This is a genomic window from Flagellimonas abyssi (assembly GCF_019457905.1).
Classification (GTDB): domain Bacteria; phylum Bacteroidota; class Bacteroidia; order Flavobacteriales; family Flavobacteriaceae; genus Flagellimonas; species Flagellimonas abyssi.
The window spans coordinates 1-184,325 of sequence record NZ_JAHZSV010000012.1; the positions used below are offsets into that span (position 1 = coordinate 1).

Here is a 184,325-nt window from a genome sequence, read left to right on the forward strand (position 1 = left end):
ACGGTATCGCGTACTACGACCCGGAGGTGCCGGGCAACGAGCGCCCCTTCGAGGTGAACTTCTTCTCCCTGGTGAGGAACCTGACGATGACGGGCTTCTACACGAGCAAGATCGGGATAGAGGAGATCGGTTACAAGGGGAACCAGCCCAATGTGTGGGACGGGGTTCCCCAGGACGTCCTGGACCAACACGGGGTGGCCTACGACGAGGAATGGCTGGCCAAATGTGTGGACCAGAGCCAACGAGGGGTCATCGCAGAATGGGACGATCAGGGTAATTTGTTGACCTAGAAAAAAATAGCTTCATGAAATTTGGAAAGCCCACATCGCATTCAAGATGTGGGCTTTTTAATGGATAGAATCATCAGAACCTCTTTTGAATTGATTTGTGTTTGTCCGATTATTGTTCAACGCAATTATTATCTTAAAATGTTTTAAATATCAATATAAATGAACGTAGTCAGCTATAGTCCCCAAAAACCTTTCGATTCATTTTTTAGGGAATGCTACTACATCCATATAAACAAGGAAAAGGCAAATCGCCGCATTCCAGTTATCGATGATTGCTGTTATGATTTTGTGTTTTTCAAAGAAACCAAAGGTGTTTTTCATTTCGGCCCTGATCATAATTGTACCTCTATTGACAGTAGTATTTTTACCATTCATGATGTTGCGCCGCCATACCGAATTGAGGCAGCTGACTCACTGACTTTTTTCACCATCAAATTACAGCCATGGGCAAACGCTTATTTCTTCTCAACATTGAAAAACTCCGGAGTAGTAGATATAAGTCATCTCGATGCAAATTTGATTTCGCTTCATGAACAAGTTTTCAGAACAAATGAAGTGACCGAAAAATTCTCTTTGGCAGAGGAATTCATGACTCAGAACACGATGGAACCAACTCCCTCCATGGCGTTGGTTCGCGACATTTGTGAATATATCTATGCTAAACAGGGTAAAGTTACCGTGAATGAGTTAAGCCATCAATTTGAGCGTTCCAGGCAATACTTGGGTAAAACCTTTAAAAAAGAAGTGATGTACAGTCTTAAGAGATTCATCGTTACCGTACGAATATTGGACTTGGTCAAATTCAAGGCTAAAAACCCGGATATTTCACTCACGGAGCTCAGCTATGACTATGGTTATTTTGACCAACCTCATTTCATCAATGACTTTAAAAAGATTTGTGGGGTCGCACCTCAACAGTTTTTCAATAATCTGCCAGAGTTTTTAATGCGCCATCAATAGGGTTTCCATTTTTACAATTAAATTACCGTAGGTTGTAGGTTCTTTGCATAAAAGGAAAACATGAGGTATTTTTTGTTCATTTTTGGAATGATGGTGTTCGTGGCCTGTGGTCAAAATTCAATCCAAAAGGAAAAAACGGTTTCAACTAAGTTAGCGTATGTCCGTGATTCACTGGATACCTATTTCACTAAGTTAACGGAATTACGAAAGTTCAACGGAGTAGTGCTGGCATATAAGAATGATACACTTTTGCTGGATAAGGCGTATAATTTGAGCGCGCAACCCAATAACATGGCCTATGTGACCACAAATCATCAGTTTGATATCCATTCCGTTTCCAAATTGATGGCCTATTATTTGGTTGCCCAATTGGAGTTGGAAGGAAAGCTTTCCATTGATCAGACCTTGGATACTTATTTTGATGGTTTTTCCAAAGGGAACGAGATAACCTTGAAAATGCTCTTGGAACATAAGTCTGGTCTGCCCAGGGAATTGATTGGTTTTGAGGGTGAGGAATACCTACTGACATCTGATGAAATACTGGAATTGTCCAAAGAACAAAAACTATTGTTTCAACCTGGGACGGATGTGCAATATTCCAATGTTGGGTATGAAATATTGTACTGTATAGTGTCTAAAATATATGGAAAATCATTCTCTCAATGTGTGGTCGACGAAATTTTTGAACCGTTGGGAATGGATTCTAGCGGAGCTCACTTTTTTGTTGAAAAAAATCGAGTGAAACTGATGGCGCAGAATCATGTGTTTAAAGATGATGCTTTGGAACCGGTTGATAATATACAGAAAGATGAATTCCGAAGCGCACGTCTTTTTTCAACGGCCAAGGACCTCAAAAAATTTATGGATCACATCAAGCAGGAACCATACGCTTCATTTTTGATGGATAAATATGGAGTTATTGCAAAAGATGGTGGTTCCAAAGGTATCCGGGCTCAGGTGTACAGTGATTTAGAAAACCATTTTGATTTTGTATTGCTCGCTAATTATGATGGAATGCCCTTTTTTGATACCATTGATGATATGGTCAAATTGATGAAGTCAGAACCTGTAGATTACCCGAAAGAAATTAACAGAGTCGCCATTCAGGTTGATGAAGAAGTGCTCCAAGAGTACACAGGAGCTTATACTTTTGCCGATTTTGACGGGTTGGTTTTGGAGATTAAAATTGAGGGTGACCATTTGATTGTTTTACAGGAAGATGAAAAAGTAGGAGAGTTGAAGGCAGAAAGCCTTACGGTATTTTTTGAAGATCCCAAGTCGGCCGAGTCCTTTGAGTTCATTCTAAACGAATCTGGTACCTACGATGCCTTAATGGGTTGGAAGGGTATTATTGTTGAAGGTAAAAGGAAGTAAAAAGGGAATTACTTGTTCAATTCACTATAGGGCACAAAAAGAATATTGTATTTTTTGGCGTAGGTGTAGGTAAATTGAGCCCCAAAGAATAAAATCATGCAGGAATAAGAAACCCATAATAGAACCAACACAATGGCACCAGCAGCGCCATAGGTAGAGCCGGGGTTGGCCTCTCCAAAATAAAGGCCCAAGAGAAATTTACCTATCACAAATAAAATGGCAGTAATAAAGGCCCCGAACCAAACTGCTCGCCATTTGATCTTGGCATCGGGCAGGAATTTGAACATAAGAGCGAACATTACGGTGATTATACCTAAAGATGACATGATGTCCACCAAGTATGCAAGGTATACAGCAGCTTCCGAAATGAAACTTTTAAGATAATCGTTAAGGGCCGTAATGGCGGCGGTTAAGATAAAACTGATCAGTAATAAAAATCCGATTACCAGAATAAAGGCAAAACTCTTGGCCCGCTCCGAAACCAATTTCCAAAAGTTGAATCCGGGAGAGCCAGAAATACGCCATATCTCGTTCAGGGATATTTTCAGTTGGTAAAATACTCCAGTGGCACCAAAAAGTAAGGTCGAGATACCAATAATTGTGGAGATTAAATTTTTATCCTTGTTTTGGGTGTCCTCAATAATTTCCTGAATCGTCTCGGCCGCGTTCGGTCCCAAAGCAATGGCAAACTCCTTGGTCAATCTGCCTTCAACGATGTCCACGCCCCAAATGGCACCTACCACATTGATGATGATTACCAACAGGGCGGGTAAGGACAGTACGGCATAGTAAGCGACCACTGCGCTCAGACGCCATGGGTTGGCTTTGCTCCAAGCTTTAAAAGTGTCCGCAAAGAGATGCGGGAAATCCTTCAACTTAAAACGCTTGGCGTATGTATATCCTTCTTTCAAACGATAAAATTAGATGGTACAAAAGCTATTAAGGAATGAATTTAATCGTTCTTGGAACCAAGAATTGCTCGAAAAGCAATAATTGTTGACTGAATAGAAACAAAAAACCCTATAAACATTGTGTTTACAGGGTTTTTCTGTACTCGAGGCGGGACTTGAACCCGCACGGGCAAAATGCCCACAGGATTTTAAGTCCGGCGTGTCTACCAATTCCACCACTCGAGCGGGACTTGTATCTAAAAAAAAACTCCACCCGTGGTGACTGAGCGGAGTCGAAGTTGAGCGAAAAACGGGATTCGAACCCGCGACCTCCACCTTGGCAAGGTGATGCTCTACCAACTGAGCTATTTTCGCATTTTAAAGAACGCTGCACTTTTTCCAAGCGCGGATGCAAATTTATAATATTTCTATTAAAATAAAAGAATTTTTTTAGGAAGATGCCTTTTTCTTTTTTCCCAACAATCGCTTGATCTCGTTTAATTTCATCAAAGCTTCCACAGGTGTCAGTGTATCAATGTCCAAATGCAAAATTTCCTCCTTGATCTCTTCGAGCAAAGGGTCGTCCAAATTGAAAAAACTCAATTGCATTTCGTTCTGGGAAGCCTGAAGTTTGTCGCTCACCTCTTCACTTGAGTGGGATTTTTCAAGCTTTTTCAAGATTTTGTTCGCTTTTTGAATCACCTGTTGCGGCATTCCGGCCATTTTTGCCACATGGATTCCGAAACTATGTTCACTTCCACCGGGAACCAATTTCCGCAAGAAAAGCACATTGTCCTCCAATTCCTTTATCGAAACATTAAAGTTTTTGATGCGCGAAAACGTATTGGTCATGTCGTTGAGCTCGTGGTAGTGCGTAGCGAACAAGGTCTTTGCCTTGGCCGGGTGTTCGTGAAGGTATTCTGAAATGGCCCAGGCAATCGATATCCCATCATACGTACTAGTTCCGCGTCCAATTTCGTCCAAAAGTACGAGACTGCGCTCCGAAAGGTTGTTGAGGATGGAGGCCGTCTCGTTCATTTCCACCATAAAGGTAGATTCGCCCATCGAAATGTTGTCACTGGCCCCGACCCGTGTGAATATTTTGTCCACAACACCCAAATTGGCTTCTGTTGCAGGTACAAAACTGCCCATCTGTGCCAATAGAACAATGAGCGCCGTTTGTCGCAACAAGGCCGACTTACCGCTCATATTGGGTCCGGTAATCATAATGATTTGTTGCTCTTCCCGGTCCAAGAACACATCATTGGTCACATAGGCATCACCAATCGGCAACTGCTTTTCGATAACCGGGTGCCTTCCTTCCTTTATATCGATATTGGTGGAATCGTTGATTACAGGTTCCACATAGTTGTTTTCTTTCGCCAGTTGGGCAAATCCGCAAAGGCAGTCCAATTGCGCAATCAAGTGTGCATTGAGCTGTACGGGGCTGATGTATTCCTGCATCCAGACGAGCAACTGTTCAAAAAGTTGCTGTTCCAATTGAAAAATGCGTTCCTCGGCACCCAAAATCTTGGATTCGTACTCTTTTAGTTCCTCGGTAATGTATCGCTCGGCATTGACCAAGGTCTGCTTGCGTATCCAGCTTTCGGGAACCTTGTCCTTGTGTGTGTTCCGGACCTCAATGTAGTAACCGAACACATTGTTGGAAGCTATTTTTAAGGAGGTTATGCCTGTTTCTTTGGTCTCTCGTTCCAACATTTTGTCCAAATAATCCTTGCCGGAAAATGCCAGCCCTCGAAGTTCATCCAGTTCATCGGAATAGCCCTCTGCAATGGTGTTGCCTTTGGCAATGTTCACCGGAGCTTCCTCATTGAGGACTTCTTTTATTTTGGAACGGAGTGCATCACAATCGTTTAGGCGCCCGCCGATATTTTTTAGGGAGTCATTGGTGCTGTTTTGGGCCAATTGCTTGATGGGTACGACGGCCTCCAACGAATTTTTAAGTTGAACTACTTCTTTGGGGTTGATTTTGCCCGTGGCCAATTTGGAAATCAATCGTTCCAAGTCGCCCATCTGTTTGATGTATCCCTGAATCTTGTTCAGCTGTTCCCCTTCATCTTTTAAATGGGATACCACCTGATGCCTTTGTTGGATTTTTTCCACATTTTTCAGTGGAAGTGCCAGCCATCTTTTCAGCAAACGTCCGCCCATGGGTGAAATGGTCTTGTCGATAATATCCAACAAGGTTACCGCATTTTGGTGAGAGGAATGGTAAAGTTCCAGGTTTCTGATGGTGAAACGGTCCATCCAAACATATTCCTCCTCGGCGATACGCTGTATTTTGTTGATGTGCTGCAATCGGCTATGCTGAGTTTCCGACAGGTAGTGCAGCACGGCGCCCGAAGCAATGATGCCATGGGAGAGGTGTTCTATGCCAAAACCCTTTAGGTTTTTTGTGCCAAAATGATGGTTCATGCTCTCTTGGGCATAGTCTTCCTGAAAAATCCAATCCTCTAAAAAGAAACTGTGGAACTGATTGCCAAAGCGCTCCACAAAATCCTTTCGGTGGCTTTTGGAGACCAGGACTTCGTTCGGTGAAAAATTTTGGAGCAATTTGTCCACTTGTTCTGTTGACCCTTCGGAGGTCAAATATTCCCCTGTGGAAATATCCAAAAAGGACACTCCCAATTTGTTGCGTCCAAAATGTACGGCACACAAAAAGTTGTTGCTCTTGGCGGAAAGTATGTCATCGTTTAGGGCAACGCCTGGGGTTACCAGTTCGGTTACGCCTCGTTTTACAATGCTTTTGGTCTGCTTAGGGTCTTCCAACTGGTCGCAAATGGCCACGCGTTGCCCCGCCTTCACCAATTTGGGCAAATAGGTGTTCAACGAATGGTGCGGAAACCCGGCCAACTCCGTCTTATCGCCCCCATTGTTCCTGTGGGTAAGGATAATACCCAATATTTTGGCGGCCTTCACCGCATCTTCTCCAAAGGTCTCATAAAAGTCCCCTACGCGGAACAGCAACAAAGCATCAGGATGTTTTACCTTGATGGCATTGTACTGTTGCATTAACGGGGTTACTTTCTTGTTCTTTTTATTGGCTGCCAAAGCGATTTAATTCTGTTACTTTTGCCCAAAATTGGGATGGAAACGAATATATTGTTTTCACCGGCCATCAAAAATTTTTGTTGATATTTTTACCCCAATGTTTAAAAAATGAACCGAAAACTTGAAAATAGCGAGCTAGACCGATTGGATGTGGACAGTTTTAAGGGAGCTGAAAAATCGCCTATCATCATCATTTTGGACAATGTCCGCAGTTTGAACAATATTGGATCTGTATTCCGGACTGCTGATGCTTTTCTGATTCAGAAAATCTATTTGTGCGGTATCACGGCCACTCCTCCGCATAAGGATATCCGTAAAACGGCTTTGGGAGCTACCGAAAGTGTGGATTGGGAATACCGAAAAGATACTTTGGAATTGGTTGAGGAATTAAAAGCTGAAGGAGTAGAGGTAGCGTCGGTGGAACAGGCAGAAAATGCCGTTATGTTGAATGACTATCAAGTGGATTCAGAGAAAACCGTGGCATTGATATTTGGAAATGAGGTGAAGGGAGTTTCACAAGATGTGGTTTCTGCGAGCGATACGGTTTTGGAGATTCCACAGTTTGGGACCAAACATTCCTTGAATATATCGGTAAGTGCGGGCGTAGTGGTCTGGGATATTTGGTGCAAACAAAATGCTCAAAAATAAAAATGGCCCTGAAAAACAGGGCCGTATATAAAGTCTGAGTTAGTTAGTTTCTCTTTTAGAGGGTGCTAATAAAATAAAACCATTCGTTATATCCAAACATTTTCCAAAAATTCTCTTAAATGTTTAACAAAAGTATGTTGTCTTCCAGCTTTTGTAGAATGAATTCATAATCCTCTGGATTGTTCACAAAATCCAGCTCGCCCATATCCAAGATAATGCTATTTTGACCGGGATTGCTCTTGATGAAATCCAAATAACCGCGGTTGATTTTTTCCAGATAAACAGGGTCTATATTCTGTTCATAGTCGCGCCCACGTTTTTTAATATTGGCAAGCAACCGTTCGGTATTTTGATACAGATAGAGATAGATTTCGGGTTTTCTTACCTCTCTGTACATAAAATTAAAGACCTTTCGGTATAGATTGTACTCCTCATTCTGCAAGGTAACCTTGGCAAAAATCAAAGATTTAAAGATGTCGTAATCGCTCACCATGAAGTTCTTGAAGAGGTCAAACTGCGAAGTGTCATCCATAAATTGTTGGTATCTGTCCGCTAGAAAAGACATTTCTAAAGGAAATGCATAGCGTGCTTGATCTTCATAAAATTTGGGTAGGAAGGGGTTGTCTGCAAAACGTTCCAATACTAATTTGGCATTAAAATCCTCGGAGATCATTTTGGAGAGCGTAGTTTTCCCTGCTCCTATGTTTCCTTCAATGGCAATAAGCTGCAACTGGGAAAACAATCCCGGCCTGTCTTTAAAGAGTTTATACTTGGTTTTTGTAAGCCTGCTCTTGTCCCTGCACTCCTGTAAAAGATTGCGCGTATCCTTGTAAAGCACGGGATGGTAAAACTGCGGAGCAATATCGCTCAAGGGCTTTAAAACAAAGTTTCGGTGCTGCATCTGAGGATGGGGGACTACTAGGTCGTCGGAGTTTATGGCTTCCGTACCATAATATATAATGTCAATGTCCAACGTTCTGGAGCTATGTCCCAATGCTGACCTAACTCTTCCGAAATCTTTCTCGATTTGCAAAAGAACTTCAAGCAGTTCCTTAGGATTTAACGGGGTTAATAGGGAAAGGGCGATATTTAGGAAATCGTCCCCTTCAAATCCCATGGCCGGATTTTCATAGACCGAGGAAATATCCAAGATTTTTCCCGCTTTCTGCTGAATACGGAAAATAGCTTTTTGGAGGTTCGCATAGCGATTTCCCAAATTACTGCCCAATGATAGATAAACCTTTTGTTTTATGACCATAATCGAAGAAACAAAGTAAACAAAACAATACTACATTGGTTATATTTGATGCGTATTAAATTTGACTGAATGAAGTTTTTAAGAAACCTGTTGGCCTCGATATTAGGGAGCTTGGTGGCATTTATGATCATTGTTGGGATGTTCTTCATATTTATGGCCCTTGTTGGGAGTATGGATGATAGTGTAGTGGTAAAAAAGAACAGTGTGCTGGAGCTCAGTTTTGTAGCTCCTGTTTTGGACTATACGGGTAAGGATGATAACGACCCTTTTGCAGCACTATGGGTGGAAGAACTCGGTTTGGACGAGATTCTACATTCCATAGCGGTAGCCAAGAATGATGATAATATTGAAGGAATAAGCCTGACCACCGGGTTTTTGCAGGCAGGAATATCCCAGACCCGGGAAATACGCAAGGCCCTTATCAATTTTAAATCGAGCGGAAAATTTGTAATGGCACACTCCGATGTGTATGCTCAACGCGATTATTACCTTGCCAGCGCAGCCGATGAGGTTTACATTAACCCCGTTGGTGTTCTTGACTTTAAGGGATTGGCTACCGAAGTGCTTTTTTACAAGGGACTTCAGGAGAAAACCGGCATCAAAATGGAGGTCATCCGTCATGGAAAGTACAAAAGTGCGGTAGAGCCTTTTCTTTCCGATACCATGAGCGATGAAAACCGTACCCAGATAAAGGAATTGATCACATCGATTTGGAGTGTTATTGTGGATGATATTTCGGAATCAAGAAATATTACTCCCCAAAACCTAAATATTATTGCGGACACTCTTGGTGGAAGAACCCCCGAATATGCGGTTGCTTCAGGTTTGTTGGACGGAGCATTGCATTATGATCAATACGAAGACCTTCTCAAAGAAAAAATCGGAGTGGCCGAAGACGAAGAATTGAACTATGTAGGCCTTATGGACTATATGCAAAAGGCTAAGCTTAAAAAAATCAATAAAGGTTCCGATGATATTGCTGTAATCTATGCACAGGGGGAAATCTTGATTGGCGAAGGGGGAAAGAATTACATCGGGGAAAAATTGATAGTGGATGCGCTGCATAAGGCGATAGATAACAAAAATGTAAAAGCTATTGTACTTCGAGTGGACTCTCCGGGCGGAAGTGCACTGGTCTCGGATATTATTTGGAGAGAAATGCAATTGGCAAAAAAAGAAAAGCCATTAGTAGTTTCCTTTGGAAATGTAGCTGCATCAGGGGGTTATTATATCGGAGTGGGCGGTGATATGATTTTTGCAGAACCTACTACCATAACAGGTTCTATCGGAGTTTTTGGTACAATTCCCAACGTGCACGAACTTGCAGAGAGTATGGGGGTGAACGCAGAACAGGTCGGAACCAACAAAAACTCGGTGGACTATTCCTTTTTTGAGCCGATGACCGATACTTTCCGCAATGTAATGCAAGAAAGCATCGAAGAAACTTACGATACATTTCTGGATCGCGTATCCAAAGGCCGTAACATGTCGGTTGAACGGGTCAATGAAATTGCCCAGGGCAGGGTCTGGAGCGGGGTCGATGCACATGCACTTGGTTTGGTGGATGAGCTCGGCAACTTGGAAGATGCTATAATAGCTGCAGCCGATATGGCGGGATTGGAAGAGTATGGTGTTAAAAAATACCCGCGTTACAAATCCGGTTTTGAACAATTTATGGAGGATTATGGCTCAGTAAAGACTAAAATTGGCGAATCCATCATTCAAGAGGAAATAGGCACTGAAGCTTACAAAATTTTAAAAGAGTTCAAGCAGTTCACCAAACAAGAAGGGGTCCAGGCAAAGATGCCTTTCAGTTTGAACATTAAATAATCAGCCGTGTTGATCCATATATGACGCAAAAGGACAAAAAGCAAGCATTTTCCATATATCTGTACCTTGGGGCGTTGTTCATTACCTCATTGGTGGTATCCAACCTTATATTCCAAAAGTTTTTCTCTTGGAGTCCTTTTGGCGATGTTACGGTATTTGGAGCGCCACTTTTTGAACTTTCGGTTGGAATACTCCCTTATCCCATCACTTTTTTGATTACCGATCTGGTCTCTGAGATTTATGGGCAGAGGAAGGCAAACCAAATAGTTACCGCAGGTATTTTTGCTTCGTTTTTTTCGATGGGCATTATTTTGTTGGCCAACTATTCCAATGCCATCCCTAGTTCTCCTGTGGATGACGCAACCTTTACCACCGTATTCGGATTGTCGCCATTGGGCGTATTGGCATCCATGCTGGCCTACTTGGGCGCGCAGTACATCGATATCACCATCTATCATTTTTGGAAAAGAGTGACCAATGGTAGAATGCTCTGGCTCAGGAACAATTTTTCCACATTTTCCTCTCAATTCATAGATACCTTTACCGTGGTCGGGCTCTTGTGCATTTTTGGGGTCTTGCCATGGGATAAATTTTATGGATTGCTGATCAGTGGCGTGATTTTTAAAATAATGATTGCCCTCCTCGACACCCCTTTGCTCTATTTTTTCGTATATCTAATGCGAAAAAGATTTAACTTAAAAATAGGAGAGGAAATTTCTTTGGATTGATGCTTCTCCTTTAATTTGTTGTAAAACACCGAAGTATGAAGAAAAAAGTCCTAAAAATTACTGGAATAACCCTACTTATCCTACTCGCGATTATTATTGCGGTCCCATTATTTCTTCAAGGTAAAATTGAAGAAATCATCAAAACAAAAGTCAACAACAGCATCAATGCTACGTTGGATTTTGAAGATGCCGATTTGAGCCTTCTCAAAAGTTTTCCATATGCAAATGTTGGACTTACCAATCTGTCGTTGGTGAACAAAGCCCCTTTTGAAGGCGACACGCTGTTTGCGTCTTCCGAAATTGAGCTATCCATGTCCATCAAGGAACTGTTCAAGTCTGCCGATGAGCCGATCGTGATCAATACCTTAAATATTGATGGTGCCAAATTGCACATCAAAGCGGACGAGGAAGGCAATGCCAACTATGATATAGCCAAGGAGTCCAACGAACCCGCTTCCACATCATCGGAAGAATCGAGCAGCAACTTTACGTTGAATATGGATTCCTATGCCATTACCAATTCAAATATTACCTACGAGGATTTGGCTAGCGGCATGAAATTGGACATTTCCGAGATGAACCACTCTGGTACCGGCGATCTTTCCCTGGAAAAATCTGAGTTAAAGACTTTGACGGATGCCCTGGTATCCTTTGAAATGGACAGCACGCAATACTTGAACAGGAACAAGATCAATTTGGATGCCTTGATCGGAATCGACCTTACGGAAAACAAATACACCTTTTTGGAGAACAAGGCGCTCGTGAACCAATTGCCCTTGGTGTTCGATGGTTTTGTGAAGGTAAACGAAGACAATCAAGAAGTGGATATTACCTTTAAAACCCCATCTTCGGATTTTAAGAACTTTTTGGCGGTGATTCCCGAGGCCTATGCGGCCAATATCGAAAATGTACAGACCACTGGAAACTTTGAAGTGAACGGGGAGTTTAAGGGAATAGTGGACGAGGAGCACATTCCAACCTTCAAAATTGCCATCAACTCGGAAAACGCTTCCTTCAAATATCCCGATTTGCCCAAATCGGTGCGCAATGTGTATATCGATACCGAAATCAACAACGAAACCGGTATCACGGAAGACACTTATGTGAACATCAACAGGCTATCTTTTCTTATTGACGAGGATAAATTTAACCTGAACGCCAAAATACGGGAGCTTATGGGCAATACCAAAGTAAATGCCCATATGGACGGGAGGATAAATTTGGCCAACATTTCCCAAGCTTATCCCATGCCGGAAAATTACAATCTCAAAGGTATCCTGAATGCTGATGTGACCACGGCCTTTGACATGGCTTCCTTGGAGAAAAAACAATATCAGAATACCAAGACCAATGGAAAGGCATCGGTGTCAGGGTTTGAATATGCCTCGGAAGAGCTCAAAAATCCCGTTGTGATCAATACCGCAGCGGTGACCTTCAACCCAAATACGGTGACCTTGGATGCGTTCCAAGGAAAAACGGGAAGTACCGATTTTGATGCAAAGGGAACCTTGACCAATTTGTTGGGATTCATGTTCAATGATGAGAACATCGAAGGCAATTTTACCCTCAGTTCCGACCAACTTGCCTTGAACGATTTTATGGTCGAGGAAACCGAAGAATCTGAAAATAAGGAATCAAATGAAGAAACTGGCTCTACCACTTCGGGTGAGGAGCGCATCAAAATACCTTCGTTCTTGGATTGTACCATTGATGCTTCGGCCAATACAGTCGTCTATGATAACCTCAATCTTAAAAACGTTAAGGGAACATTGGTGATCAGGGATGAAACCGCTACCGTGAAGAACCTTACATCCAATTTGTTCGGAGGAACATTGGGCTTGAACGGTTCGGTATCCACCAAGCAAGAAGCTTCCACTTTTGATATAAATCTTGGAATGAACAATTTCAATATTGGGGAATCGTTTGCGGGGCTGGAACTTTTCAAGGTATTGACACCACTTGCAACCGCTATTCAAGGAAAGCTCAATTCCGATATTAAAATATCGGGCAACCTAAAAGACGATTTTACGCCGAACTTGGCCACGATTTCGGGTAACCTTTTGGCAGAACTTCTAAATCCAACGGTAAATACAGAAAAGGCTCCCTTGGTTTCTGCATTGGATAGCAAACTCAGTTTTTTAAATACCAAGGAAATCAATTTGGATGGATTAAAAACGGCGTTGACGTTTGAAAATGGTACGGTAAAAGTGAAGCCTTTTACCTTAAATTATAAGGATATTGCCATCAATGTGGATGGAAGCCACTCTTTTGATAAACAACTGAATTATTCGGCAACCCTGAATGTTCCTGCCAAATATTTGGGCACAGAGGTCACTAAGCTGATCTCACAATTGAACGATGATAGTGTAGGGGAGGTTACGATTCCGGTGACAGCGAATATTGGCGGAAACTTTACAAATCCTTCGGTAAGCACAGACCTTACTTTGGGAGTAAAGACATTGACCTCGAAATTGGTGGAGATGCAAAAGCAAAAGCTGGTGAACCAAGGCAAGGACAAGGTCAAGGATTTGTTGTCCGATGCATTTAAAAAAGATGGGGCAGATACTACAACTACCAAATCTGATGGAGTGAAGGAAGCCATTGGTAATATATTGGGCACAAAAAAGGATACAGCTACAACCGATAGTGTGAAACCCAAAAAAGAGGATGAGGTGAAAGAAGCGGCCAAATCCATTTTGGGAGGACTGCTCAAGAAGAAGAAAAAAGATACTGTGAATTAAAAAAAAAGGCGGTTTCACCGCCTTTCTTTATGGTTCAATTTCTGCTTCCAGCAGTTTTAAGATGTTGTCCAAACCTTCCATTAAAACAATATAATGATCCGTTGTGGACTGGCTCGTAATGATAAAGAGCAAAATATTGTTCTCAAAATCCACAGATTTTAAGGCCGATAAATTGCTGATGGGCTCCTTTTGTTTTTGGATGCCCAATTGTGCGGACATTCCTGTATTTTCCAATATGGTCCTAATGCTGTGGCCCTCGGTTCTGAACCATTCCACAATATTGGTCCTTTGTTCGCCAAGAAATTTTTCTTGGTTGGCAATGTCATCAATGGTGGCGACCCAATTGGTAAGCCGTATGCGCAACGTGTCGTTTGTAATGTCCTTAAGGCTGCCCGAGTTGATCATTTCGAACAAGAGCGAATTGTTGGGATTGAAGAAAATATCGGAAGCAAAGGCATCGATGAACAATTTGGACAACTGTTTTTCCGGTGGATTTTCTTCCTGGTCCATTAAGTGTACAATGTCCTTGGCAGCTTCATAGCTTGCCCGGTTCACCCTCATCAGTTCCTGTAATTTTATTTTACTCGTCTGGAATTCATCCTTCAACCCCATCAGATAAATCTGCTCTTTCTCTTTTTTTATGCTGAGTTCGTTGGCATTGTCAATGGCAAGTGCAATCAGAATGCCGATAACGACCAATACAATCTCACCAACGGCATAGAGAAGGTAATTGCTGATTTTTTTCTCCGCTATGAACTGCTTTCGAATATTTCTAAAAAACTTTAGCATGTCAGGAGCTTTTTCTTTTTTTCGTCCATTTGTAGATGGCTTCTATCAAAAAACAAAAGGCAATAATAGATACTGCCGTAATGACGCCGATTTTGTTACTGGAATATTGTTGTTGGAGTAGCACGACCACAGCAATGGCACATAAAATACAACCGATGAGGGGTATTGCCTTTTTGCCTTTGGTATCGGCGGATAACTTAAAGCCCACATAATTTACAATTGTAAAAATGAGCAAGAAACCCACGCTCCCTGCTGTTGATATGCTCTCCAGTTTTAGCGTATTGGTTAGGGTCAATGTTAAAATTGCGGTTATAAGGAGACCGACGGGTTGGTTCCATAATTGATAGGTGAATTGATGCGGGAGCTCATCATCCTCCGCAATTTCATAACTTACCCTACTGCCCCCATAAAGTGAGGCATTGATGGCCGAAAAAGTTGAAATAAGGGCCGCGATGGTGATTATGGTGAAACCGATTTGGCCCAACATAGGCTTGGCGGCCTCGGCCAGAACATAGTCCTCCGCAGTTTTGATTTTATCAAAGGGAAGAGATCCTACGGTGACCACGGCAATGACGATATATAGCAAGACCACAAAAATGATGGATATGTAATAAGCCCTGGCAATGTTTTTCTCTGGATTTTTAATATCGGGAGCTGAGTTGGCTATGAGCTCAAAACCTTCATAGGCTACGAAAATTACCATTCCACCGGTTAAAATCTGCAACGGGGCTTCCCATTTCTCCGGGGACAATTGCTCCAGGTTGGGATTGCCCACCAAACCGTAAGCTCCAATTCCAATAAACCCCAATAGGATCACGAGTTTTATGATCACGGCATAGGATTCAATCTTCCCAACGACCTTTATACTGTAATAGTTGATGATGGAGGCCAATATAATGATGCCGCTCGCATAAATATGGAAATTCATTTCACCGCCCGTAAAAGCAAACAGGTTTGGGGCGTAGGAACCAAAGGCCGAAGCGTACAGAGAGAGCATAATGATGTAACTTACCCAGAGCAGGTTATTGATTCCCCCGCTGAATATGGTTTCACCAAAACACTGGTTGATGAATTTTACGGTACCGCCCCTATCCGCAAATTTATTTGAAAGTTTTACATAGCTGTACGAGGTGATGAGGGCCAACATACCGGCAAAAAGGAAGGCTAAGGGCGTTCCTCCCCTTGAAAGTGAAACGGCCAGTCCCAAAACGGCAAAAATACCTCCTCCTACCATACCGCCAACACCGATGGAGATGGCGTCCCTAAGTCCTATTTTATCGCTCATTTTGAATTTGGTTCAGGAAAAGGACGGTAGTCCTTACTTTTGGTTTTATTTGAAATCAATGCCTACAAAGTAACCTTCACTTCCCCGCACATTGAAAACGGTGTTGTCTTCAAAAATAAGGTATTGTCCTTTTATTCCTTTTAAGACCCCTTTATAGCTTGGTGTTTTGTCCAGATTAAGGCTATTCACCTTGTCCGGATATTGTAGGACGGGGAATTCCAAGTGGGTCTCTTCCCTATCATTCAAAAAATAATCGATGGCTTCATCGGGAATGCTTGCTTTTAGTTTGTTGCGCCATTCCACCAAGTCTACGTCCTCAATATCATTTTGGAGCATTTTCCTCCAACTGGTTTTATCGCTGACAAAATCTTTTAATGCCACTTCCGTAATACCTGCCAAATATCGGTTGGGCACCTCCACAATCTCTATGGCCTCATGTGCCCCTTGATCTATCCAACGGGTAGGAACCTGCGATTTTCTGGTAACACCGACTTTAATACTGCTCGAGTTGGCCAAATACACAATGTGGGGTTGTAACTGCATCTTTTTCTCATAATCAAGGTCTCGGTCCTCCTTGTCCAAATGCGCCGTGCTCAGTTCAGGTTTCATGATCCAATCTCCTGCCAGAGGAGTCTCATAAAAGCAAGACTTACAGAATCCCTGTCGATAGATGGGCCTGTCCTCCCCACAGTTCAAACATTGAAATTTGATGAAATCAATCTGAAGTTCCCTGTTCAGCCCTTGGTTCATGTTGATAAAATCGTTCTCGAAAACCAAAAAATACTGGATTGGGTTCCCTATTTCTGTTCGCATCTTTCTTAGGACTCCTTCGTATAACATATTAAAATGAATGTGTTTGTCTTATTTGAAAATGAGTGTTAGAAAAGCTATTTTAGCAGTTGTACTAACCTTAACTTTATTGGTTAAATATACCTAAAATGCCAATACCTTTATTCAATTCCATTGCTTCTTGGTTGTTGAGAAAGCGCTATCACCAAATAGAGCTTTTTTTAAAGTATCCTTTGGATGTTCAAGATGAGGTACTGCGGCAACTGGTGGATTTTTCCCAAGATACCATGATCGGTAAACAATACGGGTTCCAAGACCTTCCAAAGTATGATGAATTTAGGAACAGGGTGCCCATTGTTACCTATGAGGATGTTGCCCCGTTGATAGAGCGTACGCGTAGGGGGGAACAGAATTTATTTTGGCCAACATCCATAAAATGGTTTGCCAAGAGCAGTGGTACCACCAATGCGAAGAGCAAGTTTATCCCGGTAAGTACGGAGGCTTTGGAAGATTGTCATTATAAATCGAGCAAGGATTTATTGTGCCTATACTTGAACAACAACGAAAACTCACAATTGTTTACGGGAAAAAGTTTGAGGTTGGGCGGAAGCAAGGAACTCTATGAGGACAATGGGACATTTTTCGGGGACCTATCTGCAATATTGATTGATAACATGCCCCTTTGGGCCGAATATAGCAGTACCCCCAGCAACAAGGTGTCGTTAATGACCGAATGGGAATCCAAGTTAGAGGCCATTATTGAAGAAAGCATACGGGAGAACGTGACCAGTTTAGCGGGCGTTCCTTCTTGGATGTTGGTTTTATTGAATCAAGTGTTGGAGAAGACCGGGAAAAACCATTTGTTCGAAATCTGGGAGAATCTGGAAGTTTATTTTCACGGGGGAGTGAGTTTTACACCCTATAAAAATCAATATAAAAAATTATTGCCCCGGAAAAAGTTCAACTTTTATGAAACCTACAATGCTTCGGAAGGTTTCTTTGGTATTCAAGATCAAAATAATTCTGATGAGCTGTTGCTAATGTTGGACTATGGTATTTTCTATGAATTTATCCCCATTAGTGTCGATGGAGAAGGGGAGCAGGCCATTCCGTTGTGGGATGTGCAGTTGGGCGTCAACTATGCCATGGTCATCACGACCAATGCTGGATTGTGGCGCTATAAAATTGGAGATACCATTAGGTTTACCTCCAAAAATCCGTATCGAATTAAAATCACGGGACGTACCAAGCATCACATCAACGTTTTTGGTGAAGAATTGATCATTGAAAACGCGGAAGAGGCCTTAAAACAGGTCTGCCTTAAAACAGAAGCGGAAATTATGGACTATACGGCCGCGCCTATTTTTATGACGGATAAGGAAAAAGGTGCCCACGAATGGATCATTGAGTTTAGAAGGCCACCTGCAGATATTGCCTATTTTACCGAAATGTTGGACAATGCCCTGAAATCCTTGAACTCCGACTACGAAGCCAAACGCTATAACAACATTACACTAAAGATGCCCAAGGTGCACGTAGCCAGGGAAAACCTATTCCATAATTGGCTTAAATCCCAGAACAAATTGGGAGGGCAGCATAAGATTCCGAGACTTTCCAATGACCGTAACTGCATCGAAGAGTTACTGCATATGAATGTCCAATAACTTTTCTTGTATAATAAGATTGAACTTTATAATAGAGTTACGAAAACGTTTTCGTAGATTTGGCCCATTCGTCGTGGAAAGGTTTCTTTTGAACAAATAAAAGAGGATTTGCGACGTTTATTAATGAAATTCCCCTCATCAAATCTTTTATCAAACACAAAACCATTAAATCATGGCAGAAAAACTTGTTGTAATCTCAGATAAATGGGGTGCAAAAAAAGGCCTTTGGATAGCTTCATACTTTGGCTATTTACAACAATACTACGATATTGTTTTCCACGATTGTCAACAATTGGGCAATGTAGATGTCTCCATTTCTTCTGAAGAAAATATTGATAAAGCTTTTTTCGAAGAGAATGGAATTGAAAGGGCTGTTTCCAACTTGATTAGGAAAGAAAATGAACCAGCCCATTATTTGGCCTTTGGCGTAGGGGCAACAGTGGTCTATAGAGCATCATTAAAAGGCTTGCCGGCAAAAACAATTACTGCGATTTCCGCAATTGGTATTGAATCGGAAGAACAAATGCCACTTACTACTAACATACAGCTAATTTTCGGTGAGTGCGATAAAAAGAAACCTAGTCTTAAGTGGGCCAAAGGTGCTGGTGCCAACCTTAGGATTGTGCCCAATTTTGGACACACACTCTATTCTGACGAGAAAATCATCTCCGAAGTAAGTTTGGAACTTTTGGAAAATGTCACAAAAAAAGCAGTCTAAGAGACTGCTTTTAATTTTTTCACGGTTTCGTAAGAGAGTTTTTTCTCTGCATAACCCTTAGTGACCTTGAATTCCGTTTCATCGCTGCTGGGCAATGTGAACATCGCGTCGGTAAAGACAGCTTCGCACAGGGAGCGCAATCCTCTCGCCCCGAGTTTGTACTCTACGGCCTTCTCAACAATATAGTCCAATGCTTGCTCTGTGATGGTGAATTCTATATCATCCATGGCAAAGAGCTTTTCATACTGTTTGATGATGGCGTTCTTGGGTTCCGTTAAAATGGCACGTAAGGTCTTTGCATCCAAAGGATTCATGTGGGTAAGAACGGGCAGTCTTCCAATTATTTCTGGAATTAGCCCGAACTCCTTCAAATCTTTTGGTATGATATACTGTAGAATGTTTTCTTGGTCTAAATTTTCTTCAGCCTTGGAAGCACTATAACCTACCGCTTGCATGTTCAAGCGTTTGGTGATGATGCGTTCAATACCATCAAAAGCACCACCTGCTACAAATAGTATGTTCTCGGTATTTACTTCGATGAATTTTTGGTCCGGGTGTTTGCGTCCGCCTTTAGGTGGAACGTTTACGGTAGTGCCTTCCAAGAGTTTTAACAGCCCTTGCTGAACACCTTCACCGGATACATCTCGGGTAATGGAAGGGTTATCGCTTTTGCGAGCAATCTTGTCAATTTCATCAATAAACACAATGCCTCGCTCCGCCTTTTCCAAATTGTAATCGGCGGCCTGCAGCAAACGTGTCAGAATGCTTTCCACATCCTCGCCCACGTAACCGGCCTCTGTCAACACAGTGGCATCAACAATGGCCAATGGCACGTTCAACATTTTTGCAATGGTCTTGGCGATAAGGGTTTTTCCAGTACCGGTCTGCCCGACCATTACAATGTTGCTTTTTTGGATTTCAATTTCCTCGTCCTTGCCCTTGGCCTGCAACAATCTTTTATAGTGATTGTATACTGCTACGGACATTACTTTTTTGGTTCTTTCCTGTCCAATCACAAAAGTGTCCAAGAAATCATGTATCTCCATTGGTTTTTTCAAAACCAGTTCGGAGGACAAATCTTGGTTTTTGGTTTGTTTGGACTCCTCAGCTACAATGCTATGGGCCTGTTCTATGCATCTATCGCAAATATGCGCATCCAAACCGGCGATCAATAAATTGGTTTCCGGCTTTTTTCTACCACAAAAAGAACATTCCAAATTTTCCTTTGCCATATAAATTCAATCTTCAACCGACAATAACGTAAAAAAAATGGATTTGTTCTGCGTTAAGTGGTTGTTTTTTAGTCAATTGGTTTGAATTATGATTTTTCTCTGACCAATATTTCATCGATCATACCATACTCTTTGGCCTCTGGAGCCTTCATCCAGTAGTCGCGGTCGCTATCTTCGTATACTTTGTCGAAGGTTTGACCGGAATGCTTGGAAATAATCTCATAAAGCTCATTCTTGATCTTGAGCACTTCTTGTGCTGCAATTTCAATATCAGTGGCCTGACCTTGAGCTCCCGAAAGGGGCTGATGGATCATTACCCTTGAATGTGGAAGTCCGCTTCTTTTGCCCTTTTCGCCAGCGCAAAGGAGCACGGCGGCCATTGATGCGGCTATACCTGTACAAATAGTGGCTACGTCTGGTTTTATGAATTGCATGGTGTCGTAAATTCCAAACCCTGCATAAACGCTTCCTCCTGGGGAGTTGATGTAAATTTGGATGTCTTTTGAAGCATCTGCACTCTCCAAGAACAGCAACTGCGCTTGTATAATGTTTGCTACTTGGTCATTTATGCCTGTTCCCATAAAAATAATCCTGTCCATCATCAACCTGGAGAAAACATCCATGGCAACAGCGTTCAATTGCCTTTCCTCAATAATGTTCGGGGTCATGTTCATAGGGTACATGGTACTCATGAGCTTATCATAGTACATACTGTTTATACCATGATGTTGGGTAGCGTATTTTTTAAATTCTTTTCCGTAATCCATAGGATTTTAGTCGATTTATCTTAAAAAAAAGGTGCCGAAAAATTAGCTTTCCGGCACCGTAAAGATACTTAATTTTCTTTTAGCGAAGCCTTAGCTGTATGCTTCCTTGATGAAGTCGTCATAAGAAACTTCCTTCACCTTAAGGTTGGCCTTTTCTTTGTATAGGTCCAAAAGTTTTTGGCTCATCAGTTGTTCGGACAATCTTTTTACTTCGTCCTGATTGCTCATTACCCTTGCAGCAACACTTTCCAATTCTTCTTCTTTTGGATCCAAATGCCCGTATTGTGCCATTTGAGACTTGATGAATCCTTTGGCGAATTCCTTCAATTCATCAAACTGGACCTGAAGTTCATTTTCTTGGATAATCTTGCCCTCGATCAATTGATAACGTAGACCTTGTTCCGATTTTTCAAATTCTTCTTTGGCTTCATCCGCGGTCAAAGGATTTTCTCCACTGATTTGAATCCACTTCTTCAAAAATTCGGCAGGAAGTTCAAATTTGGTCTCCTCGATCAATTTTTCGGTGATGTCGTTCAACAATTTTTGATCGGACTGCTGCTCGAACTGCTTTTCGGAATCTTCCTTGATTTTATCCTTCAGCTCTTTTTCAGAAGTAACCTTGCCTTCACCGAACAATTTGTCAAAAAGCTCTTGATCCAATGCGGCCGGTTCTCTCTCGTTGATTTCCTCAATGGTAAAGGTCACATCGATTTTTAGGTCCTCAGCTTTGTCGCGGGCAATGCCCAAGGCGCTGGACAACAAGTAGTCTTCCTTAAAAAGTCCTTTGGTGTTCAAGGTAACGGAGTCGCCCACTTTTTTACCAACAAGTGCATCAATAGCTTTTTTGCTTTTGATCTTGTCCATTTCAAGAGTGGTCTTGTGGTCGATTTCTTCCTCTTCATTGGCAAAGAAACCAGTGATTTCATCTTTTTTGCCTACCTCGGTCTTGGAAATCAATTTTCCGTATTGCTTTTGAATACGTTCCACTTGCTCCTCTATCATCTTTTTATCGGCAACGATTTTATATTGGGTCACCGCTTTTTTGGTCTTCAAGTTTACATCGAAGCTCGGTGCCAATCCCAATTCAAATTCGAAATCAAGATTGTCTTTGTCCCAATCAAAGTTGTCCTGCTGTTTGGGAAGTGGATTTCCTAAAACATCCAATTTTTCTTCGGTAAGGTATTTGTTTAGATTGTCCTGAAGCAATTTGTTCACTTCGTCCACCAAAACAGCCTTGCCATACTGCTTTTTGATAAGTCCCATAGGAACTTGTCCTTTTCTGAAACCAGGAATGTTGGCCTGCTTTCTATAATCTTTAAGGATTTTTTCTACTTTATCCTGATAGTCTTCTTTGCTTATGGCAACCTTTACTACTGCATTAAGATCGTCAATCTGCTCTTTGGTTATATTCATTTCCTACCTAATTTGCTTTCTAAAAATGGGATGCAAAAGTAACTCTTTTTTGATTTGCTGCCAAGTTTTTAAACTGTTGACTTTCAAACAATAGAATTTCTACTGGTCTTCTTTTAAAACGGAGTGTAAAATTGCCTGTAAAAAGGAGAGTAAAAGACTAAAAATGATGGCCCACCAAAAGCTTTCGACCTGGAATCCATCTATCAGGTTTGCGGTCAATAAAATAATTATCGCATTGATTACCAATAAGAAAAGTCCCAAGGTCAAAATGGTGATTGGCAGGGTAAGAATCACTAGAATCGGTTTTACCAAAAAGTTGAGCAAACTCAATACTACGGCCACGATAATCGCAGTAAACATGGATGAAACACCTACACCCGGCAGAACGTAGCTCAATATTACTACGGCCAAGGCATTGAGTAAAAGTCTTAAAATAAGTTTCATGGGTTTGAATGATTAGTTGTTACAAAATAAAAAGGCACCGAATTTCGGTGCCTTTAAGATAAATAAAATAATGTTTGTCTAGTCAATATATAGTCCAGTATAATCCAGAGGATTTACACCGGGCAAATTCGAATTGTATTTTGCATTGATGGCTTCTATAAAGGCGTTGGCCACAATGGCGTAACCTCTCGGTGCTGGGTGGACACCATCCAATGAAAACCCTCCTCCTGTGGCAAAAGTGGCATCCACAACGCTTCCGTCCGCTTGTTGGAATCCATTGGCGTTAAGTTCGGCCAACAATGCGTTGGCATCTACAAAGGCAAGGTCGTATGCTGTTGCCAATCCGGCTATGGTCTGGTTATAGGATGTTAGTGCATTTTCTACAATGGTTTGTTCTTCTGGTGTAAGTACCCATTTGTCTGTCAATGGAACTGCTACGCCGTTAATGGAAGTTGGGATGTCCGGGTCCGCAAGTGTTCCAATATGATTTCTTGCCGTAAGTACCAATAAATCATCTGCTGTGGCTTGTCGCATGTTGATCAATGCTGGGTTGAACCCTGTCAGGTCTGTTAAATCTTCATCGATGATTACCACTGCGTTTCCTTCTCCAGCGGCAAAAGAGATGGTTCGCTTTTTTAATTCTTCTTCAGTGATGATGCTGAGTTGTTGCAACTGGGCCAAGCCTGCGTTGTATGCTCCGTATGCTTCGGCGCTGTTCAGGTAAGCTGCCGTAGCTGCATCCAATGGAATTGGATTGTGTGGAACCGTAGTGAAATATGGGATGTCCGTTACATTAGGGAGGTTGGCAATGGCGCCATCTGCTCCGTTGGCGGTCATCGCCTGTAGTATCGCATCCAATGACCCTGCAAACACATTGGGGTCGGTAACGTCATTTCTGTTGTAGGTGCTGGGGTCTAAGTTCCCGGCTCGGTCAACACCTGTTCCTCCACCGGTGGCATAGAGCAGAATATCGTTTGCTCCGGCCCAAACGGTGAAAAACGTTGTTCCTTGAGCGGCAGCATCCCCGATTACGGTTGCGGATTCCGAAGAGGAGAATCTCGCAAAATAAGGATTGGCAGTTCCCATGGCCACGCCAGTTACACTACCATATCCAGGTGCTAACAATTCATAGCTTTTAGCACCGGGTACGCCCATGTTGTTGTATGTTCCTGTCAGTTTTTGTGAAACTTCCGTAGAACCCTGCCCTTCAATTATCTCGGGACTTGGACTTGCGCCTAAAAAGGACAGTATGTATCTATTGTCGGCAATTTTGTTTCCACCAAGTGTCATGCCTCCTAGATTGTCGGCCATGAAAGGGATTTCAAAACTCCCTCCTCCCACAAGTGCAAAATTTGATGCCAGCATATTGGGAAAGGATGCTGTTTGGCCATCAATAAATAGGGCATTATCGGAGAAACCGGCAGTCAATGAGTTGCCTACAGCTACGTAGTTGGAAAAATCCGCAGATCCTGATGTATATTCAACTGGGTCTGGGCCAGTTGTTTCGGGTGGGGTTGTATCATCTTCGCATGCTATCAAGAATAAGCCTAGAAATGGGAGAAAGGCATAAAACTTTTTCATATCAAAAAATCTGTTACAGTTAGTTTATGTTAATTGTTGTGGTAAGAACCAGAATTAACCAAATCTATATCAAATTTGTCATACAGACAATTAAATAGGTGAAAAAATTATGCATGCATAATAAAAAGGGCTGAATTTTAAGAATTCAGAAACGCAAGACTTTTGTTGTAGAACTGTTTCGGGTTCTCGGCATGCAGCCAATGCCCAGCTTTATCAATGGTTTCTATTTCGGCTTGGGGAAAATGTCTTTTGATTTCCGTGAAGTCGTTTGGTTGTATGTATTCCGATCGGTCGCCCCGCAAGAATAGGGTAGGCCCGTCGTAAACGGCATTGGAGGATATGTTCTCTCCGATTTCGTCCATTCTTTCTTTGAGAACATCAAAATTAAAACGGAACCCCAATTTGTCTTTTTCTTCCCAATACAGGTTTTTGAGCAAGAATTGGCGGATTCCCTTTTCCTTGATATGTTTTGACAGTTCTTCGTCCGCTTCACGTCTATCCGAAATCTTGTCGAAATCCAAGTGGGAAAGACCGTTGAAGATAAAATGGTGGTGGGCCGGGTAAAACTTGGGTGCAATGTCGGCAACTATCAATTTGGTTACCCTGTCCGGATGTGATGTGGCCAATTGCATCGCGGTTTTTCCGCCCATGGAATGTCCCATCACGTAGGCTGAATCTATACTGAAGTGATCCATGTAGTTGATGACGTCATCGCTCAATATATCATAATTGAACTCTTCGGAATGAAAGCTTTTGCCGTGGTTGCGCTGGTCTATCAGATGTACCTGAAACCCATTTTCGGAATATTGGGTGCCCAGGGTCTTCCAGTTGTCGGACATGCCCAAAAATCCATGTAGAATGATAAAAGGTTGCCCTTCGCCCAATATTTTTGAATGTAGTATTTCCATTATTTCAATCTATGTAAGTACATGTTTACCACATTTTCAAGTCCAAGATAAAGTGATTCGCAAATCAATGCGTGCCCTATGGATACTTCCAATAAATGTGGGATGTGTTCTTTGAAAAATTTGATGTTGTCCAAGCTGAGGTCGTGCCCGGCATTGAGTCCAAGCCCAACTTCGTGTGCCATTTTGGCCGCTTCAACAAAAGGTGCTATTCCATCTTCTTTATTGCCTTTGGCGAATTCATGGGCAAAGCTTTCTGTGTAGAGTTCTATGCGGTCCGTACCTGTTTCTGCAGCTCCTTTTACCATTTCCACATCTGGATCTACAAAGATGGAGGTGCGAATGCCGTTTTCCTTGAAGGTCTTGATCACATCAATCAAAAAATCTTTATGTTTTAGGGTGTCCCAGCCTGCATTTGAGGTTATGGCATCCTCTGCATCGGGTACCAAGGTGACCTGTGTGGGTTTTACCTCGAGCACTAGGTCGATAAATTTTGGGACCGGGTTCCCTTCGATGTTGAACTCCGTGGCCACCACTTTTTTAAGGTCTCGTGCATCTCGGTAGCGGATGTGTCTTTCGTCTGGGCGTGGATGAATGGTGATGCCTTCAGCTCCAAAAGATTCGATGTCCTTGGTGGAAGTTATCAAGTTGGGCACATTGCCGCCTCTGGAATTTCGTAATGTTGCCAGTTTATTTATATTGACACTCAACTTTGTCATGTAGTTCTTTTTAGAATGTCAAAAATAAGAATTCGGCATGCCTTTTGCCATTTTAAATTAGTATTTTGCACCTAATAGATTTGTTATGTACATCCAAGACAAAATAATCAATACGATTCCCATTTTTGAGGTTTCGGAAACTTTAAAGGACGTTATCAAGTTTTTTGAGGAGACTACATATTCCCATGTTGGAGTAACCGAGAACGGTCTGTACTTGGGATTGTTGTCAGAAAATGACCTGGCCTGTTTTGAGCCCGAAAAAAAGGTCGATGATTTTAGGTTTGAGATGGAGGATTTTTTTGTGGTAAAGGAAACGGCTTGGTTGGATGTTTTGGAAATGTTCTCCAGAAACGAGGCCAATGTGCTTCCGGTGCTGGACGAAGACCGTTTGATTATTGGGTATTACGACCTTGAAGATGTGGTTGATGTATTTATTGATACCCCTTTCTTTAGGGAGCCGGGTGCCATTTTGGTCGTGTCCATTGGAATCAAGGATTATTCCTTTAGTGAGATAGCTCAAATTGTTGAAGGTAATAATGCCCGTCTGTTAGGGGCATTTATCACGGATTCGCAGAACGATATCGTTGAAATCACATTAAAGGTGGGAACACAGAGCTTGAACGAGGTGGCTCAAACCTTTAGGCGGTACAACTATACCATCGTGTTCGGAAACAGTGATGACCAATTTATAGAAGATTTGAAACAACGTTCCGACTATCTGGAAAAATATCTTAACGTATAGTAATGAAGGTAGCCATATTCGGTCTGTCTTTTCAAAAGGAGGACCAGCTTTGCGTAGAGGAGCTTTTGGACGAACTTAAGAAGTTGGATGCAGCGGTTTATGTGGAGGAGGACTTTAATAAACTCGTGACCACCATTACCAAAACACAGGTTAAGGGAACGTTCAACCAATCCAAAGGATTGGATTCTTCATTTGATATGTTCGTGAGTTTTGGTGGCGATGGAACCATGTTGCGCGCCGTTACCTATATAAAGGACTACGGTATTCCCATTGTGGGGGTCAATACCGGACGATTGGGTTTTCTGTCCACCTTTAAAAAAGAAAATGTCCGTAAGCTCGTCACCGAGTTCGAAGCTGGACACTATACCGTTGAAGAGCGTAGCTTGGTGGAAGTAGAGCTCAATTCGGAACTAGAGGAGTTCAACGGGCTCAATTTTGCATTGAACGAAATAACCGTTAGTCGAAAGGATACTACTTCCATGATTACCGTGGAAACTTGGTTGGATGACGAATATTTAACCTCGTACTGGTCTGACGGATTGATTGTTTCCACGCCTACGGGGTCAACCGGATACTCCTTGAGCTGTGGTGGTCCAGTAATTGCCCCTTCGGCGAAGTCTTTGGTGCTCACGCCCATTGCGCCGCACAACCTCAATGCGCGTCCGCTCGTGATTTCCGATACCACACAAATCAGATTGAAGGTTTCAGGTAGGGAGCAGACCCATTTGGTTTCTTTGGATTCAAGGATTGCCGATATCTCAAACGGCAAGGAAATCCGTATCAAAAAAGCAGACTTTACCATCAAAATGATAGAGTACAAATCCGAAAGTTTTCTGAAAACTTTACGTAACAAATTGCTTTGGGGGGAAGATAGACGGAATTGATACCATCAAAAACAATAAAAGAAGCGAAAAACTGTTTTACAAGGGAAAGCAATATTAAACATTTGTCTATAGACCTTCCTTTACTCTTAATTCTTGTAACTTTTTGGATAGTATGCGGATAGTTTTGGCTGTTTTTCTATGCTGTGTGATGAATATGAGCGCACAGACGTATGAGATAGGAGTATTTGCCGGTGGTGCCAATATGATAGGCGATGTGGGAAGGACCAATTATATACTGCCTTCCGGACCTGCTTTTGGCGGAATATTTAAATGGAACAAGGGAAAACGCTATGCTTGGAGGGCCAGCGTACTCTATGGAGAATTTACCGCTGATGACAATAAATCCCACATGCAATCCAGACAGCAAAGGGGATATGTGGTGGATAATTCCATTTTGGAGTTCTCCGCAGGGCTCGAAATCAACTTTGTTGAATACAATCTACATAAGCTCGGACCCGCCTTCACGCCTTACCTGTACACGGGTGTAACCTACTTCAGATACGATTTTAATTATATTGATGCCCTTCAAATGCAGGATATTAACCAAAAAGACGGTAGTTTTGCAATTCCAATGACGGTTGGGGCTAAGTATCGTTTAAATCAATTCTTGATTCTTGGAGCCGAAATTGGGGCCAGATATACTTTTACGGACAATTTGGACGCAAGTAACCCAGAAGGTTCCAATTTTGAGCAATTCCGATTCGGGAATATATTGAGCGACGACTGGTACGTTTTTACAGGTTTTACATTAACGTATACCTTTGGACGTAAACCTTGCCAGGATTGTTTTCAATAAAATGCACACACTAGAGGACGTAGACAAAGAAAAACTACCGCAGCACGTGGCCATTATTATGGATGGTAATGGTAGATGGGCAAAACAACGAGGCAAACTCCGTATGTTCGGGCACGAGAACGGGGTGGAATCCGTGAACCAAACTGTGGAGAGCTGTGCAAAGCTCCAGATTCCTTTTTTAACGCTATATGCCTTTTCCACAGAAAACTGGAATCGACCCAAGACCGAGATAGACACCTTGATGAAGCTTTTGGTAAACGCTCTTAAAAGAGAGTTGAAAACCTTGAACAAGCATAATATTAGGTTGAAGGCCATCGGAAAAATCGATACACTGCCCAAAAAAGTCTACAAGGAACTTACCGAAGTGATGTCAAAAACCGAAAATAATTCGGGTATGACACTTACGCTGGCATTGAGCTATGGCTCGCGGGAGGAGATAAAAACAGCGGTCCAAGAGATTGCGGTCAAAGTTAAAAATAACATAATTTCCCCCGAAAATATTGACGAAACAGTTATAAATACACATCTTTACGCGCACTTTTTGCCTGATGTAGACCTACTTATACGCACAAGTGGCGAATGTAGGATAAGTAATTTTTTACTTTGGCAGATAGCATACGCCGAATTATATTTTATTGATGTATTTTGGCCCGACTTTAGAGAGCACCATTTGGTAGAGGCCATATTAAGTTATCAAAACAGAGAACGACGATTTGGAAAAACGAGCGAACAACTTAACTAAGGGTATCAAAAACATCATCCTTTCAACCCTTATTATCCCACTATTTTTATTTTCAGCCCAAGGTATTGCCCAAGAGACCGATTTTGAAGAAGGCAAGCAATACATTTTGGGAGGGTTGACCGTAACTGGCTTACAGAGCTACAACGAGCAGACCGTGAAGAGCTACACCGGTTTGCGGGTAGGGCAGCCCATTAAGGTGCCCGGCGATGAAATAAGTGCAGTGATCAAAAAGTTGTGGAACTTGGATTTGTTCAGCAATGTGGAAATGTTCTACACCAACATTGAAGACGATAAAATATTTTTGGAACTGAGCATTACCGAACGGCCTACTTTGAACAACGTGACCGTATATGGTGTAAAAAAACGTAAGGTTGAGGATATTATCGATGACACAGACCTTAAGAAAGGAAAGAAAATCACCGAGAGTTTGATTGCCAATACCAAGAACTATCTTCAGAACAAGTACAAAAAACAAGGATTCTTGAATGCCAAGGTAAGTATTGCCACAACGGCCGATACCACGGGTACCAATGTGCAGAACATGGTCATCAATGTAAATAAAGGTGATAAGGTAAAAATTAAGGACATCAACTTTGTTGGTAACGAAAAACTGTCGGACAAAAGGCTCCGCAAATCCCTGAAGAAAACCAAAAAGAAAAAGTTTTACCGTTTTTGGAAGAAATCCAAATACATTGAGGCAGAATACCAAGAAGACCTCGATAACTTGATCGATACTTATGCAGAAAGAGGGTATAGGGATGCCCGAGTGCTATCGGATACCTTTGTGAAACTGGACGAGAAGAACATTGAGCTTACCATCAAAGTAGAGGAAGGTGACAAATATTATTTTGGTGAAATCGACTTTGTAGGTAACTCCGTTTATACGGATAGAATGTTGAGTCAAGTGCTCGGAATCAAAAAAGGCGATACCTATAATGGAGTAATGTTGAAAAAGCGTATCGCTGACGATTCCGATCCAGATGCAGCTGATTTAACAAACCTATATCAAAATAACGGATATTTGTTTTCGAGTATCAACCCGGTTGAGGTTTCAGCTGTAAATGATACCATCGATTTTGAAATACGAATCATAGAAGGAAAAGAAACCTTCTTGGATCACGTAACAGTTTCTGGTAACGACAAGACCAATGACCATGTAATTTACAGGGAAATCAGAACAAGGCCAGGTCAAAAATACAGCAAGTCCAATATTGTTAGAACAATCCGGGAATTAGGCCAGCTAGGATTTTTTGATGCAGAACAAATCGTTCCTGATATCCAAAACCCAGACCCCAATGCGGGTACAGTGGATGTGAACTATAGCTTGGTGGAATCTGGTTCCAGCCAGATTGAGCTCCAAGGTGGTTTTGGTGGTGGAGGTTTCATCGGTACGTTGGGACTTTCCTTTAGTAACTTCTCTTTAAAGAACATTTTCAACAAGGAAGCATACAAACCCGTACCCATGGGGGACGGACAAACCTTTGCCCTGCGTTTGCAGGCCAGTAGGACCTTCCGTGTCTATAGCTTGAACTTCTCCGAGCCGTGGTTGGGCGGTAAAAAACCGGTAAGGTTTAACATGTCGCTGTCCAGAACACAACAGTTTGCTACTGGATATGATCAAAATGGTAGATTGGATGTGCAGAAAGATCGTGGGTTCTCCATTACGGGAGTATCTGCCGGTTTGGCGAAAAGGGTACAATGGCCGGATGATTTCTTTACGATTTCCCATTCCGTGGGTTATCAATATTATAAGTTCGATGATTATGATTTGGGACTATTTAACTTTGGTAACGGTAGCTCAAACTCATTGACATACACTTTTGGTATTTCCAGAAGTTCCCAAGGTCCCAGTAGAATTTTCCCCATGACGGGTTCCAACTTTGAGCTTACGGCAAAATTTACACCGCCATATTCGCTCTTTGGCAGCAAAGATTTTAAATCGTTAAAAAACCGTAGAAAGGAATTGACGGATATCTCTCTGGAAAGACCGTTGACCACCTTGGAGGCCAATGAAATAAGGGAGATAGAAAAGGAGCGCTTTAGGTGGTTGGAGTTCTATAAGGTGAAGTTTAAAGGAGATTGGTACACCAATATTGTGGATAAACTGGTATTGCGTACCAATGCAGAATTTGGATTCTTGGGGTCCTATAATAATGATATAGGGGATGTGCCTTTTGAGCGTTTTTATGTCGGGGGCGACGGTCTAGGAAACTTTAGTTTGGACGGTCGGGATGTAGTGCAATTAAGAGGTTACGAGAATAGCTCGTTGGCTTTTTCCGTATATAACCCGGTTAGACAGTCCGCGCAGCAAGAAGGTGGGGTCATCTACAATAAGTACTCCATGGAGCTTCGATATCCTTTGACCTTAAAACCATCGGCATCCATTTACGTACAAACATTTTTGGAAGCAGGTAACGCGTTCAATAATTTTCAGGACCTCAACCCATTTGAACTAAAAAGGTCGGCAGGTGCAGGTTTAAGGATTTTTATGCCGGCGTTCGGTCTTTTGGGGATTGATTTTGGATATGGTTTTGATGCAGATAACGTTAGACCAAATGCTGGACCTAGTGGTTGGCAGACACACTTTATCATTGGACAACAATTTTAATGACTTTAATCCGTTTCAGTTAAAAAGATCTGCCGGAGTGGGGCTACATATTTTTGGGCCGGTATCTATACTCTCTGGAATCAATTCTGATGAAAAGCTAAATGTAATGGCAAAATCAGGATTCAATATGGGGCAAGTAATCGGTAAACGGACTTCATCATCGGGCAGCAGTTTTAATTTATGGAAAACGCCTCTTTATTATTTTTCAAATAGTTCATTTTGAACAAATTAGTAATTTTGGCACGATATTTTCTATGTAAAATGCGGAATCAAAGATGAATACCAAAGTTCTTTTAACATTAGTCGTTTTGCTGACATCCTTTTACGGGTTTTCCCAACGGGGCGTTCGTATAGGTTATGTGGATATGGAGTATATCCTTGAAAATGTGGAAGAGTACCGGGATGCCACCAAGCAATTGAACGATAAAGCCCAAAAGTGGAAGCAGGAAATCGAACTGAAGCAAAGCGTTGTCGAACAAATGAAAAAAGATTTGATGGCGGAAAAAGTACTCTTGACCGACGAACTGATCTTGGAGCGGGAAGAAGAGATACAGCTATTAGAAAAGGAAATGTTGGATTACCAACAAGACCGTTTTGGACCTCAAGGGGATTTGGTGCTACAGAAACAATTGTTGATACAGCCGATACAGGACCAAGTTTTCAATGAAGTACAAAAAATCGGAGCCAATAAAAGATACGATTTTATTTTTGATAAATCCGCAGATGTTGTAATGTTGTACTCCGAAAAAAGACACGACATAAGTGACTTGGTTTTAAGGGAGATAGGACGCACAAGAAAAATAAGTGCCTCCAACAAAAAACAAGAGGAACAAAGCCGTTTGGAACAGTTCCAGGAAGAGGAGGACGAAATAAGCGATGCGCTCAGGGAAAGACAAGAGCAGGCCGAAGAAGCCCTTGAAGAGAGGGAGAAAGCAGCAGAGGAACGCAGAGCCGAAAAATTAAAAGAAAGAGAAGAACGCAAGAAAGCGTACGAAGAACGAAGGAGAAAATTATTGGAAGAGCGCGAAGCCCAGCGAAAAGCCAAATTGGAAGAGCGAAAAAAAGCGCAAGAACAACAAAAGGATTCAATAGGATAGAGTATATTGAAACACTAAATTTAAAGTCAAAAAAGTAACGTTGAGAATCATGAAAAATGTAAAAAGAATCGCTGTAGCCCTAGTATTGTTTGTTGCGGCTACTGGTTTTGTAAATGCTCAGAGCAAGATTGCACACATCAATGTACAGCAATTATTGTCTGATATGCCGGAGATGAAGGCTGCACAAGCTGAATTGAAGAAATTACAAGAAACTTACAGAGCGGATATCCAAAGCTCTATGACCGAGCTTCAAAACAAGTATACACAATACGAAAACGAAGCAACTTCCAAAACAAGGGAAGAAAACGAGCAAAGAGCTGTTGAACTACAAGGTTTCCAGCAAAATATCCAAGAAGCGGAGCAAGCAGCTATGCAAGAAATGCAAAAGAAACAACAAGAATTGTTTGCACCTATTTCTGAAAAGGCAAAAGCAGCAATCGAGAAAGTGGCAGCGGCAAAAGGTTACGATTACGTAATCGATGCCAGCCCAGGATTGAGCTTGATCGTATCCAAAGGTCCAGACCTTTTGGCCGAAGTAAAAAAGGAACTAGGTTTCTAAACCTTACCTTCAAATAAAATAGTAGACCGCTTTTTTTAAAGCGGTTTTTTTATGCCATAAAAATTTAAGCCACTATTTTTAAGCATGCCAAAACCAATAGGAATTTTTGACTCAGGAGTGGGGGGCACCTCCATTTGGAAAGAGGTGGCCAAAATGCTCCCTAATGAAAACACCATTTATTTGGCGGATAGTACCAATGCCCCTTATGGAGAAAAGTCAAAAGAAGAGATTTTAAGGCTCAGTATTAAAAATACGGAGTATTTGCTCAGTTCGGGCTGTAAAATTATTGTAGTGGCCTGTAACACCGCCACAACAAACGCCATAGATCATCTCCGTTCACGTTACAACGTGCCGTTTATAGGAATAGAGCCGGCAATTAAACCGGCGGCCCTCCAGACCAAAACCAAAAAAGTTGGGGTATTGGCCACCAAGGGAACGCTCTCCAGTAGTTTGTTCCACAATACGTCCAAACTCTTTGCCGAGGGGATTACTGTCTTGGAGCAAGAGGGGAAGGGTTTGGTAGAGCTGATAGAAGCAGGGGAGATTGATTCCCCGGAGATGAGAAGCCTATTGGCGACTTTCCTGAATCCCATGCTCAAAGAGAATATAGATTGTTTGGTGCTCGGATGCACCCATTATCCCTATCTTATTCCAGTTTTGAAGGAAATATTGCCGAGCAATGTCAATATTATAGATTCTGGCGAAGCCGTGGCCCGTCAGACCAAGACCGTTTTGGAACAGAATAACTTGCTAACCAAGGTCAATGATAATCCTGAACATCTTTTTTACACCAATGCAGATGTGAAAGTTTTGAAAGATTTGGTCAATGACCCGACTGCTCAGGTATCCTCTAAGGATTTTTAAACCCTATTTTCTTTTGTAAGTGAGGTAGGTAAAAGCATATTCGTGCCTATCATCTTTTGGATGGTGTTCCTCTTTTACTAGCTCCCATTGCTCTTCATCAATCTCTGGAAAAAAGGCATCCGCCTCAAAAGTACCGTGCACCCTTGTCAATTCGATATGGGTGGCACGGTCCATGGACTGTTTGTAAATTTCACCTCCCCCAATGATAAAGGCAGTTTCGTTGTCCTCTACCAGCGCAATCGCATCCGCCAATGAGTGCACAATAGTGCAGGGAAATTTCGGGACGTAATTCTCGTCCCTTGTAATGGCAATGTGGGTGCGGTTGGGCAAGGGTTTTGGAAAACTCTCCAAAGTTTTTCTTCCCATTATGATTTTGTGGCCTGAGGTAAGACTTTTAAACCGTTTAAAATCATCCGGTAAATGCCATACCAAATCGTTGTCCTTGCCAAGGGCATTGTTTTCGGCCGCGGCCGCAATAATGATCAATTTTCTCATTGATCTTTTTTTTTATTGATTTTGGAAAGGGGAAAGTCGGTTTCTATTTCCTTTTGGATCTCGCCAATACGTTTTTTTTGAAGGTTTACCAATCGCTCGCGTTGCTGGCGCTCCCAATCTTGCCCCATAAATTTATGCGTAACAAAAACATTGAAAACATGCAGGACCAAGAAAAGGGCCCAAGCCAGTACGATCCAAATGGACCAATCGTAAGTCTCTCCGTACTTGAGTACTTTGTTGGCAAGAATCAAAAAAATACTTCCGACCAAGAAAATTACGAAGTGGGAGAACAGTCGCTTCTTTTGTTTGATGCGCTTATGGGCATTCTCCAAAAGTTCGTGCTGCTCCAAATCTATTTCTGACTTGTTCTTTTTACCGAATGACAACATGGAATGGCTATCTTTATCAACAAAGATAATTGAATTGTATCCAAAAATCCCGATATGCAAACCCTAAGAAAAAAATTCCCCGTGCTTAACCATTATGTTTATGCCAATACCGCTTCTGCAGGACTGTTAAGCGAAGATTTGATGGAATGGAGACAAGGGCACGACTTAGATTACCTAATTGGTGGTAGCCAAATGAAGAACAAGGGCTTTGCCCATATGCCCGAAATAAAGAAGACGGTTGGGAAGTTTTTTAACTGCAAGCCCGATAATGTGGCCTTGGTACCCAATTTCAGTTTGGGGTTTAACTTGTTGTTGGAAGGATTGCCCAAGGATAAAAAAGTGCTGTTGGTCAACAAGGATTACCCAAGTGTCAACTGGCCGTTCGAGACCAGAGGGTTTGAACTTGACCATGTGGATGCCGATGAGCATATGGAGGAGAACATCCATGCCAAGGTAAAAAAGGGAGATGTTGATATACTAGCACTCAGTTTGGTGCAATGGGTAGATGGGGTCCGCATTGATTTTGATTTTCTGAAAGATTTGAAAAAGGAATTTCCCGACCTGATGATTCTTGCCGATGGCACACAATATTGTGGTACCGAGCCGTTCGATTTTGAAGCATCCGGTATCGATATTTTGGGAGCCAGTGCCTACAAATGGATGTTGGCAGGATACGGAAACGGCTTTTTCTTGGTAAAAGACGCCGTGATGGAGCAGTTTGAGCTTAGGGGTATCGGTAATGGTTCCGTAAACAACGATGCTTCCAAACGGGACAGCATTACTTTTTGCAAGTTCTTGGAGCCTGGCCATTTGGATTCCCTCAATTTTGGGAGCTTGGAGTTTGCCGTGAAATTTTTGGACGAAATAGGTCCAGAGAATGTGCAGGCGCAATTGCAAAAGTTGTCAAAAAAAGCTATGAAAGCATTTTCGGAGCTTGATCTGCTAGAGCCTGCCGTTATCAAAAGAAAGCGGCACAGCACCATATTCAACATTAAGGGCGACGAGAATCTCTTCAATAAACTCACCGAAGAAAACATAGTGGCCTCGCCACGTGGGGGAGGCATCCGTTTGAGCTTTCATTTTTATAATACCGAGGAGGAAATAGATGTTATCTCAACACTTCTAAAACGCTGGGCATCAAAATCATAATTGGTAAAAAACGTCGATTTAATTTGCTAAAAGTAAGATTGCGGTTAGGTGGATTTTATCAAATTGATAAATCGGTTCTAACTAATTGTAAATAAACGGTTTTATGTATTGTTTTGTACTGAAATTAAAATTTTCGGTACCATGGCAATTAAAAAACAATACCTGAAGAGCAAGCCTGTTTGCAAAGTAACTTTTACGGTTCCTGCAGATGAGGCAGAGACCGTTGCAGTAGTTGGCGATTTCAATAAATGGAATCCCAAAAAGAGCGGCTTAAAGAAATTAAAGAACGGAACCTTTAAGGGAACGTTTGAACTACCTGTGGAGAACAGCTACGAGTTTAGATATTTGATAGACGGCAATTATACCAACGATGGTGAGGCCGATCGTTACCAATGGAACGATTACGCAGGCACCGAAAATGCCGTTTTGGAAGTATAAAATGTGGGACACGCCATCAGTTGGCCCCAAAACTGATGGTGGGTTTTCCATAACTTGGCCGTAAAACTTTGTGAATTGGATTCGTCAGTCCGAGTGATTTTGGGTGGTTGAGCGAAGTCGAAACCAAAGAAAATTGTATCGGGAACTGGAGTCGAATCCAACAAAACCGATTCTCGAAAACTTCTATTCCCCGTAGGTGGCGAGTACAGCTTGACCTTCCAAAAAAATCACTTTGTCCAGTAATCCACAACCGTTACATCGGCAATATGCGGGCCTACAATGTCGCCAAAGGCCAGGTGATCGGGATGGGTAAGGTAAGTGTCTCGGTCGGCTTCGCTATCAAAGGTCAAAAAGTAACAGTGCGTAAGTCCTTTGTTCAAGTTCTCCGGGCTGTTGTTGGTGCCCCATTCGTAGCCTTTAATTTCCGAAATTTTGGAGGGCAATGCGTTAAAGGCATCTTCCACTTGTTTAACCTCCTCCTCGGAGGAAGTGTCTTTAAATTTGAACAATACCACGTGGCGTAATTTCGGACCTTTCACTTCTTCTGTTGCTTTTACAGTTTCTTCTTCCTCTTTTTCGGTGGTTTCTTTTTTGGGTTCTTCGCCACAACTGGCAAATAACAGTGCGGCAAATAGGGTGATGATGGGTTTCATGTGGTTATAGGTTTAAATCAGTTTTTAAGGTGTTTGGATGTTGTCTGGTATCAAATACTGTCACAATTTCGATTTCATCGGTTTCTGGCAAGATGCGATAGAAGCATGTTGACTGTTTTGTGACAACGCATTTATAGATTCCCATCATTTCAGTGGATTGTGGGCAGCTATTAGGTTGAGAGGCGATTTGCGACATCTTTTTATCGAACTTTTCGAAGAACTGGTCTCTTGCTTTTACTCCACAGTTTTCTAACAGATAATCGTTTAGTTGTAGTAGTTTTGATTCAGCAAGCTTGGATAAAAATACCTTCATCAAGAAATTTTCTTAACAAACGAATCATAAGAAACTCTTTTCCCTTGATCAAGTTCCGCCAACCCCTTTTTTATCTCTTGTTGCTGTTCAGGGGATAGTTCGTTCCAAAAATCCCCTTGTTCTTTTCGGAGAATGTTTGCCATTTTCTCGATGATGCTGGCATTGTCCACCTTTAAAATGGCCTGTATTAATTCTAATTTGGATGCTTTTAAATCCATGACATTATCGTTTAACTCAAAGATACGATTTTCAATGGATTATGTGGGTGCGGTGTTGCCAGTTCCGTTTGTGACACCTTTGTTGTACTTGGTGCTATACCTTAAGTTCGCTCTGGTGGGTTTGATATTTTAAATCAAAACTTGAACAATTCGACAAAATCAATTTCAAGTGCATTTGCAATAGTGTAAAGCGTATAGGTGTTTGCTGAAACTTTGTGGTTTTCGATGAGTTCGATATGTTGTTTGTCGCGACCGCATAATCTTCCCAACTCAGCTTGAGAAATGTTTTTGTCCTTTCTGAGCTGTTTGATTCGATTCCCGATTTTTATTGATAATTCCTGCTTTGTCAACATTGAATGCGTCCTAACAAAACAAAATTGACCAGATAAAACAGAAGAAACGTCATAATATATTATGACAAGTTAAAATTATCAACTACTTTAGGGTCATATTTTCTTGTGACAATGAAGAATTTTGATAAAAATACTACTGTTATATTTTTTTCTGAATTGTTTGAAGATGCATACGTCTCTCCTGCGGAACTGGCCGAGGTTTTGGACATGGGCATTGAAATGCTTTTTTATGTGGAGGAGGGTGCCTTTTCCAAAGAGGATATGCGAAATGTGGTAACCGCTTTAAGAAAGATAACTTTGGAGCTAAGAAAATGATGGCTGGTGCGAGCGTCACGCTCGTTCCATTATTGTAAAGTTTAGTATTCACGAGCCAAGAGTATCGCGCTAGCTGGGGATAATGAGTTTCGTAAGAATTTATGATTTTACTAATACAATTATCTAAATTTACAAATATGGAGCATATAAAAGCAGAGCATCATACCAAAGAGTCATTAAGCTTTATTTTTAGTGAAGCAGACAAACATCTTACCGATGTAATTGATGCGGTAAGGTCAAATTCAAATCGTTCATTTTTCCTATTTGGTTTTTACATGTCGATAGCTTCCTTTTCATACTTGGAAATTGTGGACTCAAAATATGTTTATTTGATTCTTTTAACCGGATGCGTACTTTCAGCATTATTCTTGCTGAAGAATATATCGCCAACGGTAATTGAAATTAAAGGTTCCAGTCCTTCCGATGTTTTGGTGTCTTATTTTGACTACTTCAAAGATCAAGAATTAGAAAAAGAATTACTTGTGGTCCAAATAGAAAGTTATCAGAAATCAATAGAACTTAATAAGGTTTTAGTCTCAAAAATGTCAACTAGATATATTTGGTCTTTTAGAATATTGTTAACCTTTATTCTTGTTTTTCTTTTTGTCTACTCCTTTTTGTTCTTTAAGTGCTACTAAACTAGAAGTAGTTTTTGGGCGAGCGGTAACTTTGGGTTTTACAGGTTTCTTCTTTGCCATCATTGTTTTGTTGATAAGTAATTCAAAGTCGTTAAAATATAAATTTTACACCGCGACCACGCCCTTAATATGCGGATGTGGGTCATAATTCAAGAGCTCAAAATCATCAAAGCTAAAGTCAAAAATATCCTTTACTTCGGGGTTTAGTTTCATGGTGGGCAAGGGGCGCGGGTCACGGCTCAATTGCAGTTCCACCTGCTCCATGTGGTTGTTATAAATATGGGCATCACCAAAGGTGTGTATAAAATCGCCAGGTTGGTAGCCACAAACTTGTGCCATCATCATAGTAAACAGGGCGTAAGACGCAATGTTAAAAGGTACCCCTAAAAAAATGTCCGCACTACGTTGGTACAATTGGCAAGAGAGTTTACCATCCGCCACATAAAACTGGAAAAAAGCATGGCAGGGTGGGAGGGCGGCCTTACCGTTGGCCACATTTTCCGAAAAAGACACCGAAGTGTCCGGCATTACACTGGGATTCCAAGCGGAAACCAGCATCCTGCGGCTATTGGGATTGTTTTTCAAAGTCTCTACCACTTCCTTGATCTGGTCGATTTCCTCGCTGTTCCAATTGCGCCACTGGTGCCCGTAGACAGGACCTAGGTCGCCGTTTTCATCGGCCCACTCGTTCCAGATACGCACGCCGTTCTCTTGCAGATAGGCTACATTGGTGTCCCCTTTTAAAAACCACAACAACTCGTGGACAATGGATTTGAGGTGCAATTTTTTAGTGGTCACCATGGGAAAGCCCTCGGAGAGGTCGAACCGCATCTGATAGCCAAAAACGCTCAAGGTTCCTGTTCCTGTACGGTCCCCTTTTTGGTTTCCGTGCTCCAATACGTGTTTTAGAAGGTCGTGGTACTGTTTCATACTGCCTGTTCCGTTACTAATGTTATTTCGAACGAATCAAATGAGGAGAAATCCAAGAATATCTCGACTGCGCTCGATATGACGAAAAATCAATCCATCGAAATTACTTCAATAATCAAATTTTTGAAATAGAAAATGGAAAGACTTATAAAAACTTTATTAACGTTGAAGTGTTACCCTAAAATCATCCCAGCAATGGTAGCCGACAGCAGTGATGCCAATGACCCGCCCAAAACGGCCTTCATTCCAAAAGAGGAAAGTACTTTACGTTGACCGGGCGCCAATGACCCTATACCACCAATCTGAATACCGATGGAAGCGAAGTTGGCAAAACCACAGAGCATGTACGTGGCCATAATCACGGATTTATTGTAAGTAAAATGCACACCGCTTGCTACATTCTTAAGGTCAGCCAATTGAATATACCCTACAAATTCGCTTGCGGCCAATTTAATGCCGAGCAGCTGTCCCATGAGCATAATGTCTTCATTGGCAACACCTATCAACCACATAAGCGGGGCGAATATGGTTCCTAGAATGGCTTCCAAGGAAAATTCGGTGTACGGGGAGTTGGCGGCTATCCAATTATTGAAAGTGGTAAGATCTCCGACCCAGCCCAAGATTCCGTTGATCATGGCAATAAAGGCCACAAAAACCAACAACATGGCCCCAACGTTCAAAGCGAGTTTAAGACCTTCGGTGGTTCCATTGGCAATGGCATCCAGAATATTGGCACCGATTTTTTCGGAAGACACCTCTACATCTGTGTTGACCTTCTCGGTCTGTGGATACAATATTTTTGAAATAACAATGGCACCCGGTGCGGCCATTACGGATGCTGCCAAAAGGTGCTTGGCAAATACCAAACGAAGTTCGGGGTCGTCACCGCCCAAAAATCCTATATAGGCCGCAAGAACAGCTCCCGCAACCGTGGCCATGCCGCCGATCATCACCAGAAGGATTTCGGATTTGTTCATTTTTTCCAAATAGGCCTTGATGAGCAAAGGTGCCTCGGTCTGTCCCAAAAATATGTTGCCCGCTACGGAAAGGCTTTCCGCTCCCGAGATGCCCAAACTTTTAGACAGTAACCATGCCATCCATTTTACCACCACCTGAATCACTCCCAAATAATATAAGACCGAAGTCAAAGCCGAGAAAAATATAATGGTGGGCAATACTTGGAAGGCAAATATGTACCCAAAAGTGTCCATGTCCACCACCAACCCTTCGAACAGGAACTGGCTTCCGGCACGGGTAAAGTCCAAGATGCTGACAAAAATGCTTCCGACCTGTTCAAAAATATATTGTACAAAGGGGACTTTGAGTACGCCAATGGCTATCAACACTTGCAGGGAAAGTCCTATTCCGACGGTTTTCCAGTTGATAGCTTTTCTATTGGAACTGAACAAAAATGATATCAATATAAGTACGGCCATTCCCAGTGCTCCACGAAGCAATGTGGTGATGGTAAAACCTTGATTGGGAATAATTTCAGCGGTTTGCTGTACGGCAATGTTCTCCGTAATGGTGGAGCCAATGGCTACATTAAGGGAATCTGCGGGCAATGAATTTTGGCCGAAAGCGACCGAACAAAGGAGTAAAAGTATCAGTAAACTTTGGGTCTTTTTCGCCATGTATGTTGGTCGTTTATTTGCGCTTGGAAATTTCATCCCTCAATTTTGCGGCCTTTTCGTAGTCTTCGCTGGCCACTGCATTGTCCAATTCTTTATGAAGTTCTTGTAGGGACATTTCTCTGTATCCGTGGGTATCGGAACCCGATTCCAGCTCCACGGCCTCTCCTTCTTGAAGGATTTCATCGACCATAATGCTGTCGTCCTCGTCCTCTTCTTTCTCTTTGGAAGAAAATTTTAGGAAAATACCGGCTTTGTCCAAAATGGTCTTGTACGTAAAAATGGGGGCGTTAAACCGCAGTGCAAGTGCAATCGCATCACTGGTGCGGGCATCGATGATTTCCTCATCGTTATCGCGCTCACAGATAATGCTGGAATAGAAAACGCCGTCCACCAGTTTATGGATGATCACCTGCTTGACCACGATTTTGAACCTGTCCGCAAAATTCTTGAACAGGTCGTGGGTCAAAGGTCTGGGCGGTTTTATCTCTTTTTCCAAAGCAATGGCAATGGACTGTGCTTCAAATGCGCCTATAACAATGGGAAGTTTACGGTCTCCCTCCTCTTCATTTAAAATAAGGGCGTACGCGCCATTTTGTGTTTGGCTGTATGATATCCCCTTTATTTTTAATCGTACTAAACTCATATATCTCCTCCTAAAGCAAAGGGGCCGTCCAAATAAGTGGCTTTACCAGTTATCTGAACAGCCCCTTGCAATGGGCAAATTAACAAAATTTAAGTGTTTTGGGCTTTAAATTCTTTTAATTTTTCGATGAGTTCGGGCACTACCTCGAAGGCATCCCCGACTATTCCGTAATCTGCAGCCTTAAAGAAAGGTGCTTCCGGGTCGTTATTGATGACCACTTTTACTTTGGAGGCGTTGATACCTGCCAAATGTTGAATGGCTCCCGAAATTCCGATGGCTATATAAAGATTACTGGCCACGGGCTTACCGGTTTGACCAACGTGCTCGCTATGGGGGCGCCATCCCATATCCGAAACAGGTTTGGAACATGCGGTCGCCGCACCCAAAACGTCGGCCAATTCTTCTACCATGCTCCAATTCTCTGGTCCTTTTAGTCCTCGACCGCCAGATACGACGATATCGGCATCGGCGATAGTGGCTTTTCCGACCACACGATCTACATCCACCGATTTAACGGAAAATGCGTTATCGCTCAATGATGGGCCAAAATCTTCCACCGAAGCAGATACATTGTTTTCAGTAACACCAAATGCGTTGCTGGAAACCCCTATAATCTTTACATCCGACGAAATCTCGGTCATAGCGAACCCTTTGTTACTGAAAGCAGTCCTTTTAACCATAAATGGTGAAGTGCTTTCAGGGGCAGCTACCACATTGGGTGTATATCCAGCAGATAATTTAGCCGATAAAATCGGGGCCAAATATTTACTGTCTGCGCTGGAACTCAATATGATCACTTTGGCATCTTCCGTTTTTGCAGCTTGCTCCAATACATCGGCATAGGCCTTGGCATTAAATGTTTTTAAGGAGTCATCCGATACCTTCAGGACTTTGGAAACCCCGTAGGTCCCCAATGAGGCATCGTCCTCGGCATTAAAAGAGACCGCGGTTACGGTTGTGCCTAAGTCCTGGGCCACTTTATGTGCGTAAGAGGCTGCTTCGAAGGCATTTTTTTTGAATTTTCCCTTTAGGGATTCTGTATATACTAATACTGACATAATCTTTTTCTCTTGTTTAGATAACTTTTGCTTCGTTGTGCAGTAGTTCCACTAATTCTCCCACGTTGCCGGCATCGACCAATTTAACGGGTCCTTTGGCGGCGGGCTTTTCAAATTTTTGGTCCTGTGTGGGTTGTGAAGCATCAACGGGTTCTACCACATTAAATGCTTTTTTACGGGCCATCATAATACCTCTCATGTTCGGGATACGAAGGTCGCTTTCCTCTACCAACCCTTTTTGTCCACCGATCACCAGTGGAAGCGAAGTGCTGATTTTTTCTTTTCCACCATCGATTTCACGAACTGCTGTTGCGGTATCACCATCGATTTCGAGGCTGATACAGGTGTTCACAAAGTTCATATCCAACAAGGTGGCGAGTATTCCGGGAACCATACCACCATTGTAGTCGATGGATTCCCTACCTGCGATGATCAGGTCGTATTCCCCATTTTTGACCACTTCGGCCAACTGTTGGGCTACAAAAAAACCATCTTTTGGCTCTGCATCCACTCGAATGGCCTCATCGGCACCAATGGCCAGGGCTTTTCTAATGGTGGGCTCGGTTTGGGCACCGCCCACGTTCACTACATGGACCGTGGCACCTTGCTTTTCCTTGAACCACATGGCACGTGTGAGGCCAAACTCATCATTAGGATTAATAACAAATTGAACCCCGTTTGTGTCAAACTTGGTATCACCTTCCGTAAAATTGATTTTGGAAGTAGTATCAGGTACATTGCTAATGCAAACTAAAATCTTCATATATACTTTAGGTTTATCTGCTCAAATATAATTATAAAAATCCGAAATTTATTATGCATGCATAATAAATTTTGTTCTTTTTTTTGGATTTTGGTCAGGCGAGTTTCGGGTAGTTTTTGCTATTTTTGCTTGCGTTTTTAAGCAGACTATAAATATTTAGTACGATTCAATGAAAACATTACAGTTTAGGGAGGCAATAGCCGAGGCTATGTCCGAAGAAATGCGAAGAGATGATACCATTTATTTGATGGGCGAGGAGGTGGCCGAGTATAACGGTGCTTACAAGGCCTCCAAAGGCATGTTGGATGAGTTCGGACCGGAGCGTGTATTGGATACCCCGATTTCAGAACTTGGTTTTGCCGGTATCGGTGTTGGTTCTGCAATGAACGGCAATAGGCCCATTATAGAATTTATGACATTCAACTTCTCCTTGGTGGGAATTGACCAAATTATAAACAACGCTGCCAAGATCCGTCAGATGTCCGGTGGGCAGTTCAATTGTCCTATCGTATTTAGAGGTCCTACGGCTTCTGCGGGACAGTTGGCCGCAACGCACTCCCAAGCTTTTGAAAGCTGGTTTGCAAACACTCCGGGACTCAAGGTAGTGGTTCCATCGAACCCTGCGGATGCCAAAGGTTTGTTGAAATCCGCAATCCGTGATGATGACCCTGTAATTTTTATGGAATCAGAGCAAATGTACGGTGACAAGGGTGAGGTGCCCGAAGGAGAGTACACCATTCCATTGGGTGTTGCGGATATCAAAAGAGAAGGTACCGATGTGACCATAGTTTCCTTTGGAAAAATCATTAAAGAAGCCTATAAGGCGGCGGATGAATTGGAAAAAGAGGGCATCAGCTGTGAAATCATTGATTTGAGAACGGTTCGTCCCATGGATCATGATGCTATTCTTACTTCGGTAAAGAAAACCAATAGGATGGTAATCTTGGAAGAAGCTTGGCCTTTTGGTAACGTGGCCACTGAAATTATCTATCACGTACAGGATAAAGCTTTCGACTATTTGGATGCACCTATCGTGAAATTGAACACAGCAGATACCCCTGCACCATACTCTCCGGTACTTTTGGCGGAGTGGTTACCAAACCACGAAGATGTCATTAAAGCTGTTAAGAAAGTGTTATATAAGTAATAGAAACATATTTTAAGGTATATTAGCCCCGTCAATTTTATTGACGGGGCTATATTATTTAGGGAACATTTTTTTGATTAGAAATTACTTTGAACCAAATTTGACCTGAGTTAAATGGGAACTAGCAGTTGTGCTGTTCCACAATGTCCCACATACTTGCCTATGAAAAGATTCTTTTCTGTTTTTTTCCTGATTTTTACAGTTTGTGTCAGTGCGCAGACCAAAATAGAAGGGATAGTTTCCGATGACACGGGAATGCCGATTGCCTTTGCCAACATCATTTTTGTAAACTCTTCTGAGGGAACCATTACCAACGACAACGGTAGGTTTTATATGGAATCCGATGAGACCTATGATGCCATCAAAGTGTCCTTTATCGGTTATGAGACCAAGGAAATTCCGTTGGGGCAAAAGGTGAACTACAATATGGAAATCGTGCTGACCGAATCTGCTGAACAGCTTCAGGAAGTGGTGGTGTACACTGGAAAGCAATCCAAAAAGAACAATCCGGCCATAGATATTTTACGCAAGATTTGGGCGAAGAAGCGGGAGAACGGGGTGCGTAAATTCAAGCAGTACCAATATGATAAATATGAGAAAATCGAGTTTGATCTGAACACTATCGATAGCGCTTTGATCAAAAGCAAACTATTCAAAGGGCTCGAATTTATGTTCGAAGACCTGGATACGTCTCGAATCACAGGAAAAACCTATCTGCCCATGTTCTTGAGCGAATCTTTTTCCAAAGTATATGGCGACAATGTGCTCGATAGGGAGAAAGAAGATGTACTCGGCAACAAAAACTCAGGTTTTAGCGGTAATCAGGCGATAACAGCCTTCGTGGAAGACCTCTATTCCGATTACGATATCTACAATAATTACCTCAAGTTTTTTGATAAGAGCTTTACCAGTCCGTTGTCCAAAACGGGGATAGATGTCTATAACTATGTGCTGTCCGACAGTACCTATATTGATGATAAGTGGTGCTACAATATTATTTATTACCCACGTCGCAAGAACGAACTAACCTTTAAAGGTGATTTTTGGGTAAACGATACCACTTTCGCTATCAAAAAAATCAACTTGCAGGTTACCAAAAGCGCTAACATTAACTGGGTGAAGGAGATTTATATTGAACAGGATTTTGAGGTGGTCAACGATTCTGTTTTTCTCTTGAAACGGGATTATATGCTGAGCGATTTTAGTTTTTCCAAAAAAGAGGAATCTCGCGGTGTCTACGGAAAACGTACTACCGTTTTTGATAACTACAACTTTAACAATCCAAGACCCGAAGATTTTTACAAGGCCGTTTCCGACCCATACGACCCACGGGTGTTCTCTCAGGATAGTATTTTCTGGGAAAATGCCCGTTTGGAACGTTTGAACGAAGACGAATCCGGAATCTTCAAACTGCTGGATACTTTAAAAACAGTGCCCAAGTTCCGAACCTATTACGATATTGTCAGTATTCTAGGGTCAGGTTACGTCGAAATCGATAAATGGAATATCGACATCGGGGATATCTATAGCACTTTTGGCTATAATGATGCCGAAGGGATTCGTCTAAGAGGCGGTGCCCGGACCTATTTTGGCCAGAATGATCTTTGGCGATTGGAAGGTTATATGGCCTATGGCTTCAACGATAAAAAATTCAAGCACGGATTTTCAGGAAAGTTTTTGTTGGATCGAAAGAACCGTTTGATCATTTCAGGAGGAAATAGACGGGACATAGAGCAATTAGGACTCAGTTTAACGAGTACCAACGATGTAATGGGCAGGAGTATTGCCTCTTCATCCTTGGTAACCGTAGGTTCCAACGATCGCTTGACCAATATCAATCTTTCCACATTGAACGTGGAAATGGAACCTGTAAAGAATTTTAGAATTGATGTTGGTGGCTCGTTCAGAACCCTTAGTTCGGCATTGCCAGATGCTTTTAGCCTGGATTATGTAGATCCAAACTCACTTTCAGGAATTTCATCGGAAATAAAACAGTTCGACCTTACTACCACATTGATCTATACCCCTGGTAAACGGACTATTGGTTATGGCGTGGAACGATCTAACATCAATGATGATTATAGCACACTTGTATTAAAATATACCAAAGGGCTGGATGGTTTTCTGGAAAGTGATTTTGATTACGAGAAAATCCAATTTTCCTATCAGCAACCATGGCAAATAGGTGGTTTTGGTAGGTTAACAAGTACTGTGGAACTAGGGAAGACCTTTGGGGCAGTGCCGCTGGGGCTCTTGAGTGTGATTCCCGGTAACCAGACCCTTTTTTCACTTTATAATGTATTTCCCAATCTGGATTTCTACGAATTTGTGACCGATACGTACGCCACTGTGCATCTGGAACACAACTTCAACGGTCGTTTGTTTTCAAGAATTCCATTGTTGCGAAAGCTGAATCTAAGGGAGATAGTGGGGGTGAGAGGAGCTTGGGGACAATTATCCGAAGAGAATATTGCACTTAGCGCGCCTACCAACATTCCTTTAATGGCACCGGAGGATCAGGTGTATTGGGAATATTCTTTAGGTGTGGGCAACATTTTTAAAATACTTCGGATAGATTTCAACTTCCGTGGCAATTACCTCGAAAATCCAGATGCACGTGCTTTTGGGATTACAGGTACCTTCGGGTTTAATTTTTAATTCAAAGGAAACCTGTGATTTATGTGGTCTATTCCAGTAATACTGGTTATTTTTGCAGCATAAATTATATCACTAACATGTCTAAAAAACCACGTATTACCTTCGATGTACTTGTAGAAATTCCAAAAGGTAGCAGGAACAAGTACGAATACGACTTCACCCTCAACAAAATTCGATTCGACAGAACCCTTTTTTCTTCAATGATGTATCCTGGAGACTATGGTTTCATTCCGGAGACCTTGGCCTTGGACGGGGACCCATTGGACGTTTTGGTTCTTTGTACCGAACCCACATATCCCATGGTCGTTGTAGAAGTAAAACCTGTTGGGGTTTTCCATATGACCGATGAAAAAGGACCGGATGAAAAAATCATCTGTGTTCCTGTTTCTGACCCTATCTGGAGTAAAAGGGACGATATCAGCGAATTGAATCCCCATCGATTAAAAGAGATCGAACATTTCTTTCAAGTATATAAAGATTTGGAAGAGAAGAAAGTAGACACAGGCGGTTGGGGAGATGTAAATGAGGCCATACAAATTTACCATGAGTGTGTTCAACGCTATGAAGATAGCGACCACAAAAAAAGAAGGGCTTATACCATATAGATTACATAAATATAACTTTAAAAAAATGCGCTTTTAATAATTAAAGGCGCATTTTTTTTATTACTTCGTATTTTACTACATTAGCTGGCATTAAAAAATTCTAAACTATCTAACCTATGGATTTAATCGTAAAATTTTTGCCAGTATTTGGTGTCTTGGGCCTTCTTTATGTATTTATCAAGAACATGTGGATTTCCAAACAAGAGGTCGGTACCGAAAAGATGGCAAGAATAGCCAAGAATATTGCCGATGGGGCAATGTCCTTTTTAAAAGCCGAGTATAAAATATTAGGCATCTTCGTGGTTTGTGTGGCCGTGCTGCTCTTCTTTAAAGGAAGTAACGAAGCTGGTTCCAATGGTATGGTGGCCGTTTCCTTTATTGTGGGGGCCATCTGTTCCGCCCTAGCTGGGTTTATTGGAATGAAGGTTGCTACTAAAGCCAATGTGCGTACAACCAATGCAGCAAGAACATCATTGGGCAAAGCGCTCGAAGTAGCCTTTGCCGGTGGGGCAGTCATGGGCCTCGGTGTAGTTGGTCTAGGAGTGTTGGGGCTGAGCGGACTCTTCATGATCTACAGTGGTCAAGGTTGGGAAATCGCCGAAGTGTTGAACGTACTCTCCGGTTTCTCGCTAGGGGCTTCATCCATAGCATTGTTTGCCCGTGTGGGTGGAGGTATCTACACCAAGGCGGCCGATGTTGGTGCCGATTTGGTCGGAAAGGTCGAAGCGGGGATTCCCGAAGACCACCCGCTGAACCCTGCAACCATTGCCGACAATGTTGGCGATAATGTTGGGGACGTTGCCGGTATGGGAGCTGACCTTTTTGAATCTTACGTAGGTTCTATTATTGGTACAATGGTATTGGGCGCCGTGTTTGCCGGGTTGCCCGAATTCCAAAATGCGTTCGATGGCCTTGGAGCCGTTTACTTGCCGTTGGCATTGGCAGCAGTCGGAATTGTGATGTCCATTATAGGCACTTTTTTTGTAAGGGTAAAGGATGGTGGAAATCCACAGACTGCCTTGAATATTGGTGAATTTGGATCAGCAGGTTTGATGTTGATCGCTTCCTACTTTATAATTACAGGAATGTTGCCTGAGTCATGGATCGAAGGTGGAAAGGAATTTACTTCAATGGGAGTATTCTGGGCAACTATTGCTGGTCTTGTGGCCGGATTATTGGTTGGTAAAGTAACAGAATATTACACAGGAACCGGAACAAAGCCGGTGAATTCCATAGTGCGACAGTCAGAAACTGGAGCGGCAACCAATATCATTGCCGGTCTTGGAGTAGGAATGATGTCCACAGCCATTCCAATTATATTGATTGCAGCGGCCATATTGGTTTCCCATCATTTTGCAGGATTGTACGGAATTGCAATCGCCGCTGTGGGAATGTTGGCCAATACAGGTATCCAATTGGCTGTTGATGCCTACGGACCTATTTCGGATAACGCAGGTGGTATCGCCGAAATGGCGGAACTTCCTAGTGAAGTTCGTGAAAGAACGGACAAATTGGATGCTGTAGGAAACACTACCGCAGCAATTGGTAAAGGGTTTGCTATTGCGTCCGCAGCATTGACCGCATTGGCGCTTTTTGCAGCCTTTATGAAGACGGCCGGAGTTACATCGATTGATGTATCCCAACCCGATATTATGGCCGGACTCCTGCTCGGAGGTATGTTGCCATTTGTATTTTCCGCACTATCCATGAACGCCGTAGGTAGGGCTGCCATGGCCATGATCGAAGAGGTGCGTCGACAGTTCAGGGATATTCCACAGTTGAAAGCGGCCTTGGAGGTGATGCGAAAATATGATTCCGATATTTCGAAAGCAACTGTCGAGGACAGAAAGATATTTGATGCTGCCGATGGTTTGGCAGAATATGAAAAATGTGTGGCCATTTCAACACAGGCTTCCATAAAAGAAATGGTATTGCCGGGATTGTTGGCCATTGCCGTTCCTGTGGCCATTGGTTTTATAGGCGGTGCTGAGATGTTGGGCGGACTTTTGGCAGGAGTGACCACAGCAGGTGTGCTTATGGCCATATTCCAATCTAACGCTGGTGGTGCATGGGATAATGCCAAAAAGACCATCGAAAGTGAAGGCCGTAAAGGTAGTGATGCACATAAAGCCGCAGTGGTAGGTGATACCGTAGGTGATCCTTTTAAGGATACTTCCGGTCCTTCTTTAAATATTTTGCTTAAATTGATGTCCGTAGTTGCTTTGGTAATTGCTCCCAGTTTGGTAAGTCTTTCTCCTACTGATGGGGTTGGCATTACAAAAGAGGATGGTACCATGATCACCATTACCGAAGAGGGGATGAAAGAAACCAGAGCGATTGCAAAAGAAATCCGTGTAGAAATCAGCAATACTACGGATGGTGGATATAAGGCCGTTGTTACATCAAGTACGAACGAAAACGGAGAAGTTGTTGAAGAAACGAAAGAACTGATGGCCGATTCGAAAGAGGAATTGGAGAAAAAAATACAAGAATATAAGAGTGCTGAGGCAAAGAATTAGCTCTCGCTTTACAATAATGAAGCTGGAAAAACCACGCCAAACGGCGTGGTTTTTTTATTAATTCAACTTAAACGTTATTGGAATGGAGTAGGGTACCTTAACTGCAGTGCCACGCTGTTTTCCTGGAATCAACCTTGGTAACTTGGAGATGATTCGGGCCGCTTCGGACTCCAGACTTTCATGTGGTCCCCTTAGTCTAACATTTCCGATGCTACCATCTGTTTGTACGGTAAACATAACGCTAACCCGTCCTTCAAGACCCATTTCCTGTGCCATTTCCGGGTAACGGAAATTTTTTTGAATGTGCTTTAGCATTTGGGACTGAAAACATGCTCGTTTGTCCTTTTCTGTTTTTTCATTCTCGCAACCGGGAAAAACAGGGGCGTTTTCAATAAGAACAAAAGGGATTTCTTCGGGAATTTCATCCTCGGCTACAACAACATCTTCAACCTTGGCAATTTCCGTTTCCTGATTGACTTCGTCCGATTTGATAACGGTTTCCTCAACCTTTTCATCATCTTCCGCAATTTCAATTTTTGGAGGGGTCTGGATTTCGGGTTTGGGAGGGTCTGGTAGTTTTATTTTTACAATGGTGGCGTTCTCGGTCAAATCTTCATCAACGTTTTGGCTAACATCCCAGGAATCAGCTTTGTAATAGGTTTTCCATTCCAACGCCAAATAGGCCATCAAAAGTACGAGCGTCATTCCTACAAAAAAGTAGAGAAGGCTGTTTCGTCTCAAATCAAGTTGTGGATTTTTTTTCGGTTCCATAATTTTCAAATTTTTGGCCTGTACAGGCGTAGTTAATAGCTATGGTAAGCTACTTTGAAAATGGACCGAAATAAAACGCCAATGAGTGAACGGGCTATTTGGTTGAGGGAAATGTGTATAAAATTCTAGTCGATGATAGCTTGGTAGACCAATGCACGTAGTTTTCCGTGATCGTCAAGGTCGTTGGCGGGAATCAATTGTGTGAAATAAACAACGGTCATTTCTTCTTTCGGATCTACCCAGTAGGTGGAATGGTATGCGCCGCCCCATGCAAACTCACCTTCGGAACCCAATTCTCCCCGTAGGCCCAAATCTTCGACAGTGGAAAAGCCCAATCCAAAACCTGTGCCTTCCCCGAGCGGAAATGGGAGGTGGTTGGTGGTCATCAATTCTACCGTTTTTGGCGAAATGATACGCTTGCCGTTAAATTCACCTTTGTTGAGCATCATTTGTAAAAACTTGGTATAGTCCATGGCTGTGCTCAAAAAGCCCGCGCCTCCTGAAAAGCTTTTGCGAGGTCCCTCTACATAGGCACCTTGACCAACCATGCCTCCAGGATTGGGGGCGCGCTCCAATCCGTTTTCCGTTGCGGAATAAACGGTGGCCAAACGTTCTTTTTTAACCAAAGGAAGGTAGAAATGGGTGTCGTCCATACCCAAGGGTTCAAGAATATTCCTTTGTAGGTAAACATCCAGGCTTTCACCGGAAACCACTTCAATCAAAGCACCAAGGATATCGGTGTTGTAACCGTAAACAAACTGTTTTCTGGGTTGTGCCTCAAAGGGTAATTCTGCCATTCGATTGACCGTTGCTTGAATGGGTTCATCCCGATCTGCAAAATACCACCCTTGGATGTTGGCTTCTTTCCATAAATCACCGGCAATCCCATATCCATACGAAACCCCAGAGGTGTGGGTGAGCAAGTCGCGAATGGTGATGGGCCTTTCAGCGTCGACAATGTCGTAAGAACCGTCTTCTTTTTCAACGGCAACCTTAGTTTTCATAAAGGCAGGCATATATTTTTCAACAGGGTCCGTAATCAACAGCTTGCCCTGTTCTTGAAGTATCATAACCCCGACGCTTACAATGGCCTTGGTTTGGGATGCAATCCTAAAAATGGAGCCTTCGCTCATTGGAACATTGGTTTCGATATCGTTCTTCCCAAATGACTTCAAATAAGCAATCTTTCCTTTTCGGGCTACAAGAATTGTAGCACCGGGCAATTTCCCTTCATCAATATAGTCCTGAAACGTTTGTGACAATCTTTCCAGTCGCTCGGAGGACATGCCAACTTCCTCAGGAGAGACTTTGCCGAGCTGTTGAGCGCTTACTGTAAATTGTATAAAGAAGTATAAAAGGAAAGTGGAAAATCTCAAAGGAAATGCAGTTTTCATGATGGGTTGAGCAATATGTTTCTTTTATTATTTCTGAAGTTCCAGAAGTTCCAATGCCTTTTTTAACTCCTCTTGTAATTCATCATAACCGATAATGCGGCCAATACTTACATACTCCAAAAAGTGGGTCCGTAGATTTTGGTAAAGGGTTTCCTTGATTTGATTTTGCAATTGGATAACCTCCTTGGTCTGTTCCATACTTTCCAATTGCTTGTAAAGTTTTAAAATATCTGAGTTCATGGTATCAGGTTTTCTTTATTGTTTATTGTCTTTTTGGAATGGATATTGGTCCAATCCATGTAAAAAGAGTATAAATCAAGCAAAATACACCAAATCTTTTGGGAAAATACTTGATGAACTTAAAAAAACGGAAACAATTCAATTTTGAGTTTCAATCTTCTAAACTCTTGATCAAAACAAATATAACGTTCTGTTTTATTCAAACAGCCCATGAATCTCCCCATCGATACGGTTGATGACCTCCCCCAAATCCTCTGGTTTGTCCACAAAATCGAGGTTGTCCACATCAAAAATAAGCAGTTTGCCTTTTGCGTAGGTGTTCACCCAAGCCTCATAGCGTTCGTTCAAACGGCTGAGGTAATCAATGGAAATGGAATTTTCATAATCCCGCCCGCGCTTATGGATTTGATTCACCAAATTGGGAATGGAACTACGTAGGTATATCATTAGGTCCGGTGGTTGCACCAGGGATTCCATCAACTCAAAAAGACCCTTGTAATTTTCATAATCCCGGTTGGTCATTAGTCCCATAGCGTGCAGGTTAGGGGCAAATATGTGTGCGTCTTCATAAATGGTCCTATCCTGGATCACACTTTTTCCACTCTCCCTGATCTTTAAAATTTGACGGTACCTACTGTTCAAAAAGTAAATTTGAAGGTTGAAGCTCCATCGTTCCATCTGGGTGTAGAAATCGTCGAGATAAGGGTTGTCCACTACATCTTCAAAATGGGCCTCCCATTTATAATGTTTTGCAAGTAAGTTTGTCAAAGTTGTTTTTCCAGCGCCAATATTTCCTGCTACAGCAATATGCATGGGATGTGATTGTTTTAAGTTGGTGTTTAATGATAAGGGGATCTCAAATCATCGCAATATACAAAGTATATCCACTTATAGAAAAAAAACTGGTTCAAACGCCCCATCTATTAAAGCACCAAACAAAGTTTTGAAATATCAACCAATTACGTACTTTTGCCCTTCAAAATGAGGAAAGATTTGACTGATTGCAACCTCTTTTCCTGAATTGTTCGGGATTAAAAATGCTAAAGCAGTTCGTGTCGCACCAAATAGGGTCGGGGCATCTCCTCTCAAAGGGTTAAAGAACTACTTCTTGCAGTTTTGTCGAATTTCTTGATATAAAAATTAGTAATGGCGTATTTGTTTACATCGGAATCCGTGAGTGAGGGTCATCCGGATAAAATTGCAGATCAGATCAGTGATGCATTGTTGGATAATTTTTTGGCCTTTGACCCAGAGAGCAAAGTGGCTTGCGAAACTATGGTGACCACGGGTCAGGTAGTGTTGGCGGGTGAAGTAAAGAGTCATACCTACGTGGATTTGCAGAGCATAGCTAGGGAAGTCATCAATAAAATTGGCTACACCAAAGGTGAATATAAGTTTAGTGGTGATTCCTGTGGCGTGATTTCTTTGATTCACGAACAATCACAGGACATTAACCAAGGGGTAGATCGCGGTACCAAAGAAGAACAAGGTGCCGGGGACCAAGGTATGATGTTCGGTTATGCCACCACAGAGACCGATAATTATATGCCTTTGGCATTGGACATCTCACACAAGATTTTAGAGGTTTTGGCTAGTTTGAGGAGAGAAGGAAACAGGATCCCATATTTGCGACCCGATGCCAAAGCACAGGTGACGATTGAATACTCCGACGACAATGTGCCACAACGTATCGATACCATTGTAGTTTCAACGCAACATGACGAGTTTGATGCAGACGAGGTGATGCTGGCCAAGATCAAGGAGGATATCATCCATATTTTGATTCCAGAGGTGAAAAAATTATTACCGGAGAGCATTCAAAAATTGTTTACGGAAAGTATTAAGTATCACATTAATCCAACCGGAAAATTTGTGATCGGTGGCCCACATGGAGATGCCGGTCTTACAGGAAGAAAAATAATCGTGGACACCTATGGAGGAAAAGGTGCCCACGGAGGAGGTGCTTTTAGTGGAAAGGATCCTAGCAAAGTGGACCGAAGTGCTGCCTATGCTGCCCGCCATATGGCAAAAAATTTGGTGGCTGCCGGGGTTGCTGGTGAGATTTTGGTGCAAGTAAGCTATGCCATCGGCGTGGTAGAGCCTACATCTATTTTTGTGGATACCTATAAATCTTCCAACGTGAATATGACCGATGGTGAAATTGCCAAAAAGGCATCTGAACTTTTTGATATGAGACCCTTTGCCATCGAGGAACGCTTAAAACTTCGCAACCCTATTTATTTGGAAACTGCTGCTTATGGACATTTGGGCAAACAACCCCGAACCGTAACCAAAGTATTCGAATCTCCTTATAATGGCAGAATCGAGAAAGAAGTGGAACTCTTCACTTGGGAAAAATTGGATATGGTGGACAAGGTGAAAGAGGCCTTTGGTTTATAAACTATCAGAATCAACACATACAAAGGAGCTTCCATGAGGCTCCTTTTTTTATTGGTATACTCCAGCCAACTTTAGTAGCTTTAGCCTATAAAAAGTTTTAGATATGAGAAGTTCCGTTAGAATTCTATTGCTAGGTGTTTTAATGTTGACGGTGACCGTCAGCTGTAAAGAGACCACCAAGACTGAGGTGCAAGAAGTCGATACCTACGTAGCCGACAATTACACCAAAAAAGAGGTGGACATTGAAATGCGCGATGGTATTACATTGCATACCACAATCTATTCACCAAAGGACACTTCCAAAAAATATCCTATCATTCTGCAACGTACGCCCTATAGCTCACAGCCTTATGGAGAAGGAAACTTTAGGACGAGAATTGGTCCGAACGAGCATTTGATGAAAGAAGGGAACATCATTGTTTACCAAGATGTTCGGGGAAGATGGCTCAGTGAAGGCCATTACGTGAATATGCGTGCCTACATTCCCAACAAAACCTCGGATGAGCAAGTGGACGAGAGTTCGGATACCTACGATACCATTGAGTGGCTGGTCAACAATGTGGAAAACAATAACGGCAATGTGGGTATTTGGGGGATTTCGTATCCCGGGTATTACGCCACCTATGCCACCGTGGATGCCCACCCCGCTTTGAAAGCCGCTTCACCACAGGCCTGTATCGGGGATTTCTTTTTTGATGATTTTCACCATAACGGAGCCTATTTGTTGAGCTATTTTAGGGCCACTTCGCTTTTTGGAACGCCGCGCCCCAATGGGGATCAGCCCATCGACACGGCTTGGTATACGCTTCCAAACCTGCCAACAGAAGATCAGTACCAGTTCTTCTTGGATGCAGGACCATTGAAGAATCTGGATTATTTCTTCGAATATGAAACGGCCGATACCCCTAACATGCGGCCAGAGGGAGTAACCGACGATTATTTCTGGAACGAGCTCAAGGAGCATCCGAATTACGATGAAATGTGGCAGAGCAAAGGCTTGATCCAGCATTTGAAAGATGTGAAGAGCAGTGTGGCCACTATGGTTGTCGGCGGTTGGTTTGACGCTGAAGATCTGTACGGGCCGTTGGAGACCTACAAGAACATTGAAAAATATAACGAAGGGAATTATAATACCATGGTTTTCGGACCATGGGACCATGGGGGGTGGGCTCGTGACAAGGAACGTAACGTGGTGGGCAACTACTATTTCGGCGATTCCATTTCGTTGTTTTATCAGAAAGATATCGAAACCAAGTTCTTCAACCATTTTTTGAAAGGCGAGGGCGATAAAAACTCTGGATTGCCAGAGGCCTACGTTTTTGATACCGGTAAAAAAGAATGGAAAACCTACGATACTTGGCCTCCGGAAAATGCTGCCAAACAAACCATGTATCTGTCGGATGATCAAGAACTCACCTCAGAGCAAAAAGGAATTACTGGAATTCAGTTTATCAGCGATATAAAGAAGCCGGTTCCCTATTCCGAGGATGTAAAGACCGTTTTTACCCCAAGAAAATACATGACGGACGATCAGCGCTTTGCCGCCCGACGTTCCGATGTTTTGGTGTTTGAAACCGATGTAATGGACGAAGACCTGACCTTGGCAGGAGACATTATGGCCCATTTGAAAGTGGCGACCACGGGAACCGCAGCCGATTGGATTGTAAAGGTCATCGATGTGCACCCAGCCAATGCCGAGACCAATGAGGAAATGCAAGATCACCTTAAAATGAGCTATTACCATTTAATGGTAAGGAGCGAAGTGCTTCGCGGTCGGTTCAGAAATAGTTTTTCCGAACCGGAACCCTTCACTCCGAATGAGAAGACGGATGTGAACATAAAGCTTCAGGATGTGTTCCATACCATCAAAAAAGGGCACAAATTGCAGATTCAGGTACAGAGCACCTGGTTCCCGCTTATCGATTTGAATCCACAAACTTATGTGGACAACATCTTTAAGGCGGACGAATCCGATTTCAAGACACAGACACATACCGTTTTCACCGATTCCAATATTGAGTTTACGGTATTGAAATAAAAAATATGGAAGTTCGTGAGACAAAGTCTTTTGAGGAATTTTTTTCAAAAGATTAGGAAAATCAATCTTTCCATCAGTATATTTGTCCCACGAAGTTCAAACACGTATTGATTAGTTATCAAGAAAGGCGGAGGGAATAGACCCGATGAAGCCTTAGCAACCCTTGGCCCCTGATGCCGAGAAGGTGCTACATTCTATCCCACTTTAGGGTATAGATAACGACAATCGACATTTTTCGATTTTACTTTCTTATAACTTTTTGATTTTCCTACGGCCCATGCCGAAGGGTTTGACTTTTTAATTTAAAAATTTAACAATTCAAGCAACAAAAGTCATGAGTGATCAAAAATTTTCAACCAATGCTCTACATGCTGGCCACGATGTAACCGTTAACGGAGGTACAAGGGCCGTACCCATTTATCAGTCCACTTCGTATGTGTTCAACAATACGGACCATGCGGCCAATTTATTTTCATTGGCAGAGTTGGGCTTTATCTACACCCGATTGAACAATCCTACCAACCAGATTTTACAAGACCGTTTGGCAGCTATTGAAGGAGGAATAGGAGCAGTGGTGTTTGCTTCCGGGACAGCTGCCATTTCTACTAGTTTAATGACGCTTCTGAAAGCGGGAGACCATATTGTGGCTTCTAGTAGTTTGTATGGAGGTACCTATAATTTATTGAATGTGACCCTACCAAGATTGGGCATTACCACCACTTTTGTGGATGCCTCCAACCCTTCCAATTTTGCAGCTGCCGTTCAAGATAATACGCGGGCCTTTTTTGTGGAATCTTTGGGGAATCCGAAGTTGGATGTGCTTGATCTAAAAAGAATATCCAAGGAAGCCAAAGAGGCACAAGTACCATTTATTGTTGACAATACGGTAGCTACGCCAGGTTTGTTGAACCCTATTGAGCATGGTGCCAATTTGGTGATTCATTCCCTAACAAAATATATTGGTGGTCAGGGTAACTCTCTTGGTGGTGCCATTATCGATGCCGGTACCTTTGACTGGGCCAACGGAAAATTTCCTGAGTTTACAGAGCCCTCTGCAGGTTACCACGGTTTGGTGTACCATGAAGCCCTGGGTGCGCCAGCCTTTACCTTTAAGCTGATTTTGGAGGGACTGCGCGACTTTGGTGGAGCTTTGAGTCCGTTCAACGCTTTTCAGATTTTGCAAGGGTTGGAAACTTTGCCGGTGCGTATCAAACAGCACAGTATAAATGCCTTGGACTTGGCTGAATGGCTGGAGAATAGGGAAGAGGTTGCTTGGGTCAATTATCCCGGATTAAAAAGTAGTAAGTACAACGACTTGGCAAAAGAGTATCTGCCTAAAGGCCAGAGTGGAATCGTTACCTTTGGGGTCAAAGGTGGATTTGAAGCCGCAAAAAAGCTGACGGACGCCACGAAAATATTCTCGCTGTTGGCCAATATTGGAGATACCAAATCCTTGATTATACACCCTGCCAGTACCACGCACCAGCAATTGAATGAAGAGCAGCAGCAAAGCGCCGGTGTTTCTCAAGATTTAATACGTTTGTCGGTAGGTCTGGAGGATATCGAAGACTTGAAAGCTGATTTGGAGCAGGCTTTTGCCGCCATTTAATGATTAATAGATTAACGTCGTAGAAGAGTTATGCTGCAGCATTTAAACATAGAACAATTTACCACCCAAAGTGGTGTTGCCCAAGACCTGAAGTTGTCATATCAAATTTTTGGTAAACCCTTGCACACGGCACCCATCATTTTGGTGAACCACGCGCTTACGGGCAATTCCAATGTAGCGGGGAAAGATGGATGGTGGTCTGATCTGATCGGGGATGGAAAATGTATCGATACCGAGAAGTACACCATATTATCGTTCAATATTCCTGGAAATGGTTTTGATGGTTTCATCATCGAAAACTACAAGGATTTTGTGGCAGGGGATATCGCCAGAATTTTTCTTTGGGGATTGGAGCAATTAAAGATCGATAAACTGTTCGCCATTATCGGCGGCTCTTTGGGTGGTGGAATTGCTTGGGAAATGGCGGCCATCAACCCAAATATCACGGAGCATTTGATTCCCGTGGCATCCGATTGGAAATCCACGGATTGGCTGATTGCCAACTGTCAGATTCAAGAGCAGTTTTTGGTCAATTCCAAACAGCCCGTGCACGATGCCCGTATGCATGCGATGTTGTGCTACCGAACACCGGAATCCTTCAAAGAAAGATTTAAGCGAAGCACCAACGAAGAGCTACAGGTTTTCAATGTGGAATCTTGGTTGATGCACCACGGTGAAAAGTTGCAAGAGCGTTTTCAGCTATCGGCCTATAAGTTGATGAACCAACTGTTGAAATCCATCGATATAACCAGAAATGGGGAAGAAGCTTTCAAGGCATTGCAGGAGAGCGACACCAAAATCCACATCATCGGGGTCAATTCCGATTTGTTCTTCACGGCGGAGGAGAACAAGGAGACATTTAAAAGATTGGCCCAAGCCAATACCAATGTGACTTATGGCGAGGTGCAATCCGTACATGGTCACGATGCCTTTTTGATGGAGTTTGAACAATTGGAAAAATTGTTGGAGACTGTTTTCCAAAAGAATACCGAACGTATCAAAATATTGAAGTTTGGCGGGAAATCCTTGGCCAACGGAGAGGGTATTCAGCGTGTATTGAAAATTATCACCCAAAGGTTTGAAGCGGAAGAACGCTTTGCCGTTGTGGTTTCCGCTCGTGGCAAGGCAACGGACCAACTGGAAAACTTGCTCGAAAAAGCGGCCAAGGGAGCTGATTTTCAAACTGATTTAAAGAAGTTTGCCGATTATCAAAAAAACAATTTTGATGGTGTGGACATTGATGAAGAGCTGGCGACCATAGAAAAAATATTGAACGGGGTTTCCCTGACCGGAGACTACAGCTTAAAAACGAAGGATGAAATCTTATCCTTTGGAGAATTGTTGTCCGCCAAATATGTGACGGCCTCGCTCAATGCATCTGGGTTAAAAGCAAAGCTTTTGGATTCTCGAAAGTTGATCAGCACGGATGACAATTATAGCAATGCCGAAGTAGATCAAGGTGCCTCCAAAGAAAATGTACTTCGATATTTCCATGCACTGGAAAAGGATACCATTCCGATAGTCACTGGTTTTATTGGTTCCAACCGTGATGGTTCAACGACCACTTTGGGCAGGAACGGGAGCAATTATTCCGCAGCGCTGCTGGCCAATTTTTTGGATGCGGGTGAGTTGATCAATTACACCCACGTGGATGGTATTTTCACGGCCAATCCGGATTTGGTGGCAGATGCACGATTAATAGATGTGATTTCCTATGGCGAGGCCAATGAGCTCGCCAATTTCGGAGCGAATATTTTGCACGCGAAGACCATAATTCCACTGATCGAGAAAAACATTCCATTGCGCATATGCAACACCTTCAACGATGATAACGAAGGCACTTTAATTGGTCCAAAAAGTGATAATGGAGGAATTAAATCCCTTTCAGTGCTCGACAATATGGCCCTCATCAATTTGGAGGGTAGGGGACTGCTTGGTAAAGTGGGTGTGGACATGCGTATTTTTAGGGCATTGGGCCAAAATGGTATCAGCGTAGGTATTGTTTCTCAAGGATCTTCGGAACGGGGCATCGGTCTCGTGGTTGATGCATCCAAAGCGGACAAAGCCAAAAAAGTGCTCGACCAAGAGTTTGAGACGGATTACTCTTCGAAAGACATCAACCAGATTTCAGTGGTCAAGGATGTTTCGGTCATTTCCATTGTCGGAATGGATTTGAGCAGTTTTCACAAACCCTTCAATGCCTTGGCGAAGAACCAAATCACGCCCTTACTGTTCAACAATACGGTAACCGGGAAGAACGTGAGCATGGTGGTGAAAAAGTCCGACTTGAACAAGGCCATCAATGTGATTCACGGACAGATTTTCGGAATCGCCAGGAAAATCAATTTGGCGTTGTTTGGACACGGCAATGTCGGCGGAACGCTGATCAGTCAAATTCTGGATTCAAAAAATAGTATCGAAGACCGAAAAAGTATTGATTTAAAAGTGTTTGCCGTGGCAAATTCCAAAAAAGTGCTTTTGGATGCTTCGGGAGTTGGTGCTGATTGGAAAGAACGTTTGGAAAACGAGGGACAGCCTTATCAACTTGAAGATATTACCGCATTTGCGAAACAACATCATTTGGAAAACCTGATTGCTGTGGATAACACGGCGAGCAAAACCTTTGTTGAGCAATACGAATCATTGATTGAGCACGGTTTTGACTTGGTTTCATCAAACAAAATTGCAAATACGTTGAGCTTTGAGAAATACAAGTCGGTGCGGGCGTGTTTGGACAAGAATCAAAAGCAATACCTCTACGAAACCAACGTGGGGGCAGGGCTCCCATTGATAGATACCATCAAACTGTTGCATTTGTCCGGTGAGAACATCACTAGAATCAAAGGCGTGTTTTCGGGATCGTTAAGCTATATTTTCAACACCTTTTCCGAGAAAGATGTTTCTTTTTCAGAAATCGTAAAGGAGGCTATGGAAAGCGGCTTTACCGAACCCGACCCAAGAGAAGATTTGTCCGGTAACGATGTGGGAAGAAAACTTTTGATTTTGGCCAGAGAATTGGACCTTCAGAACGAGTTTTCGGATATTGATGTACAAAACTTGATTCCAGAAGAACTACGAACTTTGGATTTTGAGAAATTCATGGGACGAATAGGGGAGATGGATGATGTTTATAAGAAAATTAAAGAAGACCAGAAACAAGGACACGTGCTTCGCTATATAGGTGATTTACATGGCGATTTGCAACAGGACAAAGGTATTTTGGACGTACAATTGGTGTCTGTGCCCAAAGAAAGCGCTTTGGGGCAGGTGAAAGGTTCCGATTCCATTATTGAGATTTATACAGAATCCTATGGAGAACATCCCTTGGTAATTCAAGGAGCAGGTGCAGGAGCCGCTGTAACAGCAAGAGGTGTATTTGGTGACATTTTAAGAATAGCAGAGAAAATATAGCTTCGACTTCGCTCAGCTACCTGTAATTTAGGAGTTTCGGTGGCTGAGCGTAGTCTAAATAGCTAGTAAAAAAATCGTTACGGTGGCTGAGCGTAGTCGAAGCCACAATTAAAATGAAAGGATACGTCTACATATTGAAATGTTCAGATGGTAGTTTTTATACAGGGAGCACTATTGACTTGGATAAACGGTTAAAGGAACATCAATATGGGCGGGGTGCCAATCATACCAAAAAGAGGTTGCCTGTGGAGTGGTTGTATGTTGAAGAGTATTTGAGTATTGCAAAAGCCTTCGAACGCGAAAAGCAAGTTCAAGGATGGTCTAGGCTAAAAAAGAAGGCGTTGATAACAGGAGAGTTTGATGCGCTGCCAAATTTGTCCGAGTGCAAGAACGAGACGAATTTTAGATATTATAAGGAGAAAAAATAAGTGGCTTCGACTACGCTCAGCCACCTAAAATTGAACTGAAATGAAAGGCAAAAAATTCGAGACGCAAGCAATAAGAACGCAGATGGAGCGCAGTCAAAACTTGGAGCATTCCAGCCCCATTTATATGACCTCCAGTTTTGTTTTTGAAGATGCGGAGGACATGCGTGCTTCCTTCGCCGAGGAGAAGCAACGGAATATTTATTCCAGGTATTCCAACCCCAATTCCAACGAACTCATTGAAAGGGTTTGCCAGATGGAAGGGGCTGAGAGCGGTTTTGCTTACTCCTCCGGTATGTCAGCCGTTTTTTCAACTTTGGCTGCTTTATTGGATACGGGCGATCACGTGATATCTTCCAAAAGTATTTTTGGGTCCACGCACACCCTGTTCACGCAGTTTTTTCCAAAGTGGAACATCGAAACCAGTTATTTTGATGCCAATGATCTGTCTCAAATAGAAGGTTTGATCAAACCAAATACCAAGATACTTTATGCCGAGACTCCGACCAACCCAGGTGTGGATGTCTTGGATTTGGAAGTGTTGGCCAAAATTGCCAAAAAGCATGATCTTATCTTTATTGTCGATAACTGTTTTGCGACACCGTATTTGCAACAGCCGATTAAATTTGGAGCGGATTTGGTTATTCACTCGGGAACCAAGTTGATGGATGGACAAGGAAGGGTTTTGGCCGGAATTACCGTGGGTGGTGGAGAATTGATGGACAAAGTGTACCGTTTTTCCCGAATTACGGGACCTGCTTTGTCACCGTTCAATGCATGGGTGTTGTCCAGAAGCTTGGAAACCTTGGCGATTCGGGTGGATAGACACTGTGAGAACGCTTTGAAATTGGCAACCTATTTGGAAAGTCACGATAAGGTTGAATGGGTGAAATATCCATTTTTGAAGTCGCATCCAAAATATGAAGTCGCCAAAAAACAGATGAAAGCAGGCGGCTGCGTTGTGGCTTTTGAAGTAAAAGGCGGCCTGGAAGCCGGCCGGGAATTTTTTGACAGTATACAATTGTTATCATTATCGGCAAACTTGGGAGATGCTCGAAGTATCGTTACGCACCCTGCTTCCACGACGCACAGCAAACTGACCACAGAAGAGCGCAATGCCGTTGGAATTTCGGATGGAATGGTTCGGATTTCGGTAGGCTTGGAACATATTGATGATATTATTGCGGATATTGAGCAGGCTTTGGGATAATCTTTCTGCAAGCTGGTTTTGAAGGTGGATTGCCAAATTTCCCTATCTTCGTATGATGCTCTCCAAGAAGACAAAATATGGATTAAAGGCACTTACGTTTCTTGCCAAAGTAAAGGATAGGGAACCTGTGCAGATTGCAGAAATCGCCAAGTGCGAGAATATCTCCCAAAAGTTTCTGGAAAGTATTTTACTTACCCTTCGCCGAAACGGATTGCTGGGGTCTAAAAAAGGCAAAGGCGGAGGTTACTATTTGATCAAAGAGCCGAATGAGATTCATATGACCACCGTGATGCGTGTTCTGGAAGGCCCCATCGCCATGGTACCCTGTGTAAGCTTGAATTTCTACGAAAAATGTGATGACTGTCCAGATGAAGACGAATGCTCCGTGCACAAATTAATGCTTCAGGTAAGGGACAGTGCACTCGATGTTTACCGAAATAATACACTGGCCGATTTGCTCTAAATCAATGCTTCACGGTTATTTTTAGCTTAAAAATTCTCAAAATTCCCTATCGATTATCGATAATCTACTAAAACTATAGGGTAAAAGTAAATTTATGGTTCATTTTGCTTTTTCTTCAGAAAAATAATTTTACTTTTGAAATTCCTATCAATTTGGTAGGATAATAAAAGTTTAAAAATGATTACCGATCAGTTGATTATAAAAGGCGAAAAACAGCAAAGCACGTACACTAAGGACAGTGCGTCGGAGAGTCCAAAAAGGAGTATAGCAAAATCTATCAGTTGGAGGATAGTTGGAACCGTCGATACCATTATCATATCATGGCTTGTAACAGGAACATTGAGCTTGGCATTTTCAATTGGTTTGGTGGAGCTTGTCACCAAAATGGTGCTTTATTTTTTTCACGAAAGAATCTGGAACTCTATAAAATGGGGTAAATAAAAGTTAGGGCAATGGCATTGACACAAGAGGAAATACAGAATTTAAACCGCCAATTCAAGGGCATTCCACCAGAAGAAATTATTTCATGGGCCATTAACCATGGAAAAAAACCTGTCGTCACAACTAATTTTAGGCCATACGAGGTTGCAATTCTGCACGCGGTGACCGAAGTGGACAAGAGCATTCCTGTAATTTGGTGCGATACTGGGTACAACACCCCACAGACCTATAAACATGCGGAGGAATTGATTGCCCGTTTGGGACTCAACGTTAAATTGTACGTCCCCAAGCAAACGAGTTCCCATCGCGATGCCGTTATGGGAATCCCTCAAATAGACGACCCGCTGCACCAAGAGTTTACAGAGCAGGTAAAGTTGGAGCCGTTCCGAAGAGCTATGGAAGAGCACAAACCCGATGTATGGTTCACCAACCTGCGCAAAGGTCAGACCGCCCACAGAGATTCCTTGGATGTGTTGAGCATGAGTAAGGATGGTGTTCTAAAAGTGAGCCCTTTTTATCACTGGAGCGATACCCAATTGGATGCCTATTTAAAAGAGCGTCAATTGCCCAACGAACATAAATATTTTGACCCGACAAAAGTATTGGCGAACCGCGAATGCGGTCTGCACACCTAAATAATATGAATTATCACCTGAATATTAGGGTGATGGATATAAAAAGATATAGCCTTGAGCACACTTGCAGAAGAAATTAAAAAACCAGAGATCTTGAACGGGGTGGAAAGACCCACGGCAAACGCTTTGGAGCATGAAGCCATTTACATTATTCGAGAAGTAGCCGCACAGTTTGAAAAACCAGTGTTGTTATTTTCTGGAGGAAAAGATTCAATCACCTTGGTACGTTTGGCCCAAAAAGCATTTTGGCCAGCCAAGATTCCTTTTCCATTGATGCATATTGATACAGGCCATAATTTTCCCGAAACCATAGAGTTTAGGGACAGATTAGTGGAAGAACTCGGAGTGGAATTGATCGTGAGAAACGTTCAGGATTCCATCGACGAGGGAAAAGTGGTAGAAGAAACAGGCAAGTACGCCAGTCGCAACATGCTTCAGACCACGACCTTGCTCGATGCCATTGAAGAATTCAAGTTTGATGCCTGTATCGGTGGTGCAAGACGCGATGAGGAAAAGGCAAGGGCCAAGGAACGTATTTTTTCAGTGCGTGACGATTTTGGTCAGTGGGACGAAAAAAACCAACGACCTGAATTGTTCGATATGCTCAATGGAGAAATCGAAATTGGTCAGAATGTAAGAGTATTCCCAATAAGTAACTGGACGGAATTGGATGTCTGGAGCTATATCCAAAAAGAACAAATCGAGATTCCATCCATCTATTTTGCGCATAAAAGAAATACTTTCTTGCGAGATGGATTGATCTGGTCGGCAGAAGATGATGTGGTATTTAGGGCCGATGACGAACAAGTTGAAGAAAGAATGGTTCGCTTTAGGACTGTTGGTGATATGAGCTGTACCGCAGCCGTCGAATCCCATGCCGATACCATCGATAAAGTGGTGGCGGAAATCAGGGATTCCAGAATATCCGAAAGAGGCGCCCGTATCGACGATAAGCGTTCCGAGGCGGCCATGGAAAAACGTAAACAACAAGGATACTTTTAAAATGGTTGATAGTTTATAGTTGGTTGTTTTTTGAAGGATTGACGACCAATAACGAATAACCATTAACGAACAACAACATATGGAAGTTTTAAAAATAGCAACAGCAGGAAGTGTAGACGACGGTAAAAGTACCTTGATAGGAAGACTGCTTTACGATACAAAATCAATGACCGACGATAAGTTGGAGGCCATTGAACGAACAAGTAAGCAAAAGGGATACGACTACCTCGATTTTTCCTTGGCAACCGATGGATTGGTGGCCGAAAGAGAGCAGGGCATCACCATTGATGTGGCTCACATTTACTTTTCAACACCGTCAAAAAGTTACATTATTGCCGATACACCAGGCCATGTGGAATATACCCGAAACATGGTTACGGGAGCCTCGACTTCTCAGGCATCCATTATTTTGATAGATGCTCGAAAAGGTGTTATCGAGCAGACACACCGTCACTTTTTTATCAATAACCTGCTTCGCATAAAGGACGTAATCGTGGCCATCAACAAAATGGACCTTGTCGATTTCTCCGAAGAAACCTACAACAAAATCAAAGCAGATTTTGAGGAGTTGATGAAAAAGAGGGATTACCAAGACCAAAATATCACATTCATCCCGGTAAGTGCGTTGAAAGGGGATAATGTGGTGAATGCTTCAGAAAAGACACCTTGGTACAAAGGCCAAACGCTTTTGGAGCATTTGGAAGAATTGGACCAGAAGGATATCTACAATACAGGTACGCCACGTTTCCCGGTTCAGTATGTGATTCGTCCCAAAACTGATGACTTTCACGATTTCCGTGGATTTGCAGGAAAGGTATATGGCGGAGAACTGAGCGTAGGGGACGAAGTGGTGGTGTTGCCATCAATGACCCGTTCTACAATCAAGGACATTTATTTTTACAATAAACAATACAAAACAGCACCTCGGAGATCTTCGGTGACCATTACTTTGGAAGATGAGGTAAATGTAAGTAGAGGCGATATGTTGGTCAAGGCAAATGATTTGCCAACAATCGACAAACAGCTTACGGCAACCATTTCTTGGATGGATAGTGCGAGTTTCACTCCCGGCGGCAAGTATACCTTGCAGCACGGAGTAAATAAGGTGCTGGCCAAGGTCGATGCCATTGAACATAAAATTCACCCTGATTATTCAGGAATAGAGGAGAATGTTACCTCTCTTCAAATGAACGATATCGCCAAAGTGCGTTTAAGGCTGAACAAACCTATTTTTTATGATAGGTTCAAAGACCATCGCACCAACGGGTCTTTTATCATAATCGACAGCCGAACAAACACAACGGCAGGTGTTGGATTTATAGAATAAAAGTCTTGCACTTAGATGTAAGAACAAGGAGTTTATTTAATTTAACTCTATTAAAAAGATAGGAAAACTAGATTATGCAAAGTTTTAGAACAGAGATAGAAAACCCAGTTGTAGAGAAGGATATCATTGAATTGGAGAAAAAAATTCGCCAGTTCAAAGGTGGGGAAGTGGACGAGGAAAAATTCCGTAGCCTACGTTTGGCACGTGGAGTTTATGGACAGCGTCAACCTGGTGTGCAAATGATTCGAATCAAATTGCCCTATGGTAAGGTGACCTCCAATCAATTGCTCCGAATTGCCGATGTGTCGGATGAATATTCTCGTGGACGATTGCATATCACTACCCGTCAGGATATCCAGATTCACTACGTGGAGTTGGAACGTACTCCTGAACTTTGGGCACAATTGGAAAGAGATGATGTAACCATTCGCGAAGCTTGTGGAAATACCGTTCGTAACGTAACTGCAAGTGAAACCGCAGGAATAGACGTGGACGAACCTTTCGATGTTTCCCCTTATGCACAAGCGGTTTTCGAATATTTTTTAAGAAACCCGATAGGTCAGGAAATGGGAAGAAAATTCAAGGTTTCTTTCTCTGCAAGTGATGCTGATACTGGACTTTCTTACATGCACGATCTTGGTTTTATCGCCAAAGAAAAAGATGGTGAACGTGGATTTAAAGTGATGTTGGCCGGAGGCCTAGGTTCGCAGCCACGTCACGCCGATGAATTATATAGCTTTTTGCCCACCGATAAAATAATTCCATTAATGGAAGGTGTTATCCGTGTGTTTGACAGATATGGCGAGCGCAAGAGTAGGGCAAAGGCCCGTATGAAGTTTTTATTGAAGGATTTGGGGCTTGATGGTTTTAAAGAATTGTTGGAAGAAGAACAGACCGCGATTCCAAACAAAACCTATCCCATTAATATTGCCAATTATCCTAAAGTAAAGGTTGCCGAAATTGAAATTCCCGAAGTTTCCATCGAAGACCAAAATGCTTTCGAGGAATGGAAATCCACCAACTTGGTGCCTCAAAAGCAAGAAGGCTACGTGGCCATTGGAATTAAAGTGCTTTTGGGTGATTTTTATACCGATAAGGCTCGTGAACTTGCCAAATTGGTGCAGGATTATGCAGCTGGGGAAATTCGTTTGTCGTTGAGACAAAACATATTGATTCCCTACGTAAAAGAAGAGTTAGTGCCCTTCTTTTATCAGGAGTTGAAAAAACTGGGCTTTGCCGAAGCAGGTTATAATAAAGCATTGGACATCACCGCATGCCCAGGGACCGACACCTGTAACCTTGGGATTGCCAGTAGTACGGGAATCGCAGATGAGTTGGAAAGAGTCATCAAAGCGGAATACCCTCAATACATCAAAAACCCAGATGTGGTCATTAAGATTAGCGGTTGTATGAACGCATGTGGTCAGCATAACATGGCCCATATCGGATTCCAAGGAATGTCCGTGAGAACCAAGGATAAATTAGTGGCTCCAGCGCTTCAGGTGTTGTTGGGAGGAGGAAACTTTGGAGATGGTAAAGCGAGATTTGCCGATAAAGTGGCCAAGATTCCAAGTAAACGAGGACCACAGGCGTTACGTTTAATCTTGGATGATTTTGAAGCCAACGGAAATGGAGCATCATTTACGGATTACTACGAGGAAAAAGGACAGATTTATTTCTACGATTTTTTGAAGCCTTTGACCGATGTGGACAACCTGACCCAAGAAGACTTTATCGATTGGGGGAATGAGGAAAAATATAAAAAAGAGATTGGAATCGGTGAATGCGCCGGGGTCATCGTTGACCTAGTGGCCACCCTCTTCCTTGAAAGCCAAGAGAAGATAGAAAATGCCGAGGAGGCCATCAAAGAAGGTAAATGGGCCGCAAGTATTTACTATTCCTACCAATCCATTGTGAACTCGGCCAAGGCCTTGTTGACTTCCGAAAAAGTGAAGACGAATACCCATGCAAGCATCATCAAGGATTTTGATGAACTGTACGTGGAGACTGGAAAAATAGCCTTTGAGGGCGGGTTTGACAAAGTAGCCCTTCAGTTGAACAAGAACGAACCATCCGACGCTTTTGCGAAAAGCTATGTGGAAGATGCCAAAACGGTTTTGACCAAATTGGAAACGTTCAGAAAAATGGAGTTGGAACATGCGTAGGGGAAAATTAACCGTAGTGGGCGCAGGCCCGGGCGATGTGGATTTAATCACGCTTAAAGGTATAAAGGCCTTGCAAAGTGCAGATGTAGTTCTGTATGATGCATTGGTATCACCAGAGCTATTGGATTATGCAACCAAGGCTGAAAAAGTGTTTGTTGGCAAGCGCAAAGGATGTTACTCCTTTCAACAAAATCAAATCAACGATTTGATTGTTGAACGTGCTGGTCAGGGATTACATGTAGTACGGCTAAAAGGCGGAGACCCTTTTGTATTTGGTAGAGGTGCCGAAGAAATGGAACACGCTGCAACATTTGGAGTTGAGGTAGCGGTGGTTCCAGGAATATCATCATCTGTATCGGTCCCAGCCTCTCAAAACATTCCTGTGACCAAGAGAGGTGCAGCAGAAAGTTTTTGGGTGATAACAGGGACTACCAAAGAGCATAAATTATCCAATGATGTTGCCTTGGCTGCCAAATCCAATGCAACGGTCATTATCCTAATGGGAATGTCCAAATTGGGTGAGATCATGGAGCTCTTTAAAAAGGAAGAAAAACAAAATATACCAGTGGCCATCATTCAAAATGGTACCACTGAAAACGAGAAGATTGGAATTGGCACTGTTGCTTCAATTGAGCACAAGGCAAAGGAGCAGCAGCTGTCAAATCCAGCTATTATTGTGATTGGCGAGGTAGTAAATCATCGTCAGCATATATTGGATATTCAGAAGAAATACCAAAATCAGGGAAAAAAAGTGTTTGAAAAAGTGTAAATAAAGTGTCAGCTCTTTAGGTCCCTGGGCGAAGTCGAAGGGACTTTTAAGACGAATTTAAAGTAGAATTATGATCAAAACAGATATCATTATAATCGGAGCAGGGCCAACAGGTTTGTTCACCGTATTTGAGGCGGGATTGCTCAAATTAAAATGTCATTTAATAGATGCCTTGGCGCAACCGGGAGGGCAATGTTCGGAGATTTATCCAAAGAAACCCATTTACGATATTCCAGCCTATCCAGAAATTTTAGCGGGAACGTTGGTAGATAACCTAATGGAACAGATCAAGCCCTTCGAGCCCGGTTTTACCTTGGGAGAACGTGCGGAAACCTTGGACAAGCAAGAAGATGGCTCTTATATCGTTACCACCAATAAGGGAACCCAGCACCACGCACCTGTGGTTGTAATTGCTGGCGGACTCGGTTCTTTTGAGCCAAGAAAACCCATTATTCCAAATATTGAGTTGTTCGAGAGCAAAGGTGTGGAATATATGGTCAAAGATCCTGAACAGTTCCGAGACAAGAAAGTGGTTATCTCAGGTGGAGGAGATTCTGCATTGGATTGGGCCATTTTCTTGGCCGATGTAGCTTCCGAAGTTTCTTTGGTACACCGAAGAAATGAGTTCCGAGGAGCCTTGGACTCCGTAGAGAAAGCACGGGAGTTGGCCAAGTTGGGCAAAATTAGATTGTTCACTAAGGCCGAGGTTACTGAGATCCATGGTCAGGAAGATTTACATGCCGTGGTCATCGAGTACAACGATGAGGAAAAGGAGTCTACCTACGTAGAGACCGATTTCTTTATACCATTATTTGGTTTATCACCAAAATTAGGACCCATTGGTGATTGGGGATTGGAAATCGAGAAAAATGCCATCAAGGTGAACAATGCCATGGATTACCAGACCAACCTACCGGGAGTGTTTGCCATTGGTGATGTAAATACCTATCCGGGAAAGTTGAAATTGATTCTTTCAGGATTCCACGAGGCGGCGGTAATGTGCCAGTATGCATATCAAATCATTAATCCAGACAAACGCTTCGTGATGAAGTATACCACCGTTGGAGGCGTACAAGGATTTGATGGTTCCAAAAAAGAAGCCAAAAAAGAAGTGGTGCAGAGCATCGATTAACAATAATAGTTTTTAGAAGAGAAGACACCTTTCAAGAGCAATTTTGAGGGGTGTTTTTGTTTTTGGGTATATTTGAATTTTACAAACGTATGGACGTAGCTTTTACCCTTAAAGATTTCTACGGAAAACTTGGCCTGCCCATTCCAGATAACATAGGAAAGGATATTGGACACTTTAATGTTTTTAATATTGCCGAATATCGTACGCGATTGAGCAAAGGTGAGATGCGTTATGATAGACGGGCCTATTTTAAAATCAGCTTGATTAATGGAAAAAACAGAGCAGAATATGCGGATAAGGTTGTCGATATAGATAACAAGGCGCTATTGTTTGCATCTCCTAAAATCCCGTACAATTATGTTCCTCAAGATGATGAGCAGTCAGGATATTTTTGTGTGTTCACAGAAAGCTTTTTATCCAAGGACAAAAGTGGTATCATCTTGGAAACCCTACCCATTTTTCATCCTGGAGGCTATCCTATTCTCAATATTTCAGATGAAGATTATATCGAGTTGGAACAACTTTTTCAAAAAATCGACAAAGAGTTGTCCTCGGATTATCCCTTTAAGTTTGATTTAATTCGGGCTTACGTAATCGAACTGTTGCACATGGGGCAAAAGTTACATCCGGTTCAACCAAAGGAGGGCGGAAAAAATGCCGCTGTTAGAATCACGGATATGTTCGTGGAACTGTTGGAGCGCCAATTCCCCATTAATGCACCTGTCCAGCGATTGATGCTCAAAACTGCAAATGATTTTGCGGAACAACTTGCCGTCCACCCCAACCATCTTAACAAGGTGCTGAAAGAAACCACAGGAAATACAACTACGGAGATTATTCATTCAAGAATGGTGGAAGAGGCCAAATTGCTCCTCAATGGTAGTGATTGGAATATATCCGAAATTGCTTTTAGCCTGGGTTTTGAGGAAGTTGCCCATTTTTCAAATTTCTTTAAAAAGCATACAAACCGGTCACCATTAAAATTTAGGTCAACGGTCAAAATTTGATTTTTGCAAAAAACAGATTGATGCTTATAACCGTTCAGAGTGTATGCAACGCTAATTTTGTTTTCGAATTCAAAAATCAATTAACATGAGCAAAGCAAAAATAGCATTGGTTACAGGTGGAAGCCGCGGACTTGGAGAAAATATGGCCATCAACTTGGCCCAAAAAGGATTGAACATCCTATTGACTTACCGAAGTAATAAAGAAGAAGCGGACAAAACAGTGAGAGAAGTTGAAAAGCTTGGTCAAAAGGCCTATGCATTGCAATTGGATGTAGCAGAAAACAAAACTTTTAATGCCTTTGTGGATGAGGTCAAAAATGTGCTCGAATCCCATTTTGATGCTACAACATTGGATTATTTGGTCAATAATGCCGGTATCGGAATCAATTCACCCATTACCGAGACCACGGAACAGGATTTCGACACTTTGGTGAACATTCACTTTAAAGGCGCGTTCTTCCTCACGCAGAAACTTCTCCCTATCATGGCAGATGGTGGAGGCATAGTGAACATTTCAAGTGGATTGGCCCGCTTTTCGTTTCCAGGATATTCCGTTTATGGTTCAATGAAAGCAGCAATTGAAACCCTAACGCGATATCAGGCCAAAGAACTGGGTTCACGCCAAATAAGGTCCAATGTTGTCGCACCTGGTGCCATTGAAACTGATTTTGGTGGTGGAACCAACAAAAACGATGAAGATAAAAGAACCGCAATTGCTAATTTTACTGCTCTTGGAAGAGTGGGTATCCCAAGTGATATAGGTGGGGTAGTAGCATTTCTTTGCACTGACGATGCCAAATGGGTAAATGCCCAACGTATTGAAGTTTCTGGAGGAATGATGGTATAAGAACATAACAGAACATTGAAGAAAACGGGTTGAGCGATCAATCCGTTTTTTTATTGTTGTATTTCTAAAAATTCAAGGGCATTTTTTGCTTTTCGTTGACGAGTGCCGTTTCTTTGCAGTTCAGTTCATTAATAAATTGAAAGTGTTATCAAGAAAGGTGGAGGGATTGGACCCTGCGAAGCCTTAGCAACCCTCGACCTCGAGAAGGTGCTACATTCTACCCCTTGTCCTGAAGCAGTATCGGGAAGGTACGGAGCATAATCCTGCCAAAGGGGAAGGATAACGTATAGAATACTTCGCAGTATCTTCCAAACATTTCTTGATATCATTACATCCTTTTTTGAAGGGAAATTGTACTATGGAAAATATTGAAGACATATTGAAGAAACGGATTTTGGTGCTGGATGGAGCCATGGGTACCATGTTGCAGCGCTATAAATTCCAAGAAGCGCATTTCAGGGGAGAGCGATTCAAAGATTGGCCAAGTGACCTGCAAGGAAACAACGATTTGTTGTCCTTGACACAGCCAGAAGCTGTTAAGAAAATCCATCGAAAATTTTTGGAGGCAGGGGCCGATATTATTGAAACCAATACATTTTCGGGTACCACCATTGCCATGGCAGACTATGACATGGAAGAATTGGTATACGAACTGAATTACGAATCCGCCAAGATTGCAAAGCAAGTGGCCGAAGAATTCACGAAAAAGAACCCAAGCAAACCAAGGTTTGTGGCGGGAAGCATTGGTCCTACCAATAAAACCGCCAGTATGTCTCCAGATGTGAACGATCCTGGATTTAGGGCCATTTCTTTTGATGAACTCCGTATCGCATATAAACAACAGATTGAGGCCCTGCTCGATGGTGGAGCTGATATTTTATTGGTAGAGACCATTTTTGATACGCTGAACGCCAAAGCCGCACTTTTCGCCATTGAAGAAGTGAAAGATGAGCGTAACATCGAAGTCCCCGTAATGGTCAGCGGAACCATTACCGATGCTTCGGGAAGAACACTGTCGGGACAGACCGCCGAAGCGTTTTTGATTTCCATTTCCCATATCCCGATTTTATCCGTGGGATTCAACTGTGCATTGGGTGCCAAGCAATTGGTTCCCCATTTGGAAGTAGTTTCGGCAAAATCAGAATTCGCCATTTCGGCCCACCCCAATGCGGGATTGCCCAATGCCTTTGGCGAGTATGACGAAACGCCAGCTCAAATGGCAGCACAGATCAAGGAATATGTGGAAAAAGGATTAGTAAATATCGTAGGCGGCTGTTGCGGAACCACTCCAGACCATATCAAGGCCATCGCCGATGTCGTTAAGGATTATCAACCAAGAAAACTTCTGACCACAGCATAGTTTAAGTTTATGGCAACAAAAAACGAACAACGATACTTAAAACTGAGTGGCCTCGAACCCTTGGTCGTTACCCCCGAAAGCAATTTCATCAATGTGGGGGAACGTACCAATGTGGCAGGTTCCAAACGGTTTTTAAGGCTTATAAAAGAAGAAAAGTTCGATGAGGCATTGGACATTGCCCGCGAACAAGTGGAGGGCGGGGCACAGATAATCGACATCAATATGGACGATGGACTGATCGATGGCAAGGAGGCCATGGTCAAGTTCTTGAATCTTATTGTTGCCGAACCGGATATTGCCAGGGTTCCTATTATGATCGATAGTTCCAAATGGGAAATTATTGAGGCAGGACTTCAAGTGGTGCAAGGAAAATGTGTTGTGAACTCCATCAGCCTAAAAGAAGGAAAGGAAGAGTTTGTGCGCCATGCCAAATTGATCAAACGATATGGTGCTGCCGTTATCGTCATGGCCTTCGACGAGGTGGGCCAAGCGGATACCTACGAACGTCGTATCGAAATCGCGAAACGTTCCTACGATATTTTGGTAGAGGAGGTGGACTTTTCACCAGAAGATATCATTTTTGACCTGAATATTTTTCCCGTCGCTACGGGAATGGACGAGCACAGGAACAACGCCATTGATTTTATCGAAGGAACGCGCTGGGTGCGCGAAAACCTCCCCTATTGTAGTGTAAGCGGCGGAGTGAGCAATGTTTCGTTCTCTTTTAGGGGAAACAATCCAGTCCGGGAAGCCATCAATTCGGCTTTTTTGTTTCACGCCATAAAAGCTGGAATGAATATGGGAATAGTGAACCCAACTATGTTGGAGGTTTACGATGATATCCCCAAAGATTTGTTGGAACATGTAGAAGACGTGTTGCTCAATAGGCGCGAAGATGCCACCGAACGTCTTTTGGAATTTGCCGAGACCGTGGTGGGCAAGGAAAGGGAAAGCAAGGTAGACCTCTCTTGGCGAGAGGAGCCACTCCAAGATCGTATAACACGGGCTTTGGTCAAAGGGATCGACCAATATATTATCGAAGATGTGGAAGAAGCCCGTCAAAGCGCCGCAAAACCCTTGGAAGTAATCGAGGGCAACCTAATGGCAGGCATGAATGTGGTTGGAGATTTGTTTGGTAGCGGGAAAATGTTCCTGCCACAAGTGGTAAAGTCCGCCCGAGTGATGAAAAAGGCCGTGGCCTATCTTACGCCGTTTATTGAAGCAGCAAAGGATGAAAAGTCCAAACCAGCTGGTAAAATATTAATGGCAACGGTAAAAGGGGATGTCCACGATATTGGAAAGAATATTGTAAGTGTTGTCCTGGCCTGCAACAATTATCAGATTGTGGATATGGGCGTGATGGTGCCACCAGAAAGAATCATCAACAAGGCCAAGAAAGAAAAAGTGGATATTATCGGTTTGAGCGGATTGATTACCCCTTCTTTGGATGAAATGGTGTTTTTGGCCAAGGAAATGGAGCGTCAAAACTTCGATGTCCCTCTGTTGATCGGTGGCGCCACTACCAGTAAGGCGCACACCGCGGTTAAAATAGATCCGCAATACAGTCAAGCGGTGGTACACGTGAACGATGCATCAAGGGCTGTGACCGTGGTAGGTGATTTGCTGCAAGATGATACTTCCGTCAAGTATAAAAAATCCATCAAACTGGATTACGAGAGTTTTAGGGAAAAGTTTTTGAAACGGGGCAAGCAAAAAGAGTATCTGACCTTGGAGCAGGCTCGTAAAAACAAACTTCAAATCGAATGGAATCCATCGGATATCAAAAAACCAAATCAGTTGGGCATCGAGGTATGGGAAGATTTTGATTTGACCCAATTGGAGGAGTTCATCGATTGGTCCCCATTCTTTAGAAGCTGGGACCTGCATGGCAAATACCCAAATATTTTGACGGATAATGTGGTAGGAGAGCAAGCAAAAGAACTTTTCAAGGATGCCAAAACACTTTTAAAGCAAGTTTTGGATGAAAAATTGTTGAAGGGCAAAGCTATTTTCGGATTGTTTCCTGCAAACCAAATTAATGAGGATGACATCGAGGTTGATAAGGATGGGGAGACCTTTATTTTTAGGACTCTTCGCCAGCAATTGAAGAAACGGGAAGGTGTGCCCAATATCGCATTGGCGGATTTTATAGCCCCAAAGGATTCCGGGATTCAGGATTATATGGGCTTCTTTTGTGTAAGCACAGGATTCGGGACGCAAGAATTGGCCGCTGAATTTGAGAAGAATCACGATGATTACAATTCTATCATGATCAAGGCTTTGGCGGACCGATTTGCGGAAGCTTTCGCTGAATATTTACATAAGGAAGTACGAACCAAATATTGGGGCTATGCCGTTGACGAGCACTTGGACAATGATGAATTGATCAAGGAAAAATATCAAGGTATCCGCCCAGCGCCCGGCTACCCGGCTTGTCCCGACCATTTGGAAAAGATTACCATTTGGGAAATGTTGGAGGTAGAGGAGAAAATAGGTGTAAAACTGACCGATAGTTTGGCCATGTGGCCTGCCGCAAGTGTAAGCGGGTACTATTTTGGACACCCAGAGGCCAAATATTTTGGCTTGGGAAAAATTGAGCAGGATCAAGTCCAGGATTTTGCTGACCGAAAAAATATAAATTTGGAGAAAGCTCAAAAGTGGCTGGCTCCCAATATAGTTGACCAATAGCGATGAAAATTACCGACCATATAAAAAAAGCAAACGGAGAGACTCTGTTCAGTTTTGAGATTGTGCCGCCCGTAAAAGGAAAGAGTATCCAGGAACTGTACAACAACATTGACCCTTTAATGGAGTTCAAGCCTCCGTTTATTGATGTGACCACTTCCCGTGAGGAGTACATCTATAAAGAAAAGGATGGATTGTTGGATAAAAAGCTGACACGAACCAGGCCCGGTACTTTGGGTATCTGTGCTTCGTTGAAACATAAATACGATGTGGATACCGTCCCCCATGTGCTTTGTGGAGGATTTACCAAAGAGGAGACAGAATACCTTCTGGTGGATTGCCAATATTTAGAGATTGAAAATGTTATGGCGCTCCGCGGTGATGCCCGTAAAGAAGAAAAATATTTTACCCCCACCAAAGGTGGACATCAATATGCTACCGAATTGGTAAAACAGATTCAGGATATTAATGATGGGAATTATCTGCACGATACCATCGAGTCGAGCGATTTGAGCAGTTTTTGTATTGGTGTGGCAGGCTATCCAGAAAAGCATATGGAGGCCCCGTCCTTGCAATCCGACCTAAAACGTTTGAAGCAAAAAGTGGACCTGGGCGCCGATTATGTGGTTACTCAAATGTTTTTCGATAATCAGAAATTCTTTGCATTTGTAAAAGCGGCCCGTGAGATGGGCATAGAAGTGCCGATAATACCTGGAATCAAACCCATTGCGGTGAAAAGGCATCTTCAATTGCTGCCCCATGTGTTCAGTATAGACCTTCCAGAAGACTTGATCAATGCTGTCGAGGCTTGTAAAGACAACAAGGAAGTGCGACAAGTAGGGGTGGAGTGGGCTATCCAGCAGTCCAAGGAATTAAGGGAGGCCGGTGTTCCAGTATTGCATTATTATTCTATGGGTAAATCAGATAATGTGAAGGCAATTGCCAAGGAACTTTTTTAATTTCCTACTTTAGTGCCCCATGAGGTACCTACTTAGCCTGTTATTGTTGTTGATTTCATTTTGCGGAATAGCGCAAACCGATGAGGTCCCCAAGAAATATGTGTTGGATGCAACCCAGTTTTATGGTTCCATTTTGCTGCACAATACAGATATTTCCCATTTGATCACCAATCATCCTGCTGGTGTTATTTTAGGGGTGAGTAGAAAAACGTACGGCCATAAGGAATGGGAAGCCGATTTTGGTTATCCCGATACGGGTTTCACTTTTGCTTATCAAAATACCAATAATGCTACCCTTGGGGAACATTTTGGGTTGTATGGTCATTATAACTTCTATCTTCTAAAAAGAAATGTACAGTTGCGGGTGGCACAGGGGTTGGCGTACAATACCAATCCATATGATAAGGAAGATAATTTTAGGAACAACGCCTACGGAAGCCATATTTTAAGCAGTACCCTATTGATGCTTAATTACCACAAAGAAAATATTGTGGCAGGATTGGGCGTGCATGCGGGTTTATCCTTTATTCATTATTCCAATGCCAATTTTAAGGCGCCCAATACATCCACCAATACGTTTGCCTTTAATCTAGGATTGAACTACACATTGGACAACGAAACTGAATATGAATATTTGAACCCGGAATCGACCGGAAAAATTAGCGAACCGATACGATATAATTTAGTGTTGCGAGGAGGTGCCAACGAAAGCGATGTCATCAACATGGGCCGATATGGCTTTGCCATTGTTTCTGCATATGCCGATAAAAGATTGGGCAAGCGCAGTGCCATTCAGTTGGGGACCGATGTGTTCTTTTCCAATTTTTTAAAGGAATTGATACGATATCAATCCATAGCATTTCCCGAATTGGACGTTGCTCCGGATACCGATTACAAGCGCGTGGGATTATTTTTGGGCCACGAACTTTTTGTGAACAAAATTAGCGTGGTGGCCCAATTGGGGTATTATGTGTATTACCCTTTTGATTTTGAGGGAAGAATGTACAATCGGATTGGGATGAAACGTTATTTTGGAGACAAGGTTTTTGGAGCACTCACCTTAAAATCACACGGTGCAAAGGCAGAGGCGGTCGAATTTGGAATAGGGGTAAGATTATGAAAAGGATACAGTACGAAATAGGAAAGATGAAGTGTCCCCTTGAGGGGTCTTTAGGGGTGTTTTTGATGCTGTTCAGCTTTCTGTTGATTTCCTGCAATGGCGACAACGTTCCAGATTGTTTTCAAAATGCGGGCGATATGGTAAGGCAGCCAGTGGATGTTGCCGAATTTAGTACCATAACTGTTTTTGAAAATCTAAATGTGGTGTTGAAGCAGGGTGAAGAACAACTAGTGGAAGTGGAAACAGGCGAATTTCTATTGAACGATGTTTCTGCGGTAGTGGAGGATAACCGTCTTGTGCTACGTAATGAAAACAGTTGCAACTTTGTTCGCGATTACGGTTTGACCACGGTATACATTACCTCGCCTAACATTACTGAAATCCGAAGCGGCACGGGATTGTTGATTTCCAGTGATGGAATATTGGAATATCCAAGTTTGAATTTGATAGCGGAAAGCTTCAATAATCCTGAGACGGAAACGACGGATGGTTCTTTTGATTTAAACCTGAATTCAACCACGTTAAGGATTGTGGTGAATGGGATAGCCTATTTCAAACTACGGGGCAGTACCGAAAACTTTAACGTAAGTATTGCGGCTGGTGATTCAAGAATTGAAGCTGAAGCAATGGTTTCAGAAAATGTGACGGTAAACCACAGAGGGTCCAACGATGTTTTTGTAAATCCGCAGCAACGATTGAGCGGGGTTGTTCGTGGGACGGGAAATGTGATCAGCGTAAATACCCCTCCCGAAGTGGATGTTGAAGAATTGTTCACGGGCAGATTGATTTTTCAGGACTGATTCACGCCCAAAACAATGACATTATTCCTCATCAACTTTAATATTTCTCCCTAATTTCGGGATTCAAATCTAATTTTGGTAAATCTTCTCGCACATATCAAAAATCTATTTTCTCCATTTCCCAATATCGAATCAATCGAGGGACTAATGGGATTGGAAAGGGCGGATGCACTTTTCCATAATCTTGTAGCGGAGAAGAAGGTGCCAGGTCTGGCCGTTACGGTATTGGACAGTGGTAAAAAAGTGCTTCAAAAAGGGTATGGTTTTGCTTATATTGATAAAAGAATCAAGGTCCATCCGAAGCATACGATTTTCCGAATCGCGAGTATTTCCAAATGCATCACAGGATTGGCCTTAGGCAAAATGGTTGAGGATGGTATCTTGGATTTGGATGAATCCTTCTACGCCTATGTGCCTTACTACCCTAAAAAGAAGTATGATTTCACGCTACGGCAATTGGCAGGTCACACTGCTGGCATTCGAGGGTACCGAGGTAAGGAATACGCCCTGAATAATGATTACTCCATCAAAGATGGAATAGAAGTTTTTAAAAATGATCCCTTGTTTTTTGAACCTGGCACAAGCTATCTCTATAATAGTTTTGATTTTGTATTGCTGTCCTTGGCCATGCAAGAAGCGAGCGGTATGCTATTCGAGGAATATGTAAAAGAAAATATTTTGATTCCGTTGGGATTGGAAAACACCTTTTCTCCAGATGAATTGAAAAATACCTCTAGCTCGGACACCTTCAAAACCCAATTCTACACTAAAAGGGCACTGTGTTTTACCGAAGCAGTTGAAGTAAACAATACCTACAAATTGGCGGGTGGAGGCTATTTGTCCACCTGCGATGATGTTGCCCAACTGGGGCAGGCGATTTTGGAACGACGATTACTGAAAAGCGAAACCTATGAGCAGTTGCTTGCTTCTGAAATTATAAATGGTAAACCTACATGCTACGGTCTTGGCTTTCAGGTGAGCCAAGATTCCAATGGAAGGGAATTTGTTGGGCATGTAGGTAACAGCGTGGGAGCGTACACCAATCTTTTTGCATATCCCGAACAGAAAAAAGTGGTAGCCATCCTAACTAATTGCACGGACCCCAAAGAACAGTCTGCTTTGGATGAGGCAATCGATGCTATTATTGAGGAGGTAGTCTAAATTTTACCTCCCATCTGCTCTTCAATCTCCTCCGCATACTTTTTACAAAGGTCAAAAGTTTCGGTTACATCTTTCATAGTCGTTCTTGGGTTGATAAGGCACATTCGGAGAACAATCTGCCCGTTTAAAATAGTGGTGACGAGCATGGCTTTTCGCGAATCCATTACCTTTCCAGAAATGTACTGGTTGATTTTGTCCAATTCCTTTTCAGAGTATTTTTTGTTAATGGGGTTGTACCTAAAATTAATGACCGCCAAAGTGGCTGGGAACACTACTTCCCAAATTTTACTGCCTCTTAGCATCGTTTCCACTTCTTCTGCAAGGTCGATATTATACGTGATGGCATCTCGGAACTCCTTTAAACCAAAAGTTTTTAGGGACATATAAAACTTCAATGCCCGAAACCTTCGGGTCAACTGAATGCCATGATCATAAAAATTGATTTCAGAAGTATTACCTTCGATATCTCTTAAATATTCTGGTTTTTCGGTAAAAGTGTTGCTTAGGTTTTTATGGTTTCGCACCAAGAGACACCCCATTTCGTACGGTTGAAAAAACCATTTGTGCGGGTCAACTGTAAGGGAATCGGCTTTTTCAATGCCTTTCATGGCTTGCTTTCCCTTTTGGGACAAGATGGCCGCTCCACCGTAGGCACCATCAATATGGAACCAGATATCTTCTTTTTTGCAAATTTTGCCCAGTTCCACCAATGGGTCAACCGTGCCTGTATTGGTTGTTCCCGCGGTAGCAATCAAACAGAAGGGATAAAGACCTTCCAATCGGTCTTTGGCAATACAGTTCTTCAATTTGTTTACGGAAAACTTGAGTTCGCTGTCCGTAGGAATAATTCTGATTTGTTCTTTTTTAAAGCCCAATACTCGAATGGCCTTGATATTGGAAGAATGCGCTTGATCAGATAGATAGATTACAGTCTTGGAAAAATCGTCCCCGCATTTTACTCTTCTTGCAGTGACTACGGCGGTAAGGTTGGCCATAGATCCTCCACTGGTAAAAATGCCCCCTCCTTTTTTCTTGGGAAAGCCGAAAATTTTCAACAACCACTGTATGGTTACAATTTCGAGTTCTGCAGCGGCTGGACTTGCTGCCCATCCACCAGAAAAGATGTTGTAACCCGTGGCCAAAGCATCGGCCATAACACTTACGTAATTACTGGGGCCCGGAACAAATGAAAACGACCTTGGGTGGGCCATATTGGCGCTATTGGTCATTACCTTGTCCAAAACAAAATCGAGCACATGAGTCGGGTCGGAACCTTGTTCAGGGGCTTCTTCCAAGAACAAAGAGTCCATTTCCTCCCTTGAACCGAGCGCTACGGGCAATTTTTCGTGTTGGGTGGCATGGTGTTCTACAATGGCATCAATAATTTGATAGCCATAGCTTTTCATTTCTTCTTTGGAGAGTTCCAATCTGGCGCTGTTCTTCTTCATAGGTCCGATTTCTTCTGAACCGCAAAAGTACCATTTTTGGAGCCGTTTTCCACGTCATTTTAAGAGTAGTTCCTCTGTTTGGATAAATGGAAAGTTAGGAGGTAAGCTCGGTAAAAAGGCTTTCTAGGTTTTTGTTCTTTCTACTTAGTTGAAGCGTCTTTAGTTTGTTATCGTGGGCAAAATCAAAAACGGCCGGCCGCATGTCCTTAGAGGTGCCAAAAGTGATTTCATACACAAACCCACCTGTATTTTTCACTTTGGCGACATTCGGCATTTGCTGTAATAATTGCTCTTCTACACGATAATCGAATTCCACTTCGATGATTTGTTCCTCAGCTTCACGGAGTTCCTCTAGTTTTTTGTCGGCCACCAATTCTCCTTTGTTGATAATGATTACCCTGTCACAAACCGCCTCGACTTCCTTCATAATATGGGTAGAAAGTAGAATGGTCTTTTCTTTTCCTATTTCGCGAATCAGTTTTCTAATTTCAATCAACTGGTTGGGGTCGAGTCCCGTGGTGGGCTCATCCAGAATCAAAACTTCTGGGTCGTGCAGCAACGCAGCCGCTAGCCCAACACGCTGACGGTATCCTTTGGATAACTGCCCGATTTTTTTGTGGCATTCGGGAGACAATCCTGTTTGTTCGATTACCTCATTGATTTTGAACTTGTCCACTTTATATACATCGGCATTAAAGGCCAAGTATTCCTTTACATACATCTCCAAATACAGTGGATTGTGCTCTGGAAGGTAGCCGATGCTTTTCTGAACATCCTTTTCAGCTTGCAAAACATCGAACCCGTTTACGTTTGCTTCTCCCTCATCTGCCTTGTAATAAGTGGTCAAAATCCGCATCATGGTAGATTTTCCAGCGCCGTTGGGCCCTAAAAAACCGACCACCTCCCCTTTGTTGATGGTAAAGGAAACATTGTTCAATGCCTTCTGGGAGCCAAAGTTCTTTGTGATGTTCTGTACAGTGATGGACATTCAAAATGGATTTGATCATTCCAAAAATACACTTTTACTCGTTCTAATCCTTGGTTTCAAAAAACAAGAATTTTGTAAAATGATTCTTTTAGGAAATCTCCCAACGGCAAGAATTCTTAAAAAAGCATCGTTTCTATAAAATTATATGCAGTGAAAATGTCTTTTTTGAAAAAAATCAAAAAAAATTTGGGAATGTCTGTGTGTTTCCAATCGAATACCTAAATTAGCCGACAATTAACAACGAGATGACAAACGCGTATTTCTGGAACCGTTTTTATTTTTACTTCTTTTTTGGGAGAGAAGCGGGACTATTATAGATACGTTTAAAGTATAACCAATATATAAAGTCCCGATACATCGGGACTTTTTTTTTGCAATGGAATTAAAAATTGCCATACAAGGAATAAAAGGTTCGAACCATCACCAGGTTGCCAAAGATTTTTTTGGAGAGAACATTGAATTGCTCGAGTGCAGCTCTTTTGATGCCGTAATCGACAGTTTGATCATAGGTGCTGCCGATAAAGGAATCATGGCCATCGAAAACTCTATCGCTGGTTCCATTATTCCGAATTACAATTTGGTCTACCATAACAATATTCATGTAATCGGTGAACATTACTTGAACATTCACCACAATCTTATGGTATTGAAAGGAAGAACTTTTGATGATATCCAAGAGGTACATTCGCACCCAATGGCGCTGTTGCAGTGCAAGGAGTTCTTTAAAGCTCATCCGCAGATCAAGTTAGTGGAAAGCGTGGATACTGCCGAAACCGCGAAACGGATTCAGGAAGAAGAACTTGAGCATATTGCCGCGATTGCGCCTAAAATGGCGGCCGAACTATACAATCTAGAAATAATCGCGGACAACATTCAAACCATTGTGAACAATTCCACAAGGTTTATCATTCTAAAAAAACAGAACAAAGTACTGCCGGAAGAAGAAATCAACAAGGCATCAATACGATTTATTACCGATCACAAAAGAGGGAGTTTGGCCACGGTGTTGAACGTAATGAGCGATTGCAATATGAACCTTACCAAGATTCAGTCCTTACCGGTAATCGAGACACCTTGGAAGTATGCTTTTTTTGTGGATGTGACTTTTGATAAATACAAGCACTTTGCCAAAACCAAATCTTTGATGCAGATCATGGCGGAGGATTTTAAGGTTTTGGGAGAGTATAAAAATGCATTGTTGTAATGAAGACAGCAGATAGGTTAAATACCGTACAAGAGTATTACTTCTCCAAAAAATTAAGAGAGGTCAGGGGATTAATGGCCGAGGGCAGGCCCATTATCAATATGGGAATCGGAAGCCCGGATTTGTCCCCATCACCACAGGTATTGGAAACCCTTAGGGATTCCATTGTCGAGGCTGGGGCACATCAATACCAGAGCTACCAAGGATTGCCACAGCTGCGGGAGGCGATTTCGGATTTCTATCAGCAGAAATTTGGGGTAAGCGTAGACGCATCAACGGAGATTCTGCCATTAATGGGTTCCAAAGAAGGAATCATGCACATCAGCATGGCTTTTTTAAATGAAGGTGATGAGGTATTGCTGCCCAATCCCGGATATCCTACCTACGCATCCGTGACCAATTTAGTGGGAGGAAAAGCTGTTACCTACGATTTGAAGGCTGAAAATGGTTGGTTTCCAGATTTAGAGGAATTATCCCAAAAGGATTTATCGAAGGTGAAGCTAATGTGGGTGAGCTACCCGCATATGCCAACCGGAGCTACTGCTTCCTTGGAACAGCTCAAGTTATTGGTGGATTTTGCCAAGAAGAACGATATCCTTTTGGTAAACGACAACCCGTACAGTTTTGTCCTGTCGAATAATCCGACCAGCATACTTTCAATCGAGGGAGCGAAGGAATGCACCTTGGAATTGAACAGTTTAAGCAAGACATTCAACATGGCGGGGTGGCGTGTGGGGATGGTGCTTGGTAGTGCAGAACATATCAACGCAGTATTGAAAGTAAAGAGCAATATGGATTCCGGAATGTTCTACGGTATTCAAAAGGGTGCCATTGCCGCTTTGCAAAGTGGCCCCGAATGGTTCGAGGAACTAGATAAGGTGTATACCAAGCGACGTGAACTGATGTTCCAATTGGCTGATAAATTAGGTTGTACGTACGATAGAAATGCCGTTGGCATGTTTGTTTGGTGCAAACTACCGGAAGGTGCCAAGGGTTCAGAAGAATTTATAGATGAAGTGTTGCACGATAAAGATATTTTTATTGCCCCCGGAACCATATTCGGGAGCAATGGCGAAGGCTATATTCGTTTTTCACTTTGCGTGAGCGAAGAAAAAATCAAGGAAGCCATAGAAAGATTTTAGATTATGAAAGTAGTTATCATAGGTGTTGGATTGATTGGCGGTTCTTTTGCCAAGGATGTAAAAAAACTACATCCGGAAGCGGAAATCATTGGGATGGACAAAAGTGATGCTCATTTGGACGAGGCACTTCAACTTCAAATCATAGATAAAAAGGGCGACTACCAAGATTTGTCAACGGCCGATTTGGTCTATGTGAGCATCCCTGTGAATGTTTTGGTCACCGAACTGCCTAGAATTTTGGACGCTGCTGGGGATGAAACTGTAGTAATGGATGCAGGCTCCACCAAGCGCCTGATCTGTGAGCAAGTTGCCGACCACCCAAAACGAAGGAACTTTATGGCATGTCACCCCATTGCAGGTACCGAGTTTTCTGGTCCGACCGCGGCTTTGGAAGGGTTATATAGTGGCAAGACGATGATTATTTGCGAGGTCGAAAAAACAGCTTTTAAGCTTCAGGAACCAGCATTGGCCATTTTTCAGGAAATCGGTATGCGAATTCGGTACATGAACCCCGAAGCCCATGACAAACACATTGCCTACGTCTCTCATTTATCACACATTAGCTCTTTTATGTTGGGAAAGACAGTTATTGAGAAAGAGAAAAATGAGCGTGATATTTTTGACATGGCGGGAAGTGGTTTTGAGAGCACCGTTCGTTTGGCGAAAAGCTCTCCGGATATGTGGACGCCGATTTTTGAGCAGAACAAGGACAATGTTGTGGAAACGTTGGAAGAGTACATCGAGAACCTCACGAGGTTCAAGCAACTGATCGTGGACAACGATTTCGAAAATGTCCATCAAGAAATGAGTAATACCAATAAAATAAAACAAATACTAAAAGGAATACCACTTACTAAAAAATAGAGAGTATTATGGAAAACAAAAAGGAAATGAGGAAATGGTTGGATGACATGAATTTGGGTCATCCCTTGGTAATTGCAGGTCCATGTAGTGCCGAAACCGAAGATCAAGTGCTGAAGATTGCACATGAACTTAAAGATACCGATGTGAATTACTATCGTGCCGGAATCTGGAAACCAAGAACTCGTCCTGGAAACTTTGAGGGAGTTGGAGCCATTGGATTAAAGTGGTTGCAAAAAGTCAAGGAAGAAACAGGTTTGAAAACCGCGACCGAAGTGGCCAATAGAGCACACGTAGATTTGGCGTTGGAGTATGATGTAGATCTATTGTGGATCGGGGCACGTTCCACCGTAAGCCCGTTCATCATCCAAGAAATTGCAGATGCTTTGGAAGGGACCGATAAAATTGTGTTGGTGAAAAACCCGGTAAACCCAGACCTTTCATTATGGTTGGGTGCTGTTGAGCGTTTGTACTCTGCCAATATTGAGAAATTGGGTGTGATCCATAGAGGTTTCTCCACCTATGAAAAAACGAAGTACAGAAACATTCCAGAATGGCAATTGGCCATTGAGTTACAAACCAAGTTTCCTGATTTGCCTATCATAAATGATCCTAGCCACATTACTGGTAAGCGTGATATGATTTTTGATGTATCGCAAACTGCATTGGACTTGAACTTTGATGGTTTAATGATCGAAACACATTACGACCCGGACAATGCTTGGAGTGATGCTGCACAGCAAGTAACCCCAAAAACATTGGTTCAGATTATGAAAGATCTTCGAATTAGAAAGGAAACCGATGAGGAGGCTGAATATAACAGCAAGTTGACCAACCTCAGGGCTCAAATCGATGTGTTGGATAATCAATTGATTGATTTGCTAGGAAAACGAATGAAGGTGTCCGATGGTATCGGTGAATTGAAAAAACAAAAGAACGTTGCCGTACTTCAGAGTAACCGATGGAACGCCATTTTGGGCAACATGATCTTGGAAGGAGAGCAAAGAGGCTTGAGCGAGGAATTTATCCTGAAAATGTTCAAGGCCATCCACCAGGAATCCATTAACCACCAAGAAAAGATAATCAACGCGTAACAAGATTTTTTAAGCTGGTATTTCTAAAGCCGCCCTTGGTCAAAATTATTTTGGCACCAATGGCGGTTTTTTTGCTTTAAACTGTAACGATCAAGAAAAAGGGTCATCTTTCAAAAGTAAAAACACTCTATCATGAAAAAAATATACACACTGAGCCTTCTATTGTTGCCCTTGTTCATGTTTTCACAACGAATCATTGATACGGAAGTGGGGGAATTCAACAAAATCAAGGTTTTTGATTTGATCGAGGTCAATTTGATTCAATCTGATGAGAACAGGATTATGATCAAAGGCTGGAATGTTGACGATATCCAATGGGTCAACAAAAACGGGGTCTTGAAACTGAGAATGCAATTGGACAAAAAGTTTCAGGGCGAGGATACTATGATCGAGGTCTATTATACCAATCTCGATGTTATAGATGGTAACGAAGGCGCACAAATTACTTGTAACGAGATGGTGCAAAAAAGTAAGATTGAGTTGAGGGCCCAAGAGGGCGCTATGATCCGCATAGGTATGGATGTTGATTATGCCGAGGTGCGTGCGGTTACTGGTGGAATTGTAAAAGCTTCGGGACTGGCCAAAAACCAGAGTGTTGTATTGAACACGGGCGGAATTTTTGAAGGTCGTGAACTTAGGACCACTACTACCGATGTTAAAATTTCAGCTGGTGGCGAAGCCGATGTGTTTGCTTCGGAAATGGTAGATATCAATGTAAAGGCCGGGGGTGATGTTTATGTATATGGAAACCCAGAAACGGTCCATAAAAAAACCTTTGTAGGCGGAAGAGTCTATATTAAGGATTAATGAAACTTGTTGCCAATAAAATGCCCTCCAATTTTGGAAGGCATTTTTCTTTTCGGCAATCGCCCATATTTATTTTTTGAAGATGTATCGGGTAATAAAAATACCCTGGCCGTCACCTTTTCCACCTTCGCTTTCCACACCACTCACCACAAAGGCCAGTTCCCATCCGTTGGAAACCATGTCGTTGATCATGGAAGTGATCATGGCGTCGTTGGCCGCAATGTTCTGGAAACGAATACCGCCAATGTTGTAAAAGTTCAAAAGTTTGGTTTCTTCAAAATTCTTCACTCGGATTTCGCTCCTGTCAGATTTGTTCCTTGAGTTGTCATCCTCGGTCTGGACACTCGTAAATTCTTTATAATCTTTCTCTTCCAGTGCATTAATAATCCTGGATCGTCCCAATCCGTTGGGTACAATGGACTCCACACTTGTAATTACATGGTACTGTTGCGCACTCATGGTAAATGTAGCTGCAAAAAGCACTACTGCAGCCAAAACGATTTTTTTCATAATAGATTAAGTTAATGATTGTTAAAACTGTTAACAAAGATATAGGACGATAAAGAAGGATTGTTGTTACTTTGTAATCAAAATATGAACAAATAGTGAACGGAACTGTTTATAAATCAACTGGAAGCTGGTATACCATAAAATCTTCGGAGGAAGAATTTTACGAATGCCGTATCAAAGGAAAGTTCCGTACACAGGGCATAAAAAGCACCAATCCAGTGGCCGTTGGCGATCACGTAAAATTTGATTTGGAGACCATTGGGGATGAGACCATCGGAGTAATTTCTGAAATTGGTGAGCGCAAGAATTATATTGTCCGTAGGTCGGTAAAGCTTTCCAAACAGACCCATATTATTGCATCCAATCTGGATCAAGTGTTTCTATTGGTCACATTGAACAATCCTCCTACATTTACCAGTTTTATAGACCGTTTTCTAGTTACGGCAGAGGCTTATGACATCCCCGTTGTTTTGCTTTTCAATAAAATGGACTCCTATTCGGAGGAAGAAAAGTTGGAGGTACAATGGTTGATGGATTTATACTCAAAAATCGGTTACAAAAGCATTGCTATTGAGGCCAAACAGGGAATTAACGTTGACCAAGTAAAAGAGTTGATGTTGGGTGCCACGAGCATGTTCGCGGGACATTCCGGTGTGGGCAAATCAACCTTAGTGAATGCACTTGAAAAAGGCCTCGAATTAAAGACCGCCGAAATTTCCGAACAGCATATGCAGGGACAGCATACCACTACATTTGCCGAAATGTACGACCTATCGTTCGATGCACGAATAATCGATACCCCAGGGATAAAAGGATTTGGTATCGTGGATATGGACAAATATGAAATCGGTGATTATTTCCCGGAATTTTTTGAATTGAAATCCGAATGTAAATTCAATAATTGCCTGCATTTGGATGAACCCAAATGTGCCGTAAAGGAAGCCTTGGAGAATGATGAGGTTGCTGCCAGTAGGTATAGGAGCTACGTGCAAATGGTAACAGGAGATGAAGATAATCCATACAGGGAAAGATAAATGAGGACAGTATTGCAAAGAGTTTCAAAAGCTAGCGTAACCGTTGAGGAAGAATTGATTTCATCCATAGGTCATGGGCTTTTGATATTGTTGGGTATCGAAGATGCCGATACCAAAGAGGATATAGACTGGTTGACCAATAAAATTCTCAACCTCCGCATTTTTAATGATGAAAATGAGGTAATGAACCGCTCCGTGATGGATGTAGATGGGGAAATTATCGTGGTAAGTCAGTTTACCTTGCATGCCCAGACCAAAAAAGGAAATCGTCCTTCATATATAAAGGCGGCGAAACCAGATATAGCAGTTCCGATGTATGAAGATTTCGTGCAGGTTTTGGAGCAAAAACTCGGCAAAAAAGTGGGGACCGGAGTTTTCGGTGCCGATATGAAAGTGGAATTGCTCAATGATGGTCCGGTTACCATTACCATGGATACAAAAAACAAAGAATAATTGCATTTGGTCGAAAAAATTATCCCAATCGTAGGAATTTAAGCACTTTAGTTCAGCCGTAACTAACCTTTTGCTAAACCAATGCGCTTCTATTTATCGACCCTTCTTGCCTTATTGGTCCATTTATCCTATTCACAAAATTTTAATACCAGTACAATACCCAAAGAGCTTTTGTCACATGCCGATGCTGTTGTTAGGTTGGATAGAACAGACGTTGTTGTTGAGGCTAGGAATAGAATGAACGTTACCAGTACACGTGTTGTGACCGTGCTCAACGAGAACGGTAACGAACATGTGCAGGCCTATGCATTTTACGAGAAAAATGATAAGATTTCCGAATTGGAGGCAATTGTTTACAATGACCGTGGTGAAGAAATAAAAAAAATAAAGAAGCGTGATTTTTTAGATCAGAGTGCCATTAGTGGCGGTACACTTTACTCCGATTCCAGGGTGCTTGTATTGCAGTATACGCCAACCCAATATCCTTATACGATTGAGTTCAGAAAGGAATACGTTACACCAAACACGGCTTTTGCACCAAATTGGTCATTTTTGGAGGACTATAGGATTGGGGTCGAAAGTTCGGAATTTTCTTTTATAGTCGAATGCGGTATTCCGTTTAGGCATAAGGAGCTCAATTTTGATGGTTATGACATAAAAGTGTCTCAACTCCCCAATGGTATTAAGTATTCCGGTCAAAATATGTCAGCCTTTGAAAGAGAGCCATTGTCCCCGTCATTTCAAGATTTTGTCCCTCAGGTTAAGGTTGCCCTTAACCAATTTCATCTAGAAGGTGTAGATGGTGAAGCGGAGACATGGGAAGATTTAGGCAAATGGATGAACGATGAGCTCTTGTACGGTAGAGATCAGCTTCCAGAGGGCACAGTGCAATATGTGCAAAACTTGGTGAGGAATATTGATGATCCGTTGGAAATTACAAGAAAGGTATATGAATATGTTCAAGAAAATACTAGATACATCAGTGTTCAACTTGGTATTGGTGGATGGATGCCCATTAGTGCTGCCGATGTGGATAGGGTTAAATATGGTGATTGTAAGGGACTTACCAACTACACCAAGGCACTTTTAAAGGCAGTTGGGGTGGAATCTTACTATACTGTTGTACACGCCGGTAGTCAAATGAAAAGCTTGGATGAAGATTTTCCGTCCATGCAAGGTAACCACGTATTCTTGAACGTTCCTTTGGGCAAGGAACAGGTTTGGTTGGAGTGTACCAGTCAGACGACACCTGTGAATCATTTGGGAACATTTACGGACAACCGGAATGTTCTCAAAATTACTCCGAATGGCGGTGAGCTGGTCAGGACAAAGGTGTATTCCGATGGGGAAAATTATCAGAAAACCGAAGGTGAGTTTACTATTGTCGATAGTAAAAATGTTGTTGGAAAGGTAAAAATTTTTTCTAAAGGATATCAATACGACCAAAAATATTGGAGGGAGACAAGCACAAGGTCCGAACAAGAAGAGTTCTACAAATCTTACTGGAACTATGTGCCCAATTTAAAGCTCGGTGAGGTAAATTTTCAGAATGATTCCCAAAAGATAGAATTTATTGAACAAGTTGATTTTAGTTCTAACAACTATTTATCACAGGCTGGTGATGATTTGCTATTGGCCCCCAACTTTTCCAACAGAAATCTCGGTGTTCCGGATAGGGTAAGAAAAAGAAAAAGGGAAGTGGTTATTAAACGGGGCTATTTGGACGAAGATGAATTCTTGATTAACCTGCCCGAAGGTTATATACCGGAAAGTCTTATGCTACCCGTGAGAGTCGAGACCAAATTTGGAACCTATTCCATGTCGATTCTTCCAAAGGAGCCAGGGGTAATGTTATATAAGAGAAAACTGCTGGTTAAATCCGGCCAATATCCCAAAGAAGATTATGATGCGTACCGGGATTTTAGAAAAACGGTCGCGAGATATGACAATACCAAAATCATTCTAACTAAAAAGCAATCATGAGACTTAATCTAACAATTATCACCTTATTGGTTATGCAGTTGGCAATCGCCAACGACATAAAATTTGGAAAGGTATCCAAGGAAGAAGTGGAGCAGACCCAGCATACCTTATATGCCGAGGCCAAGGCCGCTATTCTGTACAAGAACGAATGGGTTCGGTATAATTATCAGTATGAAACCGGTTGGTCTCAGATAAGAGAAGTTCATTACCGGATAAAAATATACAACAAGGAAGGTTTTGATTGGGCCACGTTACAGGTGCCATTATATGCTGGGAGCGGTAATGAAGAAAGTATATCGGCTGTAAAGGGGTATACGTTTAACATGGATAATGGAAAGGTGGTAAGTACCAAGCTTAAAAATGATGGGGTCTTTACCGAAAAGATGAACAAGTACCGTAACATGGCTTCCATAACAATGCCTGAAGTTAAAGAAGGAAGTGTTCTAGATATAGAATATAAATTGGTGTCCCCTATGTTTTGGAATATAGATGAATTTAAAATGCAATATGATATTCCTGTAGATGAGGTTAATGTGCGCCTGGATGTCCCCGAATACTTCATATTTAAACAGTATAGTAAAGGTTTCCATAAAATAGGTTTCTCCCAAACAAAAGAAAATCGGTCTATAGAAATTGCTTATAGGAGCTCCGATGAGATGGGCAAATTAGGTCGCACTACCCACAAAAGAGGTACCTTGGAATTTTTTGAGAATGTATATCATGTTTCGGCCAAGGCCTTGCCTGCGCTGTTGGATGAAAAATTCACCAATAATATAGACAACTATAGAACTGCGATTAAGTTTGAACTTGCCTCTACCCGTTTTCCGAACAAACCCTTCGAAAATTATAGTCGGACATGGGAAGATGTTGCAAAATCAATTTATGATTATGATGACTTTGGATCAGAGCTCAAAAAGGAAAATTATTTTGACAATGATATAGATCAATTGATAGCCGGCCTAAACTCGAATACGGAAAAAGCCAATGTTATATTCGAGTATGTAAGGTCCAAAATGAACTGGAATGGATATACAGGCGTAGGATGTAGTGAGGGGGTTAAAAAAGCCTTTAAGGAGGGGACGGGCAACGTAGCCGATATTAATTTAATGTTGACCGCAATGATGCGGTATGCTGGATTGGATGCCAATCCCGTTCTGGTAAGTACCAGGTCTCACGGTATACCATTGTTTCCCACAAGTGAAGGGTTCAATTACGTGATAACGGCGGTCGAATTGGAAGGAACTATGGTACTTTACGATGCGACCGAAAAAAATTCATATCCCAATGTACTTCCTATGCGGGCTTTGAACTGGTTTGGACGACTTATTCGCGAAGATGGTAGCTCCAGTGAGGTAAATTTAATGCCTAGGGAAAAATCTCAGGATGTTATAATGATGAGTGTGGATATAAATACAGATGGTTCCATAAGCGGAAAGTATAGACAGCAGTATACTGCAAATAATGCTTTTGTTTTCAGAAATAACTATAGTGCGGGATCACCGGAATCCTATCTGGAAGGTTTGGAAAAAAAGTATTCTAATCTGGAGATATCGGAATATGAGATTCAGAATGTGGAAAATCTTTCTAAACCTATTGTACAGTCATTTTCATATAGAAGCGAGTCGGCATTTGATGAAATTTCAGGTAAGTTGTACTTGTCCCCGCTCTTACATCTGGCTACCAAGGTTAATCCCTTTAAAGCAGCGAAAAGGGAGTTTCCTGTGGATTACGGATATCCTTGGGAAGACAAATATCTCATAAATATCAATTTGCCCGAGGGTTATATGGTCGAATCGGTCCCAGAACCAATTGTTGTTTTACTTCCAGAAGGCATCGGTCAATTCAGATATAATATTTCAGCAACAGGCAATACGATAAACGCACGTGTGGAAACAGTTTTTAATAGTTCAGTGGTTCCGGCATTTCTTTATGGAGACCTTAAGGAATTCTACAGTCATATTGTTGAGAAAGAAGCTGAAAAAATCATATTGGTAAAGTCTTGATTTGATAACCATGAGGAGAATTACTGTATTGATAATATTTTGTATAGTGACTATGTCCTATGCACAACAGCACGAATTTGGTGAGCTTACCGTTTTGGAAAGAGAGTTTGATCTTATGATAAAGATACTACTGCACATGCCGTTTACCTTTACGAAAGAGGGGAGAATTATTTTGAGGTAAGAAGAGAGTACGTCTGGCTCATTACAAATTACCACGCCAAAATAAAGGTTCTTGATAAGGAAGGATTTTCAGAGGCAGATATTTCAATCCCCTATTACCGCTCAGAAAGGCAAAGTGAGAAAATAAATGATATTAGGGCCATCACTCATACCAATGGTATGCGTTATAGCGTAATGCCAAGCAATGTTTTCGATGTGGAAAGCAGCGAACGTTGGTCGGAAAAACGGTTCACGTTTCCCAATGTGCAAGAAGGTTCTGTTTTGGAATATACTTATGAGGTGCAATCCCCATTTTTTTATAATCTAAAAGGGTGGCAATTTCAAGAAGATATTCCAAAAGTTTACACCGAGTACAATGCCAAGATTCCGGGAAATTATAAATACAATCGCTCATTGATTGGGGCATTGTCCCTCGATGTCAATGATGCGACCATAAAAAAGAGTTGTTTTAGCGTTCCAGGGATTTCAGGCCAGGCAGATTGCGAGATGTTGATGTACACAATGAAGGATGTTCCCGCTTTTGAAGAGGATGAAGAATTTATGTTGTCCGCATCCAATTATAGGTCTCGCTTAGAATTTGAACTTTCTGAATATGAAGGGTTCACAGGTAGAAAGGAAAGGTTTACAAAATCTTGGAAAGATGTTGATAGGGAATTTAGGACCGATGGAGATATTGGAGGGCAGCTCAGAAAAAAGAATTATTTTGAGAGGAATCTGCCTTTGGACATCATATCGGGTAATGTAGATAATCTTACAAAGGCACGTAATCTGTTCGAATTTGTAAAGTCACATTATAGCTGGAACGGTAAATACGGTATTTTCAGGGACAATAATGTGAAAAAAGCATTTGATGAGGGTTCTGGAAATGTTGCGGAGATCAATATCACCCTTATCAATCTCCTAAATGCCGCTGGCATAGATACGGATTTGATGCTACTTTCCACGAGGATGCATGGGTTGCCCAAAAGAACACATCCTGTAATGTCTGATTTCAATTATGTAGTGGCCAAAACACAGATTAATGGGGAAACCTATTTGTTGGACGCTACCGAAAAACAGTTGCCTTTCGGAATGTTGCCTTATCGGTGTTTAAATTATTATGGCCGAGTGATGGACCTCGACGAGGATAGCTATTGGTATGATATAGTTGCAGAAAAGGAGAACGGCATAGTAGTTAGGGCAAAAATGGAATTGGACCCCGAAAATGGTATGGTCCGTGGCGAGTTTGATAAAACATTACAGGGCTATGACGCCTATTTTAAAAGGAGTCATATGGCTTCCTTGTCGGAAGAAGAATATTTGGATGAAATTGAAAAAGAGAGTCGCGATGGTTTTTACATTAAGTTCTACGAAAAAATAGAGGAGAAGTCCGATGAGATGAATTTGGCAGAAAGGTTCACTTTTGAAGTGGAGGGTCTCGATCCTAGCGGAAACATCTTCTTCAATCCATTTTTGGTAAAATACTTTAGCGCAAATCCATTCAAGGCAGAGACCAGAAATTATCCTGTTGATTTTGGCTACCTTCGCAAGTTCCATTATATGGCAAATATTAAAGTGCCTCATGGATATCGGATAAAGGAACTACCTAAGCCCATAAATCTGGCGCTACCCGAAGGCAGCGGAGTTTTAAGGTATAATACAACAGAAATGCAGGACAATGTAATGGTAGTTTTTTCCATTCAGCTCAAGTCTACCCAATACACCAGTGAAGGATATCATTATGTAAAAGAGTTTTTTGCCAACGCAGTTGAAGGCCAAAATCAAAGTTATTTGGTCTTGGAAAAGATTTGATTGAGCTAAGTGCTTAGATTTGTATCTAAACTATAAATCCAAAAAGGTGAACATAGCAGACGCACAAAAAGCCGTTGATGACTGGATAAACAATCACGGTGTCCGATACTTTAACGAATTGACCAACATGGCGCAGTTGACCGAAGAGGTCGGGGAAGTGGCTAGAATCATTGCCAGAAGATATGGCGAACAAAGCGAAAAGGAATCCGATAAGGCCAAAGATCTTGGTGAAGAATTGGCAGACGTGGTATTTGTGGTCCTATGTTTGGCAAATCAAACAGGGATCAATCTTCAAGAAGCGTTCGATAAAAAATTGGATTTGAAGACCAAGCGTGATCACGACCGTCATCAGAATAACAAAAAACTAAAATAAAGTTGTCCTCTTAAAAGGAGTTTAGGCCCGTTTTTTCTAGTTTTGACAATTCATTCAAACCGTAAAGAATTGAGACTCCAGCTTTCCTCGCCAAACAATAAAAAAATTCAAAAAAGCATTGCAATCACAGGTTCCAAAAGCGAGACCAATCGCTCACTTTTGTTGCAGGCACTTTTCCCAAATATTAAAATTGAAAACCTTTCCAATTCAGACGATGGAGAAGTAATGCAAAAGGGTTTGGCAAAATCCGAAGGTGAAGTGGACATACACCATGCAGGAACGGCCATGCGATTTTTAACGGGCTATTTTGCATCCCAGCCAGATAAAAAAATAGTTCTTACAGGGTCTCAACGCATGCAAGAACGTCCTGTCAAAGTTTTGGTGGAAGCGTTGCGTTCATTGGGTGCAGATATCGAATACGTGAAGGAGGAAGGCTATCCACCATTAAAAATTAATGGGAAGAGATTGGTAAAAAGCCAAGTTTCCCTTCCTGCTAATATCAGTAGTCAATATATTTCTTCATTGCTGTTGATCGCTCCAAGCCTTGAAAATGGACTGGAACTTGAATTGATCGGTAAAATAACATCGGTTCCCTACATAAAAATGACCTTGGCACTTCTTGAACAAATAGGTGTGGAAACCTCATTTGAAGGAAATAGTATCAAGGTGTCACCAAAGACAAACGTTAAGGATACCACTTTGGTGGTCGAATCCGATTGGAGTTCGGCAAGTTATTTTTACAGCATTGCCGCAATGAGCGAAATCGGTACCGAAATACAATTGTCATCTTATAAAGAAAGTTCCTTGCAGGGAGATAGCGTGTTGGCCAATATTTATAGGGATTTTGGAGTGGAGACCGAATTTTCGAACAATACCATTCTCCTCAAGAAAACTTCCGAAGTAAAATCAGCTCATTTGGAGTATGATCTATCCAATGCCCCTGATATCGCCCAGACCATATCGGTAACCTGTTTGGGTTTGGGGATTGGATGTCACCTTACTGGACTTCACACATTGCCCATCAAAGAAACTGACCGTTTGGCAGCCTTACAGACAGAACTTGGCAAGTTTGGGGCAAAGGTTGATATTGATTCGGAAAGCCTAACCCTCACAGCTCAACCACAACTTAATAGTAGGGTCGAAGTTGACACCTACAACGATCACAGAATGGCAATGGCGTTTGGGCCTTTGGCGCTCAAAACGGATTTTATGGTGAATGATGCAGAAGTGGTCTCCAAGTCGTATCCCGATTTTTGGAACGATTTGGTTACACTTGGATTCGGTGTAAAGGAAATGTAATCCACAATTAATCATCAAATTACTTGACATCCGCTATCGGTAGGTCGTATATTTGCCCCTCTTTAAAAAAATCGAAAAAAAGCCCAGATGAAATTATCAAACTTCAATTTTGAATTGCCCAAGGAATTATTGGCAGAATATCCCGCAGAACATAGGGACGAATCCAAACTTATGGTAATTCACCGGGATTCCGGAAAAATTGAACATAAAATGTTCAAAGACCTAGTTGACTATTTTGATGAAGATGACGTAATGGTCTTGAACAACACAAAGGTTTTTCCTGCCAGACTTTTTGGCAACAAGGAAAAAACAGGTGCCAGAATCGAGGTTTTCTTGTTAAGGGAATTGAACCAAGAACAGCGTCTTTGGGATGTTTTGGTGGACCCGGCACGAAAAATCCGTATCGGTAACAAACTCTATTTTGGTGATGACGAAAATTTGGTGGCAGAGGTAATAGACAACACCACATCAAGAGGAAGGACATTGCGTTTCCTTTACGACGGTTCCTACACCGATTTTAGAAGAAAACTAAGGGAATTGGGCGAGACCCCACTTCCAAAATATATCAAACGAGAAGTAACTCCTGATGATGAAGAGCGCTACCAGACCATTTATGCCAAGCACGAAGGTGCTGTGGCTGCCCCAACTGCAGGATTACACTTTTCCAAGCACTTGTTGAAGCGTTTGGAGATCAAAGGAATCAACTTTGCAGAAGTAACACTTCATGTTGGTTTGGGAACATTCAATCCAGTAGAAGTAGAAGATTTGTCCAAACACAAAATGGACAGCGAAGAGTTGGTGATCGATGAAAAGGCGACCGAAATTGTAAACACGGCCAAATCAAACAAAAGAAAGGTCTGTGCTGTGGGAACAACGGTTATGCGTGGATTGGAAAGCGCCGTATCTTCCGAGCATACATTGAATACGTTTGAGGGATGGACCAACAAATTCATTTTTCCACCATACGATTTTAGTATTGCCAATTGTATGATTACGAACTTCCACCTGCCAAAATCAACCTTATTGATGATGGTTTCTGCATTCGCAGGCCATGATTTGATAAAAAAGGCGTACAAGCAAGCTATTTTGGAAGGGTATCGATTCTATTCCTACGGGGATGCCATGTTGATTCTTTAAAAACAAAATTTCATAGAAGAGAAATCCCGTTTGCTATTTGGCCAACGGGATTTTTTCTTGCTTATCTTTAAGGGATGGAAACCAAGAAAAGGGACATACGCGCATTGACAAAGGACCAGCTTCGCAATTTTTTTGTGGAGCAGGGAGATAAGCCATTCCGCGGAAATCAGGTGTACGAATGGTTATGGCAAAAATCTGCGCACGATTTTGATGCCATGACCAATATTTCCAAGGAGACCCGACAGATGTTGGAAGATAATTTCGTCATCAACCATATTCGTGTAGATCAGATGCAGCGTAGTTCCGATGGTACCATTAAAAATGCCGTTCGTTTGCACGATGGGTTGGTCGTGGAATCCGTTTTGATTCCAACCGAAACCCGAACCACTGCCTGTGTATCCAGTCAGGTTGGTTGTAGTCTGGACTGCCGTTTTTGTGCTACCGCACGTTTAAAGCGTATGCGCAACCTGAACCCGGATGAAATCTACGACCAAGTAGTAGCAATAGACAACGAAAGCCGTTTGTATTTTGATAGACCATTGAGCAATATTGTTTTTATGGGCATGGGAGAGCCATTGATGAACTATAATAATGTACTCAAGGCCATAGATAAGATTACTTCGCCCGAAGGGTTGGGGATGTCGCCCAAACGGATCGTGGTGTCCACCTCGGGTGTGCCCAAAATCATCAAAAAAATGGCCGATGAGGAAGTAAAGTTCGGTTTGGCAGTGTCCCTACATTCAGCTATTGATGAGGTACGCACCTCCATTATGCCGTTTAATTCAACATTTCCGTTAAAGGATCTTAGAGAGGCCTTGGAATATTGGTACAGTAAGACCAAGAATAGGATTACTTACGAATATGTGGTTTGGAAAGGCATCAATGATACCCAGGAAGCCGCCGATGCTTTGGTGAAGTTTTGCAAGTTTGCACCATCAAAAGTCAATATCATCGAATACAACCCCATTGATGATGGCGAGTTTCAGCAGGCGCATAGCAGCGCTGTGGAGATGTACCAAAATACTTTGGAGCGGAATGGAATCACTGTAACTGTAAGAAGGTCTCGCGGAAAGGATATTGATGCTGCTTGCGGACAGCTGGCGAATAAGAGTTAATCTTTAGGAACAGGAGTTATGTCAAATTAGTTTTTTCCTTAACCCTTAACCCTTAACCCTTAACCCTTAACCCTTAACCCTTAACCCTTAACCCTTAACCCTTAACCCTTAACCCTTAACCCTTAACCCTTAACCCTTAACCCTTAACCCTTAACCCTTAACCCTTAACCCTTAACCCTTAACCCTTAACCCTTAACCCTTAACCCTTAACCCTTAACCCTTAACCCTTAACCCTTAACCCTTAACCCTTAACCCTTAACCCTTAACCCTTAACCCTTAACCCTTAACCCTTAACCCTTAACCCTTAACCCTTAACCCTTAACCCTTAACCCTTAACCCTTAACCCTTAACCCTTAACCCTTAACCCTTAACCCTTAACCCTTAACCCTTAACCCTTAACCCTTAACCCTTAACCCTTAACCCTTAACCCTTAACCCTTAACCCTTAACCCTTAACCCTTAACCCTTAACCCTTAACCCTTAACCCTTAACCCTTAACCCTTAACCCTTAACCCTTAACCCTTAACCCTTAACCCTTAACCCTTAACCCTTAACCCTTAACCCTTAACCCTTAACCCTTAACCCTTAACCCTTAACCCTTAACCCTTAACCCTTAACCCTTAACCCTTAACCCTTAACCCTTAACCCTTAACCCTTAACCCTTAACCCTTAACCCTTAACCCTTAACCCTTAACCCTTAACCCTTAACCCTTAACCCTTAACCCTTAACCCTTAACCCTTAACCCTTAACCCTTAACCCTTAACCCTTAACCCTTAACCCTTAACCCTTAACCCTTAACCCTTAACCCTTAACCCTTAACCCTTAACCCTTAACCCTTAACCCTTAACCCTTAACCCTTAACCCTTAGCCCATCCCTTGCAAATCATCGATACTTTGAGGGCTGTATCTTAAAACTTCGATTTCATTCCTACAACTCTTTCATTTTCCCTACTTTTAGGGATTCAAAACCAAACACCACACCGTTACGTTGAAAATCGTTTCGCAGATAAGAGAACCCATAGAAAATGAGATGCAGCTTTTTGAGGAAAAATTCCTCAAATCCATGTCTTCCAAGGTTGCACTGTTCAATAGGATAACCTACTACATAGTCAATAGAAAGGGTAAGCAAATGCGCCCCATGTTCGTTTTTTTGACCGCCAAATTGTTGAACGGCCAAGTCAATGAGCGAACCTATACGGGAGCATCCATTATCGAATTGATTCATACCGCAAGTCTTGTCCACGATGATGTGGTGGACGATAGCAATAAGCGCAGGGGTTTCTTTTCCATCAATGCCCTGTGGAAGAACAAAATTGCCGTGTTGGTTGGGGATTTTCTTTTTTCCAAAGGGCTTTTGGTCTCCTTGGAAAATAAGAATTACGACCTTCTTCATATAATTTCCAATGCAGTCCGTGATATGAGTGAAGGAGAATTGCTCCAGATTGAAAAAGCACGATTGTTGGATATTACCGAAGACGTGTACTATGACATCATCCGACAGAAAACCGCAACTTTGATCGCTGCCTGTTGCAGTATGGGAGCCTGCTCCGTTCGACCTGATTCAGACGAGGTGGAAACCTTTAGAAAGTTTGGAGAGCTCTGTGGGATGGCCTTTCAAATCAAGGACGATTTATTTGATTATGGTGCCGAAAAAATCGGAAAGCCAACGGGAATCGATATCAAGGAGCAAAAAATGACCCTTCCCCTGATCTACGCCTTGAACAACAGCGACAAGGAAAAGAAGAAATGGTTGATCAACTCCATCAAAAAACACAACAAGAATAAAAAAAGGGTAAAGGAAGTCATCGAGTACGTGAAGGAAAAAGGGGGGCTGGATTATGCCGTGGTCAAAATGCTTGAATTTAAGGACGAAGCTCTGGCCATTTTGGACAATTATCCCGATTCTGAATACAAAAGTGCCCTCACCCTTATGGTCAACTACGTGGTGGACCGCAAAAAATAAAAATTTAATAATCTTAATATCAATAGTTTACTGAAAATTTTTAGTTTCAGGCAACTATTTGTGTCCATATCCCGTCTATGTAAATAGAAGCACTTTTATAAACCAAACTTTTGAAAATCATCGCGCTACATAGCAACGAAAAACAATTGATCAAAAAATCAATTAAGGGCGACCAACAAGCCCAAAGGTTGTTGTATGATAAATTTTCGTCCAAGATGTTGAGTGTTTGTAGGCAGTACATCAAAGACCTCCATTTTGCGGAAGATGTAATGATTCATGGTTTTGTCAAGGTCTTTAACCATTTAAGCTCCTATCAACATAAAGGGAGTTTTGAAGGTTGGGTCAGAACCATTATGGTCCGTGAAAGTATTTCGTATTTGCGCAAGCGACAATTCGTGGTATATGATGATGCCTTGGAGTTGAACGGAGAAGTTTCTACTTCCAATGATGGAATTTTGGATGTGGAATATGTACAACATCTCATAGATGAACTTCCGGAGGGCTACAAGGCGGTTTTCTTGCTGTATGCTATTGAAGGATATGGCCATAAAGAGATTGCCGAGATGTTGGAGATTTCAGAGGGAACTTCAAAATCGCAGTTGTTCAAGGCTAGAAAAATGCTTCAGGAAAATTTAAGTTTAAAGGGAATGTCGCCCAAATCACATTCGGCGAACAAAAAATAGAGGGTATGGATAAACTCGAAAAACATATCAAAGAGAAGCTGGAGGAGCGGACCATTGCACCGTCAAAAGGAGCTTGGGATAAAATTGCCCCGCAGGTAACGGAGCCAGCACCGCGAAAAAGAAACACTTGGTTTCCGTATGCCGTGGCCGCAAGCTTTGTAGGCATTGTGTTGGTGTCGCTTTTCTTTTTTACAAATGGTGATGCAGAGGCAGAAAGACTGCAAGTTGTAGAAACGGAGGTCCAAGAAAAAGCTGAAATAAAGTCTGAGGAAAAAGCAGAAAAAGAAGCGGTTACAGAGGTGGAAACCGAAGTGGTGGGTACAGAAGTTGAGCCCAGAGAGCCGGAGGTTAATACGGAATTTCAGCAGCCAACTTCTTATACGGCAGTTGCAGAACAGGAAGTAAAAGAGCCATTTCAGGACAAAACCAAAATAAATTCTGATAAGCTGATTGCACAAAAGGTAGAAGAAGTAGTGGCACAGGTGCAAATATTAGAAGATGCAAAGCAAGAGGTTACCGATGCCGAAGTGGACTCCCTTTTACGAGCTGCACAGCGACAGATTTTGACCGATAAGTTATTCGCCGATAGCGGTTCTGTTGATGCCATGTCACTTTTGGCCGAAGTGGAGGACGAACTGGACGAATCGTTCCGGGACCAAATCTTTGATGCCTTAAAATCAGGATACCTTAAACTACGTACTGCCGTGGCAGACCGAAACCAATAAAATTATTCATCAATCAAAACCAAACCTTCTATAACTTCCTGTCCAACCGGGCAGGGAGGAGGGAGGTTTATAATCCAAAAACAATCATGAAAACAATTACATTTTATTCAGCAGTATTATGCTTGTTCCTTGTTTCGCACGTGGCATTTGGACAAGAGGACTATCAAAAGAAAATAGAAGCGTTGAAAATTGAGAAACAACGAATCATTGAACAAGAAAAGGATGCTCTAAAGTTTGAGGTCAGGGATATTAACCAGCGTTTGGAAGATGGTGATATTTCGGAAAACGAGGCCAGGATATTAAAAGAAGAAGTGGCCAAACAGCGCGCCTTGAACATAGAAAACCGTGTTGCCATTGTCGAGAACCAAATTGATTTGCTGGAGCGAAATAAAGGTGAGGTGCTAACATTGAGAGAAATAGATACTATTTACGGTGATCGTATGCGGATAGGTTTACTCATCGATGGTAAACCGGCCATTACCTTTAACTCCAACAGATGGAAAAAGGAAATTAAGTACGACAGGAGGACCTATTCTGATTTTGTGATGGCCATAGGGCTTAACAATGCCATCATAGAAGGACAGTCGCTTTCCGACTCCCCCTATAAAATTGGGGGAAGCCGTTTTTTTGAAATGGGCTGGCAATGGAGGACCAGAGTATTCAAGAACTCCAATTGGTTGCGCTTTAACTATGGTTTTTCATTCCAGTTCAATGGATTAAAACCTGATGGAAACAGAATATTTGTACAGGATGGGAATCAAACTTTTTTAGAAGAATTTGAATATGATCTGGATAAATCCAAGTTTAGAATGGACAATCTTGTGTTTCCTGTTCATTTTGAGGTCGGCCCTTCACGTTTAAGAAAAACGGAGCGTACCATGCGTTACTCCATTCGTGATCAGTTCAGGTTAGGTTTTGGAGGTTATGGAGGTTTTAGCTTGGGAACCCGTCAAAAATTAAAATATAACCGAGACGGAGAGAACGTAAAAGATAAACTTAAAAGGGATTACAACAGCAGCGACCTAATTTATGGCGTAAGCGGCTATATGGGTTTTGATGGAGTACTTCTCTATTTAAAGTATGATCTAAACCCGATTTTTAAAGATGCGGAAGTAAAGCAAAACAATATTTCACTGGGCCTTCGGTTCGATATTTAACCATTTTTTGAACCTTGAAGAGTAACGGTCAGGATTTTCCTGGCCGTTTTTTATTGGGATAGCGCCCGTTCCATTTCAGGGGTAAACTCCTCTTTGTAGTACACTTTTTTACAGTGGGAGCATTCCGCATAGCGAATGTTATTGATGGTGAACAATGGAATCCAGAACAAATGTGCGTAGTTCGGTTGGGCAACTGCGGTCAATGTTCCAATTTGGCCACAATGTGAGCAGGAAACATGGTTCAGTACTTTGGTTTCTTTTTTGCCAGGTCTTGTTCCGAAGAAGAGTATCATTAAACACCTATATTAATCCATCTCAAAGTTAGAGCTTTAAAGGACGAATGAAAAAAATGATTTTCGTTTTTAAATATTTTCTACATTCGCCCACACTTTTGAAGCTTTGAACGCCTACCACGATTTGGAGGATTGGTTGTCCTGGATGGATGACATCTCCAGTAAGGATTATGTAATCGTAGACAATTTTCTACGGGATGAACTTTATACCGAGATAAAATCTTTTTTTCTGGGTAAGCTCCCTAATTTTAAGGAGGCAGGTATCGGCGCACATTCCGAAAATCAAATTGACACTAAGATACGTGGTGATTTTACGTATTGGTTGGATAGACAACGTGATGCCCAGCTCGAGACGTATTGGGGGCTATTGGATGAAACCATGCATATATTCAATCGGTACTGTTATTTGAGTTTGTCCGGATATGAGTTCCATTTGGCGCATTACCCTTCCGGTGGACATTACGACAAACATTTGGACCAGTTTGAAAACCGAAGCAACCGCATGATTTCCATGATTATTTATTTGAACGATGATTGGAAACCTGGTGATGGCGGGGAATTGGAAATTTTTGAAAAGGACGGTTCAAGTTTTTTGGTTGAACCATTGGCGTCGCGTTGTGTGATGTTCAAAAGTGCGGATGTGCCACATGCTGTTCTTGAGGCACACAAAAGTAGGTTCAGCCTTACCGGTTGGTTGCTATATCAGCCATCTTCAGTAGGTAAACTCTATGTTTGATTATTTCTTTCTAACAGGAATTTGACGAATGAGTTCTTCATTCTGCGCGGTCGAAGCTCCGTAGGAAATCACTAAGGTGCCCTTTGTGCCATCTTTTGCCTCTATTGCGAAGACTGTGGATTCATCGGCGGGGTCCGTCATGCCTTCAAAACGATATGAATCAATTATCAACAGTTCATCCGGATTATATTCTTTCTTTGAGTACAGAGCCTTTATGGAGGACTCATCTGCTTCAAAATCTTCCTTATAGCCCTCTTCCTGTGTCAGGTAATTGACAACTTCCGAGAGGGTGGTAAAACTATGTTTGTCCATACGTTTTTAATTTTGTTTCCAATCTATTCATAAAAGATAGGACATTCTTTTTTACCTCATCCCAATTTGTGTATTCGTGGTCTTTGGAGGTGTCGACAGAACCGCCTTCCTTTTTAGCGATTGAACGCATGAGCAACTTTTTGAAATAATTGTATTCTGTGTATTTCAGGGCGCCGGCAATGTGCCATACCGTTTTTGGATACCATTGGGTTTCCTTTAAAAAGTCCTTCGCAATCTGTTCCACTTCATCATGCTCCTCCTTAATGCTCGAGGCCATGGCCATACTTACCGAAAAAAATGCACTTGATTTAGCATTTAAGGTATCAATATTCTCTTGAATATAATCGCGAACCAATGGATTGTACTTTTGGATATGAATGGAACTTCCAATAAAAATTGCATCGAACCCTTCTGGGACGGGCGGTTCTTCCACTGCATTTGCTATTACCACTTGATGCCCATTATTTTGCAGAACATTTTCCATGAACCTCGCGATTTTACGGGTCTGGCCTTCTACGGTACCATAAATAATCAAAATTTTCATGACTGTAAGGATGATAGTTACATTATCCTAAAGTCACATAAAGCCATCTTAAATCCTATGATATTAGTCAGTTATGTGTTTTGTTCTTATAGTTTTCCACCTACAATGGGAAGTGTTAGCTCTGTTCCATCCAAATCCACGGTCAGTTCTGTACCTGGATTTGGCCAAAGCGTAAATTCTTTATCACTGGAAAAAATCATCAGGCCAATTTGTTGTCCTCTTGGAATGATTTGATCATCGGGCATCAATTCAAATTCCATTTCGTAGAATTTTCCGGGAACCAAAGGTTTGCTCTCGGTCAACGAGATATGGTTTTGAGGGTCAGCCCATCCACGGGTAATGATGTTGTCCGTTATTTTGGTGTTCAAGGCGTCGGTCCAAGGTAGCGAAACCAACCAAACGGATAAATTGGCGGCAGGTTTGCTGCTGGCCAGTTTTATTTTGATTTTGGGTACCCCGGAAATGTGTACATCCTCGGCCAAGGGAGCCGTGACGTATAACAATCTATGTTCTGAAGTTTCGGCCATGGCCAAATCGGCCCCGGAAAAGTTATAATCGTCCTCCAGGGTTTCTGTGCCTTGATTCTTGGTTTTTGTAGGTGTTAGCTTTCCTGATTTTAACCCTCCTTTTTGTAAATGTAATGTTACATCCTTGGCATCGGGATTCGGATAATCAGCATACGCGGTAGGATTGTCTTTACTGTCATTTTCTCTCACTATCCATGCTTTTGGGTCGTTTTCTACACCATTTTCCACATCAAATAAATAGCGTGTGAACCATCGGTTCATCATAGAGATGGGAGGTGGTCCCCCATGACCGTTTTGATGATAGTAGATTTGGGTTGGCAGCCCCATCTCTTTCGCTTTCTTATAAATACGATAACTATGTTCCGGCATCACGTTCCAGTCATTAAAACCGTGCGACATCAAAAGCGCCGCTTTCATGGGTTTCATATCGTTCAGGTAATCCCTGCCGGCCCAAAAATCATTGTAGTCGCCGGTTATGCGGTCTTGGCCATTTTTCATTTCGGTGTCACGGATAACTTCATTGTTCCTTGCCCGTTTGGATTCATCTCCACTATGGATAAAATCGTATAGCACATCAATATCCTCGCCCAGATATCCTCCGGGTGAACGCACAAGACCATTGGAACGATAATAATGGTAATAGGAAGTATTCGGTGCAATTGGGATTATGGCCTCAAGTCCTTCAACGCCCGTGGTAGCGGCTGCGAGTGGAATGGTTCCGTTGTAGGAGGTGCCCGTCATGCCCACTTTTCCGGTGGACCAATACGCTTTGACTTCCTTATCACCATCTCTCTCGGTATAGCCTTTTGCTCTTCCGTTGAGCCAATCTATAACTGCTTTTGGGGCCAAGGATTCGTTATCCCCACCAACTGTTGGGGCACCATCCGATAGTCCGGTTCCAGGAGAAGAAGAATGGACTACAATGTAACCTCTTGGGACCCATGTCATAATTTGCGAGTTGGATATGATGGGCCGTTCCCCCAAGCGATTGACCTCAGGGTGTTTTCTGGGTTGTCCTAGTTCACCAAGTTCATGTTTTACATCCCAAAAAATACCTTTGTCCAAGCCGGCCGTACCTGCATAATAAGGGCTTGATTCATAAATCACGGGAAGTTTTAAGCCTTCTGACTCTGTTTGTTCCGGTCGGGTTACGTCTACGTGCATGCGGTCCAGTTTTCCATCACCATCAGAATCAAAAGTGGTCTCTACCCAAAGATCATGGCGAATCCATTTACTTGGGTCGGAGAAGGCTTCCACCACTTGAGCTTCGCCATTTTCAATAATAGGAGATGCTTTTTCTGCCATTTGGCCATGTGCCATCAATGAAAATACCAATAGAAATGTTGCCAGTCCCCAGTGTTTTTTAGATATGCTATTTATCATAAAATCGATTTTACATTAAATATACCGCAGTTATGCAAGGCGGTCCTAATATACTAAATCTAAAAGATGGAATTCCTTTTGGGGTTCATCAAAACTTTGTTTTTATTTACCTTTAACAGCTATTTGAATTAAACGCTTTGATTTCAAAAACCACCATAGACCAAGTATATGAAACCGCCCGATTGGAGGAGGTCATCGGTGATTTTGTACAATTGAAGAAATCGGGTTCCAATTTTAAGGGACTGAGCCCCTTTACGGATGAGCGTACGCCCAGTTTTATGGTATCCCCGGTTAAGCAGATATGGAAGGATTTCAGTAGCGGCAAAGGGGGCAATGTGGTGGCTTTTTTGATGGAGCACGAGCATTTTACCTATCCCGAAGCCATAAAGTATTTGGCTAAAAAATATAATATTGAAATAGAGGAGACCGAGCAAACCGACGAGCAGAAGGAACAGGCCAATGAGCGGGAAAGTATGTATTTGGTGTCCGAGTATGCGCAAAAGTACTTTGCCGAAACGCTTTGGGATACCGAACCTGGCAAGGCCATTGGGCTAAGTTATTTTAAAGAGCGCGGCTTTACGGATGATACCATTAAAAAGTTTGGCCTAGGTTATGGGCTGGACGAATGGGACGCCTTTACCACAACAGCATTGGATAAAGGCTACCAATTGGAGTTCTTGGAAAAAACGGGCCTCACCATTGTGAAGGAACAGGCTGGTGGTGAAAGTCGAAGATTTGACAGGTTCAAAGGTAGGGTCATGTTTCCCATCCATTCCATGAGCGGTAGAGTGTTGGGGTTTGGAGGTCGTATTTTGACCAATGATAAAAAAGCTGCAAAATATTTAAACTCGCCAGAGAGCGAAATCTATCACAAGAGCAAGGTCCTGTACGGTATTTACTATGCCAAGCAAGCCATTGCCAAAGAAGATAACTGTTTTCTGGTCGAGGGTTATACAGATGTTATCCAGATGTACCAAAGAGGGGTGGAAAACGTGGTGTCATCTAGTGGAACAGCATTGACACCTGAGCAGATTCGACTCATTAACAGGCTTACCAAGAATATTACGGTCTTGTTTGATGGGGATGCAGCCGGATTACGGGCATCTCTCCGTGGCATCGACCTTATTTTGGAGCAGGGCATGAACGTAAAGGTCTGCACATTTCCAGAAGGGGAGGACCCGGATAGTTTCGCCAAGAACAACACGTATGAAGATTTGGTGGAGTACTTGACGGAGCATGCAATGGATTTTATCCAGTTCAAGACATCCCTGTTGGCCAAAGAGGCGGCCAATGATCCCATAAAGCGTGCAGATACGGTAAGGGATATCGTAAATAGCATCAGTAAGATTCCAGACCGTATCCGACAAGAAATTTACATTCAGGAATGTGCCAGAATGATGCAGATTTCCGAAGATGTCCTATACAATACGTTGGCTCAGATTGATAAGAAACATCAAACGGATACTTCCAAAAAGGTAAAACAGGAGCGAAAAGCCTTCGAAGTCGTAAAGAACGATGCCGTAGTTGAGAAGGTAGATGTACAATACGAATTGGAGCGAAAAATCATTGAGGTGCTGTTGCTTTATGGAAATCAAAAGCAGGAATTCGAAGATTTGGTGCTCAAAGAAAATGAAGAGGGCGAATTGGTGCTGGAGCCTGAAGTCTCTGAGGCCAAAGTGTATGAAAAGGTGTTTTTAGATCTTCAGGAGGACGAAATTGAGCTTACCAATGAACAATTCAAAGCGATATATTATAAGTTGATAGAGCGATTGAACGAAGACTCCAATTTTTCGGTCAATACCTTTTTGTCGGATTTGGATCAAGAAACCGTATCACAAGTATCATCCATTTTAATGGAGGAGGAACAGTATGTTTTGCATGATTGGGAGCGGCGTGACATCTACCCGAAAGAAAAGCAAACGGGTGTTGCCCAATTGGTGGGGGAGACCATACTTACTTTACGCTGCAATTTGATAAAGAACCGAATTGAAAAACTAAAAGAAAGAACACAGGATAGCCAAGGGGACCACACAGAAATTCTGGAAGAAATCATGAACTATCTCCAGCTCAATAAATTGTTGAACGCCAAATTGAACCGGGTACTCTCTTAAATTATAAAACCCCTTCCAAGGTTATTTTGAAAGGGGTTCCCACAATAGTTGGTTTGGTTGGGTATTCCTAGTATAGTTCCAAGGCTTTTGCCTGTTGGAGTAAGTCCACTAAATTATCCACGTTCAATTTTTTCATCAGACGGGCTTTGTATGTACTTACTGTTTTTTCGTTAAGGTTCAACCCCTCGGCAACCTCTTTGTTCCTTTTGCCGCTTGCCAATAATTTAAGTACTTCGACCTCTCGAGAAGAAAGTTTTCTAAAGAATCTGCGCGGTTTTTGTGTTCCTTCGTCAAAAGCAAGGCGTTGGGCCAGTTCATTGGTGATGAACATATTGCCTTCACTTACTTTTTTGACTGCTGAAATAATGTATTCCAAATCAGCAGTTTTGGACAAGTATCCAAATGCTCCGGCGCGAATTGTACTAAGGGCGTAAACATCTTCGGACTGCCCGCTATACATTAGGGTTTTGATGTCCGGAAATTCCAATTTCATTTTTCTTAGGGTGGCGATTCCGTTGATTTCCGGAATATCCATTTCTAAAATAACGACGTCTGGATTTACGTCTTTTAGTGTTTTAAAAAGCTCTTCTGTAGTAGATACATCTGCAATGACTTCAATATCCGAGCTCGTTTCAAGTACCTGTCTTATACCAAGCCTAACAATAGGATGGTTGTCAGCAATCAATACTTTAATCATTATGAAACGGTTTATTTAATGAATGGTTAGCTGCTAATACTTAAAGATATAGCGAGCAAGATAACAATTTAATCATGTAAAATTGTAACTTTTTTCTTAAAACCATAGTTTTTCTGTGGTTTTTTTCGTCTTAGATTGGGGTTTTTCAGATGAAATGCTACTTGAGGCCTTTAGGAATCTCACAAATAGGTATAGGAACCATCTTATGTTTGTTTGCAGAATTGTATCTTTTATAGATTGAGAAAACTTCTTTTTCTCTGCCAGAAAAATCTTCAGAAGTTTTGCCTTGGTCATCCATTTCCATGGCCCATTCCAGTTCTGGGTACGATGCGCCTATTTGATCCTCATCGGTTCTGCTATCACCCCATAGGCCATCGGTAGGGGCTGCTTCCATAATATCCTGATTTACTCCAAGTACTCGTCCAAGTTCATAAACCTCGGTTTTGACTAGGTCGGCAATAGGACTAAGGTCAACGCCACCGTCACCGTATTTTGTGTAGAACCCAATGCCGAAATCTTCCACTTTGTTTCCTGTTCCGGCAACTAGATAACCTTCTAAAGCTGCGAAATAGTAGAGAGTGGTCATACGAAGTCTTGCGCGTGTATTTGCAAGTGACATGAATCGGTCTTCCTCTTTATTCACCTTTGGAAAGGCATCTACCAATGAATCGAATACGGGTGTAAGGTCGACTGGTTGCCTGGATACATTTGGGTAGTTTTCAATTAACCAATCAATATGTCGGTCGGCACGGGTAACTTGGTTTTCACCTTGATGAATGGGCATCTCCAAACATAAAAGGTCCAATCCGGTCTTGGCACAGAGCGTTGAGGTTACGGCAGAATCAATTCCCCCTGACACACCAATGACAAAACCTTTGCATTTTGCATTTTCGGCATAGTCCTTTAACCAATCAACAATATGGGCGATTACCTTTTCTGTTTGCATATCTTACTATTTAGATTCTATAAATTACCTTTGTGCCCTGTAAATTTAATCCCTGTGTCCTTAAAAATGAAGCGGTTGTTGAAATACTTTACTATTCCCGTATTGAGATGTTTTATTTTGGTTATGATTTTATCGATTTCATCATGTGGTGAAACGGATAAAACCGAAGAGGAGGTCGCCAAAATTCCGGTGGATTTGAAAATTTCAAGGTTCGATAGGGAATTTGCAAATGCTTCCGTTGATGACATTCCCAAATTGAAAGCAAAGTATCCCTATTTGTTTCCGGAACAGTTTCCCGATAGTGTTTGGTCGGCCAAATTAGCGGACACCCTTCAAATTGAGCTTTCCGAAGAAGTGGCAAAGGAATTTGGGGATTTTCAACAGGAATCAGCAGATTTGGAATCACTCTTTAAACATATCAAATATTATTTCCCAGCAACCGAAACGCCCCATATTGTAACGTTGACCTCGGATGTTCGGTATGAAAGCCGCATCATTTTGGTAGACTCTTTGTTGTTGATAGGTCTTGATAATTATTTGGGGGAAGACCATCATTTTTATGAAGGCATGCAAAGATATATTGCATCATCATTGGATAAAAAATTCTTGACATCGGATGTGGCCAGTGCCTTTGCCAAAAAGGTTATTTCCTATCCGCGTAACCGAGCTTTATTGTCGAGAATGGTCTACTATGGAAAGGAACTTTATTTAAAGGATAAATTGATTCCTTCTGCTTCAGATGCTCAAAAAATAGGATACTCCGAAGAAGAAATGGAGTGGGCAAGGGCGAATGAGGAGCAGATGTGGAAATATTTTGTGGAGCGGGAATTATTGTATAGTACAGATACCGGATTGGACCGTAAGTTTTTGGATCCAGCACCGTTTACAAAGTTCGGACTAGAGCTGGATAATGAGTCACCAGGTCGTTTGGGCCGATATATGGGATGGCAGATTGTGAGGGCCTTTATGGAGAAGACCGATGTAGGACTCAAGCAAATGTTGGATATACCCGCAGATGAAATTTTAAAACAGTCAAATTACAAACCAAAAAGATAAATGGCAGTAGAACATACTTCGGAAATAACCCTAAAGGTAGGGTTGGATGAAAACCGAGTGCCCGAGGAATTGACCTGGTCGGCACAGGATGGCGGTATTAATGAGGAAGAGGCCAAAGCCATGTTGTTGTCCGTGTGGGACAGCAAAAACCAGGAATCCTTAAAAATAGATCTGTGGACCAAGGATATGCCAGTGGATGAGATGAAAGTATTTTTCCATCAAACCTTGGTAACCTTGGCCGATACTTTTTACAAGGCCACACAAGACGAAAAAATGACCGCTACGATGAAGGACTTCTGTGATTACTTTGCCGAAAAACTGGAGTTGAAGAAATAACTCAATCCACTGGTTCGTGTGTGCGGTCGAACTTGGCCTTATCGGCTCCTTTTAAGTCGAGGGCACTCTCAATTTTTGACTTGGTTGGTCTTTGTAGGTATAAATAACCAATCAGTACCACACCAATAATAAGGTAAGTGAGGTTTTGAGTATTCGAAAAAATAACAATGCTGAAAAGCGAAGCTCCTTCCAACAAGGCATATTTTATAATCGATGCCGTTTGGAATTTCATCAATTTTTCCCTGAGTCCATTCTTTTGGGATATGGACCTCAATATTTTTTTGAAGATGAAATCTCCTAAGAAAATGCTTGCCAAGGCTACCACCGGCACGATGGCCAAAAATATATCGTTTGTGTCTGAAGTGCTGAGCTCTGGGTCTTCTGCATTAAAATAGAATAGGATGGCCAATATCACGGGGGTCGTTGCAATCCCGAGATGTAAAAAGGACATCACTTTCATAAATCCTCCGGGAGTGAATTGGTTCGATGTTTTTTGAGCCATTTGTGTCATATTTATGGACCTAAAATACCCAAAAAGCACTTGGAATATAATTTTAAGTAAAAATCAGAATAAAAAAAGCCCCGATATGGAGCTTTTCTGTTTGTAAACTTAACGTCCTATGTTGTCCAAGCTCATAGGGACTTCCATGAGCAATACCCTACTGTTTGTATTGGATTTAAAATCGAACGAATTCGTGTCCCAAATCCCAAATCCATCCCGTTTTTCGAGCTTTTGTCCATTGATTTCTACTTCGCCCTCCAAGATAAAGGCGTAAACGCCATTTCCTTCTTTTTTGATTTGATAGGAATCTGTTTTCCCTTCTTCGAATTTCCCCAAATGGAACCAAGCATCTTGATGGATCCATACGCCTTCATCTTCGGAGTTTGGAGAAAGCACTTGGTAAAAGGCATTCTTCTTTTCTATTTCCCGAATGGATATTTGATCGTATCGGGGTTCTACATTCCGTTTGTTCGGGAAAACCCAAATCTGTAAAAACTTCACCTCTTGATCACTATTCTTGTTGTACTCGCTATGTTGAACTCCAGTGCCGGCACTCATCACCTGCACATCCCCTTCCTTAATGGTGGTAGTGTTCCCCATGCTATCCTTGTGTTCCAAATCTCCTTCTAAAGGAATGGAGATGATTTCCATATTATCGTGGGGATGCGTCCCGAAACCTCTTCCGGGCGCCACTTGGTCATCATTGAGTACGCGGAGTACCCCAAAATACATTCGTTCGGGGTCGTGATACCCTGCAAAACTAAATGTATGGTGTGAGTTCAACCAGCCATGGTCTGCGTGGCCACGGGTCGCTGCTTTGTGTAATACAGATTTCATTGTATCAATCTTTTTTAAATTAAAACTTGAGTTTTAGCTGGTTGATTTGTCGTAAAAATCAGCTATTTCTTACCAAATTGATTGATGTGGGTAAAGGGCTGATGCCTAAGTATTGCTTTTGAAGAAATCTTGGTTGATGCCGTCAATAAATTCCAAAAGTTCTTCCCTCCCCATTCGGTTTGTAGAGGAAGTGGTGAAATGTGGAGGGGCCTCCTCCCAAGCTCCTTCCAATAGTTTTTGAAGATAGGCGTTGGCCTGTCTTTCTATGGCACCGGGTTTAAGCTTGTCCGCCTTCGTGAAGATTATCGCAAACGGAATCTGATTGGTGCCCAACCACTCCATAAACTCCAGGTCCACGGGTTGAGGTTCATGACGTATGTCCACCAGTACAAAACCGCATACCAGTTGTTTTCGCTTTTGAAAATACTCGGTAATGTACTTCTGAAATGTTTTTTTGTCCTTTTTGGACACTCTTGCATATCCATACCCGGGCAAATCCACCAAAAACCAATTGTTGTTGATTTTAAAATGGTTGATGAGCTGTGTTTTTCCAGGTCTTCCTGAGGTTTTTGCCAACGATTTGCGTTCCATCAACATGTTAATTAAGGAAGATTTGCCAACATTGGACCTGCCGATAAACGCGTACTCAGGAAGCGGTTCATTGGGGCACTTGGCAACATTGGAGTTGCTCATTACAAATTCTGCCGAGGTAATTTTCATGCTTAGAAGTTACGTTTTTTCAACCAAGCTTCGAGGATATGGTTAAAATCGTTCGGATGTTCCATCATTGGCGCATGGCCACATTTTTCTATCCAGTATAGATCGGAGTTGGGCAGGAGTTCGTGAAATTCCTTTGCTACGTTGGGGGGGGTAACTGTATCGTTTTCTCCCCAAATGATGCAAGTCGGTGTGTTCATCTGAGGCAAATCTTTGGCCATATTGTGACGAATGGCACTTTTGGCTATGGCCAACGTCTTTACCAATTTCATTCTATCGTTCACCGTAGCAAAAACTTCGTCCACTATTTCCTTTGTGGCTACTTTTGGGTCGTAAAATACGTCCTCTGCCTTTTTTTTGATGAATTCGTAATCACCTCGTCTTGGATATCCATCTCCCATGGCGCTTTCGTAAAGGCCTGAGCTTCCGGTGATAACAAGTGCTTTTACCATTTCCGGGAACATTTTGGTGTGCAAAAGGCCAATGTGGCCGCCTAGAGAGTTTCCTAACAAGATGACATCCTTTAAGCCTTTGTGCTCAATGAATCCTTCCAGAAAGTTGGCAAAGTTTTTTACAGTGGTTTTCAAAAGAGGTAAATCGTAAATCGGCAATTCGGGAATCAGCACCTGATATCCCTTTTGGGGAAAATATTCGGATACGCCCTGGAAGTTGCTCAAACCCCCCATCAAACCGTGCAATATGATCATGGGAGTCCCTTCTCCCTTTTCTATATATCGGTATTTGCCATCCTCGATTAAATGCTCTTCCATCTATAGTCAGTTGGTAGTAAGAGGGGCAAATATAGGAATTTCATATCACAAAGATTTTAGGTTTTGGTTTATCGGTAAGAAGTTTTTTCATTTTGATCAAAACTATTTTCAATTGGGCTCACGCCACAATAATCAATTTTCATATCCAAATCGGATGAAATAGGTCAAAAGTGGGGAATTTATTAACAAAAGTGGTGTTAAGTGGAGAAATGTGGAAATAAAATCTATATATTTGAGTTGTATTAAGTAACCAATTGATTTCTAGTGACCCATATCATAGGACAACATGATTGCAAAGCGGACTCCAAAGGAAGGGTACTGTTGCCCATTTCTTTGAAGAATCAGTTGGTGCCCGTGATCAAGGATGGGTTCGTAATCAAGCGCTCTGTTTTTCAGCAATGCTTGGAATTGTATCCCAAAGCTGAGTTCGATGTGCTGATGCAGAAAGTGATGAAGAAAAGCAAAATCAATCGAAAGTACGATGCTTTCGTGAGAAATTTTGTAGCGGGGATGAAGGAGGTAAGTATTGATGGGGATTCAGGAAGATTGCAGATTCCAAAAAACTTGGTGGAGTTTGCAGGAATTGAAAAAGAAGTGGTTTTGAACGCGGTTTTTGACAAAATCGAGATTTGGAACAAGGATCTGTACGAGAAAGTCTTGGCGGAAGGAGAGAAGGATTATGCCGATCTGGCCGAGGAGATTTTTGACGACGATGAGTAGTGAATATCATAATCCGGTACTGCTAAAGGAATCGGTGGACGGATTGAATATAAAAGATAATGGAGTGTATGTGGATGTCACCTTTGGTGGCGGCGGGCACTCCAAAGAAATTTTGAAAAGATTGGGTAGCGGCGGAAAGTTGTTCGCTTTTGATCAAGATGAAGATGCGCTTAAAAACGCAATTGATGATGAAAGGTTCCAGTTGATCAATCAGAACTTTCGCTACCTCAAACAGTTTTTGAAGTTCTATGGCATTCGGAAAGTTGATGGAATCTTGGCGGATTTTGGGGTTTCCTCCCATCAGTTCGATGAAGCCGACCGTGGTTTCTCCATTCGGTTCAACGCAGATTTGGATATGCGGATGGACAAAAAAAGCGAGTTGTCGGCCTTTCGGGTGGTGAACACCTATTCCCAAGAAGATTTAGCGTCGGTTCTTTTTCAGTATGGCGAGCTGCGCAATGCGAACGCCATGGCCAAAACCATTGTGGAAGCAAGAGCGGAGGAACCTATCAAAACAACAGATGACCTTAAAGGTGTGTTGAAAAGGTTTTTGCCCAAAATGAAAGAGAATAAAATTTTAGCACAGATCTATCAAGCGATCAGGATTGAGGTCAATCAGGAAATTGAGGTGCTCAAGGAGTTTTTTGAACAAGTGCCGGAGATTTTGGAGGAAGGCGGCAGGTTGAGCGTAATCAGTTATCACTCCTTGGAGGACCGTTTGGCGAAACGCTTTATCCGTGCAGGTAGATTTGATGGTGAACCGGAAAAGGATTTTTACGGGAACATTAATGTTCCTTTAAAAAAAGTCGGAGGACTGATTGTTCCATCGGCAGAAGAAATAAAAAACAATAACAGGGCAAGAAGTGCAAAACTCCGCATAGCGGAACGCATATAAAATGTAAAATGAGAAAAGGATTACTGGACATATTAAAAGGAAAGTTTTTGGTGAGCGGAGATGCGCCCAAGAATTGGATGTTTTTGTTGTTTGCCTCCTTTTTGGCAGCACTGATGATTTCCAGTAGTCACAATGCGGATAAAAAAGTGTTGGAGATTGCCGAGCTGAACGAGGAGGTGCGTAAGCTCAAAAGCGAGTTTTTTGAGGCTCGTTCCAGTGTTCAACAGCTTAAATTGGAATCCACCTTGCGCGAAGTGGTTGCCGAAAAAGGGTTGGTTCCCTCTCAAAACCCTCCAAGAAAAATTAAAGTTAAATCAGCGGAATAGTGGCCATTACCGAAAAAAATATCATGAACAGACTCTACCTCGTAGCCGGGGGACTTCTTGTTTTGGCCATAGCCGTAGTGGTGAAGTTGGTGGATATCCAAATGGTACAGGGCGAGAAATATAAGGAGTTGGCCCTGAGCAAGACCGAAAAGATGTTCACGATAGAGCCCAACCGTGGAAACCTTTATTCTGAAGATGGTAGTTTGTTGGCTGCCTCGGTTTCAAAATATGATATCCGTTTTGATGCAAAGACCGTTTCGCAAGAGAATTTTGAAAACAATGTTGCCGCATTGTCCGATTCCTTGGGCACAATGTTCGAAAGACCATCATCCTATTATAGACAATTGTTCCGAAAAGCTAGGGCCAATGGCAATCGCTATAAGTTGGTGGCCCGTAATGTGGGTTATTTGGATTATGTGCGCATCAAACAATTTCCGCTGTTCAACCTTGGGCCATATAAGGGTGGATTTATTGAAACGCATCGTGTTGTTCGCGAGTACCCTTTGGGTAAAATGGCAGCAAGGAGCATTGGTTACGAACGTGTTGACGAAAACGGGTATTATACCAGAGTGGGTCTGGATGGTGCATTCGGCGAAACTTATCTGCGAGGTAAGGAAGGGAAGCGCTTAAAACAAAAAATTGCCAAAGGACAATGGAAGCCCGTGGGGCTGGACAATATTGTAGAGCCAAAAGATGGGTTGGATGTGGTGTCCACCATTGATGTCAATATTCAGGATATCGCCCATCATGAGTTGTTGAAGCAATTGGAAAAATATAAGGCCGACCATGGTTGTGTGGTGGTAATGGAAACGCAAACTGGAGAAATCAAGGCCATTTCCAACTTGGGAATAACTTCCGAAGGAAAGTATTATGAAAAACTGAACTATGCCGTGGGGGAATCCCATGAACCAGGTTCCACTTTTAAATTGATGTCCATGGTGGCCGCTTTGGAAGATAAAGTGGTGGACACCAGCACGGTCATCGATACCGAAAAAGGAAGGTACCGAATTTATGATGGTGTTGTAAAAGATACCAAATGGGGAGGGCATGGTAAAATTACATTGGCCAAAGCATTTGCGGTTTCATCCAACGTAGCTTTTGCAAAAATCATCAATGAAAATTATAAGGAGCAGCCTGAAAAATTTGTAAACCGTCTCATGAACATGGGACTCCATAAAAAACTGGACTTGCCGATTATTGGGGAAGGTGATCCCGTAATCCGCTATCCGGGAGATAAAGGATGGTCGGGAATTTCTTTGGGTTGGATGTCGCATGGTTATGAAGTGTCGTTGACCCCTATTCAAACCTTGGCCTTTTATAATGCCATTGCGAACGATGGGGAATATGTAAAGCCCCGAATGATTCAAGAGGTGAGAGAAGGCAATAAAGTGGTGAAGCGATTTGATAAAGAAGTGTTGAATTCATCCATCTGTTCCTATGAAACGGTCAAAAAAGTCCAACAATTATTAAAGGATGTAGTGGAGAAGGATTATGGAACCGGCCACAGGATGTATTCCAAAAACTTTTCCATGGCGGGAAAAACAGGGACCACACAAAAAAATTATGTGGAAAAGAACCCGGATAAACTGGCGTACATCTCCTCTTTTGCAGGATACTTTCCGGCAGATAACCCAAAATATTCGTGTATCGTGGTCATCCATGAACCAGATAAAGAGGAAGGTTACTACGGAGCGGATGTTTCCGGTCCGGTATTTAAATCCATGGCCCAAAAAATCCATGCCATTTCTCCCATGGTGGATGAGGTGGATAACAGGATCAAAGAAGATGTCGAATTGGACAAGGACTATCAGCAATATTATGTGCAAGTCCAGAAAAAATACAGTACGGTTCCCAATGTTAAAGGGATGAGCGGTATGGACGCCGTTTCGCTTTTGGAGAATCTGGGTATTGAGGTCGAAGTACATGGGAATGGAAAAGTCAAAAATCAGTCCGTGAACCATGGGACCAATATCAAACAAGTCAAGAAAATAGTATTGGAGCTTTCATGAAGTTATTGAAGGACATATTATATGGTGTTAGCCTCTCCGCAGTGAGCGGAGATACCAACGTAATGGTGAACAATGTGCATTTCGATTCCAGAAAGGTGGAAATGGACGATGTGTTCGTTGCTGTTCGCGGTACTGTCACGGATGGCCATAAATTCATTCAAAAAGCAGTGGATTTGGGGGCGAGGGCCATTGTATGCGAAGAGCTTCCTGCACTAATGGTGAACGGTGTCACCTATTTGCAAGTGGACAATTGCAATAGTGCTCTGGCCGTAATTGCTTCCAATTTCTATGATAACCCGTCCAAGAACCTAAAATTGGTGGGTGTAACGGGAACCAATGGAAAGACAACGGTGACCACACTTTTATACAATCTTTTCAAAAAAGCTGGATTCAAAGTTGGATTGATTTCCACGATTAAAATATTGGTGAATGACAAGGAGTTCAAAACCACGCACACCACCCCGGATGTAATGACCATCAACAATTACTTGTCCCTGATGAACGAGGTGGGGGTGGAGTTTTGTTTTATGGAGGTAAGCTCGCATGGAATCCATCAAAAAAGAGCAGAAGGACTCCATTTTGAAGGAGCCATCTTTACCAATTTGTCCCATGATCATTTGGATTATCATAAAACCTTTGCCGAGTACCGGGACACCAAGAAAAAATTGTTCGATGGATTGCCCAAAACGGCTTTTGCCTTGGTCAATATAGATGACAAGAACGGACTGGTGATGTTGCAAAACACCAAGGCCAAAAAATACACCTATGCGTTAAAAACCTTTGCCGATTACAGGGCCCAGATTTTGGAAAAACAGTTCAATGGTCAGCTTTTAAAAGTGGATGACAACGAATTGTGGTCTAGGCTCATCGGAGATTTCAATGCCTATAATTTATTGGCCATTTATGCCACCGCTGATATCCTTGGACTCGAGAAAATGGAGATTTTGAGGTTGATGAGCGAGTTGGAAAATGTGGACGGCAGGTTTCAATATTACATATCAAAAGACAAGATAACGGCTATTGTCGATTATGCCCATACGCCGGATGCACTTAAAAATGTATTGGTTACTATCAATGCGTTGAGGACTGGAAATGAAAACGTCATCACCGTAGTGGGGTGTGGTGGTGACCGTGACAAGTCTAAGCGTCCGGTTATGGGTCATATCGCATCCGAAATGAGCGATCAGGCCATTTTTACTTCGGATAACCCAAGAACCGAATCTCCCACGACAATCATTGAAGAGATGGAGTCGGGCGTCGAGGCACAAAATGTCCGAAAAGTGTTGTCCATAGAAAACAGGAAGCAGGCCATTAAAACCGCATGCAAGCTTGCGATGGTCAACGATATTATCCTAGTGGCCGGAAAAGGCCACGAGACCTATCAGGAAACCAATGGTGTCCGGGTCGATTTTGATGATTTTAAAGAAGTGAAAGAAGCTCTGAAGAGCTTAAAAAAATAATGTAGTCCATGCTATACTACTTGTTCGAATTTTTAGAGAAACAATACCAACTGCCAGGTGCGGGACTTTTTCAGTTCCTTACGTTCCGTGCGGCACTATCCGTATTGTTGTCCCTATTGATCGCCATGGTCTACGGAAAACGAATTATTCTGTATTTGCAAAAAAAGCAGATTGGAGAAAGCATCCGTGACCTTGGTCTGGAAGGACAAAAGCAAAAAGCGGGGACACCCACTATGGGAGGGCTCATCATTATTGTGTCCACTTTGTTGCCCGTTATTCTATTTGCGGATATCAAGAACATCTATGTTATCCTTCTGATAGTGACCACCGTTTGGATGGGAATTATTGGATTTATCGATGATTATATCAAAACCTTCAAAAAAGATAAGCAAGGCCTTAAGGGGAAATTTAAGGTGATGGGGCAAGTTGGATTGGGATTGATCGTTGGACTGACCCTTTATTTTCATCCTGCTGTTACCATAAAAGAAAAGGATACCACCACCATAACCGAAACTTTTAAGGTGGAAAAGGTATTCGGGGAAGAAACTAAGTCCGTGCGTACCAATGTGCCTTTTTTTAAGAACAACGAATTGGATTATGCCGACTTTATATCCTGGATGGGTGAAGAGGCTGAGGATTATGCCTGGCTCATTTTTATTCCAGTAGTGATTTTAATTGTTACCGCTGTTTCCAATGGGGCCAACTTAACGGATGGTATTGACGGTCTGGCAGCAGGTTCCTCCGCCATAATAGTAATGACACTTGGGATATTCGCATGGGTGTCGGGGAATATTCAATTTTCTGATTATCTGGATATTTTCTACCTGCCCAGAGTGGGTGAGTTAGTGGTGTTTATTGCTGCTTTTGCGGGAGCTTTGGTCGGATTTTTATGGTACAACACCTATCCCGCCCAAGTATTTATGGGCGATACGGGTAGTTTGACCATTGGAGGAGTGATTGCCGTAATCGCCATAATTGTGAGAAAGGAACTATTGATACCCATTTTGTGCGGAATCTTCTTTGCGGAATCGTTATCGGTGATGCTACAGGTGGGCTATTTCAAGCGTACTAAAAAGAAGTATGGAGAAGGAAGACGAATTTTCTTGATGGCGCCATTGCATCATCATTATCAGAAAAAATTATATCACGAGAGCAAAATAGTGACCCGTTTTTGGATTATTGGGATTATGCTGGCCATCATCAGCATCGTTACGCTAAAAATTAGATAGCAATGGGTCGCTTGGTGATACTTGGAGGTGGAGAAAGTGGGGTTGGAACCGCCATTTTGGGAAAACAAAAAGGATTTGAAGTGTTTGTTTCGGACAAAGGCGAGATCCAAGAAAAATATAAACAAGTTCTTGAACATTTTGAGATTGAATGGGAGTCCGGAGAGCATACCGAAGCCAAGATTCTGAATGCCGATGTGGTGATGAAGAGTCCAGGTATTCCTGATGGAGTTGCCTTGGTGAAGGCACTGCTTGAAAAAGGTGTGCCGGTAATTTCGGAAATAGAGTTTGCATCAAAATACACAGATGCGACTATCATTGGGATTACGGGTAGCAACGGTAAAACAACTACCACTATGTTGACCAATCATTTGTTGAAAGATGGAGGTTTGCATGTGGGAATGGCCGGAAATATTGGCGATAGCTATGCTAAAATGGTGTCCGAGAAAGATTTTGACCACTATGTGTTGGAGATAAGTAGCTTTCAGTTGGATGGTATTGTGGACTTTAAACCACATATCGCTATTCTCACCAATATCACACCCGATCACTTGGATAGATATGAGTACAAGTTTGAAAACTATATCGCATCCAAATTCAGAATAGCGATGAATCAGGATAAGGATGATTACCTGATTTACGATGCCGATGATGAAGTGATTCAAGATTGGTTGGGAAAACACCCGGTTCAATCCAAATTAGTGCCCTTTTCAGTCAAACGAAAATTGGGAGAGGGAGCTTGGTTGGAAGACAAAACGATAAAAATGAAATTAGAACATAAAACCTTGGAAATGAGTGAAGATATTTTGGCCTTGGAAGGTCAGCACAACGTAAAGAACACAATGGCGGCAAGTATGGCGGCCATGCTGGTTAAGGTCAGAAAGGAGACGATTCGCAACAGTATTCAATCGTTTCAGGGCGTACCCCACAGATTGGAAAAAGTGTTGAAGATCAATCATGTGGAATATATCAACGATTCCAAAGCAACCAACGTAAACGCCACTTTTTATGCCCTGGACGGTATTAAAAAGCCAATTATCTGGATTGCTGGCGGGGTGGATAAAGGAAACGATTATTCCGAGTTGATGTCATTGGTGCGGGAAAAGGTAAAGTGCATCATTTGTTTGGGAACCGACAGTTCCAAGCTGATCGATGCCTTCGGAAACGTAATCGACCTCATGGTAGAGACCTATTCCATGGAAGAAGCCGTAAAGGTAGCCTATAAGGTTGCGGAACGCGGAGATGCAGTTTTACTTTCTCCGGCGTGTGCCAGTTTCGACCTATTCAAAAATTACGAGGATAGAGGAGATCAATTTAAAAACGCAGTAAAAAATTTGTAAAACGTGTTTGCAATATTCAAAAATCTGAAAGGTGATAAAGCTATTTGGGGCGTAGTGGCCCTCTTGGCACTTTTCTCATTTTTGCCAGTGTACAGTGCCAGTACCAATTTGGTCTACGTTAATGGTGATGGGACCACTTTCGGGCATTTGGTAAAGCACGCCGTGCTGTTGTTCTTGGGTTTCGGCATCATCTATGCCGTGCACCGAATTCCAACGCATTATTTCAAGGGGCTTTCCATAATTGCAATGCCCATTGTTATTCTATTGTTGATTTACACTCTAACGGTGGAAACAAGGATAGGAGGAGTGACTGCAAATCGTTGGATCAAGATTCCTTTGGTGGGGGTCAACTTTCAGACCTCTACCTTGGCAGCGGTGGTTTTAATGATTTGGATTGCGAGGTACTTGACCAAGATCAAGGATGTAAAGATCACTTTTAAAGAAAGTATATTTCCGCTTTGGTTGCCCGTAGCCCTGGTAGTTCTGCTGATTTTACCAGAGAACTTCTCGACCGCAGCAATCATTTGCTTTATGGTTTTGGTATTGTGTTTTCTGGGAGGATATCCCTTAAAATATTTGTTCGCCATAGTGGCGACAGGAATCGTATTTGCGGGAATGTTCCTGTTTGTACTGTTCAAAGCACCAGAAGTGTTGCCGCAGCGTGCCGGAACATGGAAATCAAGGATAGAGACCTTTATCCATCCAGAGCAGGCGGATAGGGATGATCTGCATCAGTTAACGTTGGCCCAGATTGCCGTGGCCGAAGGTGGTGTAGTGGGCAAAGGAGCTGGAAAAAGCGTAATGAAGAATATGTTGTCCCAGAGTACGTCGGATTTCATTTTTGCCATCATTATAGAAGAATATGGATTGCTGGGAGGAGGAGCTTTGCTCTTTTTCTACCTCTTGTTGTTGTTCCGTATTGTGGTTGTGGCGCATTCGTCCAAAACGGTGTTTTCAAAATTACTGGTTATAGGAGTTGGGTTGCCCATTGTGTTCCAGGCCTTTATCAATATGGCCGTTGTGGTGCAATTGTTCCCCGTTACGGGGCAACCGTTACCATTGATCAGTATGGGGGGTACCTCCATTTGGATGACCTGTATGGCCATTGGAATCGTGTTGAGTGCAAGCAATAGAAAAGAAAATTTAGAGGAGCAATCCCATGGAATAGATGAAACGAATCCTTTAGAAGTATTGAGTGGACAGATATAGGTTTATACTTTCTGGAGGAGGAACAGGAGGACATATTTATCCCGCCGTGGCCATAGCGAACGAGCTGAAACGAAGATACCCTGATGCGGAATTTTTGTTCGTAGGCGCCAAGGATAAAATGGAAATGGAAAAAGTACCGCAGGCCGGATATGAAATAAAGGGTTTGTGGATAAGTGGAATACAACGGAAACTGACATTGAAAAATCTCATGTTCCCATTAAAACTGATAAGTAGTTTGTTAGAAGCACGCAAAATAGTGAAGCAATTCAAACCCCATGTGGCCATAGGCACTGGAGGGTTTGCGAGCGGGCCATTGTTACGGATGGCCGAAAGCTCGGGTGTTCCATGTGTGCTACAAGAACAGAATTCCTTCGCGGGAATCACGAACAAACTATTGGCTGGAAAAGCAGAGAAAATCTGTGTTGCCTACGATGGAATGGAGCGCTTTTTTCCCAAGGAGAAGATTGTTAAAACAGGAAATCCTATCCGAACGGATTTGGTCGAAATAAAGGAAAGTAAGAAAGAGGCGGCTGCATTTTTTGGACTTGATGTCGATAAAAAGACAGTTTTGATATTGGGAGGAAGCCTTGGAGCACGAAGAATCAACCAATTGATTGAAAAGGAGCTTGAATTTTTTGGGAAGCAAGGATTACAGGTACTCTGGCAATGTGGTAAGCTGTACCATGAAGAATATAAAAAACATGAATCGGATACGGTAAAGGTTTTGGCCTTTATCAACCGAATGGATTTGGCCTACGCCTCTGCAGATGTGATTATTTCAAGAGCGGGCGCAGGGTCGGTATCCGAACTTTGTTTGGTGGGGAAGCCAGTGATCTTTATCCCATCGCCGAACGTCGCAGAGGACCATCAAACCCAAAATGCAAAAGCCTTGGTGGCCAAAGATGCGGCCATTATGCTAAAAGAAAATGAGTTGGATGCTGAATTTGAAAATCGTTTTTCTGCTTTGATGAAGTCCGAAGCGATTCAGGAAAAATTGGGAAGGAACATCAAAAAAATGGCCATGCCCAAGGCCACGGAACATATTGTGGACGAAATAGTAAAGTTGTTGAAGTGAATTTGAAGGATATACATAGCGTTTATTTTATCGGCATCGGCGGCATTGGAATGTCCGCCTTGGCACGCTATTTCAAATTTGTGGGGAAAGAAGTGGCTGGTTACGACCGTACTCCAACGCCCATCACCGATGGGTTGGTGGAAAAAGGTATTTCGGTACATTTTGAGGACAAAGTCGATTTGATTTCGGATACCTTCAAACATCCGAACACCTTGGTAGTGTATACGCCTGCGGTTCCTTCAAAACATACGGAGTTCCAGTTTTACCAATCAGGCGGATTCAATCTAAAAAAACGGTCCGAGGTGTTGGGGATTATTACCAAGGATTCATTTTGCTTGGCCGTAGCGGGTACCCATGGCAAGACCACTACCTCAAGTATTTTAGCGCATCTGCTCAAGGAATGTGAGTTGCCGATGATGGCCTTTTTGGGCGGTATTTCCGAAGATTTTGATAGTAATTTTGTGCTCGATGGCACTAAATATTCGGTTGTTGAAGCTGATGAGTTTGACCGATCTTTTTTACGGTTGACACCGACGGTTGCTTGCATCACATCCATGGATGCCGATCACTTGGATATTTATGGAACCAAAGATGAACTTGAACTTTCTTTTAGGGAGTTTGTGGATAGGATCAAACCTGAAGGAAAATTGTTCGTTCGCAAGGGGCTTCCTTTGGAAGGGACAACTTTTGGTATAGAGGATGGTGCCGATTACTGCATAGAAAATATTGAAATTGAACATGGAGCCTACATATTTGATCTCGTTACGCCTTCCGAAGTGATCAAGAACGTAAAGTTCAACAAGCCCGGAAGACACAATTTGCTCAATGGATTAGCTGCTTTTGCGATGGCGGTGGAAACTGGTTCCCCACCACACCGCCTTGCCGAAGCTTTGGCCACTTTTAAAGGGGTGCAGCGTAGGTTCTCGTATCAAATAAAGGAAAAGAATTTTGTTTTTATAGATGATTATGCGCACCATCCAACCGAAATAAGTGCGGTGCACCAAGCGATTCGGGAGATGCATGCAGGGGAGAAGATAACCGTTATTTTCCAGCCACATCTTTTTTCGCGTACACAGGATTTTGCGGATGATTTTGCAGCAAGTCTTTCGGATTTTGATGAGATCATTCTGTTGGATATATATCCGGCAAGGGAAGAGCCTATCAAAGGGGTGACCTCCCAGTGGCTTTTGGATAAGATTGAAAACCCCAATAAAAAGCTGATAACAAAATCAGAGTTGCTGGGAGAAGTAAAGAACTGCAAAACAGGGGTTTTAGTGGCTCTTGGGGCAGGTGATATTGGACTTGAGGTACCAAAAATCAAAAAAGAATTAAGCTATGCGCATTAATTGGGATTACATAAAATTGACAGTTTTGTTGGTTGCCGTAGTCGCGCTTTACGGTTTTGCCGATCAACGAAATGAGCAGAGAATGGTGAAAAATGTCACCGTAAAATTTGTTGGTGAAAACAGTTTGTATTTAACTGAGGATGCGGTTAATAAATTGTTAATACAAAATTACGGACCCCTAGAGAACAGGCCCAAAGAACAGTTAGTTTTGAATGCCATAGAGGAGGTAATACTATCCAACGATATGGTAAAAAACGCCCAGGTCTATCTTACTGTAAACGGGGAACTTGTATCCAAGATTGTTCAGCGAAAGCCAATTGGAAGAATAGAAGGTGCCTCCAAATTTTATTTGGATGATCAGGGTGAACGCATGCCATTATCAAAGCATCATTCTGCAAGGGTTCCCATTATTACAGGTAAGATAACAGGGAAGACCTTGGAGGATGCCTATGTTATTCTGGATTATATCAACAAAGATGATTTCTTGAGAAAGAACGTAATCGGGATACACATACTGGAAGAAGAAAAATATCAGCTCAAGTTCCGCATGGAAAACTTTGTGGTGAACTTGGGCGGAGTAGATAATCTGAACAAGAAGTTCAGCAATTTTATGGCCTTTTATGCAAAGGCGGCCAAGGACAATTCCTTGGAGGATTATGCAACGGTTAGTTTGGAATTCAACAATCAAGTGGTTTGCACCAAAATTTAAATTATGGAACAAGGTAATTATTCAGTTGGATTGGATATTGGAACCACCAAGATCGTAGCGATCATTGGTAGGGAAAATGAGTATGGAAAAATTGAAATTTTGGGCACCGGACGATCAAAAAGTTTGGGTGTTCACCGCGGAGTGGTCAACAATATCACACAGACCATCTCGTCTATTCAACAAGCGGTAGAGCAGGCTGAATTGAACTCGGGGCTTAAAATTGGTTCTGTGGTGGTAGGAATTGCAGGTCAGCATATACGTAGCTTGCACCACAGCGATTATATCACAAGACCGAATTCGGAGGAAGTTATAGACAACGAAGATTTGGACAAATTGTGCAACCAAGTTTACAAATTGGTGATGCTTCCCGGTGAGGAAATCATCCATGTGTTGCCGCAAGAATATAAAGTGGACGGACAATCCGAGATAAAGGAGCCCGTGGGTATGTACGGTGGTCGATTGGAAGCCAACTTTCATGTGGTGGTCGGGCAAGTGTCCTCCATCAAAAATATAGGAAGATGTATCAAAAGTGCAGGATTGGACTTGGGCAACATCACTTTGGAGCCTTTGGCATCCGCTGATGCAGTTCTGAGTCAAGAAGAAAAAGAAGCAGGAGTCGCTTTGATAGATATAGGTGGTGGAACCACAGATCTTGCCATTTTCAAGGATGGTATCATCCGTCATACCTCCGTGATTCCGTTCGGCGGTAACGTTATTACCGAGGATATCAAGGAAGGTTGCTCCATCATCGAGAAGCAGGCCGAACTATTGAAAATAAAATTTGGTTCCGCTTGGCCAGGAGAAAACAAGGACAACGAGATTGTTTCCATTCCCGGTCTAAGAGGGCGTGAGCCAAAAGAAATCACGCTAAAAAACCTCTCCAAGATTATCCACGCCCGTGTGGTGGAGATTGTGGAGCAGGTGTATGTGGAAATCAAGAACTACGGCCACGAGGAACAGAAGAAAAAATTGATTGCTGGAATTGTGCTTACCGGAGGAGGTAGTCAATTGAAGCATTTGAAGCAATTGGTGGAATACATTACCGGTATGGACACAAGAATCGGTTATCCCAATGAGCATCTTGCCGGCGACTCGGACGAGGAAGTTGCGAGCCCACTTTACGCAACCGCTGTGGGATTGTTAATGAATTCCCTAGAGGCCAAGAAGAAAAATCGTATCGAGCACCATGAAGAAGAGATGCCCGAAGAAGAGGTTTTGGTAGGACAAGAAAACGATATGGGCCCCAAGGCTACAGCTTCGGCTACAGCCACCCATACGGATAGAAAATCCATTTTTGACAAATGGTCGGAAAAGTTGAAGGACTTTTTGGACAACGCAGAATAATAACCCCATAAGAGAAATACAACTGTCATGAGCAAGAACACTGAATTTGACAATATCGCTTTTGATTTGCCCAAGAACAAAAGCAACGTAATTAAAGTTATCGGAGTAGGCGGAGGTGGTAGCAATGCTATCAATCACATGTTCCAAGCCGGTATCAACGGAGTGGATTTTGTAATCTGTAACACCGATGCACAAGCCTTGCAAAATAGTGCCGTGCCCAATAAAATCCAGTTAGGGGTCTCCCTTACAGAAGGACTTGGTGCAGGAGCCAATCCCGATGTTGGTGAGCAGGCCGCTTTGGAAAGCATGGAAGATTTAAAAGCCATGTTGGACAACAACACAAAAATGGCCTTTATCACTGCCGGAATGGGCGGTGGAACGGGTACGGGTGCAGCCCCGGTTATAGCAAAAATCGCCAAGGAAATGGATGTTCTTACGGTGGGTATCGTTACCATGCCGTTCCAGTTCGAAGGTGCCATGCGTAACAAACAAGCACAGATCGGAATCGAGAAATTGCGTGCGAACGTGGATTCCTTGATCGTGATCAACAACAATAAACTTAGAGAAGTTTACGGTAATCTTGGGTTTAAGGCCGGTTTCTCTAAAGCGGATGAAGTATTGGCCACTGCGGCAAGGGGTATCGCAGAGGTGATTACGCACCACTACACACAAAACATTGACCTTAGGGATGCCAAGACGGTACTTTCCAACAGTGGAACCGCCATTATGGGGTCTTCGGCCGCTTCAGGGTCGTCAAGGGCTACCGAAGCCATTATGAAGGCACTGGATTCACCATTGTTGAACGACAACAAAATCAATGGGGCCAAAAATGTATTGTTGCTCATCGTATCCGGTTCGCAGGAAATCACTATTGATGAAATCGGGGAAATCAACGATCACATCCAAATTGAGGCCGGTCATGGAGCCAACATCATTATGGGTGTCGGTGAAGATGAAAGCCTTGGTGAGGCCATTGCCGTTACGGTAATTGCAACCGGTTTTAATGTAGATCAGCAAGATAATATCGTAAATACCGAATCCAAAAAAGTATTCTATACTTTGGAGGATGAACAGACCGCAGAGCAGGATTTGACCCCTGAATCTACGTCGGTTCAAGAAGTAAAGGTTGAAAAAGCACCAGAACCAGAGCCCACCCCTGAACCAGAACCCAAGGTGGTAAAGCATACATTGGAGATTGATGAAGAACCGGAAGTAAAGCAAACCGTCGCTCCAAAAGTTGAAGTGAAGGACCCGAACCTTATTCCGACAACCAACTACATCAGAAACTTTAATGTGTTCTATGAGGAGGTTATTGCCGATAAAGTGGATGATGATTTTGTAATCATCGAGGCCAAAAATGTCATCAACAACTTTGATGTTATCGATGCAGAGGTAGTATCATCCAAAAGCAACGAAGACCAATTCACCTTGAGTTTTGATATGCCTTTGAACAATGATGAAGCTGAAGAAGAAGAGGAAAAGGAACATACCGTGACTTTCAACTTGGATGATGATGGTTTAGGTGATGTGGAGGTGAACGATTATGTAGAGGTAAAACCTGTTCTGGAATACAAAAAAGAAGGTGAAACCCGATATGATCTCCAAGAATATATGGAATTGGAGGAAAAGTTGACAGGAGCCAAGTCCAAAGCAGAGACCCACGAACCAAAGATGGTCGAAAATGAGCTTGTTTTTGAGAAGAAGACGGTACAGGTAGAAGAAAGGAAGGAAGCCAAAGCTCAAAACGAGGAAACTATGGCCAGCTTAGACCCTATGAACAGTTCTATAAGTGATATTTTAAAAGATCGTGCGGATGAGCGCAGGAGAAAACTAAAAAACTTCAATTACAAGTTCCAAAACAATAGGAACAGTATTGATGAGATTGAAAAACAACCTGCATACAAAAGACAGGGGGTTGACTTAAACGACGTTCCGCGCGAACAAAAAGTTTCCAGAACCTCTTTGGGAGAGGACAGCAACGATGATTTACAGTTGCGTTCCAACAACTCCTTTTTACACGATAATGTTGATTAGTAGTGTTTAAATTAACATCCATTTTAATGGAAAGCATAAACCCGGAAGTACAGAAACTTTCGGGTTTATTTTTTATCTTCGCGAACTAAAATCAGAACAGATGAATTTGCAAGACAAGGTGATGACAGAAATGAAGGCCGCAATGAAGGCAAAGGATACCGTTGCCTTGGAATCTTTGCGAGCAGTTAAATCAGCTATCTTGTTGGCTAAGACCGATAAAGGTGCAGGGGCCGAATTATCTGAAGACGATGAAATTAAATTGGTTCAAAAGTTGGTGAAACAGCGCAAGGATAGTGCAGCGATATACCAAGAGCAGGGTCGAGAAGATCTAGCCGAACCAGAATTGGCTCAAGTTGCCGTTATAAAAAAGTTTTTGCCCGAACAACTTACCGAAGAGGAAATAGAAAAAGTAGTGGTGCAGACCATTGATGCTGTTGGTGCTTCCGGTATGCAAGATATGGGCAAGGTAATGGGAATTGTTTCCAAAGAATTGGCCGGACAGGCGGATGGGAAGACCATTTCTGCCATTGTCAAGGCAAAATTGAGTTCATAATTAGTTAAGAATGGCCCAGTAGTTCAACTGGATAGAATATCAGATTTCGGCTCTGAGGGTTGGGGGTTCGAATCCTCCCTGGGTCACTAAAGGGGATTTTCTGCAAATCGAGTGGAAATCCCCTTTTTCTTTACCCTTCAAATCCCCTGTAAACAAAGAGATTGCGCCAAAAATCTCATTGACCCGAAAAGTTCGAACTTGCTTATTTTTGAAGTCATAACCAATCCCGTCTGGGAACACCATATATTGTATGGCCCTTTTGGTTTCCAAATCGCCTAACTTCCACAATTCAGGAAGGTTACAGGCATAATCAAGTGCCAATTTTACGGACTTTTTGAGGTTCGAACTATTTATTCCCCCATTTTCCAATTTCATCTCCAGTTCCCTTTGCTCGGCTTTCAGTTCCGGCATGAAAAGGTCGTACTGGGACTTTGTAATCTCGTTCAGCAAGACATATCTTCTCTCCAATGTGTCCATCCTTTCTTTAAGTTGGCCGAGTTCTTTGGTCAACCGCTTTTGATCCTCAAGTGCCTCTTGGTTTTTATCGATCAAGGTATCGTGTATGATATCGGTCAAAGGTCCGATATACTTTTTGTCGGCCAGTGTAAACCTGCCCAATACGTTCAGGAACTCTTTATGGAGCTTATTGGCACTTCTGTTCTCCTTGCTGCCCTTACGCCTGTTCTTGTAATAGTACAGGCCCTTTTTCTTGACTATATATCCGGTGTAGGGCGTTCCGCAGACCGAAGATCTGACAAACATCTTCAATGGTAGGTTTTCGTCATCGAACGAATATTTCTTCGGTGGCTCACCTGCATGGAGGAGATTGTGGATCTTGAGAAACATTTCTTTCGATATGAGGGCCTCGTGTTTCCCTTGGATCACTTCACCGGGAATAAGACTGTTCACGATAAGTCCACAATAGAACGGGTTTCTAAAAAGGTCCGTCAATCTTTTTGCATGTATATTCAGGCCCTTTTCTTTCAGCCGCTTAGCAATCTCGACATGGGACATATTAGAATTTGCTTTCCATAAAAAAGCCTGTTTGAGCAATCTTCCTTCCCCTGAAATCACAAAATTCGGGATCTTCCCTTTACCGGGATTCGTATTGGTGTATCCAAATGGGTAGGCTCCTGTCCAATGTCCCCTTCGCAGCTTCTCCCGCATTCCCGTAATGGATTTGTCCCTACGGATCTGGTTGTCGAAGTGGGAGAACATATGGTACAGGTTTTCCTGGAACGTACCCGCACTTGTGGTCACATCGATTTCCTGGGTGGCCGAAATAACGGCCACCCCCTGCTTTTTTAACTGTTCGCTGATATAGGCACCGTTCGCACCCGTCCGTGAAAACCTGTCATAGGAATAGACGATGATATAGCCGATGTTCTTTCTCCTTTTGACATAGCTGAGCATCCTTTGGAACTCCCTGCGCTCATCGCTCTTTGCGGATTCATAGGTTCCCCCGAAATATTCCAATACCTCCAATTCTTTTCTGATTGCATATTCCTGGCAATATTTAAGTTGGGTGCTGAGACTGGCATTGTTGTCAAATTGCTCCTTACTGGAAACACGGGTGTAGATGACCGCCGTGTTGTTCTTTCCTATGATCCTTCCCTTTTCCCTTTTCGCAAATTGACCGAATACCTCTAAGTTCATATGTTCTCTTTTTGGACTATGTTATCAGTTTTTTAGGTTGTTCAAAGATTTCCTCGGTATTGCCCCTTGTCATGGACAATCCATCAAGCCAAATCTGTTCATTTTCCACACTTCAGTATGAAATGCCCTTGTTACTCTTTCTTCCGTTTTTGATACCCAGGTTGAAATTCTTCGAAAGGTTTTTTTTTTGAGCTATTTCCTTTTGCATCCTTTTGATGGAGGTATCATAAAAGAAGTTGATTATCGGCAACATATTGTTGTGCTTCTCCGAAGCTTTGAGGGCATCGATATAGTTTTGCCTTTCCTCCTTCAAAATGATCACATGGGGATGTTTGAATTTCTCCAGAATAAAATTGGATATCAACCGGCCCACCCTTCCATTGCCATCGGGAAAGGGATGGCTGTAAATGAACATTTTATGGAATATGGCGCTCAACTCCAAAGGGGGCACTTTTTTGTCTCTGATCGCATCGTCAAAACTGGCCAAAAGCTTTGGCATGTTCGCTACGGCCCTTTTTGTATCACGAAATACGGTATCGCCGGCGGCCATTTGGGTCTTGGCATATTCCCCGGGCCTATGCCCTTTATATGGCAAAGTATTTTTGGTGGCTATTCTATGGATAGTTTTGACAAAGGATTCGTTCAATTCGGAACCATGGTTTTCCAGCATATGACCGTACGCATCGAAATGATCCATTATTTCGAAGGCCTCCAGTAAAGTCTTGTTGACAAGGTTAACGGCATATCCCTTTTCCTTAAGCTCCCTGGTATCGTCGACACTGAAGCTATTGCCCTCAATGCCACAACTATGGGCCGAGAACAGGATTTCATTGTATCTTTTGAAATCATCTGCATCAAAGGCCGATACGATGGTTTCATCGTATTCCTCCCTCAATGAATCGTATTCTTTTCTGATCGTTACAAACGGATCCTTTCCTTCCATCACTTATTCAAACTTTATGATATTAAGGCAATCGTCAATGAAATGACAAGAATTGCCCTTGGGTCGTGGACTGCTCTTGAACTGTCCTTCAAATATCCAATAATTGTTTCCAGTACCCGTCCGATCATTGGTCATTTATATTCAAAAGATAAATGATATTCCACGGTCTTTTGATTTGGAACGTTTTTGCTCCTTGCTCAAAATCCCTATTTCCCGTTCAAAATATTTTTTTGCTTGATTTAACATAAAATTCCTGAATATTGAAATGTCCTCGCTTCTCCTTGTGTTTTCCAGGGCATCAAAATACTGTCTCCTGTCTTCCGGAAAAACTACCGTCATAGGGTGGTCATGAAAAAGTTGCACATAGTTCATCAATAATCTGGAGAGCCTTCCATTGCCATCGGCAAAGGGATGTATCGAGACCATCTGGAAATGGATGTCAAATGCAAGTAGGTTGCTGCCGACAAAGTCCTTTTTCCCATTGATGGTCAATGACAGTTCCCGCATTAGGCGATCGACCTCTCCGGGAACTTTGTGATCCATAAAGATCCTATCCTCATTTCTGACAGTCGCCTTTCTGAAATCCCCTTTGGACGAATCAAAATCCCCGGCCATGGTCGATATCTTGGAGCCGGTTCCTTTCATTATAATTGCCGATAGCTCCCGGATATCCTTGCTTTCAAGGATTTTTTTGGATTTGGCCCACTCGATGATCAGCTTGAGGGCCTTGAGATGGTCCGTGGCCATTAGGGAGTGTTCCAATGGACGGTTGTTGGGCGTCAGGCCTTTGTCCAGCAAAATGAACGTTTCCTCCAATGAGAGGGTCGACCCTTCGATCACGGTGCTGTGATGGGTAATGGCATATTGGTTGAACTTGTCGTAGTCCAGAACGCCCTTGGACAGTTCCAGGTACCTCTCCTTTATATCGATCAGCTCTTTAAGGTCATTTCTCATGGCTCCATCTTTTTTATGGCAATCTAATTTAAAACTTTATCCCTGTTCTTTGCAAAAAAGTCAAAAGCCTTTTTGATCGGTACGTTCATGCTCTGTTCTTTGGACATGGCCGCAGACTATATCGGCCAGTTGTTTGAGTTGCTCCACAATCTTTTCCGCTTCTTCCTCCGAACAATCCTCAAAACCATTAAATGTCTTGAGCCATGTACTGTTGAATGTTCTGTTTTTCCGCTTTAGCTCGATTATCGGGTTTGACATTTCCATTAAATAGCAATAGCTCCTGAATCTTGAAGGTCACTACCGTATTTGTAAAGCAGGCTTTAATTTACCTTTTTTAACTATTTAAATCCAGTATCGGATGACAATTTTATCCCTTGAATATCAATGGTTGGTTAACTTCTTTTAGTTTTTACTGGAGAGAGGACTTTTTTCCTGAATATCCTGTTCACACAGACAATCTTACCATTGCTTTGTTTGATCTCCAGGTTTTGAAAATCATGTTGTTTCAACATATCAATGATACGCTCCCCTGTGTCCAATCGTTCCAGACCTTCAATGGCATCGACCTCCCCATTTTTGATGATCAGTTTGATGGATAGGAACCTTTTGCTGCGTACCATTTCCAATACCTGGATCTCGGAAGGGGACAATCCTGAAAGTTTTTGCTTGTTGTTGTTTTCCATAAGTTCAAGTTTTATAGGCCCAGCCCTTTCCTTTTCTTCTTTCTTTTGGACTTTTTCCTCGCACCATGGCCATTGAGTTCCAGTTTAAAAGGGGTCCAATCCGTTTCATTGGCCAAAGGCCCGGTCATTCCATTTCCCTTAATTTCTCCCACATGACCTTTTGATTGTTGAGCAGGATCTTCAGAGCCTTTTGAAGCTCCCTCACTTCTTGGCTCAGGTTTGATTGCCGTTCCAAGGTTTCCTTCGCCAACTCTATCAGCTCCCCGTTCTTTTCCATTAGTTGATAGTATAACTGAACGGTCTCTGTCTTGCCCATAATCGATTTGTTTTACGATACTGTTCCATGAATATTTTTTGCCGAGCGTACTGCCTTTGTACACTATGCCCTGATAGTTGAACGATATGCCCGAGACCCTGCCCGTGGTCTTGCTTATGTTGAATCTTGGCGAGATATTCTGCTCTTGTAGCAACTTGATGAATTCCGTTGGATCCGCTGCCCTTGAAATTGCCGAACCGATTCTCTTTTGGAGTATCAGTTTGATGGGCAGATTACCCGTTCTCAGGGTTTTCTCGATTTCTCTTTGGTCAAGTGATTTTATTGAACTAACATTTGTCGAAATTTGGGTCAGGCCATATTTCTTTTCCAGATTATTGAGCACTTCCCGGCTTCTTCTTTTGATGTTGCTGTCACTTACCAATCTGCCCGAATACCTGACCCTGTTGGCCACTATATGGATATGTTCGTGTTGAGTATCCGTATGGCGGTACATGATGAACTGGTTGTTATCGAAACCCATTTTCATCAGATAGTCGCATCCCAATGAAGCAAATTCTTTATCGTCCAATTGGTCAGAGTACGGCAGGTTCAAGGAAACATGGAGGACCGCATTGCCAAGTCCCGGACGCAATTGCCTGATCAGATTGAATTCCTGTGCCATGTTTACCGCTGTGGATTGTCCGATATTGGAATCGATCACATATCCGACCCCTTCTTCCACCTTCTTTTCATTGTAGGCCAGAACTCCGTAAAAATCCTTTCCTATGGTTATCTTACCTATCATGGTTGGTGATATTTGATTTGAGCTGTTGCAACAGCATTTTTACCTCCTCCAATTGTTTAATGATATTGAACGGGTCACGGATACCTGAGTTCGAGACCCTGGCAAGTTGGTTCAGGTTGTTTCCCACCCGGCTCAGCTCGACAAACAGTTTCCGGTCCAACGGATCTACCTTTTTCTTTGGCAGGGATTTTCCTGTACATTTTCTTCGGATATACTCGGCAACGGACAGCCCTATGGTCTCTGCATTATTGGTAATGATCACGTATTCTCTTTGTGAAACCCTAAAGGCGATGACAATCGTCCTTTGTTTTGATATGTCCTTTTTAGGTCTTGCCATTTTCTATGGTTTTGGTATTGTTCTAAAGGTCATTTGTAAACGAAGTGCGCAGTTTTTGTTTACAAAAACACAACTTGCTTCGTGACCTCCGATCAACTATATGGCAAACCTATAATCTATGGATTGTTTGCAGGGGTTTTGCCGTACATGGACTTTTGTACGGCAAATCGTTGAAGGGTCTTTTCAGAAGAGAAATAAAAAAATGTACTGAACTTGAACCAAGGATTTCCATGGAAAGAGGGAAACCGGTCAATACGTTCCTTTGGACGGAATTTTCCATATTAGATCAATGGTCCGATTTTCGTCCCAAGTCATATTGAACACGGGGCCATGGGCCGGACACCGGGATATTTCGTATATTTGATATAGAAAGAGCCATGAAAAAGTCGCACAACATAGCACCGTCCAAAGGAAAGAACCTAAAGGGTTACTTTCCCGGACCTGTATTTTGGGATGTCGACCCCAGCGTGCTTGATGTGGAAAAGGACAAGATCTTTATCATCGAAAGGGTACTGTCCCGCAATATGGGGGACCCACAATATTTTGAGCTTCTCGAAAGACTGTATCCGATAAGTGACATTGTCCGGTGCGCGAAAAGGAGCGAACAGATTCGGGGGAACAGCAGTATCAGGGCCGTGGCCGAACGTTATGGCATCAGACCGGACCATATGAAGAACTACAATCCTTCCTTTGGATAATGGCCGTCGACCAAGCCGTTTCGGACGAGCTGAAAAGCGTCATCGTCCAATTGATGCAAGCAGATTATTTAAGGGACTTTAACCTTGGAGGTGGCACCAACCTCGCTATCCGGCACAATCATAGGGTCTCCACGGACATCGACCTCTTTTCCCAAGGTGTGGTCGGGGTCGAAAGATTGAGGGCAATAAGTGCCTATTTCAGATCGACCTTCAAAGACGGGCTTTTAGGCCTCTTGGAGGAAAACTTCGGGGACAATCAAATGGCCTTTCTCAGGGTGAACGTACAAAGGAACGGGGTCCCGATCAAAATAGACATCATCCAAAATATTCCATTGCTCCATCCCATAGAAACATTTGACAACATTAGATTGATCAATGAACTCGACATCGGGGCATTGAAATTGGTGTCGGCCGTAAATCGCGGGACCCAAAAGGATTTTGGGGACCTTTTGTTGCTCTGTGGACTGTATTCCCTTGAAAGACTGCATACCGAGCTTATGAAAAGGGAAAGTATGTTCATCGGTAAAGAGTTTGGCACCATCTTCAACGTTGAGGGACTTCCCAGCGGTTTGGCCGGTGACCTGTCCGCCCTGGGCAATTTCAACAGGGCAACGGACCGAAAAAGTGAAAGCAACCGTCTTATCTTAACGGAAAATTCCATTATCCCGGGTTCTTGGCCCGAACTTGGCCTAAGATGGGCAGGGATCGTCGAGGCATATGCAAAGTCGAAAGGCTTGCGTTTTACTCCTCCTTCCAGAAAAAGGAGGTGGAAAAACAAAGGGATCGGTCTTTAAAAAATCCATCTTATAGTTGACAGTTCCCATTTTTGAAAGTTTACGCCGATACGTTTTTCCTTGATCTATTCTAACCTTTGTAGGAATGAAAAGTGGAAAGGGAGAAAAAAACAAAAGGAGTATGGCATCCAGGTGGATAAGCCGGGTAAACTGACCCACCTTCGCCGGATGAAACTGACCATGGCAAATGGACTGCCCAGATTTGATCTATCCTTGGGTTAAACTTAGTTTTTATTTTTCAATTTTCTTCTCATTGATTCGCCTTTTATATCTATTCTGTGTGCCGTGTGCACCAAACGGTCGAGGATGGCATCGGCCAGTGTTCTCTCCCCGATAATGTCGTGCCACTTTGATACGGGCAATTGTGATGCTATTATAGTGGATTTCTTGCCGTGCCTGTCCTCGATGATCTCCATAAGTGCATGCCTATTGATGTTGTCCAATGGCTTAAGGCCGAAGTCATCCAAGATGAGCAAGTCCTGTTTTTCAAGTTTGTTTATTTGTTTTGGATAGGAACCGTCGGCCTTTGATGTCTTGAGCAGGGTAAAGAGCTTTGCGGTATTGAAGTACATCGTTTTTGACCCCATGGAACAGGCCTGGTGGCCGATGGCCGAGGCCAGGTAACTTTTGCCCACGCCGGTACTGCCGGTAATAAGTATGTTCTCCCTTTTTTGGATGAACCCGCAGGAACCTAGCCGCCGGACCAGGTTCTTGTCCAGTTGGCGCGACGGTCGGTAGTCGATGGCCTCCATGACGGCCGTATACCTGAACCTTGCGGACTTGGTCAATCGCTCTATCCTACGGTTATGGCGGTCGTCCCATTCGTTCTGGACGAGATAGGCGATCAGTTCATCGTTGGTGTAACCGGTCGACGGACCGCCGGTCTCCATTGTTGTGGTGAAGGCCCTGTGCATTCCATAGAGCCTCATTTCTTTCATCAATTGCATTGTTTTTTCGTTCATATGTCCTGTTTTTAATATTGTTCTATTCGTAGTATTTTCCTCCCCTTATGTTGTTGTGCTCGGGCATTTCCATATCCCCGTCCATACGTTCATCGATCTGGTCCCATCCCTTTTTCAGGATGCGCTCGACCATATTGTAATTGTACGCACCATATTCCGAGGCACGTTTGCACGCATTCTCAAGACGTTCCCTTCCGTACTTTTTGGCAAGGTGGAGTACGCCCAGACAGGATTTATAGGATTGTTCGGGGTGTTGCTTCTTCTCCAGGATGGCAATGATGTACCCTTTACAGTGTCCGCCGATATTGCCTGCCCAATCGATGAACCTCTCACTGCTCCATTCGCTTACGAACCTGTGGTGCGAGGGCATATGGTCGGCCAAGGTGGTATAGCCGTATTTTTTCCTGTCCCTTGTATGTACGGCGAACCTTTCGTGCTTATGGTAGATCTCGACGATGTTATCGGTATAGACCAGCTTGACCTGTTTGCCTATATGTCTATAGGGCACGCTGTAATAATGCTTGTCCTTCCCAAAATAGATATGGCTGTTCTTGTGCACGGTGGCCTGGGCATAGCGTTTTACCTCATAGCGTTTCGCCGGTAACGGCATCAGTTCGCCCTTCTCGATCTCCATAAAAAGCGAACACCTGGAATATTCCCTTCCCCTGAACGACATTGCGTTGTGTTTTTCCAACAGTTCCCTTATCGCGATGTTGATATCGGTCATGCTATGGAAGACCTGGTTCCGTAAAGGGGCGAACACCCTGGTGTAGATTATCTTCACGGCGTTCTCCACTATGGCCTTGTCCCTTGGCCTATAGGTACGTGTGGGCAGTACTGCCGTTTCGTAGTGTTCGGCAAAGTCGGCGAACACCTCGTTGACCTTGGGCTCGTAACGGCTGCTCTTGGTAACCGCCGACTTAAGGTTGTCCGGCACCAAGGCCTTTGGTACGCCGCCGTAGAACCATAGTGCGTTCTCGGTGCAGCGGATGAAGTCCTCCAGTTTTTGGCTTGCACAGGCCTCTACATAAGTGTATTGGCTGCTACCGAGTATACACACGAACACCTCCAGTTCCTTCAGTTCACCGGTGTCCCTGTCAACAATATGGAGTTTCTTTCCCGTGAAGTCTATAAAGAGCTTGTCGCCGGCCTTGTGCTCCATGTGCATTACCGGAGAGGTCTCCTTGCGCCATTCGGCGTACCAATACTTGAACTGTGAGAGCTTGAAGCCATCGGGGTGCTTGGCATAATATTCTTCCCATAACAATTGTCTGGTCACCCCGGTCTTGCGAAGCTCTTTGTCAAAATAGGGAAAGTACTGCCTTAAGGTCAGCAAACGTTGGCTCTTGCGCTTTTGCCCGTCCTTAAAAAGGTTGTGGAGTTCCTCTAGGGTCATCTTCTCCACTTCGTAGGCGGTAAAACGGTACCGCCTGAAGAATTCGATGTACTTCCTGACCGTGACACGGGATATGCCCAATTGTTGGCTTATCCCACGCTTGCTCGTACCGGAGGTGTACAGTTTGTAAATCAGTTTTGTTTTTCGCATGTCTATCTGCTTGTTCGCCATGGTGCTTTTTAACAAAAAAAGCACTTAGACTTTTTACAGATAGATCTAATCTAAAGGTGGGTCACTTTGGCCCGGCGGGGGTGGGTCACTTTCGTCCGGCCAGCTATGGTCACTTTAACCCGGCGAGGGTGGTATACTATGTCCGGCGTTTCCAAATCCAGTATTTTGATGACAATTTTTAATTTTTTTGGGTATCTACATACAGAGGAATTCGTTTCTACGAATTTATAGTAATTCGGAAATTTTGCTCTATTACGTTTTTGAGTTAGTTTTACAGAGCAAAGTAAAGGCCCCAATCGAGTACTTCAAAATGGGTCTAGGACTAGAATCAGGCTAAAGATTCGAAGTGTGCGAAAGCATCCGAATCAAAAAGGTTGGTGTCGGTTTTCTGATATAAATATTTTGCTTTTCTTCTTAATAAGCTCTAATATTCCCAAGTGGTCTTCGGCTTCTATGAGATCAACAAAATTGGAATCAGCGAGACAATAAACGAAAAATTGTTCTTTTTTTGAAAAGGGGATTTTTAATTCCTGCAATCGAAGGGAATCGTTGAACAAATACTCAAACTCCTCTAATTTAATAGTTTGTTCATTTTGTTCTACCAATTTTTTTAGCTTTTTGGTTCTCCCCGATGCTCTATTTAGAATTTTATGCAGATTGATGCTAATTCCCAATCCAAAGTAGTGTCCATACAAATTAACAAACTTTCCATTATCAGCTTCAAACAGTTTTCGTTCATATTGGGAAAGGACCCTCACATCGGCATTGGGAAGCCCCAAAGAAGAAGCATCAACATTTTTTGATAACCTTAATGCTGAAATGTCCTTGTCCAAGATTCCAGTCAGATTATATGGTCTTACAACCACTTCTTCCAATTCGTTGATAAGCTCCTCTAAATCTATCCTCAAATGGTTGGAGGATAAAATATCCTCTGTTACAACCAGATATTTATGCTTTAGTTGAACAGATGAAAATAATAGTGTATCCTTTGATATGACACCTATAGAAAAACGTCCATACGAATCGGTTATGGTCCCTCTCTTGCTAGTAAGGTTTAGAATGTGTACGCCTTCAACCTCAGTGTTAAGGCTTTTGACCGTGCCATTTAAAATAAGTCGAGTCTCTTGACCAAATCCGAAAGAGATTGTGAAGAGTAAAGCAAAAAAAATTATATGTTTACTATAGGTTTTCATTTTTTTTGTCGCTCCTTTATATATGAAAATAGAAAACTGAATACAGTAACATAAAAAATGATGGGTAATATAAACCTATACAAATCCGAGAATTTTGGTCTTGAGCGTCTTGAAAATACCTCTGATAAATAAGTAAAAACATTTTCCGGGAATTTTATTATACCATTCGAATCATAAAGCAATATTCCGCCTAGTACAATTAATATAAGTATTTGACTCGTCAATGCATAAAATACCAAAAAAAAATCTTTGCCTCTCAAGTGACGAATAGATGTTTCATTTTGAAAAACCTTTTTTAAAATTTTATTTGATGCCATTCTTAGGTTTGGAACCCCAATCATATCAGATAATACCCAATATCCATCATAACGAAGGAAAGGGTTCAAATTAGCCAGCAATGACAATGATATGGCCGAGCTGTATACTAAATAATTGTTTGTCCGAGTTATAAAAAAAAATAAAACCAATATGGAGGCAATCAGTAATTCGATATAGATTCCAGATAGATTCACGATGATTCTTTTATTCGGTTTTAATTTCCATATATCTGAAACATCGGCAAACATCACTGGTGAAAGTAGGTAAAAACCGAATCCAATATCCCCAAATTTAGCACCAAATCGATGACAGGCGGCAGCATGTCCCATTTCATGGAAAAACAACACTGTACCTGCAAATAAAATATATAATGCCCATTGACCAAAGTTGAGATTTTCAAGACCTATTTTGATGGAGTTAAAATGAGCGATTAATGTTCCAAAAACGACCAAAGAAAAAATAGCCAGTAAAAAGTAAAATAATTTATCTGAGAACAATGGGGACATAAGCCTCACTATTGGCAATATGGTCTTATTCTTTAGCAATGTGAAACTTAGCTTTAAATAAGAGGGCTTTCCTATTTTCTTAATTTCAACATTTGCTGATTCTATAATCCCGTAAGTGGCCAAGGTACCAAATAATAAATTGTCAAGCAGATTGGCAGACACACCTTTGTGTATACCATAAAGTTCATTTATCTTTTGAAGATTCCGTTTACCGTCCACTAATTTAATTATATCCAAAGTATCTTTATTGACATTTATGCGATGTCCATATTCAGTTTGTTTTATGATAAACTCGTTCTTATCAAAAGGAAGGATTTCAATGTTCGGTGATAAAACAGGTATTTTGCTTTTAACGTCCATTTAGGCTCGACTTATAGTTTTCCAATGCAACAAAAGAGACAACAGAAGTGAACACCCCATTAAAGTCTTGCAAGACAATGTTTGTTCCTTTATTATCCTTTTTCCATCCATAGATTTGTTTTTCAGGATCTAATATATCCGGTGAGGGTATTCTCATAGAATAGTTTCCCCTCCATGAGCCATTTTCTAATTGGGCATTTAACAAAATTTCCGACAAAAGTTTATCAGGCAGATTATCATAATTAAAAATATGCTTGGACTTGATTCTGCTCAAAAGGCACAAGGCAACATAAAATATATTATGAGCCCCATCCTTGACAGGATTGGATTTTTTATTTAATTCATTGCAACAAAGGTTGAATATTTTTTTATTCATATTGATACAACATGCTAACACCAAGAAAGAAATTGCATAATCCCTGCTGGTCCACCAGTATGGTACTTCATCTAAATCTTCGATTTTATCAATTAGAAATGACTCCAATTTTCGTTTTTTATCATTATTAATGCCTAGCTGACAAAAAACTAAATATGCAACAGCGCTAACACAGAAATGTGAATTTAACCAACCTTCAACGTTATTAACTTCCTTGGTGTTTAGTGAAGCCAATAGCTCTTTTTCATTTCTATAGGTACAAAAACCTCCATCTTCATTTTGAAAACTGAACCATTCTTCAAGTTCGTCTTCACAGAAATCAGTTCCCAGACTATGTAAGGCAAGTATTGTGAAGGACGTAGAGTCTGCGTCTGGTATCCAGTTTGAATTATATCCCCATAAATTCTTTTCTTCATAGCGATTGGAAAGTAAAAACTCCTTTGATTTACTCAAATCAAAATGGGACTTGTACCAGTGAGATAAAAAATAGCATACAAAGGAAGTAGTCCAAACATTACTGTTCCCTGCATCATTAAAATAATCTGTCCAACTACCATCTTCTTCTTGAATTTCAAATAAATAATGTAAGACTTCGGAATTTTCTATTTTGCCTGAACCATTACTCGATCTATCAATATGTTTTGATTTCAAGTATTTATTAAATCTTATATATCCATTTATATTCAGGTTGTTTATTGTGATTGTATTTTGCATCCGCTGCAATTCATCCTTCCATCTGGGCGCTTTATAATCTCTCACAAATTCAAAGGCCCTTATAATATGTTCATAAGCCTTTAAGTATAGTTCTTCGGCCACACCTTCCAGATAAAGAAGCTTTTTTTGATCACCTAAACTATATGATTCAATGTCATCGACTCTCTTTTCTAAGTGGTTTTTTGAAATATTGAACTGCTGATTAATATAGTCTTCCTCATAATCTGAAACATCATCCAATATTTGAAAAGCAACATAAAAATCCTTGTGCGATTTAAGAACGTTTTGGTATTCATTTCGATAATGTTTCCCTGTAAGTACAAATAGTGCGTCTATCGCTATTTTTCCAAAAGAAGACTTGTAATCGCATAAAACCTCATATTCCGCAAACGAAGATATATTGTGGCTTTGCTTGTCCAATTTATAAGCCTTAACATATTCAAATTTTCTTTTGCCCCATATATCCCAAAATTCAGAATCAGTTTCAAAGAAAGTCGATAATATCTTGACAGTTTCCTCTTGGCAGATATTAATTGTTAGAAAGACGTTGAAATTCGATGTTTCCTTTTTGTTGTCAAAAATATCGTCCATCAAAATAATGGACCGATAGTAAAGAAATCCAGCGATTGACAACATATCCAACACCTCTTTATCAGAAAAATCGAAAGCTGAATTGAAAAGATATGGGTAATATAAATAGTAATCAGGGTTGTTCCGGATAAACTTTTGGTAGCAAATATTATCGATTACTTCCTTGGGATAGCCAAGCCCATTCAAGTATATCTGTACATTTTCAATCGCTTCTTTGAAAAGATTGTCATCTCTGTAATCAAAAAAATATTTTGTACTTATCAACCAATCACTGTTTATATAATTTTCTTAAAAATCAATTACGTAAATCCCTTATGTCCTTTAATATCTTTCTTTCCTCTTCACTAAAGAACATTGTATTGTTCTCATTCCAGCCTTCCAACTTTGGTATTGCAATAACTTGTTTGTTAAATCCTTCTTCAACATCGTAGTTAGTAGACAACTTTTTTGGTGATATGTGTTCTACAAGCGTCAATATATATTTGGCGTTTGAACTGTACCTGTAGCTTTCTTGGCCTAAAATGCCGTTCCTAACGTTGTCCACTTCAACAAAAGAAAGGAAGTATTTATCATGGACTTTACGATATTTTATCGTTGCTTTTGCCTCTATTAATATAAATACAGGCTTTTTTGATTTTTTCCCCTCAAGGGATGATGCCACAATCGCTTTAATTTTTTCTGGATCTTTTTGCGTTTCTATCTGAACAATTGCCATGGTTTCTCTTTCAATATAAATTTTACCCATATTGTTGTTATAGATATTGTCGTTTGATGGTGAGAACCCGATAATGAGAATAGGGTTTTCCCTAGATTCGATTTCTCCAACATATTTGAAAGTATAGTCTGAAAGATTGTCAATATCGAACATTCTGCTTTTTGAACGTACCATATCGGCGTTCCGAACAATCGTGGCTATGCCCCCAACGGCATCTAAATTTAGCTTTGTGTGGTTTTCTGTTCGACGACCCTGAATGATTTCTGCTTGATAGCCTTGGGGATTATTGTCTCCTTCATTATAAGTCATAAAGGAAACTTCGGTTAACATAGCGCCTTTTCCATCTTCCTGTACACTTTCACGATAAAAGCCATAAAGATTAAATGGATTCGATATTATATTCTGTGGGATGCTTTTAATAGCTTTTATTATAATATCCTTTGCGGTTTCTCCCCTAACAAAGACCTCCTCCAAACTGATAATATAAGGACTCAACCAAATTGTATCCTTTTTACTTAAGTTATTTTTTTTGATATTTTTTTTTCGATAAGCTAAATGAGAGAATTCTATATTATTGGATTCGACAAAATAATCAATTGAAAATTTCCCAACTTCGTTTGTGGTTGTTCCCTGACCTTTTTCATCAGTGATGTGGGCAAACTGTATTGGCTCCCTGGTCATCGAATCCAATACTATTTGAGAATGTAGATGAATACTCCCAAGAAAAAAGACAATAAAGTATATCTTTTTCATAAATCAGGCATCTTTTGGTAAATATTAAGACTAATTCGTTTAGAACAATATACATCTATTTGAATTATTTAGCTGAATTGCAACGAATTAATAAAGAAATTATATAGGATATTAGGGCAAAAGAAATCCGGATTCATTTATCATGAATCCGGATGACAAAAGTTTGATAGGTTTAGAAAGTGTAACTAGCTCCAATATAGCCTCTACAATCACCACTTGTACAAGCATAATTACTCTCGTTTTTCCACTTTGCCATCTCTAATCTTTGCTCTAGTTCTTCGACTTTGAAGTTTTTTAAATCCTCACTTTTGTTCATAATTATAGTTTTAGGTTAATGCAATAAAATGCCTTTCTATTTGTAGTATTAAACTTATGAATATTTTTTTAAATTGACACTATCTGGGTTCAGATTATTCAAAATTTTTCTTAAAATGAAATCCACTACAATTATTACAATACTGTTTTGTAGCCTTCCTTAAAAATGTAGGATATCATTAAATTCAGTGACCTCCTTTGTATTTCTAATATTAAATGATTTAGCGATAATAGTTTCGATATCCTCCTTCAAAAAGTTTGAACTCTGTCCCGTTGAGGTCACAATAAAAAAAGCACGCTTTTAAAGCGTGCTTTTTTGTTTTTATGCAACTTTACCAATTGCCTTGTTTAAGGCATTTTTGCTCATTTTTGAGAAGAGCAGCGGACCGTTTACAGGCTTAGTGACCAAATCGTTCGCTCCCAGCTCAAATATCTTCTTTCGTGTGCTACTGGTGTTGTCGGCCGTTAGTACTATAATGGGAACTTTGGGGTCGCAGTTCGCTTGGCCATTTCGAATGATCGAAGTAGTTTCAAAACCATCCATCTCGGGCATTTGTAAATCCATCAAAATAATGTCGAAACTTTGCTCTTTCATTATTTCCAATGCCTCTTTACCGTGGTTGGCAATAGTAAGGTTGGCATTGGCCCAATTTTTCTTGAAAAGCAATTTAACCACGGTCTGGTTCATTTTGTTGTCTTCTACATAGAGTATATTACCGATTTCCCTATTAAATGGGGTTTCTACTTTTGATTCCTCATCAACTATTATCTGGTCCTCATCGATTTCAAAATTTAGCGTTAGTTCACAGGTCGTGCCCAAATCGGTGTTTTGTCGTAAATCAATAGTGCCGCTTTGAAGGTCTACATAGGTTTTTGCAATGTAAAGTCCCAATCCTAATCCGCTGTACTCGCGTTTGTCCATAAAGGATTTTTTGGTAAACGATTCAAAAATAGTGCTCATCTTCTCTTTGGAGATGCCAATGCCGGTGTCCTTTATATTAAAGCGTATCGAGGCTTTGTTTTCGCCATTTCGAGTACATAAAACCTCGACTTCAACCTTTCCTTTATTGGTAAATTTGATGGCATTATCTAAAAGATGGTTAAGGATTTGGGCCAGTTTCGCTTTGTCGCCCACAATTCTGGACGGTAAATTATCTGAAATCGATATGTTGAATTCTAAACCTTTGGCAAGCGCTTTTTTCTCTTGTGACTTTAAGATTTTGGTCAGCGTGGAATTCAAGTCAAAAGGAACCTCTTGCAACTCTTGATTGCCCTTTTCAATAACGGTAAAGTCCAAGATGTCTTCAATGTTTCCCAGTAAGTTCTTCGAGGAGCTCAAGAGCATTTTACATTTTTCATCAAGATTTTCCTCCTCTTTGTTTTCTTGAAGCGATGTGGCCACACCCATGATCAAGTTTAGCGGGGTGCGGAGTTCGTGACTGATGTTCGATAGAAACGAAGACTTGATTTCGTTCATGTCTTCGGCCCGTTGTAAGGCCAACAACTGGTTCTGTTCATTCTCCATTCTAAGATCCCTGATTCTGTTGCTCATCGATATGGATAGAAATATAATTTCCAGACCGATTCCAAATTTGGTTCCGTTGCTAGTGAAAAATGAGTTTTCTATAGTGTTGAAATTGTTTAGAATGAAGACCACAAAACCCAAGACCAAAAAACTGATACCTATTACAAAATAGGAATCCACAGGTACTTTTTTCAGTTTTAAAGTCGCCAAAGAAACAATCATTTGAAGCAAGACCAAGATTCCTATGCCGTTGGCCAAAGGGTAGCAGTATTCAAAATTGGGGGATAAGGCCAGAATCAGCATACCTATGATGATGGAAGCTCCCATTATATTATTGGTAATGTGCAAAATAGGGCTATTCCTTTTTAGGTTAAGATACACGTCGCCGTACTTGCCAAAGAAAAATAGTGAGGTAAGTGCCGTTAACAACACGGCCCTATCTGAAAGCCATCCGCCCTCAGGGGTAAAATATTGATGAAAAAAGCCGTCCAGCGAAAACTGCATCAAAGCAATAAAGAGCACATAACAGGCATAGTAAACAAAAGCTTTGTCCTTTAAGGCAAAAAAGAAAAAGAGGTAAATAATGCTCGCCAAGACCAAAATGCCATAAAAGAAACCATAAAAAACCTGTTCCTTGTAGGTCAAGTTGAAGAAGTTTCCTTCCCTGTACAGATCCATGGGCAGCATTACAACCTCTCCATCACTTTTAAGATTGATGTAGGCGGTTACTTTTTGGTTTGGTTTAAGTTCAATATCAAAAATGGACTTTCTGTGCTGAACGGTTTTTTTTGAAAATGGAATTTTATCACCACTGAACTGTTTCTGTACATCGCCAGTTCCATCGACAAGGTATAGGTTGACCACATCTGTTATTGGACGTGCGGTTTCTAAGTAATATTGTTCAAATTCATCCGCTGTGTTATGTAGACTGAACTTCAACCAATAGTTATCATTGGAAAAACCTAAGTTTTCTTTCAAACCGGAGAGCGGAACAAAATTCAGACTTGGATTGTCTCTTATTTCCTCAAAACTATAATTTTTTTGCCCTGCCAGTAAAACTGTTGTTATGGAGCGAAGTGAAATTGCTTCCGTGGTGTTTTCGTTTTGCGAAAACTGTGCGTTGGAAATAGAAATAGAAGTAAGCAATAATGCAATTAACCATATTAATGGCCTTGGGGGGGACATTTGATACATTAAGTAGGTTTTACTGATACTGTTTTTTTGGAAAACAGAATCCTGTTAGTTTGGTTTGTATTTTAAACGTATGGATGCTACACTTATTATTAAGGCCGGTGTGAATGGGCCAAATTTGGATGTAATTGAGAGAAACTTCGATGAACAGAAGTTTTTACAAAGAGATACCTTTATTCGCGGTCTGTTATTAGTTTGGATTTAGTCTTAAAAGCCCCATAGTTTTCTCATAATCCGCGGAACTGTTACTGGATACACCAGTTGTTGAAGCAATTGAAGCAGGAACCAAAACATAACGTATGCCATAATTCTCTGTTTCAGATTGAATAATGTTTATGGTAATTGGTTGTCCATCAAAGAAAACCCTGAAGCCTTCGAACGCTTTGGTTTGATAGTTTTGGTTTTCGGAAAACTTACCAAAGACATAATCAAAATGATCATTTTCGGAAAAGTTATAAGGTAGAATCCTCGAGTATGTACCATTTTTATAGTACATAAGCACTATCCCCCCGTTTTTAGTAAACGATTCCAAGTTATCAACCGGAATATCCAGAATGGCATTTCCTGTCTCAAGATTTTTCCATGTCCAAATAATAGGTATCCAATCGGAAGCAAATACATTGGCATTGCCATCCTTACCGTCTTTACCGGCAGGGCCGGTTTCGCCATCTTCCCCAGAGCACGAAAATAAAATCAGCACAAGAATCAATAAAAAATGGTGGGTTGATTTTCTTAAAAGGACACAATTGGTTTTCATGTTTTTTTTTAAATAAATATAAGTCTTGGTTTTAAGAGATTTGGGGGCCAATTGATGGATGTGGATTATGAATTGACGGATGCATGCTTTGAAGCAGCAGAATGGTTTAACCAAGCCTGCAAAATGATAAAAATGAACATCTTTTTTTGGTAATCTCGGTTTTGCTTGAAAGGAATTGATGGCTTTAAGGACTATTAAAGGGTTAAACTTTTAATTCCTTATGATCAACAAATTCATTGTTCTTTTATTTTTAGTGATGTGTACATATGGTTTTTCCCAAACCATTGATTATAATACCAAGAGCGGGTATGCTGTTCAAGGTTACGATGTGGTCTCTTACTTTGATAAAGCTCCATTGGAAGGAAAAGAAGAGTTCTCCACAACTTTTGATGGGACTAAGTTTAAGTTCTACAATGCAAGAAACTTACAAAGGTTTAAAGAAAGCCCTTTGGAGTACTTGCCAAAATATGGTGGCTATTGCGCTTATGCAGTCGCTGTGAATGGCAAAAAAGTGAACGTAGATCCAGAAACTTATGAAATCAGGAATGGGAAGCTCTACCTTTTCTACAACAAGGGAAAAAACAACACCTTAGAGTTTTGGTTGAACGAATCGCCGGAAGAACTGCGACAAAAAGCGGACGAAAACTGGGAGGTTATCAAAAATTGAATATAAGCTTTTGACCAATCGGAAACCATACCGGGATTCAACCTTGAATTTTCTTTTTATCTTATACTCATAAATCAAAAAACGAATTATAAAGAATCCACCATCATGTTCAAATCTTCTTTGAAAACATTGGAGCAGTTCAAAAAAGTACTGTCAGAATTACCCAATGGATGTTACTCGCAAACCTGCCAAATTCTTTCCAACGCCACTATAGGGCAGCACACCCGCCACATTATAGAACTGTACCTCTGTTTGATCAATGGATATGAGGTGGCAGATGTTTCCTATGATAAACGGGAACGCAACACCAAAATTGAAGAAGATGTTGACTTTGCATTGAAACAATTGACGTATATCCAAATGAATTTGACGAAACCGAACAAGGCAATAAAAGTCACTTATGAATTGGCAGACGAAGAAGTTTGCTTGGATTCAAATTATTTCAGGGAAGTCATGTATAATTTGGAGCATACAATTCATCATCAGGCGTTGATCAAGATAGGTGTAAGGCATTTTTCGACCCAAGAAATCCCGGAATCCTTTGGGGTTGCTCCATCAACCATAGAATACAGAAAGGTATGTGCACAGTAAGCTTCATTTATTCAGGAGGTAAGCATTTCATTACTTCCAACCGCGATGAACATGTTTCCAGGCCATTGGCCTTGCGGCCGCAGGAGGAAATCATAGGTTCCGTAAAGGTGCTTTTTCCAAAAGACCCAAAAGCTGGCGGTACTTGGTTTGCACTTAATGAAAATGGTTTGGTGGCCGTGCTCCTTAATGGCGGTTTTGTGAATCACGTGCCAATGGGGAACTATGCGCGTAGTCGTGGCCTTGTGCTATTGGATGTAATCGCATCCGAGCAACCTTATGATTTACTCGAGGAGATAGAACTCTTCAACATAGAACCCTTTACCCTGATTTTGTTCAATGGAAGTTTGTTGGAGTTTAGATGGGATGGACATCAAAAATATTATAGACCGTTGGATGCAACAAAAAATCATATTTGGTCCTCTGCAACACTATACAAAGATGAAGTGATTGAACACCGAAGAAATTTATTTCAAAAATTTGTAGAAAGAAATTCCCATATCACTGCTAGCACCGTGGTTGATTTTCACTCCAATAATCACGATGATTTCGAAAACGGATTTATCATTGACCGGGAGACAGGTCTCAAAACCTTTAGCGTTACCCAGGCTGTTTTAGATGATGATGAAATTGTGATGCGCCATCTCGATTTATTGAACGATAAACTTTTTGAAGTTCCCTTCTCACCAAGTCAACTCACGTTTTAATTGTAATGGACTCGCTAAAACTGCTATGTCACCGCATCACCCATTGGGAGTATTGGCCGTTTTGGCTGATTTATTATCCCATGGCCCCTGTTTGGCTGTATTATTCGATTAAGGCGCGTTCGTTATTCTTTTTTAATGCTGCCAATCCCAGTATGAGGAATGGGGGGATGGCCATGATATCCAAAATGGAGATTTACAACATGATTCCTGCGGAGTTTATTCCACAAACGCTCTTTTTTGATAAGGATGTTGCACCAGGGAAGGCATTGGAGCGAGTACTGGACCATGGCATCGGTTTTCCCTTTATAGCTAAACCAGATATTGGAATGAAGGCTTTTGGAGTGGAAAAAATCCATGATAAAGATGAATTTCAAAAATATGCGAACTGGACACCTTCCCATTTTTTGGTACAGGATTTAATTCCATATCAAAAGGAAGTAGGTATATTTTATGTGCGTAAACCGGGCGAAAATCGAGGAAAAATTACTGGAGTAGTCTCTAAAGAGTTTTTAGCTATCACAGGGGATGGGGAAAGCACTATGTTGGAACTCATCAAAAAGAATCCGCGTAGCCACTTGCAGTTAAAGGTTTTAGAACGGAAGTTTGGTGCTCAACTTCAAAATGTGTTGGCCAAGGGAGAAGAATTTATTCTGGTGCCCTATGGAAGCCATACACGTGGGGCGAAGTTTGTGGACATCAGCCATAAAATAAATACTGAATTGGTACAGACCATTGATGAGGTCTGTTCCCAGATGGAAGGCTTTTATTATGGGAGATTGGATGTACTCTATAACACTTTTGAAGAGCTTTGTGAAGGAAAGAATTTTAGCATTATTGAAGTGAATGGGGCAGGGGGAGAGGCCACCCATATCTACGACCCCAAACATTCACTGATTTGGGCTTGGATAGAGGTTGCGCGCCATTGGGGCATGTTGTGTGAAATTAGCATTGCCAATAAAAAGGCAGGCCATACTTATTTAAGCTTTAAGGATGGTAGGGCCATGCTAAAACAAACCGGCGCTTTGCAGGCACAATTAAGGTTTTAAAGGATTTTCTGAAGATAACTTTCCATAGCACTGGGCTCGGTCGTGGGCGCAAATCGTTTTGCGGGCTTACCAGTTTTATCGATAACAAATTTGGTAAAGTTCCATTTGATTTTTCCGCCCAATAAGCCACTCAATTCTGATTTCAGATATTTAAAAATGGGATGTGCACCGCTGCCATTTACATCAACCTTTGCAAACATGGGGAAGCTTACCCCATAGTTTACTTGACAAAATTCCTGTATATCATCGGCGCTGTCCGGCTCTTGGTTCCCAAATTGATTGCATGGGAACCCCAAAATCACCAATCCTTGGTTCTTATAATTTTTATAGAGTGTTTCCAGACCTTCATATTGCGGTGTAAGCCCGCACTTGCTGGCCGTATTGACCACCACTATGGCCTTGCCCTTGTATTTTTCCATGGACTCTGGTGTGCCGTCCAAGCGCTCCGCTTCAAAATTATAAAATTCCATAGGTGCTATTTTTGTTTGTTGATAAGGTATTTTAATGCTCCGGTGGACCAAAGGGCCCAAAGGATCAATACAGGCTGGAAAAATAGGCGAATCAGCCTCTTGAGGTCGGTATCCAGTCCAAAAGCGTCAATGCCATTGGTATATTGCGAAATATTTCCGGGGAATATCAATACATAGAAAATGGCCAGCACAATACCTACTTTTACTTTGTACTTGACCAAAAGGACCATGGCAAGTCCCAGAAGAATCTCAACAACGCCAGAAGCTACCACCGCAAAATCCATAAAAGCGTCGCTTGTGGGCAACCATCGTGGCACTTGTGCCTGAAATTCCTCTCGTTGGAAAGTGAGGTGGCCAATCCCAGCCATAATCATTAAGAGGCCAAGGATGACCCTAAATACATTTTGTGTGGTGCTTGTTTTCATTTGAAAGCTTTTTCAGATTCCCTTAAAGATAGTCATATCAATGGGTAAGCTTTTTCGGAAAAACAACAAATATTATCTCAAATCAAGATTTATCCTCTGCCAACTGAATTTTTATTCTTAATGGTATTCATAATGATGGGCGCGTGTATCCGAGAGTTTTCAATGAACCATTTATGGGTTTCCATGCCTCCACAGATTACACCTGCCAAGAATAGACCATCCACATTGGTCTCCATGGTTTCTGGGTCATACGTGGGCAATCTTTTTGGGTCGTCAGATAACGCAATGCCCAATTTTTTCAAAAAGGTGAAATTGGGACAGTACCCGGTCAGTGCCAGGACAAAATCGTTCTCCAAAATAACTTCACCTTCCGGAGTGTTGATTATGACCTCATGTGCCTTGATTTCTTTTACGGTGGAATTGTAATAGGCTTTAATGCTGCCTTCCTCAATACGGTTGATGATGTCGGGGCGCACCCAGTATTTTACGCGTGGCCCCACTTCCGAACCACGGATAACAAGGGTGACTTCCGCACCTTTTCGCCAACATTCCAGGGCCGCATCGATTGCGGAGTTGCTGGCACCGACCACTATTAATTTTTGACTGGCAAAAAAGTGTGGGTCGTTATAATAATGGGACACTTTGGGCAAGTCTTCGCCGGGAACATTTATTTTGTTCGGCAAGTCGTAGAATCCCGTGGCCACCACAACATTGTTGGCCACATATTCATCCTTATCGGTTTTCACCAAAAAAGTATCTCCTTGTTTTTTTGTGTCGACCACCTTTTCAAAAAGATGGATATTGAGCTGGTTCGAGGTAACAATCCTGCGATAATATTCCAGAGCCTCGTTGCGTTTGGGTTTTGCCTCTTTACTGATGAACGGAATCTCATCGATTTCCAACTTCTCGGATGAGGAGAAGAACTGCATGTTTACAGGGTAGTTGTACAAAGAGTTTACAATCGGTCCTTTTTCTAGTATTATGTATGAAATGCCCTGTTTTTTGGCTTCTAGGCCACAGGCAATTCCAATGGGGCCGCCCCCTATGATGACAACATCAAATTGTTGCATTACGCTATTTCTTCTTTTAACTTCTTAATGGTTTGGGTCGGATTGGAACTTTTAAAAACAAAACTGCCAGCTACCAAAACGTCTGCTCCATGATCAATCAATTTTTTGGCATTGTCCGCATTTACCCCTCCATCAATTTCAATCAGGGTTTTTGCATTCTTACGCTTGATGATTTGCTTTAAATCTGCAACTTTTTGGTATGTGTTATCGATAAAGGATTGACCTCCAAACCCAGGGTTAACACTCATCACGATAACAATATCAATATCCTGAATGGTATCCTCCAATAATTTTACCGAGGTATGCGGGTTTATGGCCACTCCGGCTTTCATTCCTTCTGCCTTTATGGCCTGTAGGGTTCTGTGTAAATGGGGGCAAGCCTCGTAATGAACGGTTAAATGGTCTACCCCTAAATCCCCAAAGGTTTTGATGTATCTGTCAGGATCAACAATCATCAAGTGTGTGTCCAACGGTTTTTTTGCATGTTGGGCAATAGCCTGTATCACAGGCATTCCAAAGGAAATGTTCGGCACAAAAACACCGTCCATAACATCTAAATGGAACCAATCGGCATCACTTTGGTTCACCATTTCTATCTCGCGTTGCAAATTGGCAAAATCCGAAGCCAATAGCGAAGGTGCAATAATTTTTTTGCTCATGTAAGAATCAACTCGTTCCCTACAAAGATAGTGAAATGTTAAAGCAATACCTTATCCGGTCATATTCATTCGGGTGTGTTTTGTAGTGTGATGGGGCCATACACTGCATCTCTGAACCGTTTATGCAGTGAGCCGTTGTAGGGGAAGATTTGCACAAAGAACACTGCTGTGAGTTCGTTCACGGGGTCGACCCAAAACAAAGTGCTGGCCGCTCCATCCCAAAAGAATTCGCCCACAACGCCATTGTTCTCTTCAACCGATGCAGGAGGTTGAAGCCGAACGGCAAAATCAATCCCGAAACCTACCTGTCCCTTGCTGGGCAACCAAGACCTATCCGTGATGTTTTCATCCAAATGGTTGGTGGACATCAACTCCACAGTTTGTGGTTCAAGAACCTCCACTCCATCCAATTTTCCATCGTTGACCAACATTCTGGCAAAGCGCATATAATCATCAAGCGTTGATGTCAATCCCCAACCTCCTGGTGTCAATGGCCATTTTTTATAGTTGAAGGCATGGGCCTCTTCGTTTGGTAATTGATTCAGGGAATCACCTTCATGACTGTATGCTGATGACATCCTGTTTCTATCCGATTCGGGAACAACGTATCGCGTATTATTCATTTTTAAGGGGTCCAAAACATGTTCTTGCACATATTCGGCGTACGGCTGACCTGAAAGAAGCTCGACCAAATATGCCTGCACATCCACAGAAATACCATATTCCCAGTGCTCTCCTGGTTGGTATCCTAAAGGTATAGTGCTTAATTTTTTCGCCATTTCAGAGAGGGTATTCTCACGGTTCAAAGCGTCTGCCTCGGCTATGGCTTCTCCCAATCCAGGAAGATCTCTTCGGCCCGAAAAACCAGCAGTATGCCTGGTAATGTCAGCAATGGTGATTGGTCGTTTTGCAGGTTCCAAAATCATTTTACCGGCAATGGAATCGTACCCTTTGTAGACCTGCATATTGGCAAATTCGGGAGCATATTTTTCCAACGGATCGTCCAATTTGAATTTTCCTTCCTCGTACAATGTCATCAAGGCTGTTCCAGTGATTGGCTTTGTCATTGAATAAATCTGTACCAAGGTGTTGCGCTCCATGGGCTTTTTGTTCTTGAGATCGGCATAACCAAAGGCATTGAAATAGACCTCTTTTCCTTTTTCATAAATCAAAGCTGATGCTCCGGCCACATCACCAAAGTCAACAAAACTTTGTAGAGTGGAGTCAATTCGTACTTCTACGGCTTCATCAACTAGATAATGGACCTCTGGTTCTTGTTCTTTGCAGGATGCAAAAAAGAAAAGGGCCACTAGTAAAAGGGATGCAGTTTGTTTCATTATGTGCATGGGTTAAAATATGTTGGACTTCGGATATGAACAAATCAGTTTTATGTGAGAAGAAAGGTAGCTAATTTATTAGTATACCCTTATTATTTTAAGTTGAAAAGAATAGATATTTAAAATTTTAAAATACTTTTTTGTGAAAAATATAATATCACTTCACTGGTGATGGTAAATTTTATTATTTTCATCGCAATCGATTGCGTTTATCAAATTTAAATGAAAAAAAATAAAGAAAATCTTAGGAGCAAGGAATGGTTTGGCACCAACGACAAAATGGGTTTTGTACACCGTTCATGGCTTCGGAACCAAGGGTACCCCAATGATATGTTCCAAGGGAAGCCTGTAATTGGCATCTGTAATACCTGGTCGGAACTCACCCCTTGTAACGGTCATTTGCGCGAGTTTGCCGAAATTGTAAAAAAAGGAGTGCTGGAAGCAGGTGGATTTCCATTAGAATTCCCGGTGATGTCCCTTGGGGAGACCATAATGAGGCCTACCACCATGCTTTTCAGAAATTTAGCCAGCATGGATGTCGAGGAATCCATCCGGGCAAACCCATTGGACGGCATCGTTTTGCTGACAGGTTGTGATAAGACCACTCCTTCGACGATTATGGGAGCTTGTAGTGTCGATCTTCCCACCATTGTGGTGCCGGGTGGCCCAATGTTGAACGGCAAATTCCGTGGAGGTGAAATCGGTTCAGGTTCCTTCAATTGGATGATCAAGGAAAAGCAGAAAAAGGACAAGTTTACAGAGGAGGACTTTTTAGAGGCCGAAATATGTGCTGCACGAAGCGCAGGGCATTGCAACACTATGGGAACGGCCTCTACAATGGCCACCATGGCGGAGGCCTTGGGATTGACACTGCCCGGAGCATCGGCGATTCCAGCAGTGGATGCCCGAAAAAAGGTAATGGCGCAACTTTCTGGAAGAAAAATTGTGGAAATGGTCAACCAAGACCTAAAGCTGTCCAAAATATTGACCCGGGAGGCTTTTGAAAATGCAATTGTGGTAAATGCGGCCGTTGGCGGTTCCACCAATTTGATAGTCCATTTGCTGGCGATTGCAGGTAGGATAGGAGTTCCTTTGAAACTGGAAGATTTTGATGAGATTGGAAGCCAGATTCCATTGTTGCTCAATCTGATGCCCTCCGGCAAGCATTTGATGGAAGATTATTTTTATGCGGGCGGTCTTCCGGTGGTGTTAAAGGAATTGAAATCAAAATTGCATGAAACCATTACGGTCAACGGAAAGAGCCATCAGGAGAATTGTGAAAAATCCATTTGCTACAATGAGGAGGTCATTGCCAAAATCGATGCTCCCTTTCAAAAGGATGCAGGAATTGCCGTTTTAAAAGGAAATCTATGTGAAAATGGGGCCGTCATAAAACCTTCTGCCGCAACTCCTGAATTGATGAAACATAGGGGAAAAGCTGTCGTTTTTACCAGTATGGACGACTATCATGAACGGGTTGACGACCCAGATTTGGACATAGATGCAGATAGTGTGATCGTTCTTCAAAATGTAGGTCCCAAAGGCTATCCGGGCATGCCTGAAGTGGGCAATGTTGATCTCCCGGAAAAATTGATCATGCAGGGCGTGAAGGATATGGTCAGAATTTCCGATGGACGGATGAGCGGGACGGCATATGGCACTGTGGTGCTCCACGTATCGCCCGAAGCGGCCATCGGCGGTACCTTGGCTTTGGTGAAAGATGGCGATTACATCGAACTGGATGTGGAGAACAGAAAATTGCATTTGGATGTAACGGAAGAAGAACTGGCTGAAAGAAGAGCCGCTTGGAAACCACCCCAACCCCATACGGATAGAGGTTACGTGAAAATTTATCTGAACCATGTAGAGCAAGCCGACAAGGGTGCGGATTTTGATATTTTGGTGGGTGGTTCTGGCAGTGAAGTAAAAGGAGATTTGCATTGACCATCATAATCTAAACAATCAACCATGTTAGTAGTCTATCTTTTATTGAGCATTGCCCTTATCATCGGGTTGATCAATTATTTACGTCTCCACCCATTTTTAGCACTTTTTATGGTGGCCATTTTTTTTGGTTTTGCCGCTGGGATGGACTATCAAGTTATTTTACAGACGATAAACGACGGATTTGGAGGTACGCTGGGAAAAATAGGACTGGTCATCATCTTCGGGGTGATCATCGGTGCATTCTTGGAAAATACAGGTGGTGCCTATGCGCTGGCCGAGGCGGTCATTAAAGTTGTGGGAAAGAAGCGGGTGCCTACGGCCATGGGAATTTTGGGATACTTTGTATCTATCCCTGTTTTTGCGGATAGTGGATTCATTTTACTTTCACCGCTGAACAAAAGTCTTTCAAAAAAAGCGGGGATCAGTTTAGCAGGATCGGCCATTGCACTTGCTATGGGTCTTACCATTGCCCACAATCTAGTGCCTCCAACTCCCGGACCCATAGCAGCGGCAGGTATTCTAAACGCTGATTTAGGACTGGTCTTGGCCTTGGCCATTCCCATTAGCATGGTAGCACTTGCAATGGCATTGTTATTTGCGACCAAGTTTGCAGCGCGTACCTATATTGACCCAAATCCGGATATTTCTCAGGAGGATATAGATGTCCGGATGAAAACGGCACCTTCTGCGTTTAAAGCTTCTTTGCCGATTTTGGTTCCCATTGTTTTGATTATGATGAATTCCCGATTACGGTTGATTCCCTCGGAGGAAATTGCATCTTGGCAATCATTTCTACAATTCTTGGGAGAACCGGTCATTGCCTTGGTCATTGGAATGTTTCTGGCCTTTGCCCTTCCCAAAAAATTGAACAAGGAATTGATTTCCACTGATGGATGGGTCGGGAAGGCATTAAAGGATTCTGCAAATATTTTATTGATTACCGGAGCAGGCGGTGTTTTTGGAAAGATGCTTCAAAATTCAGGAATAGCCGAAGTTATGGGAGATGCATTGAGCGATTTGAACCTTAGTTTTTTTCTTCCATTTTTGATTGCGTCAGCCATAAAATTGGCGCAGGGTTCGTCCACGGTAGCATTGATAACAGCAGCCTCTATAGTATTTCCCATGATGGGAAGCCTTGGATTCGTTACGGAAATGGACAAGGCGTTATTGGTAATTTCAATAGGAGCAGGTTCCATGGTGGTCTCTCATGCCAATGATAGTTTTTTTTGGGTAGTGACCCAAATGAGCGGAATGAACATTGCCAAAGGCTATAAACTCCACAGTTTGGGAACTTTGGTCATTGGGTTAACATCCATAATTTCAGTATTGATCATAAGTCTATTTGTAAATTAACTGTTTGAAACTGTACAGAATTTTCTGGATACATTGTTGCCGATGAGCTGAAACAGGGGAATCCGTTTGGGATTTACCGCTTGGTAAATGGAGGGTTGATAAATTAAAAAGGGAGCTTTATAAACGAAAAAAACTCCGGTAATCAGCCGGAGTTTATTCATCAATCAAAAAACGAACAGTCATGATAAACTGTTATATCTTACTAAATTACAACTTTCCTGCCAAAAATCAAATTTAAGGATAGTTTAACTGTAATTTAGAGGGTGTTTTTTTACACTTATCCCAAATATGTCTTTAAAATCTTACTTCTGGAAGTGTGCTTTAACCTGCGGATTGCCTTTTCCTTGATTTGACGAACCCTTTCTCGGGTAAGGTCAAAAGTTTCACCGATTTCTTCCAAGGTCATGGAGTGCTGTCCTGCCAAACCAAAGTAAAGTCTGATAACATCAGCTTCACGAGGGGTAAGGGTTTCCAGAGCACGCTCAATCTCGGTACGTAGGGAATCGTGCAAAAGTTCCTTATCCGGGTTAGGGGACTCACCACTGCGCAATACATCGTACAGGTTGGAATCTTCACCATCAATCAAAGGTGCGTCCATGGATACATGGCGACCTGAATTTTTCAAGGATTGCTTCACATCTTCCACTGTCATGTCCAATTCTTTGGCAATTTCCTCTGCGGATGGAGGACGCTCGTGCGCTTGCTCCAAGAAAGCAAATGTCTTGTTGATCTTATTGATAGAACCGATCTTGTTCAATGGCAAACGAACAATACGGGATTGTTCTGCCAAGGCTTGTAGAATAGATTGACGAATCCACCAAACGGCGTAAGAAATAAATTTAAATCCACGGGTTTCATCAAAACGCTGTGCTGCCTTGATAAGCCCCAAGTTTCCTTCATTGATCAAATCAGGAAGTGTCAACCCTTGGTTTTGGTACTGTTTTGCCACAGAAACCACGAACCTAAGGTTGGCTTTAGTTAATTTTTCAAGAGCTACCTGATCTCCCGCTTTGATTCGCTGTGCCAACTCTACCTCCTCATCGGCGGTAATCAAATCTACCTTACCGATTTCCTGTAAATACTTGTCCAACGACGCGGTTTCCCTGTTGGTAACCTGTTTTGTAATCTTTAACTGTCTCATCTAAAAATCCCTTCAAATTAAATTTGTGAACCGGAGCTCAATAGGTTATACGCTCAAAAAGCGTAAAAGGTTACATTTTGGTTACATTTTTTTTAAAAAGTCTGATTTCCATTGATTAATATATTGTCAGGTCGAGCGCAGTCGAGACCTCACTCTTAGGTTTTGAAAACAATCCCTTCTCGACTGCGCTCGAAGTGACATTGCACTATTTTGATTTTGAGCTTTTAAAAACAAAACCCCGAGGTATCGCCCCGGGGTTGTTTTTATAGTTTAGGATTTAGTTGAAACTAATCCCTTCTTGGCTTTCTATCTCGGTTGCCACCTCTGCGGTCGCCACCACCTCTGCGATCACCACGGTCACCGCCTCTATCGTTGCGAGGTGGACGCTCTTGGTATCCTTCGGGTTTGGGCAACAAGGCTTTTCTTGATACCTTTTCCTTCTTGGTCCTTGGATCAAGACCGAAGTATTTTACATCAAAAACATCGCCCATATTCACAACATCGGACACGTTTTCGGTACGTTCCCACGCCAATTCGGATACGTGGAGCAATACTTCGTTCCCAGGAGCTTCGGTATATTCTACCACGGCGCCAAAGTCAAGCATCTTGATGACCTTCACTTCATAAACACTTCCCACTTCAGGTTTGAACATCAACGAATCGATTTTTGCCAATACGGCATCGATACCATTCTGATCTGTACCCAGGATTTCCACAATACCTTCTTCGGTATCAGGGTCCTCATTGATTACAATGGTAGTCTTGGTTGTTTTTTGAAGTTCTTGGATCACTTCGCCACCTTTACCGATCAATGCTCCAATATATTCCCCAGGAATAACTCTGGTAACGATTTTTGGTGCGTAAGACTTCACTTCTGGTCTTGGAGCTTCAATGGTCTCTGTAAGTTTGCCCAAAATGTGCAATCTGCCATCTTTGGCTTGCATTAAAGCTTTCACCAAGATTTCGTAGGAAAGTCCTTTTACTTTGATGTCCATTTGGCAAGCGGTGATACCATCTGCAGTACCGGTCACCTTAAAGTCCATGTCTCCCAAGTGATCTTCATCACCCAAGATATCGGATAGTACGGCATATTTTCCGGTTTCGGTGTTGGTAATCAATCCCATGGCGATACCGGATACAGGTTTTTTCAATTGAACACCTGCGTCCATCAATGCCATGGTACCTGAACATACCGTAGCCATGGAAGAAGACCCATTGGACTCCAATACTTCGGAAACCACACGTACAGTATACGGGCAATCGGCAGGAATCATTCCTTTAAGGGCACGTTGTGCCAAGTTCCCGTGTCCTACTTCTCTACGGGATGTACCACGGATTGGTCGTGCTTCACCGGTGGAGAAAGGAGGGAAGTTATAATGCAAATAGAATGTTTCCTCGCCTTCGAAAGATGGCATATCAATTTGATTAGCCTCTCTGGAAGTTCCTAAGGTTACGGTTGCCAATGCCTGAGTTTCACCACGGGTAAAAATGGCTGAACCATGTACGGAGGGTAAATAATCCACCTCGCACCAGATGGGACGAATTTCTGTGGTTTTACGACCGTCCAAGCGAAGTCCTTCCTCTAGAGTAAGGTTTCTGACCGCTTCTTTTTCGGCCTTGTAGAAGTATTTGGAAACCAAATCTCCAAACTCTTCCAATTCTTCTTCTGTAAACGTAGCTTTTACTTCTTCTTTGATAGCATCGAAGGCAGCACTGCGCTCATGCTTGGATGAACCGGCTTTTGCAACGGCATACACTTTATCATAAGTAAGGTCGTACACCTTTTTTTCAAGGTCGGCATCTTCGTTTTCCGGTTCGTATTCACGAACTTCTTTTTTACCGAAAGCTTCGGCCAATTTTACTTGCGCGGCACATTGAACCTTAATGGCTTCGTGGGCAAATTTGATCGCTTCGACCATTTCCTCTTCGGAAATTTCGTTCATTTCCCCTTCTACCATCATTACAGAATCTGCAGAGGCACCGATGATCATGTCAATATCCGACTCCAGAAGTTGAGCTCTGGTCGGGTTGATGACGAATTCACCATTTACCCTACCTACACGAACTTCTGAAATGGCACATTCGAACGGAAAATCCGAAAGTTGAATGGCAGCTGAAGCGGCCAATCCGGCCATAGCATCCGGCATCACATCTTCGTCATGCGACATCAACTGAATCATCACTTGTGTTTCAGAATGATAATCTTTTGGGAACAATGGGCGAAGTACCCTATCCACCAAACGCATGGTCAATACTTCACCATCACTGGGTCTGGCCTCTCTTTTAAAGAAACCTCCAGGGTAACGTCCTGCAGCAGCAAATTTTTCGCGGTAATCTACGGTAAGTGGCAAAAAGTCCACGTCCGAAGCTTTGTAATTGGAGACAACTGTACACAATAGCATACACTTGCCAGATTGGACAACAACTGAGCCGTGGGCCTGCTTTGCCAGTTTTCCGGTTTCGATAGAAATCTCTCTACCGTCACCGAGGTCTATGACCTCTTTGAATGTCTTTGGAATCATAAAATTGATCTTACCTAACCTCTAAGGTCAGGCTGTTAAACTTTGGTCTACCGCCATCCGGGCGGTCGGGTTGTGTTGTTGTTGTGTGTGCCTTGGGCACTTGACCAATGAAAAACTATTTTGTAGCTTTTTGTGTTTGCCCGATTTCCCGGGACTTTTTGTTGAAATAAATTCAACCAAAACAAAGGGGAAGCCTTAGCCTCCCCTTGTGTTTTTATTTTCTAATACCTAATTCTTTGATCAAGGTACGGTATTTTGCAATATCTTTTTTCTTTAGATAATCCAAAAGACTACGTCTTTTACCTACCAATGCAACCAAGGAGCGCTCGGTGTTGTAATCTTTGTGGTTTCTCTTAAGGTGTTCTGTCAAATGGTTGATACGGTGCGTGAACAATGCAATTTGTCCTTCCGTAGAACCGGTGTTGCTCTCAGAGCCGCCGTGTTTCTTAAAAATCTCGGCTTTAACTTCTTTTGTTAAATACATTCCAATATTATTTAAATGATTTTTATGTATTGATTGACCTTCAATCAGCGTGCAAAGATATGCTTTTATTCGAAATCAAAAGATTTATTGGAAAAATATTTACATGTTGGCATGGCCTGTAAATGCCCCGATTAAAATCAAAAAGCCCCGAATTCGGGGCTTTTTTTAGTTTCGTACAGGTTGATTGGTAATCAAGTCTATATATAGATTTATTTTTTTCTTCAAGTCCCTGCGGTGTGTGATAAAATCCAAAAATCCGTGCTCTTTCAAGAATTCGGATGTTTGGAAACCATCGGGAAGGTCTTTTCCTGTAGTATCCTTTACCACCCTTGGTCCGGCAAAACCGATAAGGGCACCTGGTTCGGCAATGTTAATGTCCCCCAACATAGCGTACGATGCGGTAGTTCCCCCTGTCGTAGGGTCTGTACATAAAGAAATGTACGGAATCTTGGCATCGGCCAATTGGGCCAACTTAGCTGATGTTTTGGCCAACTGCATCAAAGATAGTGCGGCTTCCATCATACGGGCACCTCCGGATTTGGAAATCATCACAAATGGAATTTTCTTCCTTTTTGCGACATCAATGGCGCGGGAAATCTTTTCCCCTACCACACTTCCCATCGATCCCCCGATAAAAGCAAAATCCATACAGGCCACAACAATATCCTTCCCATCGGATTTCCCGACAGCTGTTCGAACAGCGTCTTTTAACCCTGTTTTTTGCTGGGCCGCTTTTAAACGATCGGAGTATTTTTTGGTATCCTCGAACTTCAAAGGGTCCTTGGCGGTCATTTTTGTGTCAAGCTCACGGAACTTGTTGTCATCAAAAAGAATCTCAAAATATTCTTTGCTTCCTATACGTACGTGATAATCATCCTCTGGACTTACATAAAAGTTTTTGGCCAGATCTTCGGCCTCGACAATCTTACCGGTAGGGGATTTGTACCAGAGCCCCTTGGGGGTGTCCTTTTTTTCCTCCGTAGCGGTCTGTATTCCTTTTTCCTTTCTTTTAAACCAAGACGACATGCAATCAATATTTAGTTAGACAAAGGCTTACAAAGTGTTTACGTTGTTCAGGTCCTCGAATGCCTTTTTAAGACGGGCAATAAAGGTTTTTTCTCCTTCTCGAAGCCATACACGTGGATCGTAGTGTTTTTTGTTGGGTTGGTCATCACCATCAGGATTACCGATCTGCGCTTGAAGGTAATCTCTCTTTCCTTGGATGTAATCGCGAACACCTTCCAAGAATGCGTATTGCAAATCGGTATCGATGTTCATTTTGATTACGCCGTAACCGATGGCTTCCCTTATCTCTTCAACAGTAGAACCGGAACCTCCGTGGAATACAAAATCGATATGGTTGTGCTCCACTCCGTATTTTTCGGTGATGAACTCTTGGGAGTTCTTAAGGATTTTTGGAGTCAGTTTTACGTTTCCTGGCTTATAAACACCGTGTACGTTACCAAATGCCGCGGCAATGGTGAATCTTGGGCTTACTTTGGAAAGTTCTTCGTAAGCGTAGGCCACTTCTTCTGGTTGGGTGTACAATTTGGAATCGTCCACATCGGTATTGTCCACACCGTCTTCTTCACCTCCGGTAATTCCCAACTCTATTTCCAAGGTCATATCCATTTTGCTCATGCGCTCAAGATATTTCTTGCAGGTTTCAATGTTTTCCTCAATCGGCTCTTCGGAAAGGTCGATCATGTGTGAACTGAACAATGATTTGCCAGTTTCTTTATAATGTTTTTCGCTAGCGTCCAAAAGCCCATCGATCCAAGGCAATAATTTTTTGGCGCAGTGGTCTGTATGAAGGATTACGGTGGCACCGTAAGCTTCGGCCAATTGATGTACGTGCTTGGCACCTGCAACTGCACCTAAAATGGCAGCTTTTTGGTCTTCGTTGGATAATCCTTTACCTGCGTTGAACTGGGCACCTCCGTTAGAGAATTGGATGATAACGGGAGAGTTCAATGTGGCAGCGGTTTCCATAACGGCGTTGATGCTATCGGAACCGATCACATTTACCGCAGGGAGTGCGTATCCGTTTTCTTTTGCGTGGTTGAAAATTGCCTGTACTTCATCACCGGTAGCGACACCGGGCTTGATATTGTGGGACATAGTTATATTGGTTTCGAATTAAATAGGGAACAAAAGTAATAAATTATTTGCTCTAGAAAGGATAATTGATACCTATGTTAAAGGCAGCTTGTTTAAAGTTGTACCCATCAAACCAGCGATCGGACCCAACTTTTGCCGGATTGTAGGTCTTGAAGCCTACGTCCAGCCTAAAGACAAAATAGGTGAAATCGTACCGCAGACCCACGCCGGTACCCAATGCAAGGTCACCCAAAGAAGAGAACCCTGTGAAAATGGCGTCGGGATTTGTCTCGCTGTCGAAAACGTTCCAAATGTTGCCCGCATCCGCAAAAAGGGCACCTTTTACATCGCCTGCTATCGGGAAACGATATTCCAGGTTCAGCGCAATTTTCAGGTTTGCTTCGTTAAAATCATTGATATTGTCTGTTTTTCCGGGACCAAGCTCGTAAGCGTTCCAAGCACGGTTGTCGTTGGATCCCCCGGCGAAGTAACTTCGAACAAAGGGAATGTTGTCCGAGTTGCCATACGGAATGGCCAGGCCAGTAAAACTTCTAAAGGCAATCACCTGTGAACCTCCAATTTCCCAATGCCGAATGTAATCGAACTCGGTTTTTACATATTGGGAGTAGGGGACACTGAAAACTAGGTTCTGTCCATTGTCATTTTTATTGAAGGGAATTACGTTGGTGAGCAATGATAGCATGGCTCCGGCGCTTTCAACTTTAATTCGATATTGATAAAAATCGAGGTCGTTGATGCCTGATTTACTATTCTTCGTATGAGTGAAATTGGTGGCGAAAATAAGGTTGTTTTCCGTTAATCTTCTGCGCCTTTCCTCAATGCTGTTGACCAACTCCTTATCCTCCGCACTTACAGGAATCGAATCATTCAATATGTTTCTAACAAAACCATTCGCGCCAGTTGGGATGCTTAGTACCGGTTCATCATCAACATCTTCCAAAGGTCTGAAGTATTGTGAATATTGCGGATTGTCCTGAAATTGGTCGGCAACCCTGTTCAAGTTGGAAAATGTATTTCTGTATACGTTGTAAAAATTATCGGGATTTACGTTTCTTACAAATTCGACATTGAGCAGTTCAATATTGTTTTTCAACCTTTCGGAAGGTGTCCAATTAAAGGAAAGTATGGAGTTTAGGGATTGCTTGTCTAGCCCAATGTTTCGTTGGAAATTGGTACCTGCCGACAATCGGGTCTGGGGCAACATGTAATAAGGAATGATGCCTTCTGTATTGAAGGGGAGCCAGATGCGGGGAAAGGTGATATTGACATCTCCACCGAGTTCCGATGTAAAATTTCCATCCGATAGGGAGGCATCACTCAATAAACCGATGGAACCCCTTGCAGAAATGTTCAATGTCTCCGCGCCCCCAAAAACGTTCCTTGTGATAACGGATGCACTAAAAGCAGTTCCCACCTGTTGAATGTTGGAATGGGTAACGTCAAAGTTCAGGTTCAAAGAATATTTGGGCTTGGCCGCTAGATAGATGTTTGTTTCCAGTTGTGTTTGGGTGGAGTCCGGAATAAACTCAATGTTAGGGTATTTAAAAGTATTAAGGTTGGTGATTTGTCGGTAGGTACGTATCCTGTCCAAATCACGATAAATACTGTCTTTTTCAAAGAAAATGGCATCGGTCAGTGCTTTGGGGCGATATCTGAGCTTTCCACTATAAATTATGTTGTGGTTGTCGTATTCAAGAGTTTTTAGGGAGTCTGAGTTTCCGTTCAGGTCATAATCAGCATATATATTGATTTTTCTGTGCCGTGCCACTTTGTAGGGCATATTGGCATCGGTACTATCGTTGGTGCTCCTAAACTTTCGGATGTTCAGTTCCACATCCATCAATTGGTCGTCCGAAGCTTGGGTGGTATCCCTAAATATATTGTAGTTTATTGAGCTTTCTTGGAAATTGTAGACTCCAGAATTTCTGAAAAGTGTGGTAAGGCGCTCTCGCTCCAAAGTGAAATTGTCCAGGTCAAATTGTTGCCCTTGCTTGACAAAGCTTCTGTTTGCCGATTTTTTGTAAATGGAATCCAGTTCGGGGGAGGTGATGTTTTTTTGTATCGTGTCCACAATGTAGGGCTTGTTCAATGTGACACGGTATTCTATCTGCGCTTTTTTTGCGTTTTTACCTTCAATTATCTCATACTCCCCGGTGTTGTTAAAATAACCCTTGCTATTGTAGTAAGATTCGAGCTTGCTTACGGATTTGTTGGTTTTGGTGGTATCGATGATTACGGGAGGTTCGCCGATCCTTTTCAGAAATTCGCTATATCCCTTTACTAAAAACGATTCCTGTAATCTGTAAACCTGTTTTTCGGACAGTAGATTGTTCAATCGTTTTTCCCTTTTTTCTTTTCTGTTGAGCCAATCTTCGAATGAAGAATCGGGGTTTTCCTTGGCTAGATTGTAAAGGTTCAATTTTAAAGGATACCCAAGTACACTGCTGTTGGGCTTTTGGCTGATCAGGCCTTTGATTTCGCTACTGGCGACCTTTTCTTCATCTACCAAAATAGTGTTCTTGGTGAGCAATAATTCATCCTCTCCGACCTTTTTTAAGGTATTGCAACCTAAAATGCTGAGCAAAAGCAACAATAATCCTATTTTTGCCAAGTTGCCCGTTACACCAGAATAACCACTCATAGAAGCCAAAAATACACGATTTAGATGGTTACAAAAAACCAAATTAAGCTAGTTGTTAGCCTAAAGCAAAAAAAGTACCGATCTCAACATGGACTATTCGTTGTAGAGGGTGAAAAGCTCGTGAACGAATTGTTGAATGCGGGTTTTAAAACTTACCAGATTTTTGTGGATGATACTGATTTTCTTCAAAAATTTGAGCAGGCTGAAGTGGTTCCGGGAAAAACATTGAAACAGATGAGCAGCTTAACGCATCCGAGTGGTATACTCGGTGTTTTTCGTATGAAGGATTCCGAAGCTTTGGATTTGGACGATTGGGTTGTGGTTTTGGATGCTGTTCGAGACCCTGGGAATATGGGAACCATTGTTCGACTATGTGATTGGTTTGGGATTAAACGATTAGTCTGTTCAACGGATACCGTGGACTGCTATAATCCAAAAGTGTTGCAGGCCACTATGGGCTCTATTGCAAGGGTAAATGTTGAATACACTGATTTGATAACCTTTTTGGACAAAACGGATATGTCGATTTATGGTGCCTACATGGATGGTGAGCCGGTTTATGGTTCCAATTTGGCGGAAAAAGGTGTTTTGGTAATGGGCAACGAAGCCAATGGCGTTTCTGCTGAAGTTGGAAAATTCATCACCAAAAAAATCTCCATCCCGCAATTTGGTGCAACTACTACGGAAAGTTTAAATGTGGCCACGGCCACTGCAATTCTTCTCAACGAAATCCGCAGGGAATAGGCTATTCAAAAGTAAAATTGATAAAGATTCCGCGGGTGCGCATGGCAGCAATGTTACCTGTCCAAGGGCTATTGGGGTCGGCATCGGGAACCAACTCGTCCGTTAAGGCAAAAACACCTCGAATGGATGGTGTGAACTTAAAGTATTCGGTGTAAAAATCAATTCCAAACCCAACTTCGTACCCGTAAACATTTTGTTTCATCCTAAACTGGCCACTGCTGTTGTCATCCAAACTATCTTCGTTGCTTCCCAAGTTAATGGAGGTGTAAACCCCGCCAACAATAAACGGTCTCCAGTTTCCGATTCTTCGGGTACTGGCCTTCAACAATAAAGGGAATCGAATGTAGGTGGAACGCACTTCGCGAAGCGCATCATTCTCCGTAGTAAATCCAGGGAAGCCCAATGTTCTTGCAGTGTAGAGCAGTCCCGGTTCAAAACGGGCATCCAAAAACTCATTTATTCGAAGCTCCCCGATCAAGCCAACGTTGAATCCGAGACTTTTGTCCACCAATATATCTTGGCCAATATCGTCTTTGTACTCAAATTGAAAATCGTATTGGTTAAAACCTAGATAATATCCCCAGTTCAAAAATTTCTTGTCCTCGTTTTGAAGGTTGAGGATGGGGTCGCTTCCAAATTGGGCAACGGCCATTTGGTTCGATAATACGATAAGTCCAAATAGGATTAGGAGATTTTTCATCAATCTATTTTGAAGCAACATAAATGGATGCTACACCCATTGTTTGTGGTTTGTTCTCTATTCCTATAAACCCGATTTTCTTCAAAATATTGTTGAAAGCCTGTCCATGAGGAAAAACAGAAGCGGATTCACTCAAATATTTGTAAGCCGACCTATCTTTTGAGAACAAGTTTCCAATAGAAGGAAGCACGTATTTTGTGTAGATTCTATAACCCTGTTTGAATGGGGTTTTGGTAGGTACGGAAGTTTCCAAGACCACAAAATGTCCTTCGGGCTTCAAGACCCTATAGATTTCTTCCAGCCCTTTTTCCAGGTTTTCAAAGTTTCGGACACCAAATGCCACGGTGATGGCATCAAAGGAATTATCCTCAAAGGGAAGGTTCTCACTGTCCCCAACGACCATTTCAATGGTGTTCTGTAAATTTTTGTTGGATACTTTTTTCTTGCCGACCTCCAGCATACCGGGAGACAGGTCAAGGCCAATGATTTTGGTTGCACCTGTTTTGGCCATGGCTATGGCAAGGTCTCCGGTGCCGGTGGCTATATCCAGAATGGAATCGGGGGACTTCTCTTTTAAAAAGGCTACTATTTTCTTGCGCCACTTAACATCTGTTCCAAAGGAGATAATGCGGTTAAGCCCATCGTAGTTCCCCGAAATGTTATCGAACATTTGCTTTACTTGCTCCTTTTTGCCGAGCTCAGATTCTTTGTAAGGTTTCACCTTTTCCGACATAGCTTTTATTTGCTGGCAAATATACAACTTAGGATAGGGGATGCGGACAAAAATATTTGTGTAATTTTGCCCTCCAAAGGGATTTATTTTCCGTATTTGGTTAAAAGTATGGAGTTTACGTTTAGCATACCATTCTTAGTATCGTTTGCAGCGTGCAAAACGAGGTTATTTAAGAACACATCCTATTCTATTCAATGAGAATCATTATTGCAGGTGCTGGTGAAGTTGGGTTTCATTTGGCAAAATTATTGTCCTATGAAGCGCAGGAAATTACTTTGATCGATACCGATAAGGAAAGGTTGTCCTATGCGGACACCCATTTGGATATTCGAGTGCTGCGCGGTGATGCCACGTCTATACAGGTGCTACAGGATGCCGATGTAGACGGTTCCGACCTTGTGATCGGGGTTACCGCATCGGAGACCACTAATCTAACCCTTTGTTTGCTGGCAAAACAATTGGGCTGCAAGCGTACCATGGCTCGGATTTCCAATACGGAGTTCATGGACAACAGGGAACTTATCAGGTTTGAACAATTGGGCATCGATGAGCTTATTTCCCCGGAACGTCTTGCCGCTACGGAAATACAGTTGATGCTTAATCAGTCTGCCTTCAACGATACCTATCAATTTGAGGAAGGATTGTTGACCATGTTTGGGGTAATTCTTCCGAAAACTGCCCCATTTGTGGGTAAGATGGTCAAGGAGGCCGCAAGGATTTTTCCAGAGCTCAACTTTATGCCCATTGCATTACAGCGAAAAGGAACACAATTCACTCTGATTCCAAGGGGTGATACCGTTTTTAAAGAGGGTGACCAAGTTTATTTCATTACATCGGATAAGGGTGTTGAAGAGCTGTATAAACTCTCGGGTATGCAAAAACAGGACATCAAAAATGTGATGATCTTGGGTGGAAGCAAGGTGGGCTATAAAACGGCTCGTGACCTTTGCAATAAAAAATTCAACGTAAAACTTATTGAAAAAAATAAGGAAAAGGCCTTTGATATTGCAGACGAGTTGCCACATGCACTTGTCATCAATGGGGATGGCCGCAATGTGGAACTGTTGGAAGAGGAGAGCTTGGAGTCCATGGATGCCTTTATCGCGGTTACGGGAAATTCCGAGACCAATATTATGTCGTGCTTGGTGGCCAAGAGCAAGAAAATAAAAAAGACCATTGCCTTGGTGGAGAATATGGACTACTTCCAGTTGTCACATTCCATTGGGGTGGATACCCTCATCAATAAAAAACTACTTGCGGCAAACAGCATATTCCGGTATATCAGAAAAGGGGAGGTGCTTGCCCTCACCCGTTTGAACAACTTGAATGCTGAAATCTTGGAGTTTGAGGTGAAGGCATCCTCGTTAGTGAACGGAGAAATTATCCGTGAACTGAATTTTCCAAGGGAAGCGAGCATAGGCGGGGTCATTCGAAATGGAGAAGGAATTATAGCACTGGGTGATTTTAGGATTGCTGAAGGTGATAAAGTGGTAGTCTGTTGTTTGCCCAAAGCCATACCTCGCATAGAAAAGCTATTCCTCTAATGAAGCTCAATACACGTATCATTATCCATATCATGGGATTGTTGTTGCTTTGCAACGGGTCCTTTATGCTCTTGGCGGCATTGGCTAGTGGAATTTATAAAGATGGTGCCACAATGGACATCATGTTGTCCGCCATAGTCACGATGCTTTTTGGTATGATGGCCATGTTCTATACTCGTGGACATAAAAAGGAGGTTAAAAAGAAAGAAGGGTATATTGTTGTGACCTTTGGCTGGATCGTAATGTCCATCTCTGGTATGCTGCCCTATCTTTTTTCCGGTTCCATTCCCTCCATAACAGATGCTTTTTTTGAGACCATGTCTGGTTACACAACAACAGGAGCATCCATATTGGACGATATAGAGGCGCTTCCTGAAGGTGTTTTGTTGTGGCGAAGCCTTACCCATTGGATTGGGGGGATGGGGATCATAGTTTTGGCCATAGCCATTCTACCGCTTTTAGGTATTGGAGGTATGCAGTTGTTCAGTGCAGAAGCACCAGGCCCTGGTGGAGATAAGCTCCACCCACGGATTACGGATACAGCAAAAAGGCTTTGGCTTATCTATTTTGGGTATACTGTTTTGGAAACCTTGTTGCTGAAATTTGCGGGGATGTCATTTTTTGATGCTATAAACCATGCCTTGGCCACGATGTCCACAGGTGGTTTTTCCACTAAAAATGCCAGTTTGGCCTATTGGAACGATCAACCTGTTATTCAATATATCATTATCCTGTTCATGTTTTTGGCGGGCAGTAACTTTGTACTCAGTTATTTTGCACTGACCGGAAGGGTAAAGCGTATCTTTCAAGATGAAGAGTTCAAGTACTATTTTGGTTTTGTAGCAATCTTTACCATTTTGGCCGCTCTGGGCGTTTATTTTAAAGCGGACGTTCCCGTATCGGATTTTCATCCCATGGTTTGGGGAAAGGCGGAAAGTGCTTTTAGACATACCTTGTTTCAGGTGGTCGCGGTAATTACCACTACCGGTTTTGTTTCTGCCGATTTTACTTCTTGGACCCATTTCTTGACCGTTTTCTTTTTTGGTCTGATGTTCCTCGGAGGATCTGCCGGTTCCACAGCAGGGGGAATCAAGGTAATGCGCCATTTATTGATTATTAAGAATGGTATCTTGGAGTTTAAACGTACCCTGCACCCCAATGCGGTTATTCCTGTTAGATATAATCAAAAAACAGTTACTGAACACATTGTATATAATGTTGTAGCATTCTTTGTGCTCTACATGCTGCTGTTTATTATCGGATCTCTAGTGCTTGGTTTCTTAGGCTTGGATTTTGTTTCCGCGGTAGGTGGTTCAGCTTCATCGCTGGGGAACGTTGGGCCCGCTTTGGGCAGTTTGAACCCTGTGAGCAATTACAATAGCCTCCCGGATGCAGGTAAGTGGTGGTGTGCCTTTTTAATGCTCTTGGGGCGTTTGGAACTGTTCACTGTATTGATTGTGCTTACCCCATATTTCTGGAAAAAGACCTAATAAAAAACCTCTCAAAGTAGACTTCAAGAGGTTTCTAATTTATTATGAATAGCTGAACTTGCTTCAGCATATCCTGTTTTTATATTAAAGTACAGCCTTTATCCTCGAAATAGCTTCCTTCAACTCCTTCTCCGATGCGGCATAAGATATGCGGATACAGTTCGGGTTTCCGAATGCTTCACCGGTAACCGTGGCCACATTTGCATGTTCCAATAGATACAGTGAGAAATCAGAAGCATTGTTGATCGTCACACCTTTCAATGTTTTTCCAAAGTAAGCGGATATGTCCGGGAACACATAAAATGCACCCTCGGGAACGTTGAGGTTGAATCCTTCAATTTGGCCCAAAAGATCAAGAACAAGGTCCCTTCTTTCATGGAACTTATCGATCATAAACTGGATTTTGCTGACAGGGGCATCCAAAGCTGTAATCACGGCCCGTTGAGCAATAGCATTCGCTCCACTCGTTACCTGACCTTGCAATTTGGTACAGCCCTTGGCAATCCATTCCGGTGCGCCGATGTAACCAATACGCCATCCGGTCATGGCAAATGCCTTGGATACACCGTTTACGGTTACCGTTCTATCGTACATGCCATCGATACCTGCGATACTCGTATGCCCCCCTTCTGTAAAGTTAATGTGCTCGTAGATTTCATCGGATACCACGTAGATATCCGGGTGTTTTTTCAATACCTCGGCCAAACCTTCCAACTCTTCCTTACTGTAAACGGAGCCACTAGGATTGCAGGGCGAACTGAACCAAAGCATTCTTGTCTTTGGGGTAATGGCAGCTTCCAATTGTTGAGGTGTCATTTTAAAATCGGTGTCGATTTGTGTGGGAACCTCTACTGGAACTCCTTCGGCCAATTTTACAATGTCACTGTAACTTACCCAGTATGGTGCCGGAAGAATTACTTCATCACCAGGATTAAGTACTACCATGGCCACGTTGAAAAGCGATTGTTTTGCTCCCGTGGAAACTACGATTTGGTTTGCACCGTAATCAAGGTTGTTGTCTCTTTTGAATTTATTCGAAATAGCTGTTTTAAGCTCGGCGTACCCATCAACAGGTGTATAGCTACTATAATTTTCATCGATGGCCTGCTTTGCTGCATCCTTGATAAAATCGGGAATATTGAAATCGGGTTCCCCCAAGCTCAGACCGATAATATCCTTTCCTTCATTTCGTAATTCCCGTGCTTTGGCTGCCATGGCCAAAGTTGCTGACGTGGACATGTTCTTGATCCTGTCAGATAGATGGTTGCTCATTTGATGCTTCGTTTTTTTACTGATACTGGAGTGCTGGGTTTTTGCCCAACTCCTTTAAGTGTTTGAAGTGCGAAATTATGGCTTTTCTCGTAGTTTTATATTCGTGGTACGGTAAATTGAACTCTTGGGCAGTCTGTTTCACAATTTTTGAAATATTTGTGTAATGAATGTGACTGATGTTAGGGAAAATATGGTGTTCCACTTGATGGTTCAATCCGCCTGTAAACCAGTTAACGATTCTATTCTTGGTGCCAAAATTTACCGTTGTGAACAATTGGTGAATAGCCCAGGTGTTTTTCATGTTTCCTGCTTCATCGGGAAGCGGGGTTTCTGCATGGTCCACAATATGAGCCAGCTGGAAAACCACACTTAGGATGACACCGGCAACGTAGTGCATGATAAAGAATCCAAGAAGCACTTGCCACCATGCGATATCAACAAAAATTAATGGGAGCACGATCCAGATGGTCAGATAAATGACTTTTGTAATTACCAATGTGCTCCAGTTGATCACGGGGTTGGGAAGTTTTCCATAACTCAACTTTCTCTTCATGTAACGGTACATCTGTTGAAAATCCGTTGTAATGGCCCAGTTAAAGGTCAGAAGACCATATAGTAGTATGGAATAGTAATGTTGGAATTTATGGTGTTTTCTCCACTCGGCATGCTCGGAGAACCTTAGGATTCGTCCAGCTTCCATATCCTCGTCATGTTCATGGATATTGGTGTAAGTATGGTGAAGCACGTTGTGCTGAACTTGCCAGTTGTATACATTTCCAGCAAGAATGTAGATACTGCTTCCCATAAGTTTGTTTACCCATTTTTTATTGGAGTAGGCACCATGGTTTCCATCGTGCATCACGTTCATTCCCACTCCGGCCATTCCTACACCCATGGTGATGGAAAGGAGCAGATAGCCCCAAAAAGGCAAATCAAGGGTCAACATTAAAAAATAAGGGGTCAAAAAAATGGCAAACATCACTATCGTCTTCAAGTGAAGTTTCCAGTTCCCGGTTTTCTTAAGGTCGTTTTCTTTGAAGTATTCGTTTACTCTCTTGTTCAGCGTTCTGAAAAATTGTGCGGAATCTCTTCTTGAAAACCGGATGGTATTCTTATCCATAAAAAAAAGTTTTATACAAAGGTAACTAAAATGCTTTTTAGAGTTAACAACGTTCTGTTAGAACGGTGTTAAGGTTGGTAAAAGTATTAGTTTTGTCAAAAATACGGTTGGCAACATGAAAGCGGAACTTATATTTAAATATTTTACGACGCTCAACGAGGAACAGAAAGAGCAGTTTGCAAAGCTGGAAACGCTTTACCAAGACTGGAATCAAAAGATAAATGTAGTTTCGCGTAAAGATATTGATGAGCTGTACTTGCGACATGTGCTTCATTCCCTGGGAATTGCCCAAGTCCAATTGTTCAATGAGGGGTCGGAAATTTTGGATGTGGGAACCGGTGGCGGTTTCCCGGGAATTCCGTTGGCTATTATGTTTCCAAACGTAAAGTTTACCCTTGTGGATGCCATTGGAAAAAAAATAAAGGTGGTCAACGAGGTAGTGGAAGGATTAGGTTTGGAAAATGTTGAAACCCATCACTCCAGGGTAGAAGAAATTCCAGGACAATTTGACTTTATTGTGAGCAGGGCCGTTGCGGCCATGCCCACTTTTGTGCATTGGACCAAAGGTAAAATCAAAAAAGACTCCGCGCATCAGAGAAAAAATGGCATTCTTTATCTAAAGGGCGGAGATCTTACGGAAGAACTGCAGGGTTATGAAACCGTCCAGACCTTCGATTTAAACGAGTATTTTGAGGAGGATTTCTTCGAGACCAAAAAAGTGGTATACTTACCGCAGAAATATAAAGGATAGACTAAATACTGTACATCCTTTTATATACCAACCTACATTTTCGGGCATAATCCTTGGCATATAGCCAAAATTGCTGATATTTTTTACTCATCAATTTCCCCCATGCATATATTCTAGCAGTCATAACTAATTGATTTTATGTAATCAAAGATAAATAGATTACGTTCAGTTTACAATTAGTTAACGTTAAATTTACATATAAATTGTTTGTTTATTGACTGATTTTGGTGTAATTATCTAAAAATAAGATTGTTGAGTGTGTATTTTCTTAAATTACGGGTTAATCAAGTTTCTTGAATATTTTACCATTTTTCTCCAGCTGGTAACCCGTTATGTCCCCGGAAGGGTTTCTTATAAACCCTACATATTCACTATTTACATCAGAGAAAACATCATCGGTTTCATGATATATGGGGTAAAAAAGATGGTCGATTTCTACCAATAAATTTCCTTGGTTCTTATCATATTTTAGATTGAAGGTTGTATCATTCTTGTATTGATAAACGCCTTCAAAATCTTTAAAAAATGCCACATGCCTTTGGTCGGCGTATGGATTCGATTCCGATAATAGGAGTCCATTGCCCATATTCCAGTTGTCGTATTCCATGTAGAAAGCTGTTCTCTTGGCTGTGTTTATACCCTGTAGTTTGGCCACAAGATGAAGGGCGCCATCGATTCCGGCAGAAATCCCTGCGGTAGTGATTACCTCTCCATTATCCACATATCTAACATTTCTGCGGACATCTACTTTGGGATAGTTTGTTTCCAGGTCGGATAGGGCGTTATGGAAAGTTGTGGCGACTTTTCCGTCAAGAATACCTGCTTCAGCCAACACAAATGCACCGGTACAGACCGAGAAATGATATTCAATATCCTCCTGTTTTTTCACCCATGCGATAACCTCCTTGTTTTGGGATGCGGCTTGTGAGTTGCCTCCAAAAAATGCCAATATATCTGCCTTTGGGGCATCATCAATACTGTAGTCTGGGACTACGGTCAAAATGCCTTGCGACTTTATCGGTTCTTTAGTGGCCGATACAGTAAACACACGATATCCCGCATAGCTGAAAACCTCCATGGGTCCTGAAAAGTCCAATACTTCGACCCCATCTTGCAGGTAGAAGGCGATGGTCTTTGAGGTTCCTTTCTTTACTAGCGGCATGTTGCAATGCTTGCAAACACCAGGCGTATCATGTGTGATGTCATCACATTCACTGTTACAGGGTGGGCAAACATAGGCCACAGTTTGGTTGATTGAACTTTGCGCTACAACGCTCATAAATATTAGTTGACAAAATATGATTAATGACTTCTTCATTTTTTCGATTTGATGATGGGTCCAAAATTAAATGGGTCATTATTATTTTGAAAGGACAATTGTGCTCAGTATCGGGCCAAATAGGTTAGGTAGGGGGAGTATGTTTTTTTAAAAGCGTTCTTAGTTGGTTGCTACTTTGGAGACCGCAGGCCAATGCAGCGGTATTGACTTTGGAGCCATTTTCGATTAACTGTTTGGCATGTTCCACTCTTAATTTTTCCAAGTATTCTCCAATGGTTATTCCCGTTGTGGTTTTGAAAAGTCTGGTGAGATTTCTTCGGCTCATGTGAACCATTTCGGCCAGTTCCTCAATTTTTATCTTTATATCAAGGTTTTGGCTCAGGATATCCTGTACCTCGTGTATCCGATTTTCCAAATGGTTCCTAAATTGTAGATAGATGCTTAATTGCGGGTCTTTTGATGTTCTTCTTGCATAAATGACTACTTCTTTAGCGATTTTGGAAGCGAATACCGCTCCAAAAAGCTCTTCTAGAATAAAAAGGGAAAGGTCGATACCTGATGAAACACCTGCACTTGAATAGATGTTGTCATCCTTTACGATCAAGCGGTCGGTCAGCACTTGCGTGTCTGGAAACCGTTGTTTGAAATCATCGAGGTGCTTCCAATGGGTGGTGCACTCCTTGTTGTCTAAAAGCCTTGCAATCCCCAAGAGGTAGGCTCCCGTACAAACAGAACAAATTCTGGCCTTGGACTCGCCCTGCTTTTTCAGCCATTCAAAAAAGCTTTGGTGTTGCTGTATAAATTGTTCTGACAAAAAGAGTTTGGACTCCAGCCCCGGTACAAACAATAAGTCATTGCTATTCAATTCAAAAGTGTTGAATGGTAAAAGCTTCCCAATGGCAACTCCGGCACTTGATTGCTGTGAAGAGTTCAGGTCTAAACTTAGATAGTATATTTCTATTTCGGCACCGTATTCTTTGGCTTCGTAAAAAAGATGGGCGGGACCTGCAAAATCCAAGAGTTGGACTTCTGGTGGTATCAAAAAGAAGACGCGTAATGGATTGCTTTCGGACATTTTTTATTGATAAAGGTCGTTGATGTCTGCGTTGGAAATATCGACCAGTAATTTGCCCATTTTGGCACACACCAAATTGAAGAACGTTTCACCTTTTTCTTTGGTGGCCTTGCTGGGGTCGCCAACCCCTGTATCTTGCGTTACTTTGGACCAAGGTCGTTCGGTCCATGCCCATCCTTCGGAAAATGCTTTGATTTTGTTTTTGAATTCCTTGCCCTCTCCCCAGTCCTCTTTAGGCAGTACCAGTTCGGGGGTTAAATGTAGGATGAGGCTGGTTTCCATTTCATCGGCATGATCGCCCGGTTTTTCAAACACACCCGAATCACTGCCAAGTTTGAACCAATTGGTGACACAAAGGAACATTTCCGGGAAAAGTAATCCCAGTTCTCTGATGATGGCTTTCCAATTATTGCCTCCGTGACTGTTCAAAATCATGAACTTTTTTATTCCTTGCCGGTCCAATACCGTAATCAAATCCTTTAATATGGCAAATTGGGTGCTTGGGTTTAGGTTCATGTCCAAATAAATGTCCGATTGCCCCGTGTTCACTCCAAACGGTATGGTGGGCAATACAATCACCTTGCTCCCTTGCTCCCAAGCAATTCTGGCAGATTCTTCTGCAATCGACGTTCCTTCAATGACATCGGTGGCGTAGGGGAGGTGGTAATTGTGGGCTTCGGTGGCGCCCCATGGCAATATGGCAAGGTCAAAAGATTCATTTTTCAAGTGTTTCCAGTTGGTCTCTGCCAAAATATAGGGTCTGGACATGTCTTGGATGGGTTAGGTTAAACAAAAAAAGGCCGTCATATTAATATGACGGCCTTGAAGT

General features: G+C 42.2%; 170 protein-coding genes, 3 tRNA genes, 1 pseudogene and 2 riboswitches. Of the genes and pseudogenes, 97 read left to right on the forward strand and 77 right to left on the reverse strand.

Features of this window, described 5'->3' with window-relative positions:
- From K1F36_RS09490 to K1F36_RS09500, 3 genes are all read left to right on the forward strand, one after another.
- A partial coding sequence (locus tag K1F36_RS09490; protein WP_220113607.1) for a gluconate 2-dehydrogenase subunit 3 family protein occupies positions 1–290 on the forward strand: 290 nt, incomplete at its 5' end.
- Between the two features lie 159 nt (positions 291–449).
- A complete protein-coding gene (locus K1F36_RS09495) occupies positions 450–1,250 on the forward strand; it encodes a helix-turn-helix transcriptional regulator (protein WP_220113608.1) in 801 nt (266 codons plus the stop codon).
- A 60-nt stretch (positions 1,251–1,310) separates the two neighbouring features.
- Positions 1,311–2,624 (forward strand): serine hydrolase domain-containing protein, encoded by a 1,314-nt coding sequence (locus K1F36_RS09500; protein WP_220113609.1) that lies wholly within the window; start codon positions 1,311–1,313, stop codon positions 2,622–2,624.
- Positions 2,625–2,632: 8 nt separating this feature from the next.
- On the opposite strand, the gene K1F36_RS09505 is transcribed toward K1F36_RS09500, so the two are convergent.
- The 4 genes from K1F36_RS09505 to mutS form a co-directional block, all read right to left on the reverse strand.
- A complete protein-coding gene (locus K1F36_RS09505; RefSeq protein WP_220113610.1) occupies positions 2,633–3,535 on the reverse strand; it encodes a YihY/virulence factor BrkB family protein in 903 nt (300 codons plus the stop codon).
- A gap of 140 nt (positions 3,536–3,675) precedes the next feature.
- Positions 3,676–3,760 (reverse strand) — tRNA-Leu (locus K1F36_RS09510).
- Between the two features lie 56 nt (positions 3,761–3,816).
- Positions 3,817–3,889, reverse strand: a tRNA-Gly gene (locus tag K1F36_RS09515).
- Between the two features lie 75 nt (positions 3,890–3,964).
- Entirely contained in the window at positions 3,965–6,547 is a 2,583-nt protein-coding gene (mutS, locus tag K1F36_RS09520) for a DNA mismatch repair protein MutS (protein WP_220113743.1), read from the reverse strand.
- A gap of 147 nt (positions 6,548–6,694) precedes the next feature.
- Here mutS and K1F36_RS09525 point away from each other — a divergent pair, with 147 nt between their 5' ends.
- Complete coding sequence (locus K1F36_RS09525; protein WP_220113611.1) at positions 6,695–7,234, forward strand: RNA methyltransferase; 540 nt, start codon at positions 6,695–6,697, stop codon at positions 7,232–7,234.
- A 115-nt stretch (positions 7,235–7,349) separates the two neighbouring features.
- Here the strand turns inward: K1F36_RS09525 and folK are convergent, their stop codons facing one another.
- Positions 7,350–8,492, reverse strand: a complete 1,143-nt coding sequence (gene folK / locus K1F36_RS09530) for a 2-amino-4-hydroxy-6-hydroxymethyldihydropteridine diphosphokinase (RefSeq protein ID WP_220113612.1) — start codon at positions 8,490–8,492, stop codon at positions 7,350–7,352.
- Positions 8,493–8,561: 69 nt separating this feature from the next.
- Here folK and sppA point away from each other — a divergent pair, with 69 nt between their 5' ends.
- The 3 genes from sppA to K1F36_RS09545 are packed head-to-tail and all read left to right on the forward strand — an operon-like array spanning position 8,562 to position 13,791.
- Positions 8,562–10,322 carry a signal peptide peptidase SppA gene (gene sppA, locus K1F36_RS09535; protein WP_220113613.1) on the forward strand — a complete coding sequence of 587 codons (1,761 nt, stop codon included), beginning with the start codon at positions 8,562–8,564 and terminating at the stop codon, positions 10,320–10,322.
- Between the two features lie 20 nt (positions 10,323–10,342).
- Complete coding sequence (locus K1F36_RS09540; RefSeq protein ID WP_220113614.1) at positions 10,343–11,050, forward strand: queuosine precursor transporter; 708 nt, start codon at positions 10,343–10,345, stop codon at positions 11,048–11,050.
- 35 nt (positions 11,051–11,085) lie between these two features.
- Positions 11,086–13,791 (forward strand): AsmA-like C-terminal region-containing protein, encoded by a 2,706-nt coding sequence (locus tag K1F36_RS09545; RefSeq protein ID WP_220113615.1) that lies wholly within the window; start codon positions 11,086–11,088, stop codon positions 13,789–13,791.
- A 27-nt stretch (positions 13,792–13,818) separates the two neighbouring features.
- Here K1F36_RS09545 and K1F36_RS09550 read toward each other — a convergent pair whose 3' ends face one another.
- From K1F36_RS09550 to K1F36_RS09560, 3 genes are read right to left on the reverse strand one after another with little or no spacing between them, the layout of a single operon-like run.
- The gene (locus K1F36_RS09550) at positions 13,819–14,580 is read right to left on the reverse strand and encodes a DUF6090 family protein (RefSeq protein WP_220113616.1); all 762 of its coding nucleotides are present in this window, start codon (positions 14,578–14,580) and stop codon (positions 13,819–13,821) included.
- 1 nt (position 14,581) lies between these two features.
- Positions 14,582–15,865: an APC family permease gene (locus K1F36_RS09555; protein WP_220113617.1), complete on the reverse strand. Its 1,284-nt coding sequence runs from the start codon at positions 15,863–15,865 to the stop codon at positions 14,582–14,584.
- A gap of 45 nt (positions 15,866–15,910) precedes the next feature.
- Positions 15,911–16,705, reverse strand: coding sequence for a DUF2797 domain-containing protein (locus K1F36_RS09560; RefSeq protein ID WP_220113618.1), 795 nt, complete (start codon positions 16,703–16,705; stop codon positions 15,911–15,913).
- A gap of 98 nt (positions 16,706–16,803) precedes the next feature.
- On the opposite strand from K1F36_RS09560, the gene K1F36_RS09565 reads away from it, so the two are divergent.
- Both K1F36_RS09565 and K1F36_RS09570 read left to right on the forward strand, forming a co-directional pair.
- On the forward strand, positions 16,804–18,318 hold the full coding sequence (locus K1F36_RS09565) for a GH3 auxin-responsive promoter family protein (RefSeq protein ID WP_220113619.1): 1,515 nt from the start codon (positions 16,804–16,806) through the stop codon (positions 18,316–18,318).
- 172 nt (positions 18,319–18,490) lie between these two features.
- Positions 18,491–19,036: a hypothetical protein gene (locus tag K1F36_RS09570; protein ID WP_258539008.1), complete on the forward strand. Its 546-nt coding sequence runs from the start codon at positions 18,491–18,493 to the stop codon at positions 19,034–19,036.
- Here K1F36_RS09570 and clpX read toward each other — a convergent pair.
- From clpX to K1F36_RS09605, 7 genes are all read right to left on the reverse strand, one after another.
- Complete coding sequence (clpX, locus tag K1F36_RS09575) at positions 19,033–20,268, reverse strand: ATP-dependent Clp protease ATP-binding subunit ClpX (protein WP_220113620.1); 1,236 nt, start codon at positions 20,266–20,268, stop codon at positions 19,033–19,035. The two genes, K1F36_RS09570 and clpX, sit on opposite strands and share 4 nt — an antisense overlap.
- An 86-nt stretch (positions 20,269–20,354) precedes the next feature.
- A complete protein-coding gene (clpP, locus tag K1F36_RS09580) occupies positions 20,355–21,035 on the reverse strand; it encodes an ATP-dependent Clp endopeptidase proteolytic subunit ClpP (RefSeq protein ID WP_220113621.1) in 681 nt (226 codons plus the stop codon).
- A gap of 90 nt (positions 21,036–21,125) precedes the next feature.
- Complete coding sequence (gene tig, locus K1F36_RS09585; protein WP_220113622.1) at positions 21,126–22,448, reverse strand: trigger factor; 1,323 nt, start codon at positions 22,446–22,448, stop codon at positions 21,126–21,128.
- A 99-nt stretch (positions 22,449–22,547) separates the two neighbouring features.
- Positions 22,548–22,892, reverse strand: a complete 345-nt coding sequence (locus K1F36_RS09590) for a phage holin family protein (protein WP_166246891.1) — start codon at positions 22,890–22,892, stop codon at positions 22,548–22,550.
- A 78-nt stretch (positions 22,893–22,970) separates the two neighbouring features.
- On the reverse strand, positions 22,971–24,473 hold the full coding sequence (locus K1F36_RS09595) for an SGNH/GDSL hydrolase family protein (protein WP_220113623.1): 1,503 nt from the start codon (positions 24,471–24,473) through the stop codon (positions 22,971–22,973).
- A 137-nt stretch (positions 24,474–24,610) separates the two neighbouring features.
- Positions 24,611–25,381 carry an alpha/beta fold hydrolase gene (locus K1F36_RS09600; RefSeq protein WP_220113624.1) on the reverse strand — a complete coding sequence of 257 codons (771 nt, stop codon included), beginning with the start codon at positions 25,379–25,381 and terminating at the stop codon, positions 24,611–24,613.
- On the reverse strand, positions 25,381–26,097 hold the full coding sequence (locus tag K1F36_RS09605; RefSeq protein WP_220113625.1) for a pyridoxine 5'-phosphate synthase: 717 nt from the start codon (positions 26,095–26,097) through the stop codon (positions 25,381–25,383). The genes K1F36_RS09600 and K1F36_RS09605 overlap by 1 nt, the downstream gene beginning before the upstream one ends.
- A gap of 85 nt (positions 26,098–26,182) precedes the next feature.
- On the opposite strand from K1F36_RS09605, the gene K1F36_RS09610 reads away from it, so the two are divergent.
- From K1F36_RS09610 to murI, 8 genes are all read left to right on the forward strand, one after another.
- Positions 26,183–26,839: a CBS domain-containing protein gene (locus K1F36_RS09610; RefSeq protein ID WP_220113626.1), complete on the forward strand. Its 657-nt coding sequence runs from the start codon at positions 26,183–26,185 to the stop codon at positions 26,837–26,839.
- Positions 26,840–26,841: 2 nt separating this feature from the next.
- Entirely contained in the window at positions 26,842–27,723 is an 882-nt protein-coding gene (locus K1F36_RS09615; protein WP_220113627.1) for an NAD kinase, read from the forward strand.
- Between the two features lie 112 nt (positions 27,724–27,835).
- The gene (porG, locus tag K1F36_RS09620; RefSeq protein ID WP_220113628.1) at positions 27,836–28,519 is read left to right on the forward strand and encodes a type IX secretion system protein PorG; all 684 of its coding nucleotides are present in this window, start codon (positions 27,836–27,838) and stop codon (positions 28,517–28,519) included.
- A 1-nt stretch (position 28,520) separates the two neighbouring features.
- Positions 28,521–29,261, forward strand: a complete 741-nt coding sequence (locus K1F36_RS09625) for an isoprenyl transferase (protein ID WP_207033790.1) — start codon at positions 28,521–28,523, stop codon at positions 29,259–29,261.
- The gene (locus tag K1F36_RS09630) at positions 29,233–31,869 is read left to right on the forward strand and encodes a BamA/OMP85 family outer membrane protein (protein ID WP_220113629.1); all 2,637 of its coding nucleotides are present in this window, start codon (positions 29,233–29,235) and stop codon (positions 31,867–31,869) included. Before K1F36_RS09625 ends, K1F36_RS09630 begins: the two co-directional genes overlap by 29 nt.
- 275 nt (positions 31,870–32,144) lie before the next feature.
- Positions 32,145–32,966: an OmpH/Skp family outer membrane protein gene (locus tag K1F36_RS09635; protein WP_220113630.1), complete on the forward strand. Its 822-nt coding sequence runs from the start codon at positions 32,145–32,147 to the stop codon at positions 32,964–32,966.
- Between the two features lie 49 nt (positions 32,967–33,015).
- A complete protein-coding gene (locus K1F36_RS09640) occupies positions 33,016–33,525 on the forward strand; it encodes an OmpH/Skp family outer membrane protein (protein ID WP_207033783.1) in 510 nt (169 codons plus the stop codon).
- A gap of 84 nt (positions 33,526–33,609) precedes the next feature.
- Entirely contained in the window at positions 33,610–34,389 is a 780-nt protein-coding gene (gene murI / locus K1F36_RS09645; RefSeq protein ID WP_220113631.1) for a glutamate racemase, read from the forward strand.
- Positions 34,390–34,392: 3 nt separating this feature from the next.
- On the opposite strand, the gene K1F36_RS09650 is transcribed toward murI, so the two are convergent.
- Complete coding sequence (locus K1F36_RS09650) at positions 34,393–34,884, reverse strand: dihydrofolate reductase (RefSeq protein ID WP_220113632.1); 492 nt, start codon at positions 34,882–34,884, stop codon at positions 34,393–34,395.
- Complete coding sequence (locus K1F36_RS09655) at positions 34,881–35,273, reverse strand: 2TM domain-containing protein (RefSeq protein WP_220113633.1); 393 nt, start codon at positions 35,271–35,273, stop codon at positions 34,881–34,883. The genes K1F36_RS09650 and K1F36_RS09655 overlap by 4 nt, the downstream gene beginning before the upstream one ends.
- Before the next feature lie 54 nt (positions 35,274–35,327).
- Here K1F36_RS09655 and K1F36_RS09660 point away from each other — a divergent pair, with 54 nt between their 5' ends.
- Positions 35,328–36,422: an aminotransferase class V-fold PLP-dependent enzyme gene (locus K1F36_RS09660; RefSeq protein WP_220113634.1), complete on the forward strand. Its 1,095-nt coding sequence runs from the start codon at positions 35,328–35,330 to the stop codon at positions 36,420–36,422.
- Positions 36,423–36,563: 141 nt separating this feature from the next.
- On the forward strand, positions 36,564–36,860 hold the full coding sequence (locus K1F36_RS09665) for an isoamylase early set domain-containing protein (protein ID WP_108244834.1): 297 nt from the start codon (positions 36,564–36,566) through the stop codon (positions 36,858–36,860).
- Positions 36,861–37,087: 227 nt separating this feature from the next.
- Here the strand turns inward: K1F36_RS09665 and K1F36_RS09670 are convergent, their stop codons facing one another.
- The 4 genes from K1F36_RS09670 to K1F36_RS09685 form a co-directional block, all read right to left on the reverse strand.
- A complete protein-coding gene (locus K1F36_RS09670; RefSeq protein ID WP_220113635.1) occupies positions 37,088–37,513 on the reverse strand; it encodes a Dabb family protein in 426 nt (141 codons plus the stop codon).
- 4 nt (positions 37,514–37,517) lie between these two features.
- Positions 37,518–37,826: a type II toxin-antitoxin system RelE/ParE family toxin gene (locus K1F36_RS09675; protein ID WP_220113636.1), complete on the reverse strand. Its 309-nt coding sequence runs from the start codon at positions 37,824–37,826 to the stop codon at positions 37,518–37,520.
- Positions 37,826–38,044: a hypothetical protein gene (locus tag K1F36_RS09680; RefSeq protein WP_220113637.1), complete on the reverse strand. Its 219-nt coding sequence runs from the start codon at positions 38,042–38,044 to the stop codon at positions 37,826–37,828. Before K1F36_RS09680 ends, K1F36_RS09675 begins: the two co-directional genes overlap by 1 nt.
- Before the next feature lie 134 nt (positions 38,045–38,178).
- Positions 38,179–38,397 (reverse strand): helix-turn-helix domain-containing protein, encoded by a 219-nt coding sequence (locus K1F36_RS09685; RefSeq protein WP_258539010.1) that lies wholly within the window; start codon positions 38,395–38,397, stop codon positions 38,179–38,181.
- Positions 38,398–38,508: 111 nt separating this feature from the next.
- On the opposite strand from K1F36_RS09685, the gene K1F36_RS09690 reads away from it, so the two are divergent.
- Entirely contained in the window at positions 38,509–38,712 is a 204-nt protein-coding gene (locus K1F36_RS09690; RefSeq protein WP_220113750.1) for a hypothetical protein, read from the forward strand.
- 137 nt (positions 38,713–38,849) lie between these two features.
- A complete protein-coding gene (locus tag K1F36_RS09695) occupies positions 38,850–39,350 on the forward strand; it encodes a hypothetical protein (RefSeq protein ID WP_220113638.1) in 501 nt (166 codons plus the stop codon).
- Between the two features lie 105 nt (positions 39,351–39,455).
- On the opposite strand, the gene K1F36_RS09700 is transcribed toward K1F36_RS09695, so the two are convergent.
- The 5 genes from K1F36_RS09700 to K1F36_RS09720 all read right to left on the reverse strand — a co-directional run bounded on the left by K1F36_RS09700 (position 39,456) and on the right by K1F36_RS09720 (position 44,378).
- A complete protein-coding gene (locus tag K1F36_RS09700; protein WP_220113639.1) occupies positions 39,456–40,280 on the reverse strand; it encodes a thymidylate synthase in 825 nt (274 codons plus the stop codon).
- 173 nt (positions 40,281–40,453) lie between these two features.
- Positions 40,454–41,914 (reverse strand): NupC/NupG family nucleoside CNT transporter, encoded by a 1,461-nt coding sequence (locus tag K1F36_RS09705; protein WP_220113640.1) that lies wholly within the window; start codon positions 41,912–41,914, stop codon positions 40,454–40,456.
- Positions 41,915–41,927: 13 nt separating this feature from the next.
- Positions 41,928–42,557, reverse strand: coding sequence for a bifunctional nuclease family protein (locus K1F36_RS09710; protein ID WP_108244830.1), 630 nt, complete (start codon positions 42,555–42,557; stop codon positions 41,928–41,930).
- Positions 42,558–42,646: 89 nt separating this feature from the next.
- Positions 42,647–43,615 (reverse strand): electron transfer flavoprotein subunit alpha/FixB family protein, encoded by a 969-nt coding sequence (locus tag K1F36_RS09715; RefSeq protein ID WP_220113641.1) that lies wholly within the window; start codon positions 43,613–43,615, stop codon positions 42,647–42,649.
- 16 nt (positions 43,616–43,631) lie between these two features.
- A complete protein-coding gene (locus K1F36_RS09720) occupies positions 43,632–44,378 on the reverse strand; it encodes an electron transfer flavoprotein subunit beta/FixA family protein (RefSeq protein WP_220113642.1) in 747 nt (248 codons plus the stop codon).
- A 169-nt stretch (positions 44,379–44,547) separates the two neighbouring features.
- Between K1F36_RS09720 and K1F36_RS09725 the strand changes: the two genes are divergently transcribed.
- The 4 genes from K1F36_RS09725 to K1F36_RS09740 all read left to right on the forward strand — a co-directional run bounded on the left by K1F36_RS09725 (position 44,548) and on the right by K1F36_RS09740 (position 51,307).
- A complete protein-coding gene (locus K1F36_RS09725; protein WP_176621206.1) occupies positions 44,548–45,525 on the forward strand; it encodes a pyruvate dehydrogenase complex E1 component subunit beta in 978 nt (325 codons plus the stop codon).
- A gap of 162 nt (positions 45,526–45,687) precedes the next feature.
- The gene (locus tag K1F36_RS09730; RefSeq protein WP_220113643.1) at positions 45,688–48,183 is read left to right on the forward strand and encodes a DUF5686 and carboxypeptidase-like regulatory domain-containing protein; all 2,496 of its coding nucleotides are present in this window, start codon (positions 45,688–45,690) and stop codon (positions 48,181–48,183) included.
- A gap of 77 nt (positions 48,184–48,260) precedes the next feature.
- Positions 48,261–48,788 (forward strand): inorganic diphosphatase, encoded by a 528-nt coding sequence (locus K1F36_RS09735; protein ID WP_207033749.1) that lies wholly within the window; start codon positions 48,261–48,263, stop codon positions 48,786–48,788.
- 116 nt (positions 48,789–48,904) lie between these two features.
- Complete coding sequence (locus tag K1F36_RS09740; protein ID WP_220113644.1) at positions 48,905–51,307, forward strand: sodium-translocating pyrophosphatase; 2,403 nt, start codon at positions 48,905–48,907, stop codon at positions 51,305–51,307.
- Positions 51,308–51,364: 57 nt separating this feature from the next.
- On the opposite strand, the gene K1F36_RS09745 is transcribed toward K1F36_RS09740, so the two are convergent.
- The 4 genes from K1F36_RS09745 to K1F36_RS09760 form a co-directional block, all read right to left on the reverse strand.
- Positions 51,365–52,078: an energy transducer TonB gene (locus K1F36_RS09745; protein ID WP_220113645.1), complete on the reverse strand. Its 714-nt coding sequence runs from the start codon at positions 52,076–52,078 to the stop codon at positions 51,365–51,367.
- 125 nt (positions 52,079–52,203) lie between these two features.
- Positions 52,204–53,472: a serine hydrolase domain-containing protein gene (locus K1F36_RS09750; RefSeq protein ID WP_220113646.1), complete on the reverse strand. Its 1,269-nt coding sequence runs from the start codon at positions 53,470–53,472 to the stop codon at positions 52,204–52,206.
- A 27-nt stretch (positions 53,473–53,499) separates the two neighbouring features.
- A complete protein-coding gene (locus K1F36_RS09755; RefSeq protein ID WP_166246919.1) occupies positions 53,500–53,712 on the reverse strand; it encodes a hypothetical protein in 213 nt (70 codons plus the stop codon).
- A 195-nt stretch (positions 53,713–53,907) separates the two neighbouring features.
- Positions 53,908–54,525, reverse strand: a complete 618-nt coding sequence (locus tag K1F36_RS09760; protein WP_220113647.1) for a deoxynucleoside kinase — start codon at positions 54,523–54,525, stop codon at positions 53,908–53,910.
- A 333-nt stretch (positions 54,526–54,858) separates the two neighbouring features.
- Between K1F36_RS09760 and metK the strand changes: the two genes are divergently transcribed.
- From metK to K1F36_RS09870, 22 genes are all read left to right on the forward strand, one after another.
- Positions 54,859–56,112 carry a methionine adenosyltransferase gene (gene metK, locus K1F36_RS09765; RefSeq protein ID WP_220113648.1) on the forward strand — a complete coding sequence of 418 codons (1,254 nt, stop codon included), beginning with the start codon at positions 54,859–54,861 and terminating at the stop codon, positions 56,110–56,112.
- A gap of 103 nt (positions 56,113–56,215) precedes the next feature.
- A complete protein-coding gene (locus tag K1F36_RS09770; protein ID WP_220113649.1) occupies positions 56,216–58,150 on the forward strand; it encodes a CocE/NonD family hydrolase in 1,935 nt (644 codons plus the stop codon).
- Positions 58,151–58,262: 112 nt separating this feature from the next.
- A riboswitch (SAM riboswitch) is annotated at positions 58,263–58,372 on the forward strand.
- A 112-nt stretch (positions 58,373–58,484) separates the two neighbouring features.
- Complete coding sequence (locus K1F36_RS09775) at positions 58,485–59,759, forward strand: O-acetylhomoserine aminocarboxypropyltransferase/cysteine synthase family protein (RefSeq protein ID WP_220113650.1); 1,275 nt, start codon at positions 58,485–58,487, stop codon at positions 59,757–59,759.
- Between the two features lie 30 nt (positions 59,760–59,789).
- Complete coding sequence (gene thrA, locus K1F36_RS09780) at positions 59,790–63,170, forward strand: bifunctional aspartate kinase/homoserine dehydrogenase I (protein ID WP_220113651.1); 3,381 nt, start codon at positions 59,790–59,792, stop codon at positions 63,168–63,170.
- Between the two features lie 113 nt (positions 63,171–63,283).
- Complete coding sequence (locus tag K1F36_RS09785) at positions 63,284–63,598, forward strand: GIY-YIG nuclease family protein (RefSeq protein ID WP_220113652.1); 315 nt, start codon at positions 63,284–63,286, stop codon at positions 63,596–63,598.
- Between the two features lie 40 nt (positions 63,599–63,638).
- Positions 63,639–64,805 carry a trans-sulfuration enzyme family protein gene (locus K1F36_RS09790; protein ID WP_220113653.1) on the forward strand — a complete coding sequence of 389 codons (1,167 nt, stop codon included), beginning with the start codon at positions 63,639–63,641 and terminating at the stop codon, positions 64,803–64,805.
- Positions 64,806–64,860: 55 nt separating this feature from the next.
- Positions 64,861–65,268 (forward strand): RrF2 family transcriptional regulator, encoded by a 408-nt coding sequence (locus K1F36_RS09795; RefSeq protein WP_220113746.1) that lies wholly within the window; start codon positions 64,861–64,863, stop codon positions 65,266–65,268.
- Between the two features lie 177 nt (positions 65,269–65,445).
- Positions 65,446–65,709 carry a DUF2061 domain-containing protein gene (locus K1F36_RS09800; protein ID WP_220113654.1) on the forward strand — a complete coding sequence of 88 codons (264 nt, stop codon included), beginning with the start codon at positions 65,446–65,448 and terminating at the stop codon, positions 65,707–65,709.
- An 11-nt stretch (positions 65,710–65,720) separates the two neighbouring features.
- Positions 65,721–66,344: a phosphoadenosine phosphosulfate reductase domain-containing protein gene (locus tag K1F36_RS09805; RefSeq protein ID WP_220113655.1), complete on the forward strand. Its 624-nt coding sequence runs from the start codon at positions 65,721–65,723 to the stop codon at positions 66,342–66,344.
- Between the two features lie 102 nt (positions 66,345–66,446).
- Positions 66,447–67,346: a sulfate adenylyltransferase subunit CysD gene (gene cysD / locus K1F36_RS09810; protein ID WP_207033842.1), complete on the forward strand. Its 900-nt coding sequence runs from the start codon at positions 66,447–66,449 to the stop codon at positions 67,344–67,346.
- Positions 67,347–67,425: 79 nt separating this feature from the next.
- Complete coding sequence (locus K1F36_RS09815) at positions 67,426–68,673, forward strand: sulfate adenylyltransferase subunit 1 (RefSeq protein WP_220113656.1); 1,248 nt, start codon at positions 67,426–67,428, stop codon at positions 68,671–68,673.
- Positions 68,674–68,747: 74 nt separating this feature from the next.
- Positions 68,748–70,838, forward strand: coding sequence for a HEPN domain-containing protein (locus K1F36_RS09820; protein WP_220113657.1), 2,091 nt, complete (start codon positions 68,748–68,750; stop codon positions 70,836–70,838).
- Positions 70,831–71,607, forward strand: coding sequence for a uroporphyrinogen-III C-methyltransferase (gene cobA / locus K1F36_RS09825; RefSeq protein WP_220113658.1), 777 nt, complete (start codon positions 70,831–70,833; stop codon positions 71,605–71,607). The genes K1F36_RS09820 and cobA overlap by 8 nt, the downstream gene beginning before the upstream one ends.
- Positions 71,608–71,677: 70 nt before the next feature.
- Entirely contained in the window at positions 71,678–72,739 is a 1,062-nt protein-coding gene (locus tag K1F36_RS09830) for an NAD(P)/FAD-dependent oxidoreductase (RefSeq protein ID WP_220113659.1), read from the forward strand.
- A gap of 89 nt (positions 72,740–72,828) precedes the next feature.
- Positions 72,829–73,746: a helix-turn-helix domain-containing protein gene (locus tag K1F36_RS09835; RefSeq protein WP_220113660.1), complete on the forward strand. Its 918-nt coding sequence runs from the start codon at positions 72,829–72,831 to the stop codon at positions 73,744–73,746.
- Positions 73,747–73,831: 85 nt separating this feature from the next.
- Entirely contained in the window at positions 73,832–74,593 is a 762-nt protein-coding gene (locus tag K1F36_RS09840; RefSeq protein ID WP_220113661.1) for an SDR family NAD(P)-dependent oxidoreductase, read from the forward strand.
- Positions 74,594–74,735: 142 nt separating this feature from the next.
- Positions 74,736–74,857, forward strand: a riboswitch (SAM riboswitch).
- Between the two features lie 94 nt (positions 74,858–74,951).
- Positions 74,952–75,953, forward strand: a complete 1,002-nt coding sequence (locus K1F36_RS09845) for a homocysteine S-methyltransferase family protein (RefSeq protein ID WP_220113662.1) — start codon at positions 74,952–74,954, stop codon at positions 75,951–75,953.
- A 9-nt stretch (positions 75,954–75,962) separates the two neighbouring features.
- Complete coding sequence (gene metH / locus K1F36_RS09850; protein ID WP_220113663.1) at positions 75,963–78,641, forward strand: methionine synthase; 2,679 nt, start codon at positions 75,963–75,965, stop codon at positions 78,639–78,641.
- A 2-nt stretch (positions 78,642–78,643) separates the two neighbouring features.
- Complete coding sequence (metF, locus tag K1F36_RS09855) at positions 78,644–79,597, forward strand: methylenetetrahydrofolate reductase [NAD(P)H] (RefSeq protein ID WP_220113664.1); 954 nt, start codon at positions 78,644–78,646, stop codon at positions 79,595–79,597.
- A 19-nt stretch (positions 79,598–79,616) separates the two neighbouring features.
- A complete protein-coding gene (locus tag K1F36_RS09860; protein ID WP_220113665.1) occupies positions 79,617–80,717 on the forward strand; it encodes an acyloxyacyl hydrolase in 1,101 nt (366 codons plus the stop codon).
- A 26-nt stretch (positions 80,718–80,743) separates the two neighbouring features.
- The gene (locus K1F36_RS09865) at positions 80,744–81,517 is read left to right on the forward strand and encodes a head GIN domain-containing protein (RefSeq protein ID WP_258539011.1); all 774 of its coding nucleotides are present in this window, start codon (positions 80,744–80,746) and stop codon (positions 81,515–81,517) included.
- A gap of 147 nt (positions 81,518–81,664) precedes the next feature.
- The gene (locus K1F36_RS09870) at positions 81,665–82,678 is read left to right on the forward strand and encodes a serine hydrolase domain-containing protein (RefSeq protein WP_258539012.1); all 1,014 of its coding nucleotides are present in this window, start codon (positions 81,665–81,667) and stop codon (positions 82,676–82,678) included.
- On the opposite strand, the gene K1F36_RS09875 is transcribed toward K1F36_RS09870, so the two are convergent.
- Together K1F36_RS09875 and gldA are read right to left on the reverse strand one after the other, a co-directional pair.
- Positions 82,675–84,126: a pyridoxal phosphate-dependent decarboxylase family protein gene (locus tag K1F36_RS09875; protein WP_220113668.1), complete on the reverse strand. Its 1,452-nt coding sequence runs from the start codon at positions 84,124–84,126 to the stop codon at positions 82,675–82,677. The two genes, K1F36_RS09870 and K1F36_RS09875, sit on opposite strands and share 4 nt — an antisense overlap.
- A 94-nt stretch (positions 84,127–84,220) precedes the next feature.
- The gene (gldA, locus tag K1F36_RS09880) at positions 84,221–85,114 is read right to left on the reverse strand and encodes a gliding motility-associated ABC transporter ATP-binding subunit GldA (RefSeq protein WP_220113669.1); all 894 of its coding nucleotides are present in this window, start codon (positions 85,112–85,114) and stop codon (positions 84,221–84,223) included.
- A gap of 376 nt (positions 85,115–85,490) precedes the next feature.
- Between gldA and K1F36_RS09885 the strand changes: the two genes are divergently transcribed.
- From K1F36_RS09885 to K1F36_RS09905, 5 genes are all read left to right on the forward strand, one after another.
- Positions 85,491–86,318 (forward strand): prephenate dehydratase, encoded by an 828-nt coding sequence (locus K1F36_RS09885; RefSeq protein WP_220113670.1) that lies wholly within the window; start codon positions 85,491–85,493, stop codon positions 86,316–86,318.
- Positions 86,318–87,460 (forward strand): pyridoxal phosphate-dependent aminotransferase, encoded by a 1,143-nt coding sequence (locus tag K1F36_RS09890; protein WP_220113671.1) that lies wholly within the window; start codon positions 86,318–86,320, stop codon positions 87,458–87,460. The genes K1F36_RS09885 and K1F36_RS09890 overlap by 1 nt, the downstream gene beginning before the upstream one ends.
- 3 nt (positions 87,461–87,463) lie before the next feature.
- On the forward strand, positions 87,464–88,324 hold the full coding sequence (locus K1F36_RS09895) for a prephenate dehydrogenase (protein ID WP_220113672.1): 861 nt from the start codon (positions 87,464–87,466) through the stop codon (positions 88,322–88,324).
- A gap of 8 nt (positions 88,325–88,332) precedes the next feature.
- Positions 88,333–89,415, forward strand: coding sequence for a bifunctional 3-deoxy-7-phosphoheptulonate synthase/chorismate mutase type II (locus K1F36_RS09900; RefSeq protein ID WP_220113673.1), 1,083 nt, complete (start codon positions 88,333–88,335; stop codon positions 89,413–89,415).
- Between the two features lie 132 nt (positions 89,416–89,547).
- Positions 89,548–90,222 (forward strand): head GIN domain-containing protein, encoded by a 675-nt coding sequence (locus tag K1F36_RS09905; RefSeq protein WP_220113674.1) that lies wholly within the window; start codon positions 89,548–89,550, stop codon positions 90,220–90,222.
- Between the two features lie 69 nt (positions 90,223–90,291).
- On the opposite strand, the gene K1F36_RS09910 is transcribed toward K1F36_RS09905, so the two are convergent.
- Complete coding sequence (locus K1F36_RS09910) at positions 90,292–90,732, reverse strand: hypothetical protein (RefSeq protein ID WP_176621236.1); 441 nt, start codon at positions 90,730–90,732, stop codon at positions 90,292–90,294.
- A gap of 95 nt (positions 90,733–90,827) precedes the next feature.
- Between K1F36_RS09910 and rsgA the strand changes: the two genes are divergently transcribed.
- The 13 genes from rsgA to K1F36_RS09975 all read left to right on the forward strand — a co-directional run bounded on the left by rsgA (position 90,828) and on the right by K1F36_RS09975 (position 106,628).
- Entirely contained in the window at positions 90,828–91,766 is a 939-nt protein-coding gene (rsgA, locus tag K1F36_RS09915; RefSeq protein ID WP_220113675.1) for a ribosome small subunit-dependent GTPase A, read from the forward strand.
- The gene (gene dtd / locus K1F36_RS09920) at positions 91,767–92,219 is read left to right on the forward strand and encodes a D-aminoacyl-tRNA deacylase (protein WP_220113676.1); all 453 of its coding nucleotides are present in this window, start codon (positions 91,767–91,769) and stop codon (positions 92,217–92,219) included.
- An 81-nt stretch (positions 92,220–92,300) separates the two neighbouring features.
- On the forward strand, positions 92,301–94,202 hold the full coding sequence (locus K1F36_RS09925) for a DUF3857 domain-containing protein (RefSeq protein WP_220113677.1): 1,902 nt from the start codon (positions 92,301–92,303) through the stop codon (positions 94,200–94,202).
- Positions 94,199–96,205 (forward strand): DUF3857 domain-containing protein, encoded by a 2,007-nt coding sequence (locus K1F36_RS09930; RefSeq protein ID WP_220113678.1) that lies wholly within the window; start codon positions 94,199–94,201, stop codon positions 96,203–96,205. Before K1F36_RS09925 ends, K1F36_RS09930 begins: the two co-directional genes overlap by 4 nt.
- Positions 96,206–96,406: 201 nt before the next feature.
- Complete coding sequence (locus K1F36_RS09935) at positions 96,407–98,176, forward strand: DUF3857 domain-containing protein (RefSeq protein ID WP_220113747.1); 1,770 nt, start codon at positions 96,407–96,409, stop codon at positions 98,174–98,176.
- Positions 98,177–98,222: 46 nt separating this feature from the next.
- Positions 98,223–98,549, forward strand: coding sequence for a nucleotide pyrophosphohydrolase (locus K1F36_RS09940; protein WP_220113679.1), 327 nt, complete (start codon positions 98,223–98,225; stop codon positions 98,547–98,549).
- A gap of 69 nt (positions 98,550–98,618) precedes the next feature.
- Positions 98,619–99,848 (forward strand): 3-phosphoshikimate 1-carboxyvinyltransferase, encoded by a 1,230-nt coding sequence (locus K1F36_RS09945; protein WP_220113680.1) that lies wholly within the window; start codon positions 98,619–98,621, stop codon positions 99,846–99,848.
- An 87-nt stretch (positions 99,849–99,935) separates the two neighbouring features.
- Complete coding sequence (gene queA / locus K1F36_RS09950; RefSeq protein ID WP_207033670.1) at positions 99,936–100,985, forward strand: tRNA preQ1(34) S-adenosylmethionine ribosyltransferase-isomerase QueA; 1,050 nt, start codon at positions 99,936–99,938, stop codon at positions 100,983–100,985.
- Positions 100,986–101,059: 74 nt separating this feature from the next.
- Positions 101,060–102,100 carry a dual-specificity RNA methyltransferase RlmN gene (gene rlmN / locus K1F36_RS09955; protein WP_220113681.1) on the forward strand — a complete coding sequence of 347 codons (1,041 nt, stop codon included), beginning with the start codon at positions 101,060–101,062 and terminating at the stop codon, positions 102,098–102,100.
- A gap of 988 nt (positions 102,101–103,088) precedes the next feature.
- Complete coding sequence (locus K1F36_RS09960; RefSeq protein WP_207033666.1) at positions 103,089–104,063, forward strand: polyprenyl synthetase family protein; 975 nt, start codon at positions 103,089–103,091, stop codon at positions 104,061–104,063.
- Positions 104,064–104,173: 110 nt separating this feature from the next.
- Complete coding sequence (locus K1F36_RS09965; RefSeq protein WP_220113682.1) at positions 104,174–104,746, forward strand: RNA polymerase sigma factor; 573 nt, start codon at positions 104,174–104,176, stop codon at positions 104,744–104,746.
- Between the two features lie 5 nt (positions 104,747–104,751).
- A complete protein-coding gene (locus K1F36_RS09970) occupies positions 104,752–105,471 on the forward strand; it encodes a hypothetical protein (RefSeq protein ID WP_220113683.1) in 720 nt (239 codons plus the stop codon).
- An 86-nt stretch (positions 105,472–105,557) separates the two neighbouring features.
- Entirely contained in the window at positions 105,558–106,628 is a 1,071-nt protein-coding gene (locus K1F36_RS09975) for a hypothetical protein (protein ID WP_220113684.1), read from the forward strand.
- A 50-nt stretch (positions 106,629–106,678) separates the two neighbouring features.
- Here K1F36_RS09975 and K1F36_RS09980 read toward each other — a convergent pair whose 3' ends face one another.
- A complete protein-coding gene (locus K1F36_RS09980) occupies positions 106,679–106,921 on the reverse strand; it encodes a zinc-ribbon domain-containing protein (protein WP_220113685.1) in 243 nt (80 codons plus the stop codon).
- A 106-nt stretch (positions 106,922–107,027) separates the two neighbouring features.
- Here K1F36_RS09980 and K1F36_RS09985 point away from each other — a divergent pair, with 106 nt between their 5' ends.
- Positions 107,028–107,657 carry a 2OG-Fe(II) oxygenase gene (locus K1F36_RS09985; protein WP_258539015.1) on the forward strand — a complete coding sequence of 210 codons (630 nt, stop codon included), beginning with the start codon at positions 107,028–107,030 and terminating at the stop codon, positions 107,655–107,657.
- Here the strand turns inward: K1F36_RS09985 and K1F36_RS09990 are convergent, their stop codons facing one another.
- The 3 genes from K1F36_RS09990 to K1F36_RS10000 form a co-directional block, all read right to left on the reverse strand.
- Positions 107,658–107,969, reverse strand: a complete 312-nt coding sequence (locus K1F36_RS09990) for a phosphoribosylpyrophosphate synthetase (RefSeq protein ID WP_220113686.1) — start codon at positions 107,967–107,969, stop codon at positions 107,658–107,660.
- Positions 107,956–108,513 carry a flavodoxin domain-containing protein gene (locus tag K1F36_RS09995; RefSeq protein WP_220113687.1) on the reverse strand — a complete coding sequence of 186 codons (558 nt, stop codon included), beginning with the start codon at positions 108,511–108,513 and terminating at the stop codon, positions 107,956–107,958. The genes K1F36_RS09990 and K1F36_RS09995 overlap by 14 nt, the downstream gene beginning before the upstream one ends.
- An 86-nt stretch (positions 108,514–108,599) precedes the next feature.
- On the reverse strand, positions 108,600–110,360 hold the full coding sequence (locus K1F36_RS10000; protein WP_258539020.1) for a Xaa-Pro dipeptidyl-peptidase: 1,761 nt from the start codon (positions 110,358–110,360) through the stop codon (positions 108,600–108,602).
- A 200-nt stretch (positions 110,361–110,560) separates the two neighbouring features.
- Between K1F36_RS10000 and dnaG the strand changes: the two genes are divergently transcribed.
- Positions 110,561–112,534, forward strand: a complete 1,974-nt coding sequence (gene dnaG / locus K1F36_RS10005; protein ID WP_220113689.1) for a DNA primase — start codon at positions 110,561–110,563, stop codon at positions 112,532–112,534.
- Between the two features lie 67 nt (positions 112,535–112,601).
- Here dnaG and K1F36_RS10010 read toward each other — a convergent pair whose 3' ends face one another.
- Both K1F36_RS10010 and nadE read right to left on the reverse strand, forming a co-directional pair.
- Positions 112,602–113,231: a response regulator gene (locus K1F36_RS10010; RefSeq protein ID WP_108244780.1), complete on the reverse strand. Its 630-nt coding sequence runs from the start codon at positions 113,229–113,231 to the stop codon at positions 112,602–112,604.
- A 157-nt stretch (positions 113,232–113,388) separates the two neighbouring features.
- Positions 113,389–114,177 carry an NAD(+) synthase gene (gene nadE / locus K1F36_RS10015; RefSeq protein WP_220113690.1) on the reverse strand — a complete coding sequence of 263 codons (789 nt, stop codon included), beginning with the start codon at positions 114,175–114,177 and terminating at the stop codon, positions 113,389–113,391.
- A gap of 66 nt (positions 114,178–114,243) precedes the next feature.
- On the opposite strand from nadE, the gene gldB reads away from it, so the two are divergent.
- Positions 114,244–115,233: a gliding motility lipoprotein GldB gene (gldB, locus tag K1F36_RS10020; protein WP_220113691.1), complete on the forward strand. Its 990-nt coding sequence runs from the start codon at positions 114,244–114,246 to the stop codon at positions 115,231–115,233.
- On the forward strand, positions 115,234–115,569 hold the full coding sequence (gldC, locus tag K1F36_RS10025; protein WP_166246965.1) for a gliding motility protein GldC: 336 nt from the start codon (positions 115,234–115,236) through the stop codon (positions 115,567–115,569).
- Position 115,570: 1 nt separating this feature from the next.
- On the opposite strand, the gene K1F36_RS10030 is transcribed toward gldC, so the two are convergent.
- The 4 genes from K1F36_RS10030 to K1F36_RS10045 form a co-directional block, all read right to left on the reverse strand.
- Positions 115,571–116,071 carry a hypothetical protein gene (locus tag K1F36_RS10030; protein ID WP_220113692.1) on the reverse strand — a complete coding sequence of 167 codons (501 nt, stop codon included), beginning with the start codon at positions 116,069–116,071 and terminating at the stop codon, positions 115,571–115,573.
- A gap of 108 nt (positions 116,072–116,179) precedes the next feature.
- On the reverse strand, positions 116,180–116,908 hold the full coding sequence (locus tag K1F36_RS10035) for a pirin family protein (RefSeq protein WP_220113693.1): 729 nt from the start codon (positions 116,906–116,908) through the stop codon (positions 116,180–116,182).
- A 105-nt stretch (positions 116,909–117,013) separates the two neighbouring features.
- Positions 117,014–117,628, reverse strand: coding sequence for a ribosome biogenesis GTP-binding protein YihA/YsxC (yihA, locus tag K1F36_RS10040; protein ID WP_220113694.1), 615 nt, complete (start codon positions 117,626–117,628; stop codon positions 117,014–117,016).
- A 2-nt stretch (positions 117,629–117,630) separates the two neighbouring features.
- Entirely contained in the window at positions 117,631–118,395 is a 765-nt protein-coding gene (locus tag K1F36_RS10045) for an alpha/beta fold hydrolase (RefSeq protein WP_220113695.1), read from the reverse strand.
- A 264-nt stretch (positions 118,396–118,659) separates the two neighbouring features.
- Here K1F36_RS10045 and K1F36_RS10050 point away from each other — a divergent pair, with 264 nt between their 5' ends.
- The 16 genes from K1F36_RS10050 to K1F36_RS20120 all read left to right on the forward strand — a co-directional run bounded on the left by K1F36_RS10050 (position 118,660) and on the right by K1F36_RS20120 (position 135,415).
- Positions 118,660–119,115, forward strand: a complete 456-nt coding sequence (locus K1F36_RS10050; RefSeq protein WP_108244773.1) for a division/cell wall cluster transcriptional repressor MraZ — start codon at positions 118,660–118,662, stop codon at positions 119,113–119,115.
- Complete coding sequence (rsmH, locus tag K1F36_RS10055; protein ID WP_220113696.1) at positions 119,108–120,010, forward strand: 16S rRNA (cytosine(1402)-N(4))-methyltransferase RsmH; 903 nt, start codon at positions 119,108–119,110, stop codon at positions 120,008–120,010. The genes K1F36_RS10050 and rsmH overlap by 8 nt, the downstream gene beginning before the upstream one ends.
- Before the next feature lie 8 nt (positions 120,011–120,018).
- Positions 120,019–120,336, forward strand: a complete 318-nt coding sequence (locus tag K1F36_RS10060; protein WP_207033633.1) for an FtsL-like putative cell division protein — start codon at positions 120,019–120,021, stop codon at positions 120,334–120,336.
- On the forward strand, positions 120,336–122,345 hold the full coding sequence (locus tag K1F36_RS10065; protein WP_220113697.1) for a penicillin-binding protein: 2,010 nt from the start codon (positions 120,336–120,338) through the stop codon (positions 122,343–122,345). The genes K1F36_RS10060 and K1F36_RS10065 overlap by 1 nt, the downstream gene beginning before the upstream one ends.
- Positions 122,342–123,805 carry a UDP-N-acetylmuramoyl-L-alanyl-D-glutamate--2,6-diaminopimelate ligase gene (locus K1F36_RS10070; RefSeq protein WP_220113698.1) on the forward strand — a complete coding sequence of 488 codons (1,464 nt, stop codon included), beginning with the start codon at positions 122,342–122,344 and terminating at the stop codon, positions 123,803–123,805. Before K1F36_RS10065 ends, K1F36_RS10070 begins: the two co-directional genes overlap by 4 nt.
- 8 nt (positions 123,806–123,813) lie before the next feature.
- Positions 123,814–125,034 (forward strand): phospho-N-acetylmuramoyl-pentapeptide-transferase, encoded by a 1,221-nt coding sequence (gene mraY, locus K1F36_RS10075; RefSeq protein WP_220113699.1) that lies wholly within the window; start codon positions 123,814–123,816, stop codon positions 125,032–125,034.
- 2 nt (positions 125,035–125,036) lie between these two features.
- Positions 125,037–126,371, forward strand: coding sequence for a UDP-N-acetylmuramoyl-L-alanine--D-glutamate ligase (gene murD, locus K1F36_RS10080; protein WP_220113700.1), 1,335 nt, complete (start codon positions 125,037–125,039; stop codon positions 126,369–126,371).
- A gap of 3 nt (positions 126,372–126,374) precedes the next feature.
- Positions 126,375–127,580 carry an FtsW/RodA/SpoVE family cell cycle protein gene (locus K1F36_RS10085; protein ID WP_220113701.1) on the forward strand — a complete coding sequence of 402 codons (1,206 nt, stop codon included), beginning with the start codon at positions 126,375–126,377 and terminating at the stop codon, positions 127,578–127,580.
- On the forward strand, positions 127,567–128,655 hold the full coding sequence (murG, locus tag K1F36_RS10090) for an undecaprenyldiphospho-muramoylpentapeptide beta-N-acetylglucosaminyltransferase (RefSeq protein WP_220113702.1): 1,089 nt from the start codon (positions 127,567–127,569) through the stop codon (positions 128,653–128,655). The genes K1F36_RS10085 and murG overlap by 14 nt, the downstream gene beginning before the upstream one ends.
- Entirely contained in the window at positions 128,652–130,001 is a 1,350-nt protein-coding gene (murC, locus tag K1F36_RS10095) for a UDP-N-acetylmuramate--L-alanine ligase (RefSeq protein WP_220113703.1), read from the forward strand. Before murG ends, murC begins: the two co-directional genes overlap by 4 nt.
- Positions 129,991–130,710: a cell division protein FtsQ/DivIB gene (locus K1F36_RS10100; protein ID WP_220113704.1), complete on the forward strand. Its 720-nt coding sequence runs from the start codon at positions 129,991–129,993 to the stop codon at positions 130,708–130,710. Before murC ends, K1F36_RS10100 begins: the two co-directional genes overlap by 11 nt.
- 3 nt (positions 130,711–130,713) lie before the next feature.
- Complete coding sequence (gene ftsA, locus K1F36_RS10105) at positions 130,714–132,054, forward strand: cell division protein FtsA (RefSeq protein ID WP_220113705.1); 1,341 nt, start codon at positions 130,714–130,716, stop codon at positions 132,052–132,054.
- Positions 132,055–132,081: 27 nt separating this feature from the next.
- Positions 132,082–134,088: a cell division protein FtsZ gene (gene ftsZ / locus K1F36_RS10110; protein WP_220113706.1), complete on the forward strand. Its 2,007-nt coding sequence runs from the start codon at positions 132,082–132,084 to the stop codon at positions 134,086–134,088.
- A gap of 100 nt (positions 134,089–134,188) precedes the next feature.
- Entirely contained in the window at positions 134,189–134,641 is a 453-nt protein-coding gene (locus K1F36_RS10115; RefSeq protein ID WP_220113707.1) for a GatB/YqeY domain-containing protein, read from the forward strand.
- A gap of 12 nt (positions 134,642–134,653) precedes the next feature.
- A tRNA-Arg gene (locus tag K1F36_RS10120) sits at positions 134,654–134,727 on the forward strand.
- Between the two features lie 403 nt (positions 134,728–135,130).
- Positions 135,131–135,415 (forward strand): hypothetical protein, encoded by a 285-nt coding sequence (locus K1F36_RS20120; RefSeq protein ID WP_258539018.1) that lies wholly within the window; start codon positions 135,131–135,133, stop codon positions 135,413–135,415.
- A gap of 57 nt (positions 135,416–135,472) precedes the next feature.
- Here K1F36_RS20120 and K1F36_RS20125 read toward each other — a convergent pair.
- The 7 genes and pseudogenes from K1F36_RS20125 to K1F36_RS10155 all read right to left on the reverse strand — a co-directional run.
- A pseudogene (locus K1F36_RS20125) lies at positions 135,473–136,297 on the reverse strand (recombinase family protein); the annotation flags it as partial.
- Positions 136,298–136,409: 112 nt separating this feature from the next.
- Complete coding sequence (locus K1F36_RS10130) at positions 136,410–137,240, reverse strand: Fic family protein (protein ID WP_258539023.1); 831 nt, start codon at positions 137,238–137,240, stop codon at positions 136,410–136,412.
- A gap of 141 nt (positions 137,241–137,381) precedes the next feature.
- Positions 137,382–138,194, reverse strand: a complete 813-nt coding sequence (locus K1F36_RS10135; protein WP_220113709.1) for a Fic family protein — start codon at positions 138,192–138,194, stop codon at positions 137,382–137,384.
- 60 nt (positions 138,195–138,254) lie between these two features.
- On the reverse strand, positions 138,255–138,452 hold the full coding sequence (locus K1F36_RS10140) for a hypothetical protein (RefSeq protein ID WP_163636130.1): 198 nt from the start codon (positions 138,450–138,452) through the stop codon (positions 138,255–138,257).
- Between the two features lie 134 nt (positions 138,453–138,586).
- Positions 138,587–138,877 carry a hypothetical protein gene (locus K1F36_RS10145; RefSeq protein WP_220113710.1) on the reverse strand — a complete coding sequence of 97 codons (291 nt, stop codon included), beginning with the start codon at positions 138,875–138,877 and terminating at the stop codon, positions 138,587–138,589.
- 11 nt (positions 138,878–138,888) lie between these two features.
- Positions 138,889–139,938, reverse strand: a complete 1,050-nt coding sequence (locus K1F36_RS10150; protein ID WP_220113711.1) for a relaxase/mobilization nuclease domain-containing protein — start codon at positions 139,936–139,938, stop codon at positions 138,889–138,891.
- Positions 139,928–140,275, reverse strand: coding sequence for a plasmid mobilization protein (locus tag K1F36_RS10155; protein WP_220113712.1), 348 nt, complete (start codon positions 140,273–140,275; stop codon positions 139,928–139,930). Before K1F36_RS10155 ends, K1F36_RS10150 begins: the two co-directional genes overlap by 11 nt.
- A gap of 377 nt (positions 140,276–140,652) precedes the next feature.
- On the opposite strand from K1F36_RS10155, the gene K1F36_RS10160 reads away from it, so the two are divergent.
- Entirely contained in the window at positions 140,653–140,973 is a 321-nt protein-coding gene (locus tag K1F36_RS10160) for a DUF6922 domain-containing protein (protein WP_163636113.1), read from the forward strand.
- The gene (locus K1F36_RS10165) at positions 140,973–141,767 is read left to right on the forward strand and encodes a nucleotidyl transferase AbiEii/AbiGii toxin family protein (RefSeq protein WP_163636112.1); all 795 of its coding nucleotides are present in this window, start codon (positions 140,973–140,975) and stop codon (positions 141,765–141,767) included. The genes K1F36_RS10160 and K1F36_RS10165 overlap by 1 nt, the downstream gene beginning before the upstream one ends.
- Before the next feature lie 224 nt (positions 141,768–141,991).
- Here the strand turns inward: K1F36_RS10165 and istB are convergent, their stop codons facing one another.
- The 9 genes from istB to K1F36_RS10210 all read right to left on the reverse strand — a co-directional run bounded on the left by istB (position 141,992) and on the right by K1F36_RS10210 (position 153,610).
- Complete coding sequence (gene istB, locus K1F36_RS10170) at positions 141,992–142,729, reverse strand: IS21-like element helper ATPase IstB (RefSeq protein ID WP_220113713.1); 738 nt, start codon at positions 142,727–142,729, stop codon at positions 141,992–141,994.
- Positions 142,730–142,751: 22 nt separating this feature from the next.
- Complete coding sequence (istA, locus tag K1F36_RS10175) at positions 142,752–144,296, reverse strand: IS21 family transposase (protein ID WP_220113714.1); 1,545 nt, start codon at positions 144,294–144,296, stop codon at positions 142,752–142,754.
- Positions 144,297–144,661: 365 nt separating this feature from the next.
- Positions 144,662–145,489: a carboxypeptidase-like regulatory domain-containing protein gene (locus tag K1F36_RS10180; protein WP_163636105.1), complete on the reverse strand. Its 828-nt coding sequence runs from the start codon at positions 145,487–145,489 to the stop codon at positions 144,662–144,664.
- Positions 145,486–146,673 (reverse strand): zinc metalloprotease, encoded by a 1,188-nt coding sequence (locus K1F36_RS10185; protein WP_163636104.1) that lies wholly within the window; start codon positions 146,671–146,673, stop codon positions 145,486–145,488. The genes K1F36_RS10180 and K1F36_RS10185 overlap by 4 nt, the downstream gene beginning before the upstream one ends.
- The gene (locus K1F36_RS10190) at positions 146,663–148,618 is read right to left on the reverse strand and encodes a hypothetical protein (RefSeq protein ID WP_163636103.1); all 1,956 of its coding nucleotides are present in this window, start codon (positions 148,616–148,618) and stop codon (positions 146,663–146,665) included. Before K1F36_RS10190 ends, K1F36_RS10185 begins: the two co-directional genes overlap by 11 nt.
- Positions 148,619–148,649: 31 nt before the next feature.
- Positions 148,650–149,822: a carboxypeptidase-like regulatory domain-containing protein gene (locus K1F36_RS10195; protein ID WP_163636102.1), complete on the reverse strand. Its 1,173-nt coding sequence runs from the start codon at positions 149,820–149,822 to the stop codon at positions 148,650–148,652.
- 172 nt (positions 149,823–149,994) lie between these two features.
- Complete coding sequence (locus K1F36_RS10200) at positions 149,995–150,138, reverse strand: hypothetical protein (protein WP_158657163.1); 144 nt, start codon at positions 150,136–150,138, stop codon at positions 149,995–149,997.
- Between the two features lie 321 nt (positions 150,139–150,459).
- Positions 150,460–152,856, reverse strand: coding sequence for a 7TM diverse intracellular signaling domain-containing protein (locus tag K1F36_RS10205; RefSeq protein WP_220113715.1), 2,397 nt, complete (start codon positions 152,854–152,856; stop codon positions 150,460–150,462).
- 187 nt (positions 152,857–153,043) lie between these two features.
- Entirely contained in the window at positions 153,044–153,610 is a 567-nt protein-coding gene (locus K1F36_RS10210; protein ID WP_220113716.1) for a hypothetical protein, read from the reverse strand.
- A 220-nt stretch (positions 153,611–153,830) separates the two neighbouring features.
- Between K1F36_RS10210 and K1F36_RS10215 the strand changes: the two genes are divergently transcribed.
- The 4 genes from K1F36_RS10215 to K1F36_RS10230 all read left to right on the forward strand — a co-directional run bounded on the left by K1F36_RS10215 (position 153,831) and on the right by K1F36_RS10230 (position 156,618).
- Positions 153,831–154,277, forward strand: coding sequence for a YHS domain-containing (seleno)protein (locus K1F36_RS10215; protein ID WP_220113717.1), 447 nt, complete (start codon positions 153,831–153,833; stop codon positions 154,275–154,277).
- Between the two features lie 105 nt (positions 154,278–154,382).
- The gene (locus tag K1F36_RS10220) at positions 154,383–154,868 is read left to right on the forward strand and encodes a DinB family protein (RefSeq protein WP_220113718.1); all 486 of its coding nucleotides are present in this window, start codon (positions 154,383–154,385) and stop codon (positions 154,866–154,868) included.
- Positions 154,856–155,572 (forward strand): NRDE family protein, encoded by a 717-nt coding sequence (locus K1F36_RS10225; protein ID WP_220113719.1) that lies wholly within the window; start codon positions 154,856–154,858, stop codon positions 155,570–155,572. Before K1F36_RS10220 ends, K1F36_RS10225 begins: the two co-directional genes overlap by 13 nt.
- A gap of 5 nt (positions 155,573–155,577) precedes the next feature.
- Positions 155,578–156,618: an ATP-grasp domain-containing protein gene (locus K1F36_RS10230; RefSeq protein ID WP_220113720.1), complete on the forward strand. Its 1,041-nt coding sequence runs from the start codon at positions 155,578–155,580 to the stop codon at positions 156,616–156,618.
- Here the strand turns inward: K1F36_RS10230 and K1F36_RS10235 are convergent.
- From K1F36_RS10235 to K1F36_RS10255, 5 genes are all read right to left on the reverse strand, one after another.
- On the reverse strand, positions 156,615–157,088 hold the full coding sequence (locus K1F36_RS10235; protein WP_220113721.1) for a glutathione peroxidase: 474 nt from the start codon (positions 157,086–157,088) through the stop codon (positions 156,615–156,617). The two genes, K1F36_RS10230 and K1F36_RS10235, sit on opposite strands and share 4 nt — an antisense overlap.
- 5 nt (positions 157,089–157,093) lie before the next feature.
- Complete coding sequence (locus K1F36_RS10240; RefSeq protein ID WP_220113722.1) at positions 157,094–157,513, reverse strand: DoxX family protein; 420 nt, start codon at positions 157,511–157,513, stop codon at positions 157,094–157,096.
- Between the two features lie 89 nt (positions 157,514–157,602).
- The gene (locus K1F36_RS10245) at positions 157,603–158,583 is read right to left on the reverse strand and encodes a YpdA family putative bacillithiol disulfide reductase (protein WP_220113723.1); all 981 of its coding nucleotides are present in this window, start codon (positions 158,581–158,583) and stop codon (positions 157,603–157,605) included.
- Positions 158,583–159,242 carry a ribulose-phosphate 3-epimerase gene (gene rpe, locus K1F36_RS10250; RefSeq protein WP_220113724.1) on the reverse strand — a complete coding sequence of 220 codons (660 nt, stop codon included), beginning with the start codon at positions 159,240–159,242 and terminating at the stop codon, positions 158,583–158,585. The genes K1F36_RS10245 and rpe overlap by 1 nt, the downstream gene beginning before the upstream one ends.
- A gap of 65 nt (positions 159,243–159,307) precedes the next feature.
- The gene (locus K1F36_RS10255; protein WP_258539019.1) at positions 159,308–160,579 is read right to left on the reverse strand and encodes a serine hydrolase domain-containing protein; all 1,272 of its coding nucleotides are present in this window, start codon (positions 160,577–160,579) and stop codon (positions 159,308–159,310) included.
- Positions 160,580–160,801: 222 nt separating this feature from the next.
- Here K1F36_RS10255 and K1F36_RS10260 point away from each other — a divergent pair, with 222 nt between their 5' ends.
- Positions 160,802–162,523, forward strand: a complete 1,722-nt coding sequence (locus K1F36_RS10260; protein ID WP_220113726.1) for an IlvD/Edd family dehydratase — start codon at positions 160,802–160,804, stop codon at positions 162,521–162,523.
- Positions 162,524–162,547: 24 nt separating this feature from the next.
- The gene (locus tag K1F36_RS10265) at positions 162,548–163,879 is read left to right on the forward strand and encodes a GntP family permease (RefSeq protein WP_220113727.1); all 1,332 of its coding nucleotides are present in this window, start codon (positions 162,548–162,550) and stop codon (positions 163,877–163,879) included.
- A gap of 277 nt (positions 163,880–164,156) precedes the next feature.
- On the opposite strand, the gene K1F36_RS10270 is transcribed toward K1F36_RS10265, so the two are convergent.
- From K1F36_RS10270 to tamL, 6 genes are all read right to left on the reverse strand, one after another.
- Positions 164,157–165,020, reverse strand: coding sequence for a sigma-70 family RNA polymerase sigma factor (locus tag K1F36_RS10270; RefSeq protein WP_100817395.1), 864 nt, complete (start codon positions 165,018–165,020; stop codon positions 164,157–164,159).
- Between the two features lie 287 nt (positions 165,021–165,307).
- Positions 165,308–167,542 carry a polyribonucleotide nucleotidyltransferase gene (locus K1F36_RS10275; RefSeq protein ID WP_220113728.1) on the reverse strand — a complete coding sequence of 745 codons (2,235 nt, stop codon included), beginning with the start codon at positions 167,540–167,542 and terminating at the stop codon, positions 165,308–165,310.
- 214 nt (positions 167,543–167,756) lie between these two features.
- Complete coding sequence (gene rpsO, locus K1F36_RS10280) at positions 167,757–168,026, reverse strand: 30S ribosomal protein S15 (protein WP_163625172.1); 270 nt, start codon at positions 168,024–168,026, stop codon at positions 167,757–167,759.
- 165 nt (positions 168,027–168,191) lie between these two features.
- Complete coding sequence (gene accD, locus K1F36_RS10285; protein ID WP_220113729.1) at positions 168,192–169,052, reverse strand: acetyl-CoA carboxylase, carboxyltransferase subunit beta; 861 nt, start codon at positions 169,050–169,052, stop codon at positions 168,192–168,194.
- Between the two features lie 27 nt (positions 169,053–169,079).
- Complete coding sequence (fbaA, locus tag K1F36_RS10290) at positions 169,080–170,147, reverse strand: class II fructose-bisphosphate aldolase (protein ID WP_220113730.1); 1,068 nt, start codon at positions 170,145–170,147, stop codon at positions 169,080–169,082.
- A 52-nt stretch (positions 170,148–170,199) separates the two neighbouring features.
- Positions 170,200–172,788 (reverse strand): translocation and assembly module lipoprotein TamL, encoded by a 2,589-nt coding sequence (tamL, locus tag K1F36_RS10295; RefSeq protein ID WP_220113731.1) that lies wholly within the window; start codon positions 172,786–172,788, stop codon positions 170,200–170,202.
- Between the two features lie 24 nt (positions 172,789–172,812).
- Between tamL and K1F36_RS10300 the strand changes: the two genes are divergently transcribed.
- A complete protein-coding gene (locus tag K1F36_RS10300) occupies positions 172,813–173,532 on the forward strand; it encodes a TrmH family RNA methyltransferase (RefSeq protein ID WP_220113732.1) in 720 nt (239 codons plus the stop codon).
- Position 173,533: 1 nt separating this feature from the next.
- Here the strand turns inward: K1F36_RS10300 and porT are convergent, their stop codons facing one another.
- Both porT and ubiE read right to left on the reverse strand, forming a co-directional pair.
- Complete coding sequence (gene porT, locus K1F36_RS10305; protein ID WP_220113733.1) at positions 173,534–174,232, reverse strand: type IX secretion/gliding motility protein PorT/SprT; 699 nt, start codon at positions 174,230–174,232, stop codon at positions 173,534–173,536.
- Between the two features lie 4 nt (positions 174,233–174,236).
- Positions 174,237–174,965, reverse strand: a complete 729-nt coding sequence (gene ubiE / locus K1F36_RS10310; protein WP_220113734.1) for a bifunctional demethylmenaquinone methyltransferase/2-methoxy-6-polyprenyl-1,4-benzoquinol methylase UbiE — start codon at positions 174,963–174,965, stop codon at positions 174,237–174,239.
- A gap of 194 nt (positions 174,966–175,159) precedes the next feature.
- Between ubiE and trkA the strand changes: the two genes are divergently transcribed.
- Positions 175,160–176,509 (forward strand): Trk system potassium transporter TrkA, encoded by a 1,350-nt coding sequence (trkA, locus tag K1F36_RS10315; protein WP_220113735.1) that lies wholly within the window; start codon positions 175,160–175,162, stop codon positions 176,507–176,509.
- Entirely contained in the window at positions 176,509–177,999 is a 1,491-nt protein-coding gene (locus tag K1F36_RS10320; RefSeq protein ID WP_220113736.1) for a TrkH family potassium uptake protein, read from the forward strand. Before trkA ends, K1F36_RS10320 begins: the two co-directional genes overlap by 1 nt.
- Positions 178,000–178,083: 84 nt before the next feature.
- On the opposite strand, the gene K1F36_RS10325 is transcribed toward K1F36_RS10320, so the two are convergent.
- Complete coding sequence (locus K1F36_RS10325; protein WP_220113737.1) at positions 178,084–179,271, reverse strand: pyridoxal phosphate-dependent aminotransferase; 1,188 nt, start codon at positions 179,269–179,271, stop codon at positions 178,084–178,086.
- A gap of 16 nt (positions 179,272–179,287) precedes the next feature.
- Complete coding sequence (locus tag K1F36_RS10330; protein WP_220113738.1) at positions 179,288–180,391, reverse strand: fatty acid desaturase family protein; 1,104 nt, start codon at positions 180,389–180,391, stop codon at positions 179,288–179,290.
- 115 nt (positions 180,392–180,506) lie between these two features.
- Between K1F36_RS10330 and rsmG the strand changes: the two genes are divergently transcribed.
- The gene (rsmG, locus tag K1F36_RS10335) at positions 180,507–181,142 is read left to right on the forward strand and encodes a 16S rRNA (guanine(527)-N(7))-methyltransferase RsmG (protein ID WP_220113739.1); all 636 of its coding nucleotides are present in this window, start codon (positions 180,507–180,509) and stop codon (positions 181,140–181,142) included.
- A gap of 280 nt (positions 181,143–181,422) precedes the next feature.
- Here the strand turns inward: rsmG and K1F36_RS10340 are convergent, their stop codons facing one another.
- From K1F36_RS10340 to K1F36_RS10350, 3 genes are all read right to left on the reverse strand, one after another.
- On the reverse strand, positions 181,423–182,421 hold the full coding sequence (locus tag K1F36_RS10340; protein ID WP_220113740.1) for a DJ-1/PfpI family protein: 999 nt from the start codon (positions 182,419–182,421) through the stop codon (positions 181,423–181,425).
- A gap of 124 nt (positions 182,422–182,545) precedes the next feature.
- Complete coding sequence (locus K1F36_RS10345) at positions 182,546–183,496, reverse strand: GlxA family transcriptional regulator (protein WP_220113741.1); 951 nt, start codon at positions 183,494–183,496, stop codon at positions 182,546–182,548.
- Positions 183,497–183,499: 3 nt separating this feature from the next.
- Positions 183,500–184,264 carry a creatininase family protein gene (locus tag K1F36_RS10350; RefSeq protein WP_220113742.1) on the reverse strand — a complete coding sequence of 255 codons (765 nt, stop codon included), beginning with the start codon at positions 184,262–184,264 and terminating at the stop codon, positions 183,500–183,502.
- Between the last annotated feature and the right edge of the window lie 61 nt (positions 184,265–184,325).

Excerpts from the sequence above, each read along its gene's own strand:
- K1F36_RS09495 (WP_220113608.1), top strand. The coding sequence starts at position 450 with ATGAACGTAGTCAGCTATAGTCCCCAAAAACCTTTCGATTCATTTTTT.
- K1F36_RS09500 (WP_220113609.1), top strand. The coding sequence starts at position 1,311 with ATGAGGTATTTTTTGTTCATTTTTGGAATGATGGTGTTCGTGGCCTGT.
- mutS (WP_220113743.1), bottom strand. The coding sequence starts at position 6,547 with ATGCAACAGTACAATGCCATCAAGGTAAAACATCCTGATGCTTTGTTG.
- K1F36_RS09525 (WP_220113611.1), top strand. The coding sequence starts at position 6,695 with ATGAACCGAAAACTTGAAAATAGCGAGCTAGACCGATTGGATGTGGAC.
- folK (WP_220113612.1), bottom strand. The coding sequence starts at position 8,492 with ATGGTCATAAAACAAAAGGTTTATCTATCATTGGGCAGTAATTTGGGA.
- sppA (WP_220113613.1), top strand. The coding sequence starts at position 8,562 with ATGAAGTTTTTAAGAAACCTGTTGGCCTCGATATTAGGGAGCTTGGTG.
- K1F36_RS09540 (WP_220113614.1), top strand. The coding sequence starts at position 10,343 with ATGACGCAAAAGGACAAAAAGCAAGCATTTTCCATATATCTGTACCTT.
- K1F36_RS09545 (WP_220113615.1), top strand. The coding sequence starts at position 11,086 with ATGAAGAAAAAAGTCCTAAAAATTACTGGAATAACCCTACTTATCCTA.
- K1F36_RS09550 (WP_220113616.1), bottom strand. The coding sequence starts at position 14,580 with ATGCTAAAGTTTTTTAGAAATATTCGAAAGCAGTTCATAGCGGAGAAA.
- K1F36_RS09555 (WP_220113617.1), bottom strand. The coding sequence starts at position 15,865 with ATGAGCGATAAAATAGGACTTAGGGACGCCATCTCCATCGGTGTTGGC.
- K1F36_RS09560 (WP_220113618.1), bottom strand. The coding sequence starts at position 16,705 with ATGTTATACGAAGGAGTCCTAAGAAAGATGCGAACAGAAATAGGGAAC.
- K1F36_RS09565 (WP_220113619.1), top strand. The coding sequence starts at position 16,804 with ATGCCAATACCTTTATTCAATTCCATTGCTTCTTGGTTGTTGAGAAAG.
- K1F36_RS09570 (WP_258539008.1), top strand. The coding sequence starts at position 18,491 with ATGGCAGAAAAACTTGTTGTAATCTCAGATAAATGGGGTGCAAAAAAA.
- clpX (WP_220113620.1), bottom strand. The coding sequence starts at position 20,268 with ATGGCAAAGGAAAATTTGGAATGTTCTTTTTGTGGTAGAAAAAAGCCG.
- clpP (WP_220113621.1), bottom strand. The coding sequence starts at position 21,035 with ATGGATTACGGAAAAGAATTTAAAAAATACGCTACCCAACATCATGGT.
- tig (WP_220113622.1), bottom strand. The coding sequence starts at position 22,448 with ATGAATATAACCAAAGAGCAGATTGACGATCTTAATGCAGTAGTAAAG.
- K1F36_RS09590 (WP_166246891.1), bottom strand. The coding sequence starts at position 22,892 with ATGAAACTTATTTTAAGACTTTTACTCAATGCCTTGGCCGTAGTAATA.
- K1F36_RS09595 (WP_220113623.1), bottom strand. The coding sequence starts at position 24,473 with ATGAAAAAGTTTTATGCCTTTCTCCCATTTCTAGGCTTATTCTTGATA.
- K1F36_RS09600 (WP_220113624.1), bottom strand. The coding sequence starts at position 25,381 with ATGGAAATACTACATTCAAAAATATTGGGCGAAGGGCAACCTTTTATC.
- K1F36_RS09605 (WP_220113625.1), bottom strand. The coding sequence starts at position 26,097 with ATGACAAAGTTGAGTGTCAATATAAATAAACTGGCAACATTACGAAAT.
- K1F36_RS09610 (WP_220113626.1), top strand. The coding sequence starts at position 26,183 with ATGTACATCCAAGACAAAATAATCAATACGATTCCCATTTTTGAGGTT.
- K1F36_RS09615 (WP_220113627.1), top strand. The coding sequence starts at position 26,842 with ATGAAGGTAGCCATATTCGGTCTGTCTTTTCAAAAGGAGGACCAGCTT.
- porG (WP_220113628.1), top strand. The coding sequence starts at position 27,836 with ATGCGGATAGTTTTGGCTGTTTTTCTATGCTGTGTGATGAATATGAGC.
- K1F36_RS09625 (WP_207033790.1), top strand. The coding sequence starts at position 28,521 with ATGCACACACTAGAGGACGTAGACAAAGAAAAACTACCGCAGCACGTG.
- K1F36_RS09635 (WP_220113630.1), top strand. The coding sequence starts at position 32,145 with ATGAATACCAAAGTTCTTTTAACATTAGTCGTTTTGCTGACATCCTTT.
- K1F36_RS09640 (WP_207033783.1), top strand. The coding sequence starts at position 33,016 with ATGAAAAATGTAAAAAGAATCGCTGTAGCCCTAGTATTGTTTGTTGCG.
- murI (WP_220113631.1), top strand. The coding sequence starts at position 33,610 with ATGCCAAAACCAATAGGAATTTTTGACTCAGGAGTGGGGGGCACCTCC.
- K1F36_RS09650 (WP_220113632.1), bottom strand. The coding sequence starts at position 34,884 with ATGAGAAAATTGATCATTATTGCGGCCGCGGCCGAAAACAATGCCCTT.
- K1F36_RS09655 (WP_220113633.1), bottom strand. The coding sequence starts at position 35,273 with ATGTTGTCATTCGGTAAAAAGAACAAGTCAGAAATAGATTTGGAGCAG.
- K1F36_RS09660 (WP_220113634.1), top strand. The coding sequence starts at position 35,328 with ATGCAAACCCTAAGAAAAAAATTCCCCGTGCTTAACCATTATGTTTAT.
- K1F36_RS09665 (WP_108244834.1), top strand. The coding sequence starts at position 36,564 with ATGGCAATTAAAAAACAATACCTGAAGAGCAAGCCTGTTTGCAAAGTA.
- K1F36_RS09670 (WP_220113635.1), bottom strand. The coding sequence starts at position 37,513 with ATGAAACCCATCATCACCCTATTTGCCGCACTGTTATTTGCCAGTTGT.
- K1F36_RS09675 (WP_220113636.1), bottom strand. The coding sequence starts at position 37,826 with ATGAAGGTATTTTTATCCAAGCTTGCTGAATCAAAACTACTACAACTA.
- K1F36_RS09680 (WP_220113637.1), bottom strand. The coding sequence starts at position 38,044 with ATGGATTTAAAAGCATCCAAATTAGAATTAATACAGGCCATTTTAAAG.
- K1F36_RS09685 (WP_258539010.1), bottom strand. The coding sequence starts at position 38,397 with ATGTTGACAAAGCAGGAATTATCAATAAAAATCGGGAATCGAATCAAA.
- K1F36_RS09690 (WP_220113750.1), top strand. The coding sequence starts at position 38,509 with ATGAAGAATTTTGATAAAAATACTACTGTTATATTTTTTTCTGAATTG.
- K1F36_RS09695 (WP_220113638.1), top strand. The coding sequence starts at position 38,850 with ATGGAGCATATAAAAGCAGAGCATCATACCAAAGAGTCATTAAGCTTT.
- K1F36_RS09700 (WP_220113639.1), bottom strand. The coding sequence starts at position 40,280 with ATGAAACAGTACCACGACCTTCTAAAACACGTATTGGAGCACGGAAAC.
- K1F36_RS09705 (WP_220113640.1), bottom strand. The coding sequence starts at position 41,914 with ATGGCGAAAAAGACCCAAAGTTTACTGATACTTTTACTCCTTTGTTCG.
- K1F36_RS09710 (WP_108244830.1), bottom strand. The coding sequence starts at position 42,557 with ATGAGTTTAGTACGATTAAAAATAAAGGGGATATCATACAGCCAAACA.
- K1F36_RS09715 (WP_220113641.1), bottom strand. The coding sequence starts at position 43,615 with ATGTCAGTATTAGTATATACAGAATCCCTAAAGGGAAAATTCAAAAAA.
- K1F36_RS09720 (WP_220113642.1), bottom strand. The coding sequence starts at position 44,378 with ATGAAGATTTTAGTTTGCATTAGCAATGTACCTGATACTACTTCCAAA.
- K1F36_RS09725 (WP_176621206.1), top strand. The coding sequence starts at position 44,548 with ATGAAAACATTACAGTTTAGGGAGGCAATAGCCGAGGCTATGTCCGAA.
- K1F36_RS09730 (WP_220113643.1), top strand. The coding sequence starts at position 45,688 with ATGAAAAGATTCTTTTCTGTTTTTTTCCTGATTTTTACAGTTTGTGTC.
- K1F36_RS09735 (WP_207033749.1), top strand. The coding sequence starts at position 48,261 with ATGTCTAAAAAACCACGTATTACCTTCGATGTACTTGTAGAAATTCCA.
- K1F36_RS09740 (WP_220113644.1), top strand. The coding sequence starts at position 48,905 with ATGGATTTAATCGTAAAATTTTTGCCAGTATTTGGTGTCTTGGGCCTT.
- K1F36_RS09745 (WP_220113645.1), bottom strand. The coding sequence starts at position 52,078 with ATGGAACCGAAAAAAAATCCACAACTTGATTTGAGACGAAACAGCCTT.
- K1F36_RS09750 (WP_220113646.1), bottom strand. The coding sequence starts at position 53,472 with ATGAAAACTGCATTTCCTTTGAGATTTTCCACTTTCCTTTTATACTTC.
- K1F36_RS09755 (WP_166246919.1), bottom strand. The coding sequence starts at position 53,712 with ATGAACTCAGATATTTTAAAACTTTACAAGCAATTGGAAAGTATGGAA.
- K1F36_RS09760 (WP_220113647.1), bottom strand. The coding sequence starts at position 54,525 with ATGCATATTGCTGTAGCAGGAAATATTGGCGCTGGAAAAACAACTTTG.
- metK (WP_220113648.1), top strand. The coding sequence starts at position 54,859 with ATGGCGTATTTGTTTACATCGGAATCCGTGAGTGAGGGTCATCCGGAT.
- K1F36_RS09770 (WP_220113649.1), top strand. The coding sequence starts at position 56,216 with ATGAGAAGTTCCGTTAGAATTCTATTGCTAGGTGTTTTAATGTTGACG.
- K1F36_RS09775 (WP_220113650.1), top strand. The coding sequence starts at position 58,485 with ATGAGTGATCAAAAATTTTCAACCAATGCTCTACATGCTGGCCACGAT.
- thrA (WP_220113651.1), top strand. The coding sequence starts at position 59,790 with ATGCTGCAGCATTTAAACATAGAACAATTTACCACCCAAAGTGGTGTT.
- K1F36_RS09785 (WP_220113652.1), top strand. The coding sequence starts at position 63,284 with ATGAAAGGATACGTCTACATATTGAAATGTTCAGATGGTAGTTTTTAT.
- K1F36_RS09790 (WP_220113653.1), top strand. The coding sequence starts at position 63,639 with ATGAAAGGCAAAAAATTCGAGACGCAAGCAATAAGAACGCAGATGGAG.
- K1F36_RS09795 (WP_220113746.1), top strand. The coding sequence starts at position 64,861 with ATGCTCTCCAAGAAGACAAAATATGGATTAAAGGCACTTACGTTTCTT.
- K1F36_RS09800 (WP_220113654.1), top strand. The coding sequence starts at position 65,446 with ATGATTACCGATCAGTTGATTATAAAAGGCGAAAAACAGCAAAGCACG.
- K1F36_RS09805 (WP_220113655.1), top strand. The coding sequence starts at position 65,721 with ATGGCATTGACACAAGAGGAAATACAGAATTTAAACCGCCAATTCAAG.
- K1F36_RS09815 (WP_220113656.1), top strand. The coding sequence starts at position 67,426 with ATGGAAGTTTTAAAAATAGCAACAGCAGGAAGTGTAGACGACGGTAAA.
- K1F36_RS09820 (WP_220113657.1), top strand. The coding sequence starts at position 68,748 with ATGCAAAGTTTTAGAACAGAGATAGAAAACCCAGTTGTAGAGAAGGAT.
- cobA (WP_220113658.1), top strand. The coding sequence starts at position 70,831 with ATGCGTAGGGGAAAATTAACCGTAGTGGGCGCAGGCCCGGGCGATGTG.
- K1F36_RS09830 (WP_220113659.1), top strand. The coding sequence starts at position 71,678 with ATGATCAAAACAGATATCATTATAATCGGAGCAGGGCCAACAGGTTTG.
- K1F36_RS09835 (WP_220113660.1), top strand. The coding sequence starts at position 72,829 with ATGGACGTAGCTTTTACCCTTAAAGATTTCTACGGAAAACTTGGCCTG.
- K1F36_RS09840 (WP_220113661.1), top strand. The coding sequence starts at position 73,832 with ATGAGCAAAGCAAAAATAGCATTGGTTACAGGTGGAAGCCGCGGACTT.
- K1F36_RS09845 (WP_220113662.1), top strand. The coding sequence starts at position 74,952 with ATGGAAAATATTGAAGACATATTGAAGAAACGGATTTTGGTGCTGGAT.
- metH (WP_220113663.1), top strand. The coding sequence starts at position 75,963 with ATGGCAACAAAAAACGAACAACGATACTTAAAACTGAGTGGCCTCGAA.
- metF (WP_220113664.1), top strand. The coding sequence starts at position 78,644 with ATGAAAATTACCGACCATATAAAAAAAGCAAACGGAGAGACTCTGTTC.
- K1F36_RS09860 (WP_220113665.1), top strand. The coding sequence starts at position 79,617 with ATGAGGTACCTACTTAGCCTGTTATTGTTGTTGATTTCATTTTGCGGA.
- K1F36_RS09865 (WP_258539011.1), top strand. The coding sequence starts at position 80,744 with ATGAAGTGTCCCCTTGAGGGGTCTTTAGGGGTGTTTTTGATGCTGTTC.
- K1F36_RS09870 (WP_258539012.1), top strand. The coding sequence starts at position 81,665 with ATGGGATTGGAAAGGGCGGATGCACTTTTCCATAATCTTGTAGCGGAG.
- K1F36_RS09875 (WP_220113668.1), bottom strand. The coding sequence starts at position 84,126 with ATGAAGAAGAACAGCGCCAGATTGGAACTCTCCAAAGAAGAAATGAAA.
- gldA (WP_220113669.1), bottom strand. The coding sequence starts at position 85,114 with ATGTCCATCACTGTACAGAACATCACAAAGAACTTTGGCTCCCAGAAG.
- K1F36_RS09885 (WP_220113670.1), top strand. The coding sequence starts at position 85,491 with ATGGAATTAAAAATTGCCATACAAGGAATAAAAGGTTCGAACCATCAC.
- K1F36_RS09890 (WP_220113671.1), top strand. The coding sequence starts at position 86,318 with ATGAAGACAGCAGATAGGTTAAATACCGTACAAGAGTATTACTTCTCC.
- K1F36_RS09895 (WP_220113672.1), top strand. The coding sequence starts at position 87,464 with ATGAAAGTAGTTATCATAGGTGTTGGATTGATTGGCGGTTCTTTTGCC.
- K1F36_RS09900 (WP_220113673.1), top strand. The coding sequence starts at position 88,333 with ATGGAAAACAAAAAGGAAATGAGGAAATGGTTGGATGACATGAATTTG.
- K1F36_RS09905 (WP_220113674.1), top strand. The coding sequence starts at position 89,548 with ATGAAAAAAATATACACACTGAGCCTTCTATTGTTGCCCTTGTTCATG.
- K1F36_RS09910 (WP_176621236.1), bottom strand. The coding sequence starts at position 90,732 with ATGAAAAAAATCGTTTTGGCTGCAGTAGTGCTTTTTGCAGCTACATTT.
- dtd (WP_220113676.1), top strand. The coding sequence starts at position 91,767 with ATGAGGACAGTATTGCAAAGAGTTTCAAAAGCTAGCGTAACCGTTGAG.
- K1F36_RS09925 (WP_220113677.1), top strand. The coding sequence starts at position 92,301 with ATGCGCTTCTATTTATCGACCCTTCTTGCCTTATTGGTCCATTTATCC.
- K1F36_RS09930 (WP_220113678.1), top strand. The coding sequence starts at position 94,199 with ATGAGACTTAATCTAACAATTATCACCTTATTGGTTATGCAGTTGGCA.
- queA (WP_207033670.1), top strand. The coding sequence starts at position 99,936 with ATGAAATTATCAAACTTCAATTTTGAATTGCCCAAGGAATTATTGGCA.
- rlmN (WP_220113681.1), top strand. The coding sequence starts at position 101,060 with ATGGAAACCAAGAAAAGGGACATACGCGCATTGACAAAGGACCAGCTT.
- K1F36_RS09970 (WP_220113683.1), top strand. The coding sequence starts at position 104,752 with ATGGATAAACTCGAAAAACATATCAAAGAGAAGCTGGAGGAGCGGACC.
- K1F36_RS09975 (WP_220113684.1), top strand. The coding sequence starts at position 105,558 with ATGAAAACAATTACATTTTATTCAGCAGTATTATGCTTGTTCCTTGTT.
- K1F36_RS09980 (WP_220113685.1), bottom strand. The coding sequence starts at position 106,921 with ATGATACTCTTCTTCGGAACAAGACCTGGCAAAAAAGAAACCAAAGTA.
- K1F36_RS09990 (WP_220113686.1), bottom strand. The coding sequence starts at position 107,969 with ATGGACAAACATAGTTTTACCACCCTCTCGGAAGTTGTCAATTACCTG.
- K1F36_RS09995 (WP_220113687.1), bottom strand. The coding sequence starts at position 108,513 with ATGAAAATTTTGATTATTTATGGTACCGTAGAAGGCCAGACCCGTAAA.
- K1F36_RS10000 (WP_258539020.1), bottom strand. The coding sequence starts at position 110,360 with ATGGCACATGGCCAAATGGCAGAAAAAGCATCTCCTATTATTGAAAAT.
- K1F36_RS10010 (WP_108244780.1), bottom strand. The coding sequence starts at position 113,231 with ATGATTAAAGTATTGATTGCTGACAACCATCCTATTGTTAGGCTTGGT.
- nadE (WP_220113690.1), bottom strand. The coding sequence starts at position 114,177 with ATGCAAACAGAAAAGGTAATCGCCCATATTGTTGATTGGTTAAAGGAC.
- gldB (WP_220113691.1), top strand. The coding sequence starts at position 114,244 with ATGAAGCGGTTGTTGAAATACTTTACTATTCCCGTATTGAGATGTTTT.
- gldC (WP_166246965.1), top strand. The coding sequence starts at position 115,234 with ATGGCAGTAGAACATACTTCGGAAATAACCCTAAAGGTAGGGTTGGAT.
- K1F36_RS10030 (WP_220113692.1), bottom strand. The coding sequence starts at position 116,071 with ATGGCTCAAAAAACATCGAACCAATTCACTCCCGGAGGATTTATGAAA.
- K1F36_RS10035 (WP_220113693.1), bottom strand. The coding sequence starts at position 116,908 with ATGAAATCTGTATTACACAAAGCAGCGACCCGTGGCCACGCAGACCAT.
- yihA (WP_220113694.1), bottom strand. The coding sequence starts at position 117,628 with ATGAAAATTACCTCGGCAGAATTTGTAATGAGCAACTCCAATGTTGCC.
- K1F36_RS10045 (WP_220113695.1), bottom strand. The coding sequence starts at position 118,395 with ATGGAAGAGCATTTAATCGAGGATGGCAAATACCGATATATAGAAAAG.
- rsmH (WP_220113696.1), top strand. The coding sequence starts at position 119,108 with ATGAGTAGTGAATATCATAATCCGGTACTGCTAAAGGAATCGGTGGAC.
- K1F36_RS10060 (WP_207033633.1), top strand. The coding sequence starts at position 120,019 with ATGAGAAAAGGATTACTGGACATATTAAAAGGAAAGTTTTTGGTGAGC.
- K1F36_RS10070 (WP_220113698.1), top strand. The coding sequence starts at position 122,342 with ATGAAGTTATTGAAGGACATATTATATGGTGTTAGCCTCTCCGCAGTG.
- mraY (WP_220113699.1), top strand. The coding sequence starts at position 123,814 with ATGCTATACTACTTGTTCGAATTTTTAGAGAAACAATACCAACTGCCA.
- murD (WP_220113700.1), top strand. The coding sequence starts at position 125,037 with ATGGGTCGCTTGGTGATACTTGGAGGTGGAGAAAGTGGGGTTGGAACC.
- K1F36_RS10100 (WP_220113704.1), top strand. The coding sequence starts at position 129,991 with ATGCGCATTAATTGGGATTACATAAAATTGACAGTTTTGTTGGTTGCC.
- ftsA (WP_220113705.1), top strand. The coding sequence starts at position 130,714 with ATGGAACAAGGTAATTATTCAGTTGGATTGGATATTGGAACCACCAAG.
- ftsZ (WP_220113706.1), top strand. The coding sequence starts at position 132,082 with ATGAGCAAGAACACTGAATTTGACAATATCGCTTTTGATTTGCCCAAG.
- K1F36_RS10115 (WP_220113707.1), top strand. The coding sequence starts at position 134,189 with ATGAATTTGCAAGACAAGGTGATGACAGAAATGAAGGCCGCAATGAAG.
- K1F36_RS10130 (WP_258539023.1), bottom strand. The coding sequence starts at position 137,240 with ATGGAAGGAAAGGATCCGTTTGTAACGATCAGAAAAGAATACGATTCA.
- K1F36_RS10135 (WP_220113709.1), bottom strand. The coding sequence starts at position 138,194 with ATGAGAAATGACCTTAAAGAGCTGATCGATATAAAGGAGAGGTACCTG.
- K1F36_RS10140 (WP_163636130.1), bottom strand. The coding sequence starts at position 138,452 with ATGTCAAACCCGATAATCGAGCTAAAGCGGAAAAACAGAACATTCAAC.
- K1F36_RS10145 (WP_220113710.1), bottom strand. The coding sequence starts at position 138,877 with ATGGAAAACAACAACAAGCAAAAACTTTCAGGATTGTCCCCTTCCGAG.
- K1F36_RS10150 (WP_220113711.1), bottom strand. The coding sequence starts at position 139,938 with ATGATAGGTAAGATAACCATAGGAAAGGATTTTTACGGAGTTCTGGCC.
- K1F36_RS10155 (WP_220113712.1), bottom strand. The coding sequence starts at position 140,275 with ATGGCAAGACCTAAAAAGGACATATCAAAACAAAGGACGATTGTCATC.
- K1F36_RS10160 (WP_163636113.1), top strand. The coding sequence starts at position 140,653 with ATGAAAAAGTCGCACAACATAGCACCGTCCAAAGGAAAGAACCTAAAG.
- K1F36_RS10165 (WP_163636112.1), top strand. The coding sequence starts at position 140,973 with ATGGCCGTCGACCAAGCCGTTTCGGACGAGCTGAAAAGCGTCATCGTC.
- istB (WP_220113713.1), bottom strand. The coding sequence starts at position 142,729 with ATGAACGAAAAAACAATGCAATTGATGAAAGAAATGAGGCTCTATGGA.
- istA (WP_220113714.1), bottom strand. The coding sequence starts at position 144,296 with ATGGCGAACAAGCAGATAGACATGCGAAAAACAAAACTGATTTACAAA.
- K1F36_RS10180 (WP_163636105.1), bottom strand. The coding sequence starts at position 145,489 with ATGAAAACCTATAGTAAACATATAATTTTTTTTGCTTTACTCTTCACA.
- K1F36_RS10185 (WP_163636104.1), bottom strand. The coding sequence starts at position 146,673 with ATGGACGTTAAAAGCAAAATACCTGTTTTATCACCGAACATTGAAATC.
- K1F36_RS10195 (WP_163636102.1), bottom strand. The coding sequence starts at position 149,822 with ATGAAAAAGATATACTTTATTGTCTTTTTTCTTGGGAGTATTCATCTA.
- K1F36_RS10200 (WP_158657163.1), bottom strand. The coding sequence starts at position 150,138 with ATGAACAAAAGTGAGGATTTAAAAAACTTCAAAGTCGAAGAACTAGAG.
- K1F36_RS10205 (WP_220113715.1), bottom strand. The coding sequence starts at position 152,856 with ATGTATCAAATGTCCCCCCCAAGGCCATTAATATGGTTAATTGCATTA.
- K1F36_RS10210 (WP_220113716.1), bottom strand. The coding sequence starts at position 153,610 with ATGAAAACCAATTGTGTCCTTTTAAGAAAATCAACCCACCATTTTTTA.
- K1F36_RS10215 (WP_220113717.1), top strand. The coding sequence starts at position 153,831 with ATGATCAACAAATTCATTGTTCTTTTATTTTTAGTGATGTGTACATAT.
- K1F36_RS10220 (WP_220113718.1), top strand. The coding sequence starts at position 154,383 with ATGTTCAAATCTTCTTTGAAAACATTGGAGCAGTTCAAAAAAGTACTG.
- K1F36_RS10225 (WP_220113719.1), top strand. The coding sequence starts at position 154,856 with ATGTGCACAGTAAGCTTCATTTATTCAGGAGGTAAGCATTTCATTACT.
- K1F36_RS10230 (WP_220113720.1), top strand. The coding sequence starts at position 155,578 with ATGGACTCGCTAAAACTGCTATGTCACCGCATCACCCATTGGGAGTAT.
- K1F36_RS10235 (WP_220113721.1), bottom strand. The coding sequence starts at position 157,088 with ATGGAATTTTATAATTTTGAAGCGGAGCGCTTGGACGGCACACCAGAG.
- K1F36_RS10240 (WP_220113722.1), bottom strand. The coding sequence starts at position 157,513 with ATGAAAACAAGCACCACACAAAATGTATTTAGGGTCATCCTTGGCCTC.
- K1F36_RS10245 (WP_220113723.1), bottom strand. The coding sequence starts at position 158,583 with ATGCAACAATTTGATGTTGTCATCATAGGGGGCGGCCCCATTGGAATT.
- rpe (WP_220113724.1), bottom strand. The coding sequence starts at position 159,242 with ATGAGCAAAAAAATTATTGCACCTTCGCTATTGGCTTCGGATTTTGCC.
- K1F36_RS10255 (WP_258539019.1), bottom strand. The coding sequence starts at position 160,579 with ATGAAACAAACTGCATCCCTTTTACTAGTGGCCCTTTTCTTTTTTGCA.
- K1F36_RS10260 (WP_220113726.1), top strand. The coding sequence starts at position 160,802 with ATGAAAAAAAATAAAGAAAATCTTAGGAGCAAGGAATGGTTTGGCACC.
- K1F36_RS10265 (WP_220113727.1), top strand. The coding sequence starts at position 162,548 with ATGTTAGTAGTCTATCTTTTATTGAGCATTGCCCTTATCATCGGGTTG.
- K1F36_RS10270 (WP_100817395.1), bottom strand. The coding sequence starts at position 165,020 with ATGAGACAGTTAAAGATTACAAAACAGGTTACCAACAGGGAAACCGCG.
- K1F36_RS10275 (WP_220113728.1), bottom strand. The coding sequence starts at position 167,542 with ATGATTCCAAAGACATTCAAAGAGGTCATAGACCTCGGTGACGGTAGA.
- rpsO (WP_163625172.1), bottom strand. The coding sequence starts at position 168,026 with ATGTATTTAACAAAAGAAGTTAAAGCCGAGATTTTTAAGAAACACGGC.
- accD (WP_220113729.1), bottom strand. The coding sequence starts at position 169,052 with ATGTCGTCTTGGTTTAAAAGAAAGGAAAAAGGAATACAGACCGCTACG.
- fbaA (WP_220113730.1), bottom strand. The coding sequence starts at position 170,147 with ATGTCCCACAATATCAAGCCCGGTGTCGCTACCGGTGATGAAGTACAG.
- tamL (WP_220113731.1), bottom strand. The coding sequence starts at position 172,788 with ATGAGTGGTTATTCTGGTGTAACGGGCAACTTGGCAAAAATAGGATTA.
- K1F36_RS10300 (WP_220113732.1), top strand. The coding sequence starts at position 172,813 with ATGGTTACAAAAAACCAAATTAAGCTAGTTGTTAGCCTAAAGCAAAAA.
- porT (WP_220113733.1), bottom strand. The coding sequence starts at position 174,232 with ATGAAAAATCTCCTAATCCTATTTGGACTTATCGTATTATCGAACCAA.
- ubiE (WP_220113734.1), bottom strand. The coding sequence starts at position 174,965 with ATGTCGGAAAAGGTGAAACCTTACAAAGAATCTGAGCTCGGCAAAAAG.
- trkA (WP_220113735.1), top strand. The coding sequence starts at position 175,160 with ATGAGAATCATTATTGCAGGTGCTGGTGAAGTTGGGTTTCATTTGGCA.
- K1F36_RS10320 (WP_220113736.1), top strand. The coding sequence starts at position 176,509 with ATGAAGCTCAATACACGTATCATTATCCATATCATGGGATTGTTGTTG.
- K1F36_RS10325 (WP_220113737.1), bottom strand. The coding sequence starts at position 179,271 with ATGAGCAACCATCTATCTGACAGGATCAAGAACATGTCCACGTCAGCA.
- K1F36_RS10330 (WP_220113738.1), bottom strand. The coding sequence starts at position 180,391 with ATGGATAAGAATACCATCCGGTTTTCAAGAAGAGATTCCGCACAATTT.
- rsmG (WP_220113739.1), top strand. The coding sequence starts at position 180,507 with ATGAAAGCGGAACTTATATTTAAATATTTTACGACGCTCAACGAGGAA.
- K1F36_RS10340 (WP_220113740.1), bottom strand. The coding sequence starts at position 182,421 with ATGAGCGTTGTAGCGCAAAGTTCAATCAACCAAACTGTGGCCTATGTT.
- K1F36_RS10345 (WP_220113741.1), bottom strand. The coding sequence starts at position 183,496 with ATGTCCGAAAGCAATCCATTACGCGTCTTCTTTTTGATACCACCAGAA.
- K1F36_RS10350 (WP_220113742.1), bottom strand. The coding sequence starts at position 184,264 with ATGTCCAGACCCTATATTTTGGCAGAGACCAACTGGAAACACTTGAAA.